The organism is Providencia sp. 2023EL-00965 (assembly GCF_033550225.1).
In the GTDB taxonomy this organism is placed as follows: Bacteria; Pseudomonadota; Gammaproteobacteria; order Enterobacterales; family Enterobacteriaceae; genus Providencia; species Providencia manganoxydans.
In genome coordinates, this window is sequence record NZ_JAWUEH010000011.1 from 1 (window position 1) to 193,427 (window position 193,427).

Sequence of the window (193,427 nt, forward strand, 5' to 3'; positions counted from 1 at the left end):
TTAGTCACTCTTCAAGACTTTAAAATCAAATATTTTTTTGATAGTGTCTTGTGAGTGCCCACACAGATTGTCTGATAAATTGTTAAAGAGCGTTGCGACTTTATCTTTCGATATTAACCGTTTAGGTCGTTGTCGCGAGGTGGCGTATAATACGCTTTCCTCATCGAGAGTCAAGCTTTTTTTTCACTTATTCTTTTCAGAATCTCTCGCTGCCTTCGTGATGCCTTTTGGGTTATCCCCTTTGGGCTTGCCATCACATTTCGTGTCGGCTCATCGTCGGTCAGTGGAGGCGCATTATAGGGAGTCAGGAAATTCTAGCAAGTGTTTTTTTGAGAAAAAAATGACAACCGATTAACTTTTATACTTTAAGGCTATTTTTATAGCGAAAATAGTCTTTTTAGATGCTCAAATCCCATATCTAGAAAGATTAGAGATAAAAAAGGCGACCATGAGGCCGCCTTCTATATTTATATCTTTAGAGTTAAATGATTACTGCTTAGCGATGATTTCATCATTTTCAACATCTAACACAACTGGTTTACCTGGAATAAGTTTGCCAGACAGTATCTCTTGCGCCAGCGGGTTTTCAATTTCTTGCTGGATAGCACGTTTCAGTGGACGAGCACCAAATATTGGATCAAATCCTGCTTCACCAATTTTTTCCAATGCGGCTGGTGTTGCACTCACTTCATAACCATGCTCTTCCATACGTTTGTATAAACGTCCTAATTGGATATTCGCAATATTCGTAATTTGTTCTTTACCTAACGGGTGGAACACAACGACTTCATCGATACGGTTGATAAACTCTGGTCTAAAGCTATGTGCTACAACTTCCATTACCATATCTTTCATTTCTGAATAACCTATGGTGCCGAAACGTTCTTGAATCAAATCAGAACCAAGGTTAGACGTCATGATAATAACGGTATTACGGAAATCGACTGTACGACCCTGACCATCAGTCAAACGGCCATCATCCAATACTTGTAATAGAATATTGAAAACATCTGGATGGGCTTTTTCCACCTCATCCAATAATATTACCGAGTACGGACGACGACGAACAGCTTCCGTCAGATAACCACCTTCTTCGTATCCGACATATCCTGGAGGTGCACCAACCAAACGGGAAACTGCGTGTTTCTCCATAAATTCAGACATATCAATACGAACCATCGCATCATCACTATCAAACATAAAGTTTGCCAGTGCTTTACACAGTTCTGTTTTACCAACCCCTGTTGGCCCTAAGAACATAAATGAACCAATTGGGCGATTAGGATCTGACAAACCAGCACGGCTACGGCGGATAGCATTAGACACAGCAACCACGGCTTCGTCTTGGCCAATTACACGTTGGTGTAATTTCTGCTCCATACGTAACAATTTTTCTCTTTCACTTTCCAACATACGAGAAACTGGTATACCCGTCCAGCGAGCGAGAATTTCTGCAATTTCAACATCTGTCACTTTGTTACGCAGAAGTTTCATGCTCTTACCTTCTGCTTTTGTCGCGGCTTCTAATTGCTTTTCCAACTCAGGGATACGACCGTACTGTAGCTCAGACATCTTGGCTAAATCACCACTACGACGCGCCTTATCCATTTCGTGGCGTACATTTTCTAATTCAGCTTTAATATGCTGAGTACCTGTTAATGAAGCTTTTTCTGCTTTCCATTCTTCTTCTAATGAAGAATATTCACGCTCTTTTTCTGCTAACTCTTCTTCAAGCATATCAAGGCGTTTTTTACTTGCGTCATCGGACTCTTTTTTCAGTGCCTGCTGCTCCAGTTTGAGCTGAATAATACGACGCTCTAAACGGTCAAGGGATTCAGGCTTAGAATCCATTTGCATACGCAAACTCGCACCCGCCTCGTCAATCAGGTCGATAGCTTTGTCCGGCAGCATACGATCAGTAATGTATCGATGTGATAATGTTGCCGCTGCGACAATCGCAGGGTCTGTAATTTGTACATGATGGTGCAACTCATAGCGCTCTTTCAGACCACGTAAAATCGCAATAGTATCTTCTACGCTAGGCTCAGCCACATATACCTTTTGGAAACGACGTTCTAAAGCCGGATCCTTTTCAATATATTGACGATACTCGTCTAAAGTGGTTGCACCCACGCAGTGTAATTCACCACGAGCTAACGCAGGCTTCAACATATTCCCCGCGTCCATAGCTCCGTCAGCTTTACCCGCACCGACCATGGTATGTAACTCATCAATAAACAGAATGACATTACCTTCTTGTTTAGCAAGGTCATTCAATACACCTTTTAAACGCTCTTCAAATTCCCCACGGAATTTTGCACCTGCAATTAACGCGCCCATATCGAGAGATAAAACGCGTTTATTTTTTAGTCCTTCAGGGACTTCACCATTAACAATACGCTGCGCTAAACCCTCAACGATAGCGGTTTTACCTACACCCGGTTCACCTATCAATACAGGGTTGTTTTTTGTACGACGCTGTAATACTTGAATTGTACGGCGGATCTCTTCATCACGCCCTATCACTGGGTCTAATTTGCCTTGCTCTGCACGCTCAGTTAAATCAACTGTAAATTTCTTTAAGGCTTGGCGCTGGTCTTCAGCGCTTTGGTCATTCACTTTTTCTCCACCACGCATCTGTTCTATTGCCTTATTTAAGTTAGCTTTATTTACACCAGCCGCTTTAAGCATATCTGCGAGGGATGTATTCGCTTCTAAAGCAGCAACAAGAAATAATTCAGAGGAGATAAATTCATCTCCATTTTTTTGTGCTAGTTGATCACATAAATTTAAGTGACGGATCAAATCACTTGATGGCTGAACATCACCAGCAATACCTTGTACCTGTGGTAGGCGGGCAAGAGCCTCTTCAATTTTTTGTTTAAACTCTACTGCATTAACACCTATTGTGGTCAAAAGAGGACGAATTGAGCCACTCTCCTGATTAAACAGTGCACTTAATAAATGAATAGGTTCAATAAACTGGTTTTCGCGCCCAAGGGCTAATGACTGGGCGTCAGCGAGAGCTTGCTGGAATTTATTAGTTAAACGATCCAGACGCATAACACCTCCAATAAAATGGAATTAAAATTGCTTCTGGTGAATAGATGAGGTCTATTTCTATTTATTCAAGTTTACATCTTAATTATTTTAGTGATATTGGTTAATTTGGAACAATTCACTAATTACTAGTTATTTATCCATATCAATGATGCCATACGCCCCGTTTTACCCTCACGACGATAGGAAAAAAATCTGTTTTTATCACTTACTGTACAAAATGAGCCACCATAAATGGATGAAATCCCTATTGCTTGTAGTTTTTTTCGTGCTAATAAGTAAATGTCAGCTAAATACTTTTCACCGTACGGAACAAAACCTGATGCTAAATCCGTTGATTGTTTAATAAAGGCTTCCTTGACTTCAATACCTACCTCAAAGTTTTCAGGGCCAATGGCAGGACCGAGCCAAGCCATAATCTCACTTTTTGGGCATGAAAATTGAGCGGCTGTATTCTCAAGTACACCATCACATAAACCACGCCAACCTGCATGTGCAGCAGCGACTTCTTGACCATCTTTACTGCAAAAAAGGACAGGTAAACAATCTGCGGTCATGATGGCGCAAACTTGCCCCACCTGATTAGTATATACCGCATCAGCACGGGTGTTTTCCCAATCACCATTGTTTAAACACACAACTTCTGTTCCATGAACTTGCTGGAGCCACAAAGGTTGCTGTGGCAAGCCAGCTAATTTTTGTAATAAAGAACGATTTTCACTGACTAACACAGGGTCATCACCTACATGATCCCCTAAATTTAGGCTATCAAACGGCGCCAAACTCACACCACCAAGGCGAGTTGTGCTACAGCTGGATATATTGCTAGGTTGTGGCCAATCAGGGAAAATAAGTGAATTCATTACCAGTCCATATTATCTTTATGTAGTTGATAATCTGCCTTTAAGGCTTCGATAAGTTCCACCATATCATCTGGTAAAGGTGCATGCCACTCCATTTGGATCCCTGAAATTGGATGATATAAACGTAACATGGTGGCATGTAATGCTTGGCGATCAAATTTACGCATGACGTCTAAAAATGCTTCACTGGCACCTTTCAGTGGGCGAGGACGGCCACCATATAATGGATCACCAATAAGAGGATGGTTAATGTGTGCCATATGTACGCGTATTTGGTGAGTTCTTCCCGTTTCTAAACGCAAGCGCAAGCGAGTGTGTGCTCTGAAATGCTCCATGATACGGTAATGTGTTACGGCAGGTTTTCCCATCGGGTGTACGGCCATATGAGTGCGTTTTGTTGGATGTCTCGAAATAGGTTCTTCCACCATCCCACCCGCAGTCATTCGACCAACGGCAACTGCTTCATATTCACGTGTGATTTCACGTAGCTGTAATGACTCAACTAAACGAGTTTGTGCAGGAACCGTTTTTGCAACCACCATCAAACCAGTCGTGTCTTTATCGAGACGGTGAACAATCCCTGCTCGTGGTACGTCAACAATTTCAGGATAACGATATAGTAATGCATTTAAGATAGTGCCATCTGGGTTACCTGCACCTGGGTGTACCACTAAACCACGAGGTTTGTTGATGACTAAGATATCTTCATCCTCATAAACGACATCCAAAGGAATATCTTGTGGCTCCCAACGATTCTCCTCTTCAATCAACGCATCGACTAAAATTTGTTCGCCACCTAAAACTTTTTCCTTTGGCTTATTGATAACTTTCCCATTAACCTGCACTCTATCATCTAAAATCCACTCTTTTATACGAGAACGTGAATAATCAGGGAACAATTCCGCTAAAGCCTGATCTAAACGTTGACCGAGCTGTGATTCAGCAACAGTTGCATTAAGTTGTACTTGTTGAGCCATAAATTAATCTACTTTTTTAGTGTTTGTGTTTTGACGGCGAGGCCGTTTTATTTAAAATATATGCTATTGTAACTCGAATTTTGCCGGGAGCCTTACGGATAGTCTCCCTCGAAACACTCAGAGGATAACCAACACGTGATGATACGTATGAAATATCTGGTGGCTGCCGCCACGTTGAGCCTGGTACTCACCGGATGCTCCAGCAATAATGAAATCAGCCCTGATAGCACCCCGGCTGAAATGTACAGTGTTGGCCAGCAAAAGTTGCAGGATGGTAACTACAAAGCGGCCATCAAGCAATTGGAAGCGTTGGATAACCGCTATCCATTTGGCCCATATGCCCAGCAGGTACAATTAGATCTGATTTATGCTTATTATAAATCAGCTGAACTACCAATGGCGATAGCTGCAATTGACCGCTTTATGCGTCTAAACCCAACCCACCCAAATATTGACTATGTGCTCTATATGCGTGGTTTGACTGCAATGGCACTTGATGATAGTGCATTGCAAGGTTTCTTTGGTATTGACCGCTCAGATAGAGATCCTCAACACGCACGAGTCGCCTTTAAGGACTTTAGCCAATTGGTTCGTTACTATCCTAACAGCCTCTATGCTAACGATTCCAGCAAACGTCTTATCTATTTAAAAGATCGTTTAGCGCGATTTGACCTCTCCGTCGTTGAATATTACAACAAACGTGGTGCCTATGTCGCGGTTGTCAATCGAGTTCAACAAATGTTAAGAGACTACCCAGATACTGATGCCACAAGAAAAGCATTAAAATACATGGAGATAGCTTACAATCAAATGGGGCTTAACGCGGAAGCAAATAAAGTTGCAAACTTGATTGCCGCTAATAGTAATTAATCAAGCTGTAGAATTGAGAAACGGCAGCTTCGGCTGCTGTTTTTTTATGGAAATCCAAGATAGATTAAATATCACTATGCTCTAAATAATTCGAGGTGCAGCTAGGCGACAAGCGAATGAGTCACTAGGAGCATAGAAAACTATATGACTGGTATGACTGGTGGTAAGTGGTGCGAATGAGCGTAGTTGTTATACCTCAATGTAAAGCGCTGCAACTTGCAGTATGACGAGTATATATTGATTTTTCAGGCTATTTTCTACTATTTACTCATGCATCAAATTTTAGCCCAAAGATAGTACCGACTATTAACCGTATTGATAGTCAACTTTTTCAGTTTGGCCCAAGAACTCAAACTTGGCAATCTCTTTCCCCTACTTTTTTATACCAAATCACAGTTCAGATGGTGAGAATGGACTGCATGTATCAAGTGTGATCTAGGTCAATTTTTTAAACTAAATAGTCGCTATTCTGAGTACATCGAAGACGGAAACAATGAGAGGTAACTATATGATAGTGAACATAACTAGCAAACAAATGGATATTACCCCCGCTATCCGAGATCACATTGAGAGCCGTCTGACCAAACTCGACAAATGGCAAGTTTCTTTGATTAATACTCATGTTGTATTATCGAAAGAACCACAAGGCTTTATGGTGGATGCCAATATTAAAACAGCCACAGGTAAACTGGTTGCAAGCGCCAAACATGAAGATATGTATGTCGCAATCAATGAATTAATTAACAAACTCGAAAGACAACTCAATAAAGCACAACACAAAGGAGAATCAAGAAGGGCCAGCAATAGTGTAAAAGAAGCGAACCTTGTTACGTTATAATTTTATATTATCTACAAACTTATCTTGAAACCTTTCCAACGCGCTCATCATGGGTGCGTTTTTTGATGGTACAACTTCTTTTTTGTTGACATCCAGTTAACTATCAGTTCTATTTAAGAGAACACTCTGCAATTATGGTATTAATTATGAATATGAATCTTGGTTTCTTTTCTTTCTTTAGCAACTCCTACTAAGGGGCTTTTGTCGTTCGAGAAATAAAAGAAGACAAGATTTAAAGCCCCTCTAAATAGGGGCTTTTTTTATTCACTGATGTTTTAAGGGTAGGTAGGATGGATAACAGCACTAATTTACTGAAAGTACGTGAAAAAATCAGCCAATTGGACAGTGAACTTCTTGGCCTACTGGCTAAGAGACGCGGCTATGCCGTTGAAGTCGCACAAACAAAGCTAGAAGATAACCGCCCAATACGAGATAAAGAACGCGAGCGCCAATTATTGGATGTTTTGATCGACAAAGCAAAACCGCTAGGCTTAGACGGTTTTTATGTCACCCGACTATTTCAAATGATCATCGAGGATTCGGTTCTTACACAACAAGCTATCCTACAGCAACATCTCAATCTAACACCCAGTGATTCAGCACGATTTGCATTTTTAGGTCCTAAAGGCTCCTACTCACACATCGCAGCCCGTCAATATTCAGCTAGACACTTTGACCAACTTGTTGAGTGCAGCTGCCATAAATTCCAAGATATATTTTCTCTTGTTGAAAGCGGTCAAGCTGACTATGGTATTTTACCGATTGAAAATACCAGTTCAGGGGCAATCAATGATGTTTATGACCTATTACAAAACACCACATTATCGATTGTCGGTGAAATCCGCTTACCGATTAACCATTGCTTGCTAACATCCTGTGATACAGATCTTAGTAAAATAGATACGGTTTATAGTCATCCTCAACCGTTCCAACAATGCAGCCAATATCTCTCTCAATATCCTCATTGGAAAATCGAGTATTGCGACAGTACCTCAACAGCAATGCAAAAAGTGGCTCAACAAAATTCACCAAATGTTGCAGCACTTGGCAGCGAAGCAGGCGGTGCGCTCTATAATTTACAAGTGCTAGAGCATAACTTAGCTAACCAGCAAATTAATATGACTCGGTTTATTGTTGTTGCTCCACAAGCAATTGAAGTTACTGAGCAAGTCCCTGCGAAAACGACACTACTGATTACCACAGGTCAACAAGCCGGGGCTCTGGTAGATGCGCTAGTTATCTTAAAAAATAATAAGATCATCATGAGCAAGCTTGAATCACGCCCGATTAATGGTAAGCCATGGGAAGAGATGTTTTATATTGATGTTCACTCCAACCTGCGCACCGAAAATATGCAACAAGCACTCAAAGATCTATCAGCCATTACACGCTCGATTAAAATTTTAGGTTGTTACCCATCAGAAAATATTGTTCCTGTTGAACCTGAAAAAATTACCCCTTAGATCTTGGTACATAAAAGCCAGTAATTGACTAACTGGCTTTTATTGATATCAAACTTTCAATTAATGCATTGAAAGGTCGACACGAAAATAATTAACTAGCTGTTTAAGGTGTAAGGCTTGCTGCTCCAATGCTCCAGCGGCAGCAACAGATTGCTCAACCAAACTGGCATTTTGTTGTGTTGTGGCATCTAATTGCCCAACAGCACTATTAATTTGCAAGATCCCTGCACTTTGCTCATGGCTAGCTTGTCCTATTTCTTGCAAACGTTTATCCATCTCTTCAACATTTTTGACCATACCATGAATTTGCGTTTCCACATTTTCAACTAACTCCATCCCCTCTTTCGTTTCTGTGAGTGAATTTTCAATTAAGACTCTAATATCATTAGCTGAATTAGCACTTTTTTGTGCTAAGAGTCGAACCTCTCCCGCAACAACAGCGAAACCACGTCCATGCTCGCCCGCCCTAGCAGCCTCAACAGAGGCATTCAATGCGAGGATATTAGTTTGAAAGGCTATAGAATCGATTAAATTAATAATATCAGTCATTTGACTTGATGATGCATTAATAGCACGCATTTTATCAGTCACTCGATTCATCATTTTGCCATTATTCGTAACGACTAGTGCAGTATCAGCAGCAAGCTGGGTGGCTTGATGGGTGTGTTCAGCCGTATTTTGTACTGTTGATGTGATCTGTTCCATCGAACTCGCCGTCTCTTCGACAGAGGTTGCTTGCTCCTCTGTTCTTGCTGCGAGATTTTGGTTGCCAGCAACAATTTGCCCCGCCGCCGCCGAAATACTTTCTGATCCATTTTGGACTTCCAGCACAATCTCCAATAAACGTTTTTTCATTTCCAACAATGCTTGAAGTAATATACCGGTTTCATCACGATATTTGATTTCTACATGTTGCGTTAAATCACCTTCAGCGATGGCTTGAGCAAAAGCTACCGCTTTTCCAAGTGGGCGAGTAATTGATCGGGTCATAAACCAGCCAATCACACAACCAAGCGCAATACTAATCAGCGCTAATATAATTAAGAAATATTTATTAAAATTGTATTCATCATTAACAACAATGCCCGCTTGCTGCATTTTGTGATTTTGTACCTCAATAAAGTTTTGTACTTTTTCACGATATTCACGTTGAATAGCCGATGTTTTATTCATCATTTCATCAATAGCTGCACGGCGATCATTATTGGCTAAAAAGTGATTCAAACGAGATTGGGATTGAAGAAAACGATCACGAACATCATAGATCTGTTCAAGTACGCTAATAGACTGTTGATCTGTTGCATGATCATCAAGCTCCTTCAACAGCTGTGCCACATTCTCACTAATTTTGCTTAGTTCGTTTCGACGTCTTTCACTGTCTCTATCATCCAGTAAAATTAACTCTTGTATGCCAATATAAGAATAAAAATTATCCATTAGCTGATTAGCCTTAACAGTCATTGGATAATCTTTATAAATAACCGTCTGAATTCCATCATTCGCTCTATTTAAACTGATTAGAGAAAATGTTGAACTCAATAACATAAGTAAAATAAAGAAAGCGAATGCAATCGATAGTTTTACACCAATTTTCATATCCTTCAGGGACATAGATTCCTCACCGACCAATTAATCATTTCATGGGCATTAATATCGGTAAATAATCAACTAACTTTATTATTAAAATCGCTCAATTTTAAAATGTTCAACCTATAAACCAATTAACTGGAGCTAATAGAGAGTTAGTCACTAACATTAGTATATTTATTGGTATGTTAAGTTATGGAATACAGTAATAAGTAAAATCACGTGCACATAGTAAAAAAGAACGTGATGGCTTAATAATTTGCTTCTTACGATTTTGTAGGGAAATATATCCTCTACATATTGGTAGGTGCCGTTAGACAATTAGTGAATACGTTATTTACATCTTAACGAAAAGTACTGCAACTTGAAGTATCAAAAATATAGCCCCAATTGGGGCTATAACAAGTATTATTTACGATTATCGTTAGCTCTTTGCAATAGCGACTGACTTTCCTTCATGAAGTGGTGAGCATCTTCACCAAACCACTCACTGACTTTATTAAATTGCTGTATAAATTCAGCTTTATCCTTGCGTTCCAGCATTTCAATCGATTCGCCAAATAATTGATAGTAACGGCGGATCAATTCAATATTTTCATCTGATGACATAATAATATCGGCATACAACTGCGGATCTTGGGCAAATAAGCGCCCAACCATAGCCAGCTCTAAACGATAGATCGGAGATGATAGATCCAGCAACTGCTGGAGATCTACATGCTCCTCCGCTAAATTTTGACCATAGGTAAAGGTGGTGAAATGGCGTAATGCCTGAATAAAACTCATATTGCGATCGTGATCGTTCGCAGTAATTTTTTTCAAGCGAGCCCCCCAAACCTGTAGCTGTTCAAGAAACCACTGATAAGCACCACTATCTCTTCCGTCGCAAAATGCAAACACTTGTTTTGCAACACTACCAACATCAGGACCAAACATAGGGTGTAAACCAAGGACAGGACCTTCATGTACCGCAAGCATCGCTTCAAGAGGCTGACGCTTCACTGATGCGATATCAATAAGGATCGTTTCTTTATCTAATTTAGGTAGCTTATGAATAATTTCTACCGTTGTATGTATTGGCACGCTGACAATGACAACGCTTGCACCCGATACAATAGAGGTGGCTTGAGGCCAATCTTGCTCACCTAATGTTTTTACTTGGTAGCCTGACAACGTTAGTAAGCGGTTAAATAACCGCCCCATTTTACCGTCACCACCTACAATCACAATTGGGCCGGCATCTGGCTTTAGCGTTTTAAAACCTTTGTCATTTTCACGAGCGTAGGATTCTCGCATAATACGACGAAGTATATCTTCAATTAAATCAGCAGGGATCCCCATTCGCTCAGCCTCTTGGCGGCGGGCAGCCAACATACTTGACTCCCGCTCAGGCACATAAATCGGTAAGCCATGTTGACTCTTAACTTCACCGACTTCGGCTACCAGCTGTAAGCGTTTAGCCAATAAATCTAATAATGATTTATCAACTTCATCAATTTGATCTCTCAGATGAGATAATTCAACAGACATACCTATACCTTGTATTAACTCGCAATTTCAAATTTTTCTGCGCGCTCTTCAAGCACAGGTAATAACGCTTGATGAAGTTTGCGCAGTACCACTTCTGTTGTTTCCCAATCAATGCAAGCATCAGTGACTGATACACCATATTTCATCGCATCACGTGGTTGTTCTGATGTTTGATTACCTTCATGTAAATGGCTTTCTAACATAATACCCGTTATTGACTGATTTCCATTAGTAATTTGTTCAATGATTGAATCAACAACTAATGGCTGACGACGGTAGTCTTTATTTGAATTGCCGTGGCTACAATCGACCATTAATGACGGTTCAAGTCCCGCTTTTTTCATTTCAGCTTCACAAGCGGCAATATCTTCAGCGCTGTAATTTGGTGTTTTACCACCACGTAAAATCACGTGCCCGTTATCATTACCTTTAGTATGCAGCAAGCTAACTTGGCCAGACTGATTGATGCCCATAAATCTGTGTGGCATTGATGCAGCTTTCATCGCATTGATAGCAGTAGATAAGCTACCATCAGTACCATTTTTAAACCCAACAGGCATTGATAAACCTGAAGCCATCTCACGGTGAGTTTGTGATTCCGTTGTTCTTGCACCGATTGCAGACCAGCTAAATAGATCCCCTAAGTATTGTGGATTATTTGGATCTAAAGCCTCAGTTGCCAAAGGTAGCCCCATATTCACCAAGTTAGTCAATAAATCACGAGCAATATGTAGGCCTGTTTCCATATCAAATGAGCCATCCATCGCAGGATCGCTGATTAGTCCTTTCCAACCCACGGTTGTACGAGGTTTTTCAAAATAAACACGCATCACAATATATAAACTGTCATTCAGCTCAGCTGCAAGTTTTTGTAGACGCTGACCGTATTCAATCGCCGCATCAACATCATGAATAGAACAAGGACCACATACCACGAGCAAGCGCGGGTCACGCTGATGAATAATATCAGCAATAGTTTTACGTGAGGCCGCGATAGCATGCAGGTTATTGTTACTCAGAGGAAACTTCTGTTTCAGAGCTTCAGGTGTAATTAAAACCTGTTCATCATGAATATTCACATTATTGAGTACATCTTTTTGCATGATCATTTTTATTACCTACTTAACTGTTTATATATTTTCTGTGCGTTAAGGACTAACATACCACGCAACGTAAAGATTACAATCCATTAATGTAAAATAATTACAATACTGTAAATTTAAATGAACAAAAATATAAGCAGTTAATATTAAACAAATTATTCATACATCAATCATTTTCATTTGCTCAAAAAACACACAAAAACACAATAAGTGTAATTTTACATTTACATCTAGATAATAAAAATCAGTTTAACCAATAAAATTAATTATATCTTAATGAATAGCAGAAAGGATCGTCGCGAAGTGTACGCAGACAGTTCAAGCTGTAGCTAGGTGGTGTGAGACGCTAGGAGCGTATATGAGTATGTGATGAGTCGCGAGTGAATACAGCCAACAACGCTACGATTTGAAATATGATGAGTATGCGGATATATAAAGGCTCGTGCTTACTCAGCACGAGCCTTATCTATAACTTTCGGATGTGCGAAAGCGTATTACTTGGCGTTCAGACGCTCTTTAATACGAGCTGCCTTACCAGAACGCTCACGCAGGTAGTACAGTTTAGCTCTGCGAACGGCACCACGACGTTTAACAGCGATGCTATCTACGACTGGAGAGTGAGTTTGGAATACGCGCTCAACACCTTCGCCGTTAGAAATTTTACGAACAGTGAATGCAGAGTGCAGACCGCGGTTACGAATAGCGATAACCACGCCCTCAAATGCCTGCAGACGTTTTTTAGAGCCTTCTACGACCCATACCTTAACTTCCACAGTATCACCCTGACGGAATGAAGGTACGTCCTGCTTCATCTGCTCTTGTTCAAGTTGTTTAATAATGTTGCTCATAATAATTCTCTTACCCTAGGTAAACTGATATATGTTAGACAATTAATTTAATTGTCTGGATTCACTTATTGCTCAAGCTGATATTCACGTTGAAATTCAGCTAGCAACATCCTCTGCTCGTCAGTCAGAGCTAGGCTTTCCAGAAGCTCAGGTCTTCTAAGCCAGGTACGGCCAAGTGATTGCTTCATGCGCCAGCTATCTATCTTTGCATGATTACCTGATAGTAAAACATCAGGTACTTGCATGCCGTCTAAAACTTCAGGGCGAGTATAGTGTGGACAATCTAACAAACCATCTGCAAAAGAGTCTTCTTGCGCAGAAGCTTGATGACCTAGCACCCCAGGTATAAACCGAGATACAGAATCTATCAACACCATAGCAGGGAGTTCCCCACCACTGAGAACGTAATCACCGATTGACCACTCTTCGTCAATTTCGGTTTGAATGATCCGTTCATCAATACCTTCATATCGACCACAAACAAGAATTAACTTCTTATTCGTTGCCAACTCACAAACACCGTCTTGACTGAGTTTGCGCCCCTGAGGTGACAGATAAATCACTTTCGCGCCTTCACCCGCCTCAGCTTTTGCTGCGTTGATAGCATCCTTTAAAGGTTGCACCATCATCAGCATGCCTGGACCACCGCCATAAGGGCGATCATCCACTGTTTTGTGCCTATCGTGGGTAAAGTCCCGCGGATTCCAGCATTCAACAGACATCAGGCCATTTTTCACTGCCCGACTAGTTACCCCGTACTCGGTTATTGCGCGGAACATTTCGGGAAACAGGCTAATTACACCAATCCACATGATTTAGTCCCACTCATAAAAACCGTTCAACCGGAGATTTAAAAACCAGGATCCCAATCAACTTCAATCAGTTTAGATTTGAGATCGACTTTCTTGATAACCTGCCCATCAAGAAACGGAACCAACCGCTCCTTGATGCCAAATGCATCTTTTAGATTTGCCTTTATCACAATCACATCATTTGACCCAGTTTCCATCATATCAGTGATGGTACCAAGGTCGTACCCTTGCAACGTCACTACATGACAACCCATAAGGTCTTTCCAGTAGTACTCGTTGTTATCTAATTCAGGGAGTTGCGTTGAATCAACAACAATCTCAAAATTAGTCAAGAGCGCAGCTTCATCGCGGTCATCGACCCCTTTGAGCTTAACAATAATGTCTTTGTTGTGGTGTTTCCAATCTTCCAGTTCGATGTGTTGCCACTGACCAGAACGCTGAATAAACCAAGGTTGATAATCAAAAATACTTTCAGCATGTTCGGTGGACGAAAAAACTTTGAGCCAACCACGAATTCCATATGCTGCGCCTAGTTTACCCAAAACAATTGGATTAGTAGGTGTCGCTAGATTTACTTGCTTGCTCATTGTTACCACCGTGACAGATTAAGCTGCTTTTTTAGCTTGTTTGACCAGTTGTGCAACACGGTCAGAAATAGTTGCACCCAGGCCAACCCAGTGCTCGATACGATCTAAGTCTAAACGCAGTTCTTCTGCTTGACCTGAAGCGATTGGGTTGAAGAAACCGATACGCTCGATAAAACGACCGTCACGCGCATTGCGGCTATCGGTTACAACGATTTGGTAGAACGGACGCTTTTTTGCGCCGCCACGAGATAAACGAATTGTTACCATAACATCCTCATTAGTTAATAAAACAACCAGACTCCATCGAGGGATAGAGTCCGGTTGTCATATAAAAAGCCCGAAAATTTTACTCACTTTGACGCAAAAATCAATCAAAAGTGCATATTCTTTCTAGCTTCATTACTTAACGCCCCGGAAAACCCGGTGGCATCATTCCTTTCATACCACGCATCATCTTAGCAAGACCGCCTTTTTTCATCTTCTTCATCATGCGTTGCATATCATCAAACTGCTTCAAAAGACGATTAACTTCTTGCACGTTAGTTCCTGAACCCGCTGCAATACGACGCTTACGAGACCCTTTGATAATCTCAGGTTTTTCTCGTTCTTTGCGCGTCATTGAGTTGATAATCGCCTCCATACGGATGGTGATTTTATCATCCATCTGAGACTTAACAGCATCAGGAACTTGTGACATACCTGGGATCTTACTCATCATACTGGCCATGCCACCCATGTTGCGCATTTGCTTTAATTGATTGAGAAAATCATTTAAATCAAAACTATCACCCGTTTTGAGTTTTTTCGCCAATTTTTCCGCTTCGTCACGGTCAACTTTATGTTCAATCTCTTCAATCAGCGATAATACGTCGCCCATGCCTAAAATACGTGAAGCTACACGCTCAGGGTGGAATGGCTCCAGTGCATCGGTTTTTTCCCCTACCCCTAAGAACTTGATAGGTTTACCAGTAATTGCACGAATGGATAAAGCCGCACCACCGCGTGCATCACCATCCACTTTAGTCAGCACGACCCCAGTTAAAGGTAGGGCTTCATTAAAGGCTTTTGCTGTATTCGCCGCATCCTGCCCCGTCATTGCATCAACAACAAACAGAGTTTCGACAGGATTGATAATACGATGGACTTCTTTAATTTCATCCATCATTGCTTCATCGACGTGTAAGCGACCCGCGGTATCCACCAGCAATACATCATAAAACTGCAATTGGGCATGTTTTAAGGCTTTTTGTACGATAGCAGCAGGCTTTTCTTGTGCATCAGATGGGAAGAAATCAATTCCAACTGACTGCGCTAATGTCTCTAGCTGTTTGATCGCCGCAGGGCGATAGACGTCAGCTGAAACAACTAAAACTTTTTTCTTTTGTTTCTCTTTTAAATGTTTACCTAGCTTAGCGACACTGGTTGTTTTACCCGCACCTTGTAAACCAGCCATAAGCACAACCGCAGGCGGTTGAGCAGAAAGATTTAACTGATGGTTCTCTTCCCCCATCGCATTTGTGAGTTCATTTTGAACAATTTTGATGAACTCTTGGCCCGGGGTTAAACTTTTATTGACATCTTGGCCAACGGCACTGTCTTTTACTTTTTGAATAAATTCACGGACAACGGGCAAAGCAACGTCTGCTTCCAGCAAAGCCATGCGAACTTCACGCAGTGTATCTTTAATATTATCGTCAGTCAGACGACCACGCCCGCTGATGTTGCGCAAAGTGCGCGATAGTCTGTCAGTTAAATTATCAAACATATGTCTTAGCTCAATTCTGTTTAAGGGCCTACTGTCAAAGCTAGATTTGGTTATTCATACTGCAAAATGCAAGTACATAGTGGCTAATTTAGGCAACTTTTTTATTATTTATCTTTTAGAAAGGCAAATAACCGCCAATACCTATGCTCTAAATAATTCATCGTGCAGCAACGAATGAATTGATCGCTAGAAGCATAGAGAACTATGTGGCAAGTAGCGAGTAGTAGCTACTATAGCTTAACGCATATACCTTAACGCAAAGCGCCGCAGCTTGAAGTATGACGAGTATAAAACCAACGCCAAAACTTTTTGCCGTAGTGTACCATACCTGATGCGGTTTCGCTTCACCCTGTTTAAGGTTGATTTAGTCGGCCAGCGTTCCAATTTACTTATCTATCTAAATAGGATGAGTAAAATCAAAAAAAAGGGCTCTTCGATATCGTTAACAATTTAAGAAGAGGCTTATTAATGTGACCAATGGTTGGAGCCTACAGCTGCACGAGTTATACTACTTAACATTATCCACTTAAAATGAATAACGACACTATACTATGCCCGTATTTGCAGTCATAGCAGTTTGTACATACCTGCTCAGCCTGTCTCTGATTGTTCCTGGTCAGGTTCGTAAGCAGCCTATGTATCGCCAGCTCGCCCTTTTATTGGCAGTTATTGCACTGATCACACATGCAATAACGCTAAAGTTACTTATTTTTCGTGGAGACGGAGGGCAAAACCTCACATTATTGAATTTGGGTTCCGCAGTCAGCTTGCTGATGTGTATCATTATGACTGTCGTAGCATACAAAGGTAGGGCTTGGTACCTTACCCCTATTGTCTATAGCTTTGCGATTATTAATTTAATGCTTTCGACAATTATGCCCGGTGAATTTATTACACACTTAGAAGCTAGCGTTCCTTTATTTATCCATATTGGGTTAGCTTTACTCAGTTATGCAACACTATTAATCGCTGCACTTTATGCCTTCCAAGTTGCCTTGATTGATTACCAATTAAAAAATAAAACACTCAAGTTCAGTTCTGATATGCCTCCCATGATGGTGGTTGAACGCAAAATGTTCCATATCACACAAGTCGGTGTCATTCTGCTCACCTTAACCTTATGCACTGGCTTTATTTATATGGATAATATCTTTGATAAAGAAAACATTCATAAGTCTGTGTTATCTGTTATTGCTTGGTTCGTTTATATTATTTTACTGTGGGGTCACTTCCAAGGCGGCTGGAGAGGTAAACGAGTTCTATTTTTCCATGTTGCTGGGGCATTAATTCTTACAATGGCTTTTTTCGGTAATCGGTTGATACAGCAAGTTATGGTACCTTAACAAAAAAACTAATAAAATAATCTTATCGACATAGCATAAGGAAACTAGTTTTGGATCACGTATCTACTGGTACGCTTATCATTATATTAGTGGTTTTGATCGTGATGTCTGCGTATTTTTCAGCCTCAGAAACAGGCATGATGACGCTAAATCGCTATCGCCTAAAGCACCTCGCCAAACAAGGTAATCGCTCAGCTAAACGTGTTGAAAAGTTACTTAGGCATCCTGATAAACTCATCAGCTTAATTTTGATCGGCAACAACTTGATCAACATAGTTGCTTCATCACTCGCGACCATTATCGGTATGCGTTTGTATGGTAACGCAGGTGTCGCTATTGCTACTGGTATTTTGACCTTTGTGATACTCGTTTTCGCTGAAGTTATGCCTAAAACCATAGCTGCGCTGTACCCAGAAAAAATTGCTTTTCCTAGTAGTTATATTTTAAAACCACTACAAAAAATCATGCTCCCAGTAGTTTGGACCTTCAACAAAATCACATTATTATTTATGCGGATATGCGGTATAAAATCCCCGATTATTCGTAGCGACGCGGTAAGTAAAGAAGAGCTGAGAACTATCGTTAATGAATCAAAAGCCAAGCTCAGCCGCCGCAACCAAGACATGCTAATTTCCATATTGGATCTTGAGAAAGTCACCGTGGGTGACATTATGTTGCCAAGAAATGAAATTGTCGGCATAGATGTCAATGATGACTGGAAGTCTATCATTCGCCAGCTAACACACTCACCACACGGCCGCATCGTGCTCTATCGTGACTCTCTTGATGATGCTATTGGTATTTTACGTGTACGCGAAGCCTATCGCATGATGATGGAAAAACGCGAATTCAATAAACAGAACCTAATTAAGGCTGCTGATAATATTTATTTTATTCCTAACAGCACGCCGTTAAGCATCCAACTAATTAATTTCCAACACAATAAAGAAAAAATTGGCATCATCGTTGATGAATATGGCGAGATCCAAGGCCTAATTACTGTTGAGGATATTTTAGAAGAAATTGTCGGTGACTTTACGACTTCAATGTCACCCTCATTAGCGGAAGAAGTTTTACCACAAAGCGACGGTAGCGTTTTAGTTGATGGTACAGCAAATATTCGCGACCTGAATAAAGCGTTTGATTGGCACCTGCCAATTGATGGCCCAAGAACCATAAATGGTATGGTATTAGAAGCTATTGGTGATATTCCTGAGTTACAAGAGCAAATTGTGATTGGTAATTATTTAGTGGAAGTATTGCTGATCAGCGACAACATCATTAAGCAAGTTAAAATTACCCCTCTTGCAACAACCGCTTCTGTCATGACACAACAATAAAAAACCGCACCTCCTCTTTTAAAATAATAGGTTAGGTGCAGTTTATTTTAGAAATGCTGAGCTAGATATGTAGCTCAGTCAATTTTTCGGCTGGTAATGCAAGCTCCTCATTTTTATTAATAAGGATCTCAGATGCCAATACATTGCGAGCGATTTGTTGTGCTTCTTCCAATGAATGCATTTTAAATGTTCCACACTGATAAACATTTAGCTCAGGGATCTTATTTTGATCTTGCACTTTTAACACATCTTGCATCGCACCTTTCCATGCATCTGCAACACGCTGCTCATCAGGTTGACCAATCAAACTCATATAAAAGCCTGTACGGCAGCCCATTGGCGAGATATCAATAATTTCGACACCATTGCCATTCAGATGGTCACGCATGAAACCTGCAAATAAGTGCTCAAGAGTATGAGTGCCTTTTTCCGTCATAGCCTCTTTGTTAGGCACAGTGAAGCGCAAATCGAATACCGTGATCGTATCCCCATTTGGAGTTTTCATGGTTTTTGCGACTCGGACGGCAGGCGCAGCCATACGCGTGTGATCTACAGTAAAACTGTCTAATAACGGCATTTATTGACCTCCTGAAAAAATTATTTTTTATTTGCGAAAAAAATGAAACTATTTTGAAATCGTCGAGTCTTACTTAATGAAAGACGCGCAAATTTGTTATCATCCCTAATTCTCTAAGAGATTTTTGTTTGGCCACCTAGTGTGGCCATTTTCTTTTAACGACCTGCGTGCTTATGCAAGTAATCTTCAAAACTCTCAGTCTCTTCTTTTTCAATCATAGCTTGTTTTTCAATGGAAGCTACCCGAGCGGCTTCAAACTGCTCTTCAGTGATCACTTCATAAGGTTCACTAATTAGCTCTTGATAGTATTTTTCTGCCAACTCTAAACCATAACCACCAATACCTTGCTCAAGCATTTTATCCATAACTAGCGCCGAGTAGGTTAATTTTGGATCTTCAAACATTGAAACAAACTGATGACATACCTCTTGATACTTAGCATCACAACAAGTATCAAGCACTTCAGCAACACGGATCAGATCCTTAAATAATTGCTGCCCCACCTCAACAAGGGGCTTCATTTCACTACCACAGCCAATACCAATGACTTGGCCTGGTTTACGCCCCTCAAGGATCACTCGACTCCAGTTTTTACGGCTACAGTCTAATTCTTGAGTATCCATTTCTGGTGCATCAGCTAGCACACACCAAATCAAAAATAGATCAAGGAAACGAGTCTGGGTTTCATCAACACCAATCGCATTAAAAGGGTTGATGTCTAAAGCACGAACTTCAATGTATTCGATACCACCACGCAATAACGCATCTGACGGTGATTCGTCACCTTTAGGCACACGTTTCGGGCGGATTGGCGCATACAATTCATTTTCAATTTGCAGCACGTTAGTATTCAACTGAATATATTTACCGTCTTTTTTAGTCCCTAGCGCTGCAAACTCCTCAGACGGCTTGTAAATCGCTTTCTTTAAACCTGCTACGTAGCTATCTAAATCATTAAACGTGATGTTTAAATCGCTCTGAGACTTATTTGTGTAGCCTAAATCACTCATTCGTAATGAAGTTGCATACGGTAAGTAATAGGTTCCTTTTTCAGTCTTATCAAAAGTTAATTTAGTGTTTCTATCCTTAAGGAATGAACCACAAATCGCAGGGGAAGCGCCAAATAAGTAAGGAATAACCCAACCAAAACGATAATAGTTTCTGATTAGGCGTAAATAACCATCAGAGATTTGCGCTTTACCACTTTCAGCATCTTTAACACCCGCCCACGCTTGCCAAAACTCAATCGGCAAAGAGAAGTTATAGTGAACGCCAGCAATAGTCTGCATCAATGCACCATAACGGTGTTTTAACCCTTCACGATATAAATTTTTGAAGCGGCCAACATTCGATGCCCCATACTGTGCAAGTGTGATCTTCTCTTCATTTTCAATGAAACAAGGCATGCTTAATGGCCACATTCTTTCATTATGAAGATGACGCGCTGTATATCGGTGCAAATCCCTAAGAAAAGCCAAACTATGTCCAATACTTTTATCCACAGGAGTAATGAACTCAAGTAGGGGCTCAGCAAAATCTGTCGTGATCCATTTATGTGTTAAAGCTTTCCCCAATTCTTCCGAATGCAAAGTTTCAGCAATAGAACCTTTCGGAGTAACACGTAATGTTTCACGCTCAATACCACGCTGAATGCCATTCAGTGCTTCAGGGTGCGCCTCTAACCATGAGAGCGCTTTAGATACGTCCGGGATCAAATCGACCTCCCGCCTGTGATGTAATTTTATTTTAGTAAGGTGCTTACTTTAGCTTAAATGAAGGAAATTGTCGCTGTCTAGATGTGTGGTTTATCTTGAATGGGTATTGAAATAATAAAGAATAGTCAACTTCAGGATGAAAAAAAAGCCCCTCATTGAGGAGCTTCTTGTTCTGGTGCATCCGGGAGGATTCGAACCTCCGACCGCTCGGTTCGTAGCCGAGTACTCTATCCAGCTGAGCTACGGATGCATAATTCTTTTATTGATATGAGTTAATCAATAACTAGCAATACTGTTTAATAAGGGAATATTTGATATGTGAGAATATCACTAATAGATGGTGCATCCGGGAGGATTCGAACCTCCGACCGCTCGGTTCGTAGCCGAGTACTCTATCCAGCTGAGCTACGGATGCATTACAATATCAAACTCTACTTCATCAGTTACTGCTATGTTTTGGTCGCTAAAAACCAAAACAAAACCCCATCAGTATCACTCATAGGGTTAAATATGGTGCATCCGGGAGGATTCGAACCTCCGACCGCTCGGTTCGTAGCCGAGTACTCTATCCAGCTGAGCTACGGATGCAGTAATCTAAAATGGCGGTGAGGGAGGGATTCGAACCCTCGATGCAGCTTTTGACCGCATACTCCCTTAGCAGGGGAGCGCCTTCAGCCTCTCGGCCACCTCACCGTTTTTAGTCACACACGATTTGTTTTTCAACATCTCGTCTCTGTGTGGCGCACATATTACTTTCCTGACCTTAGAAGTCAAACAATTTTTCCAAACTTTTTGGTTTCTAATGACTGTTTGCACATTTCACAAGCAAGATGATTAGTTTAGCATCGAAAATCGCATTCATCACGGCTTAATTTTACTCTTTTTTTAGCCACTAAAAATTTACTCTGTGCATATCTTTCTCACCCAAAATTGCAACACATAGAATTAAACATATTAAGCAACAATTTCTGCTGTGATGCTTGCTCAAAAACAGAACAACACATCTAGCATAAAAAAACAGCAGGTAATTAAAATTTAGCAACAGCTCAAATGATGAGTGAAAGGATTGATACGAATATCGTCGATGCGAAATTTGAGTTGATGAATAGTCACACTATAATTATGACAATTCATTATACGGCTGGCTTTCCAATGAAAGACAAGCGTCCATTTTCGCTGTGTGGGTCAAAATTTGGACGCTTATTCATTATTATTGATTATCTGGTTGAGTCTTTTCGGCCTGGATCCGTTGATAAATTTCTTCACGGTGAACAGAAACTTCTTTTGGGGCATTGACACCAATACGAACTTGATTGCCTTTTACTCCCAGTACAGTAACTGTTACCTCATCGCCTATCATGAGTGTTTCACCAACTCGACGAGTCAGAATAAGCATTCTTTGCTCCTTGAAATATTATAAAGAGTCGGGTCTCTAGGTTTCCCCCGCTATTGTCCATCACACACCGTGAAAACGTAAAGCAATGATATACACCTAAAGCATCGATGCCATCAAGGCAATCATTTTAATTATATACATACAAAATATAACACTACCCACAACACATTAACAATGTTGCAACAAGCAAAGTTGCCTCACGGTGCATGAGGCAACGTCACTATATGCTTAGAGCCGTGAGCTCACCCATTCTTCTACGCTTGCCATAGCAGCTGGTAATGCACTAGCATCAGTACCCCCAGCTTGCGCCATATCTGGGCGACCACCACCTTTACCACCTACTTGTTGTGCAACATACGATATCAAATCACCAGCTTTTATTTTAGCAGTCAAATCATTTGTTACACCAACAATTACACTGACTTTATCACCACTTGTTGTTGAAAGCACGATAATCGCAGATTTCAACTGATTTTTCAGGTCATCAACCATTGTTCTCAAAAGCTTAGGCTCTGTGTTATTAAGTTGGCTTACAAGTAATTTAGCGCCTTTGATATCTTTTGCTTGACTACTTAGTGAAGCACTTTCTTGAGATGCTTGTTGATCTTTTAATTGCAAAATCTCTTTTTCTAATTGGCGCGATTTATCCAATGCAGATTTTACTTTCTCAACTAGGCTATTCATATCGCCTTTTAAGAGATGAGCAATCGCATTCAGTTGTTCGGATTGGCTGTGAACACTTTCAAGTGCGCATTCACCTGTTGTTGCTTCAATACGACGAACACCTGCGGCGGTTCCTGACTCACTCAAAATACGGAATAAGCCGATATCACCGGTACGGCTAGCATGAGTACCACCACAAAGCTCAATTGAGAAATCGCCCATACTTAAAACACGTACGCGCTCTTCATATTTCTCACCAAACAGTGCCATCGCACCTTTAGCTTTCGCACTCTCTAAATCCATAAGTTCCGTATCAATGGACGTATTCTTACGAATTTGTGCGTTAACGATATCTTCTACCTGACGTAGCTGTTCTGCTGTCATCGCTTCGAAATGTGAAAAATCGAAACGGAGATATTTATCATTAACTAAAGAACCTTTCTGCGACACATGATCACCAAGAACTTGACGCAGTGCAGCATGCAATAAGTGTGTTGCTGAGTGGTTAAGACGAATAGCGTCACGTCTTTCCACATCAATTTTCGCATCAATACGATGGTTAATCACTAATGTGCCAGACTCAACTTTACCAATATGACCGATCGCTTGACCATACTTTTGTGTATCAGTAACAATAAAACTACCACTATCATTACGTAACAAGCCAGTATCACCGACTTGACCGCCTGATTCGGCATAAAATGCAGTTTTATCTAAAATGACCAACCCTTCATCACCAGCATTCAATGAATCAACTGGTTGGCCATCTTTATAAAGCGCAGTAATGGTGGCTAATTGTTCATTATAAGCATAACCAGAGAATTCACTGTGTTTTTCGACCTTGATTAATGAATTATAATCGGTACCAAAACCACTAGACTCTCTCGCACGGCGGCGCTGATCTTCCATTGCACGCTCAAAGCCTTCTTCATCGACCTTAAGATTACGCTCACGACACACGTCGGCAGTTAAATCGATGGGGAAGCCATAAGTATCATATAAACGGAATGCCGTCTCACCATCTAAAGTGTCACCCTTAAGTAGGGCGAGTTCTTCATCAAGCAATTGAAGACCACGTTCTAATGTACGTGCAAACTGTTCTTCTTCTGTTTTAAGAACTTTTTCAACCACAGCTTGTTGACGTGCAAGCTCATCAGCCGCAGCCCCCATCACTTTAATTAATGGCGCCACTAGCTTGTAGAAAAAGGTATCTTTTGCCCCCAGCATATAACCATGGCGCACAGCACGACGGATAATACGACGTAGCACATAACCACGACCTTCATTTGATGGAATAACCCCATCGCTAATCAGGAATGCACAAGAACGGATGTGATCAGCAATAACACGCAATGATTTGTTCGACAGATCCTGAGAGCCTGTTGCGCTCGCAGCAGCTGCGATCAAATCACGGAAAATATCGATGTCATAGTTTGAATTAACGTGCTGCAATACCGCTGCAATACGTTCTAGCCCCATGCCTGTATCGACAGAAGGTTTTGGTAATGGATCCATCGTACCATCTGACTGGCGATTGAATTGCATGAAAACAATGTTCCAAATTTCAATATAACGATCGCCATCTTCTTCAGCACTTCCTGGAGGACCACCCCAGATATGATCGCCATGATCATAGAAAATCTCAGTACATGGACCGCATGGACCGGTGTCACCCATCTGCCAGAAGTTATCAGATGCATATGGTGCGCCTTTATTATCACCGATACGAATGATGCGCTCTACCGGAATACCGACTTCTTTGTTCCAAATTTCATAAGCTTCATCATCGGTTTCATACACAGTAACCCACAATTTTTCTTTTGGCAGGTTGAACCATTCTTTCCCTGTTAATAGTTCCCATGCAAAATTGATTGCATCATGCTTAAAGTAATCGCCAAAGCTGAAGTTACCAAGCATTTCAAAAAAAGTGTGGTGACGGGCAGTATAGCCGACGTTTTCTAAATCGTTATGTTTACCACCTGCTCGCACACATCTTTGTGCGGTTGTCGCTCGGGAATATGCTCTTTTATCCAGACCAAGAAATACATCTTTGAACTGGTTCATCCCTGCGTTTGTGAACAATAATGTTGGGTCATTATTTGGTACTAGCGAACTGCTACTTACCACTTGGTGACCTTTCGTATGAAAAAAGTCGAGAAACGCTTGACGGATCTCAGCGGTGCTTTTACTCATATTTATCCCGATTTCAAGCTGGAAACTAAATTACGAATTGTTGAGATGGAATGTAACATCACCTCTAATCAACTCTCCGATTAAAAAGTGACTGATAAGATAAAGTCTCTTTGCGTAGAAGTAAAATTTATACTCACATCCCCAAAATCACAGTACTGTTGGCGACTTTCATTTTCATTGAGCACATTATTTATGATGTCATAGATAATGTATTCATTGGCCATTTCACTGCATTTTGAATGATTGAGTGTAATAGCTACATCCATTCGTTGCTTTCATTGTAAAGCGTCTAAATATTTTCTGAAAGTATGTTTATACCTTTCAATTGGCTATTTTTCCACAGAAAACCAACATCGCGCTCTATTATAGCTCAAACGAGAAACAAAAAAACGCCACTCTTTTTTTGGGTGGCGTTTATAATTTACTTATTTATCAAATCAATAACTAAGCATTAAAATTCTTCAGGAACTTCTTCATCGGAGTCGCTGATATAGTCGGTTGCTGCACTTTGAAATTCCCCTGTATGAGTTAATAACATTTCACGCAACTTTTTATCAATTTCGTTGGCAATCTCAGGGTGCTCTTTAAGATAAGTCGTCGAATTAGCTTTACCTTGCCCGATTTTATCGCCGTTATAGCTATACCAAGCACCTGCTTTTTCAATCAGCTTATGTTTCACACCTAAGTCAATCAGCTCACCAAAGGTATTGATCCCTTCTCCATATAGGATTTGGAATTCAGCTTGTTTAAATGGTGCTGCAACTTTGTTTTTGACGACTTTAACACGTGTTTCGCTGCCGACGATCTCTTCACCATTTTTCACTGCACCGATACGACGAATATCTAAACGCACAGATGCATAGAATTTTAGAGCATTACCGCCAGTTGTTGTTTCTGGGTTACCAAACATTACCCCAATTTTCATACGAATTTGGTTAATAAAGATAAGTAACGTATTCGAGGTTTTTAGGTTACCGGCGAGTTTACGCATTGCTTGACTCATCATACGAGCTGCTAGCCCCATATGTGAATCACCAATCTCACCTTCAATCTCAGCTTTTGGTGTTAATGCAGCCACTGAGTCAACGATGATAACATCAACGGCACCTGAACGCGTCAATGCATCACAAATCTCAAGCGCTTGTTCACCTGTATCTGGCTGAGAACATAACAAGTTGTCGATATCAACACCCAATTTTTTTGCATAGATTGGGTCTAAAGCATGCTCAGCATCGATAAATGCACATGTTTTACCACTGCGTTGTGCTGCGGCGATCACTTGTAGAGTCAGGGTTGTTTTACCTGAAGACTCTGGCCCGTAGATTTCAACAATACGACCTAATGGCAAGCCACCAGCACCTAAAGCGACATCAAGAGATAAAGAACCTGTAGAAATAGTTTCAACATCCATTGTGCGGTCTTCACCTAGACGCATAATAGAGCCTTTACCAAATTGCTTTTCAATTTGACCTAACGCCGCAGCTAGTGCTTTTTGTTTGTTTTCATCGATAGCCATGTTCACTCCCTTTGGTGCAATGGACTGCCCCACTGCAAATAGAACGATTGAGTTCGGTTTGTTGGTATTAAGTATACTGTATAATCATACAGTATCAAGAAAATTTTTATCTAATGATTTTTAAAAGTGTCTCTAATGCGTAACGAGTTGATTGCAAACGAACTGAGTATCGGTCACCTTGGAAAAGACAATGCCTAGTGGTAATTTCTATCGTTCCTGTGGGCTGTTTTTTAGCAAATCCAAACCACACGGTACCAACAGGCTTCTCATCACTTCCTCCACCGGGACCTGCAATACCACTGACAGAAACAGCAAAATCCGCTCCAGCTACTTTGAGTGCACCTTGTGCCATCTCAGTCACTACTTGCTCACTCACAGCACCAAATTTTTGCAATGAATCCTCTGTAACACCAATCATTTGGTGTTTGGCTTCATTACTATATGTCACAAAGCCGCGATGAAAGTAATCTGAGCTTCCTGCTATATCCGTCACTACTTTTGCAATCCATCCGCCAGTGCATGATTCAGCGCAAGTTATCGTTTTACCCTGTTTTTTTAGCAATTGCCCAAGCTGAATACTTAGCGTTTCGAGGTCACTTTCATTTTTCATTTGATTGTTTACCTTTGTATTATGACTTTTTGCGAGTACGATCCCAAATCCACAACCCAGCAATGGCGACAGCAAAAACAGTACCAAAACCAATTCCTACGCTGACTACCGATAACCCCGCTTTCATCGCCAAAGAATAAAGCCCTAACATGATTAACATGGCGCTATTTTCGCCTAGATTTTGCACCGCTATTGCGTTACCCGCTCCAACAGTTTCTTTACCTTTTTCTTGGAGCAATGCATTGAGAGGGACAACAAACAAGCCACCAAAAATACCTAAAACCGCTAAAATAACATAAGATGGAAAAATGTTTGTTTGCAGAGCAAGTAATACCACCATCACACCAATCACAATTCCTGCTGGGATACAGCGTGATACTGTTTTTAATGTAATAAATTTCGCCGCTAGACCTGCACCAACCACGATCCCGATCGCAACCGCCGCATTCAGGTAAGTTGGGGTTGCATTATCTTGTAATCCTAATGCGACAGGCACCCATGCTACTAATAAAAAGCGCAGTGTCACACCCGCTCCCCAGAACATACTGGTCCCTACCAAAGAAAAACGGCTTTCTTGATTGGACCATAATGTACGGCAAGCATTCCAAAAATCGACCAATAGCAGTTTAAAATGCCAGCCTTTACCTGGGCGCGCAGCAGCTAAGCGTGGGATATAAATATTCGCAATGACAGCTAATGCGTAGAGTACAGCACAAGTGCCAAGCGCTAACATCAAATGGATATCAGAGAGGATCCCACCAACGACAGAACCAATTAAAATTGCAGCAATTGTTGAAGCTTCCATCACGCCATTGGCTTTAACGAGGTTATCACCGCTTGTCAGTTCACCTAAGATACCGTATTTAGCTGGTGAATATGACGCTGCACCAATACCAACAAGCCCATAACATAAGAATGGATTAAGTCCTAAACAAATCCCAAGCGCGCCAGCAAACTTAAATAAGTTTGAAAATAACATTACCCGCCCTTTCGAAAAGCGATCAGCGACTTGTCCAACAAAAGGAGCGAGTATGATATAGGTAAACACAAATACCATTTGCAGTACTGGATGGCTCCATTCAGGGTAAAACTCCGCTTTTAACTGAGCTAAAATGGCAAATAACAAAGCATTATCAGCAAAAGCAGATAGGAATTGAGAAGCCAATACCGCTTTCATTCCTCGGCTCATTAATGGCGCGTTGACATCTTGCATACGATTATCCCTCTAACGCCATTTGTTTTAAGGTCACAAAATCCGTTTTACCTGAACCAAGTACAGGGAGTTCTTTAACAATACGAATATCTCTTGGTACTGCTAATTCAGTTAAGCCTTTCCCTTTTGCTGCTGAGGAAAGCGAGCTTCTATCAAGCTCTTTATCGGTCGTAAACAAAACAAGAGCTTCCCCTTTGCTGCTATCTGGCTTAGTCACCACAGCATGATGGGCATTCGGCGATAAACTAAAGACCATTTGCTCAATACTTTCAAGAGATACCATTTCACCTGCAAGTTTCGCAAATCGCTTCACTCGACCTTTGATAGTACAGTAGTTAAGCTCATCAAGAACCACGATATCACCAGTATCATACCAACCAGCCTCTTGCTCACCTTGTTGATTCTCCGCTGAAGGTAGTTCAAGAACACCCGGTGCTTCTACACGTAAGTAGCCCTTCATGATATTAGGGCCTTTTAATTGCAGCTTACCACCGTTCTCAATCCCTGAAATAGGGATAATCCGTGATTCCATTTGTGGCAATATTTGCCCTACGGTGCCTTCTTTCGATGCCATAGGCACATTAATTGAAACAATTGGTGCGCACTCTGTTACACCATAACCTTCTAAAATGCGAATACCAAATTTATCAAACCAAATCTTCTTAGTACTGTCTGATAATTTTTCTGCACCAGCAACGACATAACGTAATCTTGCAAAATCATATTGATGAGCAAAACGTGCATAATTCGCTAAGAAGGTCGATGTACCAAATAGCACGGTACAGTTTTTGTCATATACCAATTCAGGAATGATCCGGTAATGAAGAGGGCTTGGGTATAAAAAGACTCTGCTTCCTGAAAATACAGGGATCAATAAGCCGACCGTTAATCCAAACGCATGGAATAATGGCAATGATGACATAAAACGATCTCTAGGCGTAAAATCAGCAATTGTTTTAATTTGCTCAACGTTCGCCATTAAACTCGCATGACTATGCACAACGCCTTTTGGGGTACCTTCAGAGCCAGACGTAAACAAAACAATTGCTTCATCTTCTGCTTTACGAGGTAACACGGCTTTCTTTGGCATGAAAAGATGTTTTACGATCCAAAGCTTATCTTTTAGGGTAACTGTGTCTTTGAGATCTTCAAGGTAAATCCAACTCGCATCTGTGACTTGCTCAGGGATATGTGTCAAGTTGCCTTTTTCAAGAAATTGGCGAGAGGTAAAAATGACTTTTGCTTGAGAGGCTTTCAGTGCATTACTGATACCGTGGCTACCAGCTGTATAGTTTAACATGGCAGGCACACGTCCACGCATTAATGCGCCAAATATGGCAGCTGCGGTAACTGTTGTATTAGGGAGCAATAAGCCAATACGTTCATTTTCATGGGTATAGCGCTCAATGATCCGCCCTACTCCTAATGATTTTTTTAATAGCCCTTGATAGCTATCTTCTTTAAAATTGATATCTTCAATGCAAGGCGCACGTCGACCGAAGCGTTTTACACTATTGAGGAACTCTTCAACTAACGTCACTTGAGGACGGCAGGCCATACGTGCAGATTTCATAATGCTGTATAAATGTATACCCGCTAAACGACGGCGCTCCACGGCTTTAGGCGCTTCTGGCATAGGGATCGTTTCTGCGGGCAAAATATGCAGTGTGATAGTGGGAAACCATTTCAGTGGAATGATCCCTTTTAGGCGGCTAAAGTGGCTACGCTCAGCCCCTTCGATACGCATAGGAACCACTTTGGCTCCAGACTTTGCCGCCACAAATGCAGCGCCTTCATAGATTTTCATTAAAGAGCCATGAACAGAGATCCGGCCTTCAGGAAAAATGACGATTGGACGGCCTTTTTCGACTTCTTTAACTAGTTGGCGGATGCCTAGCGGGTTTGCAGGATCGAGAGGAACAATATCAACATATGGCTTAAGCAACTTGATCATTCTTGGTGTTGCGAATGTCGAGTAAACTGCAAACACAGGTTTTATAGGCAAAAAAAGTGCAACTAGCACCCCATCGATAAATGAAACATGATTAGGTGTGATCAAACACTTTTCTTGATAGAGTTCTTTTTCATCACCAACCAAACGAACTCGAAATAAAAATCTAAGTACTGCCTTAAGCACATTTGCCAGCATAATGAATCCCTATATTGTCATTTCTTTTATCATTCCAATCGATAATTATGTCCTGAAAATCAAAAGCCTCTAAGTAGTTTATTCCTAAAAGAGAAAAAAGGCTGCAATACTTACGCCAAATGCGTTAATTGGCTAATTATTGTATCAATCGGCAGCCCTGCATCGACAACATGATGCGCAGTTGCTCGATAAAGAGGTTCTCTTTGTGACATAACTTCGGCAATTTCTTCTATCATCGATTTACCAGTGAGACTTGGCCGTTGATCTGCTTGTGGCTCTGCTGCTAACCTTTCTGCGAGGATCTCTGGTTTGGCACTCAAATAGATAACTGTGCCGTTATCACGCATAACACGCTGGTTTTCTTCTGACAGAATAATCCCGCCGCCAGTAGAAACTATTGAGTTAGGCTGAGAAATTGATTTTAGTACTTCACTCTCTAAATGACGGAAATAGTCCCAACCATGCTGCTCAACAATTTGTGCAATACTGGTTCCTGCCCTCTCAACAATCAATTTATCAGTATCGATAAATTGATACGATTTTTGTTCCGCCAACTGTTTACCGATTGTTGTTTTTCCTGAACCTCTTGGACCGATAATGTAAAACATTAATATTCATCCCATCGTCATGATTATTATGGTATTTGCGCCACTTATTTTAAATTCTATTGCTCAGTGCTAAAAAACGACAAATAATTATAAAAAACAAAGCCACACATATTGCTGTGTGGCTCAATCGTTATTGTTTTAAATATTACGCACGATTAAGAAAATCGCCATAGCCAATCCATTTGTAAGTCGTTAGTGCATCTAGCCCCATCGGGCCTCGAGAGTGTAATTTTTGTGTACTCACTGCAACTTCAGCACCTAAACCAAACTGCCCGCCATCAGTAAATCTTGTACTCGCATTGACGTAAACAGCCGCTGAATCAACTCGTTGGATAAAGTAATTTGCTTGGCTAATAGACTCCGTTAAAATCGCATCCGAGTGTGCAGTACCATAAGTACGAATATGGTCGATAGCAGCATCAATACCAGAGACCACTTCAACATTCAGATCAAGGGATAACCATTCATCCACTAAATTCTCAGGTAACACCTCAACCACTTTAGCTGCACCGTTTTTTAAGTATGGCATCGCTTGCACACTGGCGTGTAATGTCACCTTCTGCTCTGCCATTTTTTGGCTTAATACAGGCAAAAATTCAGCCGCGATTTTTTCATGTACTAAAACAGTTTCGAGTGAATTACATGCACTTGGCCTTTGCACTTTGGCGTTGATTAACACGCTGATTGCTTTATCAAAATTTACAGATTGATCAACAAAAGTATGGCAAACACCAATCCCACCGGTGATCACGGGGATCGTAGATTGTTCACGACATAATTTGTGTAATCCTGCACCACCTCTCGGAATTAACATATCTACATAGCGATCTAATTTTAATAACTGTGCGACTAGTTCGCGATCAGGGTTATTAATCGCCTGAATGGCATCCGCTGAAATGCCGCAATTTTTAAGCGCTTTTTGAATGACAGCTGTTACGGCTAAGTTGGTGTTATGTGTTTCTTTACCACCTCGCAAGATCGCCGCATTCCCTGTTTTTAAGCACAGAGCAGCAACATCAACAGTCACATTCGGACGTGCTTCGTAAATTACGCCAACCACCCCTAGAGGCACACGGCGCCGCTGTAAATTTAGCCCGTTATCCAGTTGACTGCCATCAATGACTTGCCCGACAGGATCAGCCAGCTGGCATACTTTACGTACATCATCGGCGATACCTTTCAGGCGCTCTTGTGTCAGTAACAGTCTATCTTGCAGTGCTGGCGTCATGCCATTTGCACGCGCCTGTTCGATATCTTTCGCGTTGGCTTCAAGAATAGTCGCGCTTTCTTGTTCCAGTAAATCAGCAATTTGCTCTAAAGCTGCATTTTTTTGTTTGGTGCTTAGTTGAGCCAGTTGCCATGAGGCTTCACGAGCTGCTTTTCCCATTTGTTCTAACATAATTAACTCACTATCATATCATCGCGGTGGACAGCCACAGACCCATGTTCATAACCCAGTATACTGCCTATTTCTTGTGAATGATGACCTGCAATCATTCTTAATGCATCACTATTGTAGTGGCTGACACCATGCGCCAGATCTTTACCTGCCAGATTTCGTATACGCACGACAGCTCCACGAGAAAAATCCCCTTCAATCTTTTTGATGCCTTTAGGGAGCAGCGAACTGCCTTTTTCCATAATAGCAAGTTGTGCGCCATCATCGATATAAATATCGCCGGCGGCTGGCGCACCAAAGATCCAACGTTTACGATTTTCCATTGGATTTTTATGACCATAAAAACGCGTTCCCACAGGGATGTTGTCGATCACTGCACTGATCACATCAGGCTTATTACCCGCAGCAATGATGACATCAATTCCGGCTCTCCCAGCAACATCAGCAGCTTGCAGCTTAGTCGCCATGCCCCCTGTGCCTAACCCTGTAACACTACCACCAGCCATTTCACGTAGCTCATCATTGATCCCATACACTTCAGGGATCAATTTTGCATTTGGATTACTACGAGGATCTGAGTCATACAGCCCTTCGATGTCGGTCAACAGTAATAGTTTGTCGGCATCACCAAGAATAGCAGCAAGTGCTGATAAATTATCATTGTCACCCACTTTGATTTCAGCCGTTGCGACCGCATCGTTTTCATTGATCACAGGAACAATACCGTTATCTAACAGTGCTTGTAATGTATCTCGGGCGTTTAAAAAACGCTCTCTATCTTCCAAATCAGCCCGAGTAAGTAACATTTGCCCGATATGAATACCATAGATAGAAAAGAGCCGTTCCCATAACTGAATAAGGCGGCTTTGCCCTACAGCAGCAAGTAACTGTTTAGATGCAATGGTTGCGGGGAGTTCGGGGTAATTAAGGTGTTCACGACCAGCTGCAATGGCGCCAGAGGTGACAATAATAATACGGTGTCCTTTTTCATATTGCTGTGCGCATTGCCTAACCAGTTCAACAATATGCGCCTGATTCAATTGGCGTGAGCCCCCAGTTAACACACTGGTTCCTAATTTAACCACCACTGTTTGGCTATTTTTCATCATTTTTCTGCCATTAGGATTAACAAATACAAAGTAGATACCATTTTTATCAGCTGGAGAGCGTTATGCCAACAGGCATAACGCAAAATTAAACAAAAGTTGGTCTAAAACAAATTTATGCGCTTAATTCCAGTTTAAATTCTGCCATTTGCGCAGAAGGAAACAAAGTAAGCTCAAGTTCAGAAAATTGTTTGGAGAGGGATTGGTGAAAGGATAAAAGATTTTGCTCAATAAAATCAGTAACTGCATGGTCTTTTAGTGGCTTTGCTTGCCAGCTACCATGGCTATTGTATAGCCCAAGATGATATGAATACTCAAATCCCTCTTCACTTGGTGATAGTATCATCCACCAGCCCCAAAACTCCCTCTTCTCTGGCGCAATATTGGTGTTGACACAAACAGCAAGGCTATCAAAGAAATAGCTGCCTTCTAAGCATTGCTTTTCTCGTAAATAAGGTCCCAAAGCAGCAAACTTTTTTAAATACTTTCCGTTAGAGTAATCTGTTGGTAAAGCCATGTAAGGATCTCCTTGTTGAGAGATCCCTTTTTAACAAAAGTTAAAAAATAATCAAGTTATTAAATAAAATTAAACTATTTTACTTTTTAGCCAATCTGTCGTTTCACTGAGTGCTCGTTGAAAATTTTCAAAAACTGGGCTAGCTGGAAGTGTTAATAAATGGCTATCCATAGATGATCGAATAATTAAATCCGACTCCGCTTTTGGACTATAAATATCATTCTTCCAATGCACCGACATCATTGGCACTTGACTCCTACGACCTAAAAGCCCTTGATTTTTTAATGAATAACAACTTAGCTCATGTCGAAGTGCCGCACCATCTACGTAGTAAATCCCTAAACGGCTAGCAAAAACATCTAACTCCATTCGAGGGATATCGCTTTGATATTTATCTTCATGTAATAAACTATGAACAATAGGCCCCAATGCAGCAACCGCTTTAATTTTATCAGGGCACATATAAGCTAATCTTAAGGCTATATTCGCCCCAAAGCGTAAGCCAATAAGGCCAAAACGTGTATGATCGATCCAAGGGATGGTATCTAATTGTCTAACGACTTGCTCATGTAAAGCACTCGTTTCTTGTGAGAGCTTATATTTAACGGAGTAGCCAATAGATGGCATATCCAATGTCAGCATGGCAATGCCAAGAGGTTCAAGGTATTCCCGGAAATAGCGACAGTAATCAATTTGCAAACTATCAAGCGTGCCACAAATCATCACTGTCGGGTATGGGCCTTGGCCTGTTGATGGAATATGTAAAAAGCCACAAACCTCTTTATTACCATCAATCTTAAATGAAATTTTCTTCAACTTATAACGTGAAAACTGTGCAGCACTGTCATAAGCCTTACAAGCCAATACAATCGCTTGGTCCGCTAATTCATCACCTTTAATAAAAGGGTATGCCGCGATACTGTATAAATTTGCTGCACGTAACCACGCTCGACTCGCTTGTTCGCCGCCTTCAAACTGTAATGCATTTTGTTGCCAGCGCATCGCTTGGCTTGACCATTCAAAACACCAATTACCACGCCGATTACCGATAATAGTATCAAGTAAATTATTATCACTACGCTCTGCATCAGTAACCGCAATACGGCTCAAAACCTCTTCTATTTCTAAAGCATCAATACCACGCCAGATCCACATTAAGCGATTGATCATTCGGTACCAGCCTGCATGTTGCGTACCACTGAGCGCAGAATGACTTTTTATAATCGGTGGGCTATAAGCAGAGTATGAAACCAGTGTCGATGTTTCGGTCTGCCTAACTTTTGGCTTGAACAGTTTTTCGGAAAGATTTTGTTGAGTCATTTAGATAACCTGTTGGTTGAGCTAAATAAAAAAGGAATGCCATCGCATTCCCCTATCATATCGTTTTATGTTTTAATTTATTAGGTAATAATGTGTTAATAGGGTATTTTCTTCTATCCTAACGTCAATTATTACCTTTTATTTATACTCTAAACAATAATGATTACTTATCCTGCTCACACAAAGGCTTAACAAATACAACACCCATATCCCACGGTTGTTCAATCCATGTATTTTGCGGAATATCCACAACATAATCATCAACTAATGGGCGGCCTGCTGGTTTTGCAAAGATAGTCACAAAGTGGGCTTTTGGATACATATCGCGGATTGCTTTAGCAGTGCCGCCAGTATCAACAAGGTCATCAATAACAATAAAGCCTTCACCATCACCCGGTGCACGCTTAATCACGTTGAGGTCACGTTGGTTATCATGATCATAGCTAGAAATGCATACAGTATCGACATGACGAATACCCAGTTCACGTGCGAGAAGCGCACCAGGAACAAGGCCACCACGGCTAACAGCGATGATACCAGTCCATTGTTCGACAGGTAGTAAACGTTGTGCGAGTTTACGGGCATGTATTTGCAACATATCCCACGTTACGACATATTTTTCGCTCATAAAATTTGGGTCCCGACAGCTGAGTAAAACTGAAATGTGTCTTGCGGAAAAAAACGTTGCGCGAGATTATAGTGATTTGGTTCGCTAAAAACCAGCAAAAACGGATAATTGAGATCAATTAATATCATTTACACTGACTATTTATCGCATTAAGGTGTATGCTGAGATAATCAGTTGTATGGCTTGAATCACTTCACCATGCCTTTTTCACAGAATAAATTACTGTGCTCTATCTAATTTGAGATACAGCTAAACTGTAAAAGAGTGAACGACTAGAAGTAATAAAAAAACACTATAGTGGTTACTATAAACAAAGCTATTATTTTTCAAATTAGTACAGCAAGTTAAAGTATTTCGAACATGTATACTCTAAATAATTCGAGATGCAGCTAGGCGGCAAGTGAATGGGTCGCGAGTCGCGTACATCAGTATGCGACTGATGCCAGTGAACGCCGTCACCATACCTTAACGCAAGGTGCTGTTACTTGAAGCCTAATGAGTTATAACCAAAGTCGTATTAGGAGATCTAACGTGTCTGAACTCGCTAAACTGTCACCACAGCCATTATGGGATATTTTTGCTAAAATTTGTTCAATCCCCCATCCGTCACATCACGAAGAAGCGCTAGCAACACATATTATTGAATGGTCAAAACAAAAAGGTTTTCACGTAGAACGTGACCAAGTTGGTAATATTTTGATCCGTAAAGCAGCAACCAAAGGCTATGAAAATCGTAAAGCCGTTGTTTTACAAGCTCACTTAGATATGGTTCCACAGAAAAATAATGACACCGTTCATGATTTTACTAAAGATCCAATCCGTCCTTATATCAACGGAGAATGGGTAACCGCCGAAGGGACCACTCTTGGCGCAGATAACGGTGTAGGTATGGCATCTGCACTCGCCGTTTTGGCTGATGATAGTGTAGAACATGGCCCACTTGAAGTATTGCTAACCATGACCGAAGAAACTGGTATGGATGGCGCATTTGGCCTACAAGCTGGTTGGTTACAAGCAGACATACTGATCAATACTGACTCAGAAGAAGAAGGCGAAATCTACATGGGTTGCGCAGGGGGCGTGGATTTCACAGTCACCTTTGATTTAGCTCGTGAAGCCATCCCACAAGGTTATAAAACCTTTACCATGACGTTGAAAGGTCTAAAAGGCGGTCACTCAGGTGGTGATGTGCATTTAGGCTTAGGCAACGCTAACAAGCTACTGGCACGCTTCCTTGCAGGGCACCAAGAAGATCTTGGCTTAAAACTGCTGGAGTTTACCGGTGGTACCGTTCGTAATGCGATCCCTCGTGAAGGACATGTCATTATTGCGGTTCCTGCTGATAAAGTGACTGAATTAACTGCACTCAGAGCGCGTTATGAAGGTATCTTAAAAAATGAATTAGCCGTCGTTGAACCAAATTTAGTCCTGCTATTAGAAGAAACGCAAACAGAGCTACAAGCTCTCACTGAAGAGTGCCAAAAACGCTTTGTCTTCTTCTTAAATGCGGCACCAAATGGTGTTATCCGTATGAGCGATGTGGCAAAAGGCGTTGTTGAAACTTCCCTTAATGAAGGTGTTGTAACAATGACAGACAAGCAAGCTGAAGTGATCTTCTTAGTTCGTTCATTAATTGATAGCGGCAAAAACTATGTTGTTAACATGCTGACATCAATCAGTAAGCTTGCACAGGCTAAGTATAAAGCCGAGGGGAGCTACCCGGGCTGGCAACCAGATGCAGACTCACCAGTCATGCATTTAGTCAGTGAGACATACCAAAAATTGTTTGGTAAAACACCTAATGTCATGGTGATCCACGCTGGGTTGGAATGTGGCTTATTCAAAAAACCTTACCCTGATATGGATATGGTTTCTATTGGCCCAACCATTCGTGGCGCACACTCACCTGATGAGCGAGTACATATCGCGAGTGTTGGTGAATACTGGAAATTATTGACAGCTGTTTTAAAAGCAATCCCAGTTAAAAACTAATTTTAAGTGGCAAAGCGCTCGTCATAAGGCGAGTGTTTTGCCTACTTAAAGTGCTAATAGCAATTGCCTTTCTAGTTGTGGGCTTTGAAGAGTAACATGCAAACCAACTAACCTAACCCCTCGATTTTCACGGCGATTTTCCCAAACTTGCTTAGCTAATAAAATTAAATCTTGCTTATCTAATATAGGATAAACATGTTCTTGGGTTGTTTGCTGAAAATCATTAAATTTAATTTTTACCCCTTGGCGTGCAATACGACGATCAGGCTTAACTTTAGTCAATCTTAGCTCTAACTCCTCATAAAGCTTATCAAGTAATGGCAGGCATTCTTCCCAGTGATGAATATCTTCAGCTAATGTACGTTCAACCCCAACAGATTTGCGTAGCCTTTCAGGGTTAACTGCACGTTCATCAATAGCGTGACAACGCTCCCACAACACTTGTCCAAATTTCCCCATCGATTTTATTAAACTAACAACATCATACTGTTGTACATCTGCACAAGTTTCTAATCCCATATCTAACAATTTTTGTGCCGTAACTTTGCCAACACCGGGGATCTTCTTCAATGGCAGTGAAAGAACAAACTCAGACATATTCTGTGGAGTAATAACATATTGACCATTGGGTTTATTCAGATCAGAAGCTATTTTGGCAAGAAATTTAATTGGGGCGATCCCCGCCGAAGCCGTAAGCTGCAATTCATCAAATATTTGCTGACGAATAGCTTGAGCTATTAGGGTTGCTGAACCATGATGCTGCTCACACTCACTAACGTCTAAATAAGCTTCATCCCAAGAAAGTGGCTCAATAAGGTCGGTATAGCGAGAAAAAATTTTATGGATATGCAAAGAAGTTTCTTTATAAAGCGCCATTCGGCCTGATACAACTTTTAGATGAGGGCACAGCCTTAATGCAACTGCCGTAGACATTGCACTATGTACTCCATAACGTCGAGCTTCATAGTTAGCGGTGCTAATCACCCCACGACGATCCGCACTTCCCCCGACGGCAATAGGAATATTACGCAAGCTAGGGTCATCACGCATTTCTATTGCTGCATAAAAGCAGTCCATATCAATATGAATTATTTTTCGCACAGCAATTCACCAAAAGAAAATGAACAACTGAATAAATATACAGTATTTTATTTTAATGCGCAATTATTCAACAAAAATAAACTCGTCACCACTGCGTAATCAAAAAAGCTAAGTTATTCAACAATAATCATATGTTCATCTGATTGAAACATATCGCTGTCAAACTTCTCTGTCCTCGATGGGTTGTTAACAAGTACGGATTGAAGTGCTCTCGAACAAAGTTAGTCCTAATTAGATGAGATATTGCATACAAATGCTGAGAAAAGTATTACAAAAAGGACTCAAAAAATTAATTTAGCTTTATTCACACTCTAAATAATTCATGGTGCAGCTAGGCAATAAGTAAATGAATCGCTAAGAACTAGCACATTAGTATGTCACTAATGCGAATGAACTTAGTCACCATGACTTAATGAAGATGTTGTCACTTGAAGAATGACGGGTAGAAAACAAATATTTTTATAGGTAGCCAATATGATAAAAACGTTGATTCCACAATTAAAAAAAGGGATGGTTTTCAGTTTGTTTATTCTTGCTAGCCACAGCGCACTTGCTCAATCACCATTAATCGTGGCACATCGTGCCGGTACCGCTGACGCCCCTGAAAATACCCTTTATGCCATTAAGTTAGCAAAAGAAAATCAAGCTGATATTATTTGGTTAACTGTTCAGTTATCTAAAGATAATCAAGTTGTTTTATATAGACCTAGTGAACTCAAGGCGCTAACCGATAAGAACGGTGTAGTATCTGATTACTCAGCCAAACAACTCAACAAAATCAATGCGGCATATCAATTTAATAAAAAAAATAATATCCAATTGCCATTAGCAGAAACAACCATTGCTACGCTTGAATCTGTTCTTAAAAAATATCCTGATACTGAATTTTATATTGATTTAAAATCACCTGATGCAAATCCAGACATCCAAGCAGAAGCTATTTACACTCTGTTAGAAAAAACTAATGCCTTTAACAACATCCGTTTTTATTCAACTAACAATGCGTTTATAAAAGCTTTAGCGAAACGCTCTGATCGCATTAATACCTTTGAAAGCCGTGATGAAACTCGCACACTACTAGCCAATAATACGATGAATCATCAATGTTCAACATCAACTGAAGAAGCACCTAAAAAGCGTTGGTATGGATTTGAATTACATAGAAAAGTTGAAGTGATTGAAAAATACACGCTTGGCGAAGCACGTTCACCGGCAACCTTATCATGGGATAAAGAAGCGATTGATTGTTTTAGAAAAAATGGTGAAGCATACATAGTTTTATTTGGTGTTAATAACATCAAAGACTATCAATTTGCTAAAGAAATTGGAGCCGATGCCGTGATGGTTGATTCACCACAACTATTTAAAAAATAAATTTATTTTTGGCTTAATTAAGCTACATTTGATAATTCATAATGTGTAACTAAATTAAGCCTTTTATATTAAATGTAACCCTATAATATAAAAAGAAAATTACATTCCCATGCAGGTATATAACACTATTCTTGCTTGGTTCTAAGAAGGGAACATAAAATACGATTTTCATTAAAAATTAAAAAACATTGTAATTATTTTCAAGATAATAATAGATTAAAAACATTTCCCTCTTACAATCACATAATAGTTATTAGAAACCCCTTGTCATTAAAAGTTAATAATAACAATTAATTACTAGCCATTAAAAATGATAATAAAATGATATAATAACGCTAAAGTTATATATTGAATTCTTATAATTAATGCCATGCCATAAAGCGTATTCTAAAAAAATTAAAATATCATAATATAAAAATCAGTATTAGGAGTCATAATGAAATCATCATCTCTAGGTAAAGTAACATTAGAAAATTTTTGGAACAGTGACCTAAAATCTTTTTCAATAACTCATACACATGATAAAATTTTACATTTAGGTACAAGCCATACCGAGTATGATATTAAAGATAAACAAATAATACATAATGCTTATACCCTTATTTATACGCCACAATATGATGACTATTGGAACGTGACAATTACCACTGCAAACGGTGATATTTGGCACAATACAAGCCGTTTAAAATGTAATATAAAAAAGGAAGATAACGGAAATGTTATTATAGGAGTAAATGGTGATTCTCAAAGAATGTATGTTGCTTTCCCATTCTCCAGTACATGCTCAATGTCTCTAAAAAAAATGGATTAAAAAATTTAATACCAAAACAATCAAGAGAATATTTCGATAAAAACGTGAAGATATAACCTTAACTGTCACCAATACAGCTAAGGTTATAAGATAATAATTAAATATTTTAGATAATACGGTTTTTTTCCAACATCTTTTGGCGAGCTTGCTCACGTGCCATACGCTTTTTACGTGCATCGCAAGGCTCAGGGCAATCACAGACTTTCTCAACGCCTATGCTGCTTAACCCCCCACAACTACCTTGAATGCTTTTACGCTTAATAATGTACCCAAGTGACATGCCTAAAAATGCCAGTAGGAACAAGATAAACGCTGCAATAAAAACATTTAGCATCCTATCCCCCTAGTGTTACTGCTTCTTCTGTAAGAATGGTTCGAATGCCTTAGTATAGCGCTCTTCAAACCCTTTTTCTGTTTTCACTATCATAAATACTGGAATATTCATTTTTTCCGCTACAGCAAAACCGGTTTCTGGTCCTAAAACATTTAACCCTGTAGATAAGCCATCAGCGCTCATACAGGTTGGAGCCAATACCGTGATCGACACTAAGTTATGTTTAATCGGCATGCCAGTTTTTGGATCAATTGTATGAGAGAAACGCACACCATCTTGCTCAAAATAATTACGGTAGTCACCCGAAGTCGCAATTGACATATTCCCCGGCTCAATGACTTCTTGAGCAGTTTGATTTACACCATCAGTCGTTGGCTTTTCAATCGCTATGCGCCATGGAGCACCTTTACCATTATTGCCTTTTGTACGTACCTCACCACCAATATCAACCATATAATCATTGATCTTAACGGATTCTAAGTACTCAGCGACCACATCAACACCATAGCCCTTAGCGATTGATGATAAATCGACATACAATTCAGGAATAGTTTTAATCAGGTTATTACCCTGTACAGATAATTTTTCTATTCCGACCCAAGCACGACGTTTTTCTAATTCATCAGCCGAAGGGGCTTTTGTTACACGTCCTTCAGGGCCAAACCCCCATAAATTAACTAAAGGCCCTACCGTCACATCTAATGCACCATTAGTTAATTCGTTAATACGGATTGCTTCTTTAACAACTTTTGCTGTTGCAGCCGACACAGGAAAAGGAACATTAACCTCTTTTGATTGATTGAAGCGGCTTAGTTCAGAGTCAGGGCGATACGTTGACATCTGATCATTTACCTCTTCAAGGCGTTTATCAATCTCTGCTTGGATCGATTCACTACTTGGAGATGAAGAATCAGTAACGTATTTAATGGAATAGTAGGTTCCCATTGTCTGACCCTGTAGATTTGCCTGTTCAGGCCCACCGCAAGCGGTCAAAAAGAGTGTCGCTGCGAATAGCAGTACTGGTGTAATGACTTTTTTGTTCAGCATATTTTTCTCTGCTTCAATCATAAGTACCATAACGCTAGGTACTTAGACTATTGACAAACTAGTTCAGTTTGGCAGCAGCCGGTCGAGGTTGTAAAAAATTAACGAGTCAGCCAATTTATTCGTTTTTAACTAAAAACACAAAGGGGAAACCTTATCTTGCTCCCCCTTTTATCAACTGATAGCCCCAAAAACTGAGGCTATCCTCGTTATACTTCAAGTATATACAGTGAATTAACCACCAAAGTCATCCAGTAAGATGTTTTCATCCTCTACACCAAGATCTTTAAGCATCTTGATGACTGCGGCGTTCATCACTGGAGGCCCACACATGTAAAACTCACAATCTTCAGGTGCAGGATGATCTTTTAAGTAGTTTTCATACAGAACATTATGAATGAATCCTGTATAACCATCCCAATTATCTTCCGGCATTGCATCGGAAAGTGCAACATTCCAAGTGAAATTTTCGTTTTCAGCAGCAAGCTGATCGAAATCTTCGGTATAAAACATCTCGCGTTTAGAACGAGCCCCATACCAGAAACTAATCTTACGCTTAGACTTCAAACGTCTTAATTGATCGAAAATATGTGAACGCATAGGTGCCATACCTGCACCACCACCAATAAAGATCATCTCAGCCTCAGTCTCTTTGGCAAAGAACTCACCAAATGGGCCTGAAATAGTGACTTTATCACCGGGTTTCAAAGACCAAATATAGGAAGACATGATCCCTGGCGGAACATCTGGGTTACGAGGAGGAGGCGTGGCAATACGCACGTTTAGCAAAATAATCCCATGCTCTTCTGGATAGTTAGCCATTGAATATGCACGCACTGTAGGCTCTTTCACCTCAGATACATAACGGAATAAATTAAACTTATCCCAATCTTCGCGGTATTCTTCTGGCACATCGAAGTCTTCATATTTAACAACATGCTCAGGACATTCGATTTGAATAAAACCACCCGCACGGAATGGAACAACTTCACCCTCTGGGATTTTTAGTTTTAGTTCTTTAATGAAGGTTGCTTTATTATCATTAGAGATAACTTCACACTCCCATTTTTTAACCCCAAAAATCTCTTCAGGTAATTCAATTTTTAGATCTTGCTTAACATTCACCTGACACGCTAAACGGCAGCCTTCTTTTGCTTCACGTTTATTAATGTGAGAGAGCTCGGTTGGCAGAATATCACCACCACCTTCTTTAATAGTCACTCGGCATTGGCCGCACGACCCACCACCACCACAGGCAGATGAAACAAAAATACCTTGGTTAGACAACATCCCTAACAGTTTATCACCCGCTGGAGCATCGAAGCTTTTTTCAGGATCACCGTTAATTTCAACTTTAATGTTACCTGTATTGACTAGCTTGGATTTCGCAAACAGGATCAAACCTGTCAGCGCCAAGACTATCAAGGTAAACATCACTACACCTAGAATAATAATATCCATGAATTCTTCTCGCCCTTATAGCTGAACACCGGAGAAGGACATAAAGCCCAGTGCCATCAAACCAGTGGTGACAAAGGTAATACCTAAGCCTTTCAGACCCCCCGGAACATCGGAATATTTCATCTTTTCACGGATTGATGCTAACAACACAATCGCTAACATCCAGCCGATACCTGAGCCGAATCCATATACGATAGATTCGCTAAAGTTATAATCACGCTGAGCCATGAAAGAGACGCCACCAAAGATTGCACAGTTAACGGTAATCAACGGCAGGAAGATACCCAATGCGTTATAAAGTGACGGGAAATAACGATCTAAAATCATTTCCAAGATTTGTACTAGAGCAGCAATAACCCCAATGAAGGTAATAAAGTTAAGGAATGATAAATCAACGCCTTCAACTAGTGCACCATCCCGTAATACAAGGTTATAAACTAGGTTATTAGCGGGTACAGAAATACCTAACACAACCGTAACAGCGATACCCAAGCCAAACGCGGTCTTAACATTCTTTGATACAGCCAAAAACGTACACATACCAAGGAAGAATGCCAAAGCCATATTTTCAATAAATATCGCTTTTACAAATAGGCTAATATAATGTTCCATAGACTTAATCCTTCTCTACCTGAGCTGGTTTTAGAGTACGTAAACCCCAAATCAGCATCCCAATGATAAAGAATGCACTAGGTGCTAACAGGAACAGACCATTAGGCATGTACCAACCACCATTTTGCAGTGATTCCATAACGGTGATACCAAATAACTTACCTGAACCAAACAGTTCACGTAAGAAACCGACTAAGATCAATATCACTCCATATCCCAGTCCGTTACCGATACCATCCATAAAGCTTTCAATTGGTGGCGATTTCATCGCATATGCTTCAGCACGTCCCATTACGATACAGTTTGTAATGATGAGGCCAACAAATACCGAAAGCTGTTTCGATATCTCATACGCATAAGCACGCAGTATTTGGTCAACAACGATAACTAAAGATGCAATGATTGCCATCTGTACGATAATTCGCACACTGCTTGGAATATAATTACGAATTAATGAGATAAAAAAGTTAGAAAACGCAGTAACTAAAGTTACCGCAATAGTCATTACGACCGCTGTTTCCAACTTAGTGGTTACTGCTAATGCAGAACACACACCAAGGATTTGTAACGCAATTGGGTTGTTATCGAACAAAGGCCCAAATAGAACGCGTTTTACTTCTTTAGAATCAGCCATTATTCAGCGCTCCTTCACGAACTTTTTTCAGGAACGGACCAAAGCCGTTATCACCTAACCAAAAATCAAACATATGCTGAATGCCATTTGAGGTTAGCGTTGCTCCTGACAAACCATCGATACCATAAGGGCTATCAGTTGAGCCACTACGAACAATTTTTATGGCAGGAACACCTTGCTCGTTAAATAGCTTTTTGCCCGGCCATTGTGCTTTCCATTGCGGATTATCAACTTCACCACCCAGACCTGGAGTTTCACCGTGTGAATAGTAGGTGATACCACGGGAAGTCACGCCATCAATATCAACAGCAACAAAAGCGTACATCACGGACCATAGCCCTGAGCCATAAACAGGTAAAATAACTTGCGATATTTTGCCTGCATCATCTTTGACTAGATAAATCTCAGCACTATTAGCTCGACGACGAATTTTGGCGATATCTTCCGCAGGAGACAATGCAATACTGGTTTCATCACTACGCAATTCGCTATTTAAGTCAAAACGGCTGGTACTGTCAGAAAGCTCATTGGTTTTGAAATTCAAAAGTTTTGGCTCGATTCGCTCGCCATATACTTTCTGAACTTCTTCTGGTGTCATTTTAGGTTTTAATAGACCTGCAACGCTCAAAATATTGCGCTGCGTATCTAGCATAATTTGTTCTTGCTGCTGAGATTTTAGTCCAACAGCAGAACCCGCTACGACGATAGAACAAACTAAACATAGAATGAATACGACTATGAATGTCCTGCCGACGCTATCTTTATTTGTTGTATTTTCACTAGCCACGGGCTTTTCTCCGTTTAATATTTGCTTGAACGACCAGATAGTCAAACAGAGGAGCAAACAGGTTGGCGAACAGAATGGCTAACATCATGCCTTCTGGATACGCAGGGTTTGCAACACGGATCAGCACACACATCACGCCGATTAAGATACCGTAGGCCCACTTACCTTTATCTGTAAATGATGCCGATACCGGATCCGTCGCCATGAAGATCATCCCAAATGCGAAGCCACCTAGTACCATGTGCCAATACCAAGGCATTGCAAATAATGGGTTAGTCTCTGAGCCAATAAAGTTAAACAGATAGGACATGGCTATCATACCTACCATCACACCCGCAACGATGCGCCACGAAGCGATTCGGAAGAACATGATAAATAAACCACCAATGAAGATCATCAGCGTTGAAACCTCACCGATGGAACCTGGCATATTACCTAAAAATGCCTGCATCCAAGTGATTGGCTCACCGGATACGGTATTCATTAGCGCGTGTTCGCCACCCGTAGCCCATTGAGAAAGTGGTGTTGCACCTGAAAAACCATCCGCCGCAGTCCAAACTAAGTCACCCGAGATTTGCGCAGGGTAAGCAAAGAAAAGAAACGCACGACCAGCTAATGCAGGGTTCAGGAAGTTACGACCTGTACCACCGAAAATTTCTTTCGCAATCACAACACCGAATGTGATCCCTAATGCAGCCTGCCACAGAGGGATCGTTGGCGGTACAATAAGCGCGAATAAAATAGATGAAATAAAGAAACCTTCGTTGATTTCATGGCCACGGATCATGGAAAACAATATTTCCCAAAACCCGCCAACTACGAAGACAACAAAGTAGATAGGTAAGAAATACACAGCGCCTAGTAGCATTTTACTGCCCCACCCCGCATCAGGGGTTAACGAAGCCCCTAAAAACTGCGCTAGGCGGTAATGCCAATCACCAGCAAGTACTTGCTGTAACTCCGCACCACTATATAAATGGTAAAGTGCAGGGATCGCTTGGTTACCTACGTTGTACATTCCCCAAAACATTGCTGGGAAGACAGCCAGCCAAACAAGGATCATCATGCGTTTTAGATCGATAGTATCACGAACGTGAGAACGACCTTTTGTCACAGTTCCCGGAGTATAAAATACTGTAGAGACAGCTTCATACAATGGATAGAATTTTTCTAACTTTCCACCGGGCTCAAAATGATGCTCATTCTTTTCAAATAAATTTTTCAGACCCATGGAATTACCCTTCTAACTCAATCTTGGTCAGTACATCACGAAGTACTGGGCCATATTCATACTTGGCCGGACAGACGTATGTACACAGTCCCAGATCCTCTTCATCCAACTCTAGGCAACCCAGTTCCTGTGATGAATCGGTATCTCCAGCAAGCAGATCACGCAGTAAATGAGTGATCATAATGTCAAGAGGCATCACTCGCTCATAGTTACCAATTGGAACCATTGAACGCTCACCACCATTCATGGTAGTTGTGAAGTTAAAACGTTTATTTTTCAGGAAATGACCAATCGTGGTACGTGTAATGGTGAATTTATTTACACCGGGCATAATCCAACCAAATAGTTCTTTCTCACGCCCTTCACGTAATACTGAAACTTGATTATGGAAACGACCGAGGTAATGATGAACATCATCACAGGTCACACCCCATAATATTGAGCCAGAAATAATTCGGTTTTCACCTTCTTTAAGCTGACCTTTTGTCAACTCATACAAATCTGCACCAAGACATGTTTTCAATAGACGAGGCTTCTCAACTTGAGGACCTGCCAGTGAAATAACACGCTCAGTATATAGATAGCCTGTCGTAAATAGCTTACCAATCGCAATCACATCTTGATAATTGAGATGCCATACTTTTTTCTTAATGCTTACTGGCTCAAGAAAATGAATATGCGTTCCAACTAAGCCTGCTGGGTGTGGGCCGGCAAACTCACTGTAAGTAATTTGTGCATTGATTTCAGATTTAACCAAAGCCCCTGCGCCATGGCAGACATGGACTTTTCCATCAGTTAAGCGACTTAGAACAGTTAACCCATCATTAAAGGCTTGCTGTTGTAACTGAATAACCACCAAAGGATCAGCTGCGAGCGGATTGGTATCCATTGCTGTCACAAAAATTGCAACTGGCGTAGAGCCAAGCTCTGGTGAACGGCTAAATGGGCGGGTTCTTAACGACGTCCACAAACCTGACTTAACTAAATTCTGCTCGACTTGCTCACGAGATAGACTTGCAAGCTCATCACTCTGATAACTCGCGAAAGTTTCCTGATCATCACCATCGATTTCGATAACAACAGATTGTAGGACGCGACGCTCACCACGATGAATAGCAACAATTTTACCGCAGGCTGGGCTGGTGAATAATACACCGGGGTTCTTTTTATCTTCAAAAAGTACCTGCCCTTTTTTTACGTGCTCACCTTCTTTAACCAGCATCGAAGGACGCATTCCGACATATTCTTCACCTAGCAATGCTACGTGTTGAATTTTCGGGCCGTCTTCTATTACTTGGGCTGGCTCACCTGCAATAGGAAGGTTGAGGCCTTTTTTAATTTTAATCATAAGATCTGCACAAGTTTCTCAGTTAACCCTAAGCTAATAATCCAGCATGGACCATAGCGACTCAGTAAATAAAAACAGCTCAAGTTACATTCATAACTCAAGCAAATAATTCTCTCAATATTGTGACGCTATTCTCTTATTCTGCCGTTCGTAATTTTACCAGTTCCCCCGACCTATGTCCGGTTATTCAAGTGACTTAGCTCAAGCAAATAACAATAAATTTTCAATTTTGTTGACAATAGGTCGGAATAACCGAGCTATTACCTCATATTTATCGAAAGCTGACTATTTTTCATGCAATACCAGTACATCACTAAACTATTCACTCGCTATATCAAATAACTACCCGCTCATCTAAAATACCGTTAGAATGTCTTTTTTTTAGGCAAAACTCTTAATTTCATTTGGTTTAAGTATGAACAAAAACATCCTTATCTGTGTTGGATTTTCGTTATTATTCCTACAATCAGCTGCCGCTGAAACGAATAACCCTTCATTTTTGCTTAATATGAAGACGAATAATTCGTCAAATTCAGCAATTTATATTCAGATTTTTAAGCAAGAAGGTGTTTTAGAACTCTATCAAAAATTGCCAAATGGAAAGTTTAACCTGTCCAAAACTTATCCTATTTGTAAATTTTCAGGTGGCCTTGGCCCTAAAAAAGTTGAGGGAGATCTAAAAAGCCCAGAAGGATTTTATCAAATAACCGCTAACCAACTGAATCCAAACAGTCGGTATTACCGATCTATTAATTTAGGATTTCCTAATGAGTATGATCGTGCTCAAGGTTATCAAGGCAATTACTTGATGATCCATGGTGACTGCGTTTCTGTCGGCTGTTATGCAATGACAGATAAATATATGAGTGAGATCTACCAAGCAGTAGAAGTCGCCTTTAGAAATGGGCAAAGTACTATAGATGTCAGTATTTACCCATTTAAAATGACAAAAGAAAATATGTTATTGCATAGAAACTCAAGCCATTATGCCTTCTGGCAGCAATTAAAACCTGCATATGATTACTTTCAAGATACAGGCAAGCCTGCACAAATCTCTGTTACATCAGGGAAATATGCGGTCAATAGCTTGCCAGAAACTTCGGATAAGTTGTTGCGACTCAGATCACAATATGCGTTGGCCGAGATGAAATAGCACAAAACTGCCCGGTGCTATCTTTTGCCAACTCTCATTGCCAGTGAGTGGCTGTGTGGCAATAACAGAAACAATATCGGTTGGTGTCGTACAGCTTTGAAAATCAATTTCAACATCTTGATCGAGCAATTTTGCTTTACCAAAAGGCGCTTTACGGGTTATCCAATACAGATTGGTTGAGCAAAAAGCCATGACGTAGCGCCCATCAGATAACAACATATTAAACACGCCTTTAGCCCGTAATTGCTCAGCAAGTTGGCCAATAAAACGGAATACAGCCGGCCAATTCGCAGGCTTCTTTGGATATTTAGCAGCAAGCTGACTTAAGATCCAACAAAAAGCTTTTTCACTATCAGTTTCACCAATTGGTCGATAATAGCCAGTCTCCAACGAGCGATAACCTTTCAGTTGCCCATTATGTGCATACGTCCAATTACGCCCCCAAAGTTCGCGAGTAAATGGATGAGTATTGGCTAAGGTCACATCCCCTCGGTTAGCTTGCCGTATATGAGCAATAACCGTTTCCGATTTGATTGGATACTCCTGCACAAAACGCGCAACAGGAGATAAAAAGCTGGGCTGAGGATCTTTAAAAGTGCGACAACCTAACCCCTCATAAAACGTGATCCCCCAACCATCTTTATGAGGGCCAGTTTGACCGCCACGTGAGATCAAACCACTGAGGCTAAAATTTATATCCGTCGGCACGTTAGCACTCATGCCAAGTAACTCGCACATCTCAAGACCCTCTATCATTCAGAGAATTACTTAACCATCTCTTTTTCAATTAGCTGGATCAGGATATGGATCACTTTAATGTGAATTTCCTGAATACGATCAGCGTAACCAAAATGTGGCACACGAATTTCAATATCTGCCGTGCCCGCCATTTTACCGCCATCTTTGCCGGTCAATGTGATCACTTTCATGCCTTTTTCACGAGCAGCACTGATAGCTTTAATAATATTGCCTGAATTACCTGAAGTCGAAATGCCAAGCAATACATCGCCTTCTTTTCCAACAGCTTCAATAAAACGAGAGAAGACAAATTCATAACCAAAATCGTTGCTCACACAAGAAAGATGGCTGACATCTGAAATCGCGATAGCAGGGTAACCTGGGCGGTTTTCACGGTAACGCCCTGTGAGTTCTTCAGCAAAGTGCATAGCATCACAATGGGAACCACCATTACCACATGACAGTACTTTTCCTCCAGCCTTAAAAGAGTCAGCCAGTAACACTGCCGCTTGCTCAATTGCCTTAATATTTGCTTCGTCGTTTAGGAATTGCGCCAACGTATCGGCTGCTTCTGAAAGTTCACCACGGATCAGGTCTTGATACATGAGATAACCCCTTAGATTGAATAATTTAGAGTAATAACCATTACCCTTTAACTATTCAGATTGTTACACAGGGTTAATTTTCTTTCTACACCTGATTCAGTGCAAATTTAGGCATTTAAGGCTAATCAGTGCTTTTTCGATACTTAAGTTATTACAGATCCCCCATAAATCCATTTTTGAAATTATCACAAGGAGGTATTTGACGATTTTGTGAGCCAAGTTGTAATTAAGATGTAAATGTGTTGCTAATTGTTTATTAATGGATATAGATTAAAGGAAACAACAGGTCAGACCTCTTACAAGTAGACAGGAGTTTCCCTATGACCCTACTCAGCATTATTCTCTTTCTCGCATTAATCGGTGTTCTTTGTTATCACAAAACATCATTGGTTCTAAGTACCGTTCTGTTACTTGCCTATACCGCAGTAATGGGGCTATTAAGTGTTTGGAGCTACTGGATGTTACTGCCTGTCGCACTGGTGCTATTCCCCTTTGTTTTTACACCAGTTCGTCAATCATTATTCTCTGCTCGCGCACTAAAAATGTTCCAAAAAGTTATGCCACCTATGTCTAGCACAGAAAAAGAAGCTATCGACGCAGGAACAACATGGTGGGAAGGTGATCTTTTCCGTGGGGCACCTGATTGGAACAAACTACATAATTATCCAAAACCGCAATTGACCGCTGAAGAGCAAGCTTTTATTGATGGTCCTGTTGAAACTGTTTGCGGAATGGTTAATGACTTTGAAGTTAGCCATGAGCTGGCGGATCTTACCCCTGAAGTGTGGCAGTACTTACGTGATCATTGCTTCTTTGCCATGATCATTAAAAAAGAGTACGGCGGCCTTGAGTTTTCTGCTTATGCACAATCACAAGTGCTACAAAAACTGGCTGGCGTATCAGGTATTCTAGCGATTACTGTTGGGGTGCCTAATTCTCTAGGTCCCGGTGAATTATTGCAACATTACGGTACTGATGAGCAGAAAAAACGTTATTTACCTGGTTTAGCGACCGGTGAAGAAATCCCTTGTTTCGCACTCACAAGTCCAGAGGCGGGCTCTGATGCAGGTGCTATCCCTGATACAGGCGTCGTTTGTATGGGTGAATGGCAAGGTGAGCAAGTTTTAGGTATGCGTTTAAACTGGAACAAACGCTATATCACCCTAGCACCTATTGCTACAGTTCTTGGGCTGGCATTTAAATTATCTGACCCTGATCGTTTATTGGGTGGTGAAAAGCACCTAGGTATTACCTGTGCATTAATCCCGACTAACACCCCAGGGGTGGAAATTGGTCACCGCCACTTCCCACTTAATATTCCATTTATGAATGGGCCAACTCGTGGACAAGATATTTTCGTACCTATCGATTATATCATTGGCGGTCCAAAAATGGCTGGTCAAGGCTGGCGCATGCTTGTTGAGTGTTTATCTGTTGGCCGTGGTATTACCTTGCCATCAAACTCAACCGGTAGTTTGAAAAGTATTGCTATGGCAACAGGTGCCTATGCGTATATCCGTCGCCAATTTAAATTATCAATTGGTAAGATGGAAGGTATTGAAGAACCATTAGCTCGTATCGCAGGTAATGCTTACTTAATGGATGCAGCGGCAACCTTAATTACCTCTGGTATTATGTTAGGTGAAAAGCCTGCTGTTCTATCCGCAATTGTAAAATATCACTGTACCCATCGAGGTCAACGCTCTGTGATTGATGCCATGGATATCACTGGCGGTAAAGGTATCTGCCTTGGCCCATCCAACTTTGTTGGCCGCTCTTATCAAGGCGCACCTATTGCAATCACCGTTGAAGGGGCAAATATTTTAACCCGTAGTATGATCATCTTTGGTCAAGGGGCTATTCGTTGCCATCCATATGTACTTGAAGAAATGGCAGCAGCGCAAGAGAACAACCTGCATAAATTTGATAAAGCGGTATTTGGTCATATTGGCCACGTATTTAGCAATAAATGTCGTAGCTTCTGGTTAGGCCTAACGAATGGCCGTGGTAGTCATGCACCAACCAAAGATGAAACACGTCGTTATTATCAAATGTTGAATCGTCAAAGTGCTAACCTAGCCTTACTCGCTGACGTTTCCATGGCTGTGTTAGGTGGTAGTTTAAAACGTCGTGAGCGCATCTCTGCACGCTTAGGCGATATTCTTAGTCATCTTTATTTAGCTACCGCGACACTAAAACGCTATGAAGATGAAGGACGTCAGAAAGCCGACTTACCGTTAGTTAAATGGGCTGTCGAAGATTGTTTATACCAATCTGAAAAAGCCATTGATGATTTACTGAAAAACTTCCCTAATAGGTTTGTTGCTGGTGTTATGCGTTTTACGCTCTTCCCTACTGGTCGTGCAATGTCCGCGCCATCAGATCGCCTTGATCATAAACTCGCACAGTTAATGATGGAGCCATCTGAAACTCGCGATAGGATCGGTCGTGGTCAGTATCTAACACCAACTGAACATAACCCACATGGTTTGGTTAATCAGGCCCTGTATGACATCATCGCCGCAGAACCAATTTTTGAAAGGATTTGTCGCTTGAAAGAACGTAAATTTAGCTTCACTCGCTTAGATGAATTGGCAGAGAAAATGCTACCTGAAAATATCATCACACAAGAAGAAGCGGATATTCTACGCAAAGCTGAGGCTAGCCGTCTTCGCACCATCAATGTTGATGAGTTTGATTTCGAAGCATTGGGAACAGCTAGTACAAAAAAGCCTCAAACTGAAAGCGAACACGAAAAGCAATCTAAAAAGAAACAAGCTGCTTAATTAATTACAGGCACAAATGAAAATAGGCGGGAAACATAGATAAACGATGTAACCTGCCTAACTAAATGTAGCCCCTCTCAGATTTGAAGCATAGCAAGTATATTTAATGATATAAAAACTAGCCTTTTATATTGGGCTAGTTTTTATTTTTTTAATTAAACTTCACTAACATTATCATTATTCGACTTAAACATCTCTAATAAAGAGTAATTACATCTTTAGTAACATTATTACTATATAAATAAATTTAACTTAAACAATTCTTATATTAATATCTCCCGCTATTTTCACTGTAGCGAGTGAAATCAATAACTCTCAAGTTTATTAATGGAGATATCATATGTCTTATTCAAGTAAGGAAGTACCACAAGGGGTCAAGCGTTGGAACTGGGGCGCGTTTATGTTTAATATCATCTGGGGATTTGGAAATAAATCTTATTTACCGTTATTGATGCTAATCCCAGTATTTAATCTAATATGGATGTTCGTTTGTGGATTCAAAGGTAATGAATGGGCTTGGAAGAATGGTGACTATGATTCAGAAGAAACCTTCATGAAAGTACAAGAAACATGGAATAGAGCTGGATTAATCTATTTTATTATTAGCGTTGTATTTTCTGTCGTATTTTTCTTATTCTTTTTCTCGACAATGATGGCAATGTTAGCGGGTATTGCATCACAAGGTCAATATTAACAGTAAGTTATAACTGCTATAGTTTGTAATTAATATTAAATTATCATAGTGATTTTAAAATATCATAAACAAGCTTAAAATCACTATGACGACCACAGTTCTAATGTTTTATTTTAATTGATGTAAATAATTCATTCTATTAACAACACTCAACCAATCTTTTTGATACAGTAAACATTGAAAGCAATCCTCCTTTGCCCCCATATCAATATAGAACTTAGCTTTACTCACCCTATTATCAATATGACCTTTGTTATACAAATAGATATCCACTAGAGATCCAATAGCATCCCCCCTATATCTTCCATTCAAATCAATAACTTTCTGATAATAGCGAATGCTATTTTCTAAATTAACATCCATACCGATACCAACTTTATTTAGAATAGCTAAATGATATAACGCAGGTTCAAAATCAGGTTGTAATTCAATGCTGTTATTTAAATAATTAATAGCTAATAAACAATTTTCATCGGGAACACGTTTTTTTACAGAACAATTCGAGTCATCAAAATAGATAAGATATAAGAGATAATGACTATACACATCACCTTTCCTAGCTTTATCTTTCAATTGATTAAAATTTTGAATTGTTCTAGGTTCTTTAACCGATATATTGAGATCACTTTGATATATGATTTCCTTTTTAGGTAATTTATAGTCAAGCATTCTATAAGAAGGGCGCTCCTTATAGGTTTCTTGACAGCCCATACAACCACTTATAAAAAAAACAAAAATAATGTAAAAATATCTAAGCAAACTAGAACCTATTAAATATTGTGAGGTAAAAAATATTAAAAAAGAATGAAGCAGCGGTAATCATATTTTAAATATTTAATTCACCCTCATCTGTGTTTTCCTTCTAATGCAGTAAGGTGTGTAATTATTAGATGATATCTACTCGTTATACTGTAAGTTGCAGAGGTGTTAACTGCATCTAGCTAACCAAGTCACATAGTTTACCTATGCTCCGCTGCTACTTTAGCTTGTCGCTTATCTGCTCCTAAAATTATTTAGAGTATATTTATTTCCATTTCAAATCCTTTTATTAATATTTAACCTACTATTAATCTAGTTTTTTAAAGCTACCGTAATGCCTAGTACAAAATTGACTTCCATTTTTCATGCCAATTTCAGCATAATGTTGAGCTTGTTTTAAATCGACACCTTCGCCATCATCATTACTGATATGAAGATAAATCAAATACTCACATGCTAATTCACTACCTTTTTCCCCCTTATTCATTACCTTATCTAAATAATAAACTGCTTTTTGACGATTTCTTTTGAACCCAATACCTTCAGCATACATTTTACCAAGTTCAAACAGTGCTAAATCATACTCAGGATTTTGCTCAAGTGATTTTTTAAGGTATTCAACAGCAAGTAGACAATTCTGGTTCGGTTTAGTATCTAATATAATAATACTACTACAATTAGAATCATTATAATGTAGCATAGACATTAAAAAACTACTTTCCGCATCGCCATTTTCAGATTTAAATTTTACATTTAAAAAATCATTTAAATTTCTAGGCTCTGGATTTTTATCTTTTATAGAATTATCAAATTTAATATAATTAGATGGATAGTTATAATTTAACATTCTATATGAAGGGGTAATTTCCTCTCGCTCTTTATTAAGAATACAACATCCTGATAGAAATAACACAAACAAAACAATTGTGAATATTTTCAATCAATACCTCATTAATTAATGAAATAAATTATAAACAATTAAAAATACGTGATAAAACTTAATTAGCAAATAAATTAAATCAGTAATAACAGTATATATAAACTAAAAATTAGACTTAAATCATTACCAGAAAGCTAACACAAAAAAATTATCTCATTAAACTATAAGATAAAAAATAACTAATTAAGGTTATTTTTTATTTATCTGATAAAAAACAGATAGCATAAAATTATTTATACTTAAAATAAACTAAGGTGTGGCTAGACGATAAATGAAGATGAAGCGGGTAGAGTATACATAAACTATCAACACACTGAAATTTGGAGAATTTCGGGTACATATTGAAAACGAAAGATACTATCAATATGACAATATCTCCCCTTGTCATGCTTCAAGATGCAGGAGGTTGACTACGCCTACCTGCATCTCAAATTATTTACGGTATATATTTATAGACAAGAATTAAAGTTCTAGCGCCAATAACTCTTCGATGGTTTGGCGACGACGGATCAGTTTTGGCTCACCATTAATCAGTAGTACTTCAGGTAATAATGGACGGCTGTTGTAGTTTGATGACATGGAAGCACCGTATGCACCTGTATCATGGAACACTAAATAATCGCCAATCTGCACCTCTGGTAATAAGCGAGTTTCCACCATACCGCCTTCTTGCTGCGTAAACACATCACCTGATTCACATAATGGCCCAGCAATGATACTTTCTGTTTGTGCGCTATTTTCGAGTGATCGTCCATCGGCAGGGAGTACAGAAATATGATGATAGCTGCCATACATTGCTGGACGCATTAAATCATTAAAACCACTATCCACTAGCACATAGTGACGGCTACCCATATGTTTAACTGCTCTAACTTCGGCGATTAACACACCAGACTCCGCAACTAAATAACGTCCCGGTTCTATTTCCAGTTCAACATTATGCCCCAAATGTTGCTCGATACGCTGACGAGCACTATTCCATAGGCTGTAATAATGTTGAATATCAATAATTTCATCTTGCTCACGGTACGGTGTTGATAGCCCACCACCAGCCGAAATCGCCTGTATATCAACACCTGACGAAATGACTTGCTCGACCATTGCATCACAGACATTGGCTAGATGTTGGTAATCTACCCCAGAGCCAATGTGCATATGCAATCCGACTAACGATAAGTCATATCGACGAATTTGTTCGAGTGCCTCTGGTAAGTCTTGATACCAGATACCATGCTTGCTGTTTTCACCACCTGTATTGGTTTTTTGTGAGTGACCGTGACCAAAGCCTGGGTTAATACGTAACCAAATTGGATGCCCTTGTTTTTGTTCACCAATTTGACTCAACATATCGATTGAGCCTGCATTAACAGGAATATCTAGCTCTGTAACACGTGCTAGTGTCGCTCTATCAAGTACATCAGCCGTAAATACTATTTCTGATTTTTCACGACCCGCCTGAAAACCAGCGACTAAAGCACGCTCAATTTCGCCTAGTGAAACAGAATCGACTTTGACACCATGTTCACGCATCAAACGTAAAATATGGATATTAGAGCAGGCTTTTTGTGCAAAACGCACCGTGTCGAATACTTTGAGCTGTTGTATACGCTCAATAATAACGGCGCTGTCATACACCCATAATGGCGTCCCAAACTGCTCAGGCAAAGCACGTAGATTTTCAGGTGTTAAATATTGGCTTGTGGTGGTTGCAAATGATGTCATTGTATACCCGAAATCCTTCAAGTTTCAGTGTTGTTGATAGTTTATCTATGCTCCCCGTCTATCTTCGTTTGTCGCCTAACGGCAACTCGCATCACTTGGAGTATAGATCCTCTAACCATTTTTATTATACCTTCTATTATTCAGAGAATAGTCGGGAAAAAAAATATCCATTTTGTTAGAATCTATTCACTTTTGATATAGGATTGGCGATGAACACATTTTCTTGGCGGCATATTGAAATTTTTCGGGCAGTAATGACCACGCCAAATTTAACTGAAGCGGCACTCTTACTGAACACCTCTCAGCCAACAATCAGCCGTGAGCTGGCTCGGCTTGAACACCTATTACAGTTTAAATTGTTTGATCGTATTAAAGGTCGTTTAAAACCAACCACTCAGGGGCTACGTTTTTTTGAAGAAGTGGAGCGTTCATATTATGGATTAGAACGTATAAAAAACTCGGCGCAGACGATCCGCCGCTTTGATAACGCTCAACTCTCTGTCATTTGTTTACCGGCTTTCGCACAATCATTATTGCCGCATGTTTGCCAAAAATTTATGGCTGACTACCCTGAAGTGAGTTTAACGGTTATCCCGCAGGAATCTCCCATTTTAGAAGAGTGGTTATCAGCTCAGCGCTATGATTTTGGATTAACCGAGCATTTGCAAACCCCACCCGGTACTGAGCAACTGACATTAGGCTCACTGAATGAAGTTTGTGTCTTACCAAGCGGCCATCCTCTTGAAAGTAAGGCAATACTGACACCAGCTGATTTTCAGCAGCAAAGTTTTATCAGCCTCTCACTGACTGATAGCTATCGACAAGTCATTGATGCCATTTTTTCTCAACAGCAAATAGACAGAAAAATGGTGATGGAAACCCATTCGGCATCATCGATTTGTGCGATGGCACTAAAAGGCATTGGTATTTCAATCGTCAATCCAATTACTGCGTTAGATTTTCATCAGCAATCATCTGGTAAGCTTATTATTCGACCGCTTAGCTTTGCGATCCCATTTACCGTAAGCCTAATAAAACCCATTCATCGCCCATCCTCAGAGTTATCAGATGTTTTCACTCGCTATTTACAAGATATATTTGCACAAACAGAGCGGGATTTAAGTGTGGCGCTGTTGGAGCATTGATAACCAATATTCCGAGGTTGCAAACCAATTACCAAGAAAATCTAATACCGCCCTTAATGTTGTAGGCATATTTTGCCGACTGGTATAAACCGCATAAATCCCAAGTGGCTGCGGTGTATAATCTGGTAGTAATTGGATAAGCTCTCCCGATTCAAGGTATTTTTTTACCGATAAATAGGGCTGCATTGCAATACCGGCTCCATTTAATGCGGCTTGAGATAAAAAGACAGACTCATCAGCGCTTAATCGCCCCCCCACTAACACAGAAAAAGGCTCACCGTTCTTTTCAAATCGCCATAAACTGCGGCCGAAGAAATTATAAGTTAAACATTCCATAGGGGCTAAATCTTCAGGTTTAACCGGTATTTTTTTATCTTTTAAAAAAGAAGGGGCGGCACAAATCACCGAATGGCAAGTTGATAATGGTTTTGCAATTAAACTCGGCTCTAATTGGTTAGTAATACGGATCGCAAGATCTATCCGTTCTTCAACTAAGTTTACCGCTTTGTTGGTAATGCTCAGATCAATCGCCATATTAGGATACTGGTTAAGAAACTCTGTCATTGCGACGGAAAGGACTTGACTAGCAATTGACTGTGCGCAACTAATGCGCACCAAACCTGTTAGTTCATTAGCATCATGTTTTTGTTGTACAGGCAATGTTAGAGACAATGCATTCAATTTAAGTGCTTGCTGATAAACGCTTTCTCCAGCCGAAGTTAAACTCAATCGTCTGGTTGTCCGGTTCAGTAAGCGTACCCCCGCCCATTGTTCCATTTCAAAAAGATAACGCGTTACCATCGCACGCGACATATCCAATTGATCCGCCGCAGCACTCATACTGCCCTGCTCTACAATACTAATAAAAACTTGAACTGCCGTTAGCCTATCCATCTATTTGACCGATTTATGCAACAAACATTTGCTCATTATGGCGTTTTTCTCATCATTATTGCAATTTAATATACACCTATTCCAGACAGATGAGACAAACTAACCAACAATTGGAAATAAATGATGAAACTACACACAGCAGTTGCCGCCTCAATTCTATTGATGAGTACCTCATTAGCTCAGGCCGCCGATCTAAAGCTCGATGTTTATAACCCAGGAAATAACAGTGTATTCCCTGTTTCTTCTGAAATTATTAGCGGTGATAAGGAAGTTGTTTTAATCGATGCTCAATTTCAAAAAAATGATGCTCAAGCTCTGGTTAATAAAATCAAAGCATTAAATAAAACATTAACAACTATTTATATCAGTCATTCAGATCCTGATTATTACTTTGGATTAGATACCATCACCAAAGCATTTCCAGATGCAAAAGTGGTCGCAACAAAAGAAACTGTCGAAGCCATTAAAGCATCGAAAGATGGTAAATTGGCGTATTGGGGTGAAGTACTTAAAGAGCAAGCTCCGACAGCACTAGTCGTTCCGGATGTGATACAAGGTAATAGTTTTACTGTTGATGGTGAAACTTTGCTCATTAAAGGGAGTGATGGCCCAGCCCCTGATCGCACCTATGTGTGGGTTCCGTCACTTAAGGCTGTCGTTGGCGGTGTTGTCGTTTCAGATAATATCCACATTTGGATTGCTGATACCCAAACCAAACTATCTCGTCAACATTGGCAACAAACATTAGAAGGCATTCAAGCGCTAAAACCTGAAATCGTTGTTCCCGGTCATTTCACGGGGAATTCAAAAATGGATTTAGGTACAGTTACTTTTACTCAGCAATATTTGAATACATTTGAATCGATGGCAGAACAGAGTAAAGATGCCAAAATGCTAACCAGTAAAATGGAAGGGGCTTACCCTAACCTTGATGACAAATCGAGCCTAGAATTGAGTGCCAAAGTTATCAAAGGCGAAATGCAGTGGCCACAATAAAATAATCATGGTTGGCCGACTTAGCTCGGCCACGACATTAATAGAGGATAAACCGTGAGTAAAATAACCCTACATTATATTTATGATCCGCTTTGTGGCTGGTGCTATGGTGCATCACCACTCATTGAAATTGCGAATGCTCATCCTAATATTGCTTTAGAACTTCATGGCGGAGGAATGCTTGCAGGTGCATCCCGTTTACATATGGATAATCAGTTTCGTGAACATATTAAACAATCGGATAAACGCATTGCCGCTATGACGGGACAAGTGTTTGGTAAGCAATACCTAAACATGTTGGATGAGCCAGATCTGGTACTTGATTCCGCACCACCATTGCAAGCTATCCTTGCAGCAGCTCAGCAACACAAAGCACTAACTATGCTAAAAGCGGTTCAACATGCTCATTATGTTTCAGGTCGACATATTAGCGAACCCAATACTCTATTAGAAATCGCACATGAAATAGATTTGGATATTGAGCAATATCAGCGCGATTACCTACAACAAGGTGGCGATAATCTAGAACAGCATATTCACTATAGTCGCCAATTACTTGCACAGTCAGGCTCTTCAGGCTTCCCAACATTATTAATCCAGCAACAGGGCAAATGGTTGCGCGTGCCATTACAAAACTATTTAAGCGATGTAGAACAATGGCAGCAGTTTTTAGATTCAATAGTTGCAACCAGCCATTAAATTTAACCCATTATTTTTATAATAAATGGATTGAGTGAAGGTGCAAACAACCAATAACTGGCACTGAGTGTAATCGCAGGCCCAAATGGAATCGCATGAAGCACGTTGTTGTGCTTTTTAATGTGATAAGCAATGCAATAATGTATTGTACCAAACACAGCAGCTAAGGCTAAAAAATAGGGTAAATCCATCAGACCTATCCATGCAGCACCAGCAGCTATCAGCTTTAAATCCCCCCGCCCCATTTGTGGGCGTTGGCGGATTTTTTCCATGATCATAGTGATTAGCATTATGGAAAGATAACTAATCACAACCGCATATACAGCAGAAACCACATTGCCTTGTGTTATACAACTTTGATATACCAAACCAGCCCACAATAATGGATAAACAAGTATATCAGGGAGATAACCCGTTTTAAGGTCAATGATAAATAGGCAAACCATGATGTTTAAAAAGAAAGTGAATAAGGCAATAATTATTAACTCATTATTTAATAACGTATTAATAAATATTAAAGGAAGGTATAACAGTACTAACCATATAGTCTTAATGTTAATTCGTTCTTTATGAAAATATTTAACTGGAATATATTGTAACCACCACTGCGTGTTCTTTGCGGATAAAAATATAAGAATGATCATCAATAACAGTCGGTCATAACAACTATTTTCGAACAATCCAAAAAAACATTTTCCGTTAATATTTTCAAGACAAAAATTACCTCGACACAATGTTAAAGCTGAAAGAATAGAAGAGATAATGCCATCAGTATAATGAAAAGGTAAAAGAGAGAGATTATTGGTAATTTTGTGATAAATCCGCTCGACAGAAAATAGCATTAGAGTCTTCCTTACCCATTCCTTTAGTGCCGCTATACTCTAAATAATTCAAGATGCAGGTAGGCGACAAGCGAAGGTAGGCGAGAAGCAGAGATAAACTATGTAACTCGACTAACTGAGCGTAATCAACAACCCTGTAACTTGCAGTATGACGTGTATATACTCGTTATATGCTAACAATATACCGTGATTCGTCTTTTCTCCATACACAGTAATTCCGATGTAAATCATCGTTTTATCCTTTATAATCAACGAGTTTTTTAAATCCACTAAATATATACACCCTACCAATGCCACACAAAGTAGACTACAAAAACGGTTCAAATCACTATAAACTTAAGTGTCTCCCTTGCATTTAGGGATTTAAACCCCATATTTTATTTTTGCTATCTGTATTTTTAACCTTGTATTTTTTAAGGAAAAATTATGCGCATCCCACGCATTTATCACCCTGAGCCACTCCAAACCAATACAACAATCGCTCTTGACGATGATGCTGCTAACCATGTCGGCCGCGTTCTTCGCATGACGGCAGGCCAAAAGCTTGAGTTATTTGATGGGACAAATCAGGTTTTTAGCGCTGAAATATCAGAAGCAAGTAAAAAGAAAGTCTCGGTCAATATTGTCAGCAGCCAATTTGATGACAGAGAATCACCATTAGATTTGCACCTTGGGCAGGTCATTTCCCGCGGTGAGAAAATGGAGTTTACCATTCAAAAATCGGTAGAACTTGGTGTTAATACCATTACGCCATTATTGTCAGAACGTTGTGGCGTGCGTTTAGATGGCGAAAGACTCGAAAAAAAATTACTACAGTGGCAGAAGATAGCCATTGCCGCTTGTGAGCAATGTGGTCGTAACCGCATCCCACAAATCCGTCCTATCCAATCTCTTGAAGCATGGTGTGCAGAGGACGACGGTGGGTTTAAAATCAATTTACACCCTAGAGCAACACAAAGTATCAATACATTGCCCGCCGAATTAAATAAAGTTCGCCTATTAATCGGCCCTGAAGGTGGGTTAAGTGATGAAGAAATCGCCATGACAGCCAATTATCAATTTACCGATATTTTGTTAGGGCCAAGAGTATTAAGAACAGAAACGACTGCGCTAACCGCAATCACCGCACTACAAGTGCGCCTAGGTGACCTAGGTTAAGGAGAAAAAATGATCAAGCTCGGTATAGTAATGGATCCTATTTCATCCATTAAAATCAAGAAAGATACTAGTTTTGCTATGATGCTGGAAGCTCAACGTCGTGGTTATGAAATTCACTATATGGAGATGAATGATCTCTATTTATACCAAGGCGAAGCACGCGCAACCACTAAGGTTGTCACCGTCGAAGAAAACCCAAGCAAATGGTATGAATTCAAGTCTGAACAAGATATAGCCCTCAGCTCTCTTGACGCGATTTTAATGCGTAAAGATCCCCCTTTTGATACTGAGTTTATTTACGCAACCTATATCCTTGAACGAGCCGAACAAGCCGGCGCTTTGATTGTTAACAAACCACAAAGCCTACGTGACTGTAACGAAAAATTGTTTACGGCATGGTTCCCTGAATTAACACCAGATACCCTCGTCACCCGTAGTGCTAAACAACTACGTGAATTCCACCAAAAACATGGTGATGTTATTTTTAAACCTCTTGACGGTATGGGTGGCGCATCTATTTTCCGCCTGAAACAAGATGATCCTAACGTCGGTGTTATCATTGAAACGCTGACAGAACACGCAACGCGTTACTGCATGGCACAAAACTATCTTCCTGCCATTAAAGAGGGGGATAAACGTGTGTTAGTGGTTGATGGTGAACCTGTCCCATACTGCCTTGCTCGTATTCCTGCACAAGGGGAAACCCGTGGTAACCTTGCTGCTGGTGGACGTGGTGAGGCTCGCCCTCTTAGTGAAAGTGATTGGGCCATTGCCCGCGCTGTTGCACCAACCTTAAAAGCTAAAGGCCTCTATTTTGTTGGACTGGATATTATTGGTGATAGACTGACTGAAATTAACGTGACAAGTCCAACTTGTGCTCGTGAAATTGAAGCTGCTTATGATGTTTCCATTACAGGTATGCTGATGGATGCTATTGAGCGCGATATCAGAAAATAATATTTTCTATCCGTTATACTTCAAGTTATGTGTGTGTTGATGATGCTCAGCGACATGTAACTTGAATTGTTTCAAGTATATTTAAGATGAAAAGGCGAGAACTCGTCTTTTCCTAATCAACCGATCAAAGTAGGCAATAAATAACCCATTTATGAACTTACAAAATCATTTTTTGATAGCCATGCCATCCTTGACTGATCCCTATTTTGAGCAATCAGTGGTCTATGTGTGCGAGCACAATGAAAAAGGGGCGATGGGGATCGTCATTAATAAACCTATTGATGACTTTTCGGTCAGTACTATGTTGGAAAAGTTAGAAATTACGATTTCTACTGACACAAATGCAAGTAACCTAGCAAAACCGGTGATTGCAGGTGGTCCCGTTGCTGAAGAGCATGGTTTTATTTTACATACGCCAATCAAAGGGTTTGCATCTAGTTTGCACCTTAATGATGATATGATGGTCACCACGTCTAAAGATATTTTAGAAACCCTTGGTAGCGAACGCCATCCAATACAATCTTTAGTTGCATTAGGCTATGCAAGCTGGGAACCAGGCCAACTTGAAAATGAAATCATGGAAAATAGCTGGTTAACTGTCGAAGCAACGCCAGAGCTGGTTTTTAACACACCAATCAAAGATCGCTGGCAAGCAGCTGCAAATCTATTGGGGATCAATATTCAAACTATTTCTATGCAGGCAGGGCATGCATAATGTCTAGCAGAACACTTCTCGCCTTTGATTTCGGAACAAAAAGCATTGGCGTTGCCATTGGCCAAGAAATTACTGGCACAGCTCGCGCTTTAACCTCCCTCAAAGCCAATGACGGTCGCCCTGACTGGCAACAAATAGAAAAACTCTTGAAGGAATGGCAACCACAATTAGTGATTGTCGGCCTTCCTTTAAATATGGATGGTACAGAACAATTAGTGACCAGCCAAGCACGTAATTTTGCTAATCGTATTCATGGTCGTTTTGGTGTAAAGGTAGAGCTTCACGATGAACGTCTTTCAACGGTTGCTGCAAAAGCCGATCTATTTGAGCAAGGTGGCTACCGAGCTTTAAGTAAAGGCAAAGTGGACTCCGCTTCTGCGGTTGTGATCTTAGAAAGTTGGTTTGATCAGCACCTATAAATATAAAGGTTATCTTTTGTCGTGTAATTTTTATTAATCTACGCACGCAAAGGTGCCGTTATAAAGCAATATGCTTTACACTAGGGGCATTGTTGATTATCCACCTAATGTAATTGAACAGAATAATGACCATTCAAAGTAATATCTCTGATGTAAAAGCACGCATTGAACAAGCGGCCACAGAATGTCATCGCTCTTCACATGACATCACACTTCTTGCGGTTAGCAAAACCAAGCCTTGTGACGCTATTTTAGAGGCCATTGCAGCTGGGCAGCGTCAATTCGGTGAAAATTATGTTCAAGAAGGTGTTGAAAAAATCCAATTTTTCTCTGATAGGACCGATCTCGTTTGGCACTTTATCGGCCCATTACAATCAAATAAAAGCCGTCTTGTTGCTGAACATTTCGATTGGTTTCATACCCTTGATCGTGAAAAAATCGCTCAGCGCCTTAATGATCAACGCCCTAGCGATAAAGCACCATTAAACGTATTAATTCAAATTAATATTAGTGATGAAAACAGTAAATCAGGGATCCAACTTGAGCAGCTGGACGAACTTGCTAAGTATGTCAGTCTACAGCCTAATTTAGTACTACGTGGCTTAATGACAATCCCTGCACCTGAAACTGATTATCAACGCCAGTGCTCAGTTTTCCGCAAAATGGAAAACGCGTATCAGCAATTACAAGCACACTACCCTAGTGTCGATACCCTTTCTATGGGTATGACTGATGATATGGCAGCGGCCATTCATTGTGGTTCTACCCTAGTACGAATTGGTACCGCTATTTTTGGTGCTCGAGACTATCAACGGTAATAAGGAGAACAGCATGCAACATCGAAAAATCGCATTTATTGGCGCTGGAAATATGGCGAATGCAATTATTGCTGGATTAGTTAGCCATGGTTACCCTGCCTCTATGATCACGGTTTGTTCACCAACCCCTGTTCGCCGTGATAAAATAGCTCAACAATATGGCATTATCAGTAGTAGTGATAATGTATCCGCTGTACAACAAGCCGATGTGATTGTCTTAGCAGTAAAACCGCAAATGATGGAACAAGTCTGCCAACCACTGCAAAATGCGGCTGACTTCAGTAAAAAACTACTATTAACCATTGCCGCTGGGATCCCTTCACAGCGTTACCATGATTACTTAGCCCAACCGTTGCGGTTGATCCGTATTATGCCGAATACGCCATCGCTGGTGGGTAAGGGAGTCAGCGGGCTATATGCCGAAGCAACAGTAAGTACTGAAGACAAGCAATTCGCAGAACAACTCATGCAGAGTGTTGGGACAACAATCTGGTGCAAAAAAGAACAAGAAATAAATAATATTATTGCTGTTACAGGCAGCTCACCCGCTTATTTCTTTTTGTTTATGGAATCAATGCAACAAGCCGCGGAAAATCTGGGATATACTGCTGAGCAAGCACATGAATTAGTGTTAAACGCTGCCGAAGGTGCCATCGCGCTCGCCAAATCACAAAATGAAACCGCCTTTTCAACCCTGCGTGAGCAAGTCACCTCAAAAGGGGGTACTACTGCCATGGCATTAGCACAATTTTATGAACATCACCTTCCGCAAACGGTCGCAACCGCAATGCAAAGTGCGATCTCACGGGCAGAAGAAATGGAAAAACTTTTTTAATTAATAGCAGGACGAGATATGCAGACCTTACTTTTTGTTGTTACCACCATTATTCAACTTTATATTTTTGTCCTACTGCTACGTGTTTGGATGCAATGGGTACGTGCTGATTTTTATAACCCATTTTCACAATTTGTGGTCAAAGCAACTAAGCCTATCGTGACCCCATTACGTCGCGTCATACCTGCTATTGGCCCAATCGATACTGCGTCAGTTGTGGTCGCGTTTGTCTTAGCGCTTGCCAGTATTATTTTTAGCCTTTGGGCAACGAATACTTTACCCATTATGGGGATCACCATCATCCCAATTGGGATTATTTTACTGCTTACTTATATCGGTAAATTAATTTTTTGGATGATATTAATTAGGGCGATAATGAGTTGGGTTAGTCAAGGCCGTAACCCTATCGATTATTTGCTGTATCAATTAACTGAGCCATTAATGGCGCCAATTCGTCGCATTATCCCAGCAATGGGTGGATTGGATTTTTCTGCGATGATTGTCATGTTTATTTTGATTGCACTGAATTATTTACGTTTGGATGTATCACTGATGATAGACCCAACCTTAACAGGCATTCTCTATTCAATTGGTGTGATGTAATAAGAGTTATCAACAATGCAAAAAGTGGTTTTAGCAACCGGTAATCCGGGAAAAGTGAATGAACTAGCCGATCTCCTACGTGATTTTGGGATGGACATTATTGCCCAAACCTCTCTAGGCGTTGAGTCCGCAGAAGAAACAGGGCTGACATTCATTGAAAATGCGATCTTAAAGGCTCGCCATGCAGCAAAACAGACTGGACTGCCTGCTATTGCAGATGACTCAGGGATCTCGGTCGATGCACTTGGTGGTGCTCCAGGTATCTACTCTGCGCGTTATGCAGGTGAAGATGCCACCGATGAGCAAAATTTGCATAAATTATTAGAGGCCATGAAATCAGTGCCTGATGGACAGCGTCAGGCACAATTTAACTGTGTGCTCGTTTATTTACGTCATGCAGAAGACCCTACTCCTCTGGTATTTCATGGTCGCTGGCACGGTGTGATCACCCATGAACCTTGTGGTCAGGGGGGGTTCGGCTACGATCCTATTTTTTATGTACCTGAGCTTAACTGTACCTCAGCAGAACTGAGTAAATCAGAGAAACAAGCCGTTTCACACCGTGGGAAAGCATTAGCTATGCTGCTGGATGCACTCAAAAATGCTTAAGCTGCCACCATTAAGTTTGTATATTCACATTCCTTGGTGTGTACAAAAATGCCCATATTGTGATTTCAACTCACATACTCTGAAAGGGGAAATCCCCCAGAGAAAGTATGTTGAGCATCTACTGCAAGATTTAGATCACGATGTTGCATTAATAGGCGATCGCTCGGTTAAAACTATTTTTATCGGTGGCGGGACGCCAAGTTTGTTAAGTGCTGAATCAATGCAAATGTTGATGGATGGCGTCCGCCAGCGCGTCAATCTCGATCTTCAAGCTGAAATCACCATGGAAGCCAACCCTGGAACCGTCGAAGCAGAACGTTTTTCAGGTTACCAAGCAGCAGGTATTAATCGTATTTCCATAGGTGTACAAAGCTTTGGTGATGATAAATTAATTGCACTTGGCCGTATTCATGGCCCACAAGAAGCCAAACGGGCGGCTAAGTTAGCCACTGAGCTACATCTGCGCAGTTTTAACTTAGATTTAATGCATGGATTACCGTCGCAGACCCGTGATGAAGGCTTGTCAGATCTACGCCAAGCGATAGAGTTATCACCTCCGCACCTATCTTGGTATCAGTTAACCATTGAACCAAATACACAATTTGGCTCACGTCCACCGACACTGCCTGATGATGACACTTTGTGGGACATTTATTCACAAGGCCACCAGCTACTCACCGCCGCGGGTTATCAACAATATGAGACCTCCGCGTATGCTAAACCCGGTTATCAATGCCAACATAATTTAAATTATTGGCGCTTTGGCGATTATCTAGGGATAGGCTGTGGTGCTCATGGTAAGGTTACATGTACTGATGGACGTATTTTACGTACCATCAAAACCAAGCATCCACGTGGCTATATGGAAGGACGTTACTTACAACAATCCTATAATGTCGCCGCAGAAGACCTGCCATTTGAATATTTTATGAACCGTTTTAGGCTATTAGAAGCCATGCCGCGAAATGAGTTTAGTGATTATACAGGGCTACCGGAATCCACAGTCAGAGCGGCATTGGATGACGCTTTGCAAAAAGGCTATATCACTGAAACTGAACATGAATGGCAAATTACAGAACACGGTAAATTGTTTTTAAACTCACTATTAGAGCTTTTTCTCGGCGAAGAGTAATAAGAACCCGCTTTAGTAGCGGGCTCTTAGTATCATTATAACGCTTTATCTACCGCATCAATCTGCTCAGTTAGGCTCACTAAACCACCACCTGACAAATACCATAAGTCAGATTTAAGATAGGTGATCTTGCCATTTTTATAAGCTTTGGTTTCTTGAATATTTTTATCTTCAAAAACCGTTTTATCTAGCTTACCTGCGCCGATAGCTTCGCTGCGATCAACAATTAAAATCACATCAGGGTTAGCCTGCGCAATTGTTTTAGTATCAACGACGCGACGTTTTGATTTATCGGCTTCTGCCACTTCAGGCAATTCAGCACGCTGAGCTTTAACCACATCATACACAACGCTTTGGTTATTTGGGATCAATTTACCGTCATTATGTAGCAATACCAATACTTTGGATTGTGATTTTTGCGCTTTATCTTGCGCTAAGGCGATCGATTTATCTAATTGAGTTAGTTGAGCTTCGACGGCTTTTTGGTCACCATACAGATCACCAATTAAATTGATATTCGCTTTTACTGAGTCAATATAATGTTTGCTATCGATGCCTAAATTTACTGTTGGTGCAATCTTTGATAATGCATCATAAGACTTACCTTGGCGGCCTGTGATCACAATGAGATCAGGTTTTAATTCAGCAATTTTGGCGAGATCAGGTTCTTTCATTCCACCTGCATTGTGCATCGTTGCAGGAATGCTATCTTTAATATATGCAGGCGCATTCCCCATTGGTAATGCAATCACTTTATCGCCAAGCCCTAATTTCTGCATTGAATCATAAATACCAAAATCAAATAAAACCACCTTTTGCGGTTTTTTAGAGACTTCAGTTTCGCCCGATAAGTGCTTAATATTAAGCTTTTCAGTACCTTGAGCAATCACCGCGTTAGGGGTAAATGAGGCTGATTCAGCACTCAATGCATACGGTGCAGAAAAAGAGAGTAGAGAAACAAGGACAGCAGGAATGAATTTTTTCATATTAACAATACCAATAGTCACTAAGCCAAACACGCATTCTAGAATGAGAAGTGAATAAGTCAACTAAATAAGAATCAATTTCATTTCGATTCTTATTATTGATAATGTCATCACATTTTACTGATAACAAAAAGACAGTAAACATCAATGCCTACTGCCTTTGATAAACGGTAGAAAAGATTTATTTGAGGGAGTTCATTAACGAAATGCGTTGCTGTTCTAAAGAGGTCACTTTACCGCATACTTGCTGGCCAAATTGTTGGAAACTGTTCTCTTGATTTTTCCATTCAGCTTCCAGATCTTGTTGTAAACCACCTAAATTACCGAGTAAGCCTTGTAAAGCCTTACTGCTATCACCACCAGAAAGCAGTTGTTTACGTCCCATCTCATTGATGCTGTCTTGTAACATACCGCCTAAGCTATCATTAACTAATTGGCGCCCTTGCGTTTCTACTTTATTCATTGCTTGGTGATGGAATGCGTAGCCATCAGCACGTGTCTCAATTACCTGATTAATTTGACCATTCAGATCACTTTCAAGCTTAGTTAAGCGCTTACGCACATTACTGTCATTGCCAATCACACGGATCACAACCTTATCTAAGGTATTCCTTGAAGCTGACAGTTTCTTTTGTGTTTCTTGTTTGATCCATGGGATATCGTTACGAACAGCAGTTTGGTAACGAATAGCTTGCTGCCGCTGTTGCTCTGTTACCGCCACGTTTTGACCATTTAAAGTCACATCACCTTGGGGGGTAATTTTCAAATCGCCATTGCTACCAACGACCTGAATATTAGCAGGCGTCATAAAGATATCGTCTTTAGGCGTCACTGAACATTTATAATCAGCAGCTTGGCTGGTTGCACAAGCCAATAGTGAAAATGCAATTAAAGTACGGCGTAACATAGTAACTCCTATTGATGATACTTAAAATACAGAACGACCAATGCGTTTTGATAATAGTTCGAGAGCTGCACATCCAACAAGTGAGTTGCCTGCTGAGTCTAACTCAGGTGCCCATACCGCAACAGAGAACTGATTCGGCACAATACAAACAATTCCCCCACCAACCCCTGATTTACCCGGCATGCCAATACGAAAAGCAAATTCACCTGAGCCATCATACATACCACAAGTCATCATTAAGGCATTAATCTGCCGCGATTGTAACGGTGTAATGATAGGGTCAACTGAGCATGATGACATCCCTTGAGAGGTCAAATAAGAGAAGCAACGCGCAAGCTCTACACAGCTCATACTTAGAGAACAATAATGAAAGTAAGTTTCGAGAACTGTAAGTACATTATTCTCAAAATTACCAAATGACTTCATTAAAAAAGCAATTGCCGCATTACGACTAGCATGATCCAACTCTGAGCGCGCCACTGTCATGTCATAGCTAATATCAGGTTCACAGGCCAACTTTCGGACAAACTCTAACATGCGCTGCTTGGGAGCACTTAAACGTGACTGCAACATGTCAGCAATGACAATCGCCCCTGCGTTAATAAAAGGATTACGAGGGATGCCTTTTTCCATTTCTAATTGAATTAATGAATTAAATGGCAAACCTGAAGGCTCTTTACCTACACGGCTCCAAATTTCCTTTTCTTCATAGCGCGTCATTGCCAATGTCAAACTAAGTACTTTTGATATTGATTGAATGGAAAAACGAGTTTCAGCATCACCCGCCATAAAAATATCGCCATCAGCGGTATTAACAGCGATACCTAATTGATGAGGAGAGACATTCGCTAACGCTGGAATATAATTTGCCACGGCCCCTTTGCCCACTAAAGGCCGCACTTGGTCTAAAATATCGTTCAGTAGCTGATTGGAAAATTGACTGCTCACTGCACTTCACTCCAGAAAACAAAGGCACCCTATAAGGATGCCTTGAAGCTGCTAACAAAGCAGGATAACGACTGTTGTCCTACTTAATGTTCAGTTCTGAACTTACTCTTCCCACCAAACATCAAATAGCTCTGAAACAACGATATCTTTCATACCTTTTGATTTCAGCCAGTTTTCAACGATTGCACGGTGCTCTTCAGTACATTTACCAATTTTTTGTAGGCAAACAATTCCTTCCCAGCTCATATAACCGCTAGCTTCAAAAGCTAAACCATTTGGTTCAATCGCTTCTGCAATCAATGCATCAACTGCACGATCGACTTCTTCGATTGGCGTGCCTTCTTCAAAGCTCCACTTAACGATAAAACCTAATTCTTGAAATTCATCAATACGTAATTTTTTGCGTAAACGACGACTGCGTTGTTGCTTAGCCATTATTTTGTCCTCTCAAACATTAAATCCCATACACCGTGCCCCAACCGCTGGCCGCGCTTTTCAAATTTTGTTTCTGGTCGTGTTTCAGGGCGAGGAACATAATCCCCTGTTGTTGACAGGTTTTTATAGCCTTGAGCATGAGTCATGACTTCTAACATATGCTCCGCATAAGGTTGCCAATCTGTCGCCATGTGGAAAACACCACCTACCGCAAGCTTAGTGCGGATTTTATCAGCAAAAGGCGTTTGCACAATACGACGCTTATTGTGTTTCGCCTTATGCCATGGATCAGGAAAGAATAACTGAACCATCGATAAGCTCCCATCTGGGATCATCGTGTCCAATACTTCGATTGCATCGTGGCACATCACGCGCAAGTTAGTGATATTTTCTTCTTTAGCTGATGCTAGACATGCACCGACACCCGGCGCATGAACCTCGATCCCCAAAAAGTTTTTTTCAGGGTTTTGCGCCGCCATCGTAACTAAAGACGCGCCCATACCAAAGCCAATTTCTAATACAACTGGGTTGGCGTTATTAAAAACAGCGGTAAAATCGAAAGGTTGAGGAACAAAATCAATGCCCATAGCCTCCCATTCACTTTGTAGCGCATCTTCTTGGCGTTGTGTCAGACGACCTTGGCGACGGACAAAACTACGAACGCGGCGCATAACCCGCCCTTCTTCATTATATTCTGGGGAAATGACGTTATTGATCATAATATAAAAGTTCTGAGAATTAATTGCCTAATCAAGTAAATATGCTAAAAATGACGATATCTGCCTACTATTTTCAACAAGTTAGTAAAATGACTAATAATACAGGCTTGATAGAAAGAGCAGGGAGTTTACCAAAACTCAACCAAGGTTGCAGGTGAAAATTGGATAACTTTACACTCAACCACACAATAAGCGGTTTACAGCTTGTCTTGTCTATGTTGCAATCCTGACTAACACTGATTTCAACCGATTTAATAAAAATAATATACTCAATGGAAGCTCAACAATTTTCGCTCGCCGTGCTTAACTGGTATCACAAATACGGCCGTAAGACCTTGCCATGGCAAAAAGAAAAGACCTCTTATCATGTATGGCTCTCTGAAGTGATGCTCCAACAGACTCAAGTCAGTACTGTTATCCCTTATTTTGAAAAATTTATTAGTCGTTTTCCGGATGTGAAAGCACTAGCAGATGCCCCATTGGATGAAGTACTTCATTTGTGGACTGGTTTGGGTTACTACGCTCGAGCCAGAAACCTCCATAAAGCCGCCAAAGTTATCGCCGAACAGTTTCAAGGGCAATTTCCAACCACATTTGATGATGTTGTCGCCCTACCCGGTGTTGGTCGCTCTACCGCAGGCGCGATCCTTTCTCTCTCTCAACAACAGAACTACCCGATACTCGACGGCAACGTTAAGCGAGTATTAGCTCGTTGCTATGCGGTTGATGGCTGGCCTGGAAAGAAAGAAGTCGAAAACCGATTGTGGGAAATCAGTACTAATGTCACACCTAACGAGGGTGTCGAGTTTTTTAACCAAGCTATGATGGATTTAGGTGCCATGGTTTGCACACGCAGCAAACCTAAATGTGAACTATGCCCCCTAAATTTAGGCTGTGTGGCATATGCAAATCACTCATGGCAAAACTATCCCGGTAAAAAACCAAAACAAAAAATTCCTGAAAAAACAGCTTGGTTCTTGATTTTACAATATGAAAACCAAGTATGGCTTGAACAGCGCCCACCTTCTGGTATCTGGGGAGGGCTATTCGCTTTCCCTCAATTTGAAACGCAACAACTGATGAACCAATGGCTTACCCAATCAGGGATAAAACATGATGTTCCAGAACAATTAATTGCGTTTCGCCACACTTTCAGCCATTTTCATCTGGATATTATTCCTGTTAAAGTGAGTATTCAGGCATTTACTTCAGCGATGGATGAAGGTAAAGGACTTTGGTATAACTTAAATCTCGGTGCAACAATCGGCCTCGCTGCGCCGGTTGAAAGCTTACTTCAACAGCTTGCCGTACCGCCTGATCTTCTGAGGAAAAAATAATGAGTAGAACTATTTTTTGTACTTTTTTACAACGTGATGCTGATGGGCAAGATTTCCAACTTTACCCAGGCGAGCTAGGAAAACGTATTTTTAATGAAATTTCAAAAGAAGCTTGGGGTCAATGGATGACAAAGCAAACCATGCTAATCAATGAAAAAAAATTGAACACGATGAACCCTGATGATCGTAAGATGCTTGAACAAGAAATGATTAAGTTCCTATTTGAAGGACACGATATTCATATCGACGGCTACACACCCGAAAAATAATTGATTGGTCTACCGACATTTTTTGGTAGACCGCTTTTTAAATACTGTGGAATATATGAAAAAACTGCTCGCATTGACGCTGCTGGTGCCTTTATTGATCTCCTGCTCCAGCAATAAAGAGTCTGATTATAATCCCAATTATGTGAAAGATACCAATGGGTTCGATATCCTTATGGGCCAATTTGCTCATAATATTGAAAACATTTGGGGGATCAAAGAAGTCCTGATTGCAGGACCAAAAGACTATGTAAAATATACTGATGAATACCGCACACGTAGTCATATCAATTTTGATGCAGGTACCATCACAGTAGAAACTATTTCTGCTGTAGAGCCCTCAGAACACCTAAAAAAAGCAATTGTTACCACCCTACTTATGGGTGATGACCCCAATTCTATCGATCTATATTCTGATATTAATGATATCCCTCACAGTAAAGAGCCTTTCTTGTTTGGGCAAGTATTAGATAATACAGGTGAAGCCATTCGCTGGGAATGGCGAGCAACTAAATATGCAGACTACTTAGTTACTAACAAATTACAACGTCGTCAATCAGGTATGAATGTTGTCTGGAGTGTCACCATGCAGCTAGTACCTAACCACTTAGACAAACGTGCCCACAAATATTTACCGTTTATCAAAAAAGCTTCAGCTAAATATGGTGTTGATGAATCGCTTATTTTAGCCATCATGCAAATTGAATCGAGTTTCAACCCTTATGCAGTTAGCCGTTCAGATGCATTGGGATTAATGCAGATCATGCCTAACACAGCAGGTAAAGATGTCTTCCGCTCACAAGGTAAGTCTGGTGTACCTAGCCGTAGTTACCTATTTGATCCTGAAAAAAATATCGATACGGGTACTGCCTATTTAGCAATTCTGCAAAACAGCTATTTGGGTGAGATCCAAAACCCAACCTCACGTCGTTATGCGGTAATAACAGCCTATAATGGTGGTGCTGGTAGTGTGCTAAGAGTGTTCCATAATGATAAAAAACAGGCCGCAGTCAAAATTAACAATTTAGAGCCGGGTGACGTTTATGAAACCCTTTCAACTAAACACCCTGCTGCTGAGTCCCGCAATTATCTGATTAAAGTAAATAAGGCACAGAAAAACTATCGTCGTTAACAATGATAGTCTATAGTACAAAAAACACTCGTTTAAACCTATCGTTTGCGAGTGTTTTTTATTTTTTCTGCTTTTTTATTATTCATCTTGCTCAATCATTGTCTAACATGTTGAAAAAAAGCGCATCCGGTAGAAAGTTTTGTGGATCTGCCTTGACTCCCACAGTGAAATCAGGTTTAATACGCCTCGTTGCCCGGATAGCTCAGTCGGTAGAGCAGGGGATTGAAAATCCCCGTGTCCTTGGTTCGATTCCGAGTCCGGGCACCACCTTATTATCAACAGACGTCAACCGACGTCTGTTTTTGTTTGTAAAGCCCGCTAAAATCAACACTCTCCCAAAGTTTCAACTCCACTGAATTCTACTCGATTCTACCCACATCAACCCCATTGTGCGGGTACAATTGCGGGTATACACTAGTTCGATAGAATTTTGTACCCATTTTATCTCTCAGGAAGCTCACTATGGCACTGACTGACGCTAAAATTCGGGCGGCTAAACCCGATGTGAAATCCTATAAATTAACCGATGGTGCAGGTCTGCACTTATTGGTTCACACTAATGGTTCTAAATACTGGCGATTACGCTATCGCCACTTAGGTAAAGAGAAAACCTTAGCCTTGGGTTTATACCCTGATGTCTCTTTATCAGAGGCGCGTTTAAAACGTGATGAAGCAAGAAAGTTGATTGCTGACGGTATTGACCCGTGCGAACAAAAACGTGTGGCTAAAGCAGCTTCTGATGCTAATCTCTCTTTTGAAACCATCGCAAGACAATGGCATGCCAGCAATAAAAAATGGTCTGAATCACACAGTGAAAAGGTTTTAAAGAGTTTGGAGTCGCATGTCTTTCCTTATATTGGATTACGCGATATCACTACCCTCAAAACCCCTGACCTGCTTATTCCTATCCGTGCAGCAGAAAGTAAAGAGATTTATGAGATAGCTGCGCGTTTACAGCAACGTATTTCTGCTGTCATGCGTTATGCGGTGCAATCCGGTATTATTGGCTATAACCCTGCTATTGATACCGCAGGGGCTGTAACGACCGTACAACGCCAACACCGTCCAGCTCTTAACCTTGACCGCCTACCTGAACTCATTGCCCGTATCGATGCTTATAAAGGGCAATCCGTCACTCGCCTAGCCGTGATGTTAAATTTATTAGTGTTTATTAGGTCAAGCGAACTTCGCTATGCGCGTTGGTCTGAAATTGACTTCGATAAAGCCTTATGGACTATTCCTGCTCAGCGAAAGCCTATACCCGGCGTTAAATTCTCACACAGGGGCGCTAAAATGCGCACTCCGCATTTAGTTCCCCTTAGCCACCAAGCCATCACTATACTGAAAGAAATTTGGACATGGACAGGTGAGCATGAATTGATCCTAACGGGCGCTCATAATCCCTTTAAGCCTATGAGCGAAAATACGGTCAATAAGGCCTTGCGCGTCATGGGTTATGATACCAAAACTGAAATTTGTGGGCATGGTTTTAGAACAATGGCGTGCAGTTCACTTATTGAGTCCGGATTGTGGTCTAAGGACGCCGTAGAACGTCAGATGAGCCACCAAGAACGTAACTCAGTGAGGGCTGCTTATATTCATAAGGCAGAACATATTGATCAACGCCGATTAATGGTGCAGTGGTGGGCGGATTATTTGGATGCTAATCGGGAACAAACGATTTCGCCATTCGACTTTGCAAAGTTGAATAATCCAATGAATCACTAAAACTTTAGCCATGTCATATAGGAGATCCATTTTCAATACGAGGAGTCGAATACTACGGTAGCATGCCGACTATATCGATTCATTGCGAAATGGTGGCAATATTGTTCATGGGAATTTTAATCGCCAAAAAGCATAGTCATTAATCACTATATCGTAATACGTCTTATTCAATATCTATACACCACTAAAAGCCTCTGTCCTCACGGACTGGGGCTTTTTTGCTTTTAAATCAACCTAAAAGGAAATTATCATGGAAAATTACATTCGTTGCCCAGCCTGCGATTCAACTCGCATTCGTGAACGTCATATCGGGAAAAAGACAGGATCTGTTGCTGGTGGCGTATCAGGCGCACTAGCTGGAGCGTCTATCGGCTCTGCTGTTCCTGTTGTAGGGACGATTGCTGGTGCTGCGGTAGGCGCTCTATTTGGACGTTTAGTCGCTGGAGCTACTGCTGGGGCTGTGAGTGGTTCAGCTTTAGATGGCGTGGTATTTGACCGTTATGAATGTATCGAGTGTGAATACACGTTTGATTGATAGCCATAAGTTAACGGAAACCCCTGATGGGGTTTCATCTCTTAGGAGTCTGTGAGTCTGAACTGACCCTAGTTTATTGGACAGGGGCTTTTTTCGTTTTAACCCACGCAAATTGAGATCATGATAGAAAACTTAACACATTATCGGATCTGTCAGTCTGCTCATTATCCTGATCTAAAACCTCATTAATCACGCTTTAAAGCGAGTTGCCTGTTTTTCAGCTGATGGGGATTTTATATCAACATCAGCTTCTAAAGGGAAATAGCTCCCTTTATCAAAATATCGCCATTAATTAAATCACAATACATCAATAATAGGACACGAATATGCGTAAAACTGCGACGGCTTCCCCATGCCTAAAATCGGGAATGATTTCTGTTTTTATTACGAATTTAGGTAAATATAACGAAGGTGAACTGGTTGGTGAGTGGCTTGAGCTTCCGGCAACCTCAAAAGAAATAGAACAGTGTTTAATGCGGATTGGCATTGATGGTATTCAGTATGAAGAGTATTTCTTGACGGACTATGAATCTTCAATTGATGGCCTTTCTTCTTACATTTCAGAATACAGCCTTTTAGATGAGTTGAACGAGTTAGCCTCGCGATTAGCCATGTTATCGCCTGATGAAATTGACCTTTATCAGGCGGCAATTGAAATCGGAGCTTCAACGAGTTCAATCCATGATTTAATTCATTTAGCGGATAATTTAGATTCTTTCCAGCAATTAGCGGGGGTCAATAATGAATATGATTTAGGTTATTACTGGATAGAAGAAAGTGGTTGTTATGATTTAGCCCAACTGGGTCAGTTATCCCATTACTTTGACTATGAACGCTATGGACGAGATGTTTGCCTTGAACAAGGAGGGATTTTTCACAGTGGAGGATATGTTTATCATACGGGTGGGTAGATAGGATAACAGAATAAGGGTAAAGCCGCTTTCCTCCCTTAGAGGGGAGAATAAATGATGCATTGGTATCCCAATGACATCCATAGGCTAAAACGCAAATAAAACTAAACTCTATTTCAAGCCTTCTTTACGGATATCCGTAAAGAAGGCTATTATGGTATTATTTTTTATTTAATTCAACCTATTAACTAGGCGCTAATTTTACTATGGTGACAATTACACTATTAGAAACAGAATAACAACACATAGTATTTATATCTAAATACAAATGAAATTATTTACCTGTAATTGAATTCTGTGATGCAATCAAAGCAACGCCACAGGGAGTTTTCATTCCCGCTAGAGCAAGATTTTTTCCATTGTATTTGATTGTGGTAAAGCCCTCTACAATCGCGTAGACGCCTTTACATTTTGGGCAAGACACTTGATCGCCAGCAACCGAGCGCTAGCTTTTAAAACAAAAAGCTCTTTGAGCTTTAGTGATAATTTAACTTAATGTTTTATTCTCATTAATATTCTTTGTTTTATCTTCAAAGTGTTGTTTAAAAATTAAAACCTCACTCATTTTTACCTTACCGTGCCTATTTCTTTTAGGTAAAGGCAATCCTTCTAATTCACATGTAGTTCTATATAGCATAGCTAAATATTCCGCTTTAACGCCAATATATAGGGCAAAGGAATCTATATCAATATTCATATGTTAACCTAAATAAAATAAATCTATTTATAGCCATTAGGGTTTTGCGATTGCCAACGCCAACTATCGTTCACCATATCTTGCACGGAGTACTGAGCTTGCCAGCCTAAATCAGTAAAGGCTTTATTAGGGCTAGACCAGCACTCAGCAATATCACCGGGGCGGCGAGCAACTATTTTGTATTGGATCTGTTTGCTTGATGCCTTTTCGAAAGCAGCGATCATTTCTAATACACTAGTGCCTTTACCGGTGCCTAAATTATAAATATGGAGCCCTGCTTTTTGACTAACACCATTCAAGGCAGCAATGTGTCCACTCGCTAAATCCATAACATGGATATAATCACGAACACCAGTACCATCTGGTGTTGGGTAGTCAGCGCCAAATACCATCACTTCTTTATGACGACCAACAGCAACTTGAGCAATATAAGGGGTCAAATTATTTGGAATACCTTGAGGGTCTTCCCCCATTAAACCTGAAGTATGAGCTCCGACAGGGTTAAAATAACGTAATAAAGTCAGTGACCATTCATCATGCGCAATATGTAAATCGGTAAGAATGCGTTCAACCATATATTTGCTAGTACCATATGGGTTGGTTGTACCACCTACTTTCGATTCTTCAGTTAACGGTACTTCTTCAGGATCACCATACACCGTCGCGGAAGAACTAAAAATGAGGCTTTTTACACCCGCTTTTTGCATTGATGTGATTAAAACCAAAGTACCATTAACATTATTGTCATAGTACTCAATCGGTTTTTGAACTGACTCACCCACGGCTTTTAGCCCTGCAAAGTGAATCACCGATGCAATTTTATGTTCAGCAAAAATGGTATCTAAAATTTTGCTATCACGTACATCACCGACGTAGAAAATAGGTTTAGTGCCAGTAATGGTTTCAATGCGATTTAGTACTTCAGGATTAGCATTGCAGAGATTATCTAAAATAATTGGCTGCATGCCTTGTTCGATCATCTGTACACAGGTATGGCTACCAATGTAGCCAAGACCACCAGTGACTAATACTTTTGCGTTTTTCATTGTACTTTCCTAGTACTCATAAACATAATTATAATCGTCTGACTTGGCATCGATACCATTTAAGATCACCCCCGTAATTTCGATATCGTTTTGCTTAAAGCGTTTGAGCGATAGCTCAATATCTTTCACCGTGTTCACACCATAATAGGCGATAAGCAATGAGGTCCCAACGTACTTACCAATAATAGCTGAGTCGGTGATTGCCAGTATTGGCGCAGTATCAATCACGACGATATCGTATTGACCTTTCACCGTATCAAGTAAACGTTTAAAGCGCTCGCTCATCAGCAATTCAGAAGAGTGAGTGACATTCTTACCGCGACAAATCACGTCGAGGTTTTCAATCACATTGCTATGAATATTTGGCTGGCTAGTATCTGATTGCGAGAGATAATCGGATAGACCTAATTTATTGCTTAATCCAAAGGCTTTATGGATACGGCCTTTACGTAAGTCAGTATCGATTAACAATACTTTTTTGCCTGCATTTGCTAGCACCACCGCCATATTGGAGGTAACAAAGCTTTTACCTACACCCGGTGAAGCACTGGTGACCATAACCAGATTATTACCTTGGTTCATGACCGAGAAGTAAACACTAGTACGCAAAGAACGAATGGCTTCAACCGCCGTATCGGCAGGGTTTTCTAACGCGAGTGGGTGCTTGTTACCTTCTGCAATTAATTTCTTCTCATAGCTAGAGAAAGGAATAGTGGCATAGACGTTGATACCCAGTGCATCAATATCCTCAGTGCCTTTAATTTTATTATTAAAGAACTCACGAGCAATCACATATGCACAACCCACAATAAAGCCCAGTATTGCAGCTAATACTAAGATTAATGCTTTCTTAGGTGCTACGGCATTCGGTTGAGATTCGGCAGAGTCAATAATACGCACATCAGCAGTGATCCCTGAGTTTAATACACTCAGTTCTTGCTGTTTTGCCACTAATTGATTGTAGATAGCTTGCTCAGACTCTACATCACGGGTTAAACGAACAATTTGTTGTTGAGTATTCGGCAGTTTTTGAATCGCTTTACTGATTTTCTCTTTCTCACGTAACAGCTGCTGGCGCTTATCAAGCAGTGATTGGTAAGCAGGGTGATTACGTGTATACAACTGCTGAATTTCAACCTCTTTAAAGGTGAGTTCATTTAACTTTTCTTCGACTTGCAAAGCACTATCAAGGGCGGATTTGGCTTCTAATGATAAGTCGATAGATTCATTCTTTTTACGGAAGGTATTTAGCTGGTTTTCATAGTTATCCAGCTTGGTTTTAATCTTAGGCAGATATTCATCTAAGAATAATAAGGTGTTATTTGTGACTTCTTTTTTACGCTCGGTATTTTGGTCGACGTAATTTTGAATAATACTGTTTAAGATTTGCACGTTTTCGGTTTTATCAGCACCTTTAATGGCCATATTGATAATACCGGTTCCTTTACCCACTTCGGCAATAGTTAAAGTGTTACGTAGATTTTCAATGGTTGAATAACGCGCATTTTTAACTAAGGTAAATTCTTGACCAACCTCTGCAACTAAGGATGAAACCAATAAACTAATGTCGTCTTGTTTTAAAAGAATACCAACGGTGCCTTCAAGAACTTGGCCTTCAATATTGAGAGAATATTTGTTATCACCCAAATAGGTCAAAGTTGCGGGTTTACCAATAAAGTCTTCGGGGACTAAATAGAGAGCCACGACAGCATCGGTTTGATCGCCCCACAGCTTATCAAAAAAGCCTGCTGGTGCGATTTGAGTATCTAAATTCAGGTTAGTCACGGTTTTGCCCAGCACCATTCGTGACTTAATGACTTCAATTTCGGAATCGACTTGGCCATTGCTATTAGACAAAGGCATCATTTCACTCATTTGGTCAACAAGAGAAACTTGGCTGGCTTTGTCATATTGCAGTGTCGCATTAGCTTGATAGATAGGGGTAGCTAAAAAACTGTAAGCTGCTGCAAGCAAAATAAAAAACAGAGTAAAAAAGCCGATTTTAAGATAACTGGACTTTAATACTTTAAAAAGCGCCAGCAGATCGATCTCATCCGAGGCAGGGGAGCTATTTTTTGTCGTGTTCATAATCAGTTAAATGCTAAGCCTTCCAAAATTAAAATTAAATTTTCCCTTGCCACTGTATAACGGCTTTTTCCATCAGTTGATAAACATGTTCAAACATTTCATCACTGCGTTTATGTGGATCTGGGATCTCGGTTTTATTAAGCCACTGGCCGAATAACATGACTTTGCCACGAGTTTCGGGAAACTGTTGATGGATCCTATCAATATGATCGTTTTCCATCACTAGGATTAAGTCTGCTTCTTTACATAATTCGCTGGTTAAACGTCGTGATTGATGATTGTCTAAACAGAGATCATGTTGCTGTGCGATACGGATGGCACTGTCATAAGCGGGGCGATTGTCTTTGGCAATAATGCCAGCAGAGTGTACTTTTTTATTGGGGAAATGGGCCTGCAATAAACGCTCCCCTGTGGGGGAGCGACAGATATTACCCATACAAACAACTAGGATATTGTTAAACATGACGATTACCAGTCGTGAATACGTTTTGTACCTTCAGTTAACTGATTATAGGTCGCGATGGTTGGTAGTAATTGAGTGATCAGACGGTTCCAACGTACCACAGGCGCGGCGGTAACATAGACCAGATCGTATGGTTGTAGTTTAAACTCTGTACCCATTACCATTGCCGTGGCATCCGATAAATCTAACTGATACACCGCTGCCATTTTTTTCGGTAGCAACGCATCAAGTTCTTTATCACCAGAGGTTTGGTTTTTAATTGGGCGGATAACAAACACACCGGTTGCATTAGCGGTTGTTTGATCGGTACCCCCTGCTTTACTCAGTGCTTCAGTGATACTCATACCTGCACGATCAATAGTTAGGGTATTTGGCTGGCCGACTTCACCCATCACAAATACTTTTTGCCCGTCGTTGCGTGGTACATAAAGTGTATCGCCTGGGATCATTAGGTAGTTTTGGGTCATATCGCCATACTGTACCAATGATTGCAATGAGAGTTTAATTTCTTTACCATTTCGGGTGAGTACGACATTGTCCCAATCGGCTTTTTCGGTGAGACCGCCCGCGTTATTAAAGGCTTCCAGAACGGTCAGAGGGATATTGGTAATTGGCAATGTACCTGGTTTTGCGACCTCACCAGAAACATACATTTTTTGTGAGCGGAATGCCGCAATACTGACATCCACTTGTGGGGATTCAATATAGGTAGCCAGTTTACTGCTGACTAAATTACGGATCTCCGACAGTGTTTTACCAACAACTTTCACGTTACCGATATAAGGGTAGTAAATGGTGCCATTGGAATGAACCCAGTTACCTGCGTCGGCAGCGCTACGATAAGAACCCGCTGGAATAGTTAATTCAGGGTGATCCCACACAGTGATGGTTAACACATCCCCCACACCCACACGATATTCATAAGTTGAAAGTTGCTTTTCAAGTGTCGGGTTTGGCTTGGCGATCACTGGAGCCACGTACATCTCATCTAACAGTTTTGGTGAAATCGGGTAGATATCCACAAATTTAGAGATATCACGATCGCCAGTGTCGACGACATTTTTGCCTGATGTAGACATATAGACACCAGGGGTAACGGTACAGCCGGTGAGCAAAATGCTGGCTGAGAGTAGTGTTAGTGGGAGACGCTTACTAAGCACAAGACCATCCTATGATAAAAAATGTTTAGATAAGGTATAAGTGATGGGTTGCTATCATCATCCCACTTATACGTGTACATGTTTAATATAATTTTTTAGGTAGTTTATAGCGAAGGTAAATTTTTGGCAAAAGCAGAACGATAAATTTAACCTATCGGTTAATCATTGCCAAACAGATCACGTGTATACACTTTCTCTGCGGCATCTTCGAGTTCAGGCACCATCCGGTTGGCTAAAATAATATCGCTATCGGCTTTGAATGCCTCAAGATCACGATACACTTTGGAGCGGAAGAATTCGTCCTCTTTAAGCACCGGCTCATACACAATCACTTCAATACCTTTGGCTTTGATGCGTTTCATCACACCTTGTACCGCCGAGGCGCGGAAGTTATCTGAGCCCGCTTTCATCACTAAACGATATACCCCCACTTTACGGGGCGCTTTGGCAATAATCGCATCCGAAATAAAGTCTTTACGGGTACGGTTTGATTCCACAATCGCATTAATGAGGTTATTCGGTAAATCGTCATAGTTAGCCAGTAACTGCTTGGTGTCTTTCGGCAAGCAATAACCGCCGTAACCAAATGAAGGGTTGTTATAATGGCTGCCAATACGTGGGTCTAAAGACACCCCTTCGATGATTTGACGTGTGTTCAAGCCACGGCTCTCTGCATAGGTATCTAATTCATTGAAATAGGCCACACGCATCGCTAAGTAAGTATTGGCGAATAATTTAATCGCTTCCGCTTCAGTGCCATCGGTAAACAGCACAGGGACATCTTTTTTGATAGCGCCTTCGAGCAGCAAATCCGCAAAGATTTCCGCTCGTTTACGGCAAGCATCTTCACCAAATGCAGTATCCAACATCCAATGCATCGACTCGACTAACCAGTGCGAGCGTGAAGCATTTAACAATTCTTTAGCACTGAGCGCTTTCGAACTAATATAATATCGCACCGTTACTTCTGACTCTTGGGCCACTGCTGATTCTTGTCTAATCGATACCACAATTCCCATCGTTTTTAGCCCTGGCCAATCAAACTCAAGATCGCCCAAAACACTTAAATCTTCATTCACTAAAGCCAGTCGTGTTTCCTGTCTGCCTCGCGATTTTTCTTGGGTACTGTAAGAATCACCATCATGTTTTTGCAGCATGCTCATATCAAAATAGTTATCAAAAGCTTGCTCAAGTCGGCCTTGATTTCCTTTCACGGCCAGCAAGTAATCAGCGTTTTTTTCAAGGATCTTTTGCGCGATTTTCTTTTGGCATCCCATCGCATCAATTGTGACTAAACAACCCGATATATCAAGCAGTTGAAGCAACTCAGGGATAGCGGTTATCTCATTGGACTTCTCGTAAACTTTATGTTGTCCAAGGCACACGCCATTCTCTGTCGCAAACGCATTAACCATATGGATAGCACCAAGCCCACGGGAATCATCATAAGAGCCACGCACGGTTTTACCGTCTATGGCGATCACTTCACCGTCCGTCAGTTCACAGCAGGATTTCATCCATTCGATAAAACACTTTTGTAAGCGTGTCGCGCTAATCATTCCCATCACTCTTGCAATGGTAATGGCAGAGGGAACACCATGACTAAAATCACCAAAGCGTTTGAGAAAATCTAACCATCTAGTGCCGTAAAGATGGATAGCTTTCCAGTCATCTTGACCGGAAAGCACCGCGCAAATTGTTAACAAAATGATATCAGTTAACTTGTGCTCGACTTTACCTTGTTGGCGATAATCTGGGATGGCATCGAAATGCATAAATGGTTGCTGGTTACTCATCGTTGGACCTCCAATTTGTCTATGGAGGTATTAGAAAACACTGAAAATGATCGTCAAATCGATCATCAATTTATTGTTTGTTGTGTGATGTTCTTATCCATTAGAGCAAGAAAACGGTGAACTCACTATGCCACAAACCCTTTAAACACGGGCATGTTCATGATTTTTCCCTGACAGGGATGGTGGATTTAACAATAATGGTGGCTGCTGGGTTGATTTTCTGCACATCATGAATGACCGATTCAACTGACTGAGTATTGAAGTAGTTGTTTTTCGGGTCATAGTCAGTCGGTGTTGCAACAATCACATACTGTGCGCCCGTATAGGCTTCAACAATATCTTGGGTTGCACGGAAATTGAGTGTTTTTTCACGCAGAAGAAACTGTTCAATTTCGGTATCGATAATCGGCGATTGCTTATTGTTCAGCATCGCCACTTTTTTCAGGTACGATGTCGACGGCCACCACTTCGTGGTTTTGTGACAGTAACATGGCGTTAGACAGACCCACATAGCCCTGATGAACCCCCTAATTATTTTGATAAAAATCATTAAGTTAAGGTAGATACACATCTTGTCATATGTTCAAATGGTTTCGCGAAAAATCAATAATCGGACAACAAGATGTGCGAACTCGATATTTTACACGACTCTCTTTACCAATTCTGCCCCGAATTACACTTAAAACGACTCAACAGCTTAACATTGGCTTGCCACGCATTACTTGACTGTAAAACTCTCACTCTTACCGAACTTGGCCGTAACCTGCCAACCAAAGCGAGAACAAAACATAACATCAAACGAATCGACCGATTGTTAGGTAATCGTCACCTCCACAAAGAGCGACTCGCTGTATACCGTTGGCATGCTAGCTTTATCTGTTCGGGCAATACGATGCCCATTGTACTTGTTGACTGGTCTGATATTCGTGAGCAAAAACGGCTTATGGTATTGCGAGCTTCAGTCGCACTACACGGTCGTTCTGTTACTCTTTATGAGAAAGCGTTCCCGCTTTCAGAGCAATGTTCAAAGAAAGCTCATGACCAATTTCTAGCCGACCTTGCGAGCATTCTACCGAGTAACACCACACCGCTCATTGTCAGTGATGCTGGCTTTAAAGTGCCATGGTATAAATCCGTTGAGAAGCTGGGTTGGTACTGGTTAAGTCGAGTAAGAGGAAAAGTACAATATGCAGACCTAGGAGCGGAAAACTGGAAACCTATCAGCAACTTACATGATATGTCATCTAGTCACTCAAAGACTTTAGGCTATAAGAGGCTGACTAAAAGCAATCCAATCTCATGCCAAATTCTATTGTATAAATCTCGCTCTAAAGGCCGAAAAAATCAGCGCTCGACACGGACTCATTGTCACCACCCGTCACCTAAAATCTACTCAGCGTCGGCAAAGGAGCCATGGATTCTAGCAACTAACTTACCTGTTGAAATTCGAACACCCAAACAACTTGTTAATATCTATTCGAAGCGAATGCAGATTGAAGAAACCTTCCGAGACTTGAAAAGTCCTGCCTACGGACTAGGCCTACGCCATAGCCGAACGAGCAGCTCAGAGCGTTTTGATATCATGCTGCTAATCGCCCTGATGCTTCAACTAACATGTTGGCTTGCGGGCGTTCATGCTCAGAAACAAGGTTGGGACAAGCACTTCCAGGCTAACACAGTCAGAAATCGAAACGTACTCTCAACAGTTCGCTTAGGCATGGAAGTTTTGCGGCATTCTGGCTACACAATAACAAGGGAAGACTTACTCGTGGCTGCAACCCTGCTTACTCAAAATCTATTCACACATGGTTACGTTTTGGGGAAATTATGAGGGGATCTCTCAGCACATAGCCTGTACCTGCAATTGCTATTTTCATATAATAACCAAATGGATTAAAATTCAGAGAAGGTTTGAATATTTTTTAAAGATAACTGCACAATCAATTGTGCAGTTTGATGATCATTGGCTTCAGCATAGCATCTTAGCTCAGGAGCATTACCAGACGGCCTTAGATGAATAATATTACCATTTGACAATGTCATTCTTAGTCCATCAATGGTATTTAAGTCGAGTAACTGCTCGTCACCAAAACCTAAATGTTGTAATAAATGCTGTGGGTTTTCTTTTGCCTTTTCGAGAATAGATTTGCTTTTTTCAGTAGCAAAATTTTGGATCCTATCACTAAAAGTTATGCGCTGTGGTAATGCAGCAACCAATTTGGCAATACCTTTATCTTTTGCGGCGGATAGTAACATCAAGAAAGGCAAAACAGCATCTCGTGTCGGTAATGCTGATAGTTGTTTACCATTTATTTCAATATTAGATCCTAAAAGGAATCCACCATTAGCTTCAAAACCTGCTATTTTTCTATAGTCTTTAGCTAAGTCAGAGAAGGCTTCAATAACATAAGGAGAGCCAATTTTGGTTTGTTTTACACACTTAAAAGCATCATGAAATGAAATCACAGTATTACAGCTAACAGGAATAGCCAGTGCTTCTATTCCCATTTCTAGTGCACATAATAAACCTAATATATCACCACGTAGCCATTCCCCATTTTCATCAGCAACAAGGGGGCGATCACCATCACCATCGGTAGAGAATATAGCATCTAACTTATATTGTTCAGACCACAATTTAGCTTTGTTTTTATCTTCTTCGGATACTGCTTCGGTATCAATCGGTACAAAGTGGTTACTACGTTCGAGACAAACAACATCTGCGCCAAGCTTCTTGAATAAAATAGAGTAAATATCACGCCCAGCGCTGGAATGTTCATAAATACCAATTCTCTTACCAGCTAGCAATGTTTCATCAAAAATAGAAGTGTAACGGTTAATATATTCATCAGTCGCTAATGAGTTTATTAATAAAGTAGATGATAATTTATTAGATATTTGAAATTGAGAATTATTATTTAATATTTCTACTTCATCAATTTTGGTAATTTCTCCATCAGGACGATAAAACTTTAATCCGTTTCTATCGAATGGAATATGGCTGCCAGTTACCATTATAGACGGAATATTATTTTTCATTGCAGTATGTGCAAGAGCGGGAGTTGGAACTACACCGTAATATAGAGGTTCCATTCCTTGTTGCTTAATTGCATTAAGACATGCAGTCGCTATAAACTCACTACTTGGGCGATTATCGATTGCAATTGCTACTTTATCAAATTCAAATTTATTTTTGATACTATTAATAAATGCATGAGTGAAAGCAGCACAGGACTCGTTTGTAAATTGAGTTACTAAACCGCGAGCACCACTAGTGCCAAATTGTATGCCCGAGATTTTTATTATATCTAGACTAGATAGCATATTCATTATTTCTTAATAAATTGAGGTAATTTGGATAGGTTTTTCATGAGCAAAGGGTATATCCAAAAGATATTGTTTTTTTTAAGCACTAAAATGTCTTCTTTAGTCTTTTTTAATATATTTAAAAAACTACGATTACTTTCACCGCCGACTCGCATTTTAGTGACTACTTTTGGAAGGTATGATACGGAAATATTATTTAGCCATAAATAGCGTAACAAAGAATCGTAATCAGCTGATATTTTAAAGTTAAGGTCGAAACTACCATATTGTTTATAGAGATTTCTTTTCATAAAAAAGGTTGGATGTGGTGGCATCCAACCTTTTTTAAGATTTGAATGCCTATAATTACCGGAGATCCATCGCCTAACTACATTAGATGTATTTTCTTTTGAAACATATTCCAAATCTGCATAAATGGCTTGTGACTGTTCATTAATTAAGGTGTTAACTAAATCTTCAATAGCAGTTGAATATGCAAAAATATCATCAGAATGAAGAAATCCAATAATATCGCCTGTAGAAGCTTCGATACCTTTATTTAGAGCGTCATATATTCCCTTATCTGGCTCAGATATAATTGTAGAAACTTTTGTACTGTATTTTTTGATTATTTCTAGAGTGTTATCTTTTGACGCCCCGTCAACTACAATATATTCAATATTCGGATATGATTGATTCTCAAGGGATTTCAGTGTATCAATTATGGTATTACTGCTATTATATGTAGCAGTAATGATGGAAACTTTCATTATTTATTTCCGCCATATTCTTCTAGCCTAATAATATCATCTTCTTGTAAATAATTACCTGACCGAACTTCAATCAAATGCAAATCAATCTTCCCTGGATTCTCAATTCGATGTTGGGCACCAATAGGAATATAAGTCGATTGATTTTCACTTAAAATAAAGCTTTTATCGCCGTTAGTAACTTTCGCTGTTCCTTGTACAACAACCCAATGCTCCGCGCGGTGATAGTGGATTTGTAATGCTGTTTTTTCACCGGGTTTTACTTTTAGATGTTTAACATGAAAGCGCTGCCCTTCGGCGATATCATCGTGGGTTCCCCACGGGCGATAAGCTTCACGGTGTTGTTCACACTCAGGACGGCCTGCATTTTTCAACTGAGTTACTATACTTTTTACATCCTGCACATTATTTTTATTTGCTACTAACACAGCATCTTTGGTTTCGACGATAACTAAATTATCAACACCAACAGTAGAAACTAGTCTGTTCTGTGAGTAGATATAGCTATTTGTTGTATTTTCGGTAAGGACATCGCCGATAATAACATTAAACTCATTATCTTTAGGTGAAACTTCCCAAAGAGAACTGAATGAGCCAACATCACTCCAGCCTGCATCCATAGGCACTACTACTACATTATCAGCATGTTCCATAACTGCATAATCAATAGAGTTATCAGGGCAGGCGCTAAAGATTTCAGATTTTATACGAGTAAAGTCTAAATCATTAAGAGAGTTATTCATTGCTAATTCACATGAGCTTAAAATATCAGGGCAATGTTTTCTTAGTTCGTTGAGGTAACATGAAGCTTTAAATAGGAACATGCCGCTATTCCAAAGATATTTTTTACTAGTAAGATAGCTTTCTGCTGTAGTTAAATCTGGTTTTTCAACAAAGCTTTCGACTTTATAAATATTATCGTTAACAAGTAAACCTTTTTCAATATAACCATAACCCGTTTCTGGGCTCGATGGCTCTATACCAAAAGTAATAAGATTTCCTTGTTCAGCAGATTTAATAGCTTGTTTAATAGATTGAGTGAAAGCATTGTGATCTTGAATTACATGGTCTGCGGCTAGCACCAATAAGAGAGGATCATTACCTGACTGCATAGCTTTAATTGCAGCTAAAGCTATAGCTGGAGCAGTATTTCTTCCGATAGGCTCTAAAATAATTCCACTGTATTTAACGTTTTTTTGTCTTAGTTGTTCTGCAACAATAAAGCGATGTTCTTCATTACAAATGAATAATGGATCTTGATGTTCTAGAGTTCTTAATCTTGCAACAGTTTCTTGTAACATGCTATTTTGACTAGTAAGACTAATAAACTGTTTAGGATATAAGCTTCGAGAAAGAGGCCATAAACGACTACCAGAGCCCCCTGCCATAATTACAGGCAATAACATAGTGGTTCACCCTAAATTTAATTGATTAGTTAAAAAATATGCTTTTGTATTATCATGAACCTTTGGCGATTCTAGTAGTTCATCGATATCCCACCATTTATAATTTTTGTGTTGTTCTAATGGTAATTCCTTAATATCAATATGTTGCCTTATGTAATATCCTAAAACCACATAATGAGTAGAAAAATTATTTCCTGAAAAATTGTCATTATAGAGGTGTTGATATGCACCAATAAATTGGGCATCTGTTATATTACAAACTTTTCCGAGTTCATCGTTAGTCAAACGATTGAATGCAACATCAAAAGTTTCATCTTTGCAAATACGCCCTCCAGGTACAAACCAATAGCCTTGAGCGGGTCTATTATTTCGTAGCCCTAGTAATACTTGATTTTCAGAATTACAAATAATTAGGTCAATGGATACTAGAGGGGTAGATGAAACGACAGTTTTAAAAGTCTCTAAATCTAATCGTTGCGTCATTTCTATGTCCGTATGCTTTATCAAGTGCGGAATTTTTGTTGATTTTGCAAGAACCACTGGTAGGTTTGGGTAAGCCCTGACTCTAAATCAATGGAATAGGACCAGCCAAGATCTCTTAATCTAGATACATCCATTAATTTACGCGGAGTACCATCAGGCTTACTACTATCGAAGGTAATATCTCCTGTGAACCCGACTACCTTCGCCATTGTTTCTGCCATTTCACGTATCGTACAGTCAACACCTGTTCCAACATTAATATGTGACAGCATTAATTGTGTATTTTCTTGATAGGTTTTTTTATCTAACTCCATCACATACACTGAAGCAGCTGCCATATCATCAACATAAAGAAACTCACGCATTGGTGTTCCTGTTCCCCAAACAATGACTTCTTTATCATTATTCAGTTTTGCTTCATGAAAACGGCGCATTAATGCAGGAATTACATGCGAATTTTCCGCATGAAAATTATCATTTTCACCATATAAATTGGTTGGCATAACACTGCGGTAATCACGGCCATATTGTCGATTATAAGATTCACAAAGTTTGATCCCTGCAATCTTTGCAATGGCATAAGGTTCATTAGTGGCTTCAAGTCTACCTGTTAAAAGTTCGCTTTCTGACATTGGTTGTTCGGCTAATTTAGGATAAATACATGAAGAACCTAAAAATAATAAGTTTTGAACATTATTTTTATGTGCGGAATGAATAATATTGCATTCAATAATTAAATTTTCATAAATAAAGTCTGCAGGATAGGTATTATTAGCATGAATTCCACCAACTTTTGCAGCAGCCAAATAAACTTCATCAATTTTATTTTTTTTAAAAAATAAATCGACAGCAGCTTGGTTTGTTAAATCTAATTCACTACGAGATTGGGTGATTAGCTCAATATCACTACGATTTTGTAACTGTCTTACGATTGCAGAACCAACCATACCATTATGGCCAGCAACAAAAACTGTTTTTCTCACGTATTATCCCTTAATTTTCTAAAGAAATAGATACATCAAAGCCATTGGCTTTAAGTAAAGCGTGTTGTTTTGCTTTCTCAATATCGGAAGCAACCATTTCTTTACACATATCTTCTACTGTAATTTCAGGTACCCAACCTAGTTTTTCTTTAGCTTTAGTTGGGTCGCCTAATAAAGTTTCGACTTCAGCAGGACGGAAGAATTTAGGGCTAACGCGGACAATCACATCACCTACACTAACATGTGGTGCAATATCATGATTTACAGAAGATACAGTTGCTATTTCATCGACACCAGTACCACTGAAAGTTAGCTCAATACCCGCTTCTTTTGCAGACATACGAACAAATTCACGAACTGAAATTTGTTTACCTGTTGCAATAACAAAATCATCCGCTTGCTTTTGCTGTAACATCATCCATTGCATACGCACATAGTCTTTAGCATGACCCCAGTCACGGAGTGCATCCATATTACCTAAATATAAACACTGTTCTAACCCTTGAGAAATATTTGCAATAGTTCGTGTTATCTTTCGAGTTACAAAAGTTTCACCACGTCTGGGAGATTCATGGTTAAATAAAGTACCATTACAAGCATACATACCATATGATTCTCTGTAGTTTACTGTGATCCAATAAGCATACAATTTGGCAACAGCATAGGGGGAACGAGGATGAAATGGTGTCGTTTCTCGTTGTGGGATTTCTTGTACTTCGCCATAAAGTTCAGATGTTGAAGCTTGGTAAAAGCGAGTTTTCTTTTCTAATCCATTAATACGAATGGCTTCTAAAAGTCTTAGCGTTCCAATCGCATCAACATCAGCAGTATATTCTGGCGATTCAAAAGAGACGGCAACATGGGACATAGCACCTAAGTTATAAATCTCATCTGGCTGTATTTCTTTAACAAGACGAATTAAATTAGATGTATCCGTTAAATCGCCGTAGTGTAATTTGATTTGTTCATTGTTATTAACTACAGAATCGATACGCTCAGTATTAAACGATGAAGCTCTACGTATTAAACCATGAACTTCATATCCTTTCTCAAGAAGAAATTCTGCTAAATAAGAACCATCTTGACCTGTAATTCCTGTTATAAGTGCTATTTTCATTTTCAATTACCTTTTAAAAAAACCATATATTCTTTTGAATAAAATTTTAGTAGAGTTTTTCTTGCATAGTAATAGTCTATAAACTCCATTACCAAAAAAAAGAAACAAATCAAAATATATTTGTATGCTTGGGTACTTTTTTATTAGAATTTTAAACATTTGCCCTTGTCCTTTGGCATAGAGTAAATGTTTTGAGTAATTATCTTCACGTGGTGGGTGATATACATATATATTATCTTTCGGCATAATAATTTGCGTATTTTTATTTTTTTTGAAGAATTCAAATAAGAAAAGAACATCTTCCCCACTTTTAAAATTAGTATTTTCACCTGGACCAAAATTTATATTAAACCTTAGTTCAGATATATCTTCTTTATTGAAAAGATAAGACCAAATAAAAGGATGATATATAGGATTGATTTTTCCTGTTTTTGAATGCATATCTTCTATAGTATCTTCGCGCATAGGTCTATCGCTAAATTTAACATTAACTTTAGGAGTTAATCCTTTATTGACATTAATGAAATTAGCTGCATTTTTAGTCCAGTATATGGAAGCGTCATGAAATAAAACATACTTAATATTATAATCTAATGCTTTTTCTATACAAATGTTTCTAGCATTTGAAACATTAAGCTTAATATCATGGATTATTTCAATATTATATTTCTCTGAAGTAAAATTTATAATAGGAATATTTTTACTTTGAATGACTATAAGAACATAGCAGTTATGATTGAAAGCATTGGCTAGATTATCAAGAGATTTTTTTATATTAATTTTATTTTCAGTAAAATCGGTAAGGGTACAGCAGACACCTATAAATAATTCGGGTTTCAAAGAAATACCTCACATATTAAGTAAAAAACGAATGTATTGATAAGGTAATGCTATTATACCTCGTAATGATAAGTAAGTCTTTACTATATATGTATTTGGTGAACTCCAAATGGCATTAAATCGTTCAATCCACATCCTGATTTTATTTTTATTAGAGGAACTAACACCTGTGTTATCATATATACAGACCACCTGATTTATATGTTGGGCATTAATGACTTTTAGATTGTTAATCAAATGAGCATAATCAGCACAAAAACGATATTTTAAACTATAAGCACTATCATTAAAAAGCACTTTTTTATAAAAAATACTTTGATGGTTAAGCATATGAGACATTAAAAAAGTGATTGATAATTTTTGTTTAAATAAAATATTAGATGAGATGTAGTCACCATAAATTAAATTTAAATCCTTTCTTTTATTAATTACCATGTATGCATTTAATAAAACACTAGGATTAGCAAAAATATCTCCTGCATTCATAAAAATTAACCAATCACCAGTGGTAATATTTATTCCTTTATTCATTGCATCGTAAATACCGCTGTCTTTCTCTGAAATATAACGATCAATTATACCTAACGAGTAATAGTTCAATATTGTTTCTAAACTGCCATCAGTAGATGAACCATCAATAACTACATATTCAACTTCAAAATCATCAATGATTAATGATTTAATTGATAATATTGTTTTTTCTAAAAATAAGTTATTATTATAATTAATTGTGATTATTGAAAACTTCATTAGAAATTCCAGAGTGTTAGATTAAATAGCCATTTAACAAAGCAAAGTTCGATGGTGTTAGTAAATAAGAGCCTATCTCAATAGGGATTAATTACCGCATAGAAAATATATTATCGATATAACCAAAACCTTATACAGCCTGACTTTTAAGCATTGATATAGCTGGGTAAGTTCATGAATTTACCTCCTATTGAGATAGGCTCTAAGTAAAAAATACTATTAGAAAAAATGAAATTGTAATAAAAGGTGTAAATATATAGTTTACCTTTAAGAACCTATCCCAATAGGGTTTTGTTCCAGACAATGGTACCACAGGCAAAATGCAGCATCGCCTCGTAATTTTCGACCTTTTTCTCCCAACGAGTCAGGACACGACGGTAGCGATTCATCCTTCCGTGACTGGATATGAGGTTCATAGCGACGAATTTTCAGATACGATCCCAACCATTCCGCTTCATACCCTTTGTCCATGCACAACCGGAGCCTCTTGCCCGGTCTGCCCGTCTGGAGGGCATCGAGCGTATCCGCAACCAGCTTTATGTCGTGCGTATTTACTCCGGCGACAACCAGTGCAAGCGGAAGCCCGTTCCCGTCAGTCATCAGACTGCGCTTTACGCCCCGTTTCCCCCAGTCTGTAAGGTTCCCGCCTGTTTTTTTGAGCCTGCCAGCGGTGATTTGGTCATACAACCATCCATCGACAGCCACGACCACTCAATAGTGTCCAACTGTTCGCAAGCAAGCAACCCGTTTTGCCAGAAGTGTTCAAATACGCAGCATCCCGCCATTCCTGAAATCGGCGATGAGCAGAGCTTGACGAGCATATACCGGTGGCATTTAGCGCATTCCACTGGCAGCCAATTCTGAGTACAAAGAATATGGCATCCATGGCAGCACGGTTATCAACTCGTTTGTGGTGCGTACCCAGCGGGTGTTGAATTCTATGCTCCGGGATGAGAGGAGCCATTTTCCCCCAGAGTTCATCACTGATTTGCCACTTGTTGCCCACCATGCTTTGTCCTCATAAATTATCATTATGTATTATCTGACAATTCCTTTTGGGATAGGTTCTAAGTAATTAATTAAAATTTACTATGTTTATCTGTTTACTCTGATAAATAATAAAATGGATAGCTACCATACCAATTAAATGCTTGCCAGTAGGAGTTTACATCAAACTCAGCTGCTGATAATGTTGGTGTTAAAAATCGTATGACTAACATAAAAAAATAAAGAATATAAATGGACTTGAAAATAATCGAATTATTTAATGGTGAAGATAGATAAGCTAATAATGGACTAAACAATATAGGTATTATAAAAAAACGTCCAGGCAATAAAGGTATATTCATTGTCATGACAATTGCCATTAATAATAAAAAAATATCAACCCTGTAGATGTGTCTTATTTTTAGGTTATATAAATCTTTTTTTTCAAATATCCAAGTAATGAATAGATATATACAAGCAATAAAGGTGCAATTTAAAGCCCCCAAATTTCCCGTTGTTGAAAAATTACTATCATCTAAATAAAAATAGAACTTTTGACCAATAATAGGATTAGCCACAGTATTTATAATAAAATAAGATATATCAGTAATAAAATAAGTTGCAAATGAAAATACTATAATAAAAGTTCGAAATATTGTCTTGTTAATGGTATATGTTTTTAATAAAATAAAAAAAACCAGGGCAGAGAAATGAGTAAATATACTAAGCATACCAAATGTTTTAGAACGATACTTTAATGCTAATAAAAAGAACATTAATGAAAAATATTGTCTGAGCAGTAAACTAGCCCAAGATGTTGCAAAAAAAACAACAAGACAGGCTCCTACAATAAAAGCTCTATTTTTATGATTAATTTTTTTTATAACTGAATTTAAAAAAAAGGATATAACAATAACAACTGGTATATCAACTGCAAGTACAAGCTGTGATGGACTAATTTCACCAAATATATTTCCTAAAATTAAAAAATATAAGGGAAGAATAATCTCGATCCCTCCTCCAAACTCAAAAATAGACTCATAATTGCTATTCAACAACGAAATATAGTTATTATAATAGATGCCAATATCAGCAACCAGAGTTACAACCCAAGAGGACTGGATTATGGCTATAGATAAAAAACCAATAACGGATAGAAACTTTCTCAATATATCAGAAATATATTCTGATGTAATTATTAATAAGCAAGGGATAAGGATTGCTGTTACTAAAGGGACCATAGATAGCAATATTATGAGAAAAAAAATAAAGATAAAATATGATAAAAGCACGTTATCTTTATTAGAAATAATATTCATTATATATTCTTTATTAATAATAGGCGGGTTGATAAAAATATTGTTATTTAGCTTTTTTAACAGATTGTTGACGCATAATATCCAGGTATACATTAAGATATTTCTTTACAATTATATTAGGTCTCCATGAGTTTATTGATTTTTCTCGAGCGTTAGTTGCTATATTATGATTTTTTTCTTGTCCATTTATTACATATTCAATACCTTTACACATATCGAAAGGTTCAAATGGTGTTGCAAGATATCCTGTTTGCAAGTGAGTCACAATATCTTTTAGCCCTGTAGTATTAAATGCAACAACGGGGGTTCCACATGAATGTGCTTCAGTTGCTGCTTGTGGTAAATTTTCGGTTCTAGATGGAACTATCATTATATCTGCTGCATTATATATTGAACATAATGTCGTATCATCATGTACATGTCCTAACCATCTTGTCTCAAAAGGTAAATTGGTAAAATCTTGAGGTTTACTTTGTCCGAAAATCAAACACATAATTTTTTTATTATCAATTTTCTGTGACAAATAATTCAGTGATGCTATTAAAAGATCAAATCCTTTGTTTGGATCTTTTCCTCCACCCATAGCACCAAATAAAATAATTGTTTTATTTAGCGGTAAATTTAATAAATTACGACAAAAGAATTTATCTAAAGGTTTATAGATATCAGTATCTAGTGCATTAGGAATTATTATGATTGGGTAATCTTTAAATAAAATGCTATTTTTTGCACATTCAGCCATCCAATTACTTGGGGCAACTATGTGCATATACTGTTTTTTCCATGCTTTTTTTTTCCGTAACCAAACCAACTTATCTAAATCTAGACCCTTATCTAAATTATTTCTATTACTGGAGGAATAGCCTATTTTCCAACGTGCATTTTCATCATAATTTGTCACATGTTCAGTACCACAAAATGGCCACATATCATGTAATGTCCATACAATAGGTTTTTTTATTCTACCAATATCTTCAATAGACATAGTTTCACCAGCCACCCAATGTAAATGGACTATATCAATATTGCTAGAATTAATTTTTTTTGCCCAACGTGATGGTAACCAATCACCAGAGTGAAAGTTAACGTTATGGGAACGTTGTAATTTATTAATGTAATGACCAATGGGGGAGCGAAATAAATTACAAGATTTTTCAAATCTGGTAGATGGACCAGATATAGACCAATGGTCAGATAATTTGTTTCTAACAAGCATTTGAGAGTCAATGCCTGAATCTAGTTGAGCCATGTGGAGCCTATAAGCTGCTCTTGCTGCACCACCGATTAAATCTGAGTGAGAAATATGAAGGATTTTCATGATATAAATATTCTTTTTAATTTTCTAATTATACGAGGAAGTATATTTGGCCCAGTTGAATAGTAAAATTTCTTAATTTTATTAACAATAATTTTATTTTCATTGAAAGTATCTGGCCAACTAATATCATTTTTATTATTTAATAACGTTTTATAAATATCTATTTTTCCGCAGTTTTCATCATATAGCGGTTATTTTCACAAACAGAATTAAGCGACTCTAAGAGCCTATCTCAATAGGGATTAATTACCGCATAGAAAATATATTATCGATATAACCAAAACCTTATACAGCCTGACTTTTAAGCATTGATATAGCTGGGTAAGTTCATGAATTTACCTCCTATTGAGATAGGCTCTAAATGTTGTTGATATTCATTAGACAAATGAAGTAAGCTGTATTCTTTAATTACATTTAAGTAATTAAGCAAATCAATATCAGGCTTCATTCTATCACATGAATATATCACTAAAGGATTTTTCTTGTTTATATCATATTTATTTACATTGAAATGATTTTCATGTTTAATATTTTTAAATATGACATTTTCAATATACTCAAACTCAAAATCTGTTTGTGGCCCACTCGATGTTTGATAAATGATATCAATTTTATTCACGTGTAAGTGATTCCTTATGGGCTATTTGTTATTGATTAAATGATTTATTTTTATATATATATTAAACAGCTTCAAAACGAATGGGTTTAAAAAATTCATATTAAGACTTTCGGTGAAATACATAATTTTCAAAATTCTAGAAGCGTATTTAGTAGATATTAAATAATTAATTTCAGGAAATAAGTCTATTCCTTTTTTTATATCGTATGACTTTCCTCTTGAGCGAGTAATGCTTAGGGTTTTTATATTTAATTTGAACAAGTCGAGACTTTTTTTTATATTATTAAGGTAACCACTTTGGCTTAGAAAATATTCAGCCTTGTTTGTAATGTTAATTATATCATTTAATGATTTATCTGAGTATTTGTATGTCAGTGATTTTTCATTTGTTTTATTATAATAATAGAGTACATTAGGAGTGTGAGATATTTTCTTTGCATAATGAAATGCTTGTAAAGTAAATAAAAAGTCCTCTCCCATATTTAAATTTTGTATATAATTAATATCATTCTCTACTAGGAGTGACCTTCTTATTAACTTATCCCAATTCACATTGCTAATTTCACCTTTCAACAAAGCATTTATATTTTCTTGTATTGAGGGGTAAATTTTCTGAGAGGTTCTATACTGTTTATTCTTATAAACATTCATATAATCACAAATGACAATATCTGAGTCATTTTTACGAGCTGTATCATATAACAATTGAAGCCAGTTTTTTTCAACCCAATCATCACTATCACATTGAATTATATAATCGCCACTTGCTAGAGTTATTCCTTCAGCTCTAGTTGTTGCAACCCCCTTATTTTCACGAGAAATTAGAATTGTTTTATTTTTGTATTTTTGATATTTATTTATTATGCTATTTATAATTGAGAAGGAGTTATCTGTTGAACCATCATCAATAATAATAATTTGAATATCATCAAGAGTTTGATCTAAAACACTATATAAACTTCGTTCTATATATTTTTCAGCATTATAGACAGGTAAAATCACGGATACTTTTGGCATAATCATTTATCGTTTAAAGCTTTCTGTAAAAAATTCATGGATTTTTTTTGTTCTTTATTTAATATTTCATTTACCTTAGTGTAGTCGATAGGTATATTTAAAATATCACTATCAAACTCGTCAAGGGATGTAATTAAACGATTTTCCAATCCGAATAATTTTAGTAGTGACGTAAACCGAGCCAACCCTCTATCTTTATTTCCAATAGCTATAAATGGTTTGTTGAAAATAATAGAAAAAACTACTCCATGAAATGAATCAGTAACAACGAATGACGTACTAGAAAAGCTTTTTAGCCATTTAGCTACACTAGCATAAATATTATCTATATTATTTTCTAGAAAATCATATGGTTCTAATTTTAGCTTTTGAGAAACAACATTAATAACTTTATTTTTTTCCATTGATTTATCTAAAACATAAACTAACATATCACAAGTAAAAGGCTGAGGCAAATCGTCAGCAATTAAATTAATATAATCATTTTTGTTAAGTAATAATGTTGGGTCTAAAACCTGTATAGCCTCAACCTCAAAATGATTTTTACATAAATTTACTGCAGAATCCTCTCTTACTCCTATCGCATGAAATTTTTTAGCTAATAGAGAATATTTTGTGAGTTCTTCTGTGGAAAACTCATCACAATTATTTATACCAAATGATGCGGCATAAGCAATTCGCTTTGTTGTTGTATCATTTCCTAAAAAATCAAGGAAAAAAGCTGATATTCCGGGAGAGTATGCAGGACGCCATACTTGATCACTTCCGACTATATAAGCATCAAATTTGTATTGAGAAAGTATTTTTAGTTGGTTAGGGTTAGTTATTTCTTGTGTCCTTTCTATATTTCTAGAAATAAATTTTGCTGTATGTTGACTAATTTTTTTTTCATTCAAAGGTAAAATTGAAGGTATATTTTGTCTTAAAATATACTTTTTTATAAAATTTATTGTTATTCCTTTTATTCCCCAAAGCTTAGGTTTGTATATTTTTTTAAAATCAATAGTTATTGCTATATGACCTTGTTGTTTTAGATAATGTTGTAATGCATAAGCTTGCAATAAACCACCATAATTATTATGCAATGGTTGAGTTAAAATTCCAATTTTCATGTTTTACCTTTTTATTATTTTTTTAACTGTATCAATACCTTTAGGACCAAGTACTTTTTTTAATGTCTGCTTTGCTTTACTTTCTGCACTGACTTCTAATCTATGCATTATTTGAAGTGCTGCACTCTCGTCATCACTATCAGTAAATACCTCAAATAGCATTGGTTTATCTGTAATTGCAGGTTCAAGAAACCGTTGATAAACGTCTTCAAACTCTTTTTTATTGCATGCAGAAAAATATTCGAAACCTAAGTTTTCGGCATAGTCTTTAATAAGAGTTCTTGATTTATTTCCATAATGTCCAGCGGCAGCTACGAATTCATCACCATCTGTACCAAAATGAGCAGCGTGATGGTTATACATTCGAAACTCTGTTCCTTTCCCATTGTTGACAAGAAGGATACGTAAGTTATTTGCTGTATGGCGGTTGCCTATGGCATTGAGATCATAGAAAAAGGCAAGATCACCTATCACACCATAATAGAGTTTATTCGGATTTGCTAAGGATGCACCAAGTAGTGTAGAGACTCCACCGTCAATTCCAAATCCCCCGACATTTGAGAAAGAAGTTACAGTATTGGGAAGGTCATAGAAGTTCCAAGTTCTTAAGCTATTCAAAATCCCAAAGTGGATAGTTGAACCTGATGGTATTTTCGATGCTAGCTTGGAGGCTAACCAGATGTTGGAAAAAGGTATTTCTGGTATTTTATTTTGTACTGTTTTTAAAAAATCAGTGCATTGTTGAAAATATTCATTAGTAGATGGTTGGTCTGTCTGTTCTACAAAATGTTGAAAAAATGATGTTTCTGACATCTCGAACACATAGCGCAGCCTACGGAATGTATCGCGTAATTCCCCATCAGGGCTGATACGCCATACTTCATTTCCAGCCATTCCAGTTAAAGGGTAATCTCCAGTTACTTCACCTATATGCAGTGTTATATCTGATTTTAGTTCTGATTTTGAATGAATTTCTTGTGCCGCTGCAAGTGAAAGTAATACACGGTTTTTACCTCTATAACCACTAGTATGATCACAAAAAACAGCAGTATTATACTTACTACAAAAACCTTCTAACGCTTCTATAGCATCGTCACTCCAACAGTGGTGTGAGCCAATAATAACTGATATGCGCTTATTTGTATCAAGAATTGGTAGCTTATCAGCTAAGGTTAAGCGATTTATTACTCTACAGCTGATATTTTCTTTTTCTGTAAAGGGAAGGCTATATGTAGTTGGTAGATTAATATGTACCGGTCCTCCTCCTCGTCGGGTTAACTCCAAAATAGCTTGATTGACTTTGACCTCACAATCCCAAAAATCTTCTTCATCCTTAACGACAGGTAAAGTAACACTGAAATTTGCTACATCATTTGAAATAACACTGCGATCAATCACTTGGGCAACATGATGCCCAATACGACTAATTGGTTGAGTTGAGGTAATCGCTAATACAGGTAGTTTACGATAATAAGCCTCTGTCATACCCGGTGCATAATTTCTTGAGGCTGTGGCTCCAGTACAACTGATAACGACTGGCTCACCAGTTTCAGCAGCCAAACCACAGGCCATATAAGCAGCGGAGCGTTCGTCAACGGCTGAATAAATTTTGAAAAAAGGATCTTTTTGAATGCTACCAATGAGAGCATTATTTGTAGTGCCTGGAGAAGCAATTACATAGCGAATGCTATGGGCTTTGAGTAGTGAGATAACAATCAATGCATTTTTTTCTGATGTTGAGTAGAATTTCATCGCGTCAGTAACCTTCCTACCTTTGGTAGGCTTTTGAATAAACAATATTTAATTTTTGTTTTGAACCCAGATATTTCACTTAAGCATGTGTTCTCTTTTAATGCTTTATCTTTAAGAGCTTCTTCTTGCCAATTTATTGACTTGAAGGCATAGGGCTTACTACTGAGAAAGTTTTGAATACATGCCTCTAAACCTATTTGTGGTGAAATAAAGGTTGAGGTATCTATAAATTGACTAATCTTTTCATTGTTGAATACTCGGTTAAATAGCCTATCGTAAATAACCTGATATTTTCCTTTGCGCCAAGCCAAGAAATTATCTAAATCTTGTTCGACTAGATTTACTTTGAATCCATTCTTTGCTAACGCATGTAGATAAATTTCTGAGATTTGTCTCCAGCTAATACTTTGATCGGTTGTTATATGGAAAGCCTCACCTAGTGCAAGTTCGTTACCTATTAATGCACAAATACCTCTAGCAACATCTTTTCCTGCTGTAAGTGTAGTTACTTTAGCTTGAATATCTTTTGCTGTAACTATGCTACGCCCATGTAATGCACGATATAGCCAATCTTCCTTTTCAAGCACACCTAACTGTAATCGTTCGTCGTCGTATGTAATATAAGGACGAATGATTGTCCAATTTTTACTATTGCTATCAAATAAAAGATTTTCTTGTCTTGCTTTTGTTAAAGCATATTCATCAGTTTTTAAATAATCACTATCTTTTATTGTGTCGAGTAATCGTAGTGAATTTTCTGTTATTGGTTGAATAGAATCTGCATAAACACGAGCGGAACTGATAAAAATATATTGTTTTGTTGATTTTAAAAATTGAGTATAACGTTGTTGAAAAACAGGTGTAGAGTACACCATAAAATCGACTATTACGTCCCAATTCTGGCTTAACAAACTATTTAGAAATTCTTGATTATGGGCATTTCCTTGAATATAGTTAATATTATTATTTATGCCTGATCTACTGCGCGAAGTAACATAAACTTGGTTATTTTGCTTTTCCAAGAAGCGTACAAGGTGAATACCCATAGCACCCGTACCACCTAAAACTAAAATTTTCATTTTATCTCTCTAAATTTTAAAAACTTATTAGATAACACATCAATTATTTTTTTACGCCAGTGGCGATCTAATCCTAAATAGTACATAGCAAGAGTTGAAGTCGCGACAGAAAACACAATAACGACCAAGGAAGTGTATAAGTTGTTTGGAAGGCTATTTGATAAGAGTGTGCTAAGAACGGCTGAAATGGTTAGAATGATTAGAGCGGGGCAAACTACCTTTTTATAATAGAGTAAAATTGGCATAGCAATAAGATATTTAACCAGTACTAGGCGTACTTGAAACATAAAAACGTTAGCAGCTATTGCTACGAAAAAAACCCATTCAGCTGAATACCCTAGACTCAAAACCCACCACGAAACGAAAAAAATTGCAATTTGGATACTGCCTAAAGTTATTTCATACAAAGCCATTTTACCAGGGGCTCTTACTGCTGTTGTTAGAGGCATACTTATTGCTAATATCAATGATTCAACAATTGCTAGTTGAGTAAATAGAATGGCTTCTTGTGGTGGAGTTTTTAACCAAAGTGTTAAAATTGTTTTCATCTCAAGCAGCATTGGCAGTGCAAATACCCACATTAGGAAAAAAGTGAGTTTAGAGCCATTAAAAATTAAATTCATCATGTCGTTTTTTTGATTTGAAGCATAAGACTTAATGATAGGGGGATATAACCCCGTATTTAGATTATTTGAAAATACAGCTACTTGACTAGCTATGTTCAATGCAATAGCTCTAGCGGCTACAACGCTAGGGTTAAACATCTGGTTGACTAAAATGGTTACAGCTTGATTTCGAAATACAGTACTAATTTGCCCTAGTAAAGTCCAAGTTGTAAAACCTAGAATCTCTTTAAATATGGTGGTGCTCCAATAAAACTTTCTTAGTTGGCACTCAGTATATTTTCTTATGCAAATATAAATATAAGACGATGCTATTAAAGCCGATATAACAAAAAGAGATATGCCGTAGTATGCAAGTAAGTCATAGTTAACGTAATCTAAAGATATTGCGATTATTAATTTTAAAACCACATCAATCACAGAAATAAGTGCGTAAAGATGCATATCTTCGTGAGCAATTAGAATTGCTATAAAAGGTGCACTGAAAATGGAAAAAACAAAAGAGAGAGAAGTGAAATGATAGAGTTCTAATGCGGCACTAAAGCGTGTATCAGGTATTTTTAAAAACTCTTTAATGTACCAAAGACCTATAGTTTGTAACAATGCATAAGCAAGTAAGGCAATGCATGCATACATAATTAAATTTACACTGAAAGTTTTTTTTAATTTTGATAGGTCGTTCTGACCCATAGCAAAAGAAAAAAAACGCTGAGTGGCACTTGCCATGCTTCCCGGTAAGAATGTTAACAAAGTAACAAAGCCTGTAACAACGCTATAAATGCCATAATCTTCTATACCTAAAGCATTCAAAATCACCCGCATGGAATACAAAGTAATTAGAATAATGGTGATTTGGCGTATATAAAGAGAGATTGTATTTTTAAGGATTTTTTTATTGGACATCGAAAGTCAAAACTCAATATTGGTAATAAGTAAATTTAACATTCCACCGATAAATGTCTAAACTAAATAACTATTACCATGAAAGGGGATGGCGAATAATTGCAGAACCAATAAAGCCCGCACCACCAGTAACTAATATTTTCATCTTGGAATAACAAGCCGTATTTTGATTGTTAAAAACAGAGCACTGAAAGTAGTTATATCATGATTTTGGCACGCTACCGCCCCGGGCTTACAGCTACCTGTTCACTGATAATTCTTAATTTACTCAACTAATCTTGTTTACTATACACAAATCAGCTCGAGTGAGATAGTTGTTAAGTAAACTATCTATAAATAAGATATACTTACAGATAAATCTTACTGTGATCCCCTCCCCCCACTTTAGTTCCGCACCCTTTTGATTTTTCATTATTTTCAGCAAACAGCTGATATAGGTTGACCTCTTAGATCTCCAAAAAGTTGATATCACTTTAATTAGTGATTATTGAAATGGCATAGTTAATTTGGCAACCACGCCCGTAATTGGTGAACTTGCAAGCGACCTGACGATAAAAGTGATTCATCCAGGTCAACTTTTTCCACTCCCCAGGTAAAAGGAGAAGATAAACCGGAAACACCTTGATTTGTAAATGCCTCCCACTGAGCTTGTTGTTGAAATTGTTGCGGAGAGAACAATGCGCCTTCATTCCATAATGGGCGGTAAATTTTAATTCAATGATCCTTTCATTTAAGCAAAAGCAATTGGCATTCTGACCCTTTTTTCCTAAACAACACAGAAGTAAGGTGCTGTATTCAAATTTAGAAAGTAAAGCATTATTGATATTTTGATATGCTACCGCCCTTAGCCGTAAACCAAGGCTCATAAGGTAAAACGGTAAATTATTCGAAAGCAAATCCGTCCTCAGAGACCATTAAAAAGACAACGAAAAACTCGCTTTCACATCAAACAACAATAAGCAACTTATCTTAAATAAATGGTTTTCATTATAGGTAAAGTGAGACAATCCAACAATATTTTTTTATCTATTTATTTTAAATAAACATGAATACTCACATATAGAGTTATACCCCCTGTCAATAACAGATAAAAGGTGGGTATTATGCAACTCAGGGTCATCTCAGTGGATTCATTACCCTCGACAACAGCATGGCTTAAGCCTCTGAGAACGGTTATACATATAGCAGTGACATTAGTTTGCCTGATTGATTGCCATCCGCAAGGTAATTACAAAAATATCTGAAGTGAAGGAATAGCATTATCAGATATGAGATTTATCATGAGAAAGAACATCAGCATATCTTAGATAGCAATACAGTAATGATATTGTTCATGTTGCTCTCCAAATTGCTTTACCATGCCTATCGGCTGAACAATACATATTCATCCATAATAGCTGTTAATCCCCAATTTTCGGCTTGTCTATCAATCACCCATTCCACGAGTTGCTCTTTAGATTTCAACTTAAGTGTACGGTTCCAATCGTCTAACGGTGACCCCAACCGCAAATTAGACCAACATAACCAGACCAATTTCGTGCGTATTTCCGGATCATTAAATTGCTGAAATAAACTGATTAACTTGTTAGCAAAGGAGTGCTGTTTAAGACGCGCACATTCACTGAGCAGTATCCCTTCCAGCATAGGGTGGTAGCGTAACAGCCGTTCATCAATATGAAAACTCAGGCTTAAATCCTCTTTTTCGGTGAGCTTATCAGGGTAGGCTTAATTTTGGTGGCAGTACCGTGGTCACATTTAGCGAAAGCGTGATTGATTAACCTAACACCATGAGCATTAAAAGGTCATAATGGAAACGATTTTTCTGTTTTAGGCTGATGTTCCTCTGTTACATTCTGGGCAGGAATACACCAAATCCCCTCATGGCACTTCGGGCAACATTTTTGATTGTTTGTAAAATACTCACGACACTGCACACAAAACCAATTCGTGACCTTTAATATTGGTGAAACTGATCGAACCTGTGTGCTCAGTCGTGCCTTGTCTTCTAAGCTCTTGATCTTACTGATGACCCGCGGACAGTGCTCTGCGCTCTGAGGATCAGAATGGGTAAACCATGACTCCGTTGGCGTCTTGTGCAGTGTGACGGGCTCACCGCAGTGAGCACAGTAATAGTTTTCTCGTGAATAACTCGGTTCTTGGGTGGCTCCCGCGAAACGATTGTTCTGCGTTAAGGCTAGCGACATTTTGACTTCATGTAATTTAAGCATGGGTGTGCTCCTTCTGTAAAATTTAAACTAAACGTTCTGAGTACCCAACATTCAGGATCCACACTCGGCAACCCACCTTGAAACTTAGAAGACCACTGAGCTGTGCCTGCATGCGTATCGAGCCAGGTTCGTATGTTTAGGGCGTCGCTTTGCCTAGAGCGCATTCAATCGCACCAGGTGTGGTTGAAATTAAGTTGGTGAGTAATGGGTGGGTATGTTATGGAAAATGCACGGCGACTCGCGCTAGTGCCTTAGGATTCAAGAGTTGTGTTGGCTCCTCTCGATTCATCAATGCGTGCTTGTAACCACTGTACGACTTCACTTTTTAACCAGCGCGACATGCGACCAAACTTGATGGGTTTGGGGAACTCACCCTCTTGGATTAATTTGTAGAACCACTTATCCGTTAACCCCGTTAGTGCGGTGATAAATTTCATGTCGATAAATTGGTCATCAAGTAATGCAATATTTTCAGTTTGCGTGCTCATGGTAAAACTCCTGTTTTTAATGTGGATAAAAAGCAGGAGCGATATCGAAAAATGGGATGTGGATATCACTCCACATCATTAACCGGATGTGTAAAAAATAATTTGGTTGCTAACTACTGGCGTTTTCTCGGTTTGATTTCGCCTCGCCAAAAGGTGCGTTTGAGTTCAGGCACAGCCAGACGGACCCATGCATCGGCTTTACATAAATACCTTACCGCATTCAACAATCCTTTCTTCAGATAAGCATTACCTCGGGGTAATAGTCCAATACCCAGTTCACGATATCTTTCTTTTTGGTAATTACAGTTAAAGTACAGGCCTGCCCACTCTGTAATACGTTCTTGCCAGAGTTCACCAATGAGTTTACCCAGAGTGATGTCTCCCCAAACCTTTTGACCGTTAAAGAAAAACAAAGCGTGGTAATGGAAGCCTTTTTCCATGCCGAATTCCAATTTCAAGATATACCCGACACAGTGTGAAAAGAGTGGGTTGCTATTAATGGCTTTGTACAGGGCTTGGCGATGCTGGCGCAGGTGGTGAGCTCTGACTCTGTGGCAAATACCACTTTTGTAAGACAGATCTACTCGTACAACTAACAGTTTGGAGTAACGTTGATACAACGAGTCAATGTATTGCTGAGCTCGTCTGTAATTCTTCTGAGCGCCTTGCTCGAAGATTCGGACTTGCTTTTTGTAGTCAGGGCTTTTTAACGTGCTTTGGAACTCATGGAAGGCCTCGTTAAGCCACTGAACGTGTTCAGGGGTATCCACCAGCCAGTATTTATCTTTGTCTATCAGTATCTCACTCAGGCGGTATTTGTTAGCAAGAGAGATCAAGAGCACAAGAGTGGGATGCAAGCGCTGTATTTGCGATATTTTCATTGATTGAATGTAACGGGTGAACTTGAGCGTTTCTAAAAAGAGCTCACCTTTGGGAGATGTCGAGGTGAGTTTTAAGCGTGGGTTTTCAGGCGACAAAGGAATGCCTTTATATAAATCTAATTTATGATTTAACCGTTTTGTGAGTCGATTTAGGTTATCCATAAGTAGAGACACCAGCTCACGCAGTGAGTGGTCTCGAGTGAGCGTTAAACGGTCATGTTCAAACGTAGTTGAGAGAACAACTTGATTTAAGTGAAGTGCTCGATTTGTCATTTTAGTTACCTGCGATCGAATAAAGGTTCGTATCATCAGGCAGGGAAGTTATTTTTAATTTTTTACAAGTCTTGATGTGAATAATGCTGATTTTTATTTAAATCAGCATGGAGTTGTATTGCTTATGCGTAATGTTTTTCAGTGACAATTGAGCATGGTTTTACATGTTCTCATTCTTCTGTAGTTAACATGATTGTGAATGGGTCAAGATAAACAAGAGACATACTGATTAACTCATTAATAATAAACAATCCTAGACGCTGAGCTAGGGTTTTAATGTTTAATGAATGGTTATGCTTGGGGTTATCATACCTATTTTTTGATTTTAGGTACTTTTCATATGCTTTAAGTTAGTGCTTTTTTGTATTAACCTATTGAAATCAATTGTTCTATGATTAATTTATCTATACGTATGTAAAACACGAAGCATGACATAAAAACAACGTAAATTGTGACGTAATAGAGACTAATTAAAGACAAAATAAGCTACACTATTACTACGTAGTTCTTTAAGGGGTGGTTTATGTCTAATCAGGATAAATACTTAAAAATAAGCAATGACAGAGAACGGTATTTTTATAGTTCTTACATTTCAAAAATGTTGAATATTCAATTCATGGAGGCCCGGCCACGGAGTGAAAGAGAGCTTAATAAAGCCATAAAAAATAAGCTGGAAGATACGACAGAGCGTATGCGATTCATTCGTGAGGCGAAAGACGAATTTAGTTGTAAAGTTATACAAAATGAAGAATTTGATTGGATTAAATCTAATGAGCGATGTACGTTTTTTATTCTCTATTACATCAATCATTATTTAACGAACAAAAAGATTTTTGCTATTAATAACCATCGATATCGAGGCATGTATCGAACATCTGAATATGAGCGTGTCGATTACCCCAATCCATTGAGAAAGTATAAGCAAGGTTTACCAGCATCCCCTAATAATGTAAAAGATGCATTAAATAATATTATGTATTTTTTTGATTTACTGGATTCTTCAATAGAAAAGAAAATTGAAGTTCTTGAGTATTTGAAGCAGAAATGGATGTTAATTAAGGGTGAAAATTACTTGTCATGGATTGATGAACGTAATCCAGCGCAGATGGAATGGGCAAAAAATTACATTGAAAAGTCTCATTTGTTTTATCTATGGACTCGCTCAGACGTTTATACATTTGCAAGTGAATACGTTAAGTTAGTTGGGTATTTTGATGTTAGTTTTGATGTATCGCCGGATTCAAAAGAACTACTGATCATTAAAATGAAAAAAGCGTGGTCACAAGAAAACTATCGAAGCCAAATATCGGAAAAGAAAGTGCTGAACACATATTTAGACAAAGATGTGAAAGATAAGTTATCAAGATTAGCTAAACAGCACAGAATGAAAATCAACGAGTATTTAACTTATCTAATTGAAAAAGAAGATGAATAAGTAAAGTTCATTATGATTCGATTTTTTTTCACATATATATTATTCAATTGATAATGATTTCGGTTATTTTATTTATATATCAATAAGTTAAATTTAATTCGTGACACAACCTGTCATTTCCCTTCATTTATCTCTCGAAAAAAAGTCAAATAGCCGGACATAACCTGTCCGGTGAGGTTGTTATCGTGGTGTTCTCTTTTTAAAGCTAGGGAATAACACCGATGGCAACTTACCGATTAGATACCGATTTAGCGTTTTTACGTGAATGCAGCAATGAAGAACTGGGCTTGCTTGTGTCTGTACTGACTCACGACAGCAAAGACGGACAAAAGCGTTGGACTGAAACCTTAACCAGCTCGCCTGAATATCAACTCTACCATCCGGAGCACCAGCAATACTGGATGTCGATTGCGGCAGAGTTGCAAGCCTTTGGAGCTAACAGTTTGATGAGTCTCGTTCGAGGCAATAAGGGCGTGTTGTACCGTGAAATCTTACAGGATGTCTGTGACCACCTTGATGTCAATTATCCGAAGGCCGGAAGTACCGAAACCTTGGAATTAAATTTGTTATTGAAAGTATTAGAAAAAAGCTTAAATAAGTTGACCACAGAAGAGCTACAAGCCTTCTCTCGTGATATGCAACTTAACCTCACCAACCCCACGCCACAATTGATTTTGATTGCGGTTCAAGCGGCTATCCGTACCTCAGGCATTGCTGCTCTGGAAGTGGCCACACTCTCAGCCATTGGTGTAATTAATGCGCTCGGCGGGGTTGCCACCATTGGCACACTCTTTGCCGCACACCGAGCACTTTCCTTGATTGCTGGGCCGATTGGTCTTGCCGTGAGCTCGGCATGGCTTGTCGCTGACTTAGCGGGACCCGCTTATCGGGTCACCGTCCCCGCCTGCATCATTGTGGCGTACTTACGACAAAAAGCCTTATCGCAATAAGGTTTATCAATCCCATTCTATCCGCTTGCCGGAGCTATTTTAATAAGGACAACATCATGTCGACTTCTGTGTCTCGCCATGACCGGCTTGCGTCTCGGTTGGCGTTTATTATTAGTCAATTATTTCGCGGGGAAACCGTTTATTTATCCGCGCTGTCAGAAGAGCTCAATGTCTCGACTCGTACCCTACGGCGTGACTTTAATGAGCGCCTTCAATATCTGGACTTGGAATATCACCAAGGTGGCTATCGATTGGCGGCATCACAGCGCCCTTTTCGTACCGATAAGGACATACTGCGCTTTGCCGCCATTACGCATATTACCTCACTGTTTCCGGCTTTAGACAGGAAGCTGCTGACGGTTCTGCTCGACCCAACAATTGATTCACCGTTTATTGTCTACCACACGCCACCTAAGCAGCGTCCCTCGCTGTTCGGGGGCTTTTATATTCTAACACAAGCCATTGTAAAACGGCGTTTACTGCAATTTACCCACCAAGGAAAAAACATCACGAACGTTGCCCCGTACAAGTTGATTTATTACCACGGTCATTGGTATCTCACTGCCGATATCGCGCAGCACATTCATGTCTTTGATGTGATGGCACTGCAAGATGTGGTCATGACAGCGCGGGGCTTTCGTTATCGTGAAGACCTCAATCAGCGGTTATGTGAAGAGGCGTTTATTCAAGCCTTGCCCCATTACCAATATATCCAATCTTTAATGAAATAATGGAGTTCATCTTTATGAAAAAGGTACTATTTACGACTTTAATCTCGCTAACGGTTTGTGCTCAAGCATTAGCACTTCACCTACCCGGTGAAATTCAGCCCACACGTTATACCTACTATTTAACGCCAGAATATGGTCAAAAATTGAAGGAGAAAAATGAGAGTAATGAAAGACCTGTCCTAGGTGTGCCTCATGGAGAGTTGACAGGCGACACTCCAATTCGACAAGCAAAAGGTTTTCCTGCCCCTACCGCGATGACCTGTATTAGTAGCGTTTATTATAATCGTGGTGCAGCGGCTAACTGGTTAAAAGTCGCCTGCGTCGATAATAATGGTTTAGCTTATTCAGCCGATAAAAAATGGCCACCTAAATCAATAGCCAAGCGAGTTTGCACTGTAGGTCAATCAGGCTGTGACTCTTTTTTAGTTTTGGATAGTGATAACTGGTCTGGTCCTCAATAAGTTACGCTCCCCCTTACTTGAGCCTGTTCTCACACAGGCTTACTTCCTAGGAATTCATCATGACGATTTTTAAACTTATCGCCACCTCTGTGAGTGTTGTGACACTGGTGTCTATCACCTACTACGCCCAGAAGACGGTCAATGAACAACTTGCGCTTGAAGGCAAGTATTCCGACACGGAAATTCAAGCGGCTCGACTTGGGGCGACGCTTGCTTGCACAACCTTATTGGGGGGAGCCATTGAACGACTACTCAACGGGCTATTTAGTGACCACTAAAACTCAACTATTTCAATGTAGATTCAACATAACGGCAGACCAATCGGTCTGCCTTTTTTATTTCGTAACATCCACAAAAGGGCTTTTTTATGACACTTGAACCCATCATCTCAACACCCGCTTCCAACCGCCAGCGCACGCATTTTTGGCAAACTCATTTTGGCAACGTTAAAGGCTTTTCAACCTTTGAAGTGGTGATTTTTACTACCATGGGCCAGTTTTGTGAGGACTACCACGGCGGGTATTGGGAATATTGCACTTTATCTAATGGCGGCGCTTTTATTTATCCCGATTTGAATCAAGAGGAGCTTACGCTATTCAATCCGCATAATGGTAACGAAGCGGAACTCAGTCCTGAAGCTGCGGGCATAGCTGTGTGTTTGATGATGTACAGTTTATGGTCCTTTCAAACGGAAAGTGACACCCTCGTCGATCGCTTTTATCAATTGCGTGATTATGCGGCGCAACACCCAGAACGTTCCGCCATTTTCCATCTAATCGATTAACCACGTCCTTATTTACGCCTTCGTATTATCTGATTCATTATAAAAGCATCATCAGACTAACCCATTAATTAACTTGCATTTATTTTTATATCTATATTATTTTAGTGAATCAATCATCAGAATGCGTCACTAAAAATGATACTCAATATACCTATCATTTCGAGAAAGCTCTGCACCGCAAGGTGTAGGGCTTTTTTGTTTATTACGGTCTATCAATATCGACTGAATTGGAGTTCTATTATGTTTACTTTACAAGAGCAAGAATCAACGGTTATCAAAACCAACCTCGTCAATTCCCGTGGTCGTAGTACCTTCTGGCGTTTTTACTTTGGTACTGTGCCAGACTGGCAACGTATTGAAGGCGATATCTTTAACATGATGGCGAAGCTTTGTAATCGCTATCAAGGTGCTTTCTGGGAGTTCAGTATGCTGTCTAATAGCGGCGCATTTATCTGGCCTGATATGCTCGAAACCTCCCTGCAAATGTTTAACCCGCATAACGGAAATGAAGCTGAGTTAAGCCCTGAAGCAGCCGGTATTGCTGTCTGTTTACTGGTGTATAGCATCTGGTCATTTAAAACCGAAAGCCCTGTGCTGGTGGAATATTTTTACCTGTTGCGTGATTACGCTATACAGCATCCGGAGCAAGCTCAAATCTTTCGCCTTATAGACTGATTTATCAGTCACGGTTTTATCTTTCCCCCACCAGCAATCTTTATTTAATCCATTTATCGAATTATTTATCGGTTTAATTATTGAGGAGAACCCCTATGTCTCGTTTAGCTTCCCGTTTTGGCAATGCTTGCTCTATTCGTCGTGACCGCCCGCTAACTACCGAAGAGTTATTTCGCACAGTACCCAGTGTGTTTTCAGAAGAAAAACACAACTCTCGCAGTGAAAAATACTGCTATATCCCTACCATTACGTTACTCGATAGCCTTCAAAAAGAAGGCTTCTATCCGTTCTTTGCTTGCCAAACGCGTGTGCGAGATGACAGCCGTCGTGATCATACTAAGCATCTGTTACGGCTGAGACGCCATGACCAAATTACGGGCAGCCTAGTGCCTGAAATCATCTTACTCAATAGCCATGATGGCTCATCGAGTTATCAGATGTTACCGGGGATGTTCCGATTCGTTTGTCAGAATGGCTTAATTTGCGGACAAACCTTTGGTGAGGTGCGTGTACCGCACAAGGGCGATGTGGTGGAAAAAGTGATTGAAGGGGCTTATGAAGTGTTAGGGCTATTTGAACGCATGGATGAGCAACGAGATGCCATGCAGTCCCTATTATTACCGCCACCAGCCCAACACATCTTTGCTCAATCTGCTCTCACATATCGTTATGGTGAAGCGCATCAACCTGTGACCGAAGCGCAAGTATTACAGCCACGCCGTGTAGAAGATAAGAAGGATGATCTTTGGACGGTGTACCAACGTTTGCAAGAAAATTTAATTAAAGGGGGATTATCAGGCAGAAATGCGAAAGGTAAACGCGCTCGCACGCGTTCAGTGAACGGTATTGATGGTGATGTGAAGCTTAACCGAGCCTTGTGGGTGATGGCTGAAAATATGCTTCAACTAGCCTCGTAATGATGGAGATATTAACGATGGAGAGTATCAATACTTATACGAATACCTTAACACTGCTTCCTAATGAACAACGTACTATCAAACGTGCGTTGACCATACTGGATAAGTATCTGCGTGAACCGGGTATTGCTTTTACATCAACGCAAAATGTGAGGGATTGGTTACGGCTAAAAATGTCAGCATTAGAGCGTGAAGCGTTTATTGTGCTCTACTTGAATCAACAAAATCAGTTGATAAGCAGTGAAACCCTGTTTGCTGGCTCGATTAGCAGTACACAGGTTTATCCTCGTGAAGTCGTCAAACGAGCACTTCATTTTAATGCTGCTGCCGTTATCTTTGCACACAATCATCCGTCAGGCGATATCACACCAAGCCAAGCGGATAAATCTATCACGCAACAATTAATAAAAGCATTGCAGCTAATTGAAGTACGAGTACTTGACCATCTGATCATCGGTGGTCAGCAAATCTTCTCTTTCGCTGAGCATGGCTTAGTATGAGGTGAACCATGAATATCATCCGTAAATCTGCAGCAATGAAGATCCATCAGCAACATTTAGGCTCTCGCCTTGCTCGTTATTGTGGGGGAAAGTATAAATGGGTTGGTAATAGCGAGCATTATATTGGTAAGGAGGTGCCAGATTGTCGTGGCGTGTTAGCTGTTTATGTTGAACGTCGCCAAGACAGAGATGGCCCTTATGCGTGTGTCATGTGTGTGACATTGAATTGAATAAGTACTGATCACTTTGAGTTTATCCTATATTGGATGGATAAATTAAGCCTACTTCCACTTTGATTAGTATTCAATGGCACATATCAAACCGTTGGATCTTAACTGAATTAGACATTGAGGAATTAAACAAAAATGACACAATAAGACATCATTAAACATGTCAAATTGGCAATACCATGATTCATACTAGAAACAATTAACATGAACATGATCCCCATTAAATGTATACTTAAAAAGGATTCGAATACGTTATAATTACACCTGTCATCTGTGCAAAAAACAATCTATTTGCTGCGCTCTATCGCCCCAACCGTGCTCAACAAAACCCACCAAACGGACCGAGGGTACAAAAGAGGGTATAAATAAAATCAAATTTAATTAATAGATTTAAATACAACCAGTTATAATGAAAAATCGATTCCGAGTCCGGCACCACTTTCACTTCTACAGTGGTTCCCTTGAATTAAAAAAATCCCATATCACTCTCCTTGTTACCAGACATTAACTCATCTCAAATCAAGCTTTTTGATGAAAATCATTTTTAACTAAACTAAACTGTACTAGTCAATTGCATATAAATTATCAACTATTGGTTAAGAGAAAACTTCCATTCCAAAAATCGATAATCATGTATATAAGTACCCTTATGCATTACCATAAGAGTTTACAACGTGAATTAATATATTACGCCTCATACTAATTCAGACTTATTAACCGCTTTAATATTTCTTGATGATGCGACTATAGAGAATGGTTGTTTGCAAGTCATACCGGGTTCACACAAATATGGATTGCAATCCCATAATATTGATGATTTTTTCAGAGGAAAAATACAAGAGGTCGATGAAAATGATGCTGTCTATATAGAAGCAAAAGCAGGGGATGTTCTATTTTTGCACTGTCTTACTATGCATGCTTCGGCAGTGAATACCTCTGCTGTTCCACGCCGAACTTTTTTACCTGCGTATCGAAGTGCTGATTCTTTTCCTATCTATTTTGGCCCGCATGCGGCTCACAATGAACCTGGAATTAAATTACTCCGTGGGCAAATATCACGAAAAGCCAGAGTTGATCAAGGCGTTCATTATCTTCCGATCGCGAAAACTGAATTTGGCTCTATCTATGAAATTCAGGAGGGCTCAAATGAGAATAAAGCAATCGATGCAATGAAAAAAACAGGCTATGCTGTTTAATGAAAATTTGTAACGCAAACACGTTATCATGGCGGCTCTCTTTAACCGCCATTTATATTTATGAGTATACTTCAATAGTATGGAATATTGTATTACCACTTAATTATTCATAGTTGTAATTATGATAATTTTAATACCTTGATTATATTGATATTTAATAAAGTTATGTAACATATAAAAAATCTAAAGCTACATATAAGGATATAATATGAATTTTCTGCTAATCTCTGGTTTTATGACTGATGAACGTTTATGGAAAGATATTATCGAAGATTTATCCTGATTAGGCGATGTCTTTCATGGAAGGATGACAAATAATACTGCTCTTAAAAAATTAGCTTTAGATATTATCGAAAACGCTCCTTCGCGCTTTACTTTAATTGGATTTTCTTTAGGTGGTTATGTTGCTAGCTGGATTGCTAGCCTAGTACCAGATAGAGTAGAAGCCATGATACTTATCGCTACATCCAACTTACCCGATGCCCCTACTCAACTTCAACAAAAACAGACTAATGCAAAAATGGCAGGTATGAATACTTATGGTGGACTAAGTACGGCGGCTATACGTTCATCACTGCACCAATCCAATAAAAAGAATAACGAGCTGATAGAAGTTATTCGCTCAATGAGTATAAGTTTAGGTACTGAAACTTTTATTCAACAATCACAGATTGAGCGCAATAATCCAACCTTATTCACAAATAAATTTCCAGTGTTAGTTATAGCATCCGCCTGTGATGAATTAAGAACTGTAGCTGAATCTGAGGCCTTAATTTCTGATTATTTGAATTCAGAATTATGCATTATTGAGCAGGCAGGGCATATGATACCACTTGAAAATTCAAAGGAATTAATGCTTTCAATACGTAAGTGGCTTGAAAAATCATCTTTACTGTGAATACTGCGGTTCAACAAACCTCCCCACCTAAATGTTTTAGCTTCACTAATGAAAAAATGCTATTTAGTGATTAATTAAACAAAAACGAGCAAGAAAGCATCAAAAAATGAAGATTAAGTAGCACAAACATCATACAGGCTACCCGTGATAATGGATTATTCAAAGCCCCTAATGTCCAAATCGCGCCATAATGGCGCGACCTACCTCATTCAATTTAATAGTCCCATATACCATTAAATCGTTTTTCGTTACTTGCAGTATAAATAACAGTATGTGCAATATTTCTGTGCCCTAAATAATCTTGGATTAAGCGGGTATCACGACCTAAATCAGCCAAAGCATAACCGCAAGCATGACGTAACATATGTGGGTGCACTTTAATTGATAACTTAGCGTCTTGCCCATATTTTTCAATTAAACGAAAAATTTGGCTACGTGATAAAGGTTGATTTTTTTGAGATAAAAAAACCCATTTATTATCATCTGAGGCGATTTTTTTACGTTTGGATAGCCACATAATCAAAGCATCATATTCTTCAGGAATTAGAGGCTGCACAGTTGAAAGCCCTGATTTTAAACGTTTAACATAAATAACTTTTTGCTTCATATCGATATCATCAAGGGACAATTGGCGTAATTCACTTACCCTAAAACCATGTAAAAAGCCCATTAAGAACAAACAATAATCCCTTTCAGGATATCTTCCACTCTTTGTAGCGGCCAGTAATGCATCTACTTCTGTTTGCGTCATAAAACTTCTTTTTTTCATTTTTGTCCCTTAAAAGTGCTCACCTCTACCTAAGGCAATAAAGTATTTATTTCCGATACCTATCATTGTAAAAGCACCAGATTAGACTTTTATTAGCCTTTTAGATACTCCTTATATCTAAAACCTCCCTTACTTTAATAAAACAGAAAATGGGATAACGTTTTGTTATCCTTTGACGAGCAGGTAATCATCGAAGTATTAAAATATTCATTACAAGTGAATTAATATTATGTTTTAATCAAAACCCTATCCCCCTTTCTAATGAAAAACGGACAAAATCTATGAAATCATGGCCTTATCCTAAAATTGTTGCTCACCGAGGCGGAGGGAAACTTGCTCCAGAAAATACATTAGCCGCAATCGATGTTGGGGCTAGTTTTGGTCATACCATGATTGAATTTGATGCAAAACTTTCTCTTGATGGTCAGATTTTTCTCTTGCACGACGACACACTTGATCGTACTAGCAATGCTTACGGCATTGCAGGTGAATTAAATTGGCTACAATTATTAAAAGTTGATGCAGGTAGTTGGTATAGTAAAAAATTTGCAGGTGAGCCATTACCTTTACTTTCTGAAGTCGCAGCCCGTTGCCAACAACACGCTATGATGGCGAATATCGAAATTAAACCAACAACAGGTCTAGAAGCTGAAACAGGAAAAATTATCGCGCTTGCAGCGCTTCAATTGTGGCAAGGCCAAACAGCTCCATTGCTCTCCTCTTTCTCAATTGAAGCACTAGAGGCTGCTCAACGGGCTGTACCAGAATTGCCGAGAGGATTGCTATTAGATGATTGGCGCGATGATTGGCATGAGCTAACAACACGGCTGGATTGTGTGTCTATCCATCTAAATCATAAACTATTAGATGAAAAGCGGATTAAACAATTAAAAAATGCAGGGTTACATATTTTAGTCTATACCGTCAATAAACCACCCCGTGCTGCGGAGTTATTAAAATGGGGGGTTGATGCAATTTGTACCGATGCGATCGATGTTATTGGTCCTGATTTTGCTGCATAATATTGCTTCACTTTGCAAGTTAGTCAATAACTTGCAAAGTCCATACTATTCACAGTTCCCAATCGAATGATATTTGTCAAAAATCACAATATATTTACGGCTTTTCTTTTTTAAACGTGCATCTCGATATTCCTGCTGAGGTAACAAATAAAATACATCAGGTGTTTCATCTTCACTGACTTGGCAACTGTCATGCAAGATCACTCTAAAATAAGTATTTCCGGTATTTTTTAATACTCCTTCAACAGGATCACTTTCATATTTGAAATTAGGTTGCTTGGGTCTAACAACAAAGTAGGTTTCTAAACTGATAGTGGGATAAAACAAAGGAGATTTCTTTTGAGCAACACTATTTTGCGCTTCAAATGGTGTTTCACTGATAATCACTTTGTAATATCGCTCCTGTTCATCGACCTTTCCGCGATAAAAAATCTTAAAAAATTCTTGCTCTTTTGGTAATAAGATTTTTTTTAGTGGAGTGAAAATAATCTCACCATTGCGGATCTCTTCGCCAACTTCATGACCTCCCGGTCGATCAATCTTATACGCACTAAAACTATACAGATTCGTTGTTTTCGTATCATTAATGTATGGCTTTGAAAAAAACTCTTTATCCGCTTCCATAGAAGATATATCGGTATCGATATATAAGGCATAAGCACAGTTATAAAATAAACATGACATTATGAATAATATATAAGAGCTTAGTTTAACTTTAACCATTTTATCACTTATGCCTACATTGTTAGAGATTGTTGAACTTTAATGAACATCAGGTCCAGTCCAGATTGCTTTTACTGTCACCGTACCACTTGCCGATACCGTACCTAGCCAGTCAATACCATCCAATGTAAACAATGAATTGGAATCATTCATAGGGAATGATAAATCCAGATTAGTGCGATAAAAAGATCCGAGATCTTGATTTGGTTGATCCCATGGTGTTTCAGACCATAACGCATTTTTAAGCGATATTTCATTGCTATCACAACTTGCTCGATATGTCGATTTACTGCCATTTTCATTTGTAAATGAAAGATAAGCAGAAAATGGAACTTTAAACTTCTCATCATCCGATGAGAAAAGACAATATGTTTGTCCCTTTAAAGCAACAGAAGGACCATCAACTTTAGCTGTAATTGAATCTGCTTGGCGAAAACCACTGGTAGTAACGATATAATTGAATTCAATCGGCGGCTCTTCACTCCCCACTTTTCCTATTTTAGATTGAACAGGGTTAAAATCGGCAGGAATGATACTAATCCCATAATCTCTCGGTTTTATGATCATTTTATTTGATGGCGTAAATTCATAGTATCCTGATTGTGGTACTGCCGTGTTAGTAAACGAAAATGTGAAAAAGTCTTGGCTATTAGTAAAATCAACATTACGGCTAACTAATTGTTTAAAGAAAGTGTTTGATAAAAATATAGATACATGTTGATTTGTCGGTTTAAAGTAATAATTAGCTTGATTTGTTGAGTTATAGTTATACCAACGATTGCTTCCGTCATCAGGGCCAATTAATATCGTGTTTCCCGCAGGAGTAAAAGGAATTAATGTATTATTAATTTTCAGGCTTAACCTAATGTTGGCAAAAATATCACCTTTAGTTTCTTGATCAATAACCTGGCAAATAATACCACTTTGATTTGAAATAATACCAATACGGCAAAACTCAGAGCCTAACCCTAGATTAGGATTCCCATTACTATCAATAAAAATTTCTTGTAATGCACCAGTAGAGGTTAGTTTGATATGACCAGACTTAGTTATATTAAATTCATGGGAAGCAATGATATTACCGCCAACGCTTCTACAAGATTCACCTTTACTTGGGTCATAATCTGTTTGTGTCATACAAGCTCGATAGCTATATGTCTCGTTCGTACTCACGGGTAATTGTAAGAAATATTGATATGCTGAATCACTGAAGATCCCCCTGGCATAATTGGATTCTCCACGCACATCACTCTGTACAATTTTATAAGCACCATCTTTCCCCATATATTGAGCAGGCCAATATCCTGTACTATCACGGCAAGTGTTTCGCATACATCGATTACCTGTAAACGGCCGATCTATTGGTGAATTTTCTAACCAAATATCAACATTTTGATTAGCCCGAATGCCTGTATTCGTATACCCCATATAGCCAAGACTTAGCTGAGATGTCCCTGAGTAACGCGTGTATTTATTTGATCCCGAAAAACGAGGATCGGTAGATCTCGGAGTAATAAAATATTCATCATCGACGTTATTTTCAATAAATACATAACTATTGGTAACATTTGCAGCTTGTACACTTCCTCCCGTAAAACCATTAACAATGGTACAAACGAGAAATATAAAAAGTCTATGTTTATTCATTAGCAAATTCTCTTTATCTTTTCGCAATTGAAGATTGAGGCTCACAGGTGACATCGCCTACCCACAAAGCGCCTCTAGCGCCTTGTAGGTTTAAATCGGCCTCACAAATTGTTTTTTCATCTTCTTGCAAGAGCGAAATAACTGGGTAGCGAACATCAACATCCATCGAAAACTCACCATTTTCATCCGTCTTGGTTCTTCCAATATGATTACGTATTGAAGCATATTTAATAAATTCACCATCTGGTGATTTAAGACGACCGAAAACAGTGATTAATTGCCTAACTTCCGGCTGATAAAAAGCAATATTCCCCGGATATAAAGTGACAGATTTGTTCCTTCCTGACACAATATCGAAGCTATCTTTCGACTTACCATCATTCATTAATTGAATGTCGTAGTCAGAATAAGGCGATAGAGGGATAAATGTATTTTTTCCACTAATAGGATAATTTTGACCGTTGACCTTCGCCACCATACTTCCAGCACCGTTAATGTCAGAGTTAATAATCACCCCTGATTTTCCTTGCTGTCCACTTGGTGTCACCATGCCATTACTATAAGCAATAGAGCCACGAGAAGTATAATTACCATTAAACCTATCATTATCAGGTCGATTTAATGTGATCGTACCTGAGTTATATTTCATATCGTAAGAAGCATAAGCTAATGTTGAGAAGTCTGACTCACCGTTGTTTTTATCTCGGACTAATTTAGAAACAGATACCCCTGCATTCGTGATTGCAGAATCATCAAAGTTTTTATTCGCATAAATATTGGCCTTTACGTTACCGTTCGTAGAAGAAACACCAGTGCTTAACCAAGTGGATAACGGCAAAGAAAAATCAAGATTAATATATTTTTCATTAGTACTGCTTTGATTATCATAATGGTAACGCTGAACACCCGCTCTTAGCCCGACGGTCCCGTAACGTCCAGAAAATAATGTATTCGCATATTCATAGTTAATCGAATCACTGCCAACGCGGCGATCTTTGGTATTACTAATAGTAAAGCTTCCTGCTCTATCAATCACTTTATCAAAATTAAAAGTACCACCATAAGAATAGCTATCTGCATCATAAAGTGGCAAATCACCTTTTATGACTGTCTTCTCCCTCGACGCCCATAATGAGGCATAACCATCCGGTAAATTTACAGAAATAGTGCCAATATTCCGATGACTTCCATGGTTTTCCAACATACTTTGCCAAGAAATTGATAAGTGCTCATTTAAAGCAACATTAATACTGGTTTCATTGACTAAGAACTTATCAAAACCATAGTTAGACATGGTTAAACTCAATCCTGAGAATATCGGAAAACTTTTTGCTATCGAAGCACCTAATAAATAGCTCTTATTTGGAGTTTGAGTATGTGAGTTTTCACCTCTCACATAACTTTTCTTATCGAAATCAACATAACCACCATAAATTTCCCAATTGGTCTTATCAAAATTTCTCCCCATAGCACCAAATGATTTATTAATAGTTTGGTTTTGTGTCGTCACAACTTTACCATCAACAACAGTTTCAATCGTGACATCATAAATACCATAAGGTAATACGCTAGTATCAACCTCATAGTTACCCATAGGGAAGTTTTGAATATTTAACAACTTACCTTGTCGATATATTCGTACTTCACCAGGGCTATTCAAAAATGCATAAATTGGTGTTAAAGACTGCTGCTTATTAACCATAAGACTTGAGGAATTATTACCTACTGAGACCGCATAAATTTTGCTACTGCTTAACGTAGTCAAACTAGCGATAGACTGTAAATTCCATGTGCTCATTAATCCAAGCGCAAAACGCAAGCCACCAAAATCACGCTCATACATTGCTCGATAGAGTTCAACATTTGAATTCGATTTACCAATACTGTAAGCAGAAGCATTAATATTCATATGGTGTTCTGCAAGCGCAAATAAGGTATCTAAATTGAAATAGCTACTAGACGTATTGTTAGCATTTTTGACTTGGCTTTGAAAAATACCGAGATCATAGTTAGCGACTGCTGAGACTGAATCAACAGAAGAGTTTCCTAATGAGGATTGTCTTATACGTTCTTTAGGCGAAAATGCTTGCTTATCAACATCCAAAGATAAGTTAAAAGAAGAGATATTCAATTGTAGTACTGCATCACGGCTAATCACGATACCATTACTTTCATTAAAAAAAGCATTTTGTTGATTATCTATTTTCTCTACTAATTGCTCATTGAGTTTAGGCCCTTGCGTATTATCAATAAGATGAATACTCGATAGCTTTATCTTATCCTGATCGATAACAATGACCGCATCTGCTATCTTATCTTCACTTTGATTATTTTTATCTGCATCCTTTAATCGTAGGAATACAGGTACAGTCATCCCTTCCTCTAATGCAATAACGAATGCAGGAGGAATAATATATCCACCAATTTTTAAACTTTTTATTCCATTGGCATGAATAGAGCCTGAAAAAATAATACTCAATATTGATATCGCAATAACACTCTTACGCATGATTAAAGCCCATTCTAGTTATTTGACAACAATGAACTCTCCTTTGTGCCAAATACCTACGCTAGATTTTTTATTTGTGAGATCGACAAGCTGTAATTTCACTGCTAAATGAGGCATAAGGTAATAACGCTCTCGGCAAATACCATCTACGCCACTTTCTTTCTTTGAAGCCAAACATGGACCAGAAGCAACAACTCTGAAAGAACTATTTCCTAAATTAGAAACTTGTGAATTTTCATATTTATAATCGAACCGTTCGATTCTTGGTGCGACAACCAATATAGTGCTAATAGTTGCAGATGTTGTAGCTGATGCTGATTTTGCACTTTTGGTTGCTCCACTTTCACCTATCGGATCATCTTTCCAATTTAATCGATAGTATCGCTCTTTATCATCTTTAGGCCCTTGATAAATAATCTTAAATATATCTCTTGCATTACCTGGTAAAATTAAATTTGCAGGTGTTGATAATATTTCATTAGGATCACTGATTGGTAAAACCTTTCCGTTATCTAATGGTGAATCTATTTTCTCAATACTTAAATTAACCAATCTTGCCGTAGCAACAGTATTCTCTACTTCTTTAGCTAAGGTACTATTATTAGCATCAATAATTTCAGTAATATTACCAACATTGATGGCAAAACTACTTTTAAATGGTAATAACATTAAAATAGTGACTAAAGTTATTTTTCTCATCATAATAAAACTTAAAAATAATGACGATAAAGATACTATTTCCTTATACTATCTTTATCGCGATATTAAACGTCATACATTAAATTACAGCATTAACTTAACTAACAATTAATATTTTGTGAGCTATGTTTGCTGTACTTGAATATTTAATCAATTGGATACTATGCGTCAGAACCTGACTCTGGATTTGGATTTGGAGCCGGAGTAAAATCACCATCCCAAGTCGCAGTAAACTGAACCTTTACATCACCATCCCAAGTACCATCAGTCAGTGATTTAAAATCAGTTGCTGCTCCTCCCGTTTCTGCACCAGCAATAACAAATGTAAATTCACCGCGGTCAGTTGCACGCTCTGAGCCATTATAAACACCATTAGCCGCTAAATTATCTAAGCCCGATGTCAAATTTTTAGAGGTATCGATTAAAACGGTATCTGTTGTTTTACTTAAATCCGCACCGTTCCATTTAACACCAACTGTTAATTTAGAATCATCAGTTGTTCTTGCTAATGTATTGGCAATAATTTTTGATGCTAGTTTAAAATCTGTTGCACCGGCTTGCCCTTGAATAGCAATATCAAACGCACCATTTTGCTGGTTAAAGCTTTTTTGTCCTTCTGCATAATTAAAGGTTAAGCTTTTTAATGGAGTAACAACTAGCATGCTAGTTGTATCTTTGATCGCAGTTGCTTGCCATGTTGCTGTTGCTTGAGCAGTACGTGTCTCTGCATGTGCAACTGTAGCAAAAGATGCGGCAATAATAGTGGACAGTAATACTGACGGCAATTTTTTATTGAACATATTATTCTCTCTATTTATATCTGTGACAAAATTAAATACATAGTACAAAGAATACTGTTATCAGGATCCTTTATTAAATGTAATCAAACAAAATTATAAAAAATAAAAACCATGACCATCGAATAAATCCGATGTTCTTTAAATAAGACAAACATCCATACTAAAATGATAATTCATGATTGATATTACCTATTTCATTAATAAGTAATACCAACCAAAAATTTATTTTCTTTATGTGAATTTTTATTACCTAGCATACCAGATTAAATCTTAATAAAATCAAGCTAGTTCCACAACTTATTCGAGGTATTACTAACTATTTGATAATATGTTCTATCTTTATTGATAGCCTCATTAATTCTTTTATTATCATGCTCATCCATGACAGTATTAAATAAATCTCGCCATGATTTGTGTAAAATAGTTAGAATATTATCGACTATTTCAAAAGTGAGTTTTGTTTGCCCTGTTTCATAACGAGACACTTGCTGTTGACTGACATTTAACATCATCGCTAGCTGACATCCTGATAGACTTTTTTCTTTCCTTATTTTTCTTATATATAGCCCTATTTTTTTGTTTATTTCATCTGCAAGATAATCCATAAATCCCAGCCTTATATAAAAATAAGTATGCATTAATAAATACAGTTAAAGTTATGCGCAAATATTTGTTAGGAAGATAGTAAAACCAACAACTATCTTTGTATAATTGATTTAGAGAATCAAAATCCACAAACAAAAAGTAGAAAACTATTAAAACAAGGCTTTTTTACATTTCATTAAGAATGAAAAATAAAATACTAAATATAACAATGGAATACAAAAAACCAATACAAAACTAGAGTTCGATTATTTACATTTAGATACATTTAAAAATATTCACACAGAAAAAATACTCATATCTAGCCTATTTTGATCAAAAAACACTCTATCAAAAAATGATTTTTGATTCAAATTACTCATAATACGCGTTTTTTACATTGAAGCTGTCTTTTTTAAGATTTATCTTAATGGTTTGTAATATGTATACTAAGCTGTTTTCTATTCAAAACAGCTCGATATGCCACCGTGTAAACAGTCAACAAATATCTCAACATGGCTAAAAACCATCATGGATATTTTTAGATAATCAATTTCAGCTCATTCATATCCTATATTCAGGTTAAACAATCATATAAATTGCCTTAATCTTTAAAATTCTCATGAATGAGCTGATAACTACTGATATAAACTAATTTGCATTCGTCTTTCTTAACATAACTGCATCATATAAAGCTATTGCATTCTATCACTACCGTTAGATAAAAATCACTATCCGAAACCATATAACCAATAGCCTTCCACGTGAACTGATACTCAACATATGCAACCGAATAATCTAATTCTTTGTGTTTACAGTTAGTTATGCCCAAGCGTTTTTTGAATTTTTACTGAGTATTTTCAAATAAATATCTTCATTTTCTATAGATTGCTCAAGCTTCAATTGATTGTTAACGTTAACAGTTTTGTTTATAAAATCAGCCCAATTACCCTCTAACTCTATCATTAACTGATTGATTAACGTGATATTGAAGTTAACTTTTCCTGTCTCATAGCGAGATAGTTGCTGCTGACTAAGGCCTAATTTTTTGGCTAACTCATAACCTTTTATTCGTTGCTTTTTTCTAAGATTTTTAAAGTATAGTGAAACCATGCTGTTCAAATCTAAATTATCCATCGATACCACCTTATGTGATTGCTGTTCTATTCTTAATTTAATTATACAAAAAAACAAATTAAGCGGTTAATTTAAATTATGTCAATGTATAAAAAATATAAAACTTAACTTACAATTAGCATTATTATCTTATAGAAAACTATAAACTTTAAATTTCCATTCTCAAAAAACAAAAAATACTTACATAAATATTTAAAATTATAATTTCAAAATAATTTGAAACAACTAAAGAAATAAGGCTGATAGTTTTACTGTTAGTTACTTAAGACGCTAATCAATATATTCAAATCACTTTCACCATTATTAAAACACCCTATATTACAATTAGTTATATTAAAAATGTTAAAATATTACTTTATACATGACATTTATTCAGCTTTTATTTAACAATAATTTTACCTTGCTTTATACGTTACAGATAACAATTTTTATTCACATTATCGATTGTCTATATTAATATTTAAATTAGCTACGATTGCAATAGTCATAAATTAACTGCAAGGTTATTCCCTAAATACAATCAATGCTAAATAATATCCACGTGTAAAATAATAAATAGAGACTACTACAACATAACATTACCCTTACCTACTGTTATGAACTCAAACATCACATGTAATAATATCGTTTCACTTGTACCATTATTTCCTTCCCTATAAAATTTTCTTAGGAAGAACTGTAAAACTAAGCTGCTTAAAAGCAGCCTCCTTTGGCGCTGATAACTAATTTACTTGATAATGGTATAGCGCTTTCATTCTATTAATCTCTTGAATTTATTAATTTTTCACCATTTTATTTAACAGAATATCACTCATACTAGCATTCGATATTGTTTCACCACAAAGTACCCTCATCAAAACCTCACCACCGAGCGAAGAAAGTGAAAACAACATATCAGGTTCTAGTAGGCGAATTTTATCCATATTACTTTCTTGGTTAACGAGAACGATCGTTTTTACATCTTTATTTGCATTAACTAATTGTTTAACACCTAATAATACGAACGTACTTAACGCATCACTATCCGTCATAATTAATACATATTGCGCTTGCTTAACATTCGCTTCAGCTAATAGTGCTGTACTTGTGGGATCACCCGTCACTATATTATCTTTCTCTGGATAATGTGTCCGATGGCTCTCTTGACAAATCACAGCGACAGGAAGATCTCGATTTTTTAACCCTTGATATACACTGACTGCCGTTGGTGTACTACCAATAACAACATAATGATTCTTCATATAAGAAAACCTCTTACGAACAATTTCCTTTGTCCCTTTAGCTAACAATCCAACAACATAAACCACTGATGTTGTAAATATAGTAATTCCAAGAATGATCACTGTAACAGTAAACACTCTAGCATCTGTTGACACAGGAACAATATCGCCAAAACCAACTGTTGTCATACAAACTAAAGCAAAATAGAAAGCTGTTGTTCCATCTTTTACAACAGGTAAAAATTCATTACCAATATAAAGTGTGCCAAAAATAGAATAGAGCAACAAAGCAATGATACAGGTGACTGCCACAAAGCCAGCACTGGTTAAACTATGATGATGATATCGTCTCCAAAACACACTTAATGCACTAAATAAACCTAAAGAAAAATAGCCTTGATGAATGTTTTCTGTCGCGATTTTTAAATCTACAAATGAAATAATTGCCAATAGAAATAACGAAAACACCCATGCGATACGCGCACCATTAAGCATAAATAACGATAAAAAAATCAATGAAATACCAAGAAGAAATCTTGGAATATCAAGTAGTTTCATAAATCCAAGAGATTTAAGCCACTCACTAAAGCCATTTGCACGCCAATCAATATAATCGGTATAAGCCCCAAAAACAGGGGTAATAATCATATAACCGTCAACGATGATAAGTATTGAAAGGACAAGTCGAATAAATAGGGATGATTTCAGAAAAACAATAAATGCGTTATCTGACATTTTACCCTCACCCTGTGATCAGATAGGAATACATGGAACCCTCTATATATCACATGTTACGCAATGATGTTAGCTGCCAATACGCATTCCTTTCAATTTGGCTTACGGCATGTAACACAGACATCAACGAAAATGATTTAGTACATCTTGATGGTAAGCACGCCATCGCCATAACCCATCATAAAATGATGAAAAACCATTAACTTAAACCAAATATCAATCAATTTAAAAATCAATAACTAGCTAATCATTTTATTGAACTTAACTATTAAACTCATATCTAAAAATCGATTTTCTGCATTTTTTCTTATTACCTAACTTAACTTAAGAATAAGAGTTTAATAAATTATGGTTAATTCTACACAAGCAAAAAGATTTAGCTGGTCAGCCTTATTTTGGCTTCTCATCTACTTCTGGTATTTTTCCTCGCTATTGCAAATCTACGTAGTTGTGACGGGGCAAAGCAATACTATTGGGCTTAGAGATTCATTATTGTACAGTACACTTTGGTTAGTACCGGCCTTATTCTTCCCCCAACGGATTAGATTGGTTGCAGGTATTATTGGTATTATTCTTTGGCTTTCATCTGTTATCGCGCTTGCTTATTTTGTGGTTTATGGCCATCAAATTTCACAGAGCGTCATGTTTGTCATGTTTGAAACCAATACCAATGAGGCAGGAGAATTTTTACAGCAGTATCTTAGCGTTAAGGTAGTTGCGGTGATTCTCATTTATACCCTAATTGCTATTTTCTTATGGACGCGCCTAAAACCCGTTAACATGCCAGTTCCTGCCCGCATGCTAGTATCATTACTCGTTTTAGCAATATTATTTGGCGCACCTTATTATAATAAGGGTATTAAGCAAGACAGACCAATGGCCAATGTCATATCATATATTAATAGTAAATTGGCTTATGCAGCGCCTTGGCAGTTTGTGAGTGGATATTTCCTATATAAAAACCAACTCGCGAATATGGAAGAACTAATCCGTGATAACAGTAAAATTCCACCATTAGAGAATTTTGTTGATTCTAACGGCAATACGCCAAGAACCTTTGTGCTGGTGATCGGTGAATCCACAAGTCGCGACAGGATGAGCTTGTATGGATATCAGCGCCCAACAACCCCCGAGTTAGTTCAATTAAAACAAAACTACCCAGATAACTTGTCGGTGTTCAATGATGTTGTTACTTCGCGGCCTTATACGATTGAAGCATTACAGCAAATCTTAACATTTGCTTCGCAAACAGAACCTGATTTATTTAATTCACGTCCCTCAATCATGAATATGATGAAACAAGCTGGCTTCAAAACATTTTGGATCACTAATCAGCAAACCATGACTGAGCGTAATACGTTATTAACCGCATTTTCACGTCAAACTGATAAACAGTATTATTTAAATAACGATATGGCACAAAGCTCTAGAATTTATGATGATGTCGTATTCGCACCGTTTAAAGCTGCACTTGCGGATCCTGCTGAGAAAAAATTTATCGTTGTTCATTTACTTGGCACTCATATGCGTTATGAGTTCCGTTACCCAGAAAATCAAGCTATTTTTAAAAATAGAGATAGCCTAGTACCAAGTAATCTAAATGATGACCAAGTCAAAGACTACAATGCTTATGATAATGCGCAGCATTACAACGACTATGTTGTTTCAACCTTGATAAAAGATTTTGATTCATCAAAAGAGAATGGATTTTTAGTTTTCTTCTCAGACCATGGTGAGGATGTTTTCGATACACCACCGCATGAAACACTAGGCCGTACGGAAGGAAAGCCAACTAAAGTTATGTACAACGTGCCATTTATTGTATGGCAATCACCTGAATGGCTACAAACCCATCAATTGGATTTAAACAATAAAACCAGCAGACCCTATAGTACAATGGATTTTATTTACTCATGGTCTGATTTAGCTGGGTTCAACTATCAAGGTTATATCCCGCAGAGAAGCTTATTTAGTAATGAATTTGAGTCACAGCCACGCTACATTGGTGACCCTGAAAATAAATCATCACTTAAATTATATGATGATTTAAATAAATAATATCGACCCCAAAATGGGAAGCTATCAGGCTTCCCATTTTATATACAAATAATCTGACTACTGTATTTTGCCATCTTTCAAAATAAACTTAACTTCTCCTTGCCAAAACTCCGCAAGAAATACCGAATCAGGCTCATTAATCCCCTGCGCCTGCATTTGTTGATTTAACCACTCTTCATCTTTCTCTACAGATCGTAATTCATTTAACCTAGCCACCCCGTCCTTCATCACAATCACTGAGGGCATATTGGTTGGATCACAAATAACAGTGAGCTGCCCATCAGGTTCAATTTGAGCATAATAAATTTCTTGAAATGAATGAACACCTTGTGCGTGTATCCGTGAGGAAATATTCAAAATATCAATTTTATTTCCCTTCTCAAGTATGTTTTCCATGATAAATTTCCCTTTATTAATAATAGGGATGGGATTACCAATAGTAACATTGCGGATAAAATTAAACTTTTTAGTTAAATAGTTTAGTCCTGAAATAAATGAGACACCAATAAGCAAGATAATAACATACTGATATAAAGGGATAGTGTCACTATAAATTACCCCCCCAATTATTCCACCTAAAACAAAGTTACCAATGAAATCAATCGGTGTCATTTGTGATAACTGCGTTTTCCCTGAAAGATTCATATGACTAAGAACAATAGCGAAACCAATGATAAATTTAATGATCACAAGTAGATAATAATAACTCATATCCTATTTCCTTTAGCTCTATTATTGTTTTTTATACGTTTTAATCAATATGACAATAGCATACTCCCTATCATCTGCTCTTACAGCTTATTTTCGGAGCCCACTTATTTTAAATTATGTTGAATATACGTTATATTTATATAAATGCTATATGCATCCTTGTCCCACTCATAACATGCTAAAGGATATATTTATGAAAAAGAAAATATTAGGTGCCCTTATTTTCGCTGGTATCATCTCTATGGCTGCGGGTTGTGACGACTCTTCAAAAACTGATGAAACAATGAAGCAGGTTGAAGAAAAAGCAGAGCAATTAAAGGATTCGGGTCAACAAAAAGCAAATGAACTCGAAAAACAAGCTTCAGATAAAGCATCAGAACTTAAGGATTCAGCCGATAAAAAAGCCGATGAATTAACTGAGAGTGCAAAAAGCAAACTATCAGAAGCCGATGATAAAGTCTCTGAAAAGAGCCAAGAAATTAAGACTGATGCCATTAATAAGGCCGATGAACTAGCTACTGATGTCAAAAATAAAACTGAAGAGCTTAAGTCAGAAAATAAATAGCTTCTTCGGTTAAATAGCTTCAACAAAAAACAGGTCAATTGACCTGTTTTTTGTTGAACATGATGTAACCAAATAGCACAAAAAACGTATTGGTTTATTCTATGGTATCGCTATGATACCTTTATGATTTTTACACCAAATGGACATCAATATGCAGATAAAATATAGCCTAGGCCACTCTTCTCCTGAACTCGTCGATGATGCATTCGAATTACGCCAACAAGTTTTTACTCATGAACAAGGCTTCCCCGCTGAAATTGATATTGATGAATATGATAAACACGCTTTACACGTTGTACTATACCTAGAAGATACCCCTGCCGCGGTATTACGCTGTATATTACATTCAGATGGCCAAATTAAAGTTGGTCGTGTTGCCGTACTCAAACAACATAGAGGTAAAGGGCTAGGTCGTAAGTTAATGAGATTCGTTGAGCAATATGCAAAAGAACACCAATTTCACACGATCGGCTTATCAGCACAGCATACCGCAATTGTTTTTTATGAAACTTTAGGTTATCAAACCGAAGGTGAAATGTACGATGAAGACGGAATGGATCATATTTATATGGTATTACCATTAAGCTAGCGTAAATGCCGTTACTCTATAGGTAAGCCTTTTCTGTCCTATTATTGGAGGTCTTTATGGCTAACGGTTGGGCAAATGAAAATGCCGTTCAAGAACAAATCGATGCAACATTGGATGACGCCGTTGCTAAAGCGCGTAGCCAACTTCATTCAGGAGAAAGCGCCGAATTTTGTATTGAATGTGGTGAAGCTATCCCTGTAGCACGACGCCAAGCACTTCCTGGAGTGCAACTTTGTATTGCTTGCCAAAGTGCGCTTGATAAAAAGAATGCGACTTTCAGTGGTTATAATCGCCGAGCAAGTAAAGATAGCCAATTGAGATAACCTGTTTTACTCATTCCCTAAAAGTGAATGCTCCATATCATTTGGAGAAGCGTAAAATGATAACTGAGTAGGTCGCGAGCAACATAGACAACAGAGTGACTGATATAAGCCATACTTCAGCTCAAAGCGCGGTAATTTGAAGAGTAAGAAGCATAAATATAGTCAGGTGATTTAGAAGATTACCTGCCTCCTCAAAATTAACATAATTACGCATTTCACTCATCTTATATAACTTTTTATTTAATCAGCTAAATCATAGTAATTATCACTCTTAATTGTATGATTAATAATAGTATATCATTAACTCACAATAGCTGGTTACCCGTACTTATTTGAATTTAAGCTCTATATATGGCAGTATATCTGCCTATTTTTTCTATTGGGGGGTAATAATCAGCAAAATAGTGGATAGTGGCAGTTCCTTAATTGTCTTTTCAGCTATCTCGATGAACTCGTTTATTAATGTTCTTTCTATCGTTTCTTATTTTAGAAACCCATTCGCAATTTTCATTGTTTCATTAAGAAGGACAGTTCGCCGCATACCCAATGCACCGTATGGTATGTAAACAATAAAATAAATCTAAGAAGGTTGTTATGAGTCAAACTGATACTGATTCAAAAAAAATTCGCTCAAAAATTAGCCCCCCTGTATTTTATACTTCCGCTTTGGTTATCTTAGTGATCGTAGGTTTCGCTGCCCTAGCGCCTGAAATAGCAGAATCTCATCTAAGTCATCTTCAACAAAATTTATTCAATAATGCTAGTTGGTTTTACATTTTAGCCGTTGCTATCATTTTATTGAGTGTGACTTATCTGGGACTCTCTCGATATGGGCAAATAAAATTAGGCCCTGATCATGCACAACCTAACTTTAGTTATGTTTCTTGGTTTGCAATGCTCTTTTCAGCAGGCATGGGTATAGGCTTAATGTTCTTTGGTGTTGCAGAACCGGTGATGCACTACCTAAACCCACCGATTGGTGATCCCCAGACAGTTGAAGCCGCTAAAGAAGCTATGCGCTTGACCTTTTTCCATTGGGGTCTACATGCATGGGCTATTTATGCCATTGTTGCATTGATCCTGGCATTTTTCAGCTACCGCCATGGGTTACCACTCACATTGCGTTCGGCTTTGTATCCAATTATTGGTGAACGCATTTACGGACCGATCGGGCATTTTGTCGATATTTTCGCCGTTGTAGGGACAGTTTTTGGTGTCGCAACTTCACTTGGGTTCGGCGTTTTGCAAGTTAACGCAGGGATGAACCACCTATTTGGTTTACCTGTAACCCCTATGGTGCAGGTTGCTCTTATCGTGATCTTTACTTGTCTAGCGACGATTTCTGTAGTTTCAGGGTTAGATAAAGGCATTCGTATTCTGTCTGAACTAAACTTAGGTTTAGCTTTTATCTTGCTGTTGCTAGTGCTAATTCTTGGCCCAACCGTTTTGCTATTAAAGTCATTTGTCGAAAACACTGGGGGCTATTTATCCGAGATCGTGAGTAAAACCTTTAACCTCTATGCCTATGAGCCTAAGTCTAGTGATTGGTTAGGTGGATGGACCCTCCTCTATTGGGGCTGGTGGCTATCATGGTCTCCTTTTGTCGGTATGTTTATTGCCCGTATTTCGCGCGGTCGTACAATCCGTGAATTTGTCACAGGGGTATTGTTTGTACCAGCAGGGTTTACACTCATGTGGATGACCTTTTTTGGTAATACTGCGATTAACCTGATCCAAAACCAAGGCGCAGTAAAATTGGCTGAAACTGTTCAGTCGGATGTTTCGCTCGCGCTGTTTGAGTTTTTAACCTACTTCCCGTTTTCTACTGTATTGTCATTTTTTGCAATGCTAATGGTCATTGTCTTTTTCGTTACCTCCGCGGATTCGGGTGCAATGGTGGTTGATACCTTAGCATCAGGCGGAGACTCAAACACCCCTGTTTGGCAACGTATCTTTTGGGCCGGGCTGATGGGCGTCGTTGCTATCACTCTGTTACTTGCGGGTGGTCTACAGGCTTTGCAAACATTGACTATCGCTAGTGCTCTACCTTTCGCGATGGTATTACTTGTTGCCATCTATGGGTTATTCAAAGCATTGCGTGTTGATGCCTACAAGCGAGATAGCCAACAATTAGCCACTATCGCACCTACCGCGAGCCGTAACCCAATTCCGTGGCAACGACGCTTGCGTAATATCGCTTATTTTCCAAAACGTAATCAGGTAAAACGTTTCTTAGGTGAAGTCGTTTATCCATCAATGGAAATGGTCTCTGAAGAATTAGCTAAACAGGGTACAACATGCCATATCCATAATGATAAAGATGACCGAATTGGTTTTGAAGTCGATTTAGGTGAAGACATGAACTTCCTATATGAAGTTCGCCTACGCTATTATGTACAACCTGCATTCGCACTTGCAGGCATGGGGGATGATAGTGACGAAGAGAAAAATGAAGAGCAAAAATACTATCGAGCAGAAATCCACTTAAAAGAAGGTGGTCAAGATTATGATGTTATGGGCTGGACCAAAGAACAAATCATTCATGATATTCTCGATCAATATGAAAAACATATTCACTTCTTACATTTGTTAGGTAAGTAAATAACTCTTAGGGCATCAGAATTTATGCAAAAATAATCTGATGCCCCATTTTTTAAAGGAAGCATTTCCTTTTCAAGTAAAGTTACTTTTATTTGAAGGAGTTAACTTATATTTTCAGTGTGCAAAAATTCAATTACCTTATCCAAACATCTCTTTAGAAACCGAGAGTCTTCCAACAATAATTTCTCTAATTTAGTCACTAGCATGACTAACGTAACTATTAGTTCTGAAGCGCGTCAACATTCTTGTGAATATGAATACACGTACGATTCAGTATTTTTCAAAAGAATTATTGCAGCTCACAGTTATTACACCATTTATTGAACACGCTGCTCCTATCTTTAGTCAAAATGATATGAAACAAGGTTTGGCGTTACACTTAATTGATTTCATTAGGTCATCTAAAGATGAAAAATTCAAAAGTTATATTTTACGTCCTAAATACCACATACCTATACTCTAAATAATTCGGGATGCAGGTAGGCGACAAGCGAAGATAGACGGGGAGCATAGATAAATTATGTGACTCGGCGAGCATAGCGCAGTCAACAACCCTGCATCTTGAAGTATGACGAGTATATACTCTAAATAATTCGAGATGCAAATAGGCGACAAGCGAAGATAGACGGGGAGCATAGATAAACTCTATGACTCGGCGAGCGTAGCGCAGTCAACAATCCTGCATCTTGAAGTATGACGAGTATAGAATGGTCAGCGCTCAAGAGTTTATACAAGTCAATCTATAATAACTTGCCCACATAAAACACTTTTATCTGAAAAGATAAAAACCTCTCCATCAAAAGAGTGCATGGGTAAAATGGTATTAGCTGTAATAACCAATACCATTTTATTGTTAATAAAAGGAAGTACCTCAGGCAGTTTCTCTTTTATCAGTGATATTACTGTAGTCAGGGCTTTCTAATGCAATCAATTCATCAAGTAATTCCGTTAAACGTTGCATTTTTTCATGAGAAAACGCTTGTTCAATTTTTTGATATCCTTCTTCCACTTCTTGGCGTGCTTTATCATAAAGCTCCTGCCCATTAGGTGTCAGGGACACATACAGTTTGCGCTGATCATTGAGAGGTTTTAAACGAAAAATTAACCCCTCACGTTCCATTCGAGTCAAAATTCCCGTCAAACTCGGGCGAAGAATGCAGGTTTGAACCGATAACTCATGGAAATCAATAGAGCGCTTATCCGCAAGAACCCGAATAATACGCCATTGCTGTTCAGTCAAATTGTATGACTTTAAAATAGGCCGAAAGAATCCCATTGCAGTCTCTCTCGCCTGTAATAATGCAATTGTCAATGATTCATGCATAAGTCTAAAACCCACCACTCTATAATGTTTAATTAGTACCAAGTTCTTGGCACCACTTCATGTATTGCGCTTTTACGTCGTAAATTCACTCTCAGTGATAGCGATACTCTCAATTATTCTCATCGCTTAAAAGCAAGGTTAGCACGGTAAAATAACAATCACAAAGAAAAACCCTAAAATATTAATGAGTAAATAATTTAATCCCCCTCAAGAAAGTTAACGAAAAGTTACAATAAAAAATAAGCAAAAATATCAACACACTGAATATTAAGGGGTTACACTCAAAAAACATGAATATGTTAAAGAGATCACAATTAAAATTAACAAATGCATTAGTCTATTGCCAATTTCTAATTAATACATTATTAATATATTAACAATCATTCGAAATCTTCGATTTATGAGTAAGGAGTTGTCAATGAAAGGCACTGTTTTTGCCGTTGCCCTCAACCACCAAAGCCAAATTACGCACTGGCATGAGGCTTTCGGGCAAGCCCCTTATAAAACCCCACCTAAAACACCTGTGTGGTTTATTAAGCCGCGTAATACGCTAATTAATTCAGGCGATAATATTTTACATCCAGCTGGTGAGACCGTTAAAAGTGGCGCAACACTTGCCTTAATCATCGGTAAAGATGCACGTAAAGTCAGTCAAACTGAGGCAAAAAATTACATTGCAGGGTTTGCATTAGCCAATGAAGTTAGTCTGCCTGAAGACTCATTTTACCGCCCAGCAATCAAAGCCAAATGCTGTGATAGCTTCTGCCCAATCGGTGAGATGACTACAGCAACATTAACTTCTCCGGTTGAGATCATTACATTGATTAATGGCAAAGAAGCCGACCGTTGGTCCACCAAAGATCTAGTACGTGATGCCTATGAATTAGTGGCTGCATTAAGTGAGTTTGCAACATTAAAAGCAGGTGATGTGATCCTAATCGGTACTCCTCATCAACGCGCCACCATCCAACCGGGTGATCAAGTGGTTATACAAGCAGAGGGCTTTCCAAGCCTAAGCAATCAAGTTGTTGCGGCAGGAGGACAATAATAATGAAACACGCCAAAATTCGTTATCAAGGTAACGAGTACTCAGTAACAGTCGGTGATAACGAAGAAATTACCCTACCAAACGGCCAAGTTATTGCGGGTGATGATGCGAATGTTGAATGGTTACCACCAGTAAGAGGCACACTGTTTGCCCTTGGTTTAAACTACGCCGATCATGCTACAGAGCTTGATTTTAAGCCACCTGAAGAACCTCTGATTTTTATCAAAGCAGACAACACTCTCACAGGCCACCGCCAAGTCTCTGTTCGCCCTGATAATGTTGACTATATGCACTATGAGTCAGAGCTCGTTGTCGTGATCGGTAAAACTGCACATAAAGTTTCACAAGCAGATGCAATGGACTATGTTGCTGGCTATACCGTTTGTAATGACTATGCGATCCGCGACTATTTAGAAAACTACTATCGCCCAAATCTACGAGTGAAAAGCCGCGATACCTTAACACCAATCGGCCCTTGGATTATCGATAAAGATCAGATTGAAGATCCGCATAATCTCGCACTTTACACCTATGTTAATGGTGAATTGCGTCAAAAGGGCTCCACATCGGATCTCATTTTTAATATTCCGTTTTTAATTGCCTACCTCAGTGATTTCATGACCCTACAACCTGGCGACATGATTGCGACTGGAACACCAAAAGGGCTTTCCGATGTGGTACCTGGTGATGAAGTCATTGTTGAGGTCGAAGGTGTTGGCAGGCTGATCAACTACATTGTCAGCGAAAAAGAATATGAGGAGCGAGTGTAATGACTAAGATTAATCATTGGATTAATGGCAAAAACGTTGCTAGCAAAGAGTACTTCCAAACCACCAGCCCCGCGACTGGTGAAGTACTAGCTGAAGTGGCTTCAGGCGGGCAAGATGAAATCAACCAAGCCGTTGCCGCAGCAAAAGAGGCTTTCCCGAAATGGGCAAACACACCAATGAAAGAGCGTGCACGGTTAATGCGTCGCCTTGGTGAGCTGATCGACCAAAACGTCCCTGAAATTGCTGAAATGGAGACCCAAGATACAGGTCTACCAATTCATCAAACCAAAAATGTGTTGATCCCGCGCGCTTCCCATAACTTTGAATTCTTCGCTGAAATTTGCCAACAGATGAATGGTCGTACCTACCCTGTTGACGACAAGATGATGAACTATACGCTGATCCAACCTGTTGGTGTCTGTGCACTTATTTCACCATGGAACGTGCCATTTATGACAGCAACATGGAAAACAGCACCTTGCTTAGCGTTAGGTAACACCGCCGTATTAAAAATGTCAGAACTATCACCATTATCAGCAAACCGTTTAGGTGAATTAGCGCTAGAGGCGGGTATCCCTGCTGGTGTGCTTAACGTGGTTCAAGGCTATGGTAATACCGCTGGCGATGCATTAGTAAAACACCATGATGTACGTGCAGTGTCCTTTACGGGAGGCACCGCGACTGGCCGCATGATCATGCAAAATGCAGGTCTGAAAAAATATTCAATGGAACTTGGTGGTAAATCCCCTGTTCTGGTATTTGAAGATGCTGATATTGAGCGTGCATTGGATGCAGCGCTATTTACCATTTTCTCCATTAACGGTGAACGTTGTACTGCTGGCTCACGTATTTTTATCCAAGAAAGCATTTACCCTGAATTTGTTAAACGCTTTGCTGAGCGCGCCAATCGCCTAATTGTCGGTGATCCTACGGATCCGAAAACCCAAGTAGGAGCACTGATCAGCGAACAGCATTGGAACAAAGTTTCTGGCTATATTCGTCTTGGTGTTGAGGAAGGTGCAACATTACTGGCGGGCGGCCCAGACAAACCAACCGATCTACCTGCACATCTGAAAAACGGCAACTTCTTGCGCCCAACAGTATTAGCTGATGTTGATAACCGCATGCGTGTTGCTCAAGAAGAGATCTTTGGACCAGTGGCTTGCTTGATCCCATTCAAGTCAGAAGAAGATGGTTTACGCATGGCTAATGATGTTGAGTATGGCTTAGCATCCTATATTTGGACACAAGATGTCAGCAAGATCCTTCGCTTATCTCGCAGTATTGAAGCTGGAATGGTGTTTGTGAATACACAAAACGTACGTGATTTACGTCAACCATTTGGTGGTGTTAAAGCATCAGGTGTCGGTCGTGAAGGTGGTGAATACAGTTTTGAAGTATTTGCTGAAATGAAGAACGTTTGTATTTCCTACGGGGATCATAATATTCCTCGTTGGGGCGTGTAATTTATTGAAATATTAATCATTAATATTAATTTAACATCAAGCCCTATTATAGTTCGAGCGACTTCCTGACAGGAATAGCTCGAACTTTCACAGGGGAGGTAAGGACTTATGGGTAAGTTAGCACTAGCGGCAAAAATCACACATGTTCCATCCATGTACCTGTCAGAATTACCCGGTAAACATCATGGCTGCCGTCAATCCGCCATCGATGGCCACAAAGAAATTAGTCGTCGCTGTCGCGAGTTAGGCGTTGATACCATCATTGTTTTTGATACTCACTGGCTAGTTAATAGTGCTTATCATATTAACTGTGCAGATCACTTCGAAGGGATCTATACCAGTAACGAACTCCCTCACTTTATTCGCGATATGGAATATGAGTATGACGGTAATTCAGAGCTAGGACGAATGATTGGCGAGGAAGCTCGTAAATTAGGCGTTCGCGCGCAATCACATGAAATTCCAAGCCTAACTTTGGAATATGCAACACTGGTTCCAATGCGTTATATGAATAGTGATCGCCATTTCAAAGTGATCTCTATCTCCGCATTCTGTACTTCTCACAGTTTCGAAGACAGCCGCAAACTTGGCGAAGCTGTACTGACTGCGATTGAAAAATATGATGGCACTGTTGCAGTACTGGCAAGCGGTTCACTATCACACCGTTTTATTGATGATCATCGCGCAGAAGAAGGTATGAACAACTATACCCGCGAATTCGATGAGCAAATGGATAAACGTGTGGTGAAGTTATGGCGTGAAGGCCGTTTCAATGAGTTTTGTAAGATGCTACCTGAGTATGCTGATTACTGTTATGGCGAAGGCCATATGCACGACACCGTGATGTTATTAGGCATGTTAGGTTGGGATAAGTATGCAGAAAAAGTTGAAGTCCTAACGGATTTATTCGCTAGTTCAGGAACAGGTCAAATCAACGCTATCTTCCCATTACCTAGCTATATTACTGATAAACAGAAAACTGTTGCTTAGGAGCCATAATGCCTCATTTTATTGCTGAGTGTACTGACAATATCCGTGAACAAGCCAAACTGCCTGAACTGTTTTCAAAGGTCAATAATGCGCTCGCGGGCACAGGTATTTTCCCTCTTGGCGGGATCCGTAGTCGTGCCATTTGGTTAGATACTTGGCAAATGGCTGATGGTAAGCATGACTATGCTTTTGTACACATGACCCTCAAAATTGGTGCAGGTCGTTCTCTTGAGGATCGCCAAAAAACCGGCGAGTTGCTATTTGCATTAATCAAAGAGCATTTTGCTCAGTTGATGAATGATAGATACCTAGCGCTGTCTTTTACTATGGAGGAGTTAGATCCTGTACTGAATTATAAACAAAACAATATTCATGCGTTGTTTAAATAAGGAATACTGATGCCGACCGCATTCGATAAACATATCCCTCGCTACCTGATCCCATTACTGGGGTCATTAGTCGCTTTTGGGCCGCTATCGATCGACATGTATCTTCCTGCATTGCCACAAATGGGGATCGAGCTCCATGCAAGCCAAGGACAGATGCAGTATACACTCGGCGCATTTTTTACAGGTTTTTGTATTGGTATGCTGTTTTATGGGCCACTCAGTGACATCCTTGGACGTCGTAAAATGTTATTAAGTGGCCTCATCATTTTTACGCTAGCGAGCTTACTATGCGCGCAAACAACTTCAGCTGATTCTTTAATTGCATTTAGGGCTCTACAAGCCTTTGGCAGCGGAGCTGCTATCGTGATGGCCAGAGCGATTGCAAGGGATGTTTATCCAACGAGTGAATTACCTAAAGTCTTATCTCTAATGACACTAGTGACGATGATAGCGCCTCTGCTTGCGCCTTTGCTCGGTGGTTTTTTACTTATTCACTTTCAGTGGCAAGCGATCTTCTATCTTCTTGCACTGATTGGCCTTTGTTCTACGGGGTGTATTTTCTTTTTACTCCCAGAGACCCTCTCCCAACAAAAGGGCTCTAAAAATTTACTCGGCGTAGCATTTCATAATTACGCTCAAGTGTTAAGCGACAAAGAAGCCATGAGTATCATTGGCACTATGGCATTTTCTTTCGCGGGTATGTTTGCTTTTATCAGTGGCTCACCCTTTGTTTATATCCAATACTTTGGGGTATCTGAACAGCATTATGGCCTCTTATTTGGTTGCAATATTCTTGGCATGATAGCGATATTGCTACTGAATGTCCGATTGCTCAAAACCTATAGTCTGAACCGTATTCTGTGCTTACAAAGCGGGGCTCAATTACTGTTTGGCGTATTATTACTTATTTTCTACCAGCAAAGCCTGCCTATTATTGTTATTCTGGTGGTGCTGTTTTTATCAATGGTCAATGCTATCGGTACTAACAGCTTGTCACTGTTATTGCAGCATCGAGGAAAAATTGCAGGCAGCGCCAGTGCTCTCGCTATCTCTATTCAGTTTGCATTGGCAGCAATTGCAAGTGTTGCAGTTTCTGTACTACAGGATGAATCCCCATTTGCTATGGCACTGGTTATGGCTGTCTGTGCCGGACTCAGTTTCACTAGCCAGCGTTTTTCGGCTAAAAATGTCCGCTCACAGTTAATTTCAGTGTCTTCGGAGAAAAAAGAGAAATGAGTATCAACGTTAATTCTACCTTATTCCGCCAGCAGGCTTATATCAACGGTCAATGGGTCAATGCCAACGATAATAGCCAATTTGATGTCACTAACCCTGCTAACGGCGAAATCATTGCTAAAGTCAGTAATGTAGGTGCAGCACAAACCCAACAAGCCATTGATGCAGCAGAAAAAGCGCTGCCTGCTTGGCGAGCCAAAAGCGCGAAAGAACGTAGCCAGATCCTTAATAAATGGTTCCGACTGATGATGGACAATCAAAAAGAGCTCGCAGAGCTACTCAGTTGGGAGCAAGGTAAGTCAATTACTGAATCAATGGGAGAAATTGCCTATGGTGCAAGTTTTATCGAATGGTTTGCTGAAGAAGGCAAACGTGTTTACGGTGAAACTATCCCTTCTCCACTTCCAGGCCGCCGTTTAGTCACCATCAAACAACCGGTTGGTGTCGTGGCGGCTATCACGCCATGGAATTTCCCGAATGCAATGATCACCCGCAAGGTAGGTCCAGCACTGGCCGCAGGGTGTACTATGGTTCTCAAACCCGCAGCTGAAACCCCATTATCGGCATTAGCGCTCGCAGCGTTAGGTGAAGAAGCAGGGATCCCTGCTGGTGTATTTAATATTGTACCGGGTACCGATGCTAAAGCTATTGGTGGAGTGATGACCTCTAGCCCTGTGGTTCGAAAACTGACATTTACGGGTTCAACCCGTGTTGGCAAACTATTGATGGCACAATGTGCTGACACAGTTAAAAAATTGTCGTTAGAACTGGGTGGCAATGCGCCCTTTATCGTCTTTGATGACGCTGATTTAGATGCGGCAGTTCAAGGCGCATTAGCTGCTAAGTTCCGCAATAGCGGACAAACTTGCGTCTGTGCTAACCGAATCTTAGTTCAAGAAGGTGTTTACGAAGAATTTGCGAAACGCCTCGCAAAAGCTGTTAACGAATTGAAAATTGGTCCTGCAACCCAAAGCGATTCACAGCAGGGACCTCTGATTAACCAAGCTGCTGTTGATAAAGTCAACGAACACATCACTGATGCGGTATCTAAAGGCGCTCGTGTACTTGCTGGTGGCAAATCTGCTTCACTAGGCGGTTTGTTCTTTGAACCGACTGTATTAGCTGATGTAACCGAATCAATGATTGTCGCTAAAGAAGAAACATTCGGTCCGTTAGCGCCATTATTTAAATTCCGTGATGAACAAGAAGCCATTCAGTTAGCCAATGATACTGAGTTTGGTTTGGCATCTTATTTTTACTCAAGGGATATTGGTCGTATTTACCGTGTTGCTGAAGCATTAGAAAGCGGCATGGTAGGGATCAATGAAGGCATTATCTCAAATGAAGTCGCCCCATTTGGTGGCATTAAACAATCAGGTCTGGGGCGTGAAGGTTCACGTTACGGAATTGAAGATTATCTGGAAGTGAAATACCTCTGCTTTGGTGGGCTTTCTAACTAATTTATACTCTAAATAATTCGAGATGCAGGTAGGCCACAAGCGAAGAATAGACTCTGTGATTCGGCCATGTAACCTACCACTTAGCAACTTGAAATATAACCAAGTATAGCTCAGTTACCGTACTGTACTGATGTGCAGTACGGGTTAAAAAAGCTTCCCACGTTTCTTGCGTTATAAGCAGAAATCAACAGGAGCAATATTCGCATGTTACAAAAAGATGTCATATCTCAAGTTGCACAACGCCTTAATCAGGCCGAAAAAACGCGTGAACAGATCCGTCAAATTTCATTGGATCACCCAGAGATTACGATAGAAGATGCCTACGCTATCCAACGTGAATGGGTGGGTTTAAAAATTGCTGAAGGGCGTTCACTTAAAGGCCATAAAATTGGGTTAACTTCTAAAGCCATGCAGGCTAGTTCGCAGATAGATGAACCTGATTATGGTGCACTTCTAGACGATATGTTTTTTGATGATGGCTGTGAAATCCCAACAGACCGCTTTATCGTACCGCGTATTGAAGTTGAGCTTGCTTTTGTCTTAGCGAAACCGTTAAGTGGTCCTAATTGCACTCTGTTCGATGTTTATAATGCAACCGACTATGTGATACCAGCGCTTGAGCTGATTGATGCTCGTTGCCACGGTATCGATCCTGAAACAAAGCGTCCACGTAAAGTTTTCGATACTATCTCAGATAATGCAGCCAATGCGGCAGTTATTTTAGGTGGTAGACCAATCAAGCCACGTGATCTTGATTTACGTTGGATTAGCGCCCTACTTTATCGCAATGGTGTTATTGAAGAATCAGGCGTCGCCGCTGCGGTTCTCAATCATCCAGCAAATGGAGTTGCTTGGTTAGCCAATAAATTAGCCCCCCACAATGTCCAATTAGAAGCAGGTCAAATTATTTTAGGTGGTTCTTTCACGCGCCCTGTTGCCGCTCGCAAAGGAGACGTATTCCATGTTGATTATGGCGTAATGGGCTCTGTGAGCTGTCGTTTTGTATAAGGAAATCATCATGGATATTTTACACAACAAATTTAAACAAGCATTGAAAGAACAGCGCCCGCAAATTGGTTTATGGCTAGGTTTATGCAGCTCATACAGCGCCGAATTAATCGCAGGGGCTGGGTTTGATTGGTTACTTATCGATGGTGAACATGCACCTAACAATGTGCAAACAACACTCACACAGTTACAAGCCATCGCGCCATATCCTTCACAACCTGTAGTTAGGCCGCCTTGGAACGATCCCGTTATTATTAAGCAATTATTAGATATCGGCGCACAAACACTGTTGCTACCTATGGTGCAAAATGCAGAACAAGCACAACAAGCCGTTCGTGCGACACGTTATCCACCCGCTGGGATCCGTGGAGTTGGCAGTGCGTTAGCAAGAGCCTCACGTTGGAACCGTATTCCTGACTATCTGAAGCGCGCTAATGATGAAATGTGCGTGATCGTGCAAGTTGAAACGCGTGAAGCTATCAACAACCTTGCTGATATTTTGCAAGTTGAAGGAATTGATGGGGTATTTATTGGACCCGCCGATCTCAGTGCTGATATGGGCTTTTCTGGTAACCCGAACCACCCTGAAGTTAAATCTGTCATAGAAAAAGCGATTGTACAAATTCGTGCTGCGGGTGTGGCTCCGGGGATCTTGATGGCTGCACCAGATGTTGCCGATCACTATTTGAAACTAGGCGCATTATTTGTAGCTGTTGGAGTTGATACTACGCTATTGGCTCGTGGAGCAGAAGCGCTTGCTGCGCGCTTTGGTAAAACGGTTTCTGAAGCCGCACCAGCGACACCGAGTGTGTATTAATTTTAAAAAATAAACAGACCATTAAATACAACTAACCCTACAAGCAAATGTATTTGATGGTTAATAGTCAGCGACATTAGTCACCACGTACCTCTAGGGCAGACATTATAGTATGGCTGCCTAACGGATTTTTGTACCCATAATAGCATTAAATGCATATAAATGAGGGAATTACAAAATGAGCAACACATCAAACATTGCTGAGAAAAACCCAGCAGAACAGCATAAAAACTTGACGGAACCACAACAACGCGTCATTAAAAAATTATTTCGTCGATTAATTGTCTTTTTATTTGTGCTGTTTGTTTTCTCTTTCCTTGACCGTATTAATATTGGTTTTGCGGGACTAACAATGGGGAAAGATATTGGCCTTACTTCGACTATGTTTGGTCTTGCCGCTACCTTATTTTATGCAACCTATGTTATTTTTGGTATTCCTAGCAACATAATGTTAGGGATTGTAGGCGCACGCCGCTGGATCGCCACCATCATGGTGCTCTGGGGTATCGCTTCAACAGCGACCATGTTTGCTACAGGCCCCACTAGCCTATACGTTTTACGTATGTTAGTTGGTGTAGCTGAAGCAGGTTTCTTACCGGGGATCCTTGTTTATCTTACTTATTGGTTTCCTGCCTATTTCCGCGCTCGTGCGAATGCTTTATTTATGGTTGCCATGCCTGTCACGATGGCATTTGGCTCCCTCGCTTCCGGCTACATTCTTGAATTAGATGGTGTTTTAGATCTTAAAGGCTGGCAATGGTTATTCCTTCTGGAAGGATTCCCATCCGTTATTTTAGGTGTTCTCGTTTGGTTCTATCTTGATGATTCTCCGGCCAAAGCTAAATGGCTAACCAAAGAAGATAAAGAAAGCCTCCAAGAAATGATGGAGCAAGATAAACTAGAACTGGTACAGCCACAGGGCTCCAAAAGTCATAGTGCATTGCAAAATACCAGTTTATGGAAAGAGATTTTTACTCCTGTAATTCTTATGTATACCGTGGCGTATTTTTGCCTGACGAACACGCTCAGTGCCATTAATATTTGGACGCCACAGATTATGCAAAGTTTTAATCAGGGTAGCAGTAATGCCATGATTGGCTTACTTACCGCGATCCCTCAGTTTTGTACCATATTAGGTATGGTATATTGGAGCCGACGTTCAGATAGGCTACAAGAACGTAAAATGCATACCGCACTCCCTTATTTATTTGCCGCCGCAGGATGGATCATCGCCGCACTGACCCATCAGCCAATGATCCAACTACTCGGTATTATTATGGCATCAACAGGGTCATTTACCGCGATGGCCGTGTTCTGGACCACACCCGACCAATCAATTAGCTTACGCGCTCGTGCCGTTGGTATTGCGGTGATTAACGCTACAGGTAATATTGGTTCTGCGGTTAGCCCGCTATTGATTGGTTGGTTAAAAGATCAAACGGGCAGCTTTAACTCAGGGCTTTATTTTGTGGCAGGGTTACTGGTCATTGGTGCTATATTGGTTGTATTAATTCCAATGAAAAGTTCGCGTCCAAGAGCAACGCCTTAAATAAACATAATAATCTGGGCTGTAGGTAAATAGCTTACGGCCCGCTTGATAACCTAAAGGATCAATGTGGTGTCATCGCTAATAACCAATATCGATATCAGTAAAGATTATGATGAGACACAGGGGAATGATGATGTCCATTACCAAACCTTTGGTAATATGGCCGCATTTTTTGGTCGGGATATGCAAGCTCACCGACACGATGGCTTCTTCCAACTGCATTATCTTGAGACAGGGCATATCACACTGCAACTTGACGAACAGCGCTATTCCGTTCAGGCTCCGCTTTTTATACTCACCCCGCCTTCTATCCCTCATGCTTTCTTTACTCAAGAAGATACTGATGGCCACGTGCTTACGGTACGGCAGGATCTGATTATTCCATTATTAGAATCACTCTATCCAGCTAATCCTGATTTGGTGGCAATTCCTGCTATTTGCTTATCGGTCGCAGATAAGCCTGACGATCTAGAAACTTTTAACTATTATTGGTCATTGATGGCGCGCGAATCATCAAACAGCTACGCTGGGCGAGATCAAGTACTTTCCTCCCTCGCTCAAGCCTTATTTACTTTTTTACTTCGTTCCATTCCACTTGATGACCATCCGGTCAGTGGCGTTAGAGGAGAGCATCGATTATTTCAACGTTTTAACCAACTTATTGATGCACATTATCACGAGCATCTTTCCATCCCTGAATATGCTGATAAATTAGGCGTTACAGAATCTCGGCTTAAAGATATGTGCCGACGGTTTGCTAATCGCCCACCGAAACGCTTGATATTCGACCGGTTGTTACGAGAAGCCAAACGTATGCTGCTATTTTGTGATAGTCCAGTCTCTGAAATCGCCTATCAACTGGGTTTTAAAGATCCTGCTTACTTTGCGCGATTTTTTAACCGATTGGTTGGTGACTCGCCTAGCCAATGGAGAGATAAAAATATTCATTAGCCGGTTGCTAGTAAGCAACAGTTTATTTGCATACAAATAATTTATTTATTCATTACTTAGCTCATTTTTCGAGCTCTATTTGTCATAAAAAAATAAAATAATTTATATTATCTATCAATAAATACTAATTTTATTCTTTAGCATTTTTAATTCTTTCAAATATTCATTTAAAATAGTTATAAATAAGCGATAAATTAATAACTACTATTTATTCAAAATTCATAATTACCCCATATTTAAAAATCAAATCATAAAGTTACACAGTGTATCCCTCTAGATTATTTACATATTATCAATTGGAATTTTTTAAGTAATATTATAACTAAATATTATATCAAAATAAGATGATTTACCTAAAATACCATGGTAAAAATCACTCATCTTATGTGTAACTGCGTTTGCTATTCTCAGGGTGAAGGTTAACTATGTACGATGATTTAAATTCATTAAGCCGACAGCTTAAAATGGATAATTTTTCTTTTCTTGAAATTGAAGAAACCACTTCATCTGGTAGTGGACAGCTATTATCCAATATAGCACCTAGATCAGATACACCAATATCAGATGAAAAAGATAATCAGCTCAAAACGATAGAAAAAGCTCCATCACAGGATAACCTTACATCAGCAAATGAATTTAAAAATTTTATTAATTACAATAATAACCATTATTATAATGAAATAAATGGTTCCACGTCTCATACCGAGCAAGCTATTATACTCAGTGTACTATTTTCAAGTATCAGTAAAAAGTAATTTTATTTTAAAGTAATATGGACATGAGTTAATTATATGCAGAAAACATTCAAGTTTTTTAGCTCAATACTTTTATTGCTATTATTTCTTTTATTAATCATTATCCCACTGGATAGTGAAAGGCAACTTTTATTAGGATGCGCACTTGTTATATTGAATTTTTTTATTGGTATATTTAAAGGTAAAAAAATTCAACTCACTATGATATTAATCTCTTTACTGTGTACATCACGTTATATCTGGTGGAGAGCAACAACAACACTTTATTTTGATTCTTATATTGAGTTAATTCTAGGCTCATTACTTTTTATTGCAGAGCTATACTCATTAGCTATTTTGCTTTTCGGCTACATTCAAACATGTTGGCCACTAAAAAGAACCATAGAACCCTTGCCACGAGATACAACACTATGGCCAACCGTCGATCTATTTATACCAACTTATAATGAAAGTATCGATATTGTCAAAGATACTGTACTCGCAGCTCAATGTATTGAATACCCGAAAGATAAACTTAAGATATTTATATTAGATGATGGGAAACGCGAAGAATTTCGTCAATTTGCCGAAGGGGTCAATGTCGGTTATATCACTCGTCCAGATAATAACCATGCTAAAGCGGGTAATTTAAATCACGCTCTAACAAAAACACAGGGAGAACTTATTTGTATTTTTGATTGCGACCATGTTGCTACACGGGTATTTTTGCAAGCGACAGTTGGCGCTTTCTTAGTAGATGATAAGCTTGCACTGATACAAACTCCGCATCATTTTTACTCAAAAGATCCCTTTGAACGTAACCTCAAAGCAGCCAAAAGAGCACCTCATGAAGGCTCGTTATTTTATGGTCCTGTCCAGCAAGGCAATGATAACTGGAATGCTGCCTTTTTCTGTGGTTCATGTGCAGTGATCCGCCGCAGAGCATTAGCTGAAACGAATGGTTTTGCCGTCGAGACCGTAACCGAAGATGCTCATACCGCATTAAAATTACAACGTAAAGGCTGGAATACCGCATTCTTAGCGATCCCCTTATCAGCAGGTTTAGCCACTGAACGGTTAACATTACATATCAACCAGCGTATTCGTTGGGCTAGAGGAATGACGCAAATTTTTCGAGTTGATAACCCAATGCTTGGGCGTGGATTATCTTTCACGCAACGTATTTGTTATCTCAATGCTATGCTACATTTCCAATATGGCTTACCTAGAGCCACCTTTTTACTATCACCATTAGTATTTATTTTATTCGACCTAAATATTATTTCATCATCAGCAGCATTGATATTTTCTTATGCATTGCCACACTTAATTACCTCTAACTATGTAAACTCAAAGTTAGTTGGCAATTACCGTTATTCCTTCTGGGGTGAAATTTATGAAACTGTCATGGCATTTCATCTAATACTCCCTACCCTGATGAGTCTAATTTCACCAAAACTCGGTAAATTTAACGTCACAGACAAAGGTGACTTAACTGATAAAAATTATTTCGATCATACCGCTGTTCGTCCTTTAATTGTCGTTGCGCTGCTTTTAGTACTTGGTATTAGTATGGCGCTAACTAAATGGGCTATTGGTATGTACAGTTATATTGATAATGGCGTCATTATTATCAATTTAATGTGGGGAGTTTACAGTCTACTCATTGTATTAGCTTCGATAGCCGTAGCGAAAGAAACTAAACAATTACGACGTACAACCCGAGTGTCTGCAATATTACCGGTTACTGTTTATTTTTCTGATGAGAGCCAGATAGAAACTCACTCTGTTGACTTATCTATGAATGGTGTAAGGCTTAATTATCCATTTAAGCATAACCCTACACAAGAATATGTCACACAAATATCAATTGGCGTAGGAAAAGAAAAAGCACTAATTCCAATCCAAAAAACATGGATTGATGGTGCCTATTTGAGAATGGAATTCGCTCATTTAACAGATAATATACGGCGTGATGTTGTTCGTGTTGTACTCACTCGTGCTGATGCATGGCTGAGCTCACAACATGTAGCAGATAAACCATTAAGAGCATTTGCTGATGTCTTACAGTGTGCCATTGGATTATTTATTATCCGCAAAGATAAAAAATCACCAAATAATTCAATAATTCTATCCACACCAAATAAAGAGCAGCAACATGCCTAGTCGCTACATGAGCTTATTATTAATCATTAGTATGTTGTTGATGCAAAGTATCACTGCTTTCGCACAACCGCTAGAAAGTGAATATACAAAGCTGTCTACTGACTTAGACTTTATTTTAAATAACAATTTATCCGATAACAAAAACAATGTTGAGACAACGTCTGAAGAAATATCACTTAAAAAATTAGGATTAACCAAAGGGCTAACACTAACGAGTAGTAAACTACAATCTGGGGTCAGTTTTACCCTACCTTATGATTTTATTGCCATTAATTCTGATATGCGAATTGTTATATCCGTCAATCAAGCAGACAACATTGAAAAAGAAAATTTACAAGTTATCTTAAATGGCCAATCTTTAGGTGCAGTTCCTCTATCGCAAGTCGATGAGAACCGTTCTATTTTTACTTTAAAAATTCCTAATTCTCTATTGTCATCAAAGAATAACTTAAATTTTCAAGTCATTAGTAATGATGACATCATTAATAATGAATGGACATGCCAGCGACCCGATCTCAAAAATCTGGTGGTCAAAATAGCCCCATCTAGTTCAATGACCATGAAAGGGATCCTGATGAATACTCGAAAATCACTGGCGGATTTCCCGCGCCCATTCTTAGATCCTTTAAAAATTAATAGAAATGAGCTGACTTTTATTTATTCTGCTTCTCCAACCTCAGATAGCTTGGTCTCTTCTGCAATCGTAGCCTCTATTTTTGGCATCAAAAGCGACGAAAAAGAAAATGACTTTAACGTTTATTTTAATGAGATCCCTGAAAAGCATGCTATTTTATTCACAACACTAGGTGAAACTATTTCAGGCCAATCATTCGCCGATCCTAATGGCTCAAGCTTAAAACTTATTGATAATCCCAACAATAAAAAATACAAATTACTCGTTGTCAGTGGTCGTAATACAGATGAATTACGACAAGCTGCTTACCAACTCTTTCGTACTGATTTAACTGATAATAGCACTATGCAAGTGCAACCTCACACCGTCCATAAACGTCAAGCTTACGATGCTCCTAACTGGCTTTCAGCTAAAAAAATTATCCCATTTAGTCAATTAATCAAAAGTCCTGATGCACTACAAGCACATATGTTTTGGAATGAGGAGAAGAAAATCAATTTTAGGCTTCCTCCTGATATGTTTATGCTTTCAGGTGATAAAATTCCTTTAAAAATTGATTATACTTTTGACCGGAAAAATTGGTTTGATGTTGATAATTCAATGTTAACCATTGCACTTAATCAGCAATTTTTAAAAAATGTGAATGCAAAAAATCATACTATTGTAGCCCCTATTATTGATTTCTTTGAATCTCAAAGTAACAATAGTACAACCCTTTATTTAGATAACACGCGCTTTCAAGGGGAAAATAAATTAAGTTTTTACTTCAATATCACTCCAAATAGTGACACACCTTGTAATATTCTTAGCAATAACGATATTGTCAACCAAATACTACCTAGTTCAACACTTGATTTAGGCAATATTGGTCACTTTGGTGAATTACCCAATAGCGCTTGGTTCCTGAGTGGGTTATTTCCATTTACCAAGTATGCCGATTTATCAGACACCTCTATTTTAGTACCTGAGCAACCTGAAAAAGATGAAGTGGCTTTATTGCTCAATCTCATGGAGCATTCTGGGCGTATTACTGGTTTTCCTGTCAGGAATTTAACGCTATTTAATCATTTTGAAAAAATACAATCTAATTCAAAATTAAAATCATCAAATATTATCATTATTAACAAATTAAAAGATTTCTCTGCAATTCAACCACTACTTTCAGATACGCCCTATCACTATAACCAAGGTAACTTACAAATTTCTTCGCCATCACTTATACATAAAACAAAGTTATTGCTATTGGGTGAGTGGAAAAATCAATTTGAAGAAGCCAATAATTTTCTATTGAACACTCATCAATGGCGAGGCTCTTTTAGCTTTAAATCACCATGGTCTTCTGACAAGGTCGTTACCATTCTGACTGCAACCAACTCAGATCAATTAAATAAGCTAGCAATAGATATGATTACTCCTGGGCGACAACAAATTGAATCAGGTGACACATTGCTATTCAGCGACCTTGATGATGTAAAAATCCTACGATTAACCCCATCATTCCTATCAGGCGAATTACCATTATTTACTTTAACCATCTGGTTTTTTAGTCAGCATCTATTTTTATTGATGACCATATTATTTGGATCATTGTTTTTAATCAGTTTTTATTTATTCCAGCGATTAAAAGCACATGAGTCTAAGCGTTTATCAGGGACGAAAAAATAAGATGAAAAATAACAAATTTGCAAAAATGCTACTCATGTTGCTATGCGGAATACCTGCCTGTGCAACATTTGCTACCTCTTTAGAAAATGAGACAGCAATCAAGATACTGTTAGAAAAAGCCGATTATTGGCATGGCAAATCTAACTATGAACTAGCGTATGATGCGCTTAATAAAATTTTTGCTATAGAGCCTAATAATATCGAAGCATTATATTTAATGTCACGCTATAAGATCCAACAAGGCAACAAACAAGATGCTACCTCATGGATCGAACGATTCAAAAAATTCTCCCCTAACGACCAACGGATCAGGCAGCTAATGCAATTCGATCCGCAAAAAAATACGTCTGATACGTTACTTAAAAAAGCCCGCTCATTGGCGCAAAAAGGTCAAATCGATCAAGCGATACAAGCGTATAACAATCTATTTATTAATAATCCACCAAGTGGTGATCTGGCAATTGAATATTACGAAACCTTAGCGGGAAGTAAAAATCATCTAGAGCTAGCAATATCAGAATTAAGAAAAAAAGCTCTGCAATCTCCTTCAGATAGTAAAGTGCAACTTGTACTGGCAACTGTATTAACTTATCAAGAGAAAACTCGCCGAGAAGGCATACAAAAGCTTAGCCAGCTCGATAATAAAAACACTGCCGTGATTAATGCTCTTCAGCAAGCATTACTATGGCTACAACCAAATGAAAGTGATTTACCACTTTATCAAAACTTTATTAACCTTTCGCCAAACGATAACCGTGTTATGGAACACTATAATCGCAGCGTTGGTGGTAATGAGATATTAGCGGCATTTACATTGCTCAATAAAGGCCGCATTGAACAAGCAAAACAAAAATTTACTACTGCCTTAGAGAATGATCCGAAAAATAGTGATGCAATGGCAGGACTTGGTTACGTAGCGTTACATCAAAAAGATTACCAACAAGCTGAAATACGATTACGTGAAGCAGCAAATAGCACAGACAATCATAAACGAAAACAATGGTTAAAAGATCTTGAGAGCATAGGTTATTACTCTTCTCTGGACACGATAAAAAAATTAACACGAGATAAGCAGTACGATCAGGCTTTTGCTTATATAGATCAAACCGTTGCATACAGTTCACAACAACAGCTCACATTAGACTTACTACGTGGGCAAATTTATCGTGACCAAAAAAACTACACAAGTGCAGAATCTCTTTATCAAAAACTCAATCAAAAATACCCCAATAATAAATTGATTAAAGAGCAGTTAATTTGGTTATTTGCAGAGCAGAAAAAGTATGCTGAGTTAAACCAATTATTCGCAACTCTTCCCGTTTCAGAGAGACACTATTACCAACAACGCATTGATATGAGTGAACAATATCGAAAAGAAGCACAACAAGCATTAGATAATGGCTTAGACAATCAAGCTGAAACTATTTTAAAACAAGCAATTGATAAAAATCCTAACAATGCTTGGCTAAATCTTGATTACGCGCGGGTACTCAACAAAAAAGGCGAAAAACAAAAAGCAGCAGCGGTGATAAACAACCTAGTGACTAATTACCCTTCTACCGCAGCTTGGCACAGCGCACTGATTTTTGCATCAGAGCAAAATAATTGGAGCAATGTACTCACTTTATCCAACAAAATTCCACCAGAGGCTCAGTCATCAGAAATTATTGAGTTAAAACAACGAGCTAAATTTAACCAACAAGTCGACATTGCGAAACATTATATAGAAAACGGCAACAATAATGCAGCCCTCAATACACTTAAAATAAATATTAAAGTGCCACCAAATAACCCAAGTGATATCGGTCGGTTAGCCCAACTCTATATGGATGCCGGTGATAATCAAATGGCTTTAAAGCTGATCCGCCAAAATCAATTATCAGAGCCTCAAGGAAACTTAAGTGATTACGGACAACAAATTCTCGTTTTACGTCGACTAGGTTATGTTGCCGAAGCAGAAAGTTTAATGAACTCCCCTGCTTTATTGGCTACAGCGAATGAAAAAGAAATAAATAATATCAGAGCAACTTATTTAAGTGAGCAAGCTGACTTATATCGCGAAAAAGGCCATTTAAATGAAGCTTGGCAAATATTAGCACCCGAGCTCAAAAATAATCCTAATAACAGTTTATTACTTCTTGCGACTGGGAGAATTTACCAAGCCAATGGGCAATCTAATCAGGCAGCTGACATATATCATTATGTTCTATCTATTTCACCTCAAAATCAGGATGCCTTAATGGGATTGGTGGATATCGCATTAGCTAATAAAGAGATTTCCACGGTAAAAAAATACTTTAACCAAATACCAGCAAGTAACAGAACAAGCTACATCATGCTATCAGCAAGAGTCGCTAAACTTGAAGGAAATAACACTCAAGCCATAAAACTATTAAAAACAGCTCAATGGGGGTTAATTAACCCTACTGAAAACTCAAGTGATTTCCCTATAAACCACCCGCTAGCTGGAGAGGTCCTCGAAAATACCAATCAAAGTACTCAACAAAAACAGCAGTTAAATTATATTGAAATCATGCTCAACGAGTTACAACAAAAAACGGCTATTGCTCTGGATAATACCATTGAATTTAATAGTCATTCAGGAGAGTCAGGACTAAGTAAATTAACGGAGTTTAAAGACACTGTAAGCCTATCAATTCCTGTATCTGAAGATATGAAAATAGCCTTGAATATATCTCCATCGGTAATCGACTCAGGTAAAACCCCTGCTGAAAATGCAAGTTTAGTCGGTAGCGGTGCCCTAATCAGAGCAAATCGCCGTAGTCTGGTTGATAGTTCTCTGCGCGAAAATATTCATGCTGATGAAATTGGTAGTAACACATTACAAGGTTTGGAATCAAGCATTTCACTTAAAAGCGATAATTTCCAACTGGATTTTGGCCATACTAACAGTGATGCTTTAATTGTTTCTTTGGTCGGTGGTGCTAAATGGTCATTCAATACAACACCAAATAGTCAGCTAACATTTAATGCAGAACGACGTGCCGTAAAAGATAGTTTACTCTCTTATGGTGGTTTGAAAGACAGTGTTTCTGGTAAAGAATGGGGAGCAGTGACTCGTAATACTCTTTCAGCTCAATATGCTTGGGATGATAGCCATTATGGCGCCTATGCTAAAATTGCCGGAAATAAATATATTGGTAGCAATATACAAACTAACCAATCGATTGATTTTAATACCGGTACATATATTTATGGTATTAATAAAAATGATAAAAAACTGACCTTAGGTGCAAATGTCCATTATATGGCATTTGATAAAAACCTTAATTATTATACGTTAGGACATGCTGGCTATTTTAGTCCACAAAGATATATTGCTTTTTCATTACCGATATCTTATCAGCAAGACATCAATAATTTATCCATAAAATTAAGCTCAAATATTGGTTATCAATCTTATACAACTGAAAGTACAGACTATTATCCAAATAATCCTCAATATCAAAAAGAGTTAGAGAACTATGCGCTTAATGATGAATATATTGATACTCGCTATAAAAACACGAGTAAAAATGGTATTAGCTATGCGATTGGTGTAGACACTAAATATAAAATATCTCCATCATCATTGATTGGTGCAAATGTAAGCTATAACACTTTCGGAAATTATGATGAAACAAAAGCAAATATTTACTTTAAATATTTATTCGACAACGATATACTAGGAAAATAGAAATGATTTATGACCAAGATAGTTACTTACAACGCAGTTTTAAAACTGGTTGGCATGATTTAATCAATTTCTTATTTTATGAATTTTCATCTGGTGAAACCAATGAAGGCTACAATACTTTAAGAAAAGTTGGGCGACAATTAGGTGAATTACATAAAATTGAAAACTCAAGCACATTAGCCCAATTAGAAAAAAATATTAATAGTGCTTTAGAAATCTTCAACTGGGGATTTATTAAAATGGCGCCAGCAAACAGTGAGTTGCTTATTATTCACTGTGCATGGCCTCACGCTCCACAATCCGTTAATAAAAAATGGCGTAAAGCTAGCGCTAGTGTTTTGGAGGGGTTATATACTCAGTGGTTGGCCTCTCAAGGCGGTAACGAATCAGTCCCTGTGTTATGGAATGAAAATGCAACAGAAGACGTCTTTATATTTCGTTATGCTTTATTTAAATAGTTTTTATGCTGAATTATAATAAGATTACACAAGAAAGAAATAAAAGGATTCCTTTAAACTTAATTCTCGACGAGGCAGTAGCATTATTATTAATTGATATATATGGAAAAGTTTCTTATGCTAGCTCATATTTCATAGAAAACTACCACTATGAATATAATGAAATCGTAGGTCTGGCATTTGATATAAGAAAAAAGCAGTTAATTTTAGGTATAACTGATTCTTTTTCTGTTAAGCGATATAAGTGTTTCAAAAAAGAAGTTTTTTTTATAACTAAAACAAAACAGAAAGTTTTTTTCATTGCTAACCTTGTTGAATTTAAACAAGATTTTAATAAGGAGCATCATTATTGCTTAACACTTACTGAGGTTACTAGGCTTATATTTAAAAGGAATAAATTACTTTTTCAGGTTCATCATGATCCATTAACAAAATTATTAAATAGATATGGGTTTTATGAAAGCAGCAAAATGAAAATAAAGCTGGCAAAGCATAATGCACTTGAATACTGCATTGCCATTATTGATATTGATAATTTTAAAAAAATAAATGATACCTTTGGTCATCTTTGTGGTGATAGCTTATTAAAGCAATTCTCTAAGTATGCCAAGGAAAGCCTACCGAATGATGCTCTTTTTGCTCGATTGGGTGGAGATGAATTTGTTTTAATGATCAGTGGGTTTATGGGGCAAAGTTTCGAATTATTTTTTTTAAACTTTATAGACCGTCTGAGGCTTTATTCATATCATTATTTAGGGAAAAAAGCCTTTAACATCAATGTCAGCATTGGTATTGCACAATATCCGTTAGATGGTAACAATCTGAGTTTATTATTAAAAAATGCTGATATTGCATTATACAAAGCAAAGAAAGAAGGAGGAAACAAAGTACAAAAATTTATTTAGTTTTAACACTATATAGCTATTTATATTAATAAAATCCAAAAGTACTATTTTGATAGCAATATATATTCAATGCGCAGGTAAGAAACAAAGGAATGATAAAAATCACTATGCTTTAATGAAAAGCGCTGCAACTTGAAATATATACTCTAAATAATTCGAGGGGTAGCAAAGAGACAAGTAAACGAGCTGCTAAGTGCATAGAAACTATGTGGATGGCACAAGTGAACGCAGTTAACAATGCTGCAACTTGAAATATGGCGAGTATAACATGTATACACTAAATATTTTATTGACCAAGGATCATATATGTTAAAAGCTGTGATACCTGTTGCTGGTTTAGGAACTCGCATGTTACCAGCAACAAAAGCAATACCGAAAGAGATGCTACCTCTTGTCGATAAACCGATTATACAGTACATCATAAAAGAATGTTATATGGCAGGTATCAATGAAATTATTTTCGTTACCCATTCATCAAAAAATTCAATTGAGAATCACTTTGATACCTCTTTTGAATTAAAATCATTACTTGAGCAGAAGGGAAAGCAGCAGCTATTAAATGAAATTAATGGTGTATTACCTAAAAATATAAAGATAATGCATGTTAGGCAAGGTGACTCAAATGGTTTAGGCCATGCAGTTTTATGTGCAAAGCCATTCGTGGGAGATGATGATTTTATTGTTATTCTACCTGATGTCATCATTAATGAGTATAAATGTAATTATGAATTCGACAATTTACCCGCCATGATAGAGCGGTTTTATTTGACTGGGAAAAGTCAAATACTGATAGAAAGGGTCAATAAAGAGCATGTGGAAAAGTATGGTATCGTTGATTGTAATAACGAGATATCCAATAGCGGAAGTTTTAACAACATCTCAGCTATTGTAGAAAAACCACATAAAGATAATAGTCCCTCTGATCTTGCTGTTGTTGGCCGCTATGTTTTAAGCCGAGATATTTGGCCATTATTAGAAAGAACACCGATTGGAATGAGTGGTGAAATACAGCTTACTGATGCGCTATCAATGCTACTTAAAACCCATGCGATAGAAGGATACCACATCAAAGGTGAATCACTTGATTGTGGTGATAAAATGGGCTACATGAAAGCATTTTTCGAATACAGCCGACAGCATCAAACATTCGGCTCACAGTTCCATCGATGGATAAAAGATACTGTAGCCGTAGTTTAATAGCATTGATAATTTTAGTTTTATAAAGGTATAAAAAATAAATTAACTAAATCCAATCAGTAGTCTGAAACTGTGTTATTCATTAAAAACGTATAACTTATTGAATGAATTTCAGGATTGGATTTACATCAAAAATAAAAATTTAGAATATACATTATAGCCCTTTAAAATTTTTTTATATTTAACTCTAAGAATTACTTCACTATAAAAAATCTTATCCAATAATGGCATCTCAATATTTATCTCCATTACGTTTATTGAGATTTCATTATGAATAAGTTTGGTGCTAGACCGACTTAATATTAATGATAGAAAACATCACATTTCATACTGTGAAAATTATTTTCTGTCATTAGCGCCTGTTCACTATTAAGTGAGCAATAAACAATAACAACTAGGGTTAGATTTAAATTACAGCAGAGGCAATAACATGAATATTAGAGACTTTGAGTATTTGAACGCATTAGGTAAATTTCTTAACTTTAAGAAAGCTGCTCAATACTGTAATGTTGCACAGCCAACACTAAGTATTCAAATTGGTAAACTTGAAAACCACTTAGGTTGTTTCTTACTCGAAAGAACAACACGTCGAGTTAATTTTACACCTTTAGGTTTACGAATTTTAGAGCATAGTCAAATTATTTTACGAGAGGTTGAAGAGATTAAAGCTATCGCTCAGCAATCGACCAATAATAATGTTAAAAATTTTCATATCGGTATTTCTGACACGTTACCAGAATACTTCATTTCATATATTACAGAAGCCGTTTCTAATAATGACCCAACCATAAAATTGCATCTTACCATTGATAAGACTGAGGCACTATTCTCACAGCTTGCAGCTATGTCTTTAAATTTATTAATTGTTTCATCAATGAAATGCCCAGATAACTTTATCTCAGCATCATTGATAAGCTTTCCAATAAATCACCAGCATCTCCCCCATAAAGGAACTGATGAGCAATTCACAAGTATTTTGGGCTCTCATTCAGAAATAAAATCGAAAATTTGTTTTAGAAATGGCGATAAAAATATGGATAACTATCTGAATATCGGTAATTTAATCAATGAATCAATCGATATACTCTCCAAGAAGGCTTACATAGCCTGATCAATCAACTAGCAAAAGGCGTACTTAAATATTCGCTCACTGTAGCTATATTGAGTACGCTTTATGCAACTTCTTGTTAACTTTTTCAGTTAATTTTCTAATTTAACCTTATATAAGAAAATTATATGTTCATTTTAAAAGTACTTTTTTATCATAATCTTTCTATTGAGTACTTTTTGATTGAATATTTTTTTATCAAAAATTCATGTAAATTTTAAAATCATTAAACAATTAACAAAATGCAACCATATGAATTTACTGATATTTATATAAAATAATATTTTTTCATTAATAGAAAAACACAACAGTGATCACATTCCTATCACAAAATAACTTTATCAACGAAAAGTACCAGCGATCCTTTCTAAAGTCTCTTTCTTATTTCTTAATAAAGCGCTTCAATTAAGAAACACAAAATAAACATAAAATTAACATAAATCAGATGCCAGTGCTCTAAGTACCCTATTACACGCCGGCATCCTTTGTGAGATACGAGGTAAACATGAAACCAGAAGATTTTCGCTCTGATGCTAAACGTCCATTTAATAGCCAAGAATATCTAAAAAGCCTACAAGATGGCCGTGAAATTTATATCTATGGTGAACGTGTTAAAGATGTCACAACACATCCCGCTTTTCGTAATTCAGCGGCTTCGATAGGACAGTTATATGATGCACTCCATGATAAAGCAACTCATGACAGCCTTTGCTGGGGAACCGATACCGGAAATGGTGGATACACCCATAAATTCTTTCGTTTTGCCAAAAGCGCAGACGAACTACGCCAACAACGTGATGCTATCGCCGATTGGTCAAGACAAAGCTATGGATGGATGGGACGCACTCCAGACTATAAGGCGGCATTTGCCAGCTGTTTAGGTGCCAATCCTGAGTATTATGGACAATTCGCGGATAACGCACGTCACTGGTATAAACGAATTCAAGAAAGTGGTTTATATTTTAACCATGCGATTGTCAACCCACCTATTGATCGCCATAAGCCAGCAGATGAAGTTAAAGATGTTTATATCAAGCTGGAAAAAGAAACTGATGCAGGTATCATCGTCAGCGGCGCAAAAGTGGTCGCAACCAACTCAGCATTAACTCACTATAACTTTATCGGTTTTGGTTCAGCTCAAGTCATGGGTGATAACCCTGATTTCGCACTGATGTTTGTTGCTCCAATGGATGCTGATGGCGTTAAATTAATCTCTCGTGCTTCATATGAATTAGTCGCAGGTGCGACAGGAGCACCTTTTGACTACCCATTATCAAGCCGATTTGATGAAAATGATGCCATATTAGTCATGGATCATGTGCTGATCCCTTGGGAGAACGTGTTAATTTATCGTGATTTTGACCGAGCACGTAATTGGGCTGTACAGGGTGGATTTGCTCGTCTATTCCCTCTACAAGCTTGTGTTCGTTTAGCCGTTAAACTCGATTTTATTACGGGTCTACTGCAAAAGAGCCTTGAATGTACTGGTGTTATCGACTTCCGTGGTGTACAAGCAGACTTAGGTGAAGTCGTTGCATGGCGTAACCTATTTTGGTCACTCACCGATGCAATGACAGCCGAAGCAAAAGCTTGGGAAGGTGGTGCATATCTACCCGATACGCAAGCAATTCAAACATATCGAGTAATGGCACCAATGGCTTATACGAAAATTAAAAACATCATTGAAAGTAACGTAACGAGTGGCCTGATCTATCTGCCATCCAGCGTGAAAGATATGAATAATCCAGAAATCGATAAGTACTTGGCAAAATACGTTCGCGGCTCAAACGGTATGGATCATGTAGAACGTATTAAGATCCTAAAACTCATGTGGGATGCAATTGGCAGTGAATTTGGCGGTCGTCATGAATTATACGAAATCAACTATGCAGGTAGCCAAGACGAAATCCGTCTGCAATGTCTACGCCATGCGTACGGTTCCGGTAATATGAAAGCCATGACAGATATGGTTGATCGCTGCCTGTCTGATTACGATCAGCATGGCTGGAAACGCTCACACCTGCATAACAATAATGATATTAATCAGTTAGATTCGCTGCTGAAATAATCGGCAGCAGGAGGTCAATATGTCTTTAGAAAATGAACATCGCCTGCGTTTTAGAGATGCGATGGCAAGTCTTGGTGCAGCAGTCAATATTGTCACCACCGATGGTACAGCAGGTTGTTGCGGTATTACAGCAACCGCAGTCTGTTCAGTCACAGATACGCCACCCACTCTGATGGTGTGTGTTAACCGCAACAGTGCTATGAATGCGGTTTTTCAAGAAAATGGCCGCCTGTGCGTAAATGTGCTGAATCATGAACAAGAAGAAATGGCTTGCCATTTTGCTGGAATGAAAGGTTCCACCATGGAAGAACGTTTTGGTTGGAATGTTTGGGATAGAGGCATTTTACAACAACCATTACTCAAAGATGCTTTGGCTAATCTTGAAGGCGAAATTACCCAAGTGCAAGATATTGGTACCCACTCTGTTTACTTGGTTGAGATAAAACAAATCATTGTAAGAGAAGAAGGCCATGGGTTAGTTTACTTTAAACGTAAATTTCACCCAGTTATGCATCAGCTACTTGCAGTAACCGCATAAAGCATCACGTTATAACAGCAAAAAAGAGGCTGCATTTATTTGTAGCCTCTTTAATTTTTACGGGAAAAATAAAACACTTAATATCCACATCTTAATCCCTAACTGCATGATATGCCTTGCCATTGTGATGATAAAAAACATGTTCAGATATAACAATCAATATCAAATAAGATTTGGCATTAATCACATTTCAATAGGGCAATTATCAAGTAAATGCTTTTCGAAAATGAATATTACGATGTTTAGGCTGCCCATGGATATGAACACGCTGAATATGACGTTGAGATTGTGAAGAAAATGCTTCACGCCCATGTAACAGCGAAAAATTATCACATATAACAATATCACCAGCTTGCCATTGATGTGCATATAAGTAATTAGGATCATATAACTTACTATGCAATGAATGTTGAATATCGCTTAATTTTTCATTTGGTATACCAATAAAATCGACAGAATGGTGATCAGAATATTTCAGCACATTTTTACCCATTGGTTCATTATAGCGGAGCACTTTTTTTTGTTCTCTAGGATGTAAACAAATCAATGGCGAAATCACTTCTCCACCATAGTGGGTGATATTTTTTGTTCGATAGGTAATAATCGCCTTTTCCCACAAATTTATATCTAATTGCTTGGCATCGGCAATTATTTTTTCTGTATTAACAAAATTTGTTCTACCCTCATGCTCAACTGAGCCTGCTGATATACAATGAAATATTTGAAACTCAGGAATAAATTCGCTATACATTCCATCCCAATGTAAAGGTAAAGAAAGATTATCCAATACATGATCAGGAGGGTCATTGTGTTCCATGATATCGAGTACAGCACCAAACGGCCACATCATTATTTCCCCCCAATGATGTGAATATGAAATTAATTTTTCTTTATCTTCAAATCCAGAATCAAACCCTCTAAATATGATGAGTAGGTGTTTACGTACCCATCCACGTAACATATTGATAGATAGCTTTGTTATACTATCACCAATGTTATTCGGTGTTATTGATATTCCAAAAGGTGTTATTTTTTCTATATTACAATTAAGCATGTCATCCTCTAAAAAGTTTAATCTTTCGGCTATTTTATTAAAACATTAACCGTAGAATAATAAACTTTGAAACTGAAAATTGGTTAATTTTAAATAATGTAATGGCTTGGCTCTTCATTTATTTTAATCAATTTCCCATCCATTTCTTCTGCCTCAGATCTTTTCATTAGTATGAACTTTCCATTTATCTGAACAGCCACCCCATGCCAAGGCGTTAGCCAATTATCGCAAGTTGGCATCATATGAATTCCTATTTTAAGGCTACTCACAGGCTGAGGATGGATTGATAAACGAATTGCTGATGGAAACTGTTGAGCAAGTAAATTTCCCCATGCCCAACTATGTTGAATAACACCAACTGCACGTTGGCGAGCATTTTTTTGCAATGCATTTTTAGAGCCTGAATAATTAGGTAATAAGCTATCTTCATAAAGAAAACGGGTTATTGCTCTATATAGACTTAATCCATCTTCACTCCCAGTCAACTGTTTTTTTATTACCCCAATAGCTAATGAATATTTTTCAACTAATAATTTACGAGAATGGTTATAACAATTATTCGATGTATTAAACTCTTCAACATGGCTCAAATTAAAAATTGAAATATAATTTAATTCTAATTCACATAATAACCTATTAAGTTTATCTTGATAATCATCAATGATACCATCGCAAACGCCAATTAGCTCACCGAACACATGACCATCTGAACAAATAATCATTTCAGCGCCTGGAGGATAATAAACCTTTATTCTTTCACATAACGAGTTGAGAAAAACCAATGATAATTTTTCTGCCATATCAGGAAGTTTTCCCAATACTTTTTTGCTATTGGGTGATTTTGTAGGAAATGCCGGCAGTATAAACATTATCGGTTTAGATTGTATTAAAAATGCTTTAACCCTAGGAAGATGAACCTTTAAAATAATTTCTTCCTCCTCCTCAAGCGTCATTGAAGATAGATTAAAACGGCGTCTATACTGCAATATTTCATTTAATATCTTTCGTGATATCACATCTATATAAAGAAAATCCATAACGACACCCAATACATTAAACATATCATAAAAAAAAATATTACAAGCACCAATTTAAAAATAAATTATTAATTTATTCTTCATTTTAATTTACTATAATAAATCAAATGCAAATATTATTTTTTTTAACAGATAATCCGTTCAACTTGTTAGAAAGGAATATTTAATATATAGGTATATTATTATTTTATTTTTTATTATTTAATTTAAATAATGTTGGATAATGTTTTGGATTTAGACGTAAAAATAATAGTAGAGTTATCAATACCATTAAAATATGTGCCACCCACACCCACGTAAAACTTTGACTAACGCTATGTAACCATGCTGCAAACAGAGGACCAAAAGCAGCAATAATGAATCCACCAGCCTGCATCAACGACGTTAATGCCCCTGCACTAACAGGATGTGGAAGGTGATCTAAAGATGTAATAATGCTCAATGCAAAACAGCCACCTAACCCTGCCCCAATTAAACATACCCATAAATAGGGTAATGCTTGTGGAAATATGACCAAACCTGCAAAACCCATCATTTGGCTACATAAGGTAACCCCCAGCCAAAAACGCCGGTCAATATTATGAGCAGCTAAAACAGGTATAAAGAGTGCCGAAAGCGCCTGACATACACTTAACAAAGCGACTAATGAACCGCTTAATGCACTACTCAGCCCCTGTTCAATGAAAAATGGTGCCAGCCAAGTCACTACTGAGCCATAACCTGCATTGATAAAGCCAAAGCCAATCATAAGCAACCAAGCTCTTGGCTTAGCTAGAAATGCCAAAACAGAACCATTACCCGTTGTATTCGATGAGCTAGATGTACGAATATTTACGATGACTGCAATCAACGCAAATAAAGCAGGTAATGCCATCCAGGCTAACGCGGCTTGCCAATGACCTGATGATCCCGCGACTAATGGTGTTAATTGTGCCCCTATTGCTCCACCGGCCATAAGCATGGAGGAATATAAGCCAGTCATAACTGCCATTTTATGAGGAAAATGTAATTTAATTAACCCCGGAAAAACCGCTTGGATATAGGCAGCACCTACTCCGCACATGAATGCCGTTGCGAGCAATTGCCCACTATCTGAGACGAATAAACGCGATAGGGAACCAATCAATAGCAGCAATACCGCAACACTAACCCCTATTCGCTCCCCTAACCGCCGGTTCAAGGCAGGTACGATTAATGCACCGATCCCCATTAACAGCATCGGTAATAACGTTAATAATGATATTGCTTGGTAATTCATCCCTGTCGTTTGGATAATCTCTTCGATCAGGGGACCCGGCCCTGTCATAAAAGGCCGTAAATTGATCCCCACTAAGATGATCGTCAGGACTAAACCAAAAGATGCTGTTTTACGCTCACCCATTAATGCTGTTGTTCCCACCAAAAAGAGTACAGTTGTGGTTGTGTCTCATGTTCAGGTTTTAATTGCGTAAACGATAACCCAACCTGCTGATGGGGCTCTACTCTTAGCGAAGCAGCGATAGCTTCTGTCGATAAACCAAAGGGCTCCGCATCCTGATTTGAATAAGCGTAAAAAATCCGTGTAATACCCGCCATACGCATTGCAGCTAGACACATCGGGCATGGCTGTCCACTGGCATACACCACACAATCTTCTAACCTGACCCGCCCTAATGTTTCTCCAGCTTGGCGTAACGCCATCAGCTCCGCATGTGCAGTTGGATCACTCAGTTCAAGCATTTGATTGACCCCTGTTGCGATCACTTTACCATCGCATACAATAATCGCCCCAAATGGGCGCCCACCAGCTTTCACATTCTCTCTAGCCAATGATATAGCTTGCTGTAAAAATTGTTTATTTAACATTACTTAGCCCCTGAACTCTCTAGGATTTCAATTAGATTACGATATCCTTTCTGTTTTGCTAATGTCAGTGGCGATTTTCCACTTGCATCCGCTAAATTAACATCAGCCCCACCTTTAATGAGCTGTGTCACAATGGTTGCATATTTCTCACTACCATCACCGAGTATGATAGCTTCAATTAACGCAGTCCAACCTAAGCGGTTAACATGATTGATATCGACGCCTGCATCAATCAGAGTTTGTACTGTTTTTACATGCCCACGTTCAGAAGCGGGGATCAATGCTGTCCCACCGTATCGATTGGTACTTTTCAGATCTGCTCCATGCGCTAATGTCATTTCAAGAATTTCTTGTAGCCCACGTGCCCCTGCATATAAATATGGCGTATCTTGTATTGCATCACGCGCATTGACATTCGCCCCTTGTTCGATCAAAAAGCGTGCTACCTCAATTTGGTTTTTATGCGTTGCCGCCATCAGAGGTGTACGTAGGCGTAAATCGCGTTGTTCCAGATCAGCTCCCTGCTTAACCTGTTGCATAACTGCCTGAAGATTGCCCTGTTCAGCTAATGCAACTAGTGATGAATTTGATTGTGCGAATGATTTAGTCATAAGCAGTAGAAAGATCCCCGTTACACTCAACAAGTACATTCGCCAATTGGTGGCAAATAATCGCATTTTCATAGTAACCTCCTCAGTAAACTATTTAATTTACTGAAAATATATGATATTTAAAAATTAAATATTTAAATGATAGGTATTTGCAAAATGAATGCTCTATTAAATTTGGTTTTACTCAAAACGTTTATAGCTGTCGCAGAAACGGGTAACTTTACTATTGCTGCTCAACACCTTAATTCAACGCAATCTACTGTCAGTCAACAAGTTCAACGTCTTGAAGCACTTGTCGGCCAGCCTTTGTTCATTCGTAGTCATCGACTATTAACCTTAACAGAAACAGGCGAAATATTGCTCAGTTACGCGAAAAAAATAATCACTCTTAATGATATGTTTTTCATGAAAGCCACGGGTAATGCGGTGATCCAAACGCTGCGTCTTGGTTTTCCTGAAGACTTTGCTTCAGGGCAAGTTACCCCAACACTGGCTGCTTTTATGCAAGAGCAGCCAAATATTCGTTTAGAAGTGACCAGCGGTTTAAGTCGTCAGTTACATCAACGCTATCAGAACGGTGAACTTGATTTAATTATTGTTAAACAGCGCAAAGGGGAATTTAATAGTCATTATTGCTGGCCAGAGCCATTGTGTTGGCTAACTAGCCTTGATAACCACCACCTCAATACTCATTCTTTACCCTTAATTGTTTTCCCTGAAAATGGCTTGTATCGTAACGATATGTTCCGCTTACTGGATATTGAACAGCGCCCTTGGCATATTACCTATACTTGCACAAGCCTTGCTGGTATTCAAAGCGCCATTACTGATGGCCTTGGCATCAGTTTATTACCACTGCGAGCTAAGCTACCACAGCATCGGATACTTACTGCACAAGAAGGCTTTCCTGATGCAGAGGAGATGGAAATTGCTATGCATGTCCATGGCAATTCAGAAGTGGTTTTAACGCTAGCTGAACGCCTAGCACGACAATTTGAACAACTTTGATAAAGAACATGATATGCATAAACTATTTGAGCACCTAATCACACTAGAAAAAAAGCTACATCATTATTCAAATAGAGATAATTTAGAATTTCTTGAAAATGTTCTGCACCAAGCGTTTTTAGAATTTTGCCGCTCTGGTGTGAGCGCCGATAAAACAGAGACACTTTTAGCCCTCACTCAAGCTAATAATTTATTGGAAATTCACTCCGAAAATTTCCAATGTGCACAGATAGATGCGAATACAGTGCTCATCACCTATTTAAGTTTTCAACTTGATAATGGGGTACGTATTAAACAAACACTACGCTCATCGATTTGGATCAAAAATCAGCACAACCAATGGCAGCTCCGTTTCCACCAAGGAACACCAAGTTCGTTATAAATGTTTTTTTGCTACACCGTAAAACGTCATTACGATTACGCTTTCCTATGACATATAAACAAATTTCCTTTATTTACTCTATGCAATTTCATGGCTACTATTTTATTTGTTTATTAAAAATAATATCTAATAAATTTAAATAGTTAATGGAATAAATAAAAGGAATTTCAAATGAAAAGACACCCTATTCGACCTAGCTACGACCCTTATAATTGTAATAGTGGTATACCTCATATACCTGATACACACTGGGATCCACATTCAAAAGCATGGGAGTTCAATGATGTACAAGTTAATCATGACTTCATCCCAGCAAGCTTGCCACCTGAAGTCAAGAATGCATTAAAGAACAATATTTGTCTTGTTTGTGGTGAAAAAAATTGCCCGTATCTTAAAGAAAAAAATTTTCAAGAATTAATTAAAGCGATCAATAGTGGCGATAAGACAGGTGCTTTAAGAGTTTACAATCAAAGATTTGCGCAATTCAGGAATATGAAAAAAAGCATTATTATAGCGAGTTTAGATAGAGCCAGAGTCGCAAGGGAAAGACAAGGTCCATGTGGTTATTCAGGGCCTATACAGTCAACAGGTATTATTGCAATGCCAGGGATATGGAGTGCGTGGAAAGATCTCCTCACAAGTATGCCAAATGAAATTACCAATACCCCCCATTCGTATACCGTTAATTTTAATAATTCATCAAACTTAGAGTCATCATTTGATGTGGAGATTAAATATCCAATATCTAGTGGAATGAAAACAGTTAATACAGTGGGACCAGGAGCTTATCTTATTGAAGCTACTGGTGGTGGAACTGCAAGTATACGCATAAAATCACATTCAGTACCTATCACGGTCAGTATAAGCTTCCCTAAATAATTCATTATTTAACTATATAAAACTAAAAGAAGTACAACGTGATTTCTTTTAGTTTTTAGCATTTCGCCCATAACTTTCTAAAATATTATTTATTACTTTTTTATCCGAAAATGCCTGTCTATATCCATTTTCAGATTGTATTTTCCCTGCGATATACGTTTGAGAAATTTTATTTACACCGAAGTAAAGAGATACCTTTTTACCAATATTTTTACTTAGAAGAGAATTAAATCTTTCCGAACATTTAGGTGTTCTATTGATTTCAATGTTCAAAAAATAGTCATTTTTTAACTCTGAATGTCCCAATTTAAGTACAGAAACACACTCTTTTTCTAAAATAAACTCATCATTTTCAAATTTGTAGACGAGCCTATCGTTGTTACCTGCCACTGAACAAGCTATTGATAAGACACCAACAATAGCGATTAAAAAATTCTGGATCCATCGACTCACTCAAATATCTCCTTTATAACAAATAAAAAATAATAACTTCTATATTAGCTTGTTATACATTTAGTTTCAGTGACCCAAAATACAAAAATCCCCCAGCAAGATAACCCTACTGGGGGATTAATTTAGCAATAGGCTTATGATACAAGCCTAAACACAATTACAGAACGTCAACGCAGTTCAGTTCTTTGAATGCTTGTTCTAAACGAACAACCATTGAATCTTGTGCTTTGCGCAGCCATACACGTGGGTCATAGTATTTTTTGTTAGGTTTGTCCGCACCTTCTGGGTTACCCAACTGACCTTGCAGATAGCCTTCGTTCTTTTTGTAGTAGTTCAGGATACCATCCCAAGTTGCCCACTGAGTATCCGTATCGATGTTCATTTTGATAACACCGTAGCTAACCGCTTCTTTGATTTCAGCAGCACTTGAACCTGAACCACCGTGGAATACGAAGTCTAGGCTGTTGTGTGGCAGGTTAAATTTCTCAGAAACATAGTCCTGTGAATTACGCAGAATTTTTGGCGTTAATTGTACGTTACCTGGCTTATAAACACCGTGAACGTTACCGAAAGAAGCTGCGATAGTAAAACGTGGGCTAACTGCGCTTAGTTTCTCGTAAGCGTATGCAACGTCTTCTGGTTGAGTGTACAGTTCGGAGCTATCCATACCTGTGTTATCAACACCATCTTCTTCACCACCAGTACAACCTAACTCAATTTCCAACGTCATGTCGATTTTCGCCATGCGAGCTAAGTATTTGGCACAGATTTCAATGTTTTCTTCTAATGTCTCTTCTGACAGGTCAATCATGTGTGAAGAGAATAGCGGTTTGCCCGTTTTCGCATAGTGTTTTTCACCCGCATCTAACAGACCATCAATCCATGGCAGAAGTTTACGCGCACAGTGGTCAGTATGCAGAATAACAGGTACACCATAGTGCTCAGCCATTTGATGCACATGATATGCGCCTGAAATTGCACCTAAGATTGCAGCTTGTTGGCCTTCTGCTTTCAAGCCTTTACCAGCGATAAATGCAGCACCACCGTTAGAAAACTGAACAATCACTGGAGCACGTACTTTCGCTGCCGCTTCAAGTACGGCATTAATTGAGTCTGTACCGACACAGTTCACAGCAGGCAATGCAAAGTTATTTTCTTTAGCAACCGCGAAAACTTTCTGTACATCATCACCTGTGAGAACACCCGGTTTTACAAAATCAAAAATTTTAGACATTTGAAAAGGTCCTGTGTTAAACAGACTGCTTTATGCAGTCTGTTGTTCATGACAAATTAATTACGCTTTAGCACGTTCTTCCAGCATCACAACTGCTGGGAGCTTTTTACCTTCAACAAACTCAAGGAAAGCACCGCCACCAGTTGAAATGTATGAAATTTTATCGGCAATATCGAATAGGTCGATAGCCGCTAGGGTGTCGCCACCACCAGCAATTGAGAAGGCATCGCTTTCTGCGATAGCACGAGCAACAATTTCAGTTCCTTTACGGAAGTTAGGGAATTCAAATACGCCTACAGGGCCATTCCACAGAATGGTTTTGGCATTTTTCAGGATCTCAGCCAAGCGCTCAGCAGACTCATCACCTAAGTCTAAAATTTGCTCATCATCTTTAATTTTTGTGCTTGATTTTAAAGTTGCTTCAGCGGTTTCAGAGAATTCGGTCGCAACACGAACATCAGTAGGAACTGGAATATGGCAGTTAGCCAGCAGTTTTTTCGCTTCAGGGATCAAATCTGCTTCGTACAGAGAACGACCAACATTATTGCCTTCTGCGGCAATAAAGGTATTGGCAATACCACCACCCACGATCAATTGGTCAGCAATTTTAGACAGTGAATCTAAAACGGTCAGTTTAGTGGATACTTTAGAACCACCAACAATCGCTACCATTGGACGAGCTGGATTGCCTAACGCTTTACCTAGGGCTTCGAGTTCTGCACTCAATAGCGGACCAGCGCAAGCAACTGGAGAGAATTTGGCTACGCCATGAGTTGATGCTTGAGCACGGTGAGCCGTACCAAAGGCATCCATCACATACACGTCACACAGTGCAGCATATTGTTTTGACAGGGTTTCGTCGTCTTTTTTCTCGCCTTTATTAAAGCGAACGTTTTCCAAAACAACTAATTCACCTTCAGCTAGCTCAACACCATCTAAGTAGTCTTTCACTAAACGCACTGGGTAGTCGATTTTTTCTGCCAGATAGTCAACAACAGGTTGCAGTGAAAATTCTTCGTTGTACTCGCCTTCAGTCGGACGACCTAGGTGAGATGTGACCATGACTTTAGCACCTTGCTTGAGAACAGCTTCAATGGTTGGTAATGAAGCACGGATACGTGCGTCAGAAGTAACTTTGCCATCTTTTACAGGAACGTTTAGGTCAGAACGGATGAAAACGCGTTTACCCGCTAGGTCCAAATCGGTCATCTTAATTACAGACATGGTGAATCCTCTTGTTGATTCTCTATAAAATTTTCATTAATGGCTAAATGAAGATCGAGTTTACCTTATCATTCAATAGCCGTTAATTAGTTGAAACCTGTTGCTGCCATCGCCAGTGTTGTATCTAGCATCCGGTTAGCAAACCCCCATTCGTTATCACACCAAACGAGAGTTTTAATTAAATGTTTACCGCTAACACGCGTCTGGGTTCCATCAACAATCGCACTGTGCGGGTCATGATTGAAATCCATCGAAACTAACGGTAATTCAGTATAGTCTACTATACCACGAAATTGCCCGTGGGCAGCGCTTTGCAGCAGCTGGTTAACTTTAGTCACACAGACTTCACTGTGCACGGTAACACTCAAATCTATTGCTGTCACATTGGTTGTTGGTACCCGTACCGATATCGCCTCAAAGTGATCTTTGAACTGAGGGAAAATCCGCGTAATACCTGCCGCTAATTTAGTATCAACAGGGATAATGGATTGGCTCGCCGCTCGCGTTCTTCTCAAATCATGATGATAAGCATCGATAACGGGTTGATCATTCATAGATGCATGAATGGTGGTCACCGTACCTGACTCAATACCAAAAGCATCGTCCAGCAATTTTATAATTGGAATAATACAGTTTGTGGTGCAAGAAGCGTTCGAAACAATTTTATCGTCAATGGTTAAGCTACCATGATTAACGCCATACACAACGGTTGCATCAAGATCATCAGTACCAGGGTGGGAGAAGAGAACTTTTTTTGCGCCAGCTTCAAGGTGTGCTAAACCATCTTCACGGGAGCCATATGCTCCACTACAATCTAACACAACGTCAATGCCAAGTTCTTTCCAAGGCAGAGCACTTATGTCAGGTTGATGAAACAGACGCATATTGTCATCACCTACCTGTAATAGCGAACCATTCAAACGGACATCCCAAGCAAAACGCCCGTGACTGGAGTCATACTTAAGCAAATGGGCAATCCCTTCTGGGGCTGCTAGTTCGTTAATTGCGACAACGACAATTTCTGCACGTCGCCCAGATTCATATAACGCCCTAAGTACACTCCGTCCGATCCGGCCAAAACCGTTAATCGCTACTTTTATTGGCATCCTACACCTTGAATTTTAGCAAAATCACACGGCTGATAAGGATAACTGACTCACACAAACTCTACTGCTCATTTTAACTGTTAAACATCAAAAGTGTGCTTCACTCGACACTTTTGAAATATTTTAGCCAATTAGTCACAGTAACTGAAACGGTTCAGCTAATAAGAATTAGATTAAGGGATATATTCAGAGAACGCAATAGTAAAACTCAATCATATGCACAAAAAAACAACGCCCCTGCACCAAAATTGATACAGAGGCGTATTTTAGTGATGTTAGCAGCCACTCTTTAGGCTACTAAATAGCTTAATTAAGTAGAGACTTAGCCGCTTTAACTGCATTCTCAGCAGTAATGCCAAACTCTTTGAACAGTTCTTCAGCTGGTGCAGACTCACCAAATGAGTGCATACCAATAATCGCACCATTCAGGCCGGTATATTTAAACCAGTAATCTGCAATACCTGCTTCAATCGCAACACGTTTAGTCACATTTGAAGGCAGAACAGCTTCACGGTATGCCGCATCTTGTTTATCAAATACCTCAGTTGAAGGCATTGAAACAACACGGATCTTACGACCTTCGCCAGTCAGCTGATCAGCAGCTTTCACCGCTAACTCAACTTCTGAACCTGTTGCAATAAAGATCAACTCAGGTTGGCCTTCGCAATCTTTCAGGATATACGCACCCTTCTCGATCTCAGCTAATTGTTGAGCTGTACGTGGTTGCTGTTCCAGATTTTGACGAGAGAAGATCAGAGCACTTGGGCCATCTTTACGCTCAACCGCGTATTTCCAAGCCACCGCAGATTCAACTTGGTCACAAGGGCGCCATGTATTCATGTTTGGTGTCACACGTAGGCTTGCCAACTGCTCAACAGGTTGGTGAGTCGGACCATCTTCTCCCAGACCGATAGAGTCATGAGTATAAACAAAGATGCTACGAACTTTCATCAATGCTGCCATACGCACTGCATTACGTGCATATTCAACGAACATCAGGAAAGTTGCACCGTAAGGAATAAAGCCACCATGCAGAGCAATACCATTCATAATCGCAGACATACCAAACTCACGTACGCCGTAGTGAATATAGTTACCGGCAATGTCTTCATTCAAAGGCTTAGAACCAGACCACATGGTCAAGTTACTTGGTGCCAAGTCAGCAGAACCGCCAAGGAACTCAGGTAATACTTTACCAAATGCTTCTAATGCATTTTGTGATGCTTTACGGCTAGCAATATTGGCTGGATTTGCTTGCAGATGCTCAACGAATTTTTTCGCTTCTGCATCAAAGTTAGCAGGCAGCTCACCCGCCATACGGCGTGTAAATTCTTCAGCTAATTCTGGGAAAGCTTTTGCATAAGCGGCAAACTTGTCATTCCAAGCTGCTTGTTTTTCTTTACCTGCACTACGCGCATCCCAAGCTTGGTAGATATCTTGTGGGATTTCAAACGGTGCATAGGTCCAACCTAACGCTTCACGTGTTGCTGCGATTTCTGCATCACCTAATGGTGCGCCATGAACCGCTTCGGTACCTGCTTTATGTGGAGAGCCAAAACCAATAATGGTCTTGCACATAATCAGTGTTGGTTTATCTGTTTCACGGTGTGCTTCGGTAACCGCTGCGTGAATTTGATCTGCGTTGTGACCATCGATATCACGAATAACATGCCAGCCATAAGCTTCAAAACGAGCCGCAGTATCGTCTGTAAACCAGCCTTGAACATGGCCATCGATAGAAATGCCGTTGTCATCGTAGAACGCAACCAGTTTGTTAAGTTTTAGCGTACCTGCTAATGAACAGACTTCGTGAGAGATACCTTCCATCATACAACCATCGCCCATAAACACATACGTGTGATGATCGACGATGTCATGACCAGGACGGTTGAATTGTGCCGCTAATGTGCGTTCTGCAATAGCAAAACCGACTGCGTTTGCAATACCTTGCCCTAATGGACCTGTCGTAGTTTCAACACCTGGAGTATAGCCATATTCAGGGTGGCCCGGGGTTTTAGAATGAAGTTGGCGGAAATTTTTTAACTCATCGATAGATAAGTCATAACCCGTCAGATGCAGCAAGCTATAGATCAGCATTGAGCCATGGCCGTTTGATAACACAAAACGGTCGCGGTTAGCCCAGTGTGGATCAGCTGGGTTATGATTCATATAGTCATGCCACAGAACTTCAGCAATATCAGCCATGCCCATAGGCGCGCCAGGGTGCCCTGATTTTGCTTTTTGAACCGCATCCATACTCAGAAAGCGGATAGCATTAGCAAGGGTTTTACGAGTCGTCATTAGTATACTCCAGGTCGGATAAAAACGTACTTAAACCAATTTTCACAACGCAATATGGAATTATTGCAATTTTTCATAGGCAAGCTATGAAACTAACGCAATTTGCTCCATACAGCAATTATTCGTGACATTCGCGGCCACGAATTGTCAATAAATTAAGCTACCGTAAAGCTGAATCCATTCCATTGCGCAAAATATCACTTAAAGATAATTTTTTTGCGCAAATCATTGCCCTTATTAAACCTGAGTTTACCATCAGGGATCAAGGTGATTTGTGCATCTTATACTTTAAAGGGCAACAATAGTGATTATTGACAAGTTTTTCTATGAAAATTGCGCTCTATGCTCTAAATAATTCGAGGCGCAGTAGAGGACGAAGTAAGCTACCTAAAAGCCTATACATAAATAGGTAACTCGTATAATAAAATAGGGAGGCTCTATCTTAGTCAAAAGTACTGCAACTTGGAGTATGACAAACATCACTATCAAAGCTGGAGAGCTGATGTGTTTCTTATGGCACAAAAAATACCATGTTATTAAATTAGTTTTATTATCATATCGTTAACTGATACTAATCATCGCTTTTAAATAGCATAGTCACCGATTAGACTATCTATACTCTAAATAATTCGAGGTGCAGCTAGGCGACAAGTGAACCAATCGCTAGGCGCATAGAAAACGATGTGACTGGCGTAAGTGAACGTAGTCAACAACGCTGCAACTTGAAGTATGACGAGTATACTTGTGACTCACACTTTCGAGGTTTTATTGTGCTGTTTGAGATTTTCAGAAATATCGTTCACTACGGCTTCCACTTTTTAGTGCCTATTTTATTTGGCTATCTGTTTTGGCGAAAAAATTGGAAACTGGCAGCACTGTTGATGATCTCAACCATGGCGATCGATTTAGATCATTTATTGGCAGATCCGATTTTTGATCCCAATCGCTGCGGCATTGGTTTTCATCCATTACATACTGGTTGGGCAGCTATCGCCTATGTAGTGATATTTTTGTTGCCATCATGGAAGTTAAAAGCAATTGCAGTGGGGTGTTTGTTTCATCTTTTTACTGATTCATTGGATTGTTATATGGGGAGCTTTAATTAAACAATCTAAAATAGAAAAATTGATAATTTAATTGAATTGGCAGTAGAAGACTTCTTACTGCCAATATACCTGTTTTATAATTTCAATTTCACTTAACAAATACCGATAAATCTAATGCTCCACTATATACACCCGGCTCAATATAATCCTCATCTTTGCAGAGGTTCCAATCAATGGTAAATTCACCACCATAGCTGTTATATTTATAATCTAAATCAATATCGAATGTTTCACCGTTAAATAAAATATCGCCTTCATCATCACAATCTGAACCATTGTTATTGATTATCCCTTCAATGTATAAACCATTATCTTCATAATCTTCATTGATTAAATAGAACTTATTAGGTTCATCTTTTATTAGTCCAGTTTGCAGCCGAACCGAACCTAAAACAGTATTTCCAATATTACTATCACAGTCGATTTCAACGGTAACACTTTCATAATCAACAAGTCCTGTTGACTCATCAGAAGAGAGATGAAATGTCGATGACGTATTTCCATTGACATCGATAGTGCAAGCATCAAGAACATCAATGTTAAAAGAGCTAACTAATATCTCCGATAAATCTGTAGCTCCGCTTAATTTTGCGGTTAATGATGCGCCATATAGTTGAGGAACTATTGTGCCGTCACTTAATGCTATAAAATACTCCCCAGGCTCAGCTAGATCTGGAGAGCTAAATTTAATCTCTGCCCCTGTTACAGTAATATCAGTAACTCGATCATCATCTGGTGAAAATAGTTCCCCATTAAGGTTTTCTGGCGGTGAATAGCAATATGCATATGAACTAGGCTGAACTAAATTATCAATCTGAACAACTTTACCATTAACAACTCTTACACTACCTTCATCATGATTTCCATCTAAATCAACCCAACTAGATGTAGCGAAAAAACTTAATGAAAAATAACCTACATGTTCCATATCACTATTTAACAAGTGAAAATAATATTGGTCATCTTCTTCATAAAGTTTATCGCTATTTAGACAATAGTTTCCATCAGGGCTTATAGAGATGATCCCAAATACATCCCAATTTCTAGGATCGTCAGTAGGACCCACTAAATTAATACTAGAATTAATTGATACATAAGCCACTTCCGTATCCGGTGGAATGGTGACATCAATAGTATTAGCAAACCCTAATGTACTCTTCAATAAACACAACGCTAAGATAGCTTTTGCAACGCCCTTTTTCATCGTTAATGTCATTCTTTTATTCCTCATACTCATACAGGCTATCTTGCGTTATTCACTGACACGCTAAGCTAATTTTTCTAATCGGGTTGTCTTCAGTTACTGCAATATCTTTCAAATGCGTATAATGCGCACCACACGATGCATTGTGACCGTTCCCCCATTGGATCAGTAAGGTGCCCGAATCCGGTAACCCACTCATGTAAAGCTGGCCGTTATCACCCACAATACTGGTGTTCTCTTCAATTGCCTCATCATCAACCAGCTTAGCAATCGCCCCGAATGGGATCGTACCGCCTTGATAGGTTAGTGAAATCAACGCCTGCATCCCGACACGTGTTGGGAACTTGGCTTTTACTACCGCCCCTTTGGTTGGATACACATTTTGCGAAGTTTTTGGTAACGTCACGTCGTCCGGTAACGTATTCACATTCAAACCAATGGTGTTTTTGGCGTATTCGTTAACGTTCGGTGCCACCGCATAACCAAACATATCGATTTTGGCATTGCCTTGATTCAACAAAGTGCCGTCCGCATCCGGCGCTTCCACCAATACCACGGAGTTACCTAAGGTGCGTGCCAGTGTCACGCCCCCTGAATGGATCACCATCCCACCATTAACCCCCGCATTGACCGAAGAAGAACTTGATGAATAGTTATATCCCCCAGAAAAACTGCCTTTTGAGGTGTTATAATTCAGGCTGATCGCGCTATTACTTTCTTGGTTGTTATTCCCCATACTCTGTGAAACAGAATAAGACAAGTCTCTGTCCAATAAGGAACCGTGCAGCCCGACTTGCTGGCTATAGTTACCGCGGTTGTTTTTGGAAATATAATAATTACTGCTCATATTGCGTAAGTGCTCTTCATTGGTAAATAAACTGAAAGGCACATTCACATTGAAGGAAATTTGATGGTTTTTAGGCCAATCATTGCGGCTATCGGATTTTCTGTAGTCAATCGCATAACTGACGTTGTAATTCACCCCTTTAAAATTCCCGTTATACCCTGTCGATAATTGGGTAGTTTCAGTATTGGAGTCCCAATAATCGGTACGACTGCCACTTAAATAAATCGAACCATATTTGCCCAATGATTGTGACAGCGCGGTTCGGAAACTGGAACGTTGGCGTAATCCTAACCAAGGTGCCACACCATCATTGAGCTGATAATTATGGGTATTAAAATCCGAGAAGCTGAAGAAATGACGTGTGGAATAACGTAATGCGGTTAAATCGACATTAGTTCCTGTAGAGGTTAAGCTTTTTGAATATTTAATCCTAAAAGATTGACCTTCTTTTCGATCACCAGAGACAAAAGACGCCGCGGCATGGGTAATATCCACAGACAAGGCACCAAAGTTCCCTAAAGAAATCCCCGTCCCCATTACGCCTGAAAAATAATCTTTAGAGAATAGCCCCCCACCGTATACAGTCACATCATGCGGCAAGCCATAAACAAGGCTACTGAGCAAAAATTTGGCGCGTTTAGACGAACGGGTTAAATTGCCGTTATATTCCCCCGCCGTCACTTCATATTTTATACCGCCAGGTCTTAACATCACCGGTAATGAAGAGTACGGGTAAACAAAGGTTCTCTCCGAGCCATCTTCTTCGCTAATATTGACCTGCAAATTCCCTGACGAGCCCGTTGGGTATAAATCTTTAATGCTAAACGGTCCTGGTGCAACATAAGTCTGATACACCACATTGCCATTTTGACTGACCGTGATCCGCGCATTGGATTGCGCGATACCATTAATTTCCGGCGCGAATCCACGCATACTAGAAGGCAGCATTTTGTCATTCGAAAACAGCTTAATACCTTTAAACGGAATGCTGTCAAACACGTTACTGCCCGTTGAACTTTCACCCACTAACAACTCACCCCGTAACGCGTTAATCGCTCGCATCACATAGGTATTGGAAAAAGTTGAGGTACGGTTGGTGTAATTACGGCGTCCATCCGAGTTCGAATAATAATAACGATAATTTGAGCGCAAACGCCAAGCCCCTAAATTGACACCGCCACGTAAACTCAAAAAGGCATTGTCATTGTTTTGTGTTTCCCGCTGAGATTGATTACGGCTGTGGCTCCCATTAAGCTGATAAGACAGCAAAATGGCAGGGATCCCATTTTCCAACATCCCTGCGGGCATATACCCATTAGCACGATTATCCATGTAAATTTGCGGAATACTGATTTCCATGCTCAGTTTAGACAAATTGGTTTTCACAAACGCGTCAGGGATGTAATCCCCTAATGCGGTGATCTTTTCATCATCAGCGAGCTTTTGTAACATTGGGCTCGACGCTAAATTCACGCCCAGTTCCCCGAGCATGGGCTTCGTGAATTCAGCGGAAACATTTCCATCACGGCCTTTTACAAACGTGATGTCCATACTGCCCATATCTCTTTTATTAATAAATACAGTAATATTGTATTTACCTTCAGGCACGCTATTGGCTTTTTCAAATTGGGATAAATCAATTGAATTTGGATCGACCCCTGACTGTAGAGATAATAGTTTTGGATCAAAGAAATCCTCAGCATAAGAGTAACCCGCAACGCCAAGACAATAAGAAATAAAGCTTAGATAAAAAAGATTATTTTTCATCTTAGACGACGTATATAATTTCATAGTTATCTCTCAGTTATTTTTTATAGTTTTTGCGTTTGCTCTGGTATTTCCAGCATAAATTCATTTAATAATCGCCATTTCACTATCGCATTAGCATAATTTCCTTTCGGTAACGGATAGCTTTGTTGCCCAAAAGGCGGAATTAATTTAAATAGCTGCATATTGTCAATTTGATGTTGACCAACCGCTAATTTACCCAACGTTAAATACAGCGGAGATTGATTATCAACAATCAATTTCCCTTCAGACACGGTAAACTTTAATTTATCTTTAACGTTGGCAATTTTAAGATTTTTAATCGTCTCTGAGCGATAATAAAATTTATAATGTAATACTTTTGATAATGTTAAATTCCCATCCATTTTTTTAAAGTTAACGGTATTTTTAGTGCCTTTCGGAGGAATGGCTTTTAATCGAATAAAAAATACCGACTCTCGGTCTTGTGGTAATTTTTTTAAATTATCAATCTTTTTAATTTGCCAACTGTATTCTGACTTTGCCTCTAACCGATATAAGGGAGGTGTGATAATAAAAGGAATTGCATTTTCCTTTTTCACATTCAGACCTGTCGATTCATCAGGAACTGCAATATCCGCTTGAACAAGGTAAGCATTCTGATCATTATTCTTTAATAAGAATGATAACCCGCGGCTTTCTTGATGAAAAACGAGTCTTTCACTCGGAAAGCGCAAACCACTGCTGGTATTTTTTGCTATCGCCTGATGAAAGTTAACTAGACCTAAAAATAATACAATAAGTGACGTTAGTTTCATTTTTGAGCCTTACTTTCAAAGAGATAGGGCTTAGTGGTCCCCCCATAATCATTCATGATCCGCCATGAGAACGTATTTAACCCTGTCATATCCGGTAGGGTGATATGGGAATATGGCGCGACCATTTTATTCTTTATTTTACGCGTATTATTCACCTTCATATCGACCAATGTCGTATAATATGGGGTAGGATTATGAATAGTTAATACATTCTTTTCATAGCTCACAGAGAGCTTTTCATACGACTCTTTCGCCGTCATTGGCAAATTTTTAGGTCGATAATACAGTTTAATCACCAAATTGGTGACGATAGATAATTTTCCACTGCTTCTTTCATCATTTCTTTTTGGTGGGATCGCTCTTGAGCTAAAATAAAAAACACTTTCACGATCTTTCGGTAATAAATTTAATGATGAAGGAAAGAGACGCATCATAAATGTCGAGTTTTTTTCAACCCTAAAAATAGCTGGCGTAATAATAAAAAAGTCACTTTTCTTATTATCCACATCATAAATTTCATTCTGAACCAGAAAAGGGGAGTCCACATTATTTTTAAAGGTAACCGATGCCGATTTATCTCCCTCGTTAAAAATAATCCGTGTCTTATTTAAACTTAATCCAGCGGCATCAGCTAAAAAAGTACTAAAGAATAACAGAGCAATAAGCGTTATTTTTTTCATCTTAATCGCCTTAATCTGATAAATAACTAAAAGTGACATGCGCAGAAAAGTCACCCACTTCATCTTTCAAGCAACCTTGTCCGCGATCATAACAGGCTAATACCGCGGTTAAGATAATATGCTCATCGCCATCTTCAATCTGATCAAAGACGATATCCCCGATTGAAAAATATTCTTGTTCATCTTCATCCATGATCGCGACACCAAAATAAGCATCGGGATCGCTATTAAATACATAGTCATTTGAACCATCAACGGTGCTGCCCGAGGTCATTTGAATAGAACTGGTTGAAAAGTCACCTTCACAATCTTGCAAAATGATCTCAAACTGTCTTGTCTGCGTTTGATCAATAATGTCCTGAATGGAAACAATGCCAAAATCTATTTCATCCGTCGCAGCATAAAGATCTTCAACAATAATTTCACAAGGCTCCTGATCAACATATGCTGTAAATTCAAAATGGATCGAGTCGTTATCTGCATTCACGAGAACAGGCAGAAAAAAACACAATATGAAGGAAAAAATCACTCCATATTTTTTCCTATTACGGGATTTGTAATGAGAGTTCAATGGCAGCATCAATATCACCTGAGGTTATGGTTTGATCATCAATTTTTGCAGCAACGACTTCAAAATAGTGCTCCCCTGTCCCTGATTCGACCGTGGCCTCATCCCCCGAGAAAATCACTTCCTCACACGCACCATTGTCATCACCGCAGTTCATCAATAAAAAGCCCACATTGATCGCGCTATCTTCATACAACACGTTATTTTTTATGTGTGTACTGCTTAATGGGGTAATCACAATATCGATGGATTCGGTGTCCTCTGAGATCCCTTCACAGCTGTATTCCACCGTAAAAGGCTTGCGATAATCACTCTCTTCGCCCGGCTGTAATGCACTCAGTACACTGCTACTAAACGGCTCATCAAAAATTACTTCCTGATCGCTATCGGCTGAAAATTCACACGTGGCATTGGCCACCGTGCCACTAAAATAAATCGTTGCACTTTCATCGGCTAAACTGATATTCGGTAATAAAACTACGGGCAATAATAATCCTAAAAAACATTTATTGAATTTCTGTTGAATAGCCATCATAGCCTCCCAAATCATTAATTGCGGTCCATTTTGCTATCGCCCCTGTCGGCGTTTTTAGGTCAAAATTAATACTTGAAAATGGTGCTATCATGTTATTTTTATTCTCTGAATTAATCACCATCGCTTTATTATTCAGCGTCACGTTATATAGACTGATGTAATAAGGGGAACGATTGATAACCTCAGTTTTATTACCAACATTTTTAAATACTAGCGATGACTGTGCTTCTTTAGCTGTTTGTTTTAAATCTGTCGGCCGATAAAATAATTTAATAATATTATCAAAACCGATGATCACCCCTTCACTGTTTTTATCTCTCGCGGGTACCATTCGTGCTTTAAAATAAAAAACCGATTCTCTATCTTTAGGGAGTTGATTATTGACCAACATAATGCGCACATCTTGTCGGCTCATTTTTTCTAAACGAAATAAAGGCGGTGCGACGTCAAAAGCGTCAGGGTATTGTTCACTCGCAATGGTAATTTGCGTCAGATAATTGATTTTTTCATCATTATTTCTGAGTGTCACCGATACACTTTTTTCCCCTTGTGGATAAATAATGCGTGTAGCATCAATACCGACACCCGCAGAATAAGCGAAATTATTTAGCAATAAGAAATTGGCAACAATAATAAATAACCAAATTTTTGACGGTAATATATTTTTCATAAATTCTTATTAGGGTGATTACAAACTGTAATCACCCTACCTTAATTAGTTATACGCGACGCTAAAGATAACCGGTACATTCAGGATATCGGTATCATTAGCACCATTTAGTGCAAACAGGTCAGCCTTCATTGGAAGTAAATTCACCGCATTACCATCCACATCCGTCACAGCACCTTGATCATCCTCACTCATAATCAGTGATTGGTTCACGCTGATTAATTGATTTGGTTTAATTTCAGTCGCTGTACCTGAAGCAGGGTTAGTTTTAATTCCCACGGCTAATGTTTTTGCATCTGTATTAGCAAAAAGATTTGGATTAAAGATACTTGCTTGACCATCTGCATATAGGCTTAAAGCACCAGAGGTAGTTTCTGCACCAGCACAGTTAGTCAGTACTAAGTTAAAATCTTTATTCGCAATAGCGGTTGTTGGACCTTGCGTTACACTTTCAGTGGTGAAAACCCCAAAATCAACAATCGAGCCAGAGCTTGTTGCGATATCACAAGTTCCTTTTTGTAATTGTGCTTTAAATGTCACTGTAGTTGTTGTTGCCGCCATTGCAGAACTTGCAACGCCAGCCGCTAACATTAGTGCAGCGATAGATGCTAATTTAATTTTCATATTGAACCTCTTTTATAATGATATAAACGTGCGACACCATATAGAGACAGAGAAACTCTGACTCTATATTTCTTTCTATATAAAACAATTTAAAAACAATACTAATAAACCTTCATTACAGAGAATAAAGCAGATTAAAAAAACATAAAAAACAATATGAGTGATGCAACATGCGAGACCATGTCATAAAAACAGCCATCACGCTAAATATTATTTCCTACGTCAAACGATAATTTTTAAAATCATAATTATCAGCGCTTATATTATCTACATTCTTAATTAGACTTGATGTTTTTCACATCAACTATCAAGATATAACTTGATAACCTTTTATTTTCTCTATTATATATTTAGTTACATTAAATTCATCCTACTGGTACAGAATTAAATAAAACCAAATCTAATGCCCCATATAATACTTACTCATAATTAAGATAAACAATCATAGATTGTGAATATTCTCCCGGTGTTAATGTTCCCACACTAGTGACTTGCCCCCAAATAATTTGTGAATCCCGATTGGTATTGGCAGAGTAAGTTTTCGTATCTGAACTATTATCAAAAATAACACGTAGGTTTAAGCCACCCATTTGTAGTAGATTGTTTCCACCACCTGACTTTTGTATTTTTGCTGTCACGATTGCGTCATCGGTACATTGTGAATATAGATAAGTTTGAGAGTAACGATTATTGGCATTACTTGAATCTACAATACCTAAATCAATATCACCGTCAGTAGTAAAGTTACAATATACATCAGGTATTTCCACTGGAGGGGCAACAATGATAAGTTCAACTCCCGCAGATGCACCAACCCCAGCGAGCGTACCCTTTGATAACTCACTAGTCGCAGCCAAAGCCATTGGAATTGGCTCATTTTGACGATACCCATAAGCACCCCCTCCTCCTGGTAAAGTGTAGTTACCTGTAGGACCATCTACAACCAACACCCATAAAGGTCGAGAAGTACTCCCTTGGATATTATTCACCTTTTTTACGATAGAACCAAATCCTGAAAAATCATTTGAATTACCGCCATATGCTGGTGCCCACCAAGCATATGTTCCAGCTAGTTGTGAACAATTGCTTCCCATGTACTGGCAACCATTATTTGGATAAGGAAGTGTACCAGTAAAGCAGCCTTGCGGAGTACAATCTGAAGAAATCTGACCAGCAATAACAGCGACCTCGCATTTACCACTCTCACACAAAGGATATTGTGTAAATTGTGATCCAATGCGCCCTTGGTAAGAAATCGTAACTCCTTGCCATTGTGCAGCCACATTCGCTCCATTAGAAGCTTTCACTGTGATAACATCACCCATAGAAATATCATATGATGCATTGTCAATGAGTAAACACACAGCTATAGCATTATTCTTGTTACAATCACTAGCAGTCCCCACATTACCTTGCGATCTCCACTGATCTGCCATTGACGCGGAAGTTAACACCATGAAAATGATAATGCTTTGTAAGATACGCCTTAACCAAACTACTGGATTTGGCTCAGCTTGAATAGCCTGTTTTTTATGCATTTCGTCTGATATCCTTATGATAATCATTCTTATTTTTCAACATTAACCTTACTAAGTGATATATCAATTCCATACTTACTCATAACTCATCGTATACGTCAGCACTGCGTTAAACTCACCGGGTACTAAGGTTTTATTCGCCAATGCATTAGCTTCGCCTTGTACATACGCTTTCATCCGAATGGTCATATCCCCATCACGAATAGGGACTTTATAAACATTGCCATCATTAATCGGAATAGGACGTCCATCTAAATACTCTAGCCCTATTCCTGCCCCTTTAGCTTCACTGCTCGGCGTAAATTGCAATAATCCTTCGGATGTCATCGGTCCGGTAAAGGTGGCAGTTACCGCATTCCCTAACGAGGTATCACAGTCTTCCAGATAAAACTCAATCACTTTGCCGGCTGTCCGGTTAAAACGGTACAGTGATTTTGTGGCAGTGATCCCCATATCCACATACAGATTTTCCATGCCGGGTACAATGGTGCACGGTAGCGCAATTAACGTACCGCTGTAGTTAATTCGGGTTGAGCTCTCCGCCATCACAGTAGTACTCGTCACCACCAGTCCACCTGCTAATAAGGCAGCGATACCACGAATATAATGGTGTGTTTTCATCGATTTTCCCTTTCTACGGGTAACGTATTTCGACAGTTCCCGTCGCATTAAATGGGCCTTCCAACAGGACTAATGCTGGGTTACTGTCTTTCACGGGTACGGCCACTAAAGGTAAGGTCATCACCCCATGACTGGACATAGTGACAGGAATATCGCCATTATCCGGTTTGATCACCGCGCCGTTATACGACAATAAAATGCCTAGCCCTTCCCGACTGGTTTGCAAAGCCCTATCATCAAAATCGGCATTCATTCCGTCATACCCCATAAATAGCGCTACACTGTTACCTAAATCAGCCCCGCACGTGACCGTAAGTGTAAAAGGTTGGGCATAATTCACTCCATCAATGCGTGAAATCCCCACATCCCCAAACTTTACCGATACGGGGTCATCATCCCCAGTAATATCACATGGTGGATTACCAATCAGAGTGCCACCAAAAGTCATCGGTACCGCTTGCACGAACGAGGCATTAAACAGCATGCTTACCGCTAATATCAGAGTTCTTTTATTGAGTTGCATCATTGATACTCCACATTAAAGGTGGCGGATGCGGTAAAATCACCGTCGTTCAACCCATCTTGACCATACGCAACTGGCACAACACTTAAATTAGGCTGGGAGCCATAAGTAAAATCTATCCAAGCATTACGTGCAAATACGATATTATTGTATTTAAAACGCAGCCCTAAATTAGGCTCAGAGGTACGTAGCAAATTACTATTAAAATTGGCTGCGTTACCGGAAATTTGTAGCTTGAGTCCTTGAGTGCTACTCGCATCATCACAATCCAAGGTATAAGGGATTGGTTGCTCGTACATCGCCCCATCAATGTTCTTAATAATCATGTCGCCAAAATCCACATGTATGGGATTGTTATCATTCACATCACATGTTTTTTGTTGGATCTCTATCTTGACTTTAAAATTCACACTATCTGATGCAGCTTGGCTATATCCACACCCAATAAATAAATTGACCATGCCCCACATCATCAGCACGATTGTTTTCAGCCTGATATCTCGCTTTATTCCTTTCATACATGTCATCCTTTATTCATACAACATTTCAAAAGAAATCAGCGCAGAGTACGCTCCTGGCTGCATCAATTGTGCCGTACGTACCGGTGAAACATAATAGGTCAGTGTCGATTGCCCTGACGGCAGCAGATCTGGATTACTATTCTGATTTAAAGGCAAGATTTGCCCTGCCTTATCACTCAGTACTAAACCAATCCCTTGTGCGCCAGTCACTCTGGCAAAATCCGGCATCCACGGTACCGTTGGCGCAATAAAACGGATTTTCACGGCTGGTTGAGTGCTGCTCCACGCGGTTTGCCCAGTTTGGACGTTTTCCAAGGCACTGTTCACTTCGATACAGTCTTGCAGTTCAAGGTGAAACGCCGTTGCACGCCCTTTATCCCCCACGGCTTTCAGTTCCGCGGTTTCGGTATTGCCCAATTCAACCGCTTGATACGCCGAGGTCATCGCTAAACGGCACGGACTTTCGGTCAATGAACCCGACACATACAGCGCACCGTTGGCACCATCGACCTGCCAGTTATCCACGGGACGATACAAACGCGTATTGTTATCCTCAGCCTGACTGCCCCATGAACAGACAAGTACGCTGCCAAACAACACAGAGGTGACAGCATGATGGAGTAATTTGTGTGTCATCGGTTATTCCTTATCGTCATGATGCAGACAAAGCAAATGTAATCGGCTACGGCGTTGCT

The 193,427-nt window shown here is 38.9% G+C and carries 181 protein-coding genes, 5 tRNA genes, 4 pseudogenes and 1 other annotated feature; of the genes and pseudogenes, 76 read left to right on the forward strand and 114 right to left on the reverse strand.

Annotated features, from left to right (window positions below; genetic code table 11):
* Positions 1-489: 489 nt before the first annotated feature.
* The 3 genes from clpB to rluD all read right to left on the reverse strand — a co-directional run bounded on the left by clpB (position 490) and on the right by rluD (position 4,900).
* Positions 490-3,063, reverse strand: a complete 2,574-nt coding sequence (gene clpB, locus SC428_RS14055) for an ATP-dependent chaperone ClpB (RefSeq protein WP_140187206.1) — start codon at positions 3,061-3,063, stop codon at positions 490-492.
* A gap of 125 nt (positions 3,064-3,188) precedes the next feature.
* Positions 3,189-3,923 carry a purine nucleoside phosphorylase YfiH gene (gene yfiH, locus SC428_RS14060; RefSeq protein WP_318708203.1) on the reverse strand — a complete coding sequence of 245 codons (735 nt, stop codon included), beginning with the start codon at positions 3,921-3,923 and terminating at the stop codon, positions 3,189-3,191.
* Positions 3,923-4,900 carry a 23S rRNA pseudouridine(1911/1915/1917) synthase RluD gene (gene rluD, locus SC428_RS14065; protein ID WP_070926472.1) on the reverse strand — a complete coding sequence of 326 codons (978 nt, stop codon included), beginning with the start codon at positions 4,898-4,900 and terminating at the stop codon, positions 3,923-3,925. Before rluD ends, yfiH begins: the two co-directional genes overlap by 1 nt.
* Positions 4,901-5,038: 138 nt before the next feature.
* Here rluD and bamD point away from each other — a divergent pair, with 138 nt between their 5' ends.
* From bamD to pheA, 3 genes are all read left to right on the forward strand, one after another.
* Positions 5,039-5,770, forward strand: coding sequence for an outer membrane protein assembly factor BamD (gene bamD, locus SC428_RS14070; RefSeq protein ID WP_070926474.1), 732 nt, complete (start codon positions 5,039-5,041; stop codon positions 5,768-5,770).
* Positions 5,771-6,278: 508 nt separating this feature from the next.
* Positions 6,279-6,608 (forward strand): ribosome-associated translation inhibitor RaiA, encoded by a 330-nt coding sequence (gene raiA / locus SC428_RS14075; protein ID WP_070926476.1) that lies wholly within the window; start codon positions 6,279-6,281, stop codon positions 6,606-6,608.
* Between the two features lie 142 nt (positions 6,609-6,750).
* Positions 6,751-6,872 (forward strand) — a sequence feature (Phe leader region).
* A 26-nt stretch (positions 6,873-6,898) separates the two neighbouring features.
* Entirely contained in the window at positions 6,899-8,071 is a 1,173-nt protein-coding gene (gene pheA, locus SC428_RS14080) for a bifunctional chorismate mutase/prephenate dehydratase (RefSeq protein ID WP_070926478.1), read from the forward strand.
* Positions 8,072-8,131: 60 nt separating this feature from the next.
* On the opposite strand, the gene SC428_RS14085 is transcribed toward pheA, so the two are convergent.
* The 8 genes from SC428_RS14085 to ffh form a co-directional block, all read right to left on the reverse strand.
* Positions 8,132-9,682, reverse strand: coding sequence for a methyl-accepting chemotaxis protein (locus tag SC428_RS14085; protein ID WP_318708207.1), 1,551 nt, complete (start codon positions 9,680-9,682; stop codon positions 8,132-8,134).
* Positions 9,683-10,066: 384 nt separating this feature from the next.
* A complete protein-coding gene (gene tyrA, locus SC428_RS14090; RefSeq protein ID WP_140181995.1) occupies positions 10,067-11,188 on the reverse strand; it encodes a bifunctional chorismate mutase/prephenate dehydrogenase in 1,122 nt (373 codons plus the stop codon).
* A 14-nt stretch (positions 11,189-11,202) separates the two neighbouring features.
* Positions 11,203-12,297 (reverse strand): 3-deoxy-7-phosphoheptulonate synthase, encoded by a 1,095-nt coding sequence (locus SC428_RS14095; RefSeq protein WP_070926482.1) that lies wholly within the window; start codon positions 12,295-12,297, stop codon positions 11,203-11,205.
* Between the two features lie 488 nt (positions 12,298-12,785).
* A complete protein-coding gene (gene rplS, locus SC428_RS14100) occupies positions 12,786-13,139 on the reverse strand; it encodes a 50S ribosomal protein L19 (protein ID WP_004914006.1) in 354 nt (117 codons plus the stop codon).
* Between the two features lie 65 nt (positions 13,140-13,204).
* Positions 13,205-13,951, reverse strand: a complete 747-nt coding sequence (gene trmD / locus SC428_RS14105; protein WP_070926483.1) for a tRNA (guanosine(37)-N1)-methyltransferase TrmD — start codon at positions 13,949-13,951, stop codon at positions 13,205-13,207.
* A gap of 38 nt (positions 13,952-13,989) precedes the next feature.
* Positions 13,990-14,538, reverse strand: coding sequence for a ribosome maturation factor RimM (gene rimM / locus SC428_RS14110; protein WP_070926485.1), 549 nt, complete (start codon positions 14,536-14,538; stop codon positions 13,990-13,992).
* A gap of 18 nt (positions 14,539-14,556) precedes the next feature.
* On the reverse strand, positions 14,557-14,805 hold the full coding sequence (rpsP, locus tag SC428_RS14115) for a 30S ribosomal protein S16 (RefSeq protein ID WP_070926487.1): 249 nt from the start codon (positions 14,803-14,805) through the stop codon (positions 14,557-14,559).
* 136 nt (positions 14,806-14,941) lie between these two features.
* The gene (gene ffh, locus SC428_RS14120) at positions 14,942-16,303 is read right to left on the reverse strand and encodes a signal recognition particle protein (protein WP_070926489.1); all 1,362 of its coding nucleotides are present in this window, start codon (positions 16,301-16,303) and stop codon (positions 14,942-14,944) included.
* 551 nt (positions 16,304-16,854) lie between these two features.
* Here ffh and SC428_RS14125 point away from each other — a divergent pair.
* A complete protein-coding gene (locus SC428_RS14125; RefSeq protein WP_070926492.1) occupies positions 16,855-17,646 on the forward strand; it encodes an inner membrane protein YpjD in 792 nt (263 codons plus the stop codon).
* A gap of 50 nt (positions 17,647-17,696) precedes the next feature.
* Positions 17,697-18,986 (forward strand): CNNM domain-containing protein, encoded by a 1,290-nt coding sequence (locus tag SC428_RS14130; RefSeq protein WP_070926494.1) that lies wholly within the window; start codon positions 17,697-17,699, stop codon positions 18,984-18,986.
* Positions 18,987-19,047: 61 nt separating this feature from the next.
* Here SC428_RS14130 and luxS read toward each other — a convergent pair whose 3' ends face one another.
* The 18 genes from luxS to gpt all read right to left on the reverse strand — a co-directional run bounded on the left by luxS (position 19,048) and on the right by gpt (position 36,596).
* A complete protein-coding gene (gene luxS / locus SC428_RS14135; RefSeq protein ID WP_070926496.1) occupies positions 19,048-19,563 on the reverse strand; it encodes an S-ribosylhomocysteine lyase in 516 nt (171 codons plus the stop codon).
* A 155-nt stretch (positions 19,564-19,718) separates the two neighbouring features.
* A complete protein-coding gene (gshA, locus tag SC428_RS14140; RefSeq protein WP_070926498.1) occupies positions 19,719-21,278 on the reverse strand; it encodes a glutamate--cysteine ligase in 1,560 nt (519 codons plus the stop codon).
* A gap of 173 nt (positions 21,279-21,451) precedes the next feature.
* Positions 21,452-21,528: transfer RNA gene (locus SC428_RS14145), tRNA-Arg, on the reverse strand.
* Between the two features lie 88 nt (positions 21,529-21,616).
* Positions 21,617-21,693, reverse strand: a tRNA-Arg gene (locus SC428_RS14150).
* A gap of 96 nt (positions 21,694-21,789) precedes the next feature.
* Positions 21,790-21,866, reverse strand: a tRNA-Arg gene (locus tag SC428_RS14155).
* A gap of 12 nt (positions 21,867-21,878) precedes the next feature.
* Positions 21,879-21,971 (reverse strand) — tRNA-Ser (locus tag SC428_RS14160).
* 517 nt (positions 21,972-22,488) lie between these two features.
* Complete coding sequence (gene csrA, locus SC428_RS14165) at positions 22,489-22,674, reverse strand: carbon storage regulator CsrA (RefSeq protein ID WP_004264815.1); 186 nt, start codon at positions 22,672-22,674, stop codon at positions 22,489-22,491.
* Positions 22,675-22,902: 228 nt separating this feature from the next.
* A complete protein-coding gene (alaS, locus tag SC428_RS14170; RefSeq protein WP_318708266.1) occupies positions 22,903-25,530 on the reverse strand; it encodes an alanine--tRNA ligase in 2,628 nt (875 codons plus the stop codon).
* A 451-nt stretch (positions 25,531-25,981) separates the two neighbouring features.
* Positions 25,982-27,046, reverse strand: coding sequence for a recombinase RecA (gene recA / locus SC428_RS14175; protein WP_070926502.1), 1,065 nt, complete (start codon positions 27,044-27,046; stop codon positions 25,982-25,984).
* Between the two features lie 106 nt (positions 27,047-27,152).
* Complete coding sequence (gene pncC / locus SC428_RS14180) at positions 27,153-27,656, reverse strand: nicotinamide-nucleotide amidase (RefSeq protein WP_070926504.1); 504 nt, start codon at positions 27,654-27,656, stop codon at positions 27,153-27,155.
* Between the two features lie 19 nt (positions 27,657-27,675).
* A complete protein-coding gene (gene lplT, locus SC428_RS14185; RefSeq protein WP_318708269.1) occupies positions 27,676-28,869 on the reverse strand; it encodes a lysophospholipid transporter LplT in 1,194 nt (397 codons plus the stop codon).
* Between the two features lie 4 nt (positions 28,870-28,873).
* The gene (gene aas / locus SC428_RS14190; RefSeq protein ID WP_283126796.1) at positions 28,874-31,018 is read right to left on the reverse strand and encodes a bifunctional acyl-ACP--phospholipid O-acyltransferase/long-chain-fatty-acid--ACP ligase; all 2,145 of its coding nucleotides are present in this window, start codon (positions 31,016-31,018) and stop codon (positions 28,874-28,876) included.
* A gap of 110 nt (positions 31,019-31,128) precedes the next feature.
* Entirely contained in the window at positions 31,129-31,626 is a 498-nt protein-coding gene (aroL, locus tag SC428_RS14195) for a shikimate kinase AroL (protein WP_070926510.1), read from the reverse strand.
* A gap of 145 nt (positions 31,627-31,771) precedes the next feature.
* Positions 31,772-33,025 (reverse strand): glutamate-5-semialdehyde dehydrogenase, encoded by a 1,254-nt coding sequence (gene proA / locus SC428_RS14200; RefSeq protein ID WP_318708273.1) that lies wholly within the window; start codon positions 33,023-33,025, stop codon positions 31,772-31,774.
* Positions 33,026-33,027: 2 nt separating this feature from the next.
* The gene (gene proB / locus SC428_RS14205) at positions 33,028-34,131 is read right to left on the reverse strand and encodes a glutamate 5-kinase (protein WP_070927033.1); all 1,104 of its coding nucleotides are present in this window, start codon (positions 34,129-34,131) and stop codon (positions 33,028-33,030) included.
* Positions 34,132-34,246: 115 nt separating this feature from the next.
* On the reverse strand, positions 34,247-34,648 hold the full coding sequence (gene crl, locus SC428_RS14210) for a sigma factor-binding protein Crl (protein WP_070926514.1): 402 nt from the start codon (positions 34,646-34,648) through the stop codon (positions 34,247-34,249).
* A gap of 69 nt (positions 34,649-34,717) precedes the next feature.
* Positions 34,718-35,968 (reverse strand): esterase FrsA, encoded by a 1,251-nt coding sequence (gene frsA / locus SC428_RS14215; RefSeq protein WP_318708276.1) that lies wholly within the window; start codon positions 35,966-35,968, stop codon positions 34,718-34,720.
* Between the two features lie 163 nt (positions 35,969-36,131).
* Entirely contained in the window at positions 36,132-36,596 is a 465-nt protein-coding gene (gpt, locus tag SC428_RS14220) for a xanthine phosphoribosyltransferase (protein WP_070926518.1), read from the reverse strand.
* 531 nt (positions 36,597-37,127) lie between these two features.
* On the opposite strand from gpt, the gene pepD reads away from it, so the two are divergent.
* Complete coding sequence (pepD, locus tag SC428_RS14225; protein ID WP_318708279.1) at positions 37,128-38,588, forward strand: beta-Ala-His dipeptidase; 1,461 nt, start codon at positions 37,128-37,130, stop codon at positions 38,586-38,588.
* Positions 38,589-38,633: 45 nt separating this feature from the next.
* On the opposite strand, the gene dinB is transcribed toward pepD, so the two are convergent.
* A complete protein-coding gene (gene dinB / locus SC428_RS14230) occupies positions 38,634-39,689 on the reverse strand; it encodes a DNA polymerase IV (protein ID WP_318708281.1) in 1,056 nt (351 codons plus the stop codon).
* A 474-nt stretch (positions 39,690-40,163) separates the two neighbouring features.
* Here dinB and SC428_RS14235 point away from each other — a divergent pair, with 474 nt between their 5' ends.
* Positions 40,164-41,063, forward strand: a complete 900-nt coding sequence (locus SC428_RS14235; protein ID WP_318708285.1) for a glycerophosphodiester phosphodiesterase family protein — start codon at positions 40,164-40,166, stop codon at positions 41,061-41,063.
* 436 nt (positions 41,064-41,499) lie between these two features.
* The gene (locus tag SC428_RS14240; protein ID WP_140187209.1) at positions 41,500-41,874 is read left to right on the forward strand and encodes a hypothetical protein; all 375 of its coding nucleotides are present in this window, start codon (positions 41,500-41,502) and stop codon (positions 41,872-41,874) included.
* Between the two features lie 106 nt (positions 41,875-41,980).
* On the opposite strand, the gene nqrM is transcribed toward SC428_RS14240, so the two are convergent.
* The 8 genes from nqrM to SC428_RS14280 all read right to left on the reverse strand — a co-directional run bounded on the left by nqrM (position 41,981) and on the right by SC428_RS14280 (position 49,325).
* Positions 41,981-42,208, reverse strand: coding sequence for a (Na+)-NQR maturation NqrM (gene nqrM, locus SC428_RS14245; RefSeq protein WP_140187210.1), 228 nt, complete (start codon positions 42,206-42,208; stop codon positions 41,981-41,983).
* Between the two features lie 15 nt (positions 42,209-42,223).
* On the reverse strand, positions 42,224-43,255 hold the full coding sequence (locus SC428_RS14250) for an FAD:protein FMN transferase (RefSeq protein WP_070927035.1): 1,032 nt from the start codon (positions 43,253-43,255) through the stop codon (positions 42,224-42,226).
* Positions 43,256-43,486: 231 nt separating this feature from the next.
* The gene (gene nqrF, locus SC428_RS14255) at positions 43,487-44,713 is read right to left on the reverse strand and encodes an NADH:ubiquinone reductase (Na(+)-transporting) subunit F (RefSeq protein ID WP_070926524.1); all 1,227 of its coding nucleotides are present in this window, start codon (positions 44,711-44,713) and stop codon (positions 43,487-43,489) included.
* Between the two features lie 15 nt (positions 44,714-44,728).
* Positions 44,729-45,325: an NADH:ubiquinone reductase (Na(+)-transporting) subunit E gene (gene nqrE, locus SC428_RS14260; protein ID WP_070926527.1), complete on the reverse strand. Its 597-nt coding sequence runs from the start codon at positions 45,323-45,325 to the stop codon at positions 44,729-44,731.
* A gap of 4 nt (positions 45,326-45,329) precedes the next feature.
* Positions 45,330-45,959 carry an NADH:ubiquinone reductase (Na(+)-transporting) subunit D gene (locus SC428_RS14265; RefSeq protein ID WP_070926529.1) on the reverse strand — a complete coding sequence of 210 codons (630 nt, stop codon included), beginning with the start codon at positions 45,957-45,959 and terminating at the stop codon, positions 45,330-45,332.
* Positions 45,952-46,746, reverse strand: coding sequence for a Na(+)-translocating NADH-quinone reductase subunit C (locus SC428_RS14270; protein WP_070926531.1), 795 nt, complete (start codon positions 46,744-46,746; stop codon positions 45,952-45,954). Before SC428_RS14270 ends, SC428_RS14265 begins: the two co-directional genes overlap by 8 nt.
* Positions 46,739-47,977: an NADH:ubiquinone reductase (Na(+)-transporting) subunit B gene (locus SC428_RS14275; protein WP_140187211.1), complete on the reverse strand. Its 1,239-nt coding sequence runs from the start codon at positions 47,975-47,977 to the stop codon at positions 46,739-46,741. The genes SC428_RS14270 and SC428_RS14275 overlap by 8 nt, the downstream gene beginning before the upstream one ends.
* Before the next feature lie 4 nt (positions 47,978-47,981).
* Positions 47,982-49,325: a Na(+)-translocating NADH-quinone reductase subunit A gene (locus SC428_RS14280; RefSeq protein ID WP_140182019.1), complete on the reverse strand. Its 1,344-nt coding sequence runs from the start codon at positions 49,323-49,325 to the stop codon at positions 47,982-47,984.
* Between the two features lie 415 nt (positions 49,326-49,740).
* Between SC428_RS14280 and SC428_RS14285 the strand changes: the two genes are divergently transcribed.
* On the forward strand, positions 49,741-50,478 hold the full coding sequence (locus SC428_RS14285) for a L,D-transpeptidase family protein (protein WP_070926536.1): 738 nt from the start codon (positions 49,741-49,743) through the stop codon (positions 50,476-50,478).
* Here the strand turns inward: SC428_RS14285 and SC428_RS14290 are convergent.
* Positions 50,449-51,216, reverse strand: coding sequence for a class II glutamine amidotransferase (locus SC428_RS14290; protein ID WP_070926538.1), 768 nt, complete (start codon positions 51,214-51,216; stop codon positions 50,449-50,451). The two genes, SC428_RS14285 and SC428_RS14290, sit on opposite strands and share 30 nt — an antisense overlap.
* Before the next feature lie 26 nt (positions 51,217-51,242).
* Positions 51,243-51,821 (reverse strand): D-sedoheptulose 7-phosphate isomerase, encoded by a 579-nt coding sequence (lpcA, locus tag SC428_RS14295; protein ID WP_070926540.1) that lies wholly within the window; start codon positions 51,819-51,821, stop codon positions 51,243-51,245.
* A 320-nt stretch (positions 51,822-52,141) separates the two neighbouring features.
* Here lpcA and fadE point away from each other — a divergent pair, with 320 nt between their 5' ends.
* Together fadE and SC428_RS14305 are read left to right on the forward strand one after the other, a co-directional pair.
* The gene (gene fadE, locus SC428_RS14300) at positions 52,142-54,607 is read left to right on the forward strand and encodes an acyl-CoA dehydrogenase FadE (protein WP_318708296.1); all 2,466 of its coding nucleotides are present in this window, start codon (positions 52,142-52,144) and stop codon (positions 54,605-54,607) included.
* Positions 54,608-54,947: 340 nt separating this feature from the next.
* Positions 54,948-55,301, forward strand: coding sequence for a ribonuclease G (locus SC428_RS14305; protein ID WP_070926544.1), 354 nt, complete (start codon positions 54,948-54,950; stop codon positions 55,299-55,301).
* A 108-nt stretch (positions 55,302-55,409) separates the two neighbouring features.
* Here the strand turns inward: SC428_RS14305 and SC428_RS14310 are convergent, their stop codons facing one another.
* The 3 genes from SC428_RS14310 to lysA all read right to left on the reverse strand — a co-directional run bounded on the left by SC428_RS14310 (position 55,410) and on the right by lysA (position 58,722).
* Entirely contained in the window at positions 55,410-56,012 is a 603-nt protein-coding gene (locus SC428_RS14310; RefSeq protein WP_318708298.1) for a hypothetical protein, read from the reverse strand.
* Between the two features lie 355 nt (positions 56,013-56,367).
* On the reverse strand, positions 56,368-57,000 hold the full coding sequence (locus tag SC428_RS14315; RefSeq protein ID WP_318708300.1) for a tetratricopeptide repeat protein: 633 nt from the start codon (positions 56,998-57,000) through the stop codon (positions 56,368-56,370).
* Between the two features lie 462 nt (positions 57,001-57,462).
* The gene (lysA, locus tag SC428_RS14320) at positions 57,463-58,722 is read right to left on the reverse strand and encodes a diaminopimelate decarboxylase (RefSeq protein ID WP_070926551.1); all 1,260 of its coding nucleotides are present in this window, start codon (positions 58,720-58,722) and stop codon (positions 57,463-57,465) included.
* 209 nt (positions 58,723-58,931) lie between these two features.
* On the opposite strand from lysA, the gene SC428_RS14325 reads away from it, so the two are divergent.
* The gene (locus tag SC428_RS14325) at positions 58,932-59,867 is read left to right on the forward strand and encodes a LysR family transcriptional regulator (protein ID WP_070926553.1); all 936 of its coding nucleotides are present in this window, start codon (positions 58,932-58,934) and stop codon (positions 59,865-59,867) included.
* Here the strand turns inward: SC428_RS14325 and SC428_RS14330 are convergent.
* The gene (locus SC428_RS14330; protein ID WP_318708307.1) at positions 59,841-60,761 is read right to left on the reverse strand and encodes a LysR family transcriptional regulator; all 921 of its coding nucleotides are present in this window, start codon (positions 60,759-60,761) and stop codon (positions 59,841-59,843) included. The genes SC428_RS14325 and SC428_RS14330 overlap by 27 nt on opposite strands.
* A 123-nt stretch (positions 60,762-60,884) precedes the next feature.
* Here SC428_RS14330 and SC428_RS14335 point away from each other — a divergent pair, with 123 nt between their 5' ends.
* Together SC428_RS14335 and SC428_RS14340 are read left to right on the forward strand one after the other, a co-directional pair.
* The gene (locus SC428_RS14335) at positions 60,885-61,757 is read left to right on the forward strand and encodes an MBL fold metallo-hydrolase (protein ID WP_412544695.1); all 873 of its coding nucleotides are present in this window, start codon (positions 60,885-60,887) and stop codon (positions 61,755-61,757) included.
* Positions 61,758-61,811: 54 nt separating this feature from the next.
* Positions 61,812-62,456, forward strand: a complete 645-nt coding sequence (locus SC428_RS14340; protein ID WP_272580316.1) for a DsbA family protein — start codon at positions 61,812-61,814, stop codon at positions 62,454-62,456.
* Between the two features lie 2 nt (positions 62,457-62,458).
* Here the strand turns inward: SC428_RS14340 and SC428_RS14345 are convergent, their stop codons facing one another.
* On the reverse strand, positions 62,459-63,298 hold the full coding sequence (locus SC428_RS14345; RefSeq protein WP_233445776.1) for a prepilin peptidase: 840 nt from the start codon (positions 63,296-63,298) through the stop codon (positions 62,459-62,461).
* 426 nt (positions 63,299-63,724) lie between these two features.
* Between SC428_RS14345 and rsmE the strand changes: the two genes are divergently transcribed.
* The 9 genes from rsmE (at position 63,725) to hemW (ending at position 70,544) form a co-directional block, all read left to right on the forward strand.
* Positions 63,725-64,456: a 16S rRNA (uracil(1498)-N(3))-methyltransferase gene (gene rsmE / locus SC428_RS14350; RefSeq protein ID WP_070926560.1), complete on the forward strand. Its 732-nt coding sequence runs from the start codon at positions 63,725-63,727 to the stop codon at positions 64,454-64,456.
* A 9-nt stretch (positions 64,457-64,465) separates the two neighbouring features.
* Positions 64,466-65,413 (forward strand): glutathione synthase, encoded by a 948-nt coding sequence (gene gshB / locus SC428_RS14355; protein ID WP_140182033.1) that lies wholly within the window; start codon positions 64,466-64,468, stop codon positions 65,411-65,413.
* Positions 65,414-65,564: 151 nt separating this feature from the next.
* On the forward strand, positions 65,565-66,128 hold the full coding sequence (locus SC428_RS14360; protein WP_070926564.1) for a YqgE/AlgH family protein: 564 nt from the start codon (positions 65,565-65,567) through the stop codon (positions 66,126-66,128).
* Entirely contained in the window at positions 66,128-66,547 is a 420-nt protein-coding gene (ruvX, locus tag SC428_RS14365) for a Holliday junction resolvase RuvX (protein WP_272580319.1), read from the forward strand. Before SC428_RS14360 ends, ruvX begins: the two co-directional genes overlap by 1 nt.
* A 125-nt stretch (positions 66,548-66,672) precedes the next feature.
* Positions 66,673-67,365 (forward strand): YggS family pyridoxal phosphate-dependent enzyme, encoded by a 693-nt coding sequence (locus tag SC428_RS14370; RefSeq protein WP_140187577.1) that lies wholly within the window; start codon positions 66,673-66,675, stop codon positions 67,363-67,365.
* A gap of 13 nt (positions 67,366-67,378) precedes the next feature.
* The gene (gene proC / locus SC428_RS14375) at positions 67,379-68,200 is read left to right on the forward strand and encodes a pyrroline-5-carboxylate reductase (RefSeq protein ID WP_140182037.1); all 822 of its coding nucleotides are present in this window, start codon (positions 67,379-67,381) and stop codon (positions 68,198-68,200) included.
* Positions 68,201-68,218: 18 nt separating this feature from the next.
* Positions 68,219-68,803 carry a YggT family protein gene (locus SC428_RS14380; protein ID WP_070926570.1) on the forward strand — a complete coding sequence of 195 codons (585 nt, stop codon included), beginning with the start codon at positions 68,219-68,221 and terminating at the stop codon, positions 68,801-68,803.
* A 15-nt stretch (positions 68,804-68,818) separates the two neighbouring features.
* Positions 68,819-69,412: an XTP/dITP diphosphatase gene (locus SC428_RS14385; protein WP_140182039.1), complete on the forward strand. Its 594-nt coding sequence runs from the start codon at positions 68,819-68,821 to the stop codon at positions 69,410-69,412.
* Positions 69,405-70,544 (forward strand): radical SAM family heme chaperone HemW, encoded by a 1,140-nt coding sequence (hemW, locus tag SC428_RS14390; protein ID WP_318708317.1) that lies wholly within the window; start codon positions 69,405-69,407, stop codon positions 70,542-70,544. The genes SC428_RS14385 and hemW overlap by 8 nt, the downstream gene beginning before the upstream one ends.
* Positions 70,545-70,579: 35 nt before the next feature.
* Here hemW and SC428_RS14395 read toward each other — a convergent pair whose 3' ends face one another.
* The 5 genes from SC428_RS14395 to trmB form a co-directional block, all read right to left on the reverse strand.
* Positions 70,580-71,530 carry a siderophore ABC transporter substrate-binding protein gene (locus tag SC428_RS14395; protein WP_070927039.1) on the reverse strand — a complete coding sequence of 317 codons (951 nt, stop codon included), beginning with the start codon at positions 71,528-71,530 and terminating at the stop codon, positions 70,580-70,582.
* A 181-nt stretch (positions 71,531-71,711) separates the two neighbouring features.
* Positions 71,712-72,437, reverse strand: a complete 726-nt coding sequence (locus tag SC428_RS14400; RefSeq protein ID WP_140182043.1) for a DUF2884 family protein — start codon at positions 72,435-72,437, stop codon at positions 71,712-71,714.
* A 21-nt stretch (positions 72,438-72,458) separates the two neighbouring features.
* Positions 72,459-73,385, reverse strand: coding sequence for a glutaminase B (gene glsB / locus SC428_RS14405; protein ID WP_070926578.1), 927 nt, complete (start codon positions 73,383-73,385; stop codon positions 72,459-72,461).
* 102 nt (positions 73,386-73,487) lie between these two features.
* Entirely contained in the window at positions 73,488-73,820 is a 333-nt protein-coding gene (locus tag SC428_RS14410; protein ID WP_070926580.1) for a YggL family protein, read from the reverse strand.
* Positions 73,820-74,539: a tRNA (guanosine(46)-N7)-methyltransferase TrmB gene (gene trmB, locus SC428_RS14415; protein WP_070926582.1), complete on the reverse strand. Its 720-nt coding sequence runs from the start codon at positions 74,537-74,539 to the stop codon at positions 73,820-73,822. Before trmB ends, SC428_RS14410 begins: the two co-directional genes overlap by 1 nt.
* Before the next feature lie 272 nt (positions 74,540-74,811).
* On the opposite strand from trmB, the gene mutY reads away from it, so the two are divergent.
* The 7 genes from mutY (at position 74,812) to SC428_RS14450 (ending at position 80,448) form a co-directional block, all read left to right on the forward strand.
* Positions 74,812-75,876 carry an A/G-specific adenine glycosylase gene (gene mutY, locus SC428_RS14420; protein WP_070926584.1) on the forward strand — a complete coding sequence of 355 codons (1,065 nt, stop codon included), beginning with the start codon at positions 74,812-74,814 and terminating at the stop codon, positions 75,874-75,876.
* Positions 75,876-76,145, forward strand: coding sequence for an oxidative damage protection protein (locus SC428_RS14425; protein WP_070926586.1), 270 nt, complete (start codon positions 75,876-75,878; stop codon positions 76,143-76,145). Before mutY ends, SC428_RS14425 begins: the two co-directional genes overlap by 1 nt.
* Before the next feature lie 55 nt (positions 76,146-76,200).
* Complete coding sequence (gene mltC / locus SC428_RS14430; RefSeq protein ID WP_070926588.1) at positions 76,201-77,274, forward strand: membrane-bound lytic murein transglycosylase MltC; 1,074 nt, start codon at positions 76,201-76,203, stop codon at positions 77,272-77,274.
* Positions 77,275-77,465: 191 nt separating this feature from the next.
* Positions 77,466-77,541, forward strand: a tRNA-Phe gene (locus SC428_RS14435).
* A 195-nt stretch (positions 77,542-77,736) separates the two neighbouring features.
* A complete protein-coding gene (locus tag SC428_RS14440; protein ID WP_318708328.1) occupies positions 77,737-79,002 on the forward strand; it encodes a tyrosine-type recombinase/integrase in 1,266 nt (421 codons plus the stop codon).
* 250 nt (positions 79,003-79,252) lie between these two features.
* Positions 79,253-79,537, forward strand: a complete 285-nt coding sequence (locus SC428_RS14445; RefSeq protein WP_318708330.1) for a hypothetical protein — start codon at positions 79,253-79,255, stop codon at positions 79,535-79,537.
* Positions 79,538-79,863: 326 nt separating this feature from the next.
* Entirely contained in the window at positions 79,864-80,448 is a 585-nt protein-coding gene (locus SC428_RS14450) for an antirestriction protein ArdA (RefSeq protein WP_318708332.1), read from the forward strand.
* Positions 80,449-80,722: 274 nt separating this feature from the next.
* Here SC428_RS14450 and SC428_RS14455 read toward each other — a convergent pair.
* The 8 genes and pseudogenes from SC428_RS14455 to SC428_RS14490 all read right to left on the reverse strand — a co-directional run.
* Positions 80,723-80,875 (reverse strand): annotated as a pseudogene (locus tag SC428_RS14455) (PAAR domain-containing protein); the annotation flags it as partial.
* Between the two features lie 60 nt (positions 80,876-80,935).
* Positions 80,936-81,145 carry a hypothetical protein gene (locus SC428_RS14460; RefSeq protein ID WP_071547800.1) on the reverse strand — a complete coding sequence of 70 codons (210 nt, stop codon included), beginning with the start codon at positions 81,143-81,145 and terminating at the stop codon, positions 80,936-80,938.
* Between the two features lie 23 nt (positions 81,146-81,168).
* Positions 81,169-82,191 carry a UDP-glucose 4-epimerase GalE gene (gene galE, locus SC428_RS14465; protein ID WP_159242411.1) on the reverse strand — a complete coding sequence of 341 codons (1,023 nt, stop codon included), beginning with the start codon at positions 82,189-82,191 and terminating at the stop codon, positions 81,169-81,171.
* 9 nt (positions 82,192-82,200) lie between these two features.
* Positions 82,201-84,279, reverse strand: coding sequence for a polysaccharide biosynthesis tyrosine autokinase (locus SC428_RS14470; protein WP_318708342.1), 2,079 nt, complete (start codon positions 84,277-84,279; stop codon positions 82,201-82,203).
* Between the two features lie 34 nt (positions 84,280-84,313).
* Entirely contained in the window at positions 84,314-84,742 is a 429-nt protein-coding gene (locus tag SC428_RS14475) for a protein tyrosine phosphatase (protein ID WP_196737387.1), read from the reverse strand.
* A 5-nt stretch (positions 84,743-84,747) separates the two neighbouring features.
* On the reverse strand, positions 84,748-85,902 hold the full coding sequence (locus SC428_RS14480; RefSeq protein ID WP_318708345.1) for a polysaccharide export protein: 1,155 nt from the start codon (positions 85,900-85,902) through the stop codon (positions 84,748-84,750).
* A gap of 158 nt (positions 85,903-86,060) precedes the next feature.
* Positions 86,061-87,698 carry an ISAs1 family transposase gene (locus SC428_RS14485; protein ID WP_318708347.1) on the reverse strand — a complete coding sequence of 546 codons (1,638 nt, stop codon included), beginning with the start codon at positions 87,696-87,698 and terminating at the stop codon, positions 86,061-86,063.
* Between the two features lie 172 nt (positions 87,699-87,870).
* Positions 87,871-88,189, reverse strand: a pseudogene (locus SC428_RS14490) (UDP-glucose 6-dehydrogenase); the annotation flags it as partial.
* Between the two features lie 131 nt (positions 88,190-88,320).
* On the opposite strand from SC428_RS14490, the gene SC428_RS14495 reads away from it, so the two are divergent.
* Positions 88,321-89,529: an IS4-like element ISVsa5 family transposase gene (locus SC428_RS14495; protein WP_264303016.1), complete on the forward strand. Its 1,209-nt coding sequence runs from the start codon at positions 88,321-88,323 to the stop codon at positions 89,527-89,529.
* Between the two features lie 62 nt (positions 89,530-89,591).
* Here the strand turns inward: SC428_RS14495 and SC428_RS14500 are convergent, their stop codons facing one another.
* From SC428_RS14500 to SC428_RS14600, 22 genes and pseudogenes are all read right to left on the reverse strand, one after another.
* Positions 89,592-91,022, reverse strand: a complete 1,431-nt coding sequence (locus SC428_RS14500) for a phosphomannomutase (protein WP_318708352.1) — start codon at positions 91,020-91,022, stop codon at positions 89,592-89,594.
* 5 nt (positions 91,023-91,027) lie between these two features.
* Positions 91,028-91,774 carry a glycosyltransferase family 2 protein gene (locus SC428_RS14505; protein ID WP_318708354.1) on the reverse strand — a complete coding sequence of 249 codons (747 nt, stop codon included), beginning with the start codon at positions 91,772-91,774 and terminating at the stop codon, positions 91,028-91,030.
* On the reverse strand, positions 91,774-93,180 hold the full coding sequence (locus SC428_RS14510; protein WP_318708356.1) for a mannose-1-phosphate guanylyltransferase/mannose-6-phosphate isomerase: 1,407 nt from the start codon (positions 93,178-93,180) through the stop codon (positions 91,774-91,776). The genes SC428_RS14505 and SC428_RS14510 overlap by 1 nt, the downstream gene beginning before the upstream one ends.
* Positions 93,181-93,186: 6 nt before the next feature.
* Complete coding sequence (locus SC428_RS14515; RefSeq protein WP_318708358.1) at positions 93,187-93,663, reverse strand: GDP-mannose mannosyl hydrolase; 477 nt, start codon at positions 93,661-93,663, stop codon at positions 93,187-93,189.
* Between the two features lie 20 nt (positions 93,664-93,683).
* Positions 93,684-94,646 (reverse strand): GDP-L-fucose synthase, encoded by a 963-nt coding sequence (gene fcl, locus SC428_RS14520; RefSeq protein WP_318708360.1) that lies wholly within the window; start codon positions 94,644-94,646, stop codon positions 93,684-93,686.
* Positions 94,647-94,656: 10 nt separating this feature from the next.
* Complete coding sequence (gene gmd / locus SC428_RS14525; RefSeq protein WP_014656705.1) at positions 94,657-95,763, reverse strand: GDP-mannose 4,6-dehydratase; 1,107 nt, start codon at positions 95,761-95,763, stop codon at positions 94,657-94,659.
* Between the two features lie 6 nt (positions 95,764-95,769).
* Positions 95,770-96,603 (reverse strand): hypothetical protein, encoded by an 834-nt coding sequence (locus SC428_RS14530; protein WP_318708366.1) that lies wholly within the window; start codon positions 96,601-96,603, stop codon positions 95,770-95,772.
* A gap of 9 nt (positions 96,604-96,612) precedes the next feature.
* A complete protein-coding gene (locus SC428_RS14535; protein ID WP_318708368.1) occupies positions 96,613-97,353 on the reverse strand; it encodes a glycosyltransferase in 741 nt (246 codons plus the stop codon).
* A gap of 275 nt (positions 97,354-97,628) precedes the next feature.
* A pseudogene (locus tag SC428_RS14540) lies at positions 97,629-98,362 on the reverse strand (IS5 family transposase).
* 94 nt (positions 98,363-98,456) lie between these two features.
* Entirely contained in the window at positions 98,457-99,659 is a 1,203-nt protein-coding gene (locus SC428_RS14545; protein ID WP_318708370.1) for a hypothetical protein, read from the reverse strand.
* Positions 99,660-99,702: 43 nt separating this feature from the next.
* A complete protein-coding gene (locus SC428_RS14550; protein ID WP_318708372.1) occupies positions 99,703-100,977 on the reverse strand; it encodes a glycosyltransferase family 4 protein in 1,275 nt (424 codons plus the stop codon).
* 301 nt (positions 100,978-101,278) lie between these two features.
* On the reverse strand, positions 101,279-101,596 hold the full coding sequence (locus SC428_RS14555) for a hypothetical protein (RefSeq protein WP_318708374.1): 318 nt from the start codon (positions 101,594-101,596) through the stop codon (positions 101,279-101,281).
* A 21-nt stretch (positions 101,597-101,617) separates the two neighbouring features.
* Positions 101,618-102,613: a glycosyltransferase family 2 protein gene (locus tag SC428_RS14560; RefSeq protein WP_318708376.1), complete on the reverse strand. Its 996-nt coding sequence runs from the start codon at positions 102,611-102,613 to the stop codon at positions 101,618-101,620.
* Between the two features lie 2 nt (positions 102,614-102,615).
* Positions 102,616-103,725, reverse strand: coding sequence for a polysaccharide pyruvyl transferase family protein (locus SC428_RS14565; RefSeq protein ID WP_318708379.1), 1,110 nt, complete (start codon positions 103,723-103,725; stop codon positions 102,616-102,618).
* A 3-nt stretch (positions 103,726-103,728) separates the two neighbouring features.
* The gene (locus tag SC428_RS14570; protein WP_318708381.1) at positions 103,729-105,477 is read right to left on the reverse strand and encodes a thiamine pyrophosphate-binding protein; all 1,749 of its coding nucleotides are present in this window, start codon (positions 105,475-105,477) and stop codon (positions 103,729-103,731) included.
* Positions 105,474-106,556: an NAD-dependent epimerase/dehydratase family protein gene (locus tag SC428_RS14575; RefSeq protein WP_318708382.1), complete on the reverse strand. Its 1,083-nt coding sequence runs from the start codon at positions 106,554-106,556 to the stop codon at positions 105,474-105,476. The genes SC428_RS14570 and SC428_RS14575 overlap by 4 nt, the downstream gene beginning before the upstream one ends.
* Positions 106,553-108,082: a lipopolysaccharide biosynthesis protein gene (locus tag SC428_RS14580; protein WP_318708383.1), complete on the reverse strand. Its 1,530-nt coding sequence runs from the start codon at positions 108,080-108,082 to the stop codon at positions 106,553-106,555. The genes SC428_RS14575 and SC428_RS14580 overlap by 4 nt, the downstream gene beginning before the upstream one ends.
* A 504-nt stretch (positions 108,083-108,586) precedes the next feature.
* Positions 108,587-108,796: pseudogene (tssK, locus tag SC428_RS14585) on the reverse strand (type VI secretion system baseplate subunit TssK); the annotation flags it as partial.
* Between the two features lie 648 nt (positions 108,797-109,444).
* Positions 109,445-109,726: a hypothetical protein gene (locus tag SC428_RS14590; protein ID WP_412544692.1), complete on the reverse strand. Its 282-nt coding sequence runs from the start codon at positions 109,724-109,726 to the stop codon at positions 109,445-109,447.
* Positions 109,727-109,884: 158 nt separating this feature from the next.
* A complete protein-coding gene (locus tag SC428_RS22195; RefSeq protein WP_152914965.1) occupies positions 109,885-110,310 on the reverse strand; it encodes a putative zinc ribbon protein in 426 nt (141 codons plus the stop codon).
* Between the two features lie 251 nt (positions 110,311-110,561).
* On the reverse strand, positions 110,562-110,798 hold the full coding sequence (locus SC428_RS14595) for a helix-turn-helix transcriptional regulator (protein WP_071547783.1): 237 nt from the start codon (positions 110,796-110,798) through the stop codon (positions 110,562-110,564).
* A 113-nt stretch (positions 110,799-110,911) separates the two neighbouring features.
* On the reverse strand, positions 110,912-111,952 hold the full coding sequence (locus SC428_RS14600) for an inovirus-type Gp2 protein (protein WP_272565390.1): 1,041 nt from the start codon (positions 111,950-111,952) through the stop codon (positions 110,912-110,914).
* Between the two features lie 523 nt (positions 111,953-112,475).
* Between SC428_RS14600 and SC428_RS14605 the strand changes: the two genes are divergently transcribed.
* The 12 genes from SC428_RS14605 (at position 112,476) to SC428_RS14660 (ending at position 120,729) form a co-directional block, all read left to right on the forward strand.
* Positions 112,476-113,387 carry a hypothetical protein gene (locus SC428_RS14605; RefSeq protein ID WP_272667188.1) on the forward strand — a complete coding sequence of 304 codons (912 nt, stop codon included), beginning with the start codon at positions 112,476-112,478 and terminating at the stop codon, positions 113,385-113,387.
* Between the two features lie 221 nt (positions 113,388-113,608).
* A complete protein-coding gene (locus SC428_RS14610) occupies positions 113,609-114,337 on the forward strand; it encodes a DUF3944 domain-containing protein (protein WP_210799348.1) in 729 nt (242 codons plus the stop codon).
* A 56-nt stretch (positions 114,338-114,393) separates the two neighbouring features.
* Positions 114,394-115,068: a helix-turn-helix transcriptional regulator gene (locus SC428_RS14615; protein WP_272667190.1), complete on the forward strand. Its 675-nt coding sequence runs from the start codon at positions 114,394-114,396 to the stop codon at positions 115,066-115,068.
* Positions 115,069-115,082: 14 nt separating this feature from the next.
* Positions 115,083-115,529 carry a hypothetical protein gene (locus SC428_RS14620; RefSeq protein WP_104872832.1) on the forward strand — a complete coding sequence of 149 codons (447 nt, stop codon included), beginning with the start codon at positions 115,083-115,085 and terminating at the stop codon, positions 115,527-115,529.
* A 59-nt stretch (positions 115,530-115,588) separates the two neighbouring features.
* On the forward strand, positions 115,589-115,807 hold the full coding sequence (locus SC428_RS14625; RefSeq protein ID WP_140171366.1) for a hypothetical protein: 219 nt from the start codon (positions 115,589-115,591) through the stop codon (positions 115,805-115,807).
* Between the two features lie 89 nt (positions 115,808-115,896).
* On the forward strand, positions 115,897-116,313 hold the full coding sequence (locus tag SC428_RS14630) for an antirestriction protein (protein ID WP_248467146.1): 417 nt from the start codon (positions 115,897-115,899) through the stop codon (positions 116,311-116,313).
* 240 nt (positions 116,314-116,553) lie between these two features.
* Positions 116,554-116,988 carry an antirestriction protein gene (locus SC428_RS14635; protein ID WP_226617054.1) on the forward strand — a complete coding sequence of 145 codons (435 nt, stop codon included), beginning with the start codon at positions 116,554-116,556 and terminating at the stop codon, positions 116,986-116,988.
* A gap of 95 nt (positions 116,989-117,083) precedes the next feature.
* Positions 117,084-117,905, forward strand: a complete 822-nt coding sequence (locus SC428_RS14640; protein ID WP_272667193.1) for a DUF932 domain-containing protein — start codon at positions 117,084-117,086, stop codon at positions 117,903-117,905.
* A gap of 17 nt (positions 117,906-117,922) precedes the next feature.
* Positions 117,923-118,405 (forward strand): JAB domain-containing protein, encoded by a 483-nt coding sequence (locus tag SC428_RS14645; protein WP_014656726.1) that lies wholly within the window; start codon positions 117,923-117,925, stop codon positions 118,403-118,405.
* Positions 118,406-118,413: 8 nt separating this feature from the next.
* Positions 118,414-118,635: a DUF987 family protein gene (locus SC428_RS14650; RefSeq protein WP_094963069.1), complete on the forward strand. Its 222-nt coding sequence runs from the start codon at positions 118,414-118,416 to the stop codon at positions 118,633-118,635.
* A gap of 686 nt (positions 118,636-119,321) precedes the next feature.
* Positions 119,322-119,831, forward strand: coding sequence for a phytanoyl-CoA dioxygenase family protein (locus tag SC428_RS14655; protein ID WP_369119620.1), 510 nt, complete (start codon positions 119,322-119,324; stop codon positions 119,829-119,831).
* 307 nt (positions 119,832-120,138) lie between these two features.
* Complete coding sequence (locus SC428_RS14660) at positions 120,139-120,729, forward strand: alpha/beta hydrolase (RefSeq protein WP_318708411.1); 591 nt, start codon at positions 120,139-120,141, stop codon at positions 120,727-120,729.
* Positions 120,730-120,943: 214 nt separating this feature from the next.
* Here the strand turns inward: SC428_RS14660 and SC428_RS14665 are convergent, their stop codons facing one another.
* Positions 120,944-121,498: a tyrosine-type DNA invertase gene (locus tag SC428_RS14665; protein WP_318708413.1), complete on the reverse strand. Its 555-nt coding sequence runs from the start codon at positions 121,496-121,498 to the stop codon at positions 120,944-120,946.
* A 281-nt stretch (positions 121,499-121,779) separates the two neighbouring features.
* Here SC428_RS14665 and ugpQ point away from each other — a divergent pair, with 281 nt between their 5' ends.
* The gene (gene ugpQ / locus SC428_RS14670; RefSeq protein ID WP_070926605.1) at positions 121,780-122,520 is read left to right on the forward strand and encodes a glycerophosphodiester phosphodiesterase; all 741 of its coding nucleotides are present in this window, start codon (positions 121,780-121,782) and stop codon (positions 122,518-122,520) included.
* A gap of 45 nt (positions 122,521-122,565) precedes the next feature.
* On the opposite strand, the gene SC428_RS14675 is transcribed toward ugpQ, so the two are convergent.
* The 8 genes from SC428_RS14675 to SC428_RS14710 all read right to left on the reverse strand — a co-directional run bounded on the left by SC428_RS14675 (position 122,566) and on the right by SC428_RS14710 (position 132,572).
* Entirely contained in the window at positions 122,566-123,243 is a 678-nt protein-coding gene (locus SC428_RS14675) for a fimbrial protein (protein ID WP_070926607.1), read from the reverse strand.
* 39 nt (positions 123,244-123,282) lie between these two features.
* The gene (locus SC428_RS14680; RefSeq protein ID WP_283126695.1) at positions 123,283-124,890 is read right to left on the reverse strand and encodes a fimbrial protein; all 1,608 of its coding nucleotides are present in this window, start codon (positions 124,888-124,890) and stop codon (positions 123,283-123,285) included.
* A gap of 13 nt (positions 124,891-124,903) precedes the next feature.
* Positions 124,904-127,399, reverse strand: a complete 2,496-nt coding sequence (locus SC428_RS14685; protein WP_318708419.1) for a TcfC E-set like domain-containing protein — start codon at positions 127,397-127,399, stop codon at positions 124,904-124,906.
* A gap of 18 nt (positions 127,400-127,417) precedes the next feature.
* Complete coding sequence (locus SC428_RS14690; RefSeq protein WP_140187635.1) at positions 127,418-128,098, reverse strand: hypothetical protein; 681 nt, start codon at positions 128,096-128,098, stop codon at positions 127,418-127,420.
* A 161-nt stretch (positions 128,099-128,259) separates the two neighbouring features.
* Positions 128,260-128,898 carry a common pilus major fimbrillin subunit EcpA gene (gene ecpA / locus SC428_RS14695; protein ID WP_070926611.1) on the reverse strand — a complete coding sequence of 213 codons (639 nt, stop codon included), beginning with the start codon at positions 128,896-128,898 and terminating at the stop codon, positions 128,260-128,262.
* Between the two features lie 284 nt (positions 128,899-129,182).
* The gene (locus SC428_RS14700) at positions 129,183-129,503 is read right to left on the reverse strand and encodes a helix-turn-helix domain-containing protein (RefSeq protein WP_070926613.1); all 321 of its coding nucleotides are present in this window, start codon (positions 129,501-129,503) and stop codon (positions 129,183-129,185) included.
* 799 nt (positions 129,504-130,302) lie between these two features.
* The gene (locus SC428_RS14705; RefSeq protein WP_070926615.1) at positions 130,303-130,617 is read right to left on the reverse strand and encodes a helix-turn-helix domain-containing protein; all 315 of its coding nucleotides are present in this window, start codon (positions 130,615-130,617) and stop codon (positions 130,303-130,305) included.
* 776 nt (positions 130,618-131,393) lie between these two features.
* On the reverse strand, positions 131,394-132,572 hold the full coding sequence (locus SC428_RS14710; RefSeq protein ID WP_070926617.1) for an ion channel: 1,179 nt from the start codon (positions 132,570-132,572) through the stop codon (positions 131,394-131,396).
* A 32-nt stretch (positions 132,573-132,604) separates the two neighbouring features.
* Between SC428_RS14710 and SC428_RS14715 the strand changes: the two genes are divergently transcribed.
* Together SC428_RS14715 and cptA are read left to right on the forward strand one after the other, a co-directional pair.
* Complete coding sequence (locus tag SC428_RS14715; protein WP_175442502.1) at positions 132,605-132,775, forward strand: hypothetical protein; 171 nt, start codon at positions 132,605-132,607, stop codon at positions 132,773-132,775.
* Positions 132,776-132,920: 145 nt separating this feature from the next.
* On the forward strand, positions 132,921-134,630 hold the full coding sequence (cptA, locus tag SC428_RS14720; protein ID WP_283126697.1) for a phosphoethanolamine transferase CptA: 1,710 nt from the start codon (positions 132,921-132,923) through the stop codon (positions 134,628-134,630).
* Between the two features lie 57 nt (positions 134,631-134,687).
* Here the strand turns inward: cptA and SC428_RS14725 are convergent, their stop codons facing one another.
* A complete protein-coding gene (locus SC428_RS14725; protein ID WP_070926621.1) occupies positions 134,688-135,341 on the reverse strand; it encodes a DUF421 domain-containing protein in 654 nt (217 codons plus the stop codon).
* Between the two features lie 193 nt (positions 135,342-135,534).
* Here SC428_RS14725 and SC428_RS14730 point away from each other — a divergent pair, with 193 nt between their 5' ends.
* From SC428_RS14730 to SC428_RS22200, 5 genes are all read left to right on the forward strand, one after another.
* The gene (locus SC428_RS14730; RefSeq protein ID WP_070926623.1) at positions 135,535-135,906 is read left to right on the forward strand and encodes a hypothetical protein; all 372 of its coding nucleotides are present in this window, start codon (positions 135,535-135,537) and stop codon (positions 135,904-135,906) included.
* Between the two features lie 151 nt (positions 135,907-136,057).
* Complete coding sequence (locus SC428_RS14735) at positions 136,058-136,495, forward strand: GNAT family N-acetyltransferase (RefSeq protein WP_070926625.1); 438 nt, start codon at positions 136,058-136,060, stop codon at positions 136,493-136,495.
* Between the two features lie 56 nt (positions 136,496-136,551).
* Entirely contained in the window at positions 136,552-136,818 is a 267-nt protein-coding gene (locus SC428_RS14740; protein ID WP_070926627.1) for a DksA/TraR family C4-type zinc finger protein, read from the forward strand.
* 594 nt (positions 136,819-137,412) lie between these two features.
* Positions 137,413-139,419, forward strand: coding sequence for a BCCT family transporter (locus tag SC428_RS14745; protein ID WP_070926629.1), 2,007 nt, complete (start codon positions 137,413-137,415; stop codon positions 139,417-139,419).
* A 253-nt stretch (positions 139,420-139,672) separates the two neighbouring features.
* Positions 139,673-139,882 (forward strand): T3SS effector OspC family protein, encoded by a 210-nt coding sequence (locus SC428_RS22200; RefSeq protein WP_070926632.1) that lies wholly within the window; start codon positions 139,673-139,675, stop codon positions 139,880-139,882.
* Positions 139,883-140,290: 408 nt separating this feature from the next.
* Here SC428_RS22200 and hpaR read toward each other — a convergent pair whose 3' ends face one another.
* A complete protein-coding gene (gene hpaR, locus SC428_RS14750) occupies positions 140,291-140,743 on the reverse strand; it encodes a homoprotocatechuate degradation operon regulator HpaR (RefSeq protein WP_070926634.1) in 453 nt (150 codons plus the stop codon).
* Between the two features lie 418 nt (positions 140,744-141,161).
* On the opposite strand from hpaR, the gene SC428_RS14755 reads away from it, so the two are divergent.
* From SC428_RS14755 to hpaC, 21 genes are all read left to right on the forward strand, one after another.
* Positions 141,162-141,791 (forward strand): fumarylacetoacetate hydrolase family protein, encoded by a 630-nt coding sequence (locus SC428_RS14755; protein WP_318708429.1) that lies wholly within the window; start codon positions 141,162-141,164, stop codon positions 141,789-141,791.
* Positions 141,792-141,793: 2 nt separating this feature from the next.
* Positions 141,794-142,561: a fumarylacetoacetate hydrolase family protein gene (locus SC428_RS14760; protein WP_070926638.1), complete on the forward strand. Its 768-nt coding sequence runs from the start codon at positions 141,794-141,796 to the stop codon at positions 142,559-142,561.
* Complete coding sequence (hpaE, locus tag SC428_RS14765) at positions 142,561-144,027, forward strand: 5-carboxymethyl-2-hydroxymuconate semialdehyde dehydrogenase (RefSeq protein WP_070926640.1); 1,467 nt, start codon at positions 142,561-142,563, stop codon at positions 144,025-144,027. The genes SC428_RS14760 and hpaE overlap by 1 nt, the downstream gene beginning before the upstream one ends.
* Positions 144,028-144,135: 108 nt before the next feature.
* On the forward strand, positions 144,136-145,017 hold the full coding sequence (hpaD, locus tag SC428_RS14770) for a 3,4-dihydroxyphenylacetate 2,3-dioxygenase (protein WP_070926642.1): 882 nt from the start codon (positions 144,136-144,138) through the stop codon (positions 145,015-145,017).
* A gap of 8 nt (positions 145,018-145,025) precedes the next feature.
* The gene (locus tag SC428_RS14775) at positions 145,026-145,406 is read left to right on the forward strand and encodes a 5-carboxymethyl-2-hydroxymuconate Delta-isomerase (protein WP_070926644.1); all 381 of its coding nucleotides are present in this window, start codon (positions 145,026-145,028) and stop codon (positions 145,404-145,406) included.
* Between the two features lie 9 nt (positions 145,407-145,415).
* Positions 145,416-146,642 (forward strand): Bcr/CflA family multidrug efflux MFS transporter, encoded by a 1,227-nt coding sequence (locus SC428_RS14780; RefSeq protein WP_175442503.1) that lies wholly within the window; start codon positions 145,416-145,418, stop codon positions 146,640-146,642.
* Positions 146,639-148,102, forward strand: a complete 1,464-nt coding sequence (locus SC428_RS14785; protein ID WP_070926646.1) for an NAD-dependent succinate-semialdehyde dehydrogenase — start codon at positions 146,639-146,641, stop codon at positions 148,100-148,102. Before SC428_RS14780 ends, SC428_RS14785 begins: the two co-directional genes overlap by 4 nt.
* 204 nt (positions 148,103-148,306) lie before the next feature.
* Positions 148,307-149,110: a 2-oxo-hept-4-ene-1,7-dioate hydratase gene (gene hpaH, locus SC428_RS14790; RefSeq protein WP_070926649.1), complete on the forward strand. Its 804-nt coding sequence runs from the start codon at positions 148,307-148,309 to the stop codon at positions 149,108-149,110.
* A gap of 10 nt (positions 149,111-149,120) precedes the next feature.
* On the forward strand, positions 149,121-149,927 hold the full coding sequence (gene hpaI / locus SC428_RS14795) for a 4-hydroxy-2-oxoheptanedioate aldolase (protein WP_140182174.1): 807 nt from the start codon (positions 149,121-149,123) through the stop codon (positions 149,925-149,927).
* A gap of 178 nt (positions 149,928-150,105) precedes the next feature.
* Positions 150,106-151,476 carry a 4-hydroxyphenylacetate permease gene (gene hpaX / locus SC428_RS14800; RefSeq protein ID WP_140182172.1) on the forward strand — a complete coding sequence of 457 codons (1,371 nt, stop codon included), beginning with the start codon at positions 150,106-150,108 and terminating at the stop codon, positions 151,474-151,476.
* A 66-nt stretch (positions 151,477-151,542) separates the two neighbouring features.
* Positions 151,543-152,427: a 4-hydroxyphenylacetate catabolism regulatory protein HpaA gene (hpaA, locus tag SC428_RS14805; RefSeq protein ID WP_070926654.1), complete on the forward strand. Its 885-nt coding sequence runs from the start codon at positions 151,543-151,545 to the stop codon at positions 152,425-152,427.
* Positions 152,428-152,852: 425 nt separating this feature from the next.
* Entirely contained in the window at positions 152,853-153,182 is a 330-nt protein-coding gene (locus SC428_RS14810; protein ID WP_318708439.1) for a hypothetical protein, read from the forward strand.
* Between the two features lie 36 nt (positions 153,183-153,218).
* Complete coding sequence (bcsA, locus tag SC428_RS14815; RefSeq protein ID WP_318708442.1) at positions 153,219-155,327, forward strand: UDP-forming cellulose synthase catalytic subunit; 2,109 nt, start codon at positions 153,219-153,221, stop codon at positions 155,325-155,327.
* Entirely contained in the window at positions 155,320-157,626 is a 2,307-nt protein-coding gene (locus SC428_RS14820; protein ID WP_318708444.1) for a cellulose biosynthesis cyclic di-GMP-binding regulatory protein BcsB, read from the forward strand. The genes bcsA and SC428_RS14820 overlap by 8 nt, the downstream gene beginning before the upstream one ends.
* A gap of 1 nt (position 157,627) precedes the next feature.
* Positions 157,628-161,323 (forward strand): cellulose synthase subunit BcsC-related outer membrane protein, encoded by a 3,696-nt coding sequence (locus SC428_RS14825; protein ID WP_318708446.1) that lies wholly within the window; start codon positions 157,628-157,630, stop codon positions 161,321-161,323.
* 2 nt (positions 161,324-161,325) lie between these two features.
* Positions 161,326-161,781 carry a cellulose biosynthesis protein BcsD gene (gene bcsD, locus SC428_RS14830; protein ID WP_070926666.1) on the forward strand — a complete coding sequence of 152 codons (456 nt, stop codon included), beginning with the start codon at positions 161,326-161,328 and terminating at the stop codon, positions 161,779-161,781.
* A 5-nt stretch (positions 161,782-161,786) separates the two neighbouring features.
* Positions 161,787-162,686, forward strand: coding sequence for a GGDEF domain-containing protein (locus SC428_RS14835; RefSeq protein WP_318708448.1), 900 nt, complete (start codon positions 161,787-161,789; stop codon positions 162,684-162,686).
* 306 nt (positions 162,687-162,992) lie between these two features.
* Positions 162,993-163,883 (forward strand): UTP--glucose-1-phosphate uridylyltransferase GalU, encoded by an 891-nt coding sequence (gene galU / locus SC428_RS14840; protein WP_070926673.1) that lies wholly within the window; start codon positions 162,993-162,995, stop codon positions 163,881-163,883.
* A gap of 430 nt (positions 163,884-164,313) precedes the next feature.
* On the forward strand, positions 164,314-164,994 hold the full coding sequence (locus SC428_RS14845; protein ID WP_318708452.1) for a LysR family transcriptional regulator: 681 nt from the start codon (positions 164,314-164,316) through the stop codon (positions 164,992-164,994).
* A 502-nt stretch (positions 164,995-165,496) separates the two neighbouring features.
* Positions 165,497-167,059, forward strand: a complete 1,563-nt coding sequence (gene hpaB / locus SC428_RS14850) for a 4-hydroxyphenylacetate 3-monooxygenase, oxygenase component (protein ID WP_070926677.1) — start codon at positions 165,497-165,499, stop codon at positions 167,057-167,059.
* Between the two features lie 19 nt (positions 167,060-167,078).
* Complete coding sequence (gene hpaC, locus SC428_RS14855; protein ID WP_070926679.1) at positions 167,079-167,597, forward strand: 4-hydroxyphenylacetate 3-monooxygenase, reductase component; 519 nt, start codon at positions 167,079-167,081, stop codon at positions 167,595-167,597.
* A gap of 205 nt (positions 167,598-167,802) precedes the next feature.
* Here the strand turns inward: hpaC and SC428_RS14860 are convergent, their stop codons facing one another.
* The 5 genes from SC428_RS14860 to SC428_RS14880 all read right to left on the reverse strand — a co-directional run bounded on the left by SC428_RS14860 (position 167,803) and on the right by SC428_RS14880 (position 172,210).
* Positions 167,803-168,651: a TauD/TfdA dioxygenase family protein gene (locus SC428_RS14860; RefSeq protein ID WP_318708456.1), complete on the reverse strand. Its 849-nt coding sequence runs from the start codon at positions 168,649-168,651 to the stop codon at positions 167,803-167,805.
* Positions 168,652-168,740: 89 nt separating this feature from the next.
* The gene (locus SC428_RS14865; protein ID WP_272580352.1) at positions 168,741-169,688 is read right to left on the reverse strand and encodes an isocyanide synthase family protein; all 948 of its coding nucleotides are present in this window, start codon (positions 169,686-169,688) and stop codon (positions 168,741-168,743) included.
* A gap of 187 nt (positions 169,689-169,875) precedes the next feature.
* On the reverse strand, positions 169,876-171,069 hold the full coding sequence (locus SC428_RS14870) for a cyanate transporter (RefSeq protein ID WP_318708460.1): 1,194 nt from the start codon (positions 171,067-171,069) through the stop codon (positions 169,876-169,878).
* Positions 171,069-171,533: a nucleoside deaminase gene (locus tag SC428_RS14875; protein WP_070926686.1), complete on the reverse strand. Its 465-nt coding sequence runs from the start codon at positions 171,531-171,533 to the stop codon at positions 171,069-171,071. The genes SC428_RS14870 and SC428_RS14875 overlap by 1 nt, the downstream gene beginning before the upstream one ends.
* Entirely contained in the window at positions 171,533-172,210 is a 678-nt protein-coding gene (locus SC428_RS14880) for an ankyrin repeat domain-containing protein (protein WP_307773393.1), read from the reverse strand. The genes SC428_RS14875 and SC428_RS14880 overlap by 1 nt, the downstream gene beginning before the upstream one ends.
* Positions 172,211-172,300: 90 nt before the next feature.
* Between SC428_RS14880 and SC428_RS14885 the strand changes: the two genes are divergently transcribed.
* The 3 genes from SC428_RS14885 to SC428_RS14895 all read left to right on the forward strand — a co-directional run bounded on the left by SC428_RS14885 (position 172,301) and on the right by SC428_RS14895 (position 174,413).
* On the forward strand, positions 172,301-173,152 hold the full coding sequence (locus SC428_RS14885) for a LysR substrate-binding domain-containing protein (protein ID WP_070926691.1): 852 nt from the start codon (positions 172,301-172,303) through the stop codon (positions 173,150-173,152).
* Positions 173,153-173,165: 13 nt separating this feature from the next.
* Positions 173,166-173,534, forward strand: coding sequence for a DUF4440 domain-containing protein (locus SC428_RS14890; RefSeq protein ID WP_318708465.1), 369 nt, complete (start codon positions 173,166-173,168; stop codon positions 173,532-173,534).
* 171 nt (positions 173,535-173,705) lie between these two features.
* Positions 173,706-174,413: a colicin Z family toxin gene (locus tag SC428_RS14895; protein WP_318708467.1), complete on the forward strand. Its 708-nt coding sequence runs from the start codon at positions 173,706-173,708 to the stop codon at positions 174,411-174,413.
* Positions 174,414-174,461: 48 nt separating this feature from the next.
* Here the strand turns inward: SC428_RS14895 and SC428_RS14900 are convergent, their stop codons facing one another.
* From SC428_RS14900 to tkt, 5 genes are all read right to left on the reverse strand, one after another.
* The gene (locus SC428_RS14900) at positions 174,462-174,866 is read right to left on the reverse strand and encodes a hypothetical protein (protein WP_070926693.1); all 405 of its coding nucleotides are present in this window, start codon (positions 174,864-174,866) and stop codon (positions 174,462-174,464) included.
* A 157-nt stretch (positions 174,867-175,023) separates the two neighbouring features.
* Positions 175,024-176,100, reverse strand: coding sequence for a class II fructose-bisphosphate aldolase (gene fbaA, locus SC428_RS14905; protein WP_070926695.1), 1,077 nt, complete (start codon positions 176,098-176,100; stop codon positions 175,024-175,026).
* A gap of 60 nt (positions 176,101-176,160) precedes the next feature.
* Complete coding sequence (pgk, locus tag SC428_RS14910; RefSeq protein ID WP_318708471.1) at positions 176,161-177,324, reverse strand: phosphoglycerate kinase; 1,164 nt, start codon at positions 177,322-177,324, stop codon at positions 176,161-176,163.
* A gap of 86 nt (positions 177,325-177,410) precedes the next feature.
* Positions 177,411-178,430 carry an erythrose-4-phosphate dehydrogenase gene (gene epd / locus SC428_RS14915; protein ID WP_070926699.1) on the reverse strand — a complete coding sequence of 340 codons (1,020 nt, stop codon included), beginning with the start codon at positions 178,428-178,430 and terminating at the stop codon, positions 177,411-177,413.
* A 306-nt stretch (positions 178,431-178,736) separates the two neighbouring features.
* Positions 178,737-180,731, reverse strand: a complete 1,995-nt coding sequence (gene tkt, locus SC428_RS14920; protein WP_318708473.1) for a transketolase — start codon at positions 180,729-180,731, stop codon at positions 178,737-178,739.
* A gap of 770 nt (positions 180,732-181,501) precedes the next feature.
* Between tkt and SC428_RS14925 the strand changes: the two genes are divergently transcribed.
* Positions 181,502-181,837 carry a DUF6122 family protein gene (locus SC428_RS14925; RefSeq protein WP_070926703.1) on the forward strand — a complete coding sequence of 112 codons (336 nt, stop codon included), beginning with the start codon at positions 181,502-181,504 and terminating at the stop codon, positions 181,835-181,837.
* A gap of 88 nt (positions 181,838-181,925) precedes the next feature.
* Here the strand turns inward: SC428_RS14925 and SC428_RS14930 are convergent, their stop codons facing one another.
* The 13 genes from SC428_RS14930 to SC428_RS14990 all read right to left on the reverse strand — a co-directional run bounded on the left by SC428_RS14930 (position 181,926) and on the right by SC428_RS14990 (position 193,368).
* Positions 181,926-183,053: a hypothetical protein gene (locus tag SC428_RS14930; RefSeq protein WP_318708475.1), complete on the reverse strand. Its 1,128-nt coding sequence runs from the start codon at positions 183,051-183,053 to the stop codon at positions 181,926-181,928.
* A gap of 40 nt (positions 183,054-183,093) precedes the next feature.
* The gene (locus tag SC428_RS14935; protein ID WP_318708477.1) at positions 183,094-185,679 is read right to left on the reverse strand and encodes a fimbria/pilus outer membrane usher protein; all 2,586 of its coding nucleotides are present in this window, start codon (positions 185,677-185,679) and stop codon (positions 183,094-183,096) included.
* Between the two features lie 20 nt (positions 185,680-185,699).
* The gene (locus tag SC428_RS14940) at positions 185,700-186,452 is read right to left on the reverse strand and encodes a molecular chaperone (RefSeq protein WP_318708479.1); all 753 of its coding nucleotides are present in this window, start codon (positions 186,450-186,452) and stop codon (positions 185,700-185,702) included.
* Positions 186,449-187,132, reverse strand: a complete 684-nt coding sequence (locus SC428_RS14945) for a molecular chaperone (RefSeq protein ID WP_318708482.1) — start codon at positions 187,130-187,132, stop codon at positions 186,449-186,451. Before SC428_RS14945 ends, SC428_RS14940 begins: the two co-directional genes overlap by 4 nt.
* Positions 187,133-187,142: 10 nt before the next feature.
* On the reverse strand, positions 187,143-187,661 hold the full coding sequence (locus SC428_RS14950; protein WP_318708484.1) for a fimbrial protein: 519 nt from the start codon (positions 187,659-187,661) through the stop codon (positions 187,143-187,145).
* 16 nt (positions 187,662-187,677) lie between these two features.
* A complete protein-coding gene (locus SC428_RS14955; RefSeq protein WP_318708486.1) occupies positions 187,678-188,232 on the reverse strand; it encodes a fimbrial protein in 555 nt (184 codons plus the stop codon).
* Positions 188,207-188,905 (reverse strand): molecular chaperone, encoded by a 699-nt coding sequence (locus SC428_RS14960; RefSeq protein ID WP_318708488.1) that lies wholly within the window; start codon positions 188,903-188,905, stop codon positions 188,207-188,209. Before SC428_RS14960 ends, SC428_RS14955 begins: the two co-directional genes overlap by 26 nt.
* A gap of 45 nt (positions 188,906-188,950) precedes the next feature.
* Entirely contained in the window at positions 188,951-189,529 is a 579-nt protein-coding gene (locus SC428_RS14965; RefSeq protein WP_070926720.1) for a fimbrial protein, read from the reverse strand.
* Positions 189,530-189,948: 419 nt separating this feature from the next.
* Positions 189,949-191,067 (reverse strand): hypothetical protein, encoded by a 1,119-nt coding sequence (locus SC428_RS14970; protein ID WP_318708490.1) that lies wholly within the window; start codon positions 191,065-191,067, stop codon positions 189,949-189,951.
* A 75-nt stretch (positions 191,068-191,142) separates the two neighbouring features.
* Positions 191,143-191,688: a fimbrial protein gene (locus tag SC428_RS14975; RefSeq protein WP_318708492.1), complete on the reverse strand. Its 546-nt coding sequence runs from the start codon at positions 191,686-191,688 to the stop codon at positions 191,143-191,145.
* A gap of 13 nt (positions 191,689-191,701) precedes the next feature.
* On the reverse strand, positions 191,702-192,214 hold the full coding sequence (locus SC428_RS14980; protein WP_318708495.1) for a fimbrial protein: 513 nt from the start codon (positions 192,212-192,214) through the stop codon (positions 191,702-191,704).
* Complete coding sequence (locus SC428_RS14985; RefSeq protein ID WP_175442507.1) at positions 192,211-192,729, reverse strand: fimbrial protein; 519 nt, start codon at positions 192,727-192,729, stop codon at positions 192,211-192,213. The genes SC428_RS14980 and SC428_RS14985 overlap by 4 nt, the downstream gene beginning before the upstream one ends.
* Positions 192,730-192,741: 12 nt before the next feature.
* The gene (locus tag SC428_RS14990; protein ID WP_070926727.1) at positions 192,742-193,368 is read right to left on the reverse strand and encodes a fimbrial protein; all 627 of its coding nucleotides are present in this window, start codon (positions 193,366-193,368) and stop codon (positions 192,742-192,744) included.
* Positions 193,369-193,427 lie beyond the last annotated feature (59 nt).

What these genes read in the sequence shown, in the direction of transcription:
- SC428_RS14990 (WP_070926727.1), bottom strand. Translation starts at nt 193,368, where the DNA reads ATGACACACAAATTACTCCATCATGCTGTCACCTCTGTGTTGTTTGGC.
- galU (WP_070926673.1), top strand. Translation starts at nt 162,993, where the DNA reads ATGTTAAAAGCTGTGATACCTGTTGCTGGTTTAGGAACTCGCATGTTA.
- SC428_RS14310 (WP_318708298.1), bottom strand. Translation starts at nt 56,012, where the DNA reads ATGGGCTGTCAAGAAACCTATAAGGAGCGCCCTTCTTATAGAATGCTT.
- SC428_RS14335 (WP_412544695.1), top strand. Translation starts at nt 60,885, where the DNA reads ATGAAACTACACACAGCAGTTGCCGCCTCAATTCTATTGATGAGTACC.
- lysA (WP_070926551.1), bottom strand. Translation starts at nt 58,722, where the DNA reads ATGACATCATTTGCAACCACCACAAGCCAATATTTAACACCTGAAAAT.
- rimM (WP_070926485.1), bottom strand. Translation starts at nt 14,538, where the DNA reads ATGAGCAAGCAAGTAAATCTAGCGACACCTACTAATCCAATTGTTTTG.
- SC428_RS14560 (WP_318708376.1), bottom strand. Translation starts at nt 102,613, where the DNA reads ATGCCAAAAGTATCCGTGATTTTACCTGTCTATAATGCTGAAAAATAT.
- SC428_RS14085 (WP_318708207.1), bottom strand. Translation starts at nt 9,682, where the DNA reads ATGTCCCTGAAGGATATGAAAATTGGTGTAAAACTATCGATTGCATTC.
- SC428_RS14125 (WP_070926492.1), top strand. Translation starts at nt 16,855, where the DNA reads ATGCCCGTATTTGCAGTCATAGCAGTTTGTACATACCTGCTCAGCCTG.
- SC428_RS14690 (WP_140187635.1), bottom strand. Translation starts at nt 128,098, where the DNA reads ATGAGAAAAATAACTTTAGTCACTATTTTAATGTTATTACCATTTAAA.
- SC428_RS14615 (WP_272667190.1), top strand. Translation starts at nt 114,394, where the DNA reads ATGTCGACTTCTGTGTCTCGCCATGACCGGCTTGCGTCTCGGTTGGCG.
- nqrE (WP_070926527.1), bottom strand. Translation starts at nt 45,325, where the DNA reads ATGGAACATTATATTAGCCTATTTGTAAAAGCGATATTTATTGAAAAT.
- hpaD (WP_070926642.1), top strand. Translation starts at nt 144,136, where the DNA reads ATGGGTAAGTTAGCACTAGCGGCAAAAATCACACATGTTCCATCCATG.
- SC428_RS14565 (WP_318708379.1), bottom strand. Translation starts at nt 103,725, where the DNA reads ATGAAAATTGGAATTTTAACTCAACCATTGCATAATAATTATGGTGGT.
- SC428_RS14400 (WP_140182043.1), bottom strand. Translation starts at nt 72,437, where the DNA reads ATGTTACGCCGTACTTTAATTGCATTTTCACTATTGGCTTGTGCAACC.
- SC428_RS14725 (WP_070926621.1), bottom strand. Translation starts at nt 135,341, where the DNA reads ATGAGTTATTATTATCTACTTGTGATCATTAAATTTATCATTGGTTTC.
- SC428_RS14945 (WP_318708482.1), bottom strand. Translation starts at nt 187,132, where the DNA reads ATGAAAAAAATAACGCTTATTGCTCTGTTATTCTTTAGTACTTTTTTA.
- SC428_RS14860 (WP_318708456.1), bottom strand. Translation starts at nt 168,651, where the DNA reads ATGCTTAATTGTAATATAGAAAAAATAACACCTTTTGGAATATCAATA.
- SC428_RS14810 (WP_318708439.1), top strand. Translation starts at nt 152,853, where the DNA reads ATGTACGATGATTTAAATTCATTAAGCCGACAGCTTAAAATGGATAAT.
- SC428_RS14705 (WP_070926615.1), bottom strand. Translation starts at nt 130,617, where the DNA reads ATGGATAATTTAGATTTGAACAGCATGGTTTCACTATACTTTAAAAAT.
- SC428_RS14280 (WP_140182019.1), bottom strand. Translation starts at nt 49,325, where the DNA reads ATGATTAAAATTAAAAAAGGCCTCAACCTTCCTATTGCAGGTGAGCCA.
- SC428_RS14590 (WP_412544692.1), bottom strand. Translation starts at nt 109,726, where the DNA reads ATGCTGGAAGGGATACTGCTCAGTGAATGTGCGCGTCTTAAACAGCAC.
- SC428_RS14780 (WP_175442503.1), top strand. Translation starts at nt 145,416, where the DNA reads ATGCCGACCGCATTCGATAAACATATCCCTCGCTACCTGATCCCATTA.
- SC428_RS14825 (WP_318708446.1), top strand. Translation starts at nt 157,628, where the DNA reads ATGAAAAATAACAAATTTGCAAAAATGCTACTCATGTTGCTATGCGGA.
- cptA (WP_283126697.1), top strand. Translation starts at nt 132,921, where the DNA reads ATGGTTAATTCTACACAAGCAAAAAGATTTAGCTGGTCAGCCTTATTT.
- SC428_RS14460 (WP_071547800.1), bottom strand. Translation starts at nt 81,145, where the DNA reads ATGAATATTGATATAGATTCCTTTGCCCTATATATTGGCGTTAAAGCG.
- SC428_RS14265 (WP_070926529.1), bottom strand. Translation starts at nt 45,959, where the DNA reads ATGGCTGATTCTAAAGAAGTAAAACGCGTTCTATTTGGGCCTTTGTTC.
- rplS (WP_004914006.1), bottom strand. Translation starts at nt 13,139, where the DNA reads ATGAGCAACATTATTAAACAACTTGAACAAGAGCAGATGAAGCAGGAC.
- SC428_RS14370 (WP_140187577.1), top strand. Translation starts at nt 66,673, where the DNA reads ATGACCATTCAAAGTAATATCTCTGATGTAAAAGCACGCATTGAACAA.
- SC428_RS14360 (WP_070926564.1), top strand. Translation starts at nt 65,565, where the DNA reads ATGAACTTACAAAATCATTTTTTGATAGCCATGCCATCCTTGACTGAT.
- SC428_RS14730 (WP_070926623.1), top strand. Translation starts at nt 135,535, where the DNA reads ATGAAAAAGAAAATATTAGGTGCCCTTATTTTCGCTGGTATCATCTCT.
- SC428_RS14380 (WP_070926570.1), top strand. Translation starts at nt 68,219, where the DNA reads ATGCAGACCTTACTTTTTGTTGTTACCACCATTATTCAACTTTATATT.
- SC428_RS14575 (WP_318708382.1), bottom strand. Translation starts at nt 106,556, where the DNA reads ATGAAAATTTTAGTTTTAGGTGGTACGGGTGCTATGGGTATTCACCTT.
- SC428_RS14985 (WP_175442507.1), bottom strand. Translation starts at nt 192,729, where the DNA reads ATGAAAGGAATAAAGCGAGATATCAGGCTGAAAACAATCGTGCTGATG.
- SC428_RS14485 (WP_318708347.1), bottom strand. Translation starts at nt 87,698, where the DNA reads ATGAGTAACCAGCAACCATTTATGCATTTCGATGCCATCCCAGATTAT.
- SC428_RS14470 (WP_318708342.1), bottom strand. Translation starts at nt 84,279, where the DNA reads ATGAACACGACAAAAAATAGCTCCCCTGCCTCGGATGAGATCGATCTG.
- SC428_RS14275 (WP_140187211.1), bottom strand. Translation starts at nt 47,977, where the DNA reads ATGGGTCTGAAAAATTTATTTGAAAAGAATGAGCATCATTTTGAGCCC.
- SC428_RS14290 (WP_070926538.1), bottom strand. Translation starts at nt 51,216, where the DNA reads ATGTGCGAGTTACTTGGCATGAGTGCTAACGTGCCGACGGATATAAAT.
- tkt (WP_318708473.1), bottom strand. Translation starts at nt 180,731, where the DNA reads ATGACGACTCGTAAAACCCTTGCTAATGCTATCCGCTTTCTGAGTATG.
- proC (WP_140182037.1), top strand. Translation starts at nt 67,379, where the DNA reads ATGCAACATCGAAAAATCGCATTTATTGGCGCTGGAAATATGGCGAAT.
- raiA (WP_070926476.1), top strand. Translation starts at nt 6,279, where the DNA reads ATGATAGTGAACATAACTAGCAAACAAATGGATATTACCCCCGCTATC.
- galE (WP_159242411.1), bottom strand. Translation starts at nt 82,191, where the DNA reads ATGAAAAACGCAAAAGTATTAGTCACTGGTGGTCTTGGCTACATTGGT.
- mutY (WP_070926584.1), top strand. Translation starts at nt 74,812, where the DNA reads ATGGAAGCTCAACAATTTTCGCTCGCCGTGCTTAACTGGTATCACAAA.
- SC428_RS14500 (WP_318708352.1), bottom strand. Translation starts at nt 91,022, where the DNA reads ATGCTATCTAGTCTAGATATAATAAAAATCTCGGGCATACAATTTGGC.
- SC428_RS14600 (WP_272565390.1), bottom strand. Translation starts at nt 111,952, where the DNA reads ATGACAAATCGAGCACTTCACTTAAATCAAGTTGTTCTCTCAACTACG.
- SC428_RS22200 (WP_070926632.1), top strand. Translation starts at nt 139,673, where the DNA reads ATGAATACACGTACGATTCAGTATTTTTCAAAAGAATTATTGCAGCTC.
- SC428_RS14760 (WP_070926638.1), top strand. Translation starts at nt 141,794, where the DNA reads ATGAAACACGCCAAAATTCGTTATCAAGGTAACGAGTACTCAGTAACA.
- SC428_RS14970 (WP_318708490.1), bottom strand. Translation starts at nt 191,067, where the DNA reads ATGCATAAAAAACAGGCTATTCAAGCTGAGCCAAATCCAGTAGTTTGG.
- nqrM (WP_140187210.1), bottom strand. Translation starts at nt 42,208, where the DNA reads ATGCTAAATGTTTTTATTGCAGCGTTTATCTTGTTCCTACTGGCATTT.
- trmB (WP_070926582.1), bottom strand. Translation starts at nt 74,539, where the DNA reads ATGATCAATAACGTCATTTCCCCAGAATATAATGAAGAAGGGCGGGTT.
- SC428_RS14240 (WP_140187209.1), top strand. Translation starts at nt 41,500, where the DNA reads ATGAAATCATCATCTCTAGGTAAAGTAACATTAGAAAATTTTTGGAAC.
- SC428_RS14305 (WP_070926544.1), top strand. Translation starts at nt 54,948, where the DNA reads ATGTCTTATTCAAGTAAGGAAGTACCACAAGGGGTCAAGCGTTGGAAC.
- hpaR (WP_070926634.1), bottom strand. Translation starts at nt 140,743, where the DNA reads ATGCATGAATCATTGACAATTGCATTATTACAGGCGAGAGAGACTGCA.
- SC428_RS14845 (WP_318708452.1), top strand. Translation starts at nt 164,314, where the DNA reads ATGAATATTAGAGACTTTGAGTATTTGAACGCATTAGGTAAATTTCTT.
- hpaH (WP_070926649.1), top strand. Translation starts at nt 148,307, where the DNA reads ATGTTACAAAAAGATGTCATATCTCAAGTTGCACAACGCCTTAATCAG.
- SC428_RS14710 (WP_070926617.1), bottom strand. Translation starts at nt 132,572, where the DNA reads ATGTCAGATAACGCATTTATTGTTTTTCTGAAATCATCCCTATTTATT.
- bamD (WP_070926474.1), top strand. Translation starts at nt 5,039, where the DNA reads ATGATACGTATGAAATATCTGGTGGCTGCCGCCACGTTGAGCCTGGTA.
- SC428_RS14650 (WP_094963069.1), top strand. Translation starts at nt 118,414, where the DNA reads ATGAATATCATCCGTAAATCTGCAGCAATGAAGATCCATCAGCAACAT.
- fbaA (WP_070926695.1), bottom strand. Translation starts at nt 176,100, where the DNA reads ATGTCTAAAATTTTTGATTTTGTAAAACCGGGTGTTCTCACAGGTGAT.
- SC428_RS14345 (WP_233445776.1), bottom strand. Translation starts at nt 63,298, where the DNA reads ATGCTATTTTCTGTCGAGCGGATTTATCACAAAATTACCAATAATCTC.
- recA (WP_070926502.1), bottom strand. Translation starts at nt 27,046, where the DNA reads ATGGCTATCGATGAAAACAAACAAAAAGCACTAGCTGCGGCGTTAGGT.
- gmd (WP_014656705.1), bottom strand. Translation starts at nt 95,763, where the DNA reads ATGAAAATAGCACTTATAACAGGAATTACAGGTCAAGATGGTTCTTAT.
- SC428_RS14975 (WP_318708492.1), bottom strand. Translation starts at nt 191,688, where the DNA reads ATGAAAACACACCATTATATTCGTGGTATCGCTGCCTTATTAGCAGGT.
- clpB (WP_140187206.1), bottom strand. Translation starts at nt 3,063, where the DNA reads ATGCGTCTGGATCGTTTAACTAATAAATTCCAGCAAGCTCTCGCTGAC.
- SC428_RS14930 (WP_318708475.1), bottom strand. Translation starts at nt 183,053, where the DNA reads ATGACATTAACGATGAAAAAGGGCGTTGCAAAAGCTATCTTAGCGTTG.
- SC428_RS14640 (WP_272667193.1), top strand. Translation starts at nt 117,084, where the DNA reads ATGTCTCGTTTAGCTTCCCGTTTTGGCAATGCTTGCTCTATTCGTCGT.
- SC428_RS14820 (WP_318708444.1), top strand. Translation starts at nt 155,320, where the DNA reads ATGCCTAGTCGCTACATGAGCTTATTATTAATCATTAGTATGTTGTTG.
- SC428_RS14980 (WP_318708495.1), bottom strand. Translation starts at nt 192,214, where the DNA reads ATGATGCAACTCAATAAAAGAACTCTGATATTAGCGGTAAGCATGCTG.
- SC428_RS14285 (WP_070926536.1), top strand. Translation starts at nt 49,741, where the DNA reads ATGAACAAAAACATCCTTATCTGTGTTGGATTTTCGTTATTATTCCTA.
- SC428_RS14755 (WP_318708429.1), top strand. Translation starts at nt 141,162, where the DNA reads ATGAAAGGCACTGTTTTTGCCGTTGCCCTCAACCACCAAAGCCAAATT.
- SC428_RS14450 (WP_318708332.1), top strand. Translation starts at nt 79,864, where the DNA reads ATGCGTAAAACTGCGACGGCTTCCCCATGCCTAAAATCGGGAATGATT.
- SC428_RS14880 (WP_307773393.1), bottom strand. Translation starts at nt 172,210, where the DNA reads ATGCGATTATTTGCCACCAATTGGCGAATGTACTTGTTGAGTGTAACG.
- rsmE (WP_070926560.1), top strand. Translation starts at nt 63,725, where the DNA reads ATGCGCATCCCACGCATTTATCACCCTGAGCCACTCCAAACCAATACA.
- SC428_RS14595 (WP_071547783.1), bottom strand. Translation starts at nt 110,798, where the DNA reads ATGAGCACGCAAACTGAAAATATTGCATTACTTGATGACCAATTTATC.
- SC428_RS14630 (WP_248467146.1), top strand. Translation starts at nt 115,897, where the DNA reads ATGACACTTGAACCCATCATCTCAACACCCGCTTCCAACCGCCAGCGC.
- pheA (WP_070926478.1), top strand. Translation starts at nt 6,899, where the DNA reads ATGGATAACAGCACTAATTTACTGAAAGTACGTGAAAAAATCAGCCAA.
- SC428_RS14095 (WP_070926482.1), bottom strand. Translation starts at nt 12,297, where the DNA reads ATGATCATGCAAAAAGATGTACTCAATAATGTGAATATTCATGATGAA.
- lplT (WP_318708269.1), bottom strand. Translation starts at nt 28,869, where the DNA reads ATGCAAGATGTCAACGCGCCATTAATGAGCCGAGGAATGAAAGCGGTA.
- lpcA (WP_070926540.1), bottom strand. Translation starts at nt 51,821, where the DNA reads ATGTATCAAGACCTGATCCGTGGTGAACTTTCAGAAGCAGCCGATACG.
- SC428_RS14495 (WP_264303016.1), top strand. Translation starts at nt 88,321, where the DNA reads ATGTGCGAACTCGATATTTTACACGACTCTCTTTACCAATTCTGCCCC.
- SC428_RS14935 (WP_318708477.1), bottom strand. Translation starts at nt 185,679, where the DNA reads ATGAAATTATATACGTCGTCTAAGATGAAAAATAATCTTTTTTATCTA.
- hpaC (WP_070926679.1), top strand. Translation starts at nt 167,079, where the DNA reads ATGTCTTTAGAAAATGAACATCGCCTGCGTTTTAGAGATGCGATGGCA.
- ruvX (WP_272580319.1), top strand. Translation starts at nt 66,128, where the DNA reads ATGTCTAGCAGAACACTTCTCGCCTTTGATTTCGGAACAAAAAGCATT.
- SC428_RS14715 (WP_175442502.1), top strand. Translation starts at nt 132,605, where the DNA reads ATGGAACCCTCTATATATCACATGTTACGCAATGATGTTAGCTGCCAA.
- frsA (WP_318708276.1), bottom strand. Translation starts at nt 35,968, where the DNA reads ATGACTCAACAAAATCTTTCCGAAAAACTGTTCAAGCCAAAAGTTAGG.
- alaS (WP_318708266.1), bottom strand. Translation starts at nt 25,530, where the DNA reads ATGAGTAAAAGCACCGCTGAGATCCGTCAAGCGTTTCTCGACTTTTTT.
- SC428_RS14445 (WP_318708330.1), top strand. Translation starts at nt 79,253, where the DNA reads ATGGAAAATTACATTCGTTGCCCAGCCTGCGATTCAACTCGCATTCGT.
- SC428_RS14675 (WP_070926607.1), bottom strand. Translation starts at nt 123,243, where the DNA reads ATGGTTAAAGTTAAACTAAGCTCTTATATATTATTCATAATGTCATGT.
- SC428_RS14890 (WP_318708465.1), top strand. Translation starts at nt 173,166, where the DNA reads ATGCATAAACTATTTGAGCACCTAATCACACTAGAAAAAAAGCTACAT.
- SC428_RS14685 (WP_318708419.1), bottom strand. Translation starts at nt 127,399, where the DNA reads ATGCGTAAGAGTGTTATTGCGATATCAATATTGAGTATTATTTTTTCA.
- SC428_RS14545 (WP_318708370.1), bottom strand. Translation starts at nt 99,659, where the DNA reads ATGAATATTATTTCTAATAAAGATAACGTGCTTTTATCATATTTTATC.
- SC428_RS14740 (WP_070926627.1), top strand. Translation starts at nt 136,552, where the DNA reads ATGGCTAACGGTTGGGCAAATGAAAATGCCGTTCAAGAACAAATCGAT.
- hpaB (WP_070926677.1), top strand. Translation starts at nt 165,497, where the DNA reads ATGAAACCAGAAGATTTTCGCTCTGATGCTAAACGTCCATTTAATAGC.
- SC428_RS14385 (WP_140182039.1), top strand. Translation starts at nt 68,819, where the DNA reads ATGCAAAAAGTGGTTTTAGCAACCGGTAATCCGGGAAAAGTGAATGAA.
- SC428_RS14440 (WP_318708328.1), top strand. Translation starts at nt 77,737, where the DNA reads ATGGCACTGACTGACGCTAAAATTCGGGCGGCTAAACCCGATGTGAAA.
- crl (WP_070926514.1), bottom strand. Translation starts at nt 34,648, where the DNA reads ATGGCTTTACCAACAGATTACTCTAACGGAAAGTATTTAAAAAAGTTT.
- SC428_RS14620 (WP_104872832.1), top strand. Translation starts at nt 115,083, where the DNA reads ATGAAAAAGGTACTATTTACGACTTTAATCTCGCTAACGGTTTGTGCT.
- SC428_RS14735 (WP_070926625.1), top strand. Translation starts at nt 136,058, where the DNA reads ATGCAGATAAAATATAGCCTAGGCCACTCTTCTCCTGAACTCGTCGAT.
- SC428_RS14535 (WP_318708368.1), bottom strand. Translation starts at nt 97,353, where the DNA reads ATGAAGTTTTCAATAATCACAATTAATTATAATAATAACTTATTTTTA.
- trmD (WP_070926483.1), bottom strand. Translation starts at nt 13,951, where the DNA reads ATGTGGATTGGTGTAATTAGCCTGTTTCCCGAAATGTTCCGCGCAATA.
- bcsD (WP_070926666.1), top strand. Translation starts at nt 161,326, where the DNA reads ATGATTTATGACCAAGATAGTTACTTACAACGCAGTTTTAAAACTGGT.
- SC428_RS14870 (WP_318708460.1), bottom strand. Translation starts at nt 171,069, where the DNA reads ATGGGTGAGCGTAAAACAGCATCTTTTGGTTTAGTCCTGACGATCATC.
- rluD (WP_070926472.1), bottom strand. Translation starts at nt 4,900, where the DNA reads ATGGCTCAACAAGTACAACTTAATGCAACTGTTGCTGAATCACAGCTC.
- SC428_RS14785 (WP_070926646.1), top strand. Translation starts at nt 146,639, where the DNA reads ATGAGTATCAACGTTAATTCTACCTTATTCCGCCAGCAGGCTTATATC.
- hpaE (WP_070926640.1), top strand. Translation starts at nt 142,561, where the DNA reads ATGACTAAGATTAATCATTGGATTAATGGCAAAAACGTTGCTAGCAAA.
- SC428_RS14605 (WP_272667188.1), top strand. Translation starts at nt 112,476, where the DNA reads ATGTCTAATCAGGATAAATACTTAAAAATAAGCAATGACAGAGAACGG.
- SC428_RS14665 (WP_318708413.1), bottom strand. Translation starts at nt 121,498, where the DNA reads ATGAAAAAAAGAAGTTTTATGACGCAAACAGAAGTAGATGCATTACTG.
- gpt (WP_070926518.1), bottom strand. Translation starts at nt 36,596, where the DNA reads ATGAGCGAAAAATATGTCGTAACGTGGGATATGTTGCAAATACATGCC.
- SC428_RS14515 (WP_318708358.1), bottom strand. Translation starts at nt 93,663, where the DNA reads ATGACGCAACGATTAGATTTAGAGACTTTTAAAACTGTCGTTTCATCT.
- SC428_RS14570 (WP_318708381.1), bottom strand. Translation starts at nt 105,477, where the DNA reads ATGAAATTCTACTCAACATCAGAAAAAAATGCATTGATTGTTATCTCA.
- csrA (WP_004264815.1), bottom strand. Translation starts at nt 22,674, where the DNA reads ATGCTTATTCTGACTCGTCGAGTTGGTGAAACACTCATGATAGGCGAT.
- epd (WP_070926699.1), bottom strand. Translation starts at nt 178,430, where the DNA reads ATGCCAATAAAAGTAGCGATTAACGGTTTTGGCCGGATCGGACGGAGT.
- SC428_RS14635 (WP_226617054.1), top strand. Translation starts at nt 116,554, where the DNA reads ATGTTTACTTTACAAGAGCAAGAATCAACGGTTATCAAAACCAACCTC.
- mltC (WP_070926588.1), top strand. Translation starts at nt 76,201, where the DNA reads ATGAAAAAACTGCTCGCATTGACGCTGCTGGTGCCTTTATTGATCTCC.
- SC428_RS14960 (WP_318708488.1), bottom strand. Translation starts at nt 188,905, where the DNA reads ATGAAAAATATATTACCGTCAAAAATTTGGTTATTTATTATTGTTGCC.
- ugpQ (WP_070926605.1), top strand. Translation starts at nt 121,780, where the DNA reads ATGAAATCATGGCCTTATCCTAAAATTGTTGCTCACCGAGGCGGAGGG.
- SC428_RS14660 (WP_318708411.1), top strand. Translation starts at nt 120,139, where the DNA reads ATGACAAATAATACTGCTCTTAAAAAATTAGCTTTAGATATTATCGAA.
- SC428_RS14330 (WP_318708307.1), bottom strand. Translation starts at nt 60,761, where the DNA reads ATGGATAGGCTAACGGCAGTTCAAGTTTTTATTAGTATTGTAGAGCAG.
- hemW (WP_318708317.1), top strand. Translation starts at nt 69,405, where the DNA reads ATGCTTAAGCTGCCACCATTAAGTTTGTATATTCACATTCCTTGGTGT.
- SC428_RS14645 (WP_014656726.1), top strand. Translation starts at nt 117,923, where the DNA reads ATGGAGAGTATCAATACTTATACGAATACCTTAACACTGCTTCCTAAT.
- proB (WP_070927033.1), bottom strand. Translation starts at nt 34,131, where the DNA reads ATGAAAAATAGCCAAACAGTGGTGGTTAAATTAGGAACCAGTGTGTTA.
- SC428_RS14965 (WP_070926720.1), bottom strand. Translation starts at nt 189,529, where the DNA reads ATGAAAATTAAATTAGCATCTATCGCTGCACTAATGTTAGCGGCTGGC.
- SC428_RS14625 (WP_140171366.1), top strand. Translation starts at nt 115,589, where the DNA reads ATGACGATTTTTAAACTTATCGCCACCTCTGTGAGTGTTGTGACACTG.
- luxS (WP_070926496.1), bottom strand. Translation starts at nt 19,563, where the DNA reads ATGCCGTTATTAGACAGTTTTACTGTAGATCACACGCGTATGGCTGCG.
- fadE (WP_318708296.1), top strand. Translation starts at nt 52,142, where the DNA reads ATGACCCTACTCAGCATTATTCTCTTTCTCGCATTAATCGGTGTTCTT.
- ecpA (WP_070926611.1), bottom strand. Translation starts at nt 128,898, where the DNA reads ATGTTCAATAAAAAATTGCCGTCAGTATTACTGTCCACTATTATTGCC.
- SC428_RS14775 (WP_070926644.1), top strand. Translation starts at nt 145,026, where the DNA reads ATGCCTCATTTTATTGCTGAGTGTACTGACAATATCCGTGAACAAGCC.
- SC428_RS14550 (WP_318708372.1), bottom strand. Translation starts at nt 100,977, where the DNA reads ATGAAAATCCTTCATATTTCTCACTCAGATTTAATCGGTGGTGCAGCA.
- SC428_RS14940 (WP_318708479.1), bottom strand. Translation starts at nt 186,452, where the DNA reads ATGAAACTAACGTCACTTATTGTATTATTTTTAGGTCTAGTTAACTTT.
- SC428_RS14610 (WP_210799348.1), top strand. Translation starts at nt 113,609, where the DNA reads ATGGCAACTTACCGATTAGATACCGATTTAGCGTTTTTACGTGAATGC.
- aroL (WP_070926510.1), bottom strand. Translation starts at nt 31,626, where the DNA reads ATGTTTTACATTATCGGTCCAAGAGGTTCAGGAAAAACAACAATCGGT.
- SC428_RS14955 (WP_318708486.1), bottom strand. Translation starts at nt 188,232, where the DNA reads ATGGCTATTCAACAGAAATTCAATAAATGTTTTTTAGGATTATTATTG.
- proA (WP_318708273.1), bottom strand. Translation starts at nt 33,025, where the DNA reads ATGTTAGAACAAATGGGAAAAGCAGCTCGTGAAGCCTCATGGCAACTG.
- SC428_RS14425 (WP_070926586.1), top strand. Translation starts at nt 75,876, where the DNA reads ATGAGTAGAACTATTTTTTGTACTTTTTTACAACGTGATGCTGATGGG.
- SC428_RS14235 (WP_318708285.1), top strand. Translation starts at nt 40,164, where the DNA reads ATGATAAAAACGTTGATTCCACAATTAAAAAAAGGGATGGTTTTCAGT.
- SC428_RS14580 (WP_318708383.1), bottom strand. Translation starts at nt 108,082, where the DNA reads ATGTCCAATAAAAAAATCCTTAAAAATACAATCTCTCTTTATATACGC.
- hpaX (WP_140182172.1), top strand. Translation starts at nt 150,106, where the DNA reads ATGAGCAACACATCAAACATTGCTGAGAAAAACCCAGCAGAACAGCAT.
- SC428_RS22195 (WP_152914965.1), bottom strand. Translation starts at nt 110,310, where the DNA reads ATGCTTAAATTACATGAAGTCAAAATGTCGCTAGCCTTAACGCAGAAC.
- SC428_RS14475 (WP_196737387.1), bottom strand. Translation starts at nt 84,742, where the DNA reads ATGTTTAACAATATCCTAGTTGTTTGTATGGGTAATATCTGTCGCTCC.
- SC428_RS14885 (WP_070926691.1), top strand. Translation starts at nt 172,301, where the DNA reads ATGAATGCTCTATTAAATTTGGTTTTACTCAAAACGTTTATAGCTGTC.
- rpsP (WP_070926487.1), bottom strand. Translation starts at nt 14,805, where the DNA reads ATGGTAACAATTCGTTTATCTCGTGGCGGCGCAAAAAAGCGTCCGTTC.
- SC428_RS14510 (WP_318708356.1), bottom strand. Translation starts at nt 93,180, where the DNA reads ATGTTATTGCCTGTAATTATGGCAGGGGGCTCTGGTAGTCGTTTATGG.
- SC428_RS14835 (WP_318708448.1), top strand. Translation starts at nt 161,787, where the DNA reads ATGCTGAATTATAATAAGATTACACAAGAAAGAAATAAAAGGATTCCT.
- pncC (WP_070926504.1), bottom strand. Translation starts at nt 27,656, where the DNA reads ATGAAAAATGAAAGTGACCTCGAAACGCTAAGTATTCAGCTTGGGCAA.
- SC428_RS14395 (WP_070927039.1), bottom strand. Translation starts at nt 71,530, where the DNA reads ATGAAAAAATTCATTCCTGCTGTCCTTGTTTCTCTACTCTCTTTTTCT.
- SC428_RS14505 (WP_318708354.1), bottom strand. Translation starts at nt 91,774, where the DNA reads ATGAAAGTTTCCATCATTACTGCTACATATAATAGCAGTAATACCATA.
- SC428_RS14865 (WP_272580352.1), bottom strand. Translation starts at nt 169,688, where the DNA reads ATGGATTTTCTTTATATAGATGTGATATCACGAAAGATATTAAATGAA.
- ffh (WP_070926489.1), bottom strand. Translation starts at nt 16,303, where the DNA reads ATGTTTGATAATTTAACTGACAGACTATCGCGCACTTTGCGCAACATC.
- hpaI (WP_140182174.1), top strand. Translation starts at nt 149,121, where the DNA reads ATGGATATTTTACACAACAAATTTAAACAAGCATTGAAAGAACAGCGC.
- bcsA (WP_318708442.1), top strand. Translation starts at nt 153,219, where the DNA reads ATGCAGAAAACATTCAAGTTTTTTAGCTCAATACTTTTATTGCTATTA.
- pgk (WP_318708471.1), bottom strand. Translation starts at nt 177,324, where the DNA reads ATGTCTGTAATTAAGATGACCGATTTGGACCTAGCGGGTAAACGCGTT.
- tyrA (WP_140181995.1), bottom strand. Translation starts at nt 11,188, where the DNA reads ATGTCTGTTGAATTATCTCATCTGAGAGATCAAATTGATGAAGTTGAT.
- SC428_RS14745 (WP_070926629.1), top strand. Translation starts at nt 137,413, where the DNA reads ATGAGTCAAACTGATACTGATTCAAAAAAAATTCGCTCAAAAATTAGC.
- SC428_RS14895 (WP_318708467.1), top strand. Translation starts at nt 173,706, where the DNA reads ATGAAAAGACACCCTATTCGACCTAGCTACGACCCTTATAATTGTAAT.
- SC428_RS14325 (WP_070926553.1), top strand. Translation starts at nt 58,932, where the DNA reads ATGAACACATTTTCTTGGCGGCATATTGAAATTTTTCGGGCAGTAATG.
- yfiH (WP_318708203.1), bottom strand. Translation starts at nt 3,923, where the DNA reads ATGAATTCACTTATTTTCCCTGATTGGCCACAACCTAGCAATATATCC.
- SC428_RS14700 (WP_070926613.1), bottom strand. Translation starts at nt 129,503, where the DNA reads ATGGATTATCTTGCAGATGAAATAAACAAAAAAATAGGGCTATATATA.
- SC428_RS14410 (WP_070926580.1), bottom strand. Translation starts at nt 73,820, where the DNA reads ATGGCTAAGCAACAACGCAGTCGTCGTTTACGCAAAAAATTACGTATT.
- SC428_RS14875 (WP_070926686.1), bottom strand. Translation starts at nt 171,533, where the DNA reads ATGTTAAATAAACAATTTTTACAGCAAGCTATATCATTGGCTAGAGAG.
- SC428_RS14680 (WP_283126695.1), bottom strand. Translation starts at nt 124,890, where the DNA reads ATGAATAAACATAGACTTTTTATATTTCTCGTTTGTACCATTGTTAAT.
- aas (WP_283126796.1), bottom strand. Translation starts at nt 31,018, where the DNA reads ATGCTGGCAAATGTGCTTAAGGCAGTACTTAGATTTTTATTTCGAGTT.
- SC428_RS14250 (WP_070927035.1), bottom strand. Translation starts at nt 43,255, where the DNA reads ATGCTGAACAAAAAAGTCATTACACCAGTACTGCTATTCGCAGCGACA.
- gshB (WP_140182033.1), top strand. Translation starts at nt 64,466, where the DNA reads ATGATCAAGCTCGGTATAGTAATGGATCCTATTTCATCCATTAAAATC.
- nqrF (WP_070926524.1), bottom strand. Translation starts at nt 44,713, where the DNA reads ATGGATATTATTATTCTAGGTGTAGTGATGTTTACCTTGATAGTCTTG.